The sequence below is a fragment of the uncultured Plantibacter sp. genome, assembly GCF_963518075.1.
Lineage (GTDB): Bacteria > Actinomycetota > Actinomycetes > Actinomycetales > Microbacteriaceae > Plantibacter > Plantibacter flavus_A.
The window spans coordinates 57,171-284,398 of record NZ_CAUQHZ010000003.1; the positions used below are offsets into that span (position 1 = coordinate 57,171).

Sequence of the window (227,228 nt, forward strand, 5' to 3'; positions counted from 1 at the left end):
GGTCGTCGCGATGATCGAGAAGTGCCTCGACGCCACCACGCTCGACACCACCTGTGGCGTCATGCCGGACTGGCAGCAGAAGCAGTTCACGAGTGTCGGCCCGGTGACCTGGACGCTCACCTCTCCCCCGACCGTCGAGGTCGACGAGAGCGGTTCGTACTTCTACACCTCGGACGGCCGCATCGACGGCTCGTTCGACGCCTCCTGGTACGGCAGCGCCGTGGCGGGTCAGCAGGTGTGGGACACGTACCTGAACTTCCCCGGCAAGATCACGATCGACGCCGACGACAAGGTCACGGTGACGTTCGACTCCGACGAGCAGACCGAGTAACGGTTCTCGCCTGAACGCCGAATGGGGCGGCACCTCCGGGTGCCGCCCCATTCGTGTATCCGGGACCGGGATGTCCTCGCCTAGAAGCCGCCGCCGATGGTGCTCAGGCGCTTGATCCGTTCGACGAGCGGCGGGTGGGTGCTGAACAAGCGGGCGACCGCGCCGGGCTTCAACGGGTCGGAGATCCAGAGGTGCGCCATGGACGAGTTCTGCTTCGCCATCGGTCGACCGTACGCGGCGAGCTTCCCCAGCGCGCTCGCGAGCGCTTCCGGATGACGGGTCGTGAGGGCCCCCGTCGCGTCGGCGAGGTACTCACGCTGCCGCGAGATGGACAGCTGGACGAGCGTCGCGAGCAGCGGCGCCACGAGCATCGCCACGATGCCGATGATGAGCATCACGGGGTTGCCGCCGTTGTTGTTGTTCCGGTTGCCGCCTCCCCAGATCGTCATCCGGAGGAGCATGTCGGAGAGGAACCCGATCGCGACGACGAGGCCGAAGACGACCATGGACACGCGGATGTCGTAGTTGCGGACGTGACCGAGCTCGTGGGCCATGACCCCCTCCAGCTCGGCGTCGTTGAGGATCTCGAGGAGGCCGGTCGTCGCAGCCACCATCGCGTGCTGGGGGTCGCGACCCGTCGCGAACGCATTGGGTGCCGGGTCGGCGATGAGGTACACCTCGGGCATCGGCGTCCCGGTCGTGATCGCGAGGTTCTCGACGATGCGGTACAGCCTCGGGTTGTCGGCCAGCTCGATGCGCTGCGCTCCGGTCATCGCGATGGCCTGCCGCCCCGCGAAGAAGTACTGGATCACCGCGTACACGACGGCCACGACGAGGACCACGATCGTGATCGTCAGGTTCTGGTAGAGATACCCCGCGAGCCAACCGAGGCCGCCGATGATGACCAGGAAGACGACGAAGATCAGGACCGTGTTGAGCTTGTTCCTGGCGATGGCGCGGTACATGGGACTGCGCTACCGCACGTCAGAACTGGACGCGCGGCGGTTCGGCGATCGCCGCGTTGTCGGTGACCTCGAAGAAGTCGTGCTCCGAGAACCCGAGGCCCTTGGCGAACAGGTTGTTCGGGAACACCTTGACCTTGGTGTTCAGCTCCCGGACACCGCCGTTGTAGAAGCGGCGCGAGGCCTGGATCTTGTCCTCGGTGTCGACGATCTCGGACTGGAGCTGGAGGAAGTTCTGGCTCGCCTGGAGCTGCGGGTAGGCCTCCGCGACGGCGAAGATGCTCTTCAGCGCCTGCTGCATGTGGGTCTCGGCCTCACTCACGGCCGCCGGTCCCTGGGCGGTGAGCGTTTCGGCACGAGCCTTCGTCACGTTCTCGAACACCGCCTTCTCGTGCGCCGCGTACCCCTTGACCGCCTCGATGAGGTTCGGGATCAGGTCGGCGCGCCGCTTCAGCTGGACGGTGATGTCGCTCCACGCCTCCTCGACTCGCACGTTCAGCGTCACGAGCGAGTTGTACGTCACCCAGAAGTAGATGCCGACGATGACGACCAGGGCGACGACGATGAGGACTGGGATCAGCCATTCCATGAGGATGGGCTCCTTGTGAGTCGATGGAGAGCGGGTCTGCCCATTCTACCTGCGACCCGCCGGTGCCCTTGGGGAGTTCGGAGGAAGCACGCAGCAGGCGTGCAGCGCGGACGCACCGGACTCCCGGCCGGCTGTCACTCGCCGAGGACGCGGGCGAGGTACCGGTTCCCGAACAGGCGGCCGGGGTCGAGGTGGTCGCGGAGGCGGATGAACTCGTCGAAGCGAGGATAGGCGCCACGCAGGGACGATGCGTCACGGCCGTGCAGTTTGCCCCAGTGGGGCCGACCGCCCAGCTCGATCATGATCGCCTCGACGGCGCGGAAGTACTCCCCCGGGTCCTCGCGGAAGAAGCGATGCACGGCGACGTATCCGGTCGCGCGTCCTGATGCGGTGGAGAGCCACAGCTCGTCCGCCGCTGCGACCCGGACCTCGATGGGGAAGGATATCCGCCACCCCCGCTCCTCGATGAGCGTGCGGATCCGGGCGAACGCGGTCGGGAGGTGCTCGAGCGGCACCGCGTACTCCATCTCCACGAACCGCACCGTGCGGCTCGTGGTGAACACCCGCGGCGACCGATCGGTGAACTCTCGGTCGCCGACGAGGCGGTCCGCGAGCCGGTTCACGCGCGGGACGATGGCCGGCGCGGCGACGCCCGTGTTGCAGAGGACCCGGTAGACCCCGTTGGCGAGGAGCGTGTCGTCGATCCACTTCGCGACCGGGCGGAGTGGCTGCGTGGGCGCATCACCCGGCAACCGGTAGTTCGTCTTGGTCAGGGCGGTCGCGGTGTGCGGGAACCAGTAGAACTCGAAGTGGTCGACGGCGGCGGCCCGGTCGAGCAGCACGGGCAGCAGCTCGTCGAGCGACTCCGGCCGTTCCACCGCGTGCAGCACGAACGCCGGGACGCACTGCAGCGTCACCTCGACGAGGATCCCGAGCGCCCCGAGCCCGAGCGCCAGCGCCGGGAGGAGCCCTGGTTCCTGCTCGGCGTCCGACGTCAGCAGCTCGCCGTCCGCCGTCACCATCGTCACCCCGACGACCTGCGTCGCGATGCCGCCGAACGCCATCCCGGTCCCGTGCGTGCCGGTGGAGATCGCGCCGGCGACGGACTGCCGGTCGATGTCGCCGAGGTTCGGCATGGCGAGACCGAACGGTTCGAGGAGACGCGGGACGTCGTGGAGGCGCGTGCCGGCGCGGAGGGTCACCCGGCTGCGTTCCCGATCGACCCTGATCAGTCCACTCAGGGCGTCGAGCTCGAGCAGCACACCGGGCGCCACGGCGATCCCGGTGAAGCTGTGTCCGGCTCCGACCGCCTTGATCGGGAGGCCCGCTCCCGCCGCTGCACGCACGAGGCGCTGCACCGCGCCGACCGAGTCGGGCCGCTCGACCCGCACGGGCCACGCCCGCTCGGTGCGCGCCCAGTTCGTCCACGCCGTCGCCCTGCCCATCAGACGAACCCCTGCCCTTCGCCGCGGTACGTCGGTAGGACGGCTTCCACCCCGTCGTCGCCGACCACGTGGAAGGCGTCCACCCGTTCACTGAGCTCCCCGGACTTCGTGTGCCGCAACCAGACGCGGTCGCCGAGCCTGAGCGACGCCGCCGCAGCCCCGGCGACCGGCGTCTGCACTTCGCCGGCCATCTCGCGCGGGAGCATCTCGAGGCCCTCCGGCCACGCGATGAGCGGGAGGCGGTCGAGCCCCGGCGGACCGGAGGCGACCCATCCGCCGCCGAGGATCGTCGCCAGTTCCGGCGACGGCTTCCGGACGACCGACAGACCGAACGCCGCAGCCGGTGCCGGCGTGAACGCCCGGTAGTGGTCGAAGAGGTGCCCGCCGAAGACGCCACTCCCCGCGGCGATCTCGGTCACCGAGTCGTCGGACGCGGTCAGCTCCAGGGATCCCGTCCCGCCGCCGTTGACGAACTCCAGATCCGCGACCGCTCGGACCTCCTCGACCACGGCGGCACGACGTTCCCGGAGTTCGGCCCACGAGCGTCGCTGGATCGCGCGGAGCGCAGCCGACCACGCCGGTCGCCCCGCGAGGTCGTCCCCCTGCCCGGCGATCTGCGCCTCATAGGCCATGATCCCGACCAGGCTGAAGCCGGGTCGGGCGACGACCGCCTCGGCGAGAGCCCGGACCTCGTCCGGCGTGCGCAGGGGCGAGCGGCGGACACCGACGTGGCCGAGGGCGGGTGCACGGAAGGAGGCGTCGAGCTCGATGCACACGCGGATCCGCGCGCGTCGCTCCGGTGGTGTCACCGCGTCGACGAGGTCGAGGTGGTCGAGGGAGTCGATCATGAGGGTGACCCGCGAGGCCGCACGTTCGTCGGCTGCCAGCCGTGCGATGGCACCGCGCTCCGCTGTCGGGTAACCGACCACGATGTCGTCCACCGTCTCGGACAACCAGAGCGCCTCGGACAGGGAGTAGGCCAGCACACCGGCGTACCCGGGTTGTCTGAGGAGCGCGTCGATCACCGCTCGCACGCGGATGGACTTGCTGGCGATGCGGATCGGTTTCCCCGCGGCACGTCGGAGCATGTCGTGCGTGTTGTGGCGGAGGGCTCCGAGATGCAGGACGGCGACGGGCGAGTCGACGTCCGAGACGGCCCGCTCGATACCGCCCCAGTACCGTCTCGGGTCGAGCCAGGGCATCGGCTCGGACACCCGGCCGCCGGCGGTCAGTTCGATGGTCATCAGCGCACTCCTCGTACTCGGGTGACAGCGACCGCCCCTGCGACGGCGCAGGCCGCGGAGACGAGGTAGAGGCCGGCGAATCCGCCGAGCCAGGCGACGAGGCACGCGCCGATGAGCGGGGCGACCGCCTGCGGCACCGCCTGGGCGATGTTCATGATGCCGAGGTCCTTGCCGTGCGACGCCGGGTCCGGCAGGACCTGCGTCGCCAGCGCCTGGTCGACCGACATGAAACAGCCGTAGCCGAGCCGGATCAGTGCCGCCGAGACGAACCCCATCGGCAGTGAGGGCCAGATCGCGAGCAGGAGTGCGGCGAGCGCCTGTGAGGCGGAGGCCGCGACGACGAAGACGCGTCGTCGTCCGATGCGGTCGGACAGACGGCCGAGCAGGATCGAGGACCCGACGACGAACACCGTGTAGACGATCGTGACCAGCAGCAGGTCGGTCTCGGCGTCGGCGTCCCCCAGCCCGAAGAGCAGGAAGTAGAAGAGCAGCGAGGTGCTGAAGGCGTTGCCGAGGTTCACGAGGACGCGGCTGAGCATGGTCCAGGCGAAGTCGGGGTGCCGTCGCGGTGAGATCCAGAGGCTCTCCAGGAGCGCGTGCACGGTGAGCGTCACGGGTCGATCACCCGTCGGGAGTGGATCGGGCAGCCGGAGGAACGGTACGACGAGCACGATGAGGAGGACGGCGAGTGCCAGGTACCCGACGGCCATCCGGGTGCCGAGCAGGAGCAGGAGGGCGATGCCGAGGATGACCCCGACGGCCTGCGGAGCGGAGATCCAACCCGAGACGAAGCCGCGCTGTCCGACGGGCACCTGATCGGAGATGGTCGCGGTGAGCGCCGCTCCCAGGATGCAGAAGCCGATGATGGCGAGGCACCAGCAGACGCCGATGCCGACGATGCCGGTCTGGAGGCCGAGGAGGACGAGCCCCAGGGCGAAGACGAGCGCACCACCTGCGATCCACGGGCGGCGTCTCCCGAACCGCGACCGGGTGCGGTCGGGCAGGGCGCCCGTCAGCGGATACACGATGATCGAGCAGAGTCCGGCCGCCCCGGCGACGACCCCGAAGGCGACGACGCTGTCCACCCAGTGCTCGGGAGCGAGCGTCGCGTCGATCTGCGCGGGCAGGAGGAGCTGCAGCGGGGCGAGCTGGGCCATCCACACGCCCAGCCAGGCGACCGCGAAGGCGGCGACCCAGCGCCCGGTGACCCGTCGGTCTGCCGAGTGGTCGACTGCTGCGGTGCCGAGGCCGCTCATCCCGGCCCCGGTTCGGCGAGGGTTGCGACGAGGTGCGCCACCGTCCCGACGAGTCGCCGGGCCTCGCCATCGTCGCGTCGCACCAGCCAGCCGAGTGTCAGCCCGTCGGTGAAGGCGATGACGGTCCGCGCGATCTCGTCGACCGGCTGGGTCCAGGTGCTGCCGCTGACCGTTGCGGCGAGCGCGAGCGCCTCACACGCGAGCTCCTCGTACCGCCGGTACTGCTCGAGCGCGAGGTGCTCGAGGCCCGGCATCCGCATCGCGTAGGCGCTGAGCTCCTGCATCGCCGCCTCCCGAGCCGGATCGGCGCGGAGGAGGTCGACGTAGCGTTCGAGGCCGGCACGGACGACGGCCTCGAGGGTGGGCGGATGCTCCTGACCGGCCTCAGTGTCCGTCAGCAGCTCGCCGACGTCGAGGACGACGCGTTCATGCTCGACGACGTGTGCGACCAGTTCGGCGAGGAGCTCGTCGCGGGAGGCGAAGGCGTAGTGGAAGCTGGCGAGCGACATCCCGGCCTCGGCCACGATGGCCCGGGTCGTGGCGGCCGCGACGCCCTCGGCTGCGACGACGCGGAGGGCGGCCCTGATCAGCTCGGCTCGTCGGTCGACAACGGAGATCCTCGGCATCGCAACCCTTCCCGGGGCGCCTGCGGGTCGTGCCGCTCCATCGCGGTCGACTCGACTGGGACGGATGACCCAGTCGCGCCAGTATGGCGGACCGCCGGCCCGAGCGCACCTGTCGCGACGATTTTTCCGTGCGGATCGGCCTGGAATGTGACCCGATCTGGCGCGGGAGGTTGACTTCCCGCGGTGATCTTGGGGGAATGGAGACGGTGACCGGGGAACACGCGCGCGCAGGAACAGGAGTCCGATCGAATCGCTCGATCGGACGCGCCGCGATCCTTCTCGCCGTCTTCCTCTCGGCCGGACTCTGGACGACGACCATTGCGGGTCCTGCATCCGCGACGCCCGAGCCGCTCCCCACCCCGAGTGAGAGCGCGGCGACGCCGACTCCACCGCCCCTCGACGGGCCGACCATCACGAGTCCCGATTCCGGTTCCTTCATCGGCAGCGGCAGCACCACGGTCACCGGGACGAAGGACGCCGGCACGGGTGTCCAGCTGCAGGTCGGCGACGGTCTCGAGCCGGTCTGCATCCTGCCGCAGGACGACGGCACCGACTGGTCCTGCACGATCGACCTGCCCGACGGCGGCGGACTGCTCATCACCGCCGTCGAGGTCGGCGGTCCGGAGACGCTCTCCGCTCAGATCTCCGTTTCCGCGCTCGGCCCGCCCACCATTACCGCGGGGACGCCGAGCAACGGCGGCGTCCGCGGCACCGCCTACCCCGGGGCGACGGTCACGGTCCGTGCCGACTCCGGTGCCACCTGCAGTTTCGCGGCGGACAGCTCCGGAAGTTGGTTCTGCGTGCTGGGCGAGCCGCTTCCGTCCGGCGACCTCTCCGTGACGGCGACGCAGCAGGCGTCGTTCAGCGGCAGTGAGCGCTCCGACGCGTCCGCCCCGGTCGTGCTCACCGTCGACCGCGACGCTCCGGCCCCGCCCGTGATGTCCTCGCCGACGGCAGGACAGGCGATGCCGATCTCGGCGGCGAGCTACGCCGGCACCGGCGAGGAAGGCGCGACCGTCACGGTCTTCGCCGACTCGACGTCGGTCTGCACGGCGGTCGTCACCGGTGGCGCCTGGAGCTGCTCGGGCGGTGGCGTGCCTGCGGGCGCGCACGTCGTCCTCGCGATCCAGCAGGATGCCGCCGGCAACACGAGCGGGGCGAGTAGGGCGATCACCCTGACGTTCGGCGATGCATCGGCCGCGCCCGCCACGCCGGCGCCGCCCGCCTCCCCATCGCCGTCTGACGGCTCCAAGCCTGCGCCCGCGCCAGGGGCTCCCGCTCCGGGGACGCAGCAGCCGACCCCGTCGCCCAGCGGCGAGCCGTTGCCCGGCGCCGCCCCGCCCAGCGGCGGTGGCGGCCTCTGGTCGGGGACGACGCCGTTCACGCAGACCCTCGCCTCCACGATCGACGGCCGCGGCCAGCCGGTGTGGTGGCTCGCCGCCCTCCTCGCCCTCGCGGCAGTGGCGCTCATCGCGATCCCGGCCCGACTCCTCGCGACCTCCATTGCCCCCTGGCGCGCCACGATCACCGACCGTCGTCGTGCAGCGGTGACCGGGCGCAATCGACCGAGGGACGAGTTCGAGCGGGTCCCGTCGGTCCCGCTCCCGAGTCGCACGGTGCTGGCCGTCGTCACCGCCGTGCTCGCAGCAGGCATCCTCATGTTCGCGCACCCCGTGAGCGGTCAGCCGGCGTATCTCCGACTGTGGTTCGCCTCGCTCGTCGCCGTGGTCGCGATCAACGTCGTGGGCCTCCTCGCGCAGCTCGTCGTCGCCCGCCGAGCCGGGCTGGGCTCGATGCGCGTCAGCGTCCGTGTCGGCGGACTGGTGCCGGTCGGCATCGTCACCGCGCTCTCACGCCTGCTGGCCCTCCAGCCGGCTCTCCTCTTCGCGTTGCTGACCGAACTCCGCCCGACCCGGAGACCCGAAACGCATGACGTCGGCTCGACAGCCTCGGTGGAGACCGATTCCGAGGCCATCACGCCACGCATCGCGGGCCGCCTCGCGCTGGCCCGGATCGCTGCGGCCGCCGGGCTCGGTTCGATCGCCTGGCTCGGTTCGACCTTGGCCGGCGAGCCGAACGGTGGTGTCGGCGCGATGCTGGTCGAGGCGGTGAACCTGACCGCGATCGCGGGGATCGGATCCGCGTCGATCGCGCTCCTCCCCCTCGGACCACTCGGTGGACGCGCCATCCTCGCCTGGTCGAAGCCGGCGTGGCTCGGCAGCGCGTTCGTGGGCTTCACCCTGCTGTTCGGGCTCCTGGGTCCGACGGCGACGGTTCCGGGTGCGGGTGACACGCTCGTCGGACTCCTGCTCGGTTCACTCGCGTTCGCGGCGATCGGAGCCGGGACCTGGGCCTGGAACCGTCACCTCCGGCCGCTGATCGACGCGCGCTGACCGACGGTCGAACGCTCGACGGTCGGTCAGCCCGTCAGGCCTCAGCCGACGTCGGCGGGACGATCGACCGGCAGGCCGCTCGCAGCCCACTCGGTGATGCCTCCGGTGACGTTCACGGCGTCGTAGCCCTGCTGCTCGAGGTAGCCCGTGACGCGGGCGCTGCGGCCGCCGGAGTGGCACATGACGTACACAGTCTCTTCGCGGGGTACCTCGTCGAGGTGGTCGAGGAAGGACGACATCGGCAGGTGCCGGGCACCGGGCACGCTGGCGACGGCGACCTCATCGGCTTCGCGGACGTCGATGATGACGGCCTGCTCGAGCTTGCTCAGTTCGGTGGGGGTGATCTCCTGCATCGTTTCAGCCTACCGTCGAGGACGTGCGGTCGGGCCGGGAGATGCGGTGGGCAAGCGTGAGGGCGAGGTAACCCGAATACCTCGCCCTCACTTGAGGCGTCTAGCAACCGGTCGACCAGGAAGCTTGCGGCTTCCGGGACCGGCTCACGGGTGACGCCCCCACCTCGAAGGTAGCGGACGGGAGGCACCTTGCGTGACGCAACACCGCCGTGTCGCGTTCGCGTCGTCCGTTTTGCGAACCCCATTCAGGGGTCAACACTCGGGCATCGTTGTCTCAGTGCGCGCTGTCGGGATCACGAGGGATGTGGAGCTCGCCCGGGTCGACGTCGACGTCGCCGCTGTCATCAGGACCACCGGTGCCGGGGGCGACATCGATCATGCCGGAGGCGATGTCGGGATCGCGGACGACGGGCTGCCCGTCGTCCTGCTTGGCCGCCGTCTCCGCCTCGCTGGAGGGGCTGTACGCGCGGTCCTTGCTCGTCTGCTCGTCGTCGTTCATTGCGTGGTCGTGGTCGCTCGGAGTACTCATGCTGAGCACGCTAGTCGCGCTCCCTCGCCCAGCAGGGACCCTTGCAGGATCGAGGCGAGCGTGCAGACGGGTACAGCGCGCCGTGCGGGCGTCAGCTCAGTGCAGGCGGCGGAGCGACGCCGACGCGATGACGGGTCGTGCGGCCTCAACGTACGACGCAAGCGTCTCGCGCAGTGCCGCCGCGTTGTCGTCGGTCAGGTCGATCTCGTAGTTCTCGCCGTCGATGCCGAACCGGACCGTCTCCCCCAGCCCGCGGGGGATGTCGGAACCGTCGAGGTCGTCGACGAGCGTCGTGATCGTGCGGGTAGCCATGTGTCCATCCTTCCATGGGAACGGCCGTGCGACGGAGACTCGAGGCACCATATGCTCACGTCATGACGGATGCGACGAAGTGGGACGCGACGTTGCAAAACGTCCCTCGCAGCGCGTGGCCCCGGCTCCTCGGTGAGCACTCCGGGCTACCCGGTCCGCGCGCGAACCTCAGTCTCCTGGAGGCGCTGCTCGCCCAGGCGGATGAGGCCGATGCCCGCATGCTCCTCGCTGACGGCGGTGAATACCAGGCCATGTGCGCTGCCGCCGTCCTCGGGAGCCGTGCCGAACGGTCCGGGCCCGAGGGCGTCGCCCGCGAGCTGGCCGCAGACGCCCGCTGGCGGGTCCGCGAAGGGGTGGCCATCGGTCTGCAACATCTCGGAGACAGGAACGCAGCAGCGCTCACGGACGTCGCTCGCGGATGGGCTGCAGACGCGTCGCCGCTCGTGCAACGCGCTGCCGTCGCCGGGATCTGTGAGCCGCGACTGCTCCACGACCCGGCTGTCGCAGCGGCGGCCATCGAGGTGTGCCAGATGACAACAGCGTTCCTGGCCGCGTTGCCGCCAGAACGAAACCGACAGCACGACGCCAGAACGCTCCGACAGGCACTCGGGTACTGCTGGAGCGTCGCGGTGGCTGCCCGACCCGGAACGGGCCTTCCCGCGTTCCGCGAGCTCGACGAGCGGCACCCCGATGTCGCGTGGATCATCCGGGAGAACCGACGGAAGGCGCGGCTGTCGTCGTTGCTCTGAACGCCGCTCGGTCGTCGCCATGGGCCCACGGAGTCGGCGAAGCGCTCGACGGGAGGCGAGCGCGGTCGGAGCTATCCTCCGAGCATGGGGTTTTCCTTCTGGGGTCTGGTCGTCGGACTCGCGGTCCTGGCACCGAACCTCCTGCTGCTGTGGTTCCCACCGAGCGTCGCCATCCCCGCCACGCGGGCACCTCGTCCGCTGATCTGGCTCGAACGTGCAGGTCAAGCGTCGTGCCTGGTGGTCCCGGCCATCACCGTGCCGGGAGTTGTCATGTGGGAGTGGGCGATCCCGGTGCTCGTCGCATTGGTGGGGTACTACGCGATGTGGGGTCGGTATCTGCTCGGCGGTCGCGACGGGACCATGCTGTACCAGCGCTGGTGGTGGGTGCCGATTCCGATGGCAGTCCTCCCGGTCGTGGTGTTCCTCTGTGCTGCAGCGTGGTTGAGCAACCCGTGGATCGCCGTCGCGGCGGCAGTCCTCGCCGCGGGGCACCTCCCGGTGTCCGCGATGGCCGCGCCGTCCGGTCGAACTCGGCGGTGACCTGCTCGCACACCCCACGACCCGTGGATCCCATCAGGAAACGGGCCGACACGGTGGGGCGATCTGGGTCGAGGAGGCCGAATGGTACCCCCGGTGGGGTTCGAACCCACACTGCGGCGATTTTAAGTCGCCTGCCTCTGCCAGTTGGGCTACGGGGGCGTGCACTTCATCGTATCGAGGCGTCGAACGCCGAGAGGCGCATGCCCCGGCGGACCGGATGACATGCGCCTCTCGAGGAACGGAGCTGGGCTCCGGACCGGACTACTTGTTCGCGCTGACTTCCTCAGCGGGCGTCGCGTAGGCCTGCTCGTCGTCGGCACCGGTGGGGGCGCCGGTGCCGGCAGGAGCCTCTGCAGCAGGTGCCTCGGCGGCCGGCGCTGCGGCCTCGGCCGGGGCGGCCTTCGGCTTGCGCTTCACGGGAGCCTTGCGAGCGGGCTTCTCAGCCGCGGCGGGAGCCGCCGGAGCTGCTGCGGGGGCCGCAGCATCTACCGGGGGCTTCGGGCGCGATGCGAAGGTCTCGAAGGCCTCACGCGGGTTCTGCACGGCCGACAGGGAGACGATGTCGCGTCCGAGCCAGAAGTTGTTCCACCAGCCACCGAACACGCGGAACTTGCGCTCGAAGCTCGGCATGGCCAGCCCGTGGTACCCACGGTGAGCGAACCAGGCCGGGAGGCCCTTGATCGCGAGGTTGCCGGATTGGAAGACACCGACGCCGATGCCGAGACCGGCGACCGCACCCATGTTCTTGTGGAAGTAGTTCTTCGGCTCCTCGCCACGGAGGACCGCGGTGATGTTCTTCGCGAGGAGCTTGCCCTGACGGACGGCGTGCTGAGCGTTCGGCACGCAGAAGCCGCCGACGCCACCACCGCTGAGGTCGGGGACGGCGGAGACGTCGCCGGCCGCCCAGGCACCCTCGACGATGTCGTCGTCGGTACCGACACGGAGGTCGGCGCGGGTCTTGATGCGGCCGCGCTCCTCGACGGGGAGGTCGCCACCGCGGACGACGCCCGGGTTCGCCATGACACCGGCGGTCCAGACGATGAGGTCGGACTCGAACGACTCACCGGTCGAGAGCTCGATCTTGCCGTCGACAGCCGACTGCAGCTGCGTGTCGAGGTGCACGAGCGCGCCGCGCTCGGCCAGGTTCTTGAGGACCCAGTGGCTCGTCTCGATCTTGACCTCGGGCATGATGCGACCCATGGCCTCGATGAGGTGGAAGTGCGTGTCCTCGAAGGACAGCTGCGGGTAGAACTTCAGCAGCGAGCTCGCGAACGAACGCAGCTCGGCGAAGACCTCGATACCGGCGAAGCCGCCACCGACGACCGTGAACGTCAAAAGGCGGTCGCGCTCGGGACCCGCCGGCAGGTTCGCGGCCTTGTCGAAGTTGGAGAGCACGCGGTCGCGGATCGCGACGGCCTCTTCGATGGTCTTGAGCCCGATCGCGGTGTCGGCGACACCGGGGATCGGGAAGGTGCGGGAGACGGCTCCGGCGGTGACGACGATGATGTCGTAGTCGACCTCCCAGGGCTCACCGACCTCAGGCGTGATGGTCGCCTTCTTCTCGGCGTGGTTGATGCCCGTGACCTTGGCGGTGATCACGTTGGTGTGCTTCAGGTGACGACGCGGCGAGACGACCGCGTGACGCGGCTCGATGGAACCGGCGGCGACCTCCGGCAGGAAGGGCTGGTAGGTCATGTAGGGCAGCGGGTCGACCATGGTGACTTCGGCCTCACCACGACGAAGCTGCTTCTCGAGCTTCCATGCGGTGTAGAACCCGGCGTAACCACCACCGACGATCAGAATTTTGGGCACGGCGAACGATCTCCTACGTCAAGACGATTGGTTCAGATGAGTGTCTGAGAATATCGGAACAGAGTACTACTTCTGCAGCACCCGCTTGAAATGCCTGGTAGCGCCTATGACACCGAGCGTGACCAGGCTACCAGTTCCGAGGAGGAGCGCCAGTGGCAGCGAGCCGTAGAGCAGGGTGCTCGGCGTCGGGAGGAAGAGGTTGGCGCGCACCTCGACGGCTTCGTTCTCCGGGATCGCCGGAGGTACCGGCTCCGGTGTCGGCGACGGCTGCTCGGCACTCGGATCGGGATCGGGGACCTGCGGCGCCCGTCGGTAGAGCGTGATCCAGTCGGACAGCTGCTGCTCCGGCGAGGTCGTCGCCGGACCGACGGAACCGCTGACCGCCTTCGCGGCGTCGATGAGACCTGCACCGTAGATGGGGCTCTGCGCGGAGTCGCCCACCTGCTTCGCCGTCGCCGTCACGCGCTTGATGGCGTCGGCGGCGCTGAGCTCCGGCCAGGCGGAGCGGACGAGGGCCACGAGTCCGGAGACGATCGGCGCCGCTCCGCTCGTCCCCTGCCACTGCACGTAGGACCCGGCGGGCGTCACCCCGACGAGTTGCTCACTCGGCGCAGCGACGGCGATCGTGATGCCCTGGCTCGAGGCGTCGAAGCTCGCCGACCCCGTGCGATCCACACCGGCGACGGTCAGCACGCCCGGGATCGTCGCCGGAGCACCGACCTCGACCGTCCCACTCCCCCGGTTGCCCGCTGCAGCAACCACGACCACGTCGTGCGAGAAGGCGTAGAGGAAGGCGTCGTCCCAGCTCGTCGGCCAGTCGAGACTGTTGCGCGTCAGGGACATGTTGATGACGTCCGCGCCATTGTCCACCGCCCAACGGACAGCGGTCGCGATCTGGTCGTCCCAGGGGACGACGGCCGACCCGTCGGAGCCGAACCCGACCGAGACGGAGAGCAGGCGCGCCTCAGGGGCCACGCCGATGACCCCGGCACCGCCCGTGCGACCACGACCGGCGATCATCGAGGCGACCAGCGTTCCGTGCTCGCTCCCCTCGGACCCGACCGGAGTCCGGCCGTCGGGACTCCCGAGCCCGGAGACGTCGACGCCTCCCGCGACCGCGCCGGTCATCTCCGCGGGACCGCTCGCGATGCCGGTGTCGATCACGGCGACGGTGACACCGGCGCCCTTCGTCGTCTCCCAGGCCGTCGTGAAGCCGTAGTCGCCGAGCCAGTACTGCATATCGCGCACCGTGTCCGCCGACGCCGGGAGCGCCTGCGTCCCCACGAGCAGAAACGCCAGGAGCATCGCCGACAGCGCCGACAGCGCACCTCGGAGGCCGCACGGACGACGACGGTCTCCGCGTCGCGGTCCGTCACTCCCCCACAGGCGACCCCCGTCGCGTGCGGGGCCTATCCCTGCCCCGCCTGGCCGTCCGCGCATGCGCACACCTCGGGGCTCCAGCTCGCGCGGTCGAGCGCGAGGTCGCCGATGGGGTTGACGCCCGGACCAGCCGCAAGGGCGTGGCCGACGAGCGCGTGGAGGCACTTGACCCGCACCGGCATGCCGCCGGCGGAGATCCCGTCGATCTCGGCGACCTCGGCGATGGAGGTGCGGTCGGCGAGGTAGGCCGTGTGCGCGGTGGCGTAGGCAGCGCGGACCGCTTCGTCCTCGGCCAGGAGCTCGTTGTACTCGTTCATCACCTGGGTCGCCTCGAGCGAGGAGACCGCGGCCGTGGCGGCCGGGTGGGTCAGGTAGTAGAACGTGGGGAACGGCGTGCCGTCGGCCAGGCGAGGAGCGGTGGAGACGACCGTCGGGGCGCCGCAGACACAGCGCGCCGCGATGCCGACCACGTTCCGCGCCGGGCGTCCCAGTTGCGCCGACACGATCTCGACGTCGCGCTCGGAGACTGGGCCGAAGGGAGGGGTGCTCATGGTTCCATTATCGCCGGGTTCACCACTGCGTCCGGACGTCAGCCGCCGGCGGGAGGCGTCGTCTGCGTGGGAGCAGGGGGCTCGGTCGCGACCGGGGCCGGCGAGTAGCCGGTGGCGACGAGCGAGGACAGCAGCCCGTCGAGCCAGTCGGACTGCGAGTCGACGAGCGTGTCGCTCACGGGTGTCTCCGTGGTGGGCAACGAGGCCGGGTCGACGTCGTTGATGATGATGTAGCTGACCTCGCCGGGTAGAGCGTAGAACAGGCGGTCGCGCGCCTGGGTCATGACGTAGCTCTGGTCGTTCCAGCGCTCGCGTTCGGCCTGCTGCGCGTCCACCTGCTTCTGGGTGTCGGCGACACCGGCCTCCAGCGCGGCGATCTGCTGCCGCTGCTCGAGGAAGGTCTTGAGGTTCGGCGCGAGGACGACGACCCCGAGCACGAGGATCCCGAGGAGCAGGACGCTGAACCCGGACAGTCGCAGACTCCGCAACCAGCCACCGGCGTCCGACTGGCGTGCCGGGGTGGTCCGTGTCGAGCCGGTCCGCGAGCGCGGTGCCGAGGAACCGGCCGACGCGGATCGCGGTGCCTTCGTCGTCGACCGCGGGGCTGTGGCTGCGGAGCGTGCGGGCTTCGCGGTGGCTCCCGCCGGGCGCTTGGAGGACGAGGAGGAGCGCTTGGCGGAGGAATCCGCGGAGCTCGACCGGGGCCTCGACGAGCCGGAGGACGAGGAGGACGCTGCTCCGCTGCCGGACGGCGTGCGCTTCGACTCGCCGCCGGCCGGCATCGATGGCTTCTTCACAGGCGCCTCCCGCACACGACGAAGGCTCTCAGGGGTGCCGATCGGCACCCCTGAGAGCCTTCAGGTGACGATGCTTAGGCGGTGAACCGGGGGAAGGCGCTGCGGCCGGCGTAGACGGCTGCCTGGCCCAGCTCCTCTTCGATCCTCAGCAACTGATTGTACTTCGCGACCCGCTCGCTGCGCGCAGGCGCACCGGTCTTGATCTGGCCCGCGTTCGTCGCGACCGCGAGGTCGGCGATCGTGGTGTCCTCGGTCTCGCCGGAGCGGTGCGACAGGATCGTCGTGTAGCCGGAGCGCTGAGCGAGGGAGACCGCGTCGAGCGTCTCGGTGAGCGTCCCGATCTGGTTGACCTTGACGAGCAGCGAGTTCGCCGCACCCTTGGCGATGCCGTCGGCGAGACGCTTCGGGTTCGTGACGAACAGGTCGTCGCCGACGATCTGGACCTTGGAGCCGAGCTCGGGGGTGAGGTGGGCGTAGCCCGCCCAGTCGTCCTCGGCCAGTGGGTCCTCGATGGTGATGAGCGGGTAGTTCGCGACGAGGTCGGCGTAGTACGCGGTCATCTCGGTGCTGTCGAGCGCCTTGCCCTCGAACTGGTACGCGCCCTCCTTGTAGAACTCGCTGGACGCGACGTCGAGGCCGAGCGCGATGTCGGTTCCGACCGTGAAGCCGGCCTTTTCGATGGCCTCGACGATGAAGTCGAGGGCCGCACGGTTGTGCTCGAAGTCGGGGGCGAAGCCACCCTCGTCGCCGAGGCCGGTCGCGAAGCCCTTCGACTTCAGCAGGCCCTTGAGCGTGTGGTACGTCTCGGTGCCCCAGCGGAGCGCCTCACGGAAGCTCGGAGCGCCGATCGGGAGGATCATGAACTCCTGGATGTCGACGCCGGTGTCGGCGTGCGAGCCACCGTTGATGATGTTCATCATCGGGACCGGGAGGACGTGGGCGTTGGCGCCGCCGACGTAGCGGTAGAGCGACAGGTCTGCGGAGTCCGCAGCGGCACGGGCGACCGCGAGGCTCGCACCGAGGATCGCGTTCGCGCCCAGACGGCTCTTGTTCTCGGTGCCGTCGAGCTCGATCATGGTGTGGTCGACGAGGCGCTGGTCGTCCGCCTCGATGCCCTCGAGTGCCGGGCCGATCTCGTCGAGGACGGCGTCGACCGCCTTCTCGACACCCTTGCCGAGGTAACGCGCGGCATCGCCGTCACGCAGCTCGTACGCTTCGAACGCACCGGTCGATGCGCCGGACGGGACTGCCGCACGGCTGACCGTGCCGTCTTCCAGGAGCACCTCGACCTCGACGGTCGGGTTGCCTCGGGAGTCGAGAATTTCGCGAGCGCCTACTGCCTCGATGAGTGCCACTGATGTTCTCCTTGTGGGGATTGGGACGTGGGACGGGTACGACGGCCGCCCGCGCTCAGTCTAGTGACATCGGCTGAACGGGCGCAGAGCCGCGGATCGTCGCCCGAGGCGCGCGGTCAGCGGTCGAGCCGGAAGCTCGACACGATGCCGTGGTGGTCGCTGCCCTCGGCGTCGCCGACGGCGTTGTGGGTCGCGGTCATGCCGCGGACGAAGACGTGGTCGAGTCGCATGAGCGGTGTCCCGGCCGGCCAGGTGAGTCCGAAGCCTCCCTCGCTCTGGTTGGGCTCAGACACCTCGCTCTGGAGTGCGGCGAGCGCCCGGTCGGAGGCGGAGGCGTTGAAGTCGCCCATGACGACGATCCGATCACGGGTGTTCGCCGCGACGGTTTCGGCCAACTCCGCGAGCATCACGTCCCGTTCGGCGTGCGCACCCGGACGCGCGGAGTCGGCGTGGATCACGTAGACGCTCACGGCCCCGGACGGGGTGTCGACGACGGCGTTGATCGCCCGGTACCAGTCGAGGCCGAGCTTCAGCCCGACCGAGTCGGCGATCGGATAGCGGCTCCAGAGACCCACCGTCCCCGTGAGCACGGAGTACGGGTACTGCTCGCCGAGCGTCGCGGCGAGTGGTTCGCGGTCGTGGTCCTCGATCTCCTGGAGCGCGATGAGATCCGCACCACTCGCCTGGAGGGAACCCGCGATGACCGCAGGGTCGCCCTCCGGCCCGAGGTTCTGGCTGGCGACCGTGAGGGAGGCCTCGGCCGGGACCGCCGAGCGCCCGTCGCCCATGGGGACGACGCCGGGGCCGAACAGGAAGGCCCAGACGAGCGTCGGCGCGAGGAGACCGATGACGGCACCCGGCGTGCGGGCGACGAGGAGGACGAGGAAGAGCACCGGCAGCAGGACCCACGTCCACGGCAGGGCGTTGTCCCAGACGAGCCCGAGGCCGAGGATGTCGGGGACGAGGGCGTGGGCGGCCGTCAGCAGGGCGAGCGGGACACCGACGGCCAGCGCGAGCGTCGTCGCCCGGCGCCGCACGAGGCTCATCCGGCGGCGTGTGGGGCCGGTCGACTCCGGGGCGCGCTGCGGGCGCGCTGCAGGGGCCATGACGCTCATCGGGGGAACCAGTTCTTCGATCGGGGGCAGAGCGGTCGGATCGCTCGAGGGAGGCGATCCGGCCGAATGCTCCATCCTGCACCGACGAGCTGGGCAGCGGCTCGGAAGCGCGCCGAGGATCGGGAAGCGGGCGCGGGAATCGTCAGTCGAGCGATTTGAACTCGAGCGACTCGAGCGTCGAGTCGGCCGAGACGAACGCGAAGGCGCCGAAGCCGGCTGCCGACAAGCGGTCGAGGAGGGCCTTGAGGTTCTTCACGCGGGCTTCGAGGCGCACCCGACGCCCCTGGGCGACGAGCTTGGCCTTCAACGCGACCAGCGTCATCGGCGCCACGTCACGGTCGTGCACGAGCACGACGGCATCCGCGGCCGCTTCGGCGGGGAGCTCGATGAGGTCGACGATGCGCTCGAAGCCGATCGAGAATCCGACCGCCGGCACGTCCTGGCCGAGGAAACGCCCGATCATGCCGTCGTAGCGACCACCGCCGCCGAGCGAGTACCCGAGGTCGGGGTGCGCGATCTCGAAGATGGCGCCCGTGTAGTACCCCATGCCCCGCACCAGGAAGGGGTCGAACACCAGCGGGTTCGCGAAGGGGTCGGCCTGCTGACCCTGGAGGGAGGTCGCCGCGGCGACGCCCTTCCCGAGCGCGTCGAGCTCCGCGACGACGGCGTCATCGGCACCGAGCGGCAGCGCCTTGCGGATCGCCCGCTCGCCGAAGGTGTTGAACTCCATCGTCTGCGGACGGGAGAAGAAGGCCTCGAGTGCGTCGACGGCGGTGGCGTCGACGCCACGGTCGCGCAGTTCGGCGACCACGCCCTGCTGACCGATCTTGTCGAGCTTGTCGATCGTGATGAGCACCTGTGCGTGCTCGTCGGCGGGGAAGCCCAGCGATTCGAGCATCCCGATGAGGAGTCGGCGGTCGTTGATCCGCACGCTGCAGCCGGTGATGCCGAGCTCGGCGAGGGCCCCGAGGGTCGCGATGATGAGCTCGGTCTCCGCGAGGTTCGACGACTCTCCGATGATGTCGATGTCGCACTGCACGAACTGGCGGTACCGGCCCTGCTGCGGCCGTTCGCCGCGCCAGACCGGCGCGATCTGGATCGATCGGAACACCGGCGGGAGCTCGGCCCGGTGCGTCGCGTAGAACCGGGCGAGCGGCACGGTGAGGTCGAAGCGCAGGCCGAGGTCGGTGAGTTCGGTCTGGTTGTCCGCTGCGGCCACGATGGCCTCCGGGGTGAGCTTCCGCCGGAGGATGTTGAACGCCATCTTCTCGTTGTCGCCGCCGAGCCCGGAGTGCAGCCGCTCGTACTCCTCCACCACGGGCGTCTCGATCTCGTCGAAGCCATGCGCGGTGAAGACGCGACGGATGGTGCCCAGCGCGTGCTCCCGGCGGGCCTTGTCGGCGGGGAGGAAATCGCGCATGCCGCGCGGCGGGTTCACTGGAGCTGCCATGCCTCAATTCTGGCATGGCGGGGAACGGGCACCGTGAGCAGGCGCCCGGCGACCCTTGCTCAGTCGTCGGTCGGTGACGCCACCGGACGCTCGGCGTCCCGCACCCGCGCGCTCAACCGACGGACGGCACCCCGGAGCGCCCGTTCCGCGTCGAGCCCGTTCGCCCGTGCTGCAGCGACCACGGCGAGGAGCTGCTCCCCCAGAGCGTCCTCGTCGTCGACGACATCGGCGACGGCCATCGGTCCGACTCCGAGCGGCACGGCCCTGCCGAGCACCTTGTCGGCGAGGGCGAGCGACGGCATCCCCTGCGGGATCCCCTCGAGCGCGCTGCTGCGCTTCGCCTTCTCCTCGGCCTTCGCGGCGTTCCAGACGCGCACCACGTCCTCCGGGGTCGGCGCTGCTTCGTCGCCGAACACGTGCGGATGACGGTGGACCATCTTGCGGGTGACGGCCTCGGCGACGTCGTCGAAGTCGAACGGTGCATCGGCGTCACGGGATGCGATCTCCGCATGGAAGACGACCTGCCACAGCACGTCGCCGAGTTCCTCGACGAGTTCGTCGCGCGTCCCGGCCTCGACCGCTTCGACGAGCTCGTAGCTCTCCTCGATGAGGTACGGCACGAGCAAGTCGTGGTCGATGCCCTGCGTCCACACACAGCGGTCGCGGATCTGCCGCATGGCGTCGACGAGGCGCTCAGCGGAGGTGTCGCCGACGGGCTCGCTGCTCACCGACGGGCTCCCCACGGGCGGCTGCCGTCGGTGCTGCCGGTCTTCGAGATCAGTCGCGCGATCCGGTCGCGCGCTTCGGTGAAGGGCGGGTAGACGAGCGACAGCGTGTCCGGGGACAGCGGCTTGGAGAACACCGCCTTCGCGTGACTGAACGTGTCGAAGGAATGGCGACCATGATACGCGCCCATCCCGCTGGCCCCGACGCCGCCGAACGGCAGACCCGGCACGAGGAGGTGGGCGGCCGGCACGCCGAACGCCAACGCGCCGGAGGAGGTGTCGCGCGTGAACCGCCTCCGCGTGGCGCGGTCGTCGCTGAAGACGTAGAGCGCGAGCGGTTTCTCCCCCGCCCGGATGTGCGCGATGGCCTGTTCGAGCCCGGACACGTGGAGGATCGGCAGGATCGGACCGAAGATCTCCTCCTGCATGATCGACGCCGAAGTGTCGACGCCGTTCACGACCGTCGGGGCGATGTACCGCTCCGAGGCGTCGACCTCGCCGCCGAGGGCCGGTTCGAGACCGTCGAGCAGACCGCTGACCCGGTCGAAGTGCCTGTCGGAGATGATGCGGCCGTAGTCGGCACTGTCGGCGGGGTCCGGGCCGTAGAGGGCTGCGATCGCGTCGCGCAGGTACGGGACGAGCCGATCGGCGACCGACCGCGTCGCGAGCAGGTAGTCGGGGGCGACACAGGTCTGGCCGGCGTTCATGAGCTTGCCCCAGATGATCCGGCGGGCCGCATCCGCGAGGTCGACGGTGTCGTCGACGTACACCGGCGACTTCCCGCCGAGTTCCAGGGTGATCGGGGTCAGATGCTCCGCCGCGGCCCGGGCGACGACCTTGCCCACGGTGGCGCCACCCGTGTAGAAGATGTGGTCGAACCGCTCGGCGAGGAGGGCGGTGGCGACCTCCGCATCGCCCTCGACGACCGCGACGGCACGGTCGTCGAGGTACTCCGGGAGGAGGCGCGCGAGTGCGGCGCTCGTGGCGGGGGCGAGCTCGCTGGGCTTCAGCAGGACGGCGTCACCCGCGGCGAGCGCCCCGATGACGGGACCGATGCAGAGCTGGACCGGATAGTTCCACGGGCCGATGACGAGGACGACGCCGACCGGTTCCGCCACGACCGATGCCGACGCCGGGGCGAGGGTGAGTGGTACCGCGACGCGTCGGGGCCGCACCCAACGCTTCAGGTGCTTCAGCGTGTGGTCGATCTCGCCGACGAGGAGGCCGATCTCGGTGATCTGCGCCTCGGTACCGCTCTTGCCCAGGTCGGTCGCCAGCGCCCGCTCGAGCTCGCCGCCCCGTTCGAGGAGCAGTTGCTTCAGCGCACGGAGCTGGCGGAGCCGCCAAGCGACGGGCTTCGTGGTGCCGTGGTCGAAGGTCTGTCGGAGCCGGGCCACGGCGTCGGCCACGACCACCTTCGGCTCCTGCTTCGTCCGGATGCTGGTCGCCATGGGTTCCTCCGACTCGACGGGATCGTGGGCACCAGCATACGTCCGTCCGCAGACCGACGGCCTGGCCCGTCGACCGGCTACCCGACGCCCGGAGTCGCGAGGAAGCGGTCGACGTCCGCGGCGATCTCGCGGGACGTCGTGTGGTGCAGGTAGTGGTCGGCGTCGAGCGGCACGACCTCGCCTCGGTCGACGCTCGCGGCCTGCTCCTCATGGAGCGGCAGCCACCCCTCCACCGTCGGGTTGTCCCGCTGGGCGAAGAGCAGCACCGGGAGGTCCGTCGGGAAGGTCTTCCCCTTCGCCGCACGGAAGTTCGCACCGATGCGCGACATCTCGTCCGAGGACGTCGCACTCGAGGTGTTGCGGAGCGAGATCATCCCGAGCTGCTCACGCGTGTGCTGGTCGTACGGCGGATCGGGGTACGGGTCGCCCGACAGCGCCGTGACGACCCGGGTGATGCCGAGTGCCTTGGCCGCACGCAGGGCGTCGACCGGCAGCGCGGCGTCCATGCCCGGCTGGTCGGGCACGCTGCTGTCGACACCGACGAACGCCGTCACCTCGTCGCGGAACCGCTCGACATAGTCCAGCGCGTAGATCCCCGCGATGGAGTGCCCCATCAACACGTACCGGTCGATGCCCAGCCCGGCGACCGCCTCGCGGATCTCAGAGACGATGTTCTCGGTCGTTCTCGGCACGTCGGTCTGATCGCTGAGCCCGTAGCCGAAGGGCTCGACGACGACCACCCGGTACGACGACGAGAGCTCGCCGACGAGCGGCGAGAAGTCGAGCACGGGCGAACCGGTGCCGAAGCCGGGCAGGAGGACGATCGTCTGGTCGCCGTCTCCCGTCACCGACACGTTCATGCGTTTACCGTCGACCTCGACCCGCTGCCCGTACTCCTCGATGCGCGTGGCTTCAGCAGCCGATGCGGCGGTGTTGACGATGGTGGTCGTGAGGAGCCCGGCGAGCACGAGCGCTACGAGCGCCACGACCCCGGTGAGGACGATGCGGAGGAACATCTTCATCCCTCCACGCTAGGGATGGACGACGGCTGTCGGATCGGCCGCGGGTACCGACGCTGTCGTCCCGCGGGCCCATCTCCTGCTGCCCGCTAGGACGACGTCGAGCCCTCCGGCAGCGGGTAGATCGCGTTCAGGAACTGCTGCACCCAGGCGATGAGGTCGGTGTCGGCCAGCGGTTCGTCGCCGACGCGCGGCAACGGCACGATGACGGTGTTCGTCTGGGCCAGGTACTTCGCGCCGGGATACATGCGTCGCAACCGCGTCTGAATCGAGTCGGGGAGGTCGGCAGGGGTGACCCGCAGGTTCGGTCCGACGGCGATGAGGTCGCTGAGTCCCGAGCGCTGCGCACGCTGGCGGAGCCTCGAGACGGCGATGAGCGTGCTCACCTGCGCCGGCGGCTCGCCGTAGCGGTCGGTGAGTTCGTCGATCACGAGGTCGATCTGACCGTCCTTGGCCGCCGGCCCGGACGCGGCCGACAGCTTCTGGTAGGCCTCCAGTCGCAGCCGCTCGCTGTCGACGTACTCCTCGGGGATGTGTGCGTCGACGGGCAGTTCGAGCCGGAGCTCGGTCTGCCCCTCGGCGACGTCGCCGCGGAAGGTGGACACGGCCTCCCCGATCATGCGGAGATAGAGGTCGAAGCCGACGCCCGCGATGTGGCCGGCCTGCTCACCGCCGAGCATGTTGCCGGCGCCACGGATCTCGAGGTCCTTCAGGGCGACCTGCATGCCGCTGCCGAGCTCGTTGTTGGCCGCGATGGTCGAGAGCCGGTCGTGGGCGGTCTCGGAGAGCGGCTTGTGCTCGTCGTAGAGGAAGTAGGCGTAGGCGCGCTCACGACCTCGCCCGACACGACCCCGCAGCTGGTGCAGCTGGCTCAGGCCGTACTTGTCGGCGCGGTCGATGATGATCGTGTTGGCGTTCGAGATGTCGAGGCCGGTCTCGATGATCGTCGTGCAGACGAGGACGTCGAAGCGGCGCTCCCAGAAGTCGACCACGACCTGTTCGAGCGCGGCCTCTCCGAGCTGCCCGTGGGCGATGGCGATGCGTGCCTCGGGGACGAGCTCCGCGAGGTCCGCCGCGACCCGACTGATGGACGAGACCCGGTTGTGCACGAAGAAGATCTGGCCTTCGCGCAGGAGCTCGCGCCGGATCGCCGCACCGACCTGCTTGCCGTTGTACGGACCGACGAAGGACAGGATCGGGTGGCGGTCCTCCGGTGGCGTGGCGAGCGTGGACATCTCCCGGATGCCGGTGACCGCCATCTCGAGCGTGCGCGGGATCGGGGTCGCGCTCATGGCCAGGATGTCGACGTTCGTCTTCAACTTCTTGAGGGCGTCCTTGTGCTCGACACCGAACCGCTGCTCCTCGTCGATGATCACGAGACCGAGGTCCTTGAACTGCACCTTGTCCGTGAGGAGCCGATGCGTCCCGATGATGACGTCGACCGTGCCGTCGGCGAGTCCGGCGAGCGCCTCCCGCGCCTCCTTGTCGGACTGGAACCGGCTGAGCGGTCGCAGGTGTACCGGGAACCCGGCGAACCGCTCCTGGAAGGTCTCGAAGTGCTGTTTGACGAGCAACGTGGTCGGCACGAGCATCGCGACCTGTTTGCCGTCCTGGACGGCCTTGAACGCGGCACGGACGGCGACCTCGGTCTTCCCGAACCCCACGTCGCCGGAGAGGAGGCGGTCCATCGGGATCTCGCGCTCCATGTCGGCCTTGACCTCGTCGATGGTCTGCAGCTGGTCGGGGGTCTCCGCGAACGGGAACGCCTCCTCGAGCTCGCGCTGCCACGGGGTGTCGGGGCCGAAGGCGTGCCCCTTCGACGCCATGCGCGCCGAGTAGAGCTTGACCAGTTCGACGGCGATGTCGCGGACGGCCTTGCGCGCTTTACTCTTCGCCTGCGACCAATCGCTGCCGCCCATCTTGCTGAGCTGCGGAGCCTCGCCGCCCACGTAGCGGGTGAGCAGGTCGAGCTGGTCCGTGGGGACGAGCAGCTTGTCGCCCGGGTAGCCGCGCTTGGAGGGTGCGTACTCGAGGACGAGGTACTCGCGGGTGCTCTTCACCGGGTTGCGTCCGCCGCTCGAGACCTCGCGCTGGGTCATCTCGACGAACTTGCCGATGCCGTGGGTCTGGTGCACGACGAAGTCGCCGGACCGGAGCTGCATCGGGTCGACGACGTTCTTGCGTCGGGTGGCGAGCTTCTTGACCAGGCGCGAGTCGTACCCGGCGGTGCGTCCGTAGAACTCGGTCTCGCCGAGCAGCATGAGCTTCGACGTCTCGAGCTCGAAGCCGCCCTCGACGTCGGCCTGCAACAGGTAGGCGACGCCGGGCTCCGGGTCGGCCGGCAGCTCGTCGACCATGCGGGCGGCGATCTCGTGCTCGGCGAGGACGTCCGCCGCGCGCTCGACGAGACCGACCCCGCGGGCGGCGACGACGACCGTCCACCCTTCGCGGATGCGGTCGGCGACGTGTTCGATGGCACCTTCGACGTTGCCGTGGAAGCTCGGCACGGTGTCGCCGTCGACCGTGACGGTGAGGAGCTCGTCGAGTTCGAGGTGCTCCGGGAGCGTCTCGACGTCGGGGCCGGCGCGGAAGCCGCTGAACGTCCACCACGGGTGGTCGGGTGCCGGCTGGCCGGGAGCGCTGAAGGTGACGGACTCCTTCAGGGCGCCCAGCGAGATGAAGTCGCCGGAGGCGAGGTCGATCGGCGCGTTCGCACCGACGGTCGCGGCGCTCCATGCGGCGGCGAGGAACTCGCGGTTCGTCTCGGCGAGGCTGATCGACCGCGTGACGACGCGCTCCGGCGAGACGACGGCGACGGCCGCTCCATCCGGCAGGTAGTGGGTGATCGGGACGAGGCGGTCGACGAGGGCCGGGGAGAGCGACTCCATGCCCTCCACCGCGATGCCCTCCGCGATCTTCTCGAGGATCCCGGTGAGGCTCGGGAACTCGTGCTGCATCTCCGCGGCGCGCTGCCGGACGGCCGGGCTGAGGAGCAGTTCCCGAGACGGCGGCAGGCGGATCGCGTCGACCGGCTCGGGCAGCGATCGCTGGTCGGCGACCGAGAACGCCCGGATGCCGTCGACCTCGTCGCCGAAGAACTCGACCCGGTACGGGTGGTCGGCGACCGGCGGGAAGACGTCGAGGATGCCACCGCGCAGCGCGAACTCACCACGCCGCGACACCATGTCGACCCGGGTGTACGCGAGTTCGACGAGTCGCAGCGCGATCGCGGCGAGGTCGTGTCCGCGACCCCCCTGGACGAGTTCGATCGGAGCGGTCTCGGTGAGATTGTCGGCCACGGGCTGCAGCGCGGCGCGCACCGACGCGACGAGGAGGAACGGCCGCTCCCCCGTCCAGGCACCGAGCCGCCGCAGCGCCTCCAGGCGTCGGCCGACGATCTCGGCGCTCGGGCTGAGGCGCTCGTGCGGCAGGGTCTCCCAGGCCGGGAACTCGACGATCTCGGCCTCTGGCATGAGGTCGCTGAGCGCGGAGCGGAGCCGCTCGGAGTCACGGCCGGTCGCGGTGACGACGAGGGCCGCCTGGGCGGCACCCTGCCGACCGCGCTCGTCCATGAGCGACGCGAGGAGCGGTGCACGCAGCCCGTCGATCACGGAGAAGTCCGCGCTCTTGCCCGCGTACGCGAGGGCATCGTCGATCGTTGCGGCGCGCCGAAGCGCGTGAGTCAAACCCTGAAGCGTCACCGGGACAGCCTACGCCGAGCCACCGACACCCATGACCCCATCGCCCATCGGCCACCGCTGTCAATCGGCTGCGGACGACGCGTCACGCGGCATCCTCTCGCGCCGGACGCGTCATGATTGACCCATGACGAGCACGGAGCCCCGGTCAGACCGACACCCCGAACGGACCGGCGGCTTCCCGCTCCCCCCGATCCGCCAACCGATCCGCCGGATCGGAGCGCGGACGTTCGACTTCTCGAAGCAGGTCGCGGTCATGGCGATCATCAACCGCACCCCGGACTCCTTCTTCGACCAGGGCGCGACGTTCTCACTCGACCGAGCCGTCGACGCCGCCGTGACCGCCGCAGAGCAGGGCGCCGACTGGGTCGACATCGGCGGAGCCAAGTTCGCCCCCGGTCCGGAGATCCCCACCGCCGAGGAGATCGACCGCGTGCTCCCCGTCGTCGAGGCGCTCGCCGCACGGAGCGACGTCGTCATCTCCGTCGACACCTTCCGCCCCGAGGTGGCGGCGGCCTGCATCGCGGCGGGCGCCTCCGTCATCAACGACACCACGGGGATCCACGATCCGGCGCTCGCGGACGTCGTCGCAGCGAGCGAGGCCACCCTCGTCATCACGCACAGTCTCGCCAGGCCCAGGCAGCCGCATCCCCGTCCCCAGTACGACGACGTCGCCGGTGAGGTCGCCGCCTTCCTCGCAGCCCGCGTCGACCTCGCGCTCTCGCACGGCATCCCCGAGTCACGGCTCATCGTGGACCCCGGGCACGACCTCAACAAGAACACCGTGCAGACGCTCGAGCTCACGCGACGGTTCGACGAGATCGCCGCGCTCGGGCTGCCGACGCTCGCCGCCGTCTCGAACAAGGACTTCATCGGCGAGTCCCTCGATCGGCCGAAGTCGGAACGGCTCGAGGGTTCCCTGGTGTCCGCCGCGGCGTGCGTCCTCCTCGGTGCCCGCATCGTGCGGATGCACGCCGTGCCCGAGTCGATCGCGGCCGTGCGGATGACCGAGGCGATCCTCGGCTTCCGCGCACCGGTGGCGCCCGTCCACAACGTCTGATCCGGAACCCTCGAGGAGTCACATGAGCACCCCCAGCATCACGAGCCTGGTCCCCGCGCAGGACCGACCCCTGTCGGTCGACGAGCTCGTGGCGGCCTACACCGTCGAGGACCGCTCCGTCACGACCGTCCGCGTGAACTTCGTGACGAGCCTGGACGGTGGAGCGACCGTCGACGGGGTCTCCGGCGGGCTCGGTGGCCCTGCCGACAAGACCGTGTTCGACATCCTGCGTCGACTCGCCGATGTCGTGCTCGTCGGTGCCGGGACCGTGCGCGACGAGGGCTACGGTGCCATGCGGCTCGATGTCGACGCCGCGATGTGGCGCGACGACCACGACCTCCCCCTGCACCCGGTGTTCGCGATCGTGTCGGGCTCGCTCGACCTCGACCTGCGCTCGGAGGTCTTCACCCAGGCTCCGGTCAGGCCGCTCGTCGTGACGACCGACCGCGCCGACCCCGCGAAGCGCGCAGCACTCGAGGCGGTCGCCGACGTGGTCGCGTGCGGCGAGGAACACGTCGAACCGGCGCGAGTCGTCCAGGCACTCTCCGACCGTGGTCTGCGGCAGATCCTGTGCGAGGGTGGTCCGGCACTCTTCGGCTCGTTCATCGCCGCCGACGCCGTCGACGAACTCTGTCTGACGATCAGTCCGGCGCTCGTCGGCGGAGAGAGCGTCCGGGTCGCTGCGGGTCCCGCGTCCGAAGCACCGCGACCGATGCGGTTGCAGCACCTCCTGCGCGCGGACGAGCTGTTGATCTCGCGGTACGTACGCGCCTGAGCCGTCGGCGTCCGCTTCTTCGGGTATTCACCCCTCGACCGTCTGATATCTCAGCAGACCAGCACTGCTACGCTGGCGGCCTCCCCCATCCGATGATTTCTTGGGATGCTGCATGCGCGTTTCGACCAGCCCACTCCGTCCGATCCTGACCACGACGCTCGTGCTGGCAGTCGGATGGACCCTCTCGATGATCCAAACGGCCCCGGCCGGAGCGGCGGCCTCCGGGCCACCGACTGACGCAGCAGGGACTCCACGCGGTGAGGTCTTCCACGAGGACTTCGAACGCGCCCCCGACACCGGTACGCCCATGTCGATCCGCGATTACCTGGGCCATTCGGACCTGCGGTTCGACGCCGACGACTTCTGGACGGACCGAGCGGCATGCAACGGCTTCATCCTGTCCGCCTCGGTGACGGGCGCCGAGCCCGGCGACTGCCTCGATGCCGCGAGCGCCATGGCGAACGTCCGTGCCCTCGCCGGAGTGCTGGGCGTCCTCAACGGCACCGGTCCCGAAACCAACTCCGCCGTTGCGGCCTACACCCAGACGAACGGTCCAGACGGCGCGGTCGAACTGGAGACGACCACGCCGATCCCGCTTGCTACCGGCACCGGCCGCTTCCTGACCGCCTCCGTGAACGTCGCGTCCCTGAACTGCTCCGCAGCGGTGCCGACCGCACTGCAGCTGGCGCTGCGAACCTCCGACGGCGTCGAACACCCGGTGTCCGAGCAGGCGATCGATCCGTGCACGGACGACCGTGCCGAATCGTTCAGCCACGGCGGCGTCTCGGCTCGTGCCGGCCACTTCGCGGCCGACTCCTCCATCCTCATCGACGATGATTCGATCGGCGTCGTGATGCGAAACGGACGTGGCGGCGGATCGGGCAACGACCACGCCTTCGACGATCTGAGCATCATCGACGTGACCCCGACCCTCGATGTCGAGCTGTCGCAGGACACCGCCGTCGTCGGTGAGACGGTCCGTCTCCGCTTCATCGTGCACAACACCCCGGAACTCGCCGCGAAGGCCGGCTGGTCCGTGCGGACGGCCTTGCCCGGTGGACTCGCGGTCGCAGCCGATCCGCGAGTGATCACGAGCTGCACGGCAGAGGTGACCGCTCCTGGGGCCGGGGCCGACATCGCGGTCACGGGCGACCTCACGGCGGGCGAGGAGTCGTGCACGATCGAGGTCGACGTCACACCGGTCGCTCGCGGCTCGCTGACCGTCGCCGTGGAGGGTGACGCCGTCCGCGGGCTCGACCTCGGCTCGCAGCCGGCCCTGAGCGCCGTCGACCGGGTCGTGATCGAGAGCCCGGTATCCGGCGCCGTCGTGGAGTCCTCACGACCGACCTCCGCCGGAACGGGCGAGCCGGGCGCCGACATCGCCGTGCGCGACGGCGAGGGCCACACCCTGTGCGAGACCACCGTGGACCCGGCCGGCCGCTGGAGTTGCGCAAGCACCGAGGTCGTCGAGTCCGGCGAGGCGGTCGTCCGCGTGGAGCAGACCGCCGCGGGGCTCAGCAGCACGGACGAGACCACCTATCGCGTGCTCGTCCCCGCGCTGGCCGTGGAGGGCACCGTCCACCTCGAGATCCAGGGTGCCGACGGATCGTGGGTTCCGGTCGAGGGCGAGACCGTCACGACCGAGCCTGGTGACCGCTTGCGTGTCATCGCGACGGTCACCAACACCGGCGAGAACGCGCTGGGCGACATCACCCTCGCGGAGACGCCGGACACCCGCCTCACCTGCAGCAGCGAGTTCATCGAGCCCGGTACCTCGACGGTCTGCACCAGCGCCGAACCGTTCGTCCTGACGCCGGCCGCGCTCGACGAGGGCTCGTTCTCCCACACGTTCGAGGCGGTCCTGACCGGGTATTCGCGCGCGTCGGACCTCGCCCCCACCGGGTCGGTGACGTCCGCCGACACCGGTCGCCTACCGCTCCCGGACGAACCCCGTGTCTCGACGGGGGCGCTCCACACCTCGCTCGGCGTCGTCTGGGGGCTCGCTCCACTCGAACCGCAGGCGCCGTTGGCCCGCACGGGAGCCGAGATCCCGCTCTCCGCCGCACTGCTCATCAGCGGGCTGCTCCTGGTGGGCGCGATGCTCGTCGGCGCTGGCACGAGTCAGGGCCGACGCCACCGCTCACCGCTCAGCTGAGCGGGCGTCAGGCGCCGTGGAACCGGGTCTGTGCAGCCAACAGGCCCTCGTTCACGAGGAGTTCGACCGCGTCCGCGGCGTCCGAGATCAGCATCGGGAGCTGCTCCCGTTCCGTCCCCGCGAAGTCCTTGAGGACGAAGTCGGCGGCGTCCTGGCGGCCCGGCGGCCTCCCGATTCCGACCCGGACCCGCAGGAATTCCGGGGTCTTCAGCGCTGAGGCGATGTCGCGGATGCCGTTGTGCCCACCGTGCCCGCCGCCCTGCTTGAGCTTGATCGAGTCGAACGGGATGTCGAGCTCGTCGTGGACGGCGATGACGCGGTCGGGGTCGACGGAGAAGAACTGGGCGAGCGCAGCGGTCGGGCCGCCGGAGAGGTTCATGTAGCTGTTGGGCTTGCCGAGCACGAGTTTCGGGCCGCCGGGCACGAGACGCCCCTCAGCCACGCGCGCGTTGCCCTTGTGGGTCTTGAAGGTCCCGCCGATGCGCTTCGCGAGCTCGTCGAGGACCATCTGCCCGACGTTGTGCCGGTTGCGGGCGTACTGCTCGCCCGGGTTCCCGAGCCCGACGATGAGCCACGTGTCTGCAGCCATGCTGCCTTCCTGATCGAACGCCTCGGCCCGTCCGGTGAGACCGGCCAGAAACCGAGCGAACCTGCCGCCTGCCATGCTCCGAGACTATCGGGGCGGGCGGGCGACAGGTTCGTCTGCTGGAGTGGTGACTACTCGGCGGCCTCGGCCTCAGCTGCGGTCTCCTCGGCGGCGGCCTCAGCGGCCTCCGTCTCCTCGTCCACCGGAGCGGCCGGCACGGCGATCGCGACGATGAGGACGTCGGCCTCGGTGATGAGCGACGCGCCCTTCGGGAGCTCGAGGTCGCCGGCCAGGATCTGGGCGCCCTCTTCGAGGCCCTCGACGCTGACGGTGACGCGCTCGGGGATGTGGGTCGCCTCGACCTCGAGGCTCACCGTGGTGGCGTCCTGGTTGAGGATGGTGCCGGCGGCGGACTCGCCCTCGACGTGCACGGGGATGTCGACCTGGACCTTCTCGCCCTTCTTGACGACGATGAGGTCGAGGTGCTCGATGATCTGGCGCACTGGGTCCTTCTGGACGTCCTTGACCAGCGCGAGCTGGCCCTTGCCGTCGATGTCGAGCTCGAGCACCGCGTTGGACTTGCGGAGGATGAGCAGCATCTGGTGGCCGGGCAGCGAGACGTGCACGGGCTCGGTGCCGTGGCCGTACAGCACGGCCGGGATCTTGCCGAGGGCACGGAGCTTGCGGGCTGCGCCCTTGCCGAACGATTCGCGGAGTTCCGCGGTGACCTTCAGGTCATCGGACATGATGTTCTCCTCACGGGTCTTGCACCCGGTTGGTCGTGCCGCGACGGTGCGCGGCGGAATGGATGAGTCAACTCGAACGCGTATCTGCGTGAGGAAAAGCCGGAAGCCAGACCACCGCGTCGATCACGGAAGCTGCCACGGGCCGCTTCCCTCGCCGAAGTTCAGTGGGAGAGTCTATCGCACCGCGCTGAGGCCCGCGACCGCCTCGTCCACGATCTCGTCGACGGTGGCGTCGACGTCCACGACGAACCCCGGCTCGTCGGCGTCCAGGTCCTCGAGGAGTGCGAACTGGGAGTCGAGGAGCGACGGCGGCATGAAGTGACCGCTCCTGCCCTCCATCCGGCGTCCGAGCACCTCGCGCGAGCCGTGGAGGAGCACGAACCGCACCCCTGGCGCCTCCGCGAGGATCGCCTCCCGGTAGACCCGTCGGAGGGCGGAACAGGCCATCACGAGCCCGGTGTCCGAGGCGTCTGCCAGCGCTTTGCCCACGAGGGCCAGCCAGGGCCAGCGGTCGGGGTCCTCGAGCGGCGTGCCGGCGGCCATCTTCCGCACGTTCTCGAGCGGGTGCAGGGCGTCGGCGTCGACGAAGGGCACCCCGAGCCGGTCGGCGATCAGCACTCCGGTCGTGCTCTTCCCGGACCCGGACACGCCCATGACGACGACGAGCGGTGCATTCACACGGAACCCCCTGCGGTCTCCGGCCGTCGGCCGGTCGGCCGGCTCGTCCGACCCGCACAGCACGATACCGGACACGCCCGCACGGCCCGCTCGGACCTCACCCGCACGCGGGGTCATCAAGCGGTGGAGCGACACCTCCCTTTGCTACGGTTGCAGGACGGGCCGTGCCCGGATCGACGAAGGTGTCGCCGCTGTCCTGCAGCCGCCCCGTCGACTCCTGAGCACTCGGAACGCTTCCCGCATCACCCACTCTGAAGGAGAACCACATGGTGAACACCGCCGAAGCTCGCGCCAACATCGGCGTCGTCGGTCTGGCCGTCATGGGCAGCAACCTCGCGCGCAACCTGGCGAGCCGCGAGGGCAACACGGTCGCCGTGTACAACCGCTCCCCCGAACGCACCGACCTGCTCGTGAGCGAGCACCCCGAGGCCGGCTTCGTCGCGTCGAAGACCATCGAGGAGTTCGCCGCGTCGCTCTCGAAGCCACGTACCGCGATCATCATGGTGCAGGCGGGTAAGGGCACCGACGCCGTCATCCAGCAGCTCACCGAGGTCTTCGAGCCCGGCGACATCATCGTCGACGGCGGCAACGCCCTCTTCACCGACACCATCCGCCGCGAGAAGGCCGTCCGCGAGACCGGCATCAACTTCGTCGGCGCCGGTATCTCCGGCGGCGAGGAGGGCGCCCTCAAGGGACCGTCGATCATGCCGGGCGGCTCCGCCGAAGCGTGGGAGACCCTCGGCCCCATCCTCAAGTCGATCGCCGCGATCGCCGAGGGTGAGCCCTGCGTCACCCACGTCGGTACCGACGGCGCCGGCCACTTCGTCAAGATGATCCACAACGGCATCGAGTACGCGGACATGCAGCTCATCGCCGAGGCCTACGACCTCATCCGTCGCGGCACCGGCAAGTCGCCGGCCGAGATCGCGGAGATCTTCGCCGAGTGGAACCGCGGCACGCTCGAGAGCTACCTGATCGAGATCACCGCCGAGGTCCTCAAGCAGGTCGACGCGAAGACCGGGCAGCCGCTCGTCGACGTCATCCTCGACCAGGCCGGCGCCAAGGGCACCGGCGCGTGGACTGTGCAGACGGCCCTCGACCTCGGCATCCCGGTGTCGGGCATCGCGGAGGCGGTGTTCGCCCGTTCGCTGTCGTCGAAGCCGGCGCAGCGCGCAGCGGCCCGCGAGCTCGCCGGTCCCTCCGAGGAGTGGACCGTCGCCGACCCCGACCAGTTCGTCGAGGACGTGCGCCAGGCGCTCTACGCGTCGAAGATCATCGCCTACTCGCAGGGCTTCGACGAGATCGTCGCCGGTGCCGAGCAGTACGGCTGGGACATCAAGAAGGGCGAGATCGCGAAGATCTGGCGCGGCGGCTGCATCATCCGTGCGCAGTTCCTCAACCGCATCACCGAGGCGTACGAGGAGAACCCCGAGCTGGTCGCCCTCGTGACGGCGCCCTACTTCAGCGACGCCGTCGCGGAGGCGCAGGACAGCTGGCGCCGCGTGGTCGTCGCGGCCGCGCAGGCGGGCATCCCCTCGCCGGCGTTCTCGTCGTCGCTGTCGTACTACGACGGCCTCCGCGCCGAGCGTCTGCCCGCAGCGCTCGTCCAGGGCCAGCGCGACTTCTTCGGCGCGCACACCTACAAGCGCGTCGACCTCGACGGCACGTTCCACACCCTCTGGTCGGGCGACCGCAGTGAGGTCGAGCAGGCGGGCTCGAGCCACTAGCTCGCGGCCTGCACACGCAGAACGCCCGGTCCGAATCGGACCGGGCGTTCTGCGTACCAGCGGAAGGTGACGGGCTACGCGGCGCCGTCGAACATGCTCGTCACGGAGCCGTCGTCGAAGACCTCGTGGATCGCACGGGCGATGAGCGGCGCGATCGAGAGGACGGTCAGCTTGTCGAAGCGCTTGGCCTCGTCGACCGGGAGGGTGTCGGTGACGACGACCGAGTCGATGGCGTCGCTCTGCAGGAGCTCCACCGCCGGGTCGGAGAACACCGCGTGGGTGGCCGCGACGACGACGCCGATCGCGCCGGCGTTCTTGAGGGCCTCGGCAGCCTTGACGATCGTGCGTCCGGTGTCGATCAGGTCGTCGACGAGCAGGCAGACCCGGCCCTCGACCTGGCCGACGATCTCGTGGACGCTGACCTGGTTGGGGACCAGCGGGTCGCGGCGCTTGTGGATGATGGCGAGCGGTGCGCCGAGCTTGTCGCTCCAGATGTCGGCCACGCGGACGCGGCCCATGTCGGGCGAGACGACCGTCAGCGTCGACGGGTCGAGCTTCGCGCGGAAGTGCTCGAGGAGGACCGGCATGGCGAAGAGGTGGTCGACGGGACCGTCGAAGAAGCCCTGGATCTGCGCGGCGTGGAGGTCGACCGACATGATGCGGTCGGCACCGGCGGCCTTGAAGAGGTCGGCGACGAGGCGGGCGGAGATGGGCTCGCGTCCGCGACCCTTCTTGTCCTGGCGCGCGTACGGGTAGAACGGGGCGACCACGGTGATGCGCTTGGCACTCGCGCGCTTGGCCGCGTCGACCATGATGAGCTGCTCCATGAGCCACTCGTTGATCGGAGCGGTGTGCGACTGGATGACGAAGACGTCGGTGCCGCGGATGCTCTCGTCGTACCGGGCGTAGATCTCGCCGTTGGCGAAGGTCCTGGCATCGGTGGGGAGGAGCTCGGAGTCGAGCTCCGCCGCGATCGCCTCGGCGAGCTCCGGGTGGGCTCGTCCGGAGACGAGGACCAGCTGCTTCTTGTTGTCCGCCGTGATGCCTGACACAGACCCTGCCTTCTGCCGGAGTCCTCCGGCCTCACTCACGAGTCGACGTTACCAGCCGCAGCCGCGTCGTCCGACACGGCATCCGCGGTCGGTGCCGCCGAGGCGGCGCCGGCTGCCGTCGCAGCCGCCGTGCCCGGGCGCTTCTGCTCGACCCAGCCCTCGACGTTCCGCTGCTGCGCGACCGTCAGGGCGAGCGCACCCGCCGGGACGTCCTTGCGGATGACGGTGCCGGCGCCGGAGTAGGCACCGTCCCCGACACTGACCGGGGCGACGAGCGTGTTGTGCGCGCCGGTGCGGACGTGCGATCCGATGGTCGTGCGGTGCTTGTGCACGCCGTCGTAGTTCGAGGTGATCGTGCCGGCACCGACGTTCGACTCGACGCCGATCTCGGTGTCGCCGATGTAGCTGAGGTGCGGGACCTTGCTGCCCTCGCCGATCTGCGCGTTCTTCGTCTCCACGAAGGTGCCGATCTTGCCGCGCTCGCCGAGCACCGTGCCGGGTCGCAGGTAGGCGAACGGCCCGACCTCGGCGCCGGCACCGATGACCGACAGCGTCGCGTCCGTGCGGCGGACGCGCGCGCCAGCGCCGACCTCGGTGTCGATGAGCGTGGTGTCCGGACCGATCGTCGCACCGGACTCGACGACCGTCGCGCCGAGGATCTGCGTCCCGGGAAGCAGGGTGACGTCGGCGTGCAGCCGCGCCTTGATGTCGATCCACGTCGTGGCCGGGTCCTGGACGGTCACGCCGGCGAGCTGCCAGGCGCGCACGAGGAGGGCGTTCAGTTTGGCCGCGGCGGCGCTCAGCTGGGCGCGGTCGTTGATGCCCTCGACCAGCCAGGAGTCGCTCACGGGGAGCGCAGAGACCTCGGAGCCCGCGCGTCGCAGGAGGCCGATGACGTCCGTGAGGTATTTCTCCCCCTGGGCGTTGTCGGTGGTGACCTCGGCGAGCGCGTCGCGGAGCTGGCTCACACCGAAGAGGTACACGCCGGCGTTGATCTCGTTCACGGCCCGCTCGGCGTCGGTCGCGTCCTTCTGCTCGACGATGTAGTCGAGGGCGCCGGCCTCGGTGCGGATGATGCGTCCGTAGCCGGTCGCGTCGTCGGGCATGGCCGAGAGGATCGTCGCCGCGACGTCGTGGTTGCGGTGGCGTTCGATGAGCGTGGTGAGCGTGGCCGCGTTCAGCAGCGGGACGTCGCCGTTGACCACGAGGACGTCGCCGTCGAAGTCGTCGGGCAGTGCCAGGAGCGCCTGCTCCACCGCGCGACCGGTGCCGGGCACCTCGTCCTGGTCGACGATGGTCGCACCGGGGAGCTCCGACTCGATGGCCTCGACGAGGCGGTCGCGCTCGTGGCGGACCACGGCGATGACGTGCCCGGCGTCGAGCGAGCGGGCGGTCGCCAGCACGTGCCCGACGATCGGCACGCCGCCGAGTGGGTGCAGGAGTTTCGGCAGCGCCGACTTCATGCGGGTTCCCTGGCCAGCAGCCAGGATGATGATGGCCAGACGGTCGTCGGTCACGTGTGCTCCCCCTCGGTCCGGGCACTCGCCCGGTCGGTGATCGGTCGCTCCGCCACCAGGATTCGAACCTGGACCGAACAGCTCCAAAGGCTGCCGTGCTGCCGTTACACTATGGCGGACCACTCAGCCTGACGGCGGAGCGTGGTCAATTCTGCCATGGATGGGAAGCAGCCTCGTCGGCGCTGATCGAAGGCCGACCGTACTGCATCCATGGGCGGACCACCCCGCGAGACGGCGGAGCGTGGTCAATCCTGCCATGGATGGACGACCATCGATTCAGCACCCGTCGCCCGATTCAGGCCGACCGGCTTCCGTGCCTCGATAATGGTGGGATGCCAGCTAGCACCGATGAGGTCGACCGGATCGTCGACGCCTGGAACCGCGAGCGCCCGGACCTCGACTTCTCGCCCCTCCAGATCCTCTCCCGTGTCGCCCGGCTGTCACGCCACCTCGACCGGGCCCGTCGGACGGCCTTCACCCGGTCGAACCTGGAGCCGTGGGAGTTCGACGTCCTCGCCGCACTCCGTCGCGCCGGCTCCCCCTACCGGCTGAGTCCGAAGGCCTTGCTCCTCCAGACGCTCGTCTCGAGCGGCACGATGACCAACCGCATCGACCGCCTCGTCGAGCGCGGACTCGTGGAACGCCAGGGCGACCCCAACGACGGCCGTGGCATCCTCGTGCAGATGACGAACGCGGGACTCAACACGGTCGACGCGGCCATCACGCGCCTCGTCGACGCCGAGGCGGACCTGCTCGACGGCCTGAGCTCGACCGAACAGGCCCGGCTGACCGTTCTGCTGCGGAAGCTCAGCCTCGATTTCGACTAGCTAGCGGCGGAGGATCTTCCTGGCCAGCCAGTTGCCGAAGAACTGGATGAGCTGCACGAGCAGGATGATGATGATCACCGCGGCCCACGTGACGACCGGCTCGAACTGCCGGAAGCCGTACTGGATGGCGAAGGCACCGAGCCCACCGCCGCCGATGAAGCCCGCGACCGCCGACATGTCGACGATGACCACGAACACGAAGGTGTAGCCGAGGATCAGCGGACCGAGCGCCTCCGGGAGGACGATGCTCAGCAACGTCCTGAGCCGGCTTGCACCCGCGGCACGCGAGGCCTCGATGACACCGGGCGACACCGTCAGCAGGTTCTGCTCGACGATCCGGCTGATGCCGAAGGTCGCCGCCAGGGAGATGATGAAGATGAACGCGTTCGCGCCGATGCCGGTGCCGATCACGAGTCGTGAGAGCGGCTGGGCGGCCGCGAGGAAGATGATGAACGGGATCGGCCGGAAGATGTTCACGATCACGTTGAGCACGCCGTAGAGCACCGGGTGCGAGTAGAGGTTGCCGGGCCGCGTCACGTAGAGTCCGGTGCCGACGACGAGTCCGGCAATCCCACCGAAGAGCAGGCTGAAGGAGACGAGGTAGAGGGTCTCGACGGTCGCGTCGCCGAGCTTCGGGAGCAGATCGATCAGTGCGTCCATGTCAGCGCACCTCCGTCACGGTCGCTTGGGATCCGATGGCGGTCAGCGCTCCGTCGATCGTCTGGTCGTCGCCGCGGAGGGCGAGCGTCAGGTGGCCGAATGCGCGACCCTGGATGTCGTTGATCCCGCCGTACACGAGCTCGAAGTCGACGCCCGCCTGCGCGAGCGTGAGGAAGACGCCCGCCTGCGAGGCGTCGCCGTCGCGGAAGGACAGGGTGACGATGCGCCCGACGTGTCGTTCCTTGAGCACCGACAGCTCGGCCGGTGACGGGACGCCCTTGATGACCGTCGACACGAAGCGCTTGGACGCGGCGTGCTGCGGGTCGGAGAACACCTCGAAGACGTCGCCCTGTTCGATGACCTTGCCGCGCTCCATGACGGCGACCTTCGTCGCGAGCGACTGGATCACCTCCATCTCGTGGGTGATCACGACGATGGTCACGCCGAGATCGCGGTTCACCTGCTTGAGCAGCGCGAGGACCTCCTGCGTGGTCTCGGGGTCGAGGGCGCTCGTCGCCTCGTCCGCGAGCAGGATCCGGGGCGAGGTCGCGAGCGCGCGAGCGATGCCGACGCGCTGCTTCTGCCCACCGGAGAGCTGGTCGGGGTAGTTGTCGGCCTTGTCGGCCAGCCCGACGAATTTCAGCAGCTCGTCGACGCGGGTGCGGATCTCCGCGCGGGGACGTCCGGCGACCTCGAGCGGGTACGCGATGTTCTTCCGCACCGACTTGGAGTTGAAGAGGTTGAACTGCTGGAAGATCATCCCGATGCCGAGGCGGAGGTCGCGGAGGCCGCGCTCCGAGAGCGTCGTCACCTCGGTGCCGTCGACGACGATGCTCCCCGACGTCGCGGGCTCGAGCGCGTTGATGAGGCGGACGAGCGTCGACTTCCCGGCTCCCGAGTAGCCGATGATCCCGAAGACGTCACCGGCCTCGATGTCGAGGTCGACGCCGTCGATCGCGGCGATCGGCGCGGCGCCCTTCTGCGGAGACGGGTAGCGCTTGGCGACGTCTCGGAGGCTGACGAGTGGCATGGGGGTGTCCTCGGTGTGTCGGGTGATCAGGAGGCGGTGGAACGACGAAGCGTTCCTGTGGGAGCGGATGACAGCCTCCCACAGGAACGCGCTGAACGCCGGATCAGCCCTTGGCCTTGATGTCCTTCTGGACGGTCTCGAGCGACTTCACGAGGTCCTTGACCGGGGTCTTCAGCGGAACCGCGGTACCGCCGGAGTTCTCCACGACGCCGTCGACGACGGACTTCGTGTCCTGGTAGATCTTCACGAGCTTCGCGTACGTCTCGTTGTCGGCGTCGGCGGCCTTCGCGGCGAAGATGTTGACGTACGGCAGCGCGTTCGGGTCGGACGGGTCGTCCTCCGCGATCGCGTCGGACGCCTTCAGACCGGAGTCGTTGATGAAGTCGTTGTTGATGATCGCGCCGGTGACGTCAGGCAGCGAGGTCGGCGTCAGCGAGGCCTCGAGCGAGGTGACGGTGACCTTCGACTTGTCGGCGATGATGTCGTCGGGCGTCGAGAAGATGTTGCCGCCGTCCTTCAGCTCCAGCAGGCCTGCGGACTGCAGGACGAGGAGCGCACGAGCCTGGTTGCTCTCGTCGTTCGGGATGGCGATCGTGTCGCCCTTCTTGATGTCCTTGACGCTGTCGACCTTGGTCGAGTAGAGGCCGAGAGGGTAGATCGCCGTCGAGCCGATGGGCGTGAGGTCCTCACCGGAGGCCTCGTTGTACTGCGCGAGGTAGACGATGTGCTGGAACTGGTTGAGGTCGATCTCGCCCTCGGTGAGCGCCGGGTTCGGCTGCGTGTACTCGCCGAAGTCGACGATGTCGACGAAGATGCCCTCCTTCTCGGCGGCCTCCTTGTACGTCTCCCAGTAGGGGTCGCTCGCGCCGACGACACCGATCTTGACGGGGTTCGCCTCGGTGCCCTTGTCTTCGGCGGCGGCGCCTGAGCCTGCGCCGCCGGCGCATCCGGCGAGGAGCGCGAGGGCGGGGATGATGGCCAGTCCGGCCAGAAGCTTCTTCGAGAAGGTCATTGCTGTGATTCCTCTTTCGGGTGGTGCGCGCCGGTGGACGCTGATTCGACGGTACGTCGGCCTAGCAGGGATGACGAACCGGTGCGTAACACTTCGGAACAGAGCGACGATCGACGGATCGGCGTGCGCCGAGTGGGCTACTCGACGAGCTCGGAGAGCTCCAGCCAGCGGACTTCGAGGTCGGCGATCTCGCCGTACATGGCCTGGATCTTGGCACCGAGCGCGGTGATCCCGGCGAAGTCGCTCTGGTCGTGGACCGCGACCTTCTCGTGGGCCTGCTCGATCTGGCCGTTGAGCTTGTGGAGCTTGCGGTCGATCGCCTTGATCTCCTGCTGCGCGTTCCGGAGCTCCGCACCGCTCAGCTTCGGCGTCTTCTTGGTCGGGCCACCGCCGGAAGCCGTCGGTCGGTCGTGCTCCTGCGAGCGACTGCCGGCCGTCCCGGCGTTGAGCTCCAGATACTGGTCGATGCCGCCGGGCAGGTGCCGGAAGTGGCCGTCCATGATCGCGTACTGCTGGTCGGTCACCCGCTCGAGGAAGTACCGGTCGTGCGAGACGACGAGCAGCGTGCCCGGCCACGAGTCGAGGAGGTCCTCCATGGCGGCGAGCATGTCGGTGTCGAGGTCGTTGGTCGGTTCGTCGAGCACGAGGACGTTCGGCTCGTCGAGGAGGATGAGCAGGAGCTGCAGGCGGCGGCGCTGACCACCCGAGAGGTCCTTCACGGGGGTGGAGAGCTGAGCGCTCGTGAAGCCGAGGCGTTCGAGCAGCTGCCCCGGGGTCATCTCCTTGCCACCGGCGACGTAGCTCGTGCGCTTCCGCCCGATGACGTCGCTCACGCGGTCCTGCTCGTACTCGGCGAGCTCGTCGAGCTGTTGCGTGAGTGTCGCGACCTGGACGGTCTTGCCGCGCTTGACACGACCCTCGGTCGCTTCGACCTCGCCCGTGACGAGCCCGAGCAGGGTGGACTTGCCGGCGCCGTTCACGCCGAGGATGCCGGTGCGCTCGCCCGGGGCGATGCGCCACTCGACGTCCTTGATGATTGTCCGGTCGCCGTAGGACACGGTGACGTCGAGGATGTCAACGACGTCCTTGCCCAGGCGGGCGGTCGCCATGCCGGCCAGCTCGACCGTGTTGCGCACGGGCGGCTCGTCGGCGATGAGCGCGTTGGCGGCCTCGATCCGGAACTTCGGCTTGGCCGTCCGGGCGGGAGCGCCGCGGCGCAGCCAGGCGAGCTCCTTCTTCATGAGGTTCTGGCGCTTGGCCTCGGAGACCGCGGCGGAGCGATCGCGCTCGACGCGCTGCAGGACGTAGGCCGCGTACCCGCCCTCGAAGGGTTCGACGACGCGGTCGTGCACCTCCCACGTGGCCGTGCAGATGGCGTCGAGGAACCACCGGTCGTGGGTCACGACGAGCAGGCCGCCGGAGTTCTTCGACCAGCGGCGGTTCAGGTGCTGCGCGAGCCAGGTGATGCCCTCGACGTCGAGGTGGTTCGTGGGCTCGTCGAGGAAGAGGATGTCGTGGTCGCCCACGAGCAGGGCGGCGAGCGCGACCCGGCGACGCTGCCCACCGCTGAGGTCGGCGACGAGGGCGTCCCACGCGATGTCGGAGGCGAGGCCGGAGATGACGTCGCGGACCTTCGGGTCGCCCGCCCACTCGTGCTCGTCGAAGCCGCCGACGATGGTCTGCCCGACGGTCTTGTCGTGGTCGAGGGTGTCGGACTGGTCGAGCACGCCGACCGTGACGCCGTTGCGCACCGTCACGCGGCCGGAGTCGGGCTCCTTGCGGCCGGCGAGGAGGCCGAGGAGCGTGGACTTGCCGTCGCCGTTGCGGCCGACGATACCGATGCGGTCGCCCTCGTTCACCCCGATCGTGATGCCGTCGAAGACGACCTTGGTCGGGTACTCGAGGTGGAGCGCTTCAGCGCCGAGAAGGTGTGCCATATCCGGTCAACGATACCGGGCCCGGGCGTCGAGCACCGCCCGTGCACCGTAGGCTGCACGGGTGCCTCTGTTCTCCCGTTCCCGCCGACTGCCGTTCGGCGGTCGCGACGCCCGGATCACCCTCCTCGACAAGCGGACGCTGCGCTACGAACTCAGCGTCGACGACATCCCGCAGTCGGTGGTCTCCCTCGTGGATCCCCGCTCGCTCGAGTACCCGTACATCCGGCACATCGCACGAGTGATCGACGCCGAGGCCCCGGCGGGCGAGGAGCTCTTCGTCGTCCACCTCGGAGCCGGAGCGCTGACGCTCCCCCGCTACGTCCAGGCGACGCGTCCGGGATCGCCGCAGCTCGTCGTCGAGTTCGAACCGGAGCTGTTCACCGGGATGCTGGAGGCGCTGCCGCTCCCGGACGGTCATCGGGTCGAGGTCCGCTTCGGTGACGCCAGGGCCGTCGCGGACGAGCCGATCGACGAAGCCGCCGCCACCGGCGCGGACGTCACAGCGTGGCGGGACGCGAAGGTGACCGTCGTCGACCTCTGGGATGCGGCGGTGATCCACCGTCGGGTCGCGAGCCTCGAGTTCTACCGCCGCGTGGCGGCGCGCTCGGCGGACGACGGCGTGATCGCGGTGAACCTGCTCGACGGCAGCCCGTTCGACTACTCGCGACGCCAGGCGGCGACGCTGCGAGCCGTGTTCGCCCACGTCGCCGTCGTCCTCGACTTCGATCCGGTCGACGACGAGGGGCCACTCGGCAACGTCGTCGTCTTCGCGAGCGACGCACCGCTCGCGGCCGTGACGCACCCGCAGCTCTTCGGCGCTCCCGCCCCCGAGCAGCTGCACGGTGACGCCCTGACGGCCTGGATCGACGGCGCGACGATCATGACCGACGCCGACGGCGAGGACTCCCCCGACCCGGACGACCCTCGCTGGGACTGACGACCGGACCGTCACCGGGGCCGTCCCTATGCGCGCCCAGTCCATTGCGCTACGGTGGGCGTAGCGCAATGGACCGATCCGACCGGACTCCGGCGTCGCGCGGAGGAGGTTGGTCGGTGCCCGTCTCCCGACGCGTCTCCCGCGCTCAGCAGATGAGCGACCGCATCCTCGACGCAGCCCTCGACCTCATGCGCTCGCGTGGCTCGGTAGCCGTCAACATCGAGGCGGTCGCGGAGACCACCGGCGTGGCGAAGACGACGATCTACCGGCGGTACCGCAACCGCTCGGAGCTGCTCACGGCGGCCGTCGCCCGCGCCATGGAGACTCCGGTCGAGATCCCCGAGAACCTCTCGACCTACGACACCTTCACCTGGCTGCTCCACGAAGCCCGGGCGATGATCGAGGACGTGGTGGGCCGGGGCACGATCGCGTCGATCCTGCTCCAGGACGACCCGGAGTTCTCGACGCTGCTCCGCGACCTCACGAGGAACCGGGCGCGCGCGCTGTCCAACCTGGTCGACGAACGGATCTCCACCGGCGATCTGAAGCCCGGACTCGACGGCCGGCTCGTCGCGACCCTGCTCCTCGGCGCGGTCCTCGGACAGCTCGTCCGCGGCGCCGACATGGACGACGACTGGGCGGAACAGGTCCTGTCCGTCCTCTGGCCGGCACTGGCCGCATGAGGCGAGGCAGCACCCCGCCGCACGCTGCGGTGATCTACAACCCGACGCGCATCCAGCTCGAGCGCGTGACGAGGCTCGTCGACGCCGCAGCCGCCGAGGCCGGCTGGGGCCCGACCAGCTGGATCCCGACCCGCGAGCGGTCGACCGCGGTCGACCAGGTCGCGGAGGCGCTCGGGGGCGGTGCGGCGCTCGTGATCGCCGCCGGCGGTGACGGGACGGTCCGCGAGGTGGCCGGGGCGATGCGTCACACCCGGACGCCGTTCGCCGTCGTCCCCGTCGGTACCGCGAACCTCTTCGCACGGAACGCCGGGATCCCGATCGACACGGTCGCCGCGGTGCGGGCCGCGTTCATCGGCGAGGACCGCAGCGTCGACGTCGGCCTGATCGAGTACCGGAACCCCGAGCGCGTCCGGCGCAGCACCCCGTTCCTCGTCATGTCGGGCTTCGGTGTCGACGCGGACATGGTGGCCTACGCCGACCCGGTGCTCAAGCGCCGCTTCGGCTGGATCGCCTACGTCGTCCCGATCATCCGCGGACTCTTCCGGCGCGATCGGCCCCGCGTCTCCTGGAAGGAGGACGGCGGACCGATCCGGAGCGGACGGACGCACACGATGTTCGTCGGGAACTGCGGCACCGTCTCAGCGGGCCTCGACGTCCTGCCCGACGCCCTCCTGGACGACGGTGTGCTCGACGTCCTCATGGTGCGCTCCCTCGAAGGGTGGGACGGGGTCCGTGTCACGCGCTGGCTGCACCGCGCGAACAATCCCGTCGCCCGGTTCTCCAAGGGCAGACGGACGCGGGGCCGCCGCGTGCAGCCGAGTGCCGTCGAGACGGCCGGTTCCGCCGGAGGTGCGCTCCGCTACCTGCGCGTACGACGCATCGACGTGACGGTCTCACCGCCCGCCGAGTTCCAGGCCGACGGCGACGGGATCGGCCTGGTCTCTGCGGCCCGGCTGACCGTCGACCCTGGTGCACTCATCGTCCGGCTGCCGGCGACTGCGGTGCGATCGGGTCGGCTCCGGCCCTGAGCCCGCCCTTCGACAGGCTCAGGGACCGGAGAAACGGCTCAGGGACCGGAGAAGCGACTCAGAAACCGGAGGAATCACTCAGGACCGGAGGACCACTCAGCGACCGGGCTCAGTCCGCGAGGATCTTGCCGGGGTTGAAGTTCGAGCCGGGGTCCGCGCTGTCGAAGAGGCCGCGCATGATCGCGACGCCCTCGGTCGAGATGTCCTGCTCCATCCACGGCGAGTGCTCGACGCCGACCGCGTGGTGGTGCGAGAGGGTGCCACCGTGGTCGACGAAGGACTGCTGGATCGCCGACTTGACCTGCTCGTACTCGCCGATCGGGTCGTCGCCGGTGATGAACGCGAACGTGAAGTACAGGCACGCGCCGGAGTGGTACGAGTGCGAGAGGTGGCACATGATCCATCCGTGCACCCCGAGCTTGTCGTACGCGGCGTTGGCGGCGTCGTTCGCGGCGTCGTAGACCTCCTGCAGGCGCGACCAGGGCGCTGCGGTCTCCGAGACGTCCGCCGCGGCTCCGCGGTCGAGGAGGAAGTCGCGCAGGTACGGGGTGTCGAACTTCTTCTGGTCGTAGAGGGCGCCGGGGCCCTTGCCGACGCCGATGCCGCCGTGCTTCCGGACGATCGAGCCGACGAGGCCCTTCTCGTATCGCACGTGCGACGCGCTGCCCTCGTAGCCGATGAAGGAGAGGCACAGCTGCTCGAGGTCCCAACCCCTGGCCGTGAGCACCTTCATGAGCCCCTTGGTGACCTGCGCCGAGACGCCGGTGCTGGCCTTGCGGGTCGCGAGCGAGAAGCCGCTCTCCCGGGCGTTCGACACCCGGGTGACCGAGGGGCTGGCGTCGCTCTCCGCGATCTCGTGCATCGCCGCGAGCCCTGCCTCCCAGGTGGGGAAGAAGTAGCCGAGGACCTCGCGGACGGCCGGCGTCCGGTGGACCTGCACGGTGACCTCGGTGATGATGCCGAGTCGACCCTCGCTGCCGATGATCATCTCGCGGACGCTCGGTCCGGTCGACGCGCTCGGGACAGGGCGGATCGCCACGATGCCGTTCGGGCGCACCATCCGCAGACCCTTGGTGATGTCGGCGATGTCGCCGTACTTGTCGGACTGCATGCCCGAGGAGCGGGTCGCGACCCATCCGCCGAGCGTGGAGTGCGTGAAGCTGTCGGGGAAGTGGCCCATCGTCCAGCCCTTGGCGCCGAGCTGCTCCTCGATCGAGGGGCCCTGCGCACCGGCCTGGATGGTGGCGAGACCGGAGCCCTCGTCGATCGACAGGACGCGGTCGAGCCGACCGAGGTCGAGCGAGATGATGACCCGCTCCTCCGTCGGCTGGGGGTCGAGCGAGCCGGCGATGTTGGTGCCACCGCCGAACGGGATGATCACGGCGTCTGCGGCGACGGCTGCAGCGACGACCGACGCGACCTCGGCCTCGTCAGCCGGGTACACGACGAGGTCGGGCGTGCGGGGCAGGTCGTTCGCGCGGATCCGCAGCAGGTCGCGGATGCTCTTGCCGTAGGTGTGGACGACGCGCTCCTGGTCGTCCGTGGTCACGTGACCCTGACCGACGAGCGTCGAGAGCTCGGCGATGAACTCCTCGGACGCGCGCGATGCGGGGACGGTGAGCTCGTCGAAGCTGAGGTGGGCCTGCGCCGGCTTCCGGAGGTCGAGACCGACGGCCTGCTTCACGAACGGCGCGAAGTCCGGCTTGTTGCTGTGCTCGAAGGCGACCCCTTCGACTCCCCAGCCCCACCACTTCATGTGCTCCACAGACGTCATCCGGCTTCCTTTCGTGGTGTGTCGATCGAAACGTGTGCTCCCGGCTCGACCGAGGCGCGCAGCGCGACGATCTCGGCGACGACGCGGTCCATGAGCTGGACGGGCGTCTCGTTCGGCTGCGGGTGGATCGGTTGCCCGAAGACGACGCGCACCGGCGGTCGTCCGGGGACGGGCCAGTTGCGACCCTTCGGCATGGCGGAGTGGGTGCCGAGGACGGCCACCGGGAGGCAGGGGATGCCCTGGCGGGTGGCGAGTGCCGCGGCACCGGGCTTGAACCGGCCGAGCTCGCCCGTCCGCGACCGGCCGCCCTCGGGGAAGATCAGGATCGGGACGCCGCTCTCGAGCAGCTGCCGAGACACGCCTGCACGCTTGCGGTCGCCCGAGCGGTCCACCGGGAAGGCGTTGAAGAAGAGCGCGGCGAAGATCCGACGGGCGGGGACGTCGAAGAAGTAGTCGGCCGCCACGCCGGCGGCGAGGTAGCGCGACAGCCGACGAGGCATGGCCCCGACGACGAGCGGTGCGTCGAGGTGCGACTGGTGGTTGGCGACGACGATGTACGGCCCGGTCACGCCCGACAGGCGCTCGCGACCCGTCACCGTCACGCGGGTCAGCGACCACACGAGAGGCTTCAGCAGCAGACGCTGGGCGACGAAGCGCGCGTTGGCGTGGAGGGAGGAGGTGAACCGCGGCTCTGCGGTCATCGGCGGGCTCCTGACTGGGCGGCGTTGGCGGCTCGACGGCTCGAGGACATCCGGCCGGAGATCCACCGGATGGACGCACGGGGCGCGAACTTGACGAGGGCCATGAGGGCTTTGAAGCGGAAGCTCGGGATGGAGACGACGACCCCCCTCCCGGCGTCGCGGAGGGCGTCGGCGACGAGCCGGTCCACATCGATCCACAGACCCGACGGGATCGAGCGGGTGCTGATGCCGGCGCGATCGTGGAACTCGGTGCGGACCCATCCGGGGCACAGGGCCGTCACGCGGACACCCGAGCCGGCGAGCTCGACGGCGAGCGCCTCGGTGTAGGTGGTGACGAACGCCTTCACCGCGGAGTAGCCGCCGGTGGTGATGTACCCCGCCGTGCTCGAGACGTTGATGATGGTGCCGCGTCCGCGTTCCCGCATGGCGCGGGCCGCGGCGCCCGAGAGGGTGGTGACGCTCCGGCACATGACCTCGATCGCGTTGTCGAGCTCGCTCGTGTCGGGATCGGTGAGGCGGGCGTGCACGCCGAACCCGGCGTTGTTCACGACGACCTCGATCGGCGACGCCTGGTCCTCGATCCGTGCGGCGAGTCTCGCGACGTCGGCGCGGTCCGAGAGGTCGGCACTGATCACCTCGACGGTGCGACCGGTCGCGCGCAGTCGCTCGGCCGATCGCTCGAGCCGCTCGACATCACGGGCGACGAGCACCAGGTCGAAGCCCCGTCCGGCGAGCGCCGTGGCGAACGCGGCACCGATGCCGGACGTCCCACCGGTGACGAGAGCTGTAGCCATGGGGATCAGAATACGCTACGCGTTGCGTATCGTTGCAAGCTACAGTGATGAGGTCGGATCGTCACGGAACGGAGACGCCATGGTGAACCGGGATTCGCCGCGCGGAACAGCACCCGCAGCCCTCGAGGACGCGGAGCAGGAGAGCGCCATGCTGCGGCCTGCCCACGGGTTCAGCGTCCGCGACTACGCGAAGTCCGCCGTCGGCAGTCGTCGCAAGGAGATCGACGCCGAGGCGTTCGCCGAAACGCCGCTGAGTGCTGAGACGGTCGCGCTCCTCCGGGCCCTGTCGGACATCGAGCGCGCGACCATGCAGTACCTCCGCGGAGTGCTCGTCACCCCCACCCACAAGGACGCCAGGGTCACCGCGTTCCTCATCACCTGGGCGTACGAGAAGTACTGGATCACCGACACCCTCGACACCGTGCTCAAGGCGAACGGGACCCCGCGCGACAAGACGCGTTCGACGGGTCTCCGCCGCACCGTCCACGGCGTGCGCGACCGCTTCGCGCCCATCGGCCAGGCCCTCATCGCGAACGTGCTCGGCGAGGACATCATCGCCTGGCACATGACGATCGGGACGATCGACGACCTCATCACCCACGCGGCGTACCGCACGGTGCGCGAGCGCGAGCCGCACCCCGTGCTCGACCGTCTCATCGACGAGATCCTCGAGACGAAGGCCAGGCACCTCGAATTCTTCACCGCACAAGCGAGCGACCGCCTCGCCGCGTCGCCCCGTGCGCAGGGCATCACCCGTCGCCGCATCCGGAACGCCGTGTGGCCCACCGGCTCCGATGCGAACGGCCCCCGACAGACGGCACGGTTCGCCGCGCTCGTGTTCCGCAGTACCGCCACCTGGAGCGACCCCGCCGTCCTCGGCATCGACGCGTCGATCGACGCGCTGCCCGGTCAGTCGGGCCTCCATCTCGCCGCAAGACTCGCCCGCCGCGGACGCCGCGGCAGCCTCGAGGAGAACCGATGACCGACACCCCCACGCCAGACGCCGAGCAGCCCGACACGCAGGAGCCCGAGGCTCAGCAGCCGGCCGCTGAGCAGCCCGCCACCGCCCCGGACGCCCTCGACGGCGCGCACGTGCTCGTCACCGGCGGAACCGGTTTCCTCGGTCAGGCGGTGCTCGAGCGCCTGCTCGCCGATCACCCGACCACCCGTGTCAGCCTGCTCATCCGGAAGAAGGGGTCGGTGCGCGGAAGCGACCGTCTCCAGACCCTGTTCCGCAAGCCGGTGTTCAAGGCCTGGCGCGAACGCGTCGGCGCTGAAGCCGCTGCGGCGATCGTGGCCGAACGCGTCAGCGTGATCGAGGGTGGCCTCGACGAGATGGCACTGCCGGCCGACCTCGACGTCGTCATCCACAGCGCGTCGACCGTCTCCTTCGACCCGCCGATCGACGAGGCCTTCGCCACGAACGTCGGCGGCGCGACCACCCTGTACGCGGCGCTCGCGAAGAGCGGCGCGACCCCGCACGTCGTCCACGTCTCAACCGCCTACGTCGGCGGCACGCGGAAGGGCATCCAGCCGGAACGCAGCCTCGCACACGACGTCGACTGGCGCGTCGAGGCCGAGGCAGCCCGCTCGGCGCGCGTCCGCACCGAGGAGTCGTCCCGTCGTCCGGAGGTCCTGCGCAAGCTCATGCAGACCGCCCGCCGCGAGCACGGCAAGGCCGGCCCCCAGGCCGTCTCGAACGCCGCCGAGGCCGCACGCATCGCCTGGGTCGACGCCCGACTCGTCGCCCACGGCCGCGCACGCGCCGAGAGCCTCGGCTGGACCGACGTCTACACCTTCACGAAGGCCATGGCCGAGCGGGTCGCCGAAGAGCGCTGGGCCGGCGAGGGCAACCGACTCTCCGTCGTGCGCCCCTCGATCATCGAGAGCGCGCTCGCGCACCCCTTCCCCGGCTGGATCGACGGCTACAAGGTCGCCGACCCGCTGATCATCGCCTACGGCCGCGGACAGCTGCCCGACTTCCCGGGCCTCCCCGACAGCGTGCTCGACATCATCCCCGTCGACTTCGTCGTCAACGCGATCCTCGCCGCGGCCCAGACCCCACCGGAGCCGGCTGCGGCGCGCTACTTCCACGTGAGCTCAGGAGCCAGCAACCCGCTGCCGTTCCACAAGATGTACGCGAACGTGCACAGCTACTTCACCGAGCACCCGATCCCGGCGGACGCCGGCGACATCAGCGTGCCGACCTGGAACTTCCCCGGCGGGCGCGCGATCGAGCGCTCCATCGACCGGCGGCAGAAGGCGACGACGGCTGCCGGCCGGGTCGTCTCCCACCTGCCGGCGAACGCGACCACCCGCGGGTGGCAGGACCGGATCCGCAAGGCGTCGAGCGACCTCGGCTCGCTCCGCGACTTCACCGGGCTCTACCGCTCCTACGTGCAGAGCGAGATCGTCTTCGACGACCAGCGCACCCGTGCCCTGCACGCCTCGCTGACGCCCGAGCAGCAGGCGGACCGCGGGTTCGACGTCACGACGATCGACTGGGACGACTACTTCCAGCGCATCCACTTCCCCGCCGTCACGACCCTCACCCGCGCCTTCGCCAACCGCAAGGCGGGCGCCGCGAAGCAGCAGAAGATCCTGCCCGTGCGCGACGACGTCCTCGCGGTGTTCGACCTCGAGGGCACGGTGCTCGCCTGGAACCTCATCGAGCAGTACCTCTGGCTGCGGCTCGCCGCGACCTCGCGGTCGCGCTGGCCCATCGAGATCGCTGCGCTCGGCGCCTCCATGCCGGGGTACATCGGTGCTGAACTCCGCGACCGCGGTGAGTTCATCCGTACGTTCATGCGCCGCTACGAGGGCGTCGACGTGGCGCAGCTCGAGAAGATCGTCCGGGGCGGCTTCGGCAAGGCCGTGCGGTCCCGCCTCCTCCCCCAGGCGCTCGAGCAGATCGCCGCGCACCGGGCGGCCGGTCACCGGACGATCCTCGTCACGGGAACCATCGACCTCATGACGGCTCCGCTCGAGCCGTTCTTCGACGAGGTCGTGGCCGGGGCGATGCACGCCGAGAACGGTCGCCTCACGGGCTACCTCGACAGCCCGCCGCTCGTCGACGAAGCGCGCGGCGCCTGGCTCACCCAGTACGCCGAGCAGCACGGCATGGACCTCGCGCACTCCTACGGCTACGGCGACTCCCATGCGGACGCCGCCTGGCTGCAGCTGGTCGGGAACCCGGTCGCCGTCAACCCCGACCACACCCTGTACAAGCTGGCGCAGGCCGGGCGGTGGACGGTGCGAGAATGGGCACGAACCACCGGAGGCGTCCGCTCCGAAGACGAACTGACCCGCGCACCGCGCCCCGCACAGCCGAGAGGAGAGCGGACGGCCGAGGACACGATCCCCGACCGCCCCACCGCACATGGCGTTTGACATCGACAAGTTCACCGAGACGAGTGTCTCGGTGAACTGGAGCGACCTCGACTTCGACGAGTTCAAGACGAACCCGCTCCCCGCTTCCACCCTGCGCAGCCTGCGCTACATGTGCGACATCGAGTACCACACGGTCTGCTATCTGCGCGACATGCTCATGACGCCGTCCCATGAGGACGACGAGGTCGGCGCGTTCATGACGATGTGGAACCGTGAAGAGTTCTGGCACGGGGAGGCGCTCGCCGCCGTCCTCGCCGCCCACGACATCACGGTCGACTTCGACGAGCTCAAGGCGACGCGCCTGAAGCTCGGCTGGAAGGACCGTCTCGACCCCATCAAGCAATCGATCCTCGGCAACCTCGTGGGCACCGACTTCATCGCGGTGCACATGAGCTGGGGCGCGGCGAACGAGTGGTCCGCGACCGCCGCGTACACCCGCCTCGCGCAGTTGGAGCGGCACCCGGTGCTCTCGGTGCTCCTCAAGCGGATCGCGAAGCAGGAGACGCGTCACGTGGCGTTCTACGCGAGCCAGGCCAGGGCACGCCTGGAGTCGTCGAAGAGCGCACGTCGACTCACCCGGTTCCTCCTCCGCAAGGTGTGGGGCCCCGTCGGTTCCGGCGTCATGCCCGACTCCGAGGTCACGCACGTCATGGGACACCTCTTCGGCGACGAGGACGGCCTGGCCGAGGTGCGCCGCATCGACGGGCACATCGCGAAGCTCCCCGGCATGGAGGGGCTCACGATCATCGAGAACTCGCTCCGCGTGCGCGGCGTCGCTGCCTGAACCGCACCACCTCGGACAGCAGCCCCGGTCGGATCTCCGACCGGGGCTGCTTCGTTCGTGCGGGCCGTGTCTCAGCTCTGCGAGACGATGCGGGCGCCGTGGACCGGTCCGTGGGCTCGGATGACCTTCAGCCCGGACGAGGCGAGCGTCACCTGCAGTTCGACGGCGTCGTCGGTGTCGGCCGCCAGGAAGGCGATCGTCGGCCCGGAGCCGGAGACGAGGCTGCCGAGGGCGCCCTGCGAGTCGCCGAACTCGAGCACCTCGCCCAGCACCGGGCGCAGCTGCAGCGCGGCGGCCTGCAGGTCGTTGTAGAGGACCTCGCCGAGGAGGTGGGCGTCGCCCGCCCGCAATGCCTGGAGCACCGCGGCGTCGACCGTCGGCTGACGACCGGACGGCGAGATGTCGAGGATGTGCCGCGCCCGGTGGGCGTCGAGCTCCTGGTAGACCTGCGGGGTCGACATCCCGAAGTCGGCGAGGGCGAGCACCCACTCGAACTGCCCCTTGGCCAACGCACTGCTCAGTTGGTCGCCGCGGCCGGTGCCGACCGCGGTGCCGCCGAGCAGCGCGAAGGGAACGTCCGCGCCGAGGCGCGCCGCCAGCGCCAGGAGGTCGTCGCGGCTGCGTTCGGTCCCCCAGAGGGCGTCACAGGCGAGCAGCGTGGCCGCCGCGTCGGCTGAGCCGCCGCCCATCCCGCCGGCGACCGGGACGTGCTTCTCGATCTCGAGCCGGACACCGCCGCGGTACCCCGTCCGGCGCGCGAGGGCCTTCGCGGCGCGGATGGCGAGGTTGCTCGTGTCGGTCGGCACACCCGACACGTCCACCGAGCCGGAGAACGACACGCTGAAGTCGTCGGCCGGGTACGCGTGCACGTCCTCGTACAAGGAGATCGCCTGGTACGCGGTCGCGACGTCGTGGTAGCCGTCGTCCATCACTTCGCCGACTTTGAGGAATACGTTGATCTTCCCCGGTGCTCGCACGTGGACGTGCTTGAGGATGGCCTCGGTGGTCATTGTTCCAAGTTAGTCGATCGAGCAGGCGCCTCAGACCGCGTCACTTGTCGGAGGAGTCCGCCCAGATGTTGACGTCGGCGCCCTCCGCGAGTCGGTCGATCTCCTCGAGCTCCTCGGTCGTGAACGCGGGGCCGTCGAGCGCCGCCAGGTTCTCGTCGAGCTGCTCGGGGCGGGAGGCGCCGATGAGGGCGGAGGTGATCGCGGGGTTGTTGAGGACCCAGGCGAGCGACATCTGCGCGAGGGTCTGCCCACGCTCCACGGCGATGTCGTTGAGGGACCGGAGGCGGGTCGCCATCTCCTCGCTCACCTGGCGGTCGGGCAGGGAGGGACGGTTCGTCGCGCGTTCGGCCGGGCCGTCGCCGAGGTACTTGTCGGTGAGCAGGCCCTGCGCGAGCGGCACGAAGGCGATCGCGCCGAGGCCGGTCTCGGTCAGCACCTCGGTGAGGCCGTCCTCGACCCAGCGGTTGAGGATCGAGTACGACGGCTGGTGGATCACGAGCGGCGTGCCGAGCTCGCGAGCGACGGCGTGCGCGGCGGCGGTCCGCTCGGCCGAGTACGAGGAGATGCCGACGTACAGGGCCTTGCCGGAGCGCACGATCGCGTCGAGCGCGCCCACGGTCTCCTCGATGGGCGTGACCTCGTCGACCCGGTGCGAGTAGAAGATGTCGACGTAGTCGAGACCCATCCGCTCGAGCGATTCGTCGAGGCTCGCGGTCAGGTACTTCTTCGAACCGAAGTTGCCGTACGGGCCTGGCCAGAAGTCGTAGCCGGCCTTCGAGGAGATGATGAGCTCGTTGCGGTACGGACCGAAGTCCTCGCGCATCATGCGACCGAAGTTCGTCTCGGCGGAACCGTAGGGCGGGCCGTAGTTGTTCGCGAGGTCGAAGTGGGTGATGCCGTGGTCGAACGCGTGGCGCAGCAGCGCGCGCTGCCCGTCGAACGGCCGGTTGTCGCCGAAGTTGTACCAGAGGCCGAGCGAGATCGGCGGGAGGAAGAGGCCCGAGGTGCCGACCTGGCGGTAGTCGTTCCGCGCGTAGCGGTCGTCCGCCGCAGCGTACGGGCGGTGGATGTCAGGGACGTTCAGCGGGAATCGAGCATCAGCGGTCATGCGCCAACGTTATCGTCCCGCACGCACGATCGACAGGAAGTCGTGGACCGTGAGCTCCTCGCCGCGCGCCGTCGGCTTCACCCCGGCGGCCTCCATCTGCTCCGTCGCGGCCTGGGAGCTGCCGAGGACGCTCCCGAGTGCCTGCCGGAGCATCTTGCGGCGCTGCTGGAACGCCGCGTCGATGAGCGCGAAGGTCTTGACACGCTCCTCCTCGGTGCCGATGACGTCGCTGCGTCGCTCGAATCCGACGAGCACGGAGTCGACGTTCGGGATGGGCCAGAACACCTGGCGGCTCACCTGGCCGGCGATGCGCCACGCGCCGTACCAGGCGGCCTTCGCGCTCGGGGCGCCGTAGACCTTGCTGCCGGGGACCGCGGCGAGTCGGTAGCCGACCTCGGCCTGCACCATGACGACACCGGCCGTCAGCGAGGTGAAGTGCTCCAGGAAGTGCAGGAGGACGGGAACGGAGATGTTGTACGGCAGGTTGGCGACGAGTCGGTTGGGCTGCGCGGGGAGTTCCTCGATGCGCATCGCGTCCTCGTGGACGACCGACAACCGGTCGATCATGCCCGGTGCCATCTCCCCCACGGTGAGCGGCAGCTGCTTGGCGAGCCGACCGTCGATCTCGACGGCGACGACGCTCGCGTCGGCCTCGAGCAGGCCGAGGGTCAACGAGCCGAGGCCGGGGCCGATCTCGACGACGACGTCGCCCGGAGCGACGTGCGCGACCGACACGATCTTGCGGACGGTGTTCGCGTCGATGACGAAGTTCTGACCGAGCTTCTTCGTCGGCGTCACGTCCAGCAGGGTGGCGAGATCTCGGATCTCGGCGGGGCCGAGCAGGGCGACGGAGGCGGTCATCCCTCCAGTATCCCTGATCGGGGAGCCGGTCCTCGTCGGGCGACGGGCGCGCGGCTCGGCGACGGGCTCAGTCGCTCAGTCGGCCCAGGAGCCGTAGACGCGCTCGGTGTTCGTCGCGAGCTGCGTCGCGAACGCTGCGACGTCCTCACCCAGGTGCTCGGCCATGCCGCGCACCGTGTACGGGAGGAGGTACGGCGCGTTCGGCCGACCGCGGAACGGGGCGGGCGTGAGGTAGGGCGCGTCGGTCTCGACCATGATCAACTCGCGGGGCATGATCGCGAGCGCCTCACGCAGCGGTGCGGCGTTCTTGAACGTCACCGTCCCGGCGAAGGAGGCGTACCAGCCGTGCTCGGCGCACAGCTGGGCGAGCTCCGGGCCGCCCGAGAAACAGTGGAAGACGGTGCGTTCCGGGGCGCCCACCCGCAGGAGCGTCTCGACGACCTCGTCGTGGGCGTCGCGATCGTGGATCTGCAGCGCGATACCGTGGCGCTTCGCGATGGCGATGTGCGCTTCGAACGACGCGAACTGCGCCGCTCGGCCGTCCTCCTCGGTGCGGAAGAAGTCGAGGCCGGTCTCGCCGACGGCGCGGACGCGAGGCTCCGCCGCCAGACGGTCGATCTCGGCCAGCGCCTCGTCCAGGGTGCCCGCGCGGTCGAGGTCCGGCGCGTCGTTGGGATGGATCGCGACCGCCGCGAGCACACGGGGGTCACGAGCGGCGATCGCCGCCGACCAACGGGAGGTCTCGACGTCGGTGCCGACCTGCACGATGCCTCGGACCCCGACGGAGCCCGCGCGGTCCAAGTGCTCCGACGGGGTCAGCGGGGCGTCGCCGTCGGCGTGCTCGAGGTGCGTGTGGTTGTCGTAGACCGCGACCGGCAGCGCCTCAGGTGCCTCGGGGTAGCTCAGCTGCTTCCGCTCCCCCGCTTCGCGCTGCCGCAGGTGCGGTGTGGCGGCCGGATCCGGCGCGACGCCCCCGCTCATTCGGCGACGGCCTCGATCCGCGGGAACAGGGGCTCGAGCCCTGCCACCGAGGTGCCGGCGGGCAGCTGCCCCCAGGTGCCGACATCGCCGATGCGCTGTGCCCCGAGCTCGCCGAGGGCGGCTTCGGCGCCGAGGGCGGACCACAGCTTGGTGGTCGCCTTCGGGACGAAGGGGTGGAGCAGGACCGACAGGGCGCGCAGGCCCTCGACCGCCGTGGCGAGCACGGTGCCGAGCCGCTCCCGCTTGGCCTCGTCCTTCGCGAGCGCCCACGGCTCCTGCTCGGTGATGTAGCCGTTCAGCTCGTCGACGATCCGCCAGATGGCAGCGAGCGCGTCCTGGATGGCGAGGCGCTCGATCGCGGCGTCGGCGTCGACTGCAGCCCGGGCGACCGTCTCCTGGATGGCCACGTCGGCCGGTTCGGCAGGGCCACTCGCCGGCACGACGCCGTCGAAGTACCGCGTCACCATGGCGAGCACGCGCGACGCGAGGTTGCCGAAGCCGTTCGCGAGCTCCGCCTGGTACCGCGCGGAGAGGTCCTCCCAGCTGAACGAACCGTCCTGCCCGAAGGCGATGGCGCGCATGAAGTAGTAGCGGAACGCGTCGGAGCCGAAGGTGTCGGTGATCTCACTCGGTGCGATACCGGTGAGCTTCGACTTCGACATCTTCTCGCCGCCGACGAGCAGCCAGCCGTGACCGAAGACCCGCTTCGGCACCTCGAGCCCGGCGGCCATGAGCATGGCCGGCCAGATGACCGCGTGGAACCGCAGGATGTCCTTGCCGACGATCTGCGTGGCGGGCCAGCGCTCGGCGAACGCCTCCTCGTCGGAGCCGTACCCGGCGGCGGTGATGTAGTTGAGCAGGGCGTCGAACCACACGTAGACGACGTGGCTCTCGTCCCACGGGACCTTGATGCCCCAGTCGAAGGTCGACCGGGAGATGGACAGGTCCTTGAGCCCTTGGCGCACGAACTGGACGACCTCGTTGCGCGCAGACTCCGGCTGCACGAACTCCGGTCGCTCCTCGTAGAGGGCCAGCAGGCGTTCGGCGAAGTCGCTCATGCGGAAGAAGTAGTTGCTCTCCTGGAGCAGTTCGACCGGCTTCGAGTGGATCGCGCACACGAGCTGCCCGACGTACTCGCCGGTGCCCTGCACGAGGTCGCTCTCCTGCTTGTACTCCTCACAGCCGACGCAGTAGTACCCCTCGAACTCACCGGTGTAGATGAAGCCGGCGTCGTACAGACGCTGGAGGAAGAGCTGGACGTTCTGCTCGTGCCGTTCGTCCGTCGTGCGGATGAAGTCGTCGTTCGAGATGTCGATCGTGTCGAGCAGCGGGTACCAGGACTCGCTGACGAGCTTGTCGGCCCACTCCTTCGGCGTCACGCCGTTCGCGGTCGCCGTGCGCAGGATCTTCTGGCCGTGCTCGTCGGTCCCGGTCAGGAACCAGGTGCGGTCGCCGGCCTGACGGTGCCAGCGCGCGAGGACGTCCGCGGCCACCTCCGTGTAGGCGTGCCCGATGTGCGGGGCATCGTTGACGTAGAAGATGGGCGTGGTGATGTAGAACGAGGTGCCGTCGGCCATGGGGTCAATCCTAGGACGAGCGGGCGTCGCCACCATGCCTGTTACGGTGCGGGACGAACCTGCGCGTCCGGCGACGCCTTCGGGGGCCGGGCTGCGAGGGCCGCCTGGTACAGGTCGCGCTTCGAGAGACCGGTGGCCTCGGCGACCTCGTTCGAAGCGTCCTTCAGGCGCGTGCCCGAGGCCACGAGCGCGAGCACCTGCTCGAGCGCGGTGGCCGGATCGGCTTCGACGGCCTCCGCACCGGCGATGACGATGCAGATCTCGCCCTTCACACCGCCGGACGCCCACTCGGCCAGTTCAGCGGCCGTCCCCCGCTTGACCTCCTCGAACAGCTTGGTGAGCTCACGGCACACCGCCACGCGACGATCGGCACCGAGCACGGAGGCGATGTCCTCGAGGGAGGAGGCCAGTCGGTTGGGCGACTCGAAGAACACCATCGTGCGCGGCTCGGTCGCGAGCGCTCGGAGGCTGCTGCGCCGGTCGCCTGGCTTCCGCGGGAGGAACCCCTCGAAGGTGAAGCGGTCCGTCGCGAGACCGGACACGGCGAGCGCCGTCACCACCGCCGACGGCCCGGGGATCGCGGTGACCTGGACGTCTGCGGCCGCCGCCGCGTCGACGAGGTGGAAGCCGGGGTCGGACACGGTCGGCATGCCGGCGTCGCTGAGCACGAGGACGTCGGTCTCGCGGGCCAGTTCGACGATCTCGGCCGCACGTTCGCGCTCGTTGTGGTCGTGCATGGCGATGAGCCGCGGCCGCGATTCCACACCGAGGGCGCGCAGCAGGTGGATGGCCGTCCTGGTGTCCTCGGCGACGATGACCTCAGCCGCGGCCAGCGCCTCCCGGAGTCGTGGCGACGCATCGCCGAGGTTGCCGATGGGGGTCGCTCCGAGGATGATCACCGGACCAGTCTCCCATCCGGTCGGGGTGGTTAGATGAGACGGTGTCGGTCGATCTCGTGAAAGCCCCTGAGACGGGATCCCGCCTCGACCGATGGTGGGAGCGGATGCTTCGCACCGAACGCCGCAGGAAGCTCTGGATCTGGGGCGGCCCGGCCGCCGTGACGCTCCTCGCGTTCGTGCTGCGGTTCTGGAACCTCGGTCACCCGCACTCGCTCGTTTTCGACGAGACCTTCTACGTGAAGGACTCGTGGTCGCTGTGGCTGAACGGCTACGAGAGTACCTGGCCGGACGGGGCGGACGAGGGCTTCGCGAACGGCGACGCGGGCAGCCCGAGCACGAACCCCTCCTACGTCGTACACCCACCGCTCGGTAAGTGGCTGATCGCGCTCGGCATCGCCGTGTTCGGCATCGACGACAGCACCGGGTGGCGCATCTCCACCGTGATCGCCGGAACGCTCGCGGTCCTGCTCGTCACGCTCATCGCCAAGCGGTTGTTCACTTCCTCGATCCTCGCCGTCCTGGCCGGGTTCCTGTTCGCGATCGACGGGCACGCGATCGTCATGGCCCGGGTCTCGCTGCTCGACAACTTCGTCATGTTCTTCGTGCTGGCGGGATTCGGCGCGATCCTGTTGGACCGGTCGTGGCACGCGTCACGCCTGGCGGCGAAGGTCGCGTCAGCCCGGGCGAGGGGCGCCGATCCGGCCTGGGGTCCCGTCCTCTGGTGGCGGCCGTGGCTGCTCGCCGCAGGGGTCGCGTTCGGCGCGGCCACCGCGGTCAAATGGAACGGACTGTACTTCCTCGCTGCGTTCGGCGTGTACGTGATCGTCACAGATCTCCTGCTCCGACGCCGACTGGGCCTCAGCCTGTGGGCGAGCGCGGCGGTCCTCAAACAGGGCCCCGTGTCCTTCGTGACCCTCGTCCCCGTGGCCGCCGTCGTGTACCTCGCCAGCTGGACCGGGTGGATCAGGACGTCCGGCGGGTACGACCGCCAATGGGCGGACGCGGTGGGGAACGCGTGGACCGGCACCTTCGCGTGGGTCCCCCACTGGTTCCAGAGCCTCCTCCACTACCACCAGAGCGCCTACAGCTTCCACGTCGGCCTCAGCACCCCGCACCCCTACGCCGCGAACCCGCTCGGCTGGCTGCTCATGATCCGGCCGACGAGCATGTACTACCAGTCCCCCGCCACCGGGACCGACGGCTGCGCGTGGGACGCCTGCTCCTCCGCGATCACCTCGATCGGCAACCCGCTCATTTGGTGGGGCGCCGCTGTCGCGCTCGGGTACTGCGTCTACCGGCTCGTCCGGTACCGCGAGTGGCAGGTCGGGCTCATCGTCCTCGGAGTCGCAGCGGGGTACCTGCCCTGGCTGCTCTACCTGAACCGGACGGTGTTCCAGTTCTACACGATCGTCTTCGAGCCGTACCTCATCCTGGCCCTCGTCTTCGCGATCGGGAAGATCCTCGGGTCCCGCGACGACCCGGAGGAACGACGGTTCGCCGGCGTCGGCGTCATCGGGGTGTTCGTGACCATCACGACGCTGTTGAGCATCTTCTGGTATCCGCTCTGGACCGCGATCACCGTGCCCTACTGGTTCTGGCACCTGCACGCCTGGTTGCCGTCATGGGTGTGACGGGAGGACGACGATGAAGGCGCTCCCCGGGGTGCTCGCCGCCGGTGCCGCGGCGCTCGCCGCCCTGGGCCTCCACACCCTCCTGCCGGTCGTCCCGCTCCTGACCGCGAGCGTCCTGCTCGGCATGGTGGTGGGCCAGCTGCCGCCGTTCCAGCGGCTCGCGGCGGGCGTCCTGAAGCCGGGACTCGGGATGAGCGCGAAGCGGTTCATGCGGATCGGTGTCGTCCTGCTGGGGCTGAAGCTGAGCCTCGTCGACATCGCCGGCCTGGGGTGGGTCACGCTCGCCACCACGGTGGCGATCGTCGTCGTCACCTTCTTCGTCACCCTCTGGCTCGGCCGGAGGCTCGGGCTCGCGGGCCCCGAACCGCTCCTCATCGCCACGGGCTTCTCCATCTGCGGCGCCTCCGCGATCGGCGCGATGAGCGGTGTCGTGAAGGCGAAGGACGAGGAGCAGGCGACGCCTGTCGCGCTCGTCACGCTCTGCGGGACCCTCGCGATCTTCGTCCTCCCGGCGCTCCGCGGCCCCCTCGGTCTCAGCGACGAGCAGTTCGGCCACTGGGTGGGGGCGAGTGTGCACGACGTGGGTCAGGTCGTCGCGACCGCCCAGATCGCCGGCACGAGCGCACTCGCGATCGCCGTCGTCGTCAAGCTCACCCGCGTCGTACTCCTCGCCCCCATGGTCGCCGCCGCCGCGACGATCGAACGCCGCCGACTCCTGGCGGTGTCGGCCGGCGCCGGTGCGCAGGTCGACACCGACGGAACCGCGACCGCAGCCCGACCGCCGATCGTCCCGCTCTTCGTGGCGGGCTTCATCGCCGCGGTGCTCGTCCGAACCCTGCTCCCGGTGCCCGAGCTCGTCCTCGACCTCGCCGACGGCGTGCAGACCGCACTGCTGGCGATGGCGCTCTTCGCGCTCGGTGCCGCGATCCGCGTCCGCACACTCGTCACCACCGGGTGGCGCGCGCTCGTCGTCGGGCTCGTCTCCTGGCTCCTCATCGCGGTGCTCGCGCTCGGAGCGGTGCACCTGGCCTGAGGCAGGGGTGCGTGCCTGACCAGCGCGGCTAGGCCGTGTCTGATTATTGGAGGTCTCGGGCGACGTGCTCTTCTACGGGCGTTCATCTAGGGTCGGGTCATGCGCGAAGTAGCGGGGACCGTAGCTCGAATCCTCAGCACGACCGGGTTGGCTGGCGTATCCGTGCTCCATGCGGTGTGGGCAACCGGCTCGCCGTGGCCGGCAAAGGATGAGAAAACCCTTGCTGAGGCTGTGATCGGGTCTCACGGACCGATGCCGGGCGTTGCTCCGACGCTGGTGGTCGCTGGTGGGACGGCCGGAGCGGCGCTTCTCGCGTCGGGGGCTCTGGGAGAGGGCCGTGTACAACGGCTCGGTCTTCGGGCGATAGGAACAGTCATGCTGATGCGCGCACTGTTTGGCGGTAACGCAGCCATCGCCGCAATGGGTCTTCCTCCCGCGGGCCGCACCTTCCGGCAGCTCGACAGCCACTTCTATCGTCCGCTCACTGCGCTACTGGGCGTCTCGCTGTGGCTTTCCTTGCGCGCGCCCAAACGCTAGGACGCATGTGACAGTCGTCGAGTCCAGGCGATGGCGGCGTGGATGAGGACGGCGGCGCGATACGTGATTGCATGTTCGTCGTAGCGGGTTGCGAGGCCGCGCCATTGTTTGGTGCAGCAGAAGCGGCGCTCAATCACGTTGCGGTTCCTACAGTCGGCGGCGTCCAGGCCGATGCGTCTGCCACCCCGTGATCCGCGGCGCTTGCGATGACCTTGCTGGTCGCGGGGTTCTGGGATCACTGCCTTGATCCCGCGACCGCGCAGGTGTGACCGGATCGCGCGTGACGAAGAGGCTTTGTCACCGCGGACCGCATCGGGCCGAGTGCGAGGGCGGCCGACGAGGCGCGGGACCCGGAGTTGTTCCAGCAACGGGATCGACATCGGCGAATGACCGGCCTGTCCTGGGCGTGATTGCCGTGACCAGGGGAAGCCCGTGGCCATCCGATGGTGCCACGTCCACACCGTCTGCCACGGGCACCCGACCAGCATCTCAGCCCACCACCGACCTCTTTGTCAGACACGCCCTAGTGCTCGCCGCCCACGATCTTCAGGCCGATGACGCAGCCGATGAGCCCGAGGATGAGCAGCACCTTGACGACCGACAGCTGCTCGCCGCCGAAGGTCATGGCGTAGCCGACGGTGAGCGCTGCGCCGATCCCGACCCAGACCGCGTAGGCGGTGCCCACCGGGATGTCGCGCATGGCCCAGGCGAGTCCGGCCATGCTGAGCACGAGCGCCCCCGCGAACGTCACGGTCGGCCAGAGCTTCGTGAAGCCCTCGGACTTGCCGAGCGCGGTGGCCCAGACGGCTTCCAGGACACCGGACGCGATGAGTACGATCCACGACATGACGATCACTCCAAAGTGGTCAGTCTTGTCGCGTTCCGGGTACTGCGCCCTCGTCCGGCAGCCCGATCAGGGCTGTGCACCACACGATACGCCGACGCCCTGGGCAGGCCCTGTGCAGTGCGGTCGAATGCGACGCAATGTTGCAGCACGGTGAAGCGCTCGACGGTGCTCCGGTAGCGTGAACGCATGGCAGATCGTGAGTATGGCTTCCGCACGCGTGCGATCCACGCGGGCAACATCCCCGACCAGGTGACCGGCGCACGGGCGCTGCCCATCTACCAGTCGAGCGCCTTCGTCTTCGACGACACCGCCGACGCCGCCGCCCGCTTCGCCCTGCAGAAGTACGGGAACATCTACTCGCGCCTCGCCAACCCGACGGTCGCGAGCTTCGAGGAGCGCATCGCCAGCCTCGAGGGCGGCCTCGGTGCCGTCGCGACCGCCTCCGGTCTCGCCGCGCAGTACATCACCTTCGCCTCGCTGGCCGGACAGGGCGACCACATCGTCGCCTCGGCCAACCTCTACGGCGGCTCGATCACGCAGCTCGACGTCACCCTCCGCCGGTTCGGTATCGAGACCACCTTCGTGCAGTCCTCCGACGCCGCCGACTACGCCGCCGCCATCCAGGAGAACACGAAGCTCGTCTTCGCCGAGACGGTCGCGAACCCCTCGGGTGAGATCGCCGACATCGAGGGCCTCGCGGACGTCGCGCACGCGCACAGCATTCCGCTCATCATCGACTCGACCATCGCGACGCCCTACCTCAACCGCCCAATCGAGTGGGGTGCCGACATCGTCACGCACTCGGCCACCAAGTTCCTCGGCGGCCACGGAACGACCCTCGGCGGTGTCGTCGTCGAGAGCGGGCGCTTCGACTGGAACACCGACAAGTTCCCGCTGTTCGGTCAGCCCGTCCCGAGCTACGGCGGCCTGCAGTGGTCGGGCAACTTCGGCGAGTACGCCTTCCTCACCCGGCTGCGCGCCGAGCAGCTCCGCGACATCGGTCCGGCGCTCGCACCGCACTCGGCCTTCCTCCTCGCCCAGGGAGTCGAGACGCTGCCGTTCCGGATCCAGGCCCACGTCGACAACGCGCGGATCGTCGCCGAGTGGCTCGACGCCGACCCGCGCATCGCCGCCGTCAACTGGGCCGGACTCCCGGATCACCCGCACCACGAGCGCGCGGACAAGTACCTGCCGAAGGGGCCGGGCTCGGTCTTCAGCTTCGAGGTGAAGGGTGGCCGTCAGGTCGGCCAGAAGCTCATCGAGTCCGTCGACCTCGCGAGCCACCTGGCGAACATCGGCGACGCGAAGACGCTCATCATCCACCCCGCATCGACGACACACGCGCAGCTGTCCGACCAGCAACTCGTCGACGCCGGTGTGCTGCCGGGCATCGTCCGACTGAGCGTCGGCATCGAGGACCCTGACGACATCATCTACGACCTCGACCAGGCGCTCGCAGCCGCGGTGAAGGAGTAGTGGCATGAGCACTTCGACAAGCTCAGTGACCGGTGTGGACGCGACCGTGACCGGTGAGGACACGACCGTGACCGACCAGGACGCGACCGAGACGGTCCGGCTCACCAACGGCCTCACCTGCGCGCTGCCCGCCGATTCGCCGCTCGCGAAGCTGCTGCGTTCGCAGCGCACCTGGGCGGGCCCCGACGCGAAGGCCCGCCTGAAGCTCCTCCGCGAGGCGAAGTCCGTCGCGATCGTCGGCGCCTCCCCGAACACGGCGCGTTCCTCGTACTTCGTGGGCACCTACCTGCAGCAGTCGAGCGACTTCAGGATCTACTTCGTGAACCCGAACGCCACGGAGATCCTCGGACAGCCCGCCTACCCCGACCTCGCCTCCCTGCCGGAGGTACCCGACATCGTCGACGTCTTCCGCAAGGCGAGTGACATCCCCCAGGTCATCGACGAGGTCGTCGCCGTCGGAGCTCCGACCGTCTGGGTGCAGCTCGGCATCTGGAACCAGGAGGCCGCCGAGTACGGCGAGTCGAAGGGCCTGAACGTCGTGATGGACCGCTGCATCAAGGTGGAGCACGCCCGGTTCCACGGCGGCCTCCACCTGCTCGGCTTCGACACCGGCCAGATCACCGCCCGCAAGACCCTGCGCTGACGCCTCGGTTCCCTGAACTCGTCGGCAGGTCGCACTCCGACAGGCTCAGTGACCGGGGACGGCTCAGTGACCGGGACGGTACGGGATACAGCCCTGGATACACTCGTGACGTGCCTGCGTCGAACCTCCGAGTGACCGTCCTGGGGCCGGTGCTCGTCGAGGGACGCACCGGTCGGCTCGTCGAACCCGGTGGCCGGCTCGCCAAAGCGCTGGTGACGATCCTGGTGCTCGCGGACGGGCGCGCCGTGTCGACGGCCGCCCTCATCGACGAGCTGTGGGACGACGCACCGCCCGCGGGTGCGAAAGCTGCACTGCAGACCCTGGTCTCACGGGTGCGCGCCGTGTCGGCACCCGACCTCATCGACTCCTCGGCCGCCGGCTATCGACTGTCGATCGACCAGTCCATGGTCGACCTCCACGTCGCAGCGCGGGCGGCCGACGCGGCGTCGACGGCCATCCGCGCCGCAGACCCGGAAACCGCCGACATGCTCGCCCGGGACGCGCTCCTCCTCTGGACGGGTGATCCCGGCGCTGAACTGGACGGTCCGATCGGCGAGGAGCTGGTGCAGCGCGCGGCACGGCTCCGTGACGAGCTGCGTCGGGTGCGTGCTCAGAGCCGCCTCGAGCTCGGCGACGGTGCAGCCGTCATCACCGACCTCGAGGCCCTCGTCGCCGCCGACCCGCTCGACGACGCCACCCAGCTGATGCTCTTCAACGCCTACGCGCAGAGCGGACGTCGCTCCGACGCGATGCAGCTCTTCGCCGATCACCGTCACCGGCTCCGCGACGAACTCGGTGCCGACCCGACGTCGGCACTGGTCGCGGCGCACACGGCGCTCCTGCAGGACGCCGTCGAGCCGTCTCCGCCGGTGGCCACTCCGGTGACCACCCGGGTCTCCAGCATGGTGCTCGGGCTCCGGACGGCGCCGAACGAACTCCTCGGTCGCGACACCGACCTCGACGCGATCGGCACGCTCGTGTCCGAGGTCCGCCTGACCACGATCCTCGGCCCCGGTGGCCTCGGGAAGACCCGACTCGCCCAGGAGGTCGCCCGGCGTGCCACCACGACCACACCCGGCGTCGTCGTGGTGGAACTGGCGAGCGTGCGGGACCCGGACGATCTGCCACTCGCGGTCGCGACCGCACTCGGCATCCGCGAGGCCCCGACCCCGCGTCGGCTGAGCGAAGCGATCATGGTGCAACCGGTCGAACTGCGCGAGCGCATCATCGACCGACTCTCGGAACGGCCGACGCTGCTCGTGATGGACAACTGCGAGCACCTCGTGGACGCGGCGGCACGCTGGATCGCCGATGCGCTGGCCTGGGCCGGCGACCTCCGCGTCCTCGCGACGAGTCGGAGCCCGTTGTCGATCGCCGCCGAGCACGTCTACCAGCTCGACCCGCTGGACGCCGCCGTGGACGGCACCGACCTCGAACACGCGGGCCCGGCGGTGCGGCTGTTCGTCGTGCGTGCCCGCGCAGCCCGTCCGGGTCTCCATGTGCCACTCGACGTCGCGGCGCGTCTGTGCGCGAAACTCGACGGCCTCCCGCTGGCGATCGAACTCGCGGCGGCGCGCACCAGATCCATGTCGGTCGAGGAGATCGAGCGACGACTCGGGAACCGCTTCACCCTGCTGACCGCCGGTGATCGCAGTGCTCCTGAGCGCCACCGCACCCTCCTCGCCGTCATCGACTGGAGTTGGAACCTCCTGGGCGAGCACGAACGTGTCGTCCTCCGTCGCATGTCCAGATTTCCCGACGGCTTCGATCTGGAGGCGACTGCAGCGCTCGCCCCCGAGGTCGAAGTCGTGGAGGCGCTCGACGCGCTCGTCGGCCAGTCGTTGCTCACCGTGCAGGACGACCCTGCCACCGGGACCGTCCGATTCCGGATGCTGGAGACGGTCCGCGAGTTCGGCGCGATCAAGTCCGCCGAGGCGCACGAGGACGACCTCGTACTCGACCGCACGCGGACATGGGCGGTCGCACTCGCCGAGACGCTCCTCCCCGCCATGCAAGAGCCTCGACAGGTGGCGGCGTTCGCGCGCCTCGCCGTCGAACAGGACACCCTGGTGGACGTGCTCCGCGGGGCCGTCGCCGAGGATCGCGCCGATGTCGTCGCCCCGGTCTTCGCAGCACTCGCCCTCTTCTGGACGATCCGCAGCGCGCATCAGGAGGTCCTGGTCTTCGGCGCGGCAGTCCTCGACGTGCTCCGCCACCAGGACCCGGAGTCGGTGTCGACCGACACCCCCGCCATCGCCGTCGCCATCATCACCGTGACGTTCCTCGCCACCGATGCCCGCACGTCCGCGCGGGCGATCGGCGTCCTCCGCCGACTCGAACGGGCGCGGACGACACAGGCCCCACGGATGCGCGCGATGGTCAGCCTGTTGCTGGTCGCGGGTCGCCCCGAACGCGCGGAGGCCCTCCTCCGCGAGTACTCCCGGTCGACCGACCCGCACGTCGCGAACCTCGGAAACCTCATGTCGGCCCAGGCGGCGGAGAACGACGGCGACCCGCGCGCCGCCGAAGCGGCCGCCCTGCGCGCGAACGACCTCTCGCTCACGCTCGGAGATGTCTGGGGCGCCGCCATGAGTGCGCACATGCTCGCCCAACTGCACAGCCAGAACGACGAGCCGGAGGAGGCGCTCATCTGGGCGGCCCGCGCTGCCGAGGGGCTGACCGCGATCGGTGCCGAGGCGGACCTCCGTCAACTCGAGTGGCTGATCGCGATCGGCGACATCGCCCGTGGTGACCACGCCGCCGCCGCCACCGTGCTCGACCGGTTCCTCTCGGACGACGTCTCGTTCTCCGCGTTCGCCCCGCTCCCCGAACGCCGGTCGATCGGCTGGGCCGGTCTCGCCGAGATCGCGCGGGCCCAGGGCGACGCCGCACGGGGAGCCGAGCTCTACGGGAAGGCGCTCGTCGCGTTCGCTCCGGGTGAGTCGCGACGATCGCCGTGGTTCACCCTCGTCGGCTCCGCCGCGATCGCCGCCGCCGTGCTGGACGGCGTCCCGGACGCCACCGAGGTCCAGCGTCTCGTGCGGCGGGTCCGCACCCGCACCCTCGCGCTGGGACGCCTCCTCCCGAACCGGTTCGACCGACCGGTGCTCGGTTCCACCGTCGTCGCCCTCGGCGCCTGGTACGTCCGCTCGGACGACGACGAAGTGCGATTGGTCGGCGCCGAGCTCGTCGCGCTCGCCAGTGCGCTCGCCTCCCGTCAGGACATCCCGTCGCTCGTCCGCACACCACACGAGGCAGCAGCGGCGGCGCGCCTCACGGCGACCGAGCGCGACCGCCTCGGCGAGCGGACCCTCCCCCTGCAGGCGCACGAGAGCGCCGCCAGGGCGTTCGAACTGCTCGGCAGTCCTGCCCTGGCGGCGCGCTGATCGGTCGCTGCGGTCGTCTCGTCGTCAGGCGCGGCGCATGTACGCCCGCACGGTGAGCGGTGCGAAGACCGCCACGATGACGGCGGCACCGAGGAGCGCCAGCCAGGCGTCACCGCCGAAGACACCCGTGTTCGCGAGGTCGCGGACCGCGGTCACGAGGTGCGAGACGGGGTTCACGTCCACGAAGCCCTGGAGGAAGCTCGGCATCGTCTCCGGGTTGACGAAGGCGTTCGAGAGGAACGTCAGCGGGAACAGGACGAGGAAGGAGATGCCCTGCACGCTGCTCGCGCTCCGGGCGATGACCCCGAAGAACGCGAAGATCCAGCTGATGGCCCAGGCGCAGACGATCACGAGGAGGCCGGCGAGGGCCACGAAGCCGATGCCGCCCTCCGGTCGGTACCCCATGACGAAGCCCATCGCGAAGGTGAGCGTCGTGGCGATCGTGTAGCGCACCGTGTCGGCGAGGAGGGCACCGGCCAGCGGTGCGATGCGGGCGATGGGCATCGACTTGAAGCGGTCGAACACGCCCTTGTCCATGTCCTCGCGGAGCTGGATGCCGGTCACGACCGAGGTCGTGATGACGGTCTGGACCAGGATGCCCGGGATGATGATCGGCAGATAGCTCGCGACGTCGCCGGCGATCGCGCCGCCGAAGATGTACGTGAACATCAGCGTGAAGATGATCGGCTGGACCGTCACGTCGATCAGTTGCTCGGGCGTGCGCTTGATCTTGAGCAGTCCGCGGTACGCCATGGTGAAGGAGTTGCGGACCGTCTGCGAGAGGCTGACGTGGTTCCGGAGCGACCGGTCTGCGGCCGGGGTGATGGTGATCGTGCTCATGCGTGGACCTGCTCTGCGGTGTCGAGGGAATCGGTGTCGGACACGGCGTCGGCGTCGTCCGCCTCGACGCCGTGCCCGGTGAGGGTGAGGAAGACCTCGTCGAGCGTCGGCTTCTGGACGCTCATCTCCGTGAGCCGGATCCCGGCTTCCCGGAGCGTGATGAACAGGTCGGTCACGGCGTCGGGGTCGCGCATCGGGGCCGTGATGCGGGTGGCCTCCGGCGACACGACGGTGTCCACGCCGAGGACGCTCGAGATGACCCGTCGCGCATCCTCCAGGTCGGCGGGGTCCGCGAGCCGCAGCTGCAGCGACGACTCGCCGACGGAGGCCTTCAGCTCGTCGGAGGTGCCCTCGGCGACGACGAGACCGCGGTCGATGACGGCGATCCGGTCGGCGAGCTGGTCCGCCTCGTCGAGGTACTGGGTGGTCAGGAGGACGGTCGAGCCCGTCGCGACCAGGCGGCGGATCGTGTCCCACATCTGCGCCCGGGTCCGCGGGTCGAGGCCCGTGGTCGGCTCGTCGAGGAAGATGAGGGGCGGCTGGGCGATGAGGCTCGCCGCGAGGTCGAGACGACGACGCATGCCGCCGGAGAACTTCTTCAAGGGTCGCGACGCCGCGTCGCTCAGGCCGAACTCCTCGAGGAGTTCCGCGCTCTTGCGCTTCGCCTCCGCGCGGCCGAGTCCGAGCAGTCGAGAGAAGATGACGAGGTTCTCGGTGGCCGAGAGGTTCTCGTCGACCGACGCGAACTGCGCGGTCACGCCGATGAGCTGGCGCACGACCTGCGACTCCCGCTGGATGTCGTGACCAAAGACGGTGGCGGTGCCGGCGTCAGGACGCAGGAGCGTCGCCAGCATGCTGATGGTGGTGGTCTTGCCGGCGCCGTTCGGGCCGAGGACGCCGTAGACGGTGCCGGTGCGGACCGAGAGGTCGACGCCGTCGACCGCCCGGTTGTCGCCGAAGGTCTTCACGAGGCCGTGGGCTTCGATCGCCCAGTCGGAGCTGATGCTCATGCGGATGCCTTTCGAAATCAGGTGTGGACCGCCGGTGGGCGACCCGGACAACAGTGTGGGCGGGGGCACTCACGGAGCGCTCACCTGCCGCTGACACCCGCTGACGTCCGCTGACACCGCACCCGGCGCTGAAGACGCTTAGAGTGAGAGGAGCCAGTCGCACCGAAGGGGGTCGTCCAGTGACCGCATACGTGTCCGCGTTCGACCTCTTCTCCATCGGGATCGGGCCGTCCAGCTCGCACACGGTCGGACCCATGCGGGCAGCCTTGGCCTTCGCCACCGGGCTCGCGGACGACGGCCTGCTCGACAAGGTCGACCGCGTCACGTGCTCGTTGTACGGATCGCTCGGCGCGACCGGCATCGGCCACGGCACCCCAGACGCCGTCGTCGCGGGACTCCAGGGGCTCACCCCCGAAGGGTGCGATCCCGCCGAGGTCCGACGGGCCTGGAGCGACCACCCCGACGGCGCTCCGCTCACGCTCGCCGGGACGCGGGCCATCGCGTTCTCGAAGGACGACGTCTCGTTCGTGCCCAGGACGAGGCTGCCAGGCCACCCGAACGCCATGACCCTCCACGCCTGGGACCAGCGGAGCGACCTCCCGGTGCGCTCCGAGACGTACTACTCCGTCGGCGGCGGCTTCATCCGTCGTGACGGCGACGACCCGAGCACGGTGCTGCCGTCGACACCCGTGCCGATGCCGTTCCGGACCGCTGAGGCGCTCATCGGGCTCTGCGACGAGACGGGACTCCCGATCGACGCGATCGCGAGACGCAACGAGGAAGCCCTGCGGCCAGCCGTCGAGGTCGACGCCGGCCTCGACGCCATCTGGACGGCCATGCACGAGTGCGTGACCGCCGGGCTCGCCGACACCGGCACCCTCCCGGGCGGTCTCGGCGTCAAGCGCCGGGCACGTGCCGTCCGTGAGCGCCTCGACGTGGCCGAGGCCGAGAGCGGGCGTGAGCTCCCCACGGAGTGGCTGCACGCGTTCGCCCTGGCGGTCAACGAGCAGAACGCCTCCGGCGGGCGGGTCGTGACCGCACCCACGAACGGGGCCGCGGGGATCATCCCGGCCGTCGGAAGCTACTACCTGCGGTTCGTGCCGGGCGCCTCGCTCGACGGTATCCGTCGCTACCTGCTCACCGCGACCGCCATCGGCTCGCTCTTCAAGGCGAACGCGTCCATCTCCGGGGCCGAGGGCGGCTGCCAGGCCGAGGTCGGCTCGGCCTGCGCCATGGCCGCCGGTGCCCTGTGCGCCGTCCTCGGCGGCACACCGCGTCAGGTCGAGAACGCCGCGGAGATCGCGATGGAGCACCACCTCGGCCTCACGTGCGACCCGGTGGGCGGGCTCGTCCAGGTCCCGTGCATCGAACGCAACGCGATCGCCTCCTCGACGGCCGTCAGCGCCGCACGGCTGTCGCTGCACGGCGACGGGACGCACCTGGTGTCGCTCGACACCGTGATCGAGACCATGCGCCAGACCGGCGTCGACATGTCGACGAAGTACAAGGAGACGAGCGAGGGCGGTCTCGCGGTCAACGTCATCGAGTGCTGAACCGCGGCGTCGTGTGACCGCGTGTTGCCGACCACCGTGGTCATCCGGGCCGCGGCCTCCTACGGTGGGCGCATGACCTCCAAGCACGCGCCGTTCCTGGTGGACCCGCTCGTCTCCACCCAGTGGCTCGCGGACCATCTCGGCAGCGAGAGCCTCATCGTCCTCGACGCGAGTGTCGTCGAGCTGCCTGCGCTGGACGGCGGCCCGGTGCGACTGGTGAGCGGCTACGACCTGTACCTCTTCGACGGGCACGTCCCCGGCGCCGTGTTCGTCGAACTGCTCGATACGGGCCGGGGGCTCGGAGCGTCCTCAGCGGAGGAGGTCCGACGCGGTGCGGCAGCCATCGGCGTCACGGAGCAGCACACGGTCGTCCTGTACGACCAGATGGACGGGCGCTCCGCCGAGCGCCTTCGTGCGGCGCTGACCGGCGCCGGATACGAGCGCGTCGCGCTCCTCGACGGTGGACTCGGGCGCTGGCGCTCCGAAGCACGCGAGCTGCGGTTCGGCCGTCCGGACGGCTCGTTCGGAGCCTGACCCATCCGCGTGTCGGGTCGACGGGTGCGCTGGATCAGCGGGCGTCGAGCTGCGCCACGTCCGTCACCGGGAGACGGCAGACGAAGTCCCGGCACTGGTAGGCGGTCAACCGGCCGTCGCGACTCGTCCGTTCGGCGAAGACGTCGAACCCGCTCGTCGCCCAAGCCACCGCCTGCCGCTCGGAGACCACCGCCACCACGTCGTCCCGGCGCGTCCTGACGGCGTCGCGCATCGCCCGGTCCGCCGTCTCCTCGTCCTCGTCCGGATCCACCCGATCCGATTCGACGACGATGAGTTGCGACGCCGGACCGGCGAGCGATGCCGCCAGGGCGAGACTCGCGCCGAACGCGGTCGGTACCGACAGCGCAGCCGACGCGGCGAACCGGACCGCGCCCTCGGCGGCGTCCCGGAACCGGCCGTCGGCCGTCAGCTGGAACAGCAGCAGCGACGCGCGTCCGAGCGACGAGATCCCCGAGGGATACGCGCCCTCCGACGGGTCGCCGTCGATCCGCATGCCCTGGGCCGACAGCACCGGGTCGCCACCACCAGGCAGGATGAAGCCGGCCACCGTGGCGGAGGGGGCGTCGGTCACGGTGTCGTCGGGCAGGGTCTCGTCGGTCACGGTCTCGTCTGACAAGCACCGGTCGACGAGGTCGCGGGCGACCTCCGCGTAGCGGACCTCGCCCGTCGCGAGGCCGAGGCGCAGGAGCCCCTCCGCGAGCATCCCGTAGTCCTCGAGGGTCGCCGACGCATCCGACCGCCGTTCGTCGAGCGAGGCCCGGGCGAGCGTGCCGTCCGAGCCGAGGTGGTTCTCGATCACCGCGTCCGCCGCCCACCTCGCCGATTCGAGCCACTCGGGGCGGTCGAAGACTGTCGAGGCCTCCGCCAGTGCGCCGATCGCGAGCCCGTTCCACCCGGTGAGCACCTTGCGGTCGACGGCCGGCGGGGTCAGCGTCGCCCGGCCGTCCGCATCGCGTCGGTAGTAGCCGCCCTCCGATCCGACGCCGTCGACGATGCTCTCGGAGTCCTGCGCCGACCCGAAGCCGCCGCTCGGCTGCTGCAGCGTGCCGATGAGGAACTCGGCGATCCCGGCGGCGACACCGGCCGCCCACGAGCTCGGACGCTCGGCCCAGGCCCGGGTGTAGGCGGTGAGGAGGAGCGCATTGTCCGTCAGCATGCGTTCGTAGTGCGGCTCGCTCCAGTCCCGGTTGACCGCGTACCGGAAGAACCCTCCTTCGACCGGGTCACGGAGCGCCGATGCCCCCATCGTCCTGAGGGTGCGTTGCGCGAGGTCGACACCGCGGCGAGCGGCGTCCCCCTCGCGCGGCGTGAGCAGGAAGTCGAACAGCGGGGCCATCGGGAACTTCGGAGCCGTGCCGAAGCCACCGAGCTCCCGGTCCTCGAGCGCCTCGACCGCCTCGACCGCCGCATCGAGCTCGCCGGTCTCCGGCAGCGGCGCGTCATCCGTGGACGACATCGTCTCGGCGATCGCCCGCGCGAGTCCGTCGGCGCTCGCGACGACCTGCTCCCGTCGCTCGGTCCACGCGACGCGAACCGCCTCGAGCACCTGCGGGAACGAGGGATGCCCTCGGAGCGGCACCGGTGGCGAGTAGGTCCCCGCGTGGAAGACGTGTCCGCGCGGCGTCACGAACACGTTCAGCGGCCAACCGAGGTCACGGGTGAACGCGCCGGCGGCGGCGAGATAACTGGCGTCGACGTCGGGGTGCTCCTCGCGGTCGACCTTCACCGCCACGAAGTCGCGTCGGAGGAGCTCGGCGATGTGCTCGTCCGAGAACGACTCGCGTGCCATGACGTGACACCAGTGACACGTCGAGTAGCCGATCGACACGAGCAGGGGGACGTCGCGGCGGGCCGCTTCGGCGAAGGCCTCAGGCCCCCACGGGTACCAGTCGACCGGCTGCTCGGCGTGCGATCGGAGGTACGGGCTCATCGCCTCGGCGAGCCGGTTGGTCATGCGGGGTCCGTGGCCCGGGACCTACTGGCCGAGCGGCAGTCGCTCGCCCGCCGTGATCCGCGTACGGAGCCGGTTGTTCGGCGCCGGCAGCGGGCACACGTAGTGGTCGCTGAACGCGCACGGCGGCAGGTACGCGCGGTTGAAGTCGACGAGGACGTGGCCGTCCGAGGTCGGGGCCGGCATGCTGATGAAACGGAACCGGTAGCTCTCGTCGCCACTCGTGCCGTCGGAGAACACCGTCCAGAGTCCGTTCGGGCCGCCGGTGACCGTCAGCGACACCGCTTCATCACCGAGCTCGAACTCGACCCGGCCGACCGGTGTCTCGGTCGTGACGTGGCCGTCGATCGACTCGGTCTCGACCGTGACGTCCGGGGACGGCACGAACCGCGCCGGCCGGATCCAGGCGACGTCGGGGGCGAAGGCGCTGATGCCATCGAGCGAGGTCCGCGTCGGCGCCTCAGGATCGAGCACGCGCAGGGCGTACACGCCGTCCCGCTCCATGCCTCGGAGCAGGGCGTCGCCGAAGTGCAGTTCGTCGCCGTGGACCAGCTCGACGCGGTCGGTCATGATCTGGGCGCCACTCGGCGTGGTCAGTCCGGTCCCCGTGAGCCGCTCACCGACGATGCCGGTCGCGTCCGCACGCCAGGTGCCCGGCGCGCCCTCGAGGGCGGTCGCCTCCTCGGTCAGCCAGTGGGTGAACCGGAGGGCGGCGATACCGTGGGGTGCGCGGACGGAACGCTCGCGAGCGGTGTGCCAGGCGGTCCAGGACGCGATGAACTCTGCGGGGGTCTCGGAACTCATACCCTGACGCTACCAACTCCTCAGGTGTCGGAGACCCCCTGGACATCCGGCTGCAGCCGGATGCGCTCCCCGCGAACAGCGCGATGGCGCCGCCCGGAGGACCGGACGACGCCATCGACGTGTGGCTGCTGCTCAGCTGAAAAGCTTCTTGTCCTTCAGCCAGTCGGCCGCGAGGGTCTTCGGAGCTGCCTTCTCGTCGCCCTGGTTGCGGGCGTTGAGCTCGATGAGGTCTTCTGTGGTCAGCTCCGCCGACACGGCGTTCAAGACCTCCTTGACCTTGTCGCTGGCCTTGGCCGAGTTGATCAGCGGCAGGACGTTCTGCGGGAGGATCAGGTTCTCCGGGTCCTCGAGCGTGACGAAGTCGTTCTCGGTGATCGACGGGGTCGTGGTGTAGATGTCGGCGAGCTGGACCGTTCCGTCGAGCAGGGCCGCGGTGGTCTGGGCGCCGCCGCCGTCGCTGATCGGGACGAAGGTGAGCTTGTCGGCGGGGACGCCGTACACCTCGGTCAGGCCCTTCGGGCCGTACGGACGCTCAGCCAGCTCGGGTGCGCCGCCGATGGCGAGCGGGATGGTGAGGGCCGCGAGGTCGGCGAGGCTCGTGACGTTGTTCGCCTCGCTGAACTCCTTCGTGACGTTGTAGGAGTCCTTGTCCTCCGCCTTGGACTGGTCGAGGACCTCGTAGCCCTTGGGCGTGGCCTCCTGCAAGGCGGAGTAGACCTCGTCGCTCGAGGTGGCCGTGGCGGAGTCGTCGAAGAACTGCAGCAGGTTGCCGCTGTAGTCGGGGACGAGGTCGATCGAGCCGTCTTCGAGCGCTGCGATGTAGACGTCGCGAGCGCCGATGTTCAGGGACTCGGCCGTCTTGATGTCGTTGGCCTCGAGCGCCTGGATGTAGATCTGCGCGATGATCTCCGACTCGGGGAATCCGGCGGAGCCGACCGTGATCGTGTCGGATGCCGCGGTCTCCCCGGCGGTCGGGTCGCCTGCGGAGCAGGCGCTGAGTGCGAGGGCCGCGACGGCGGTCGCGGCGATGCCGACGGCGAGGCGTCGACCCTGTCGAACTGTGAACATGGTGTTTCCTATCTGTGATTGGCGAGAACGGTGGTGCCGTTGTGGGTCTGGGAGCCGGGCGGTGCTGTCACCCGGGGTGGTGGGTCGCTTCAGTCGTTGCGGTATGCCGCGGTCTGCATGTTCGCCTCCGCTTCTGCGACGACGGGGTCTGGAGCGGTGGACCGGTCGCCACCGCTCGTGGCGTGACCCCGGGTCTCGTCGACCCGTGTGTGGGTCGCCTGGACGCCGCGCGGCACGACGGCACGCTGCAGCAGGGAGAAGACGCCCTCGAGGAGGAGGGCGAGCACGATGATGATGATCGAGCCGGCGAGCATCTGCGCGTAGTCCCGTACGGGCAGACCGTCGAGGATGTAGCGACCGAGACCGGGGCCGTTGGTGAGGAACGCGACGACGGTCGCGGTCGCGATCGTCTGCAGGACGGCCGAGCGCACGCCACCGATCATGAGCGGGAGCGCGAGCGGGATCTCCACCTTGCCGAGGATCTGCCACTCGTTCATCCCGACGGCACGCGCGGCGTCGATGGTCTGGCGGTCGATCGCCTCGACCCCTCCGTACGCACCGGCCAGGACCGGCGGGACGGCGAGCACGACGAGGGCCGTGATCGCGGGGACGAGACTCGTGCTGGAGAAGCCCCACCCGAGGGTGATGAGTGCGAGGAGCGAGAGCAGACCGAGCGTGGGCAGCGCCCGGAGCGCGCCGGTGATCGCGACCGCGACCTCTCGCCCCTTCCCGGTGTGCCCGATGAGGAGCCCGAGCGGGATCGCGATGACGCAGGCGATGAGGACGGTCAGGCCGGTCACGGCCAGGTGCTGGAGCACCCGCACGGGGATGCCGCCCGGGCCCTCCCAGTGCGCGGGGTCGAGGATCCAGGCGAAGGCGGCGAGGAAGTTGATCATGCGGCTCCTCCCCCGGCGGTCGCCAGCTCACGGGCTTCGGTGGCCGCGCGACGACGACGGATCGCACCCTTCGAGCTGATCCGCGTCCACGGCATGAGGATTCGGCCGAGGAGCACCAGCAGGACGTCGAACACGATCGCGATCACGACCGTCCCGACGATGCCGGTCAGGATCTCGATCGGGAACTGCCGGTTGTAGCCGTCGGTGAAGAGGTAACCGAGGTTCGTCACACCGATGAGGGCGCCGACGCTCAGCAGGCTGATGGTGCTCGCGGAGACCACCCGGACGCCGGCGAGCATGAGCGGGCCCGCCAGTGGGAACTCGACCCGCCAGAACCGCTGGCCGGTGGAGAACCCCACGGCCTGGGCCGACTGCCGGACCCCGGCGTCGACGGCGTCGAGCGCGTCGGCGACCGTGCGGACGAGCAGGGCCACGGCGTAGATGGTGAGCGCGATCACGACGTTCGCCGGATCGAGGATCTTCGTGCCGATGAGGGACGGCATGAGGACGAACAGCGGCAGGGACGGGATCGCGTAGAGGATGCCGCTCAGCGTGAGCAGCACGCCTCGCGACCACCGGTACCGGTGTGCGAGCCAGCCGAGGGGTAGGGAGATGAGGAAGCCCAGGATGATCGGGGGCAGGCTCAGCTGGACATGGGTGAGGGTGAGGTCCCAGATCATGTCCCAGTTCGCGATGACCCAGCTCATGTGGATGCGCCGTCCTTCCGGACGTCCAGGCCGGTGCGGTCGCCTGCGCCGGGCCCGGCTCCGAGGACGCCGGCGGGGCGGCCCGACTCGTCGACGACGACGTCGCGTCCGTCGACGCGCTCGACGTGCAGGGTCCGCTGGCCGCGATCGGCGCCGATGAACTGGGCGACGAAGTCGTCGGCTGGGTTGGCGACGATCTCGGCCGGCGTGCCGACCTGGGCGATGTGGCCGCCCTTCTGCAGGATGACGACCTGGTCGCCGAGGAGGAAGGCCTCGTCGATGTCGTGGGTGACGAACACGATCGTCTTCGCGATGTCGCGCTGCAGTCGGAGCAGCTCCCGCTGGAGCTCGGCACGCACGAGCGGGTCGACGGCACCGAACGGCTCGTCCATCAGCAGGATGTTCGGGTCGATCGCAAGGCCTCGTGCGACGCCGACGCGCTGCTGCTGGCCACCGGACAACTGACTCGGGTACCGGTCGGCGAGCGCGCGATCGAGTCCGACGGTGTCGAGGAGGGTGAGGGCGTCCGCCCGGGCCTGCTTCTTGTTGACGCCGGTGAGCATGGGCACCGTCGCCACGTTGTCGATCACGGTGCGGTGCGGGAGGAGACCGGAGTTCTGCATGACGTAGCCGATGCGGCGACGGAGACGGACGGGGTCGACGGCGGAGACGACCTCGTCGTCGATGACGATGCGTCCCTCGCTCGGATCGACCATGCGGTTGATCATCCGCAGGAGCGTGGTCTTGCCACAGCCTGAGGACCCGACGAAGACCGTGGTGGAACGCGACGGGATCGTGAGGGAGAAGTCGTCGACCGCGAGGGTGCCGTCGTCGAAGCGCTTGGAGACGTGTTCGAAGGAGATCATGCTGGACCGATGCCTCTTCTCTGCACGGCTGTTCGTGACAGGTCGTCTTCCAAGGGCCGTCGCCGCCGCGGTCGGTGGCTCGCTGAACGTCTCTCGGTCGGTGGTCCGAACCTACCGGAGGGCACCGACATCGCCCACCCCCTCGACACGTGTCGAAATACATGGCATGCGACGACGTGGGTGCGCCCGCGCACCGTCACCCGTCGGCCGCCGTCACTCAGGATCGGTCGACGCCCAACGCGGCGAGGGCCGCCGTGACGAGCTGCTGACCGTGCAGCTCCTGCTCGATCGCCGACCGGAGGCCGGCATGGGCGACGGAGAACCCGACCGCCCACTCGTCGTGCTCGCCCGGGCCGAGCGCGTCCGCCGCGACGATCGCCTCGACCGCCAGCACGTCCGCGAAGAGGGCGGTCGAACGTTCCAGCAGTCGCAGCGAGGTCCCGGCGAAGGAGGCCGGGTCGTCCGAGCCCTCGTCCGGCACGCCGGCGGTGACGACCGGGGTCGCGAGCACGCGCAGTTCGGCGACGAGGTCCGCGGCCGACTGACCGAGCCGACCCGGTACGAGCCCGTGCCCGGTCCCCCGGTGGTCGGCCCCGCCTCCGTCGATGCGTCTGAGCCGTCGCTCGGCCGCAGCGGCGGTGTGCGCGATGGCCGCGCGCAGCCCGTCGAAGGCGCGGGCGAGCCGCGCGCCGTGGAGCAACCCGCCGGCCCGCAGGACACCCGACGCCTGGTCGACGAGTGGATCCTCCGAGGCCGTTCCGAGCGTCGCTTCCACGAGCTGGACGGCCGCGGTGACCTCGTCGGCGAGGGCACCGTTGATCTGCGGGGTCGCCCGGAGCCGCAGTCCGTCCAGGTCCCGCCCGCCACGCGCACCCTCTGGGGCGACCGACGTCGCCAACAACTCGGAGATCCGCTCGCCACTCGCCCGGGTGCCGGCCGAGGGGGTGCCGGCGAGGACCGTCGCGTCGAACGCCGGTTCTCGCCCGCCGCGCCCGGACCGCGCAGCCGCCCGGGACGAGACTGCGCACGTGGTGTCCGCGAGTCGACTGAGCGCGCCGAGCCGGTGGAGGGCGAGCGCGCCGACGCCGAGGGAGTAGGCGTTGTGGTGGACGAACGCCAGCCCCTCGTGCACAGCGAGGTCGAGCGGCGCGAGCCCGACCCGTGACAGGGCGACCTGCGCGGGGAGCCGTTCGCCCGCGAGGACCGCCTCCCCCTGTCCGATCACGAGCGTCGCGACGGATGCCAGGTGGGTCTCGTCGCCGTCGCCGAGGGAGCCGATGGACGGGATCACCGGGGTCACCCCACGGTTGAGGAGTTCCGCGACGAACACGGCGGTCTCGAGGCGGATCCCGGATGCACCACGGGTCCAGCCGGCGAGCCGGGCGGCGATCACCGCCCGAGCACGGTCCACCGAGAGCGGCAGTCCGATGCCGCCACGGCGGTCATGGACGACGCGCTCCTCCACCGCCGAGACGTCGAGCGTCGCGGTGCGCGGAGCCGCTCGTCCCCCGGCGGCCCCAGGGATCCGTGGACCATGGGGCCGAGAACCCTGAGCGCCGACTCCGACCGGCGTCGTCTGCCGGTCGATGATGGCCCGGCCGGCGCCGATGCGGTCGAGCGCCGGGGTGTCGAGGACGACGATGGCGTCGTCACGGGACACGGCCACGAGGTCGTCGACCGAGATCGGGCCGGTGCCGAACACGACGGGCGCTCCCATCAGTGCGCGCCCGTCGATCGGTCGGCGGCGTTCGTCTGGTCTGCGCTGCTGGACACGGGTCGCTCCATCCGCTCGTCGAGGGGCCGTGGACCGGCCGGGATGGACGTCAGCGTACGAGCGCCTCGCGGCCGGTGCACGGTGTGTGTCGACGTATGACGGCACGCGGGAACGGCCGGTGTTCGGCGAGGTGTCCGTCGACCTCAGCGGTAGCGGCGGCCCTCGTCGCGGCGGTAGAGGGCGAGGACGACGACGGTCAGGACGAGCGTCCACGCCAGGACGCCGACCCACGACCACCACGGCAACTCGCCACCCTGGACCGCCCAGACGACGAGCTCCCGGGTCTGACGGCTCGGGAGGAACATGGACAGCCGGTCGAGCCACGGGGCGAAGAGGAACGGTGGGATGAACAGTCCGCCGGCGAAGGCCAGCGAGAACATGACCACCTGCACCACGGCGATCGCGGCCTTGCTCGGGAGGGCGTACCCGATCGCGGTGCCGAGGAGCATGAACGGCAGGGCACCCACCAGGAGCGCCACGATGCCGCCGAGCAGTCCCATCGGAGTCGTGGTGGCTGCGGTCAGGAACGCGCCGAGCACGACGACCGGTATGACGGCCGCGAACCCGAGGAGGCCGACCGAGCACAGGTGCGAGAGAACCCGGGCGACACCCGTCACCGGAAGCGTGCGGAGGTACGGATCCCACGCCTGTTCCCTCGCCTGGGCGATGGTCAAACCGAAGCCGAACAGGGAGTTGGCGAGCACGGCGAAGACGATGAGGGAGATGACCGCCTGGGTCGCGATGACGGGATCGCCGGCGACCTGCGCCTGCGGGACGACGAAGAACAGTAGCGAGAGCGCCGGGAAGACGAGCGAGCCGATCAGCGCGATCGGGACGCGCACGGTCTCGAGCAGGGAGTACCGCGCGTGCAGGGCGGTGAGCTGGACGGTGGTGGCCATCAGGCGGCGCTCCGTTCGACGTCCGCCCGGGCATCCGCCGTGAGGGTCAGGAACGCCTCCTCGAGGGTCGCTCCGCGCACGGCGAGATCGGTGAACGGGGCCTCGGACCGGACGAGCTCGCGCACGAACGCGTCGGCGTCACGGACGTCCAGTTCGACGGCGTCACCGTCACGACTCGCCTGGACGACCCCGGTGAGCCGCTCCACCGCTCCGGGGTCGGTGGTCCGGAGCCGCACCCGGTGGATACCGACGAGCCCGAGGACGTCGCGCAGCGGGGCGTCGGTGATGACCCGTCCGCCACCCAGGACCACGACACGCTCGGCGAGCGCTTCGATCTCCTCGAGGTAGTGACTGGTGAGGACGATGGTCGCCCCGAGCTCGTGTTGCCGGCGGATCGCGTCCCAGAGGGTTCGGCGGGCGTCGACGTCGAGGCCCGTCGTCGGCTCGTCGAGGAGCACGAGACGCGGTCTGCCGACGAACGCGAGCGCGACCGCGAGGCGGCGCTGCTGGCCGCCCGAGAGCGAGCCCGTCTGGCGTCGGAGGAGGTCACCGAGACCGAACTGCTCCGCCAGGGCGGCCGTCGGCACGCGGTCCGCGAAGTGGCGTCCGACGAAGTCGACGACCTCTCCCACCCGGAGCGTGGGCGGCAGTGCCGTCTCCTGCGGTGTCGACCCGAGCCTGGTGCGGTTGACCGCATGGGCGGGATCGCCGCCGAAGAGCGTCACCGTGCCGGTCGTCGGACGTCGGGTGCCCTGCAGCAGGGAGAGCACGGTGGACTTGCCGGCGCCGTTGGGCCCGAGGAGCCCGACGAGCGAGCCCGGCTCGATACTGAGGTCGACGTCGTGCAGCGCGGTCACGTCGCCGTAACGTCGTGTCACGCCCTCGAGGGTGGCCAGTGGTGTGATCGTCATGATGTCCCCGTTCCCGACGCGCCGCCGAGCATCGCTCGGAGCCCGGTCATGTAGTCCTCGAACGCGCGGCGCCCGAGCGTGGTGAGTTCCAGGTAGGTGACCGGGGTGCGTCCCCGGTGGGTCTTCGTGACGAGGACGTAGGCGCCGTCCTCGAGCTTCCGCAGATGCGTGGAGAGGTTCCCGGCGGTCATGTCGAGCATCTCCTGCAGGCGGGGGAACGACATACTGCTGTCCGCATCGATCGCCGCGAGCGTCGACATGATGCGCAGGCGGGCCTGGGCATGGATGAGGGGGTCGAGTTCGTCCATCGGTCACGCCGCCGATCGGTGGGCACGCCGACGGCGGGTCGCTTCGAGGAAGGTCGCGTACACGAGGAACCCGCCTCCGCCGGCGATGGCCATGACGAGCGCGTTGCCCGGCGAGCCGAAGAACGGCGCGGCCATGCCGACCACGATGATCCAGATGCCCATGCCGTACATGAGGCGGTCGCGCCAGACTGCTCCACCTGCGAGGTAGAGCAGACCGACCACGAGGCTGTAGATCGCCGGGTAGAAGATGGCGGCGAGTGCGGGTGCCATCCCCGCAGCGAACAGTGCGCCGCCGAACACCGCCGCTGCCGTGCACCCGATCGCCCAGGCGATGCCGTACATCGTCCCCTGCACCTGCTGTGCTCCCTGGATCCCACGCGACACGCGGGAGCCGATGATCGACGACGAGACGATGCCGCCCACCATGAGGATCCCGAAGAGCCATCCGGCGACCGCCGGCGGCGTGGTGAACCAGGGGTTCTCGTCGCTCGCGGACCAGAGGGCCAGGAACCCGACGGTCCACGCGACACCCCAGACGTACACGATCGCGATGGTGGGCCTCGTGAAGATGTCGTCGACACGGCTCGCCTGTCGCTCCTGCAGAGCGAGCATGGCGGCCGGGTCGAGCGCGTCCGAGCCGTCGGTGGGTTCCATCGGTGAAGTCATACCTACTTTGTAACGCAAACCACTCTGCGAGGCAACCCTGTTTGCGATACCGCGCGTAAACATCCCCGCTTCGCACCGAGGCGCCGCAGCCCAACCGCCCTTCGACAGGCTCAGGGACCGGAGCTGGTCAGAATGGCGCGGGATCCGATTCGGTCCGATGCCGCTTCCCGTCGGGTGTCGTCCACTCGAGGACGCCGCCCGGTGCGTGTTGGAGGTTCCAACCGGGGAGATGCTTCATCCGGTGATGATGTCGACAGAGGCAGGCGAGATTGCCGACATCTGTCGTCCCGCCGTCCTCCCACGCGACAGAATGATCGAGGTCACAGGCCCGGGCCCGTCTGCCGCAGCCTGGTGCCCGGCAGGTGCCGTCCCGGAGGCGCACCGCGCGTTGGAGGTCGGCGGGAACCCTGTACTGGTTGCGGCCGACGGAGAGGACCGCACCGGTTTCGGGTTCGACGAGGATCCGGGTGAAGCTGGGCGCGTTCACCGCGATGCGTGCCGCGGTCTCCGGGTCGATGGGGCCGTAGCCGTCGAGGGTTGGCGGGGTGTCGGAGACGCCGGCCATGCTCAGTGCCGGAACGGTGATCTGCACGGTCGGCTTGATGTGCTCCTGCACCTCGATCGGGTGCGGGAGGACCGCGCTGGACATGACGTCGTCGGGTGTGACGCCGGTGAGCGCGAGCGCCGCCAAGGCGTCCGCCTGCAGCTGGACGCAGGTGCGGGTGTCGCCAGATGCGCGTGATTCTGAAGCCGCTGCTTCGATGCGCTCGATGATGCCCTGCGCGATGGGTGCCGTGGTGAAGAGGTGCACCCACGCCATCCCGTCCGCTGCGGGCTCGAACTCGACCCGGCGGTCGACCTCGGAGCGGACCGCGCGGGCGGTGATGGATTCCGGGTGGAGGCGCTCGCGGAGCACTCGGGCGCGGTTCTTGAGTCCTGCTGCGGTCATGCGCTCCGCTTCAGGCAGGACCTGCTCGAGGAACGCCGCCCGCCCAGCAGTAGGGACGTCGCAGAGTTGGTCGGTGATCACCTGCGCATGCCGCGCCGAGATGCGGCCTGCCTCGAGCGACGCCAGGACCGCCGGCGCCTCGTTCACGAGCCGCTCGGCATCGTTCGTCGCACACTGAACCGTCCGCTCCGGGATCCGGGTCGCCATCGCGAGAGCCGCGCACGTCGACCGGCGGGACAAGGCCTGGCGCTCGGCCGGCGGGAAGATGGCCGGGACCGTGGCGTCGGCGAAGGCGTCCGCGTAGGCGGCGGAGCGGGCGAGGAGGCGCGCTTTGCGTGCGTCGAGGACGGCCTGCTGCCGGTGGAGGTCCGCCCACTCCTCCGAGAACTCCGCGAGGCGCGCGGCGCAGTCGTCGCTCGCGCGGATCGCGGTGAGGGTGGTCTCGGTCATAGGACAAGTCCACCATGGACCAGTGACATTCCAGATGCCGAGTCGAGGCGTCTGTGGACGTGTCCTCGTGTGCCCTTCGACAGGCTCAGGGACCGGGATGAACAGCCCCGGAACCGTGGGGTCCTCCGTGTGCCCTTCGACAAGCTCAGGGACCGGGGAAGGTGGCTCAGGGACCGAAGGAGGAGGCTCAGGGACCGGTAGGAGATCACCGGAGCGGGGTCCCGCGTGTGCCCTTCGGCAAGCTCAGGGACCGGGGAAGGCGGCACAGGGACCGGGGAAGGTGGCTCGAGGACCGGGGAAGGGGGGCTCAGGGTTCGCGGGATCAGGAGGCCCGGAACGGCAGCACAACCCGCCCAGCCCGATACGATGGAGGGCTGATGTCCGACCTCCGAATCTCCTACCCGCCCGAGCTGCCGGTCAGTGCCGCTCGCGCGGACATCGCGCGTGCCATCAGCGAGCACCAGGTCGTCATCGTCGCCGGGGCAACGGGTTCCGGCAAGACCACCCAGCTGCCGAAGATCTGCCTCGAGCTCGGTCGCGAGTCCATCGGGCACACGCAACCCCGACGACTGGCCGCGCGCACGATCGCCGAACGCATCTCGGAGGAGCTCGGCCAGGAGCTCGGCGGCATCGTCGGCTACCAGGTCCGCTTCACCGATCAGGCGTCGAAGGCGACGAAGATCAAGCTGATGACCGACGGCATCCTGCTGAACGAGATCCACCGCGACCGGATGCTGCGCAAGTACGACACGATCATCATCGACGAGGCGCACGAGCGCAGCCTCAACATCGACTTCCTGCTCGGCTACCTCAAGCAGCTCCTCCCCCAGCGCCCCGACCTCAAGGTCATCATCACGTCCGCGACGATCGACCCGGAGAGCTTCTCGAAGCACTTCGACGGAGCGCCCATCGTCGAGGTCTCCGGCCGCACCTACCCGGTCGAGATCCGCTACCGGCCGCTCGTGGCCGACGAGCCCACGGACGACGATGAGGACGCCCCCGAGTCCGAGACCGCCGACCGCGACTACCTCGAGGGCATCAACGCGGCCCTCGACGAGCTGGCGCGGGAGTCGATGGGCGACGTCCTCGTCTTCCTGTCCGGCGAGACGGAGATCCGCGACGCCGCCGACGCCATCCGCGGCCGCAACCTGCCCGGCACCGAGGTGCTCCCGCTCTACGGCCGGCTCTCCTCCGCCGACCAGCACCGCGTGTTCCAGCCGTCGACCGTGGCAGGCCTCCGCAGGCGCATCATCCTCGCGACGAACGTGGCCGAGACGAGCCTCACGGTGCCCGGCATCACGTACGTGATCGACGCCGGAACCGCCCGCATCTCGCGCTACAGCGTGCGCTCGAAGGTGCAGCGGCTCCCCATCGAGGCGATCTCGCAGGCGTCGGCGAACCAGCGCTCGGGTCGCTCCGGCCGCACGAGTGACGGCATCGCCATCCGGCTCTACTCGGAGGACGACTTCGCGAAGCGCCCGGAGTTCACCGAACCGGAGATCCTCCGCACGAACCTCGCCGCGGTGATCCTGCAGATGATCTCCCTCGGCCTCGGCGACATCGCCGCCTTCCCCTTCCTCCAGCCGCCGGACGCCCGCGGTATCAAGGACGGCGTCGACCTGCTGTCCGAACTCGGCGCGATCGAGACGCGCACCTTCGCCGACGGGTCACCTCGCGGCGGCGGTCCACGCCTCACGCGGGTGGGGCGCGACCTCAGCCGCCTGCCGATCGATCCGCGGTTCGCGCGCATGGTCGTGGAGTCGAAGCGGCACGGGGTGTCGCGGGAGGTGCTCGCGATCGTCGCGGCGCTCACCATCCAGGACCCACGCGAACGACCGCTCGAGCACCGGCAGAAAGCCGACGAACTGCACCGCCGGTTCGTCGACCCGACGAGCGACTTCCTCGCCCTCCTGAACCTCTGGAACTACCTCGAGGAGAAACAGGACGAGCTGTCGTCGAGCGCGTTCCGTCGGCTCTGCAAGAACGAGTTCCTCAACTACCTCCGCGTCCGCGAGTGGCACGACGTCTACCGCCAGCTGCGGCAGCTCGCGAAGCCCCTCGGGCTGACGATCAACGAGCCGGCGGTGAACCCCGACGGCATCCACAAGTCGCTCCTCGCGGGGCTCCTCTCCCACATCGGGCTGAAGGACCAGACCGTCGCTCCGGTCGTGAAGGGCCGGAACGCTCCCCCGGCGACGAAGACCGCGAAGAAGGGCGACTACATCGGCGCTCGCCAGACGCGCTTCGTCCTCTTCCCCGGGTCCGCGCTCGCCAAGAAGCAGCCGAACGCCGTGATGAGCGCGGAACTCGTGGAGACGAGTCGGCTGTTCGCCCGCACCAACGCCTCGATCGACCCGGCGTGGGCGGAACAGATCGCCGGCGACCTCTGCAAGCGCTCGTACAGCGAGCCGCACTGGGAGAAGAACCAGGGCTCCGCCGTCGCGTTCGAGAAGGTGACCCTCTTCGGCGTGCCGATCGTGCCGCGCCGCCGGGTGCAGTTCGGTCGCATCGACCAGGAGCAGGCCCGTGAACTGTTCCTGCGGCACGCGCTCGTCGACGGCGAGTGGACCCACGACATCGGTCGCGACAAGCTGTTCGACTTCCACCGCGCGAACCGACGACTGCGCAGGGAGCTGAGTGAGCTCGAGGAGCGGACGCGACGCCGCGACATCCTCTTCGACGACGAAGCCGTCTTCGACTTCTACGACGCCCGCGTCCCCGCCGAGATCTCGACGACGCGGGGCTTCGAGTCCTGGTGGCGCAAGACGCGCGTCGACCAGCCCGAGCTGCTCACGATGCGCCAGGAGGACCTCCTCCCCGAGGACGCTCCGGCGGTGGACGAGGACCGCTTCCCCGCCGAGTGGGTGCAGGCCGACCAGCGGTTGAAGCTCAGCTATCGCTTCGAGCCCGGAAGCGACGACGACGGCGTGACGGTCATCGTCCCGCTCGCCCTGCTCGACCGGCTCTCGCCCGCGGGTTTCGACTGGCAGGTCCCCGGGCTCCGTCGAGACCTCATCACCGCGATGATCAAAGCGCTCCCGAAGGCCCTGCGTCGGAACATCGTGCCTGCGGCCGACTGGGCGGCGAAGCTGCTCGCCGAGCTCCCCGCCGACGTCCCGGCGGTCGCCCCCGGCAGTCCCTCCGCCGAGGACTCGTTCGCCACCCGTCTCGCGAACGCGATCAAGCGGCTCTCCTACATGGACATCAACGCCTCGGACTTCGAGATGGGACGCGTCCCCGAGCACCTGCTCGTGACCTTCCGCGTCATCGACGAGCGCGGCCGCACGCTCGCGAGCGGCAAGGACCTCGTCGAGCTGCAGCAGCGCCTCAAGCAGCGCACCCGTGCGAGCGTCGCCAAGGTCGCGGCCGCCAGAGTGCCCAACGCCATCGAGCGCTCCGGGTTCACCAGATGGGACTTCGACGACCTCCCCCGCTTCATCGACATCCGCCAAGAGGACGGCGTGATCCGCGGCTACCCCGCGATCGTCGACGACGGCACGAGCGTGTCGATCCGGATCATGAGCACGGAGGCCGACCAGGCCCGCGCCATGCCCGCCGGCGTGCGCCGCCTCCTCCTGCTCGCGATCCCGTCCCCGACGGCGTACGTGCAGCAGCACCTCAAGGCCAATGAGAAGCTGGCGCTCGCGACGAGCCCGTACCGATCGACGCCGGCGTTGTTCGAGGACTGCCTCGCCGCCTGCATCGACGATGTCCTGTTCCGCGTGGTGCCCGACGGACAGGTGTTCTCGCGGCTGCAGTACGAGACGCTTCGCGACCGCGTCTCCGCCTCGGTCATGGACCGCATGTTCCAGACGGTCGCCATCGTCGCCCGCATCCTGCAAGCCGCGCGCGACACGGAGAAGGCCATGAAGGCGGCGACGAGCATGACGCTGCTCGCGGCCCTCACCGACATGCGGGGCCAGCTCGACGGACTGGTCTTCCCGGGCTTCGTCTCCCGGACGGGCTCAGCACGACTCGAGCATCTGCCCCGCTACCTCGCGGGCATCCGTTACCGCGCCGAGCGACTGACGGACAACCCGAACCGCGACCGGGTGTGGATGACGGAGGCGCAGACGGCGTCGGCACGGTTCGAGGCCGCCGGCGGCACGATCCCACTGCCCGCCGAGGCTCCGGAGCACCTCGTGAAGGCCCGGTGGATGCTCGAGGAGCTCCGGATCAGCCTGTTCGCCCAGCAGCTGGGCACGGCCGAGTCGGTGTCGTTGCAGCGCCTGCAGAAGGTCCTCGCGGGCTAGCGCTCCCTGGTCCCTGACGATGGACGCCGGTCCCTGAGCCTGTCGAAGGCCGGATCTCGACAAGCTCGATGACCGGGACGACGGCTCAGGCCTCGGGTCCTGTCGCCACCGGACGCTCCGGGTGGTTCGCCCACTCGCTCCACGACCCCGGGTACAGCGCCGGTTCGAAGCCGGCCAGGGTGAGTGCGACCGCGTTGTGCGCCGCGGTCACCCCACTGCCGCAGTAGGTGGCGACCGTCGCATCCTCCGGTACGCCCGCGGCGAGGAACTGCTCGCGGAGGGTCTCAGGCGAGAGGAACCGGCCGTCGGCGCCGACGTTGGCGGTCGTCGGTGTGTTGAGCGCTCCGGGGATGTGACCGGCCCGGGGATCGATCGGTTCGACGTCACCCCGGTACCGCTCGCCGGCGCGCGCGTCCAGCAGGACCCGCCCCTCGCCCGCCCACGTCGCTGCGGTGTCGATGTCGATGCTCGGCAGGACACCCGTCGTCAGCGTGACGGTCCCGGGTTCTGGGACGACCTCGCCACGCTCCACGGGTAGTCCGGCGTCCGTCCACGCCCGGAACGCGCCGTCGAGGATGCGGACGTCCGCGATGCCGGCGTTCCGCAGCACCCACCAGGCGCGCGCCGCCGACAGGCTCGTGAGGTCGTCGTAGACCACGACCACGTCACCGTCGTCGACGCCCCACGATCGCGCGGACGCCTGGAGCGCCTCGCGATCGGGCAGGGGGTGGCGGCCTCGGACGGCCGCTTCTCCGGGCGGCACGTGGTCGGCCAGCTCGTGGTCGAGGTCGACGTACACGGCGCCGGGCAGGTGTCCCTCGAGGTAGGCGGGCCGTCCGTCCGGTGCGTCGAGTCGCCAGCGCACGTCGAGGACGCGCACCGGCGTCTCGGAGGCGATCAAGGCGGCGAGGTCGTCCGGGGTGATGAGGATGGGCATGCGTCCAGCGTACGCATGGGAGGTCGACGAGACCTGCGCCCGAGCGCTCGGTCACCGTCACACCGGGTAACAGAGTTGCAGCTCCGGCCGGATGAGCGAAACGTAGCCTGTGCAGCGTCCACCGAATCGGCGTTGCAGCAGTCGTCCACAGCCGTTCGAAGGATCCTCCGTGAGCTCAGTCCACCCGGCAGCCGCCTCCGTGACCGCCTTGCCGTCCCCCGTCGACGGTGGCGAGGTCGCCCCCGGTTTCGCCTCCCTGTCCCCCGACGACTTCAAGGCGGCGTTCCGTCAGCACCCCGCCGGCGTCTCGGTCATCACCGCCGACGACGGCTCCGGGCCGGTGGGGCTGACCGCCACCTCGGTCTTCTCCGTCAGTGCGGAACCGCCGCTCCTCGTCTTCTCCGTGTCGTCGCTGTCCTCGAGCGCGCCGACCATCACCGCATCCGACACCGTCGTGGTCCACCTTCTGGGTTCCGAGCAGCTGCACATCGCGAAGCTCTGCGCGACGAGCGGAATCGACCGCTTCGCCGACACCTCCATCTGGGATCGCCTGCCGACGGGCGAGCCGTACTTCACGGGCAACGGCGTCTGGATCCGCGGACGCATCGTCAACCGCATGGAGGCGGGCACCTCGACGGTCATCGCCGTGCACGCGCTGGAGTCGAGCGTTTCGCAGCCGCAAGCGGCCGAGGAGCCGGTCCGGGCCGAGCCTGCCGCCGAGGCACCCGCTCCCGCCGTCCCGGCCTTCACCCCGAGCTTCGATGGCGCGCCGCTCGTCTACCACAACCGCACCTGGCACCGCCTCGACGCGAACTCGCAGATCGACGGCTGAGCGGCCTGCTGCTGGACATCTGTGCACTCGCAACCCGCCGTCGGTCCACCGATCTCCGGATAGCGTGGTGACATCACCATCGTCGAGAGGACCCTCATGGCTGGATCGAAAGCCCGCACCGCCGCACGTCTGCTGCTCGGAGGCGCACTCGTCTTCGCCGGCGTCAGTCACCTGACCTTCGCTCGGAAGGACTTCCAGGCGCAGGTGCCGGAATGGGTCCCGATCGACGAGGACACCACCGTGCTCGCCTCGGGCGTCGTCGAGATCGCCCTGGGTGCGGCACTCGCCTCAGGCGTGAAGCGGACGGCCGTCGGCAACCTCGCGGCAGCGTTCTTCACCGCGATCTTCCCGGGCAACCTCTCCCAGTGGCTGAACCGCCGCGACGCCTTCGGTCTCGACACCGACAGCCGCCGGTTCACCCGCCTCTTCTTCCAGCCAGTGCTCATCGCCTGGGCCCTCTGGTCCACCCGCCGCTGACCACCCACCGTCGCTGAGTCGCCCGAATCTGCGCGTTTCCGCGTCGGATTCGAACATCCTCGGGCGAGTCAGCGGCGCACGGCGGCTCTCCGGGTAGTGTCGAGGACACCAGAGCCACAGGGAGAACGATGCTGACGACCGAAGCGACCATGGACGAGCTGCTCGTCGCCGAACCCGTCGAGGCTCCGAGCGCAGGACGCAACGGTGTCGTCAGTCTGGTCGCGCTCGTCGCCATCCTCACGATCGTGGTCACCGCGATCGCGGCGCTCTTCTTCCCCGTCGTCCAGGGCGTGACCGCGTTCTTCTACTTCTTCCTCGCGGCCGGCGGCGGTATGAGCTCCGCCTTGGGTGGCTGAGCGGCTCAGTCCTGCAGGGGTCAGATCTCCACGCTTCCTGATGCGAACGGGAACGGGAACAGCACGTCGATCGGGCCTCCATCCCAACTGGTCACGTCGAGTTGAGCGAACCAGACCTGCGCGACGAGGATGCTCACGAGCGCAACGCCGCAGACGATCCAGCGGGCACGGGAGATGAACCGCAGGGCCTGGGCCTGAGATGACGCTCGGCGGAGGATGACACTCAGCACCCCGATGACGGTGCCGCCGATGACGCCGTAGACGATCGGACTCGGCAGCAGGGAAACGGTCAAGCACGTGGGCGCTGTGTCCGTCGGTCCGCCGTCGGCATCGATGAACCCACCGCTGCCGTCGAACCCGCCAGGACAGATGCCCTGCGTCGCGTGACTCAGCGCGGTGTAGACCAACGACGCCAAGACGGCCCAGATCAGTAGCGCGCGGATCGCTCGGATGATGTCTGCCCCTGGCAGCTCCGGACCGATGGTCTCGCGGTGTCGTTCGAGTGTCACGCTCACGGGTGGTCTCCCCCAAGATCGATCGTGCGTCCCTCCACGCTAACCGCTGAGGTCGCTCAACGCACGAGGGCCGGATGGAATCGTGGATTCCATCCGGCCCGCGTGTGTTCAGCGCAGCGACTGCCCGGTGACTAGAAGTCCCAGTCCTCGTCTAGCTACGCGATCCCGGCATTAGTCCAAGATGCGGAAACCAACGCTATTGCCCCGATCACGACAGTAACGGCGAACCAGCGCAAGGCTGCGTAGAATGATCGATACTTAGCCGCTGCAGTTTGGGCAAGCGTGTGACATTGCTCCCAAGCCTCGGCTACGAGCGTTTCCGCAGGATATGAGGTTGGGGGGACCGCCTTCGAAGCAACCGCAGGCCAGGAGAACCGATTATCCAACGAAGCGGCAGTCGTGCGTGGTGTTAATGCCGCAAATAGGCATCGCGCAGTTAAGACTGAGGCCACGACAAAAACAAGCAGCAGAACAGATAACGCACCCGACGGCCAGGAGCCGGCTTGAATTGTCGCAACGAACATCCTCGAATTCGCAGCCATGACAGAGATCAGAAGACTAGTAGCTGCCGCAAGAACCGTCGTCTTCGTGTCTGCGTTCTTGACCCAGTTACCGTACTCCTGAAGCGCTAGCTTGGCGTCCTCCCATGACCCCACCGGTGAAACAATATTCTTATGCCGCATCGGCACGATAACTTTCCAGAGGCCATCTTCCAGTGACAAACCACGCGGTGTAGCACGCGTACCAGTGTGCCGCCCAACCCACCACAGTCGCTGCAGTATCAGACTCGTTGTCCCAGTCCTCCGGTGAGGCGACGCAGAGGTTTCCGTTCAAGTACAAGTGCGGGGCAGCTACCCATCCCTTGCCCTGCGCCCGCCCAAGGCGCTTGGTTCCCAGCGGAACAACTCGTGGGAGAGAGTGATCGACGCGATGCAGAACCGCTACTTCGAAAGAACCGGCGCCTGTATTCACCGTGCCGTACCATACCGGCGGCATGTCATCCTCCGAGAGAAGCTCAGTGAACGCCGGGAACGCAGCCGCCATTGCGTCGCGTTCTCCCTGAAGCAGAACATCATCATGCCACCAGTGCTCGGAGCTCGCGCCTTCTTCGGCTTCGATACCGCCATGGAAGGTATGCGACTTCAGAGATGTCGTCGCCGATTCTCCAATTGTGAAACTGATCTGACCATCTGCAGCGACTTCACGATGCGCATCGATGCCGAACCGCTTCAAATTGCTCACCATGCTCATGCAGCGCTCCTAACTGGGATGTTCTCAAGAGGCAAACCATCGACGTCCTGGATTAGACCCTCCACCTCGGAGAGCATCTTTCGCCAGCTGAAATCGTAATAGTGATAGCTCCGCCGATTACCTTCGTGCTGGAAGAGCTTCGGGGAGCCATCACGGCTCGTCAGGGAGAGTCGACTCGGCAGCACGCTTGCCGCCCCTTCGCCAACCACAATTTCCCATGCATTAGCAAATTTTTCACACTTTGCCGCAAAGTTCGCAGAAAAGCCGACTACGTTCACTTCGCTGGAAGTTTCGTCCCCTGACCGAACGAAAACCAACTCACCGAAATCGACGCCCGCGCGCGCGATTACTGGCGAAATGCCAACCGCGCTTAGACGAGAGTTGAGGTCCGATTCAACAGCATGAAGGGACGCCGCAGCGGCAGCCAGCGCAACGGACACTGAAATAGCATCGTGACTAGGCCCAAAACTCGCGAACAAACCGTCGCCGCGAAGGCCGAGCACATGCCCGCCGAGCGATCGCACAACGCTTGCAAAGCCGGACAATACTGCATGGGCGAGCCTAGCGGAATCCTGGGGGGACTCCCAGAACGTGCGCGAGGTAAATCCACTCAGGTCCAGGAAGACGGATGCGACATTGGCCGACCCCATTTCACCAACCTGCAAGGATGCGAATTGCGGATGACCTGATTCCGAAACCTGAGTGGCACTCGCTGCGATCGTCGAACCATGAACAAGATTGCGTTCAGCTCCGTAGCTCTTCATGACACGCTCGCCAAAAGCCTCCTGGTACCTCAATGTGCCTCGCTTCCGAGCAGGGCCCAATCGAGCCAAGGGTGCAACGCTTCTTGATGCAGACCGGCCCCCGAAGACATCTACTAGAAGTCCCAGTCCTCGTCTTCCGTGACCACGGCCTTGCCGATCACGTAGGAGGAGCCGGAACCCGAGAAGAAGTCGTGGTTCTCGTCGGCGTTCGGGGAGAGCGCCGACAGGATCGCCGGGTTCACGTCCGTGACCGTCTTCGGGAACATGGCCTCGTAGCCGAGGTTCATGAGCGCCTTGTTGGCGTTGTAGTGCAGGAACTTCTTGACGTCCTCGGTGAGGCCGACCTCGTCGTAGAGGTCCTGCGTGTACTGCACCTCGTTGTCGTAGAGCTCGTATAGCAGCGAGAACGTGTAGTCCTTCACGTCGTCGCGCTCAGCCTGCGTGAGCTTCTCGAGTCCCTTCTGGAACTTGTAGCCGATGTAGTACCCGTGCACGGCCTCGTCGCGGATGATCAGGCGGATCATGTCGGCCGTGTTGGTGAGCTTGGCGCGGCTCGACCAGTGCATGGGCAGGTAGAAGCCCGAGTAGAAGAGGAACGACTCGAGGAGGGTCGAGGCGGCCTTCCGCTTCAGCGGGTCGTCACCGTGGTAGCGGTCGAGGACGATGGACGCCTTCTTCTGCAGGTTCGGGTTCTCGACCGACCAGCGGAACGCCTCGTCGATCTCCTTCGTGCTGCTGAGCGTGGAGAAGATCGAGGAGTAGCTCTTCGCGTGCACCGACTCCATGAACGCGATGTTCGTGTAGACGGCCTCCTCGTGCGGGGTGATCGCATCGGGGATGAGGGCGACGGCGCCGACAGTGCCCTGGATCGTGTCGAGGAGCGTGAGGCCCGTGAACACGCGCATGGTGAGCTGCTGCTCCTGCGGCGTCAGGGTGTTCCACGACTGGACGTCGTTCGACAGCGGGATCTTCTCGGGCAGCCAGAAGTTGTTGACGAGGCGGTTCCAGACCTCGACGTCCTTCTCGTCCTCGATCTTGTTCCAGTTGATCGCCTGGACGCGGTCGACCAGCTTGAGCTTCTCTGACATGAATTGGTGTCCTCTATCGGGAAGTGGGGTTGGCCCTTCGACAGGCTCAGGGACCGGTGATGCTGATGGCCCTCGACGGACCGGTGATGCTGATGGCCCTCGACGGACCGGTGGTGCTGATGCCCTTCGACAGGCTCAGTGACCGAGACCGGAATCCCGGCCACTGAGCCTGTCGAAGTGCGATGACGAAGCGCGAAGCTCCTTAGAGCATGCAGCTGACGCAGCCGTCGACTTCCGTGCCCTCGAGCGCGAGCTGGCGGAGACGGATGTAGTAGATGGTCTTGATGCCCTTCTTCCACGCGTAGATCTGCGCCTTGTTAATGTCGCGCGTGGTGGCGGTGTCCTTGAAGAACAGCGTCAGCGACAGCCCCTGGTCGACGTGCTGCGTCGCCGCGGCGTACGTGTCGATGATCTTCTCGGCACCGATCTCGTAGGCGTCCTCGTAGTACTCCAGGTTGTCGTTCGTCATGAACGGAGCCGGGTAGTACACGCGACCGAGCTTGCCTTCCTTGCGGATCTCGATCTTCGACGCGATCGGGTGGATCGACGACGTGGAGTTGTTGATGTAGGAGATCGAACCGGTCGGCGGGACGGCCTGGAGGTTCTGGTTGTAGATGCCGAACTCCTGGATGGACGCCTTGAGGGCCGTCCAGTCCGCCTGCGTCGGGATCTGCACGCCGGCCTGCTCGAAGAGCTCGCGGCCACGAGCCGTCTCGGGCTCCCAGACCTGGTCGATGTACTTGTCGAAGAACTCACCCGACGCGTACTGCGAGTCGGCGAAACCGTCGAAGGTCTCCCCGCGCTCCTTGGCGATGAGGTTCGAGGCACGCAGCGCGTGGAACACCACCGTGTAGAAGTAGATGTTCGTGAAGTCGATGCCCTCGGGGCTGCCGTAGTGCACGCGCTCGCGGGCGAGGTAGCCGTGGAGGTTCATCTGGCCGAGGCCGATGGCGTGCGACTTGTCGTTGCCGTCCTCGATCGAACGCACCGAGGAGATGTGGCTCTGGTCGGACACGGAGGTGAGGCCGCGGATGGCGGTCTCGACCGTGCGACCGAAGTCGGGCGAGTCCATCGTGAGCGCGATGTTCAGTGACCCGAGGTTGCAGGAGATGTCCTTGCCGATCTCCTTATACGAGAGGTCCTCGTTGTAGGTGGTCGGCGTGTTGACCTGGAGGATCTCCGAGCAGAGGTTCGACATGTTGATGCGGCCCTTGATGGGGTTCGCCTTGTTCACCGTGTCTTCGAACACGATGTACGGGTAGCCGGACTCGAACTGGATCTCCGCGATGGTCTGGAAGAACTCGCGGGCGTTGATCTTCGTCTTCTTGATGCGGGAGTCGTCGACCATCTCGTGGTACTTCTCGCTCACCGAGATGTCGCCGAAGGGCACACCGTAGACGCGCTCGACGTCGTACGGGGAGAACAGGTACATGTCCTCGCCCTTCTTCGCGAGCTCGAAGGTGATGTCGGGGACGACGACGCCGAGGGACAGCGTCTTGATCCGGATCTTCTCGTCGGCGTTCTCACGCTTGGTGTCGAGGAAGCGCAGGATGTCGGGGTGGTGTGCGTTGAGGTACACCGCACCGGCGCCCTGACGCGCGCCGAGCTGGTTCGCGTAGCTGAAGGAGTCCTCGAGGAGCTTCATCACGGGGATGATGCCGCTCGACTGGTTCTCGATCTGCTTGATCGGCGCACCGGACTCACGGATGTTCGACAGCGAGAGCGCCACACCACCGCCACGCTTCGAGAGCTGGAGCGCGGAGTTGATGCCGCGGGCGATCGACTCCATGTTGTCCTCGATGCGGAGGAGGAAGCAGGAGACGAGCTCGCCTCGCTGGGCCTTGCCCGAGTTGAGGAAGGTGGGCGTCGCCGGCTGGAACCGACCCGCGATGATCTCTTCGACGAGCGCGACCGCGAGCTGCTGGTCGCCGTCGGCGAGGCCGAGGGCGGTCATGACGACGCGGTCCTCGAACCGCTCGAGGTAGCGTTTGCCGTCGAAGGTCTTCAGCGTGTACGAGGTGTAGTACTTGAACGCGCCGAGGAAGGTCTGGAAGCGGAACTTCTTCGAGTAGGCCAGGTCGTTGAGTTCCTGGATGAAGTCGAACGAGTACTTGTCGAGCACTGCCTGCTCGTAATACTCCTTCTCGACGAGGTAGTCGAGCCGTTCCTTCAGCGAGTGGAAGAAGACGGTGTTCTGGTTGACGTGCTGGAGGAAGTACTCCCGCGCGGCCTCACGGTCCTTGTCGAACTGGATCTCGCCGTTCGGGCCGTAGAGGTTGAGCATCGCGTTGAGCGAGTGGTAGTCCATCTGGCTCGTCGACGGTGCGTCGATCACTGAAACTGGCGCTGCTGCCAAAATGATTCCAATCCATTGTGGACGGTGGTGACATCGTCCTGGGTTCCGAAGAGTTCGAAGCGGTACAGGTGCGGGACCTTGCATTTGCCGGCGATCACGTCGCCGGCGAGCCCGTAGGCCTCGCCGAAGTTCGTGTTGCCGGCGGCGATGACCCCGCGGATCAGGGAGCGGTTGGCCTCCACGTTGAGGAACCGGATCACCTGTTTGGGCACCGCTCCGTCGCCGTTGCCCCCGCCGTAGGTGGGGGTCACGAGGACGTAGGGTGCCGTGGCGTGCACGGCTTCGTCTTTCGCATACAGCGGGATCTGCAACGAGGGCAGGTCGAGCTTCTGCATGAAGCGATGCGTGTTGCCGGAAATGCTGGAGAAGTAGATCAGCCGTGGTTGCACGGGTGGCCTCCTCGTCGACGTCCGGACGGTCGGATGGTGCGGTGCTGCTGGAGCCGGCTCATGATGACGCCTGCGACCGTGGGCTCAAGCCAGACGTGCGGCGAGCTCTTCGATCTTGTCGGGACGGAAGCCCGACCAGTGGTCTTCCTCGGTGATGACGACCGGTGCCTGCAGGTAGCCGAGGGCCTTGACCTGCTCGAGTGCGTTCTCGTCGACCGAGAGGTCGAGGATGTTGTACTCGATGCCCTTGTTGTCGAGTGCGCGGTACGTCGCGGTGCACTGCACGCAACTGGGCTTCGTGTAGACCGTGATTGCCATAGCTCTTCGTGCCTTCCCCTCAAAATCTGGTGATTCCCGCGGCGTCCTGCGCCGGGGTTCCAATACTACATATAGATGGCGGTCTTCAGGTCGACCACAAGGGCTAGTAGTTACAGCCCTGTAGTTTTCCACCGGGTTCTCCACCGTTTCGGGCGAGTTATCCACCGGTTCTCCACTGGGTACAACACCCCTGGGCGACGCGAAAATCCCGGATTGACGGCCTTTTCTCCCCCGTCCGAGGGATATCTATCCACAGGCAAAATTCTCCTCCGCACCTCCGACATCCGTTGTCGGTTTGGGCGTGTCGCGGGCGTGTCGCGCGTGTCGGAACCGGTCCCTAGACTGGTGTCCTTGTGAGCAGCTACCGTGACCTCCTTCGTACCCCCGGCGTGGCCCGGATCATCGCGGCGCAGCTCACCGCACGCTTCCCGTTCGGGATGCTCTCGCTGGCCTTCCTGCTCCACATCGAACAGGTCACCGGGTCCTACGGGGCCGCCGGGCTCGTCCTCGCCGCGACGAGCATCGGGCAGGCGATCGCCGGCCCCCTCACGAGCCGGTGGATGGGCGTCTGGGGCATCCGCAAGGTGCTCCTCCTCACCCTCGCGGTGTGTGCCGTCTCCGTCACGACCATCGCCCTCGTCACCATGACCGTCCCCGCGTACATGGCGGTCGGATTCGTCGCCGGGCTGAGCACCCCGCCCGTCCAGCCCGCGGTCCGCACCATCTACCCGAAGCTCGTCACCTCCCAGCAGCTCACCCCGTTGTTCTCCCTCGACGCCTCGGCCCAGGAGATCATCTGGGTGCTCGGGCCCGTCGTGACCACCTTCGTGTCCACCCAGGTCGGCACGGTCTGGGGCATCGCCCTGGCGGCGGTGATCATGGTCGTCGGCTGCCTGTGGTTCATCTCCTCACCGGAGGTCGGGCGCGTGCGCATCCCGAGGAGCCGTCGCAAGCTCGGGCAGGTGCTCAAGCGCCCGCCGGTCCTCCTCGCCACCGTCGTCGGCTTCCTCCTCATCGGCGCCTGTTCGGCCGTCGAGGCGGGCGTCGTCGCGACCTTCGGGCACGACGGCCTCGAAGCCGGTATCGTCCTCGCGATCTTCTCGGTCGGCTCGCTGGCCGGCGGCCTCGCCCTCGGACACACCCCGATCGGTCCCTACGCGCTGGCGCGCCGCATCTTCATCGTCTTCGCCGGACTCGCCGTCGCGAGCCTCTTCCTCAACGCCTGGTGGCTGTCGATCACCCTCTTCGTCGCGGGCATCGGCATCGCACCGGCCCTCGCCGTGCTGTTCGCCATCGTCTCGGCGAGCGTGAAGTTCAGCGACACGGCCGAGGCCTACGGCTGGGTCGGCACCGGTCAGCTCATCGGTGCCGCGATGGGTTCGGCGGCGGCCGGCTTCCTCATCGACGGCTCCGGAGCGGTCGGCGCGTTCTGGGTCGCCGGCCTGTTCGCGCTGCTCGGTTTCGTCATCCCCTGGATCGGTCACCGCTGGCACCCCGACCTCCGCGGCCGCGATGCGAGCCCGATCCCCGACACCGAGCCGATCAACACCCACCCGTCCTGAGCCGCCCCCCTCAGTGGTCGGCGCGCAGCGGCGCGAGGGCCTCGTCGAGTGCGGCCAGTTCGCCCAGCAGCATCGGCAACATCGTCGTCTGGCGGTCGTTGGGCGTGAACACGCCGTCGGCGATCTGTCGTGAGACGTACGGGATCTCCACGTTCGCACCGGTACTGATGAGACCGAGTGCCTGCAGCACGGGCCGAAGGGCGACGACGCCACGGGTTCCGCCCGACAGCCCGCCGTAGCTGACGACCCCGACCGGCTTCCGCGCCCACTCGTGCATGAGGTAGTCGAGCGCGTTCTTGAGGGCGGGCGCGTAGCTGTAGTTGTACTCGGGCGTCACGAACACGAAGGCGTCCGTCCGGTCGACCCGCTCGCTCCAGGAGATCGTGTGCGGGTGGACGTAGGCACGCTTCCGCGGGTGCGCGGGCTCGTCCATGAACGGCAACGCCAGTTCCCGGAGATCGACCGCGTCGACGGTGAATCGCTCGTCCGTCTCCGCCACGCCGGCGACCCCGCCGGCGACGGCGCCGCCCACCCGCTCGGGACGGACGCTCCCGGTGACGATCATGAGTTGCGGCATGGGCTCCCTTTCGACGGTGACGGTGGCCCTGTCGAGGATACTGGTGCCATGGCAGACAGCACCCCGACCGTCCTCCTCAACGACGGGCACACGATCCCCCAGCTCGGCTTCGGCGTCTACAAGGTCCCGGACCTCGCCAGCACCAAGATCGTGCGGACGGCGTTGGAGGTCGGGTACCGCCACATCGACACCGCGTCGCTGTACGGCAACGAGCGAGGCACCGGCGTCGCGATCCGCGAGTCAGGTATCGCCCGCGACGAACTCTTCGTCACGACGAAGGTCTGGAACACCGATCAGGGGTACGAGGAGACGCTGCGCGCGTTCGACACGAGCCTCGACCTCCTCGGCCTCGACCACGTCGACCTGTACCTCATCCACTGGCCGGCCCCGGGGCAGGACCGGTACCGCGAAACCTGGCGCGCGCTCGAGCGGTTGCGGGCCGAAGGACGTACGCGCTCCATCGGCGTCTCCAACTTCCACCGCAGCCATCTCGAACGACTCCTGGAGTCGGCGGAGGTCACCCCGGCCGTCAACCAGGTCGAACTCCACCCGTTCCTCCCCCAGCGGGAGTTGCGCGCCGTCAACGCGGCACACGGCATCGCGACGGAGGCCTGGTCGCCGCTCGCCCGCGGCCGCTTCTTCACGCCCGCCGCCGACGGATACGACGCCACCTCCGACCTCGGGGCCATCGCACGGAAGCACGGGCGCACGGTCGCGCAGGTGGTGCTGCGCTGGCACCTGCAGCTCGGCAACATCGTCATCCCCAAGTCGGCCACACCGGCGCGGATCGCGGAGAACTTCGCGGTGTTCGACTTCACCCTCGATGCCGACGACCTGGCCGCCATCTCGGCGCTCGAGAACGGCGAGCGCACCGGCACCGACCCGGACCGGCTCGACTGACGCGAGACCGTAGGCTGAACCCATGACCGAGCCCGTCGTCGACACCGCGTCCAGCCTCGCCGCCCGCACGATCACGCCCGTGGAGCTCCCGCGTCACCGCTGGGGTCGTCACGATGCGCCGGCTCGGGCGCTCGTAGTCCACGGACTCGGCAGCAACGGTCCGAGCACCTGGCGCATCTGCGCCGCCCTGGCCGATCGCGGTTGGCTCGTCGAGGCGGTCGACCTCCGCGGCCACGGCGTCGCCCCTCGTGCGCTGGACTACCGGGTCGAGGCCTACGCCGCCGATCTGCTGGCCACCAGGCCGACCCCCGTGCCCGGCGTCGGGCACGCCGCGTGGGACCTCGTCGTCGGACACTCGCTCGGAGGCGCCGCCACCGCGGTCGCCGCCGCAGCCGATCCCCGGTGGGCGGCGGCGGTCGTGCTGCTCGACCCCGCCATCGCGCTCGACGACCACGACGCCGAGATCATCCGCGCCAGCCAGGAGGCCGCCTTCGCCGACAACACGATCGCTTCCGTCCGCGCGAAGAACCCGGAGTGGCACCCACTGGACGTGGAGATCAAGGTCCAGGCGGTGTCCGAGGCGAGCCGGTGGGCGATCGAGCAGACGAGCGAGCAGAACCACCCGTGGGACGTCCGTCCTGCGGCGGCCGCTCTGCGCAACCCGACCTTCGTGATCGCCTCCGACCCGGAGGTGTACAGCCTCTTCCGCGGCGCGCTCGCCGCCGAGGTCCTCGCGAACCGCCAGGTCAGCCTGACGATCGTCCAGGGTGCAGGTCACAACGTGCACCGGGACCGCCCGGCGGAGACCACGAAGGCCATCGGTGATTGGGCCGAGCTGCAACTCGAGCAGCGGGCGCGACGCGAGACCTGATCGCGACCTGTTTCCCACGGTCCCTGCACCGCGGCTCCCTGGGGTGACGCGCGTCGTGAGACCTGATCGTGACCCGCTTCCCAGGGTCCCTGCACCTCCGCGGTGCGACGGCTCCCTAGGGTGATGCCATGAAGCGCTCAGCAGTGATCCGCACCACCACCGTGTTGGTCTCGGCCGTCCTCGTCGGGCTCGTCCTCTCGGGCTGCTCGGCCGGGTCGAGCACCGAGGCCGGCAGCGACTCGCGAGCTGCGATGCCCGCGCCCGGCCAGGTCGCCGGCGACGCGCAGCTCGGCGTCGACGGCGCCGCCTCCCCCGACCTCACGCAACAGCAGGTGGTCACGACCGGTTCACTCACCGTCACCGCTGACGACCCGATCAGCACCGCGACGGACGCCACCCGGATCGTCACCGAGGCGGGCGGGCGCGTCGACAGCCGCGACGAGACTCCGGGCACCTCCGACCAGGCCGCGCAGGCGACCCTGACGGTCCGCATCCCCGCCGACGACTTCGACGACGTGCTCGCACAGCTGCAGGCACTCGGCACGGTGAACAGCCTCTCCGTGTCCGCGGTGGACGTCACGGCACAGGCCGCCGACCTCGACGCGCGGGTCACCGCCCTCCAGGCCTCCGTCGACCGACTGCTCGGACTCATGGCGGCTTCGACCACGACGGCCGACCTCCTCGCCGCCGAGACCAGCCTGTCCCAGCGGCAGGCGGAACTGGACGGGCTGGTCGCCCAGCGCGACGCGCTCGCCGACCAGGTCGACTTCTCCTCCGTGTTCGTGAGCTTCGTGGCCCCAGGCGTGGTCGCGCCGGGCGTGCCCACCGACTTCTGGGGCGGCGTGGTCGCCGGGTGGAACGCGCTCGTCGCCGCCTGCTCGGGGCTCGTCGTCGTGGTCGGCGTCCTGGTGCCGTGGCTGCTCCCCCTCGCGGTCGTCGCCGCGGTCGTGGTCCTCCTCGTCAGGTCGGGCCGCCGGCGCGCCGCTCGCCGCTCGCAGACACCTGCCACCTCGGCCGGGCCCGATGCGACAATGGACCGGTGACCGCTCAAGCGCAGCACCACCCGTCCGATCGATCGTTCGACCCCGCCTCGATCCTCAGTGACGGGCTCGTCGAGCGCATCCGCGAACGTGCCGCCGTGGCGGACCGTGAGAACGCCTTCTTCGACGAGGACCTCGCGGAGCTGCGAGCGTGCGGCTACCTCCGGGCGTTCGTCCCCGAGGAGTTCGGCGGCCTCGGCCTCGGCATGAGCGAGGTCACGCTGCTCCAGTCCCGGCTCGCCACCGCCGCCCCGGCGACCGCCCTCGCGATCAACATGCACCTCGTGTGGACGGGGGTCGCGCGACTGCTCCACACTCGAGGAGACGACTCGCTCCGCTTCGTCCTCGAGGGAGCGGCCGGGGACGAGCTCTACGCGTTCGGCGTGAGCGAGGCGGGCAACGACCTCGTGCTCTTCGGATCCGACACCGAAGCCCGTCCGGGCCCCGACGGTTCCTATCGGTTCCACGGCCGGAAGATCTTCACCTCGTTGTCACCCGCGTGGACGTGGCTGGGGACGACCGGGCTCGACACGACCTCGGCCGACGGTCCGAAGGTCGTCTACGGCTTCATCGAGCGCTCGCGCGGCGGGTTCGAGATCCTCGACGACTGGGACACCGTCGGGATGCGCGCCAGCCAGAGCAGGACGACCCTGCTCCAGGGCGCCGAGTCGACGGCGGAGCACATCGTCCGACGCCTCGACCCCGGGCCCAACCCGGACCCCATCGTCTTCGGGATCTTCGCCTGCTTCGAGACCCTCATCGCCGCCGTGTACACGGGCATCGGCGAACGCGCCCTCCGACTCGCGGTCGAGACCGCCCACCGGAAGACGTCGAAGAAGGCCGGTGGCGCGAGCTACGCGGCGGACCCCGACATCCGCCGTCGGATCGCGGCGGCCGCCATCGCCTACGACGGCATGCTGCCGCAGCTCGCCGGCATCGCCCGGGACCTCGACGACGGGGTCGACCACGGCGCGCTCTGGTTCCCGAAGCTCGTCGGGCTCAAGGTCCGCGCGACGGAGACCGCCCGCGAGGTCGTCGATCAGGCGATCCGGGTCGCCGGCGGCGGCAGCTACTTCGCCGCGAGCGAATTGGGCCGGCTGTACCGCGACGTCCTCGCCGGGATGTTCCATCCCTCCGACGACGAGTCCGCCCACGCCACCGTCGCGAACGCCTGGCTCGGGCCCGTGTGACGGCTCGGGCCGGCCTGACGACTCGGCTCAGCCGCGGTTGTTGCTGAGCTCGAAGATCCGCAGGAGCTCGCCGACCGCGGCGTCCTTGCTGTCCGCGCCCTCCTCGAACATCTGCGTGACGTGCGTCAGCAGGTGGTTCTCGACGAGCAGTTTGTTGAGCGATCCCAGCGACTTCTGGATGGCGAGCGACTGCGTGATGATGTCCATGCAGTAGTCCTCGTTCTCGATCATCTTCTCGAGGCCGCGCATCTGGCCCTCGAGGATCTTCGTCCGGTGCAGGGCCCGCTTCTTGATGTCTTCGATCACCGGCTCAGAGTACCACCAGGGGGTACGGTGCCCTCCTGCTCGATCGGACCGGAGGACACGGTCGACGAGCCTAGGATGGGCGGATGACGAGCTCCCCCACACTCGAACTCACCGCCGCCGATGCGGACCGTGCGCGAGCCCTGCGATCGATGAAACGCCTCGCCACCGGATTGCTCCTCGTCATGGCGGTCATCTTCGCCGTCGCGTTCGCGCTCGAGGGGCGCTACCCGTGGTTGGCGTATGTCAGAGCCGCCTCCGAGGGCGGCATGGTCGGGGCGCTCGCGGACTGGTTCGCCGTCACCGCCCTCTTCCGGCACCCGCTCGGCATCCCGATCCCCCACACGGCGATCATCCCGAAGCGCAAGGACGAGATCGGCGTCAGCCTCGGCGAGTTCGTGGAGACCAACTTCCTCTCCGAGGAGGTCGTGCGGCAGAAGCTCGCGTCCGTTTCCGTCTCCGAGAAGCTCGGCGGATGGTTGTCCGAGCCCGCGAACGCCGAGCGGGTCACCGCCGAGGGGGCCATCGCGGTGCGGGGCCTCCTGGAGACGCTGTCCGACGACGACGTCCGCGAGGTCATCGAGGCGCTGGCGTCCAAACACCTCATCGACCCGCAGTGGGCCCCGAACATCGGCCGTTGGGTCGAGCACATCGTCGGCGTGGGCGCGCACCACGACGCGGTCGACCTCCTCCTCGACCGCACAGGTGAGTGGCTGAGCACGAACCCGAAGGCGTTCGAGCGCCTGGTCTCGAGCCGTCTGCCGACCTGGGTGCCGTCCTTCGTCGACCGGCTCGTGGACGACAAGCTCTACCGGGAGGCCGTGTCCTTCGTCCAGGCCGTCCGCGCGGACCCCGACCACCAGCTCCGTCATGCCCTCGACGGGTACCTCGGCGAGCTCGCGGAGCAGCTGCAGCACGACGACGCGACCATCACCCGCTTCGAGAACGCCAAACACGAGGTCATCGACAGTCCTCGCGTCCGGGAGGTCGCCGGCAAGACCTGGACGGCCGCGAAGAGCGCGTTCCTCGAGGCGCTCGACGCCCCCGACAGCGACCTCCGCGTGCGGATCGCCGGCACCATCGCAGACTTCGGTCGGCGGCTGTCGACCGACCGGGCGTTCTCCACCCGCGTCGACACCCGCGTCGCGGACGCCCTGTCCTACGTCGTCACCCGCTACCGGCACGACATCGCGAGCATCATCACCGAGACCGTCGAGCGTTGGGACGCCCGGGAGACGACCCAGAAGATCGAGCTGCTCGTGGGACGCGACCTGCAGTTCATCCGCTTGAACGGCACGATCGTCGGCGCGCTCGCCGGCCTCGCGATCTTCACGGTCGCGCAGGCGGTCCTCCGCGCGTTCTGACGACGGGACCGGTCAGCGCTTCGGGAGCAGCTCCACGGAGATGAGGTTCACGACGTCGCTTGCGAGCAGGTCGAGCGAGCCCTGGTCCTTGCACGTGAAGGTGAAGACGACCAGCGTCCCCATCTTCGTGAGCGACCGGACGCCCCAGTAGGTGCGCTCCCCCGTCGCCTGCGTCCACGACAGGACCCGGAACTCGATGAGCCCGCCACCGCTGTTGTAGTTCAGCTGTTCGGTCGTGCCGTCCGCCTTGACGTAGTCGGCCCCGACGTACTTCGACAGATAGGCGTCGCTCGAGCGCTGGTCGTCACCGACGGCGATCTCCTCCGGAGTCAGTGCGATGTTGCCGAGCCGCACCTCACACGAGGTCGAGGCGTTCGTGTAGATGTCGATCCCGTTCGCGTCCTGACCCGCTGCCGCCCACGACGAGTCGAAGTCGTTCGTGAGGTAGGCCGTCCAGTCGGTGGGGACGTCCTGTCCTGCTGCGAAATCGAGATCCGGCGGAATGGTGACGTAGGTCTTGGTCGGCTCGGGCGTCGAGTCCGTCTCCGTGGGCGTCGGAGACGCGGTCTTCGTCGGCGTGGCCGAGCGGGTGGGGCTCGGGTCCGCGACCGGCGCGCCACCCTGCGTGAGCACGAGGGCGATGACGGTGATGATCGCCGCCAACACGAGCGGGACACCGACCGCGAGGGCGATGATGAGCCCCGTCCGCTTGCGCTTCGGGGCACCGGGAGGCGGCGGCTGCTGGCCGTACCCGGGAGGGCCCTGCGGTGGCTGCTGCTGGTACGGGTTCTGCTGCGGCTGATACGGCGGCTGCGGCTGGTACGGCTGCCCGCCGGAGGGGTTCTGCTGCCCGCCATACGGGTTCTGCTGGTGAGGGTTCTGCTGCCCGCCATAGGGGTTCTGCTGATGAGGGTTCTGCAGCCCGCCATACGGGTTCTGCTGGTACGGGTTCTGCTGCTGCCCGCCATACGGGTTCTGCTGCTGCGGTCCCTGCCCATACGGCGGCTGCTGTGGCTGCCCGCCATACGGCTGCTGCTGCGCCTGACCATACGGCTGCTGCGGCTGCTGACCCGTCGGCCACTGCGGCGGGCGGCCGTCAGGCTGCTGCGGGTCGGGAGGCGGTGCATCGGTCACGGGAGTGGCCTTTCGACGGAACGGCGGGCGGAGCGGGTGAACTGCCCGGCCGCACGCCTGCAGTTCGTGTCGTCAGCCTATCTGCGACGGACCGGCGCCGGCGGGCACATCCTGCACCAGAATGGTGACGTGTCCACCGCCCCCACCACACCCCGCACCCGCAGCGAGCGCCTCGACGCGCTCCCGTTCACCAAGGCCCACGGGCGACTGCTCGTCGGTTCCGGCGTCGGCTGGGCCCTCGACGCCATGGACGTGGGACTCGTGTCCTTCGTGCTCGCCCAGCTCGCCGTGCAGTGGCAGCTCGGGAACACGGAGCTCTCCTGGATCGCCTCAGCCGGGTTCCTCGGCATGGCCATCGGTGCGACGCTCGGCGGTCTGCTCGCCGACCGGGTCGGTCGACGCCACGTCTTCGCGATCACCCTGCTCGTGTTCGGCATCGCGACGGGCGCGTCGGCCCTCGCCTGGGGACTCGGCGTGCTCATCGTGCTGCGGTTCATCGTCGGCCTCGGACTCGGCGCCGAGCTGCCCGTCGCCTCGACCCTCATGAGCGAGTTCGCCCCGCCACGGATCCGCGGGCGGATCATCGTGTTCCTGGAGGCGTTCTGGGCGATCGGATGGATCGCCGCCGCCCTCATCGGCTACCTGGTCGTGCCGACGAGCGACGACGGGTGGCGCTGGGCGCTCGCCATCGGCGCGTTGCCCGCGGTCTACGCGGCCATCGTGCGGACGCGACTGCCGGAGTCGGTGCGCTTCCTCGAGTCGCGTGGGCGCCACCGCGAGGCAGAAGCCGTCGTCCGTGAGTTCGAGGCATCGGCCGGCGTCGCCCACCCGGAGGCCGCCGGTAAGACCACCACCGACACCCCCGTGAGCGCAGGGCTCTCCGCCCGCGAGCGCCTCCGTGGACTGTGGGTGCCCACGCACCGCCGCGACACCGGATCGCTGTGGATCGTGTGGTTCTGCGTCAACTTCTCCTACTACGGTGCGTTCATCTGGATCCCGACGATCCTCGTCGCCTCCGGCTTCTCGCTCGTGCGGTCCTTCGGTTTCACCCTCATCATCACCCTGGCCCAGATCCCGGGCTACGCCGTCTCGGCGTGGTTGATCGAGGCCTGGGGCCGGAAGCAGACCCTCGCGACCTTCCTCGCGGGCTCCGCGGTGTCGGCGGTCCTGTTCGGCACGGCGACGACCGAACCGATGATCATCGTGTTCGGTATGTGCCTGTCCTTCTGCAACCTCGGCGCCTGGGGCGCCCTGTACGCGACGACCCCGGAGCTGTATCCGACGGCGCTCCGTGCGACGGGGGCGGGGTGGGCCGCCGGCATCGGTCGCATCGCCTCGATCATCGCCCCGCTGTCGGTTCCGGTGCTCCTCCTTGGAGGGAACGCCCTGCTCTTCTCCGTGTTCGCCGCCTTCTTCGTCGTCGCCGCGGTCGCCGCGCTGTTCCTCTCGGACATGCGCGGCCGATCCCTCGACTGAGCCGCGTCCCATCGACCGACCCGCGCCGGCCCGCCGACAGGGTCGGTCGGCGTCGATGCGACAGAATGGGGCCGTGACCGAATCCACCAGCGCCGTGTCCCCGTCCGCCTCCGTCGACCGACGTCCGATCTCGGGACGGCGGGTCGATCTCGAGCACGGTGCGTACACCGCGTCGATCGCCTCGGTCGGTGCCTCGCTGCGGTTCCTGCGGCACGACGGCCGAGACCTCGTGGTCCCGTTCGACGCCGAGGAGGTCCGTCCGGCGTTCCGCGGCGCCATGCTCGCCCCGTGGCCCAACCGCGTCGTCGACGGCCGGTACACCTTCGCGGGCGTCGACCACCAGCTCGCACTCACGGAACCCGCTCGCGGACACGCCCTCCACGGGCTCGCCGCCTGGTCGGAGTGGGAACTCGTGGCGTCGAGCACGGCGTCGGCGGTGTTCCGCGTGGTCGTCGAGGCGCAGGAGGGCTATCCGTTCCGAGTCCAGGTCACCGCGACCTACACGCTCGACGACGAGGGACTCCACACCGACGTCGAGGCGCTGAACCTCGGTGACGTCGACGCGCCCTACGGCACCGGGCCGCACCCGTATCTCGTCGCCGGCGAAGGTCGCGTCGACGACTGGACGCTGGAGCTGCCCGCCGCCGAGGTGCTCACCGTCACGCCGGACCGGCTCATCCCGGTCTCGCTGGAGCCGGTCGATACGGAGGCGACGGAGCACTTCGACTTCCGCGCACCCCGGACCATCGGCGACACCTTCATCGATCACGCGTACACGGCGCTCGATCGCGACGTCGACGGCCGGGTCACGGTGCGCGTGACGACGCCCTCCGGCAGCGGCGTCGCCATGCACTGGGGTGACGGTCTGCCCTGGGTCCAGGTGCACACGGCCGATCAGCCCATCGCGGAGCTGAACCGACTGGGACTGGCGGTCGAACCGATGACCTGTCCCCCCGACGCCTTCTCGACCGGGACCGACCTCGTCGTCCTGGCTCCCAATACACCACACCGGGTGTCCTGGACCATCGCAGCACTCTGACAGTCGTCGGGGCTAGGCTGGCGACATGTCACAGACTCTTGCGAAACTCACCGGCGGCCCGCTCGACAGCGAGATCATCCCGCTCGAAGACGGTCAGGACGGCGAGCTCGTCCTGCCCTACGGCGAAGGCCAGCTCATCTACCGCCCCGTCGGCGAAGCGACGAACACCGGCGACCACGACGGCCCGACGACGACCGACTACGAGTACGTCGAGTCGACGGAGGACATCTCCCCGACGAACCGCAACGGCAACGGTGACGACGACTCGATCGGCTGAACCGAACCACCCTGTTCCACCTGAACGCCGGTAGCTGAGCCTCAGCTGCCGGCGTTCGGCGTTCACTCGCCCTGGTCGTCGACCGTCACCGTGAAGGTCTGGACCCGGAGCGGGAGCACAGGTGTCATCCGGACCTCCAGGCGGAGGCGACCCTCCGTCCCCTCGACGAACCAGACCAGGTGGTCAGGCGAATCGCAGATCGGCGTCGCACGTCCCGAAGCCACCTCGGCGATGCCACCGACGGCGGTGACAGCGGCGTCGACCGCCTCGCGTCGCTCGTCCAGCGGTCGGTCGAGGGCGACGTTCTCGGCGAACAGCGACGCGGCGACGCGGTCGTCCCAATGCGACAGCAGCCCGGTCGCGGTCATCGACGCCACGAGGGTCTCCGGCCAAGGGCGGATCGCCGGTTCCAGCAGCTCGCCGGAGGCCTGGGCTCCCGCGATCGCCAGCCGCAAGGCCTGTTCGGCGGGCTTCGCCACGGCCGCGTAGCCGGCGTTCTCGAAGGCGACGACGCCGAACCCCGATGTCGGGTGCCACCGCATGTGGGCGCTGTAGCCGGGGTAGCCGCCCGAGTGCGAGACGAGCGTCCCGAGGTCGGCGTCCTCCTCGACGAAGAGGCCGAAGCCGTAGCCGAGCGCGAGTCTCGGCGGCACGCCGTCGAGCGTGGGCCGCGACGGAGCCAGCCGGTGCAGTTGCTGCATCTCGCGGCGGCTGGCGCTCGACAGCGGTCCGGTCTCGTCCCCGGTCCACGCGCCGTCGAGCCAGCGCACCCATCCGATCAGGGTGGAGGCCGAGGCGAAGAGCCCGCCGATCGAGGAGAAGACCCCGGGCCCGGAGAACGGGACCTCGACGAATCGGCCGTCCTCATCGACGGCCCGTTCGCGGCGGACACGATGACCGGTCGCCGTGACCGCCCCGTCGCCCTCGGGTCGCTCGAACACTGCGCCGAGCCCGAGCGGCTCCAGCAGGAGCGAGGTCACCGCATCGATGTAGGAGCCACCGGTCACACGCTCGATGACCTGCCCGAGCAACGCGTAGCCGAGGTTCGAGTAGGAGAAGGCCGTCCCGGGTGTCGTGACGCATCGGACGCCGCGCACGAGCAGCCGCCGGAACTCGTCCACGGTGATCGACTCCTGGCGGTCACCCCACGGATCGTCCGTTCCGAGCCCACCCGACATCGTCAGGAGCATCCGTACGGTCGGACGGACGGCGATGCCGTCAGGGAGCACCGGCGCGAACTCCGGCACGAACCCGTCCACCGGTGCGTCCAGGTCGAGGCGGCCGGCGTCGCGGAGGATGAGGAGCACGGCGGCGGTGAAGCTCTTCGTGCAGGAGGCGATGCGGAACAGCGTGTCGGCGTCGGGCACCGGACCGCCCACGGTGACTCCGCCGAACCCCTGTTCGAACCGGACCCGCTCGCGGTCGAACACGGCGACGTACGATCCCGGGGCGACGCCGGAGGTGATCCGGTCCTGGAAGACCCGTGTGATGTCCGTCTCGGTGCTGTCCTCGACCAGGTGCATGCCGCCTCCTCCTCGACGGCCCTCGGCAGCCGTCCGCGATCTCGTCGCGCTTCGAGCGTACGACCATTCCGCGCCACCGGGCGCCATCGCACGGGGTGCCGGGCGTAGGGTGCTCCTCCGCCAGGACGAAGTCAAGGGGCACCGATCGGCGACGTCCGATGCCCGCCGCGGGAGTAGCGTCATCTCCCGGATCGACCGTCGACGGGACGGCCGTGGAAGGAGCCATTCCATGTCGAACACGTCGACCTCCGGGCAGCCGGCCCCGGTGCGGAGCCTCGTCCCCGCCAGGATGGACCGACTGCCGTGGACCCGGTTCCACTGGATGATCGTCGTCGGTCTCGGCTTCTCGTGGGTGCTCGACGGCCTCGAGATCCAGATCGTCGCCTCCGCCGGATTCCAGAAGTCGCTGGGGCTGTCGGCGGCGGAGGTCGGCCTCCTCGGGACGATCTACCTGCTCGGCCAGGTGACGGGAGCCCTCGTCTTCGGCCGCATGGCGGACCGCCTCGGCCGCAAGAAGCTTTTCATCCTGACCCTCGCGATCTACCTCGTCGCGAGTGGCATCGCCGGCCTGTCCCCCACGTTCTGGTTCCTCGCCATCTTCCGGTTCTTCGCCGGTATGGGCATCGGCGGCGAGTACGCGGCGATCAACTCGGCCATCGACGAGCTCATCCCGTCGAAGTACCGCGGGCACGTCGACATCGCCATCAACGGCACCTACTGGGGCGGCGCCGCCCTCGGATCGGCCGCGAACCTCTTCCTGCTGAACACCGACTACTTCGCGGAGGACGTCGGCTGGCGCATCGGGTTCTTCATCGGGCCAGTCCTCGGCCTCGCCATCATCTTCCTGCGACGCCACATCCCCGAGAGTCCGCGCTGGCTCATGACGCACGGTCGGGAACAGGAGGCGGAGGCAACGGTCGACGACATCGAGGCGACCGTCCGCAAACAGGGCGGGACGATCGAGCCGGTCGACGAGTCGAAGGCGCTCACGGTGCAGGCCCAGGGCCACATCCCGATCCGGACCATCTTCGGCGTCCTCTTCTCGAAGTACCCGAAGCGTACCTTCGTCGGCCTCGCGATGATGATCACGCAGTCGTTCCTGTACAACGCGATCTTCTTCACCTACGCGCTCGTGCTGCAGAACTTCTACGGCACGAGCCCCTCGTCGACGCAGTACTACTTCTTCCCCTTCGCGATCGGCAACCTGCTCGGCCCGCTCCTCCTCGGCAGGCTGTTCGACACCTGGGGTCGTCGCCAGATGATCTTCCTCACCTACGGGGTCTCGGGGGCGGTCCTGGCCGTGTCTGCGGTGCTCTTCAACGCCGGTGCGCTCGACGCGACGACGCAGACGATCTTCTGGTGCGTCTCGTTCTTCTTCGCCTCCGCCGGCGCGTCCAGCGCCTACCTGACCGTGAGCGAGATCTTCCCGCTCGAGCTCCGCAGCCAGGTGATCGGCTATTTCTTCGCGATCGGACAGATCGCGGGTTCGGTCGCGCCCCTGCTGTACGGGATCCTGATCGGCGACGGCACCGACCGCGGGCCGCTCACCGTCGGATACTTCGTCGGCGCCGGCGTGATGATCCTCGGCGGGTTGGTCGCCCTCATCTTCGGGGTCGACGCCGCGCGGAAGTCCCTCGAGGACATCACGGAACCCCTGTCGATCGTGCGCGAGGGGAAGGGTTCGGGCAGCTGAGCCCGGTCCGCGCTCAGCCCTCGTCGGAGACGTAGACCCCGAGCGTCTCGGCTAGGCGCTCCCGCTCCACCGCCCGTCGGCCGGCGCCCTTGGCGCTGGCCGTCGTGAGCGTGGCGAGGACGTGCAGGGTGAGCGCGATCCCGATCGAGGAACTCGGGTGTCCGTCCTCGGCACGGCCGAGGACGATCGTCTCGTCGGCGTACGGGGTCAACGGGGCGTCCGGGGCGTCGGTGATGAGCACGAGGCTGCCTCCCGCCTCGGCGAACGGGACGACGGAGTCGATCGTGTACTTCCGGTACCGCTGCAGCGACACGGCGATCATGACGTCGCTCGTCCGAACGTCGCTGAGGACGTCGAGGGGACGCACGATGGTGCCGTCGATGAGCGTCACGTTCGCGAGGCCGTAGCTGAGGTCTGCGGCGAGGAGTGACGCATAGGTGAAGGACTTCGACGCCCCGATGAGGAAACGTCGTCGAGCGGAGACGATGAGGGCCGCCGCGCGTTCGAGGGCACCGTCCGCCTTCGCCGAGGCGAGGGACTCCTCGAACTGTTTGCGTTCCTGTTCGAGGAGCCGGTGCTTGAGGACGGACGCGGAGCGTCGTTCGAGACGCTGTTCGGGGCGTTCGTCGGGGACGGCGGTGTCCTCATCGGTGAGGAAGAGGGTGTCGTCGTTCACGCGCGGTCTCCTTCGCATGCCGTCGCCGGGGTTCGGGCCGGCGCCGTCCGTTCACGTCGGCAGCAGCGCCGACGGCCCGCCGGCAGGTCACCCGGCGAGGTTCCCTTGATGGTAGCGATGGGAAGCGCATACAGGATCGCCGGAACGACAACGATTCGGTGCACACGCGCCCGGCCGCGCGACGGTCAGCGTTCGGGTTCGTCGTCCAGGTCGGGCAGGGTGATCGACGACGTGAAGAGGCTCGCGCGCTGTTCGGCCTCGGCACTGCCGCTGAACAGCCCGACCGGCTCGGTCACCGGACCGCCGCGCTTCGGTTCCGGACGAGGCTCCTGCTCGACCATCTGCACCCGGTTGCGCGGGATCGCCGACGGGTTCTGCGCGAGGATCCACTCGACCATCTGCTCGCGCACGAGGCACCGGAGGTCGAAGAGGGTCGGGGCGTCCACCGCGGTGACGAGGATGCGGATGCGCACGTAGCCGCCGACGGCGTCCGTGACCTGCAGCACCTGCGCCCGGCCGTCCCAGAGGTCGGTGCGGTCGAGGATGCGCTCCAGCTCGGTCCGCATGACCGCGGGGCTCACCCACCAGTCGAGGTCGAACTCGACCGATCCGAGCAGCTCGCTCGTGTTCCGCGTCCAGTTCTGGAAGGGCGTGGAGGTGAAATAGGTGGAGGGGAGCACCATGCGGCGGTCGTCCCAGATGCCGACGACGACGTAGGTGAGGGTGATCTCCTCGATCCGGCCCCACTCCCCCTCGACGATGACGACGTCGTCGACGCGGATCGCGTCACTGAAGGCGAGCTGGATCCCGGCGAAGACGTTCCCGAGGACGGATTGCGCGGCGAGGCCGGCGACGATGCTCACGACACCGGCGGAGGCCAGCACGCTCGCTCCGACGCCCTGGACGCCGGGGAACGTCAGGAGGATCGAGGCGACACCCACGATGACGACGACCGCGATCGCCAAGCGACGGACGAGCGCGAGCTGCGTCTGCATGCGGCGGGCGACCTTGTTGTTCGGGACGTCGATGCGGTACCGCGCCTGGCCGAGCCCGATGACGAAGGCGAGCAGTGCGGCGACCAGCCATGTGGCCGCGGCGATGACCGCGATCCGGAAGGTCTGGTCGATGAACCCACGGGCGGTCTCATCGGGAAGCGTCGCCGCAACCGCGGGCCACACGGCCACCAGGATCACGAGGGCCCGGAAGGGGTGACGGGCACTCCCGGCGAGCGCTCCCGGCCACTCGCTCCGTCGCGCCGCCATCCGGAAGGAGACCGACACGATCACGATGACGACGAGCGCTGCGATCAGCGCTATCCCGGCCGCTGCGGCGACACCCCACCAGCTCTGCCAAACGAACATCCATGCCTCCTCGAGTCGGTCGTGCACCATGTGTTCCTCCGCCGACCGATGCCGTACGGCGCAAGCGTCCAGCGTAGGGGCGGGTGCATGCCGGGCTCGACCGCTTGCGCGGCCTGCCACGAACCTCTCAGGCCGTGCAGCCACCCGGGAGTGCCACGCCCGAGCGCCCTTCGACAGGCTCAGGGGCCCGGAACACCCAGGCACGCCTCGCCCGGTCGCTGAGCCGGCGCGACCCGGCTGCCCTTCGACAAGCTCAGGGACCAGAGCCTTCCGGACTCACCCACACACGGTCAGCGAACCTGTCGAAGTGCACCTCTCCCGGTCACTGAGCCCGTCCTCCCCGGTCACTGAGCCTGTCGAAGTGCGGCGCAGCTCAGGGACCGGCGGGGGTCAGAACGGTGCGGGGTCTGGTTCCGTCCGGTACTGCTTGCCGTCAGGTGTCGTCCACTCGAGGACCCCACCCGGTCCGTGGTCGAGGTTCCACCCCGGCAGGTGCTTCAGGCGGTGGTGATGTCGACACAGGCACGCGAGGTTCCCCACATCTGTGGTGCCTCCGTGTTCCCAGGCGACGGAATGATCGAGATCGCAAGCCCGGGCCCGTCTCCCGCAGCCAGGTGCCCGACAAGTGCCGTCCCGCAACCGCACCGCCCGTTGGAGGTCGGCCGGAACGCGGTATTGATGCCGCCCGACGGACAGGACCGCACCCGTTTCCGGCTGGACCAGGATCCGGGTGAAGCTGGGTGCGTTCACCGCGATGCGGGCGGCGGTCTCCGGGTCGATGGGGCCGTAGCCGTCGAGCATGCCGGGTGCATCGGAGACGCCGGCCATGCTGAGCGCCGGCACCGTGATCTGCACGGTCGGCTTGATGTGCTCCTGGACCTCGATCGGGTGCGGGAGGACCGGGCTCGACATCACGTCTTCCGGGGTTACGCCGGTGAGCGCGAGCGCCGCGAGGGCGTCCGCCTGCAGCTGGGCGCAGGTGCGGTTGTCACCGACCTTACGTGACTCCGCGGCGGCCGCTTCGACGCGCTCGAGGATGCCCTGCGCAATGGGTGCCGTCGTGAACAGGCGCACCCACGCCATGCCGTCCGCTGCCGGTTCGAACTCGACCCGGCGGTCCGCCTCGGACCGGACCGCTCTCGCAGTGATCGATTCCGGGTGCAGGCGCTCACGCAGGACGCGGGCGCGCCTGCGAAGGTTCGCGTTGGTGGACTCCTCCGCAACCTGCAAGACTTCCGCGAGGAACACCGCCCGCCCCGCGGTCGGCACGTCACTGAGTTGGTCGATGATCGTCTGCGCGTGCCTGGCCGAGATCCGGCCCGCTTCAAGGGAGGCGAGCACGGCCGGTGCGTCGTTGACGAGCCGCTCGGCGTCGTTCGTCGCACGCTGCACGGTCCGCTCAGGGGTGCGGGTCGCCATCGCGAGCGCCGCACACGTCGAACGACGAGAGAGCGCCTGGCGTTCCGCGGGCGGGAAGATCGCCGGGACCGTGGCGTCGGCGAAGGCGTCCGCGTAGGCGGCGGAGCGGGCGAGGAGCCGGGCCTCACGCGCGTCGAGGGCTGCCCGCAGCCGTTGGATCTCTGCGTATTCGTCCGAGAACTCCGCGAGTTGCGCGGCGTATTCGTCGCCGACGCGGGTCGCGGTGAGGGGGGTCTCGGTCATGGGACAAGTCCACCATGGACCACTGACATTCCAGATGCCGAGTGAGGGTGACTGTGGAAGTTGTTCGTGTGCCCTTCGACAGGCTCAGGGACCGGAGAACGGGCGCCGGATTCGTGGAGTCCTCCGTGGGCCCTTCGACAGGCTCAGGGACCGGAGGGAGGGCGCCGGATTCGTGAGGTTCTCCGCGTGCCCTTCGACAGGCGCAGGGACCGGGTGAACAGCGCCGGATTCGTGTGGTCGCCCGTGTGCCCTTCGACAGGCTCAGGGACCGGAAGGGGTCACTCAGGGAGCGGGGAACGATTGCTCGAGGACCGGAGGGTTCCGGGTGGACCACCCCCGGTCACTGAGCCTGTCGAAGTGCCCGCGAGAGGCCTCCCGGGCGCGATGCCTCCGTCAGTGGTTCACCGAGAGGCCCGCCGCGGCCCGCTGCTTGAACGCTCGGCCGAGAACCGATCAGCCCGGGAGGACCTCGTGCGGGTACTCCGCCGAACGGTGCTGGAACTCGGTGATCGCAGGGTTGCGGATGACGCCGTCCTGGATCTCGACGGCCCGCTGGACGGTCAGGCTGTCGACCCAGGCGGCCGGGCCGGCCAGGACGGTGGGCAGGAACGGCAGCAACGCCTCGCTGTTCTCCCAGCTGGACGAGTTCCACAGCAGCGAGGGGCTGTGGTCGACCGCGTAGTAGTTGATCTCCCCGGGCCCGACGGTGAACATCGGGTCGTCGAATCCGGTCGTGCGCGCCCACTCGAAGGCCATGCCCTCGTCGCAGGAGACGTCCACGATGAGGCTCCCGGGTCGGAACGCGCCGAGGTCGTCCTCACGGAGGTAGAGCAGTGGTGCGTTGGGGTCCTGCAGGGTGCAGTTGACGACGATGTCACTCTCCGCCAGGAAGGGCGCGAGTGGCACGCGACCCTCGTCGGTGATGACCTCGCTCAGATACGGGCCGTCATCGTGGTCGAACTGGATCATGCGGGCGGAGTGGATGGGCGCCGCGACCGCCGCGACGCGGCGGTTGGTGAGCACGCGCACGTCGTGGATCCCGTGGGCGTTGAGCGCGGTCACCGCACCTCGGGCGGTCGCGCCGAAGCCGATGACCACGGCGGTCAGGCGACGGCCGTAGCTGCCGGTGGAGCCGCAGAGTTCCAACGCGTGGATCACCGAGCTGTAGCCGGCGAGTTCGTTGTTCTTGTGGAAGACGTGCAAGCCGAAGCTGCCGTCGGCGGCCCAGTGGTTCATCGCCTCGAAAGCGATCAGCGTGAGCCGTTTGTCGATCGCGAGCTGCGTCAGCGCGGTGTCCTGGACGCAGTGCGGCCAGCCCCAGAGTGTCTGCCCGTCGCGGAGCTCCTGGACATCCTCGAGCTGCGGTTTCGGCAACAGAACGACGTCCGCCTGCGCGATGACCTCGGCGCGCGTCGCGAACGAGCGGACGGAGGGCGCGATCTCCTCGTCGGAGACACCGAACCGGGCACCGTAGCCGTGCTCCACGACGATCCGTGACCGGAACTCCTCCGGGATGCGCTCGAAGTGCGCCGGGTGGATCGGCACGCGTCGTTCGTCTGGTTTCAGCGAGGTGCCGATCACCCCGAGGACGGCGTCGTGCTGCACGGTCGGTTCGGATGCTGCTGGCATGACTGCTCGTCCCGTTCACGGGAACCGAAGCGGCGCCGTGCCCCTGACCGTACAGGACGCGGGGCGCCGCCGACACGGGACAGGACGCTGCCGACACCCGGAAACACGACAACCCCGCACCGTGAGGCGCGGGGTTGTCGTTGCAGCTGGTGGACCCAAGGGGATTCGAACCCCTGACCCCCTCGATGCGAACGAGGTGCGCTACCGGACTGCGCCATGGGCCCAACTACTCGTCCAGGCTAGCAGAACCGGCGAGCCGTTTCGAACCGACCGCGCTAGTCCTCGTAGGGGTTCGGGCCGTCGTCGACCGGCATGCTGCCGTCCTTGGGATTGGCGGCGATGAGGGCAGCGAGGTCGAGATCCCGGAACCAGCGGAGCCGCTGGCTCCGGGCACGGCGATAGTGCTCGTCGACGACCGGCTCGTCGAGGACCCGGTCGAGCTTCGCCTGGATGGCGCGCTCCAGGTCGCCCCACGCACGCTCACGAGCGGACTCCGCGATCCCCGCGACGAACTCCTCGTCCTTGCTCACCCGACGGAGTTCGGCGGCGAGCCCCGAGTACACCTCGCGGCGACGGGACAGGGCACTCAGGTCGCCAGCGCGGTAGTCGTGCTGATGACGAGCGCTCCCCCGCCGCTGGAACGCCGTCTGGCGCGCCTCCCGTGCCAGGTCCGCGTACTCCTCCTGCTCGTCCGCCATGCGACCCAGCTCGCGCCGGACAGCCGCCTGCGTCGCCTCGGCGTCGTAGGACGCACCGTCGCGGAGTGCACGCTCGATGATCCAGTTCGTGACCTCGACCACGGTCCAGGACCGCGCGATGAGGAGGCCTTCCTCGACCGCGTGCTCGACCGGCGGCGGAGCCACCTCAGGGGGCGCGACGTAGGGCTTCATCGGCTTCCGCCGGCTCTTCCGCCACACGCCCATGGTCACCTTTCGCGTTCCAGGGCGCCGACGAGAACCGAGCGACGAACCCCCTCGACGAGTCTATCCGTCGCCGGTGACCGGTTCATGAACGACCGGACGGGCGCGGTCGGGACTCAGCCCGCGGCGCGGCGACGCTGCAACAGGGTGGATCCGCCGGCGGCGATCTCGCCCTCGTCGACGACACCCATCGAGGCGAAACGACTCGGGGCCGACTGCGGTTCGACGCGCTCGGGCTGCGGAGCGGCGACGGGCTCCGGACGTCGGACGATCGTCGGCACGACCGGCGCGAGACGCTCGGCGCGGGACGCGATGGCCTCCTGCATGGCCGCCTGACGCAGGCGGTCGTAGGCGTCGGCCTTCGCCAGCTCGGCGGCAGCCGACGAGCCCTCGGAGAGGTGGAGCGGCTTCGGGATGGACGTCGGGGTCCAGGTCTGCGCCTGCGACGCCGCCTTGACGGGCTCGTTGTACTCGAAGAGCGCCGACTCGACACGCCTGGTCGTGACCGCGACCGCCGGTACCGGTGCGACGGCACGGTGGGCGATGCGCGACATCCGGGAGAGCGCAGAGAGCGCGAGCAGCCCGACGACCGTGGACGAGATACCGAGGACGAGACCGCCACCTGCGATGAACGCGGTCACGCCGGAGCAGAACCCGATGATGGAGGCGACCAACACGGTGGTCGCGAGCAGCCTGGAGCGACGACGGCTCCGCGCGAGCTTCGCCGCCCGGGCGTTGCGCTGCACGGCACGGGCTGCGGCAGCGGCGGCGCGACGAGCGTCCTCCGCGGCACGGGCGGCGGCTTCGGCCTGCACGGCCCTGGCCTCCTCCTCGCGACGGATCCGATCGGCTTCGGCGAGTTCGACACGTGCCGCGGCCTCGGCCGTCGCCTTCGTCCTGGCCTCGAGCTGCTTGAGGAGCTTGCGCTGCGCGGCGACCTCACGCGACGTCGCCTCGAGCCGGACGGCCTCCGGGACCTCAGCGGTCTCGGCGAGCACACGGAGCGTCTGCTGCAGCCGGATCGCGTTGCGCTCGCTGGCCGAGAACTGACTGTCGCGCACCCACGACGGCACCAGGTACACCAGCCACAGCATCGCTGCGACCAGAATGATCACCCCACCGCTCAGGAATCCGCCGTCCATGTCCCTGACCGTAGCGGGTCGATGACCTGAGACCGATCAACAGGTGGGTGTGTCCCCGGATGGAGGGGGAAAACGGCTATCTGCTCAGCGAGGGGGGAACGGCGACGCGGCCGCGAGACGGTCGGCTTCGGGGATCACACACGCGTCCTTCGGGACCTGGCCGTCCAACCACCGGTTGAGGACGCCGCCCGGGACCTCTTCGCGGACGAGGCCGAAGCAGAAGTGGTCGCGCCAGTCGCCGTCGATGTGGATGAAGCGGCGGCGCAGACCCTCGTACCGGAACCCGAGCTTCTCGACGACCCGCAGGCTCGGAGCGTTCTCGGGCCGGATGCAGATCTCCAACCGGTGGAGCTGCAGGGCGGTGAAGCAGTGGTCGGTGGCCAGAGCGGTCGCGATCGGTGTGGCACCGAGACCCGCGAACCGCTGGGAGACCCAGTAGCCGATCGACGCCGAGGCCAGCGATCCGTACGTGATGCCGGAGACGTTGAGCTGGCCGGCGAACTCCCCGTCAACCTCGATGACGAACGGAAGGCCCGCGCCCGAGCGCGCGTGGTTCTGCAGCGACCGGATCGCCGCACGGCTGTCGGCCGGGACCGGGCCGTAGGGACTCGTCGCCTCCCAGCGGCGCAACCAGGCTCGGTTCTCCGCGAGCTCGCGCTCGAGCGGCCTCGCGTCACGGACCTTGATCGGCCGGATGCTCACTCGCCCACTGCTCAGAACGGGTACGACCTGCGCCACCGTGCCACCCCTCTCGCGTTCTGTGGTGAGCCTAGTGGAGCGCTCACCGATGCACCGACACCACGTCGTCGACAGCATCGCGCCCCGAGATCCGCGGTTGCGGACCCGGGGCGCGGCGTGTGTCGTCGGCTGGAGTCAGTCGAGGTCCCCGGCGAAGTCCTTGAGCCACGGACGCAGCTCGGGACCGAGGTCCTCGCGGTCGACCGCGAGCTGCACGATCGCCTTGATGTAGTCGAGGCGGTCGCCCGTGTCGTAGCGACGGCCACGGAAGATGACGCCGTAGACGCCGCCCGTGCCTTCGACGTCGGCGGCCATCTCCTGGAGCGCGTCGGTCAGCTGGATCTCGCCGCCCTTGCCCGGCTCGGTGCGCTCGAGGATCTCGAACACCTCGGGCTTCAGCACGTAGCGACCGATGATGGCGAGGTTGGACGGGGCGTCCTCCTTCGCAGGCTTCTCGACGAGGCCGGTCACCCGCACGACGTCGGAGTCGTCGGTCGCCTCGACGGCTGCCGCACCGTACATGTGGATCGAGTCAGGGTCGACCTCCATGAGGGCGATGATCGTCGCGTTCCGCTTGTCCTGCTCCTCGAGCATGCGCTCGAGGAGGACGTCGCGGGCGTCGATCAGGTCGTCGCCGAGGAGCACGGCGAAGGGCTCGTCGCCGACGTGGCGCTTGGCCCGGAGGACGGCGTGGCCGAGGCCCTTCGGGTCTCCCTGGCGCAGGAAGTGGATGTCGGCGAGCTCATTCGACTCGTTGACCTTCTCGAGGCGCTGGGTGTCGCCCTTCTTCGCGAGGTTGAGCTCGAGCTCGGTCACGCGGTCGAAGTGGTTCGCAAGTGCGTTCTTGTTGCGGCCGATGATCATGAGCACATCGGCGAGCCCGGCGCTGACGGCCTCCTCGACGACGTACTGGATGGCCGGCTTGTCGACGACGGGGAGCATCTCCTTCGGCAGGGCCTTCGTCGCCGGAAGGAACCGGGTGCCGAGACCTGCTGCGGGGATGACTGCTTTGGTAACACGAGTGGTCATGAGGAAAAACCTATCGTGTGGAGTCGGTGAAGTACCCGAATACCCCCTCGATCGAGGGTGAAATCCCCCGAACCCCTGGACGAGGCGGCGGATGTCGGGTAGGACGACGGGCAACGAGCCGGGCGCGACGACGAGCCGTTTAGAATGGGTCGCATGACGAGCCCCGCCGAACACGAGAAACGAGCGCTGCGCGCCGAGCTCCGTGAGCGGCGGGAGCTGCTCACCTCCCTCGAGAAGGAACGGTCGACCACCGGCCTCACGGACAACCTCCGAGCCCTGGTCTCCCGATTCGGCGCGAGCTCGATCGCCTGCTACCTCTCCTCCCCGAGTGAGCCCGACACCAGGCCCTTCCTGCAATGGGCGCAGGAGGCGGGCATCCGCATCCTGTTCCCCATCACCCGCACCGACGGGCTCCTCGACTGGACGATCGGCGAAGAGGGCATCGAGACGGTGGGCTTCGCCGGCACCCCCGAGGTCGTGGGTACCACCCTCGGCCCCATCGCGATCAACGACGTCGACCTCATCCTCGTCCCCGCGGCCGCCGTCGACGCCCACGGCATGCGCATGGGCTGGGGTCGCGGGTACTTCGACAAGACGCTCGGCTCGATGGAGCGCTGCCCTCCCGTCTACGCCGTGCTGTACGACACCGAGATCCTCGACGAGGTCCCGAGCGAGATCCACGACGAACCCGTCGGCGGTGCCGTGACCCCGAGCCGCATCCTCGATTTCGACCAGGTCAGACCGCGCCGCTGAGCGCGCCGACCCACCACATCCCAGGAGACCCCGTGCCCACCTACGCCTACCGCTGCACCGAGTGCGGCAACGCCTTCGACGTCCAGCAGTCCTTCACCGACGATTCCCTCACCGAGTGCCCGGCGTGCTCCGGCAAGCTGCGCAAGCTGTTCAGCGCGGTCGGTGTCACGTTCAACGGCTCCGGCTTCTACCGCACGGACTCCCGTGCCGGTGCAGGCAGGGGCTCGAGCTCCATCCCAGCCTCCTCGAAGTCCTCGGAGGGGTCGTCGAGCTCGTCCTCCTCGGACACCACGGGCGGTTCCTCCTCTTCGGGCGGCTCCTCCAGCTCCGGCTCCAGCGCCACACCGGCCTCCGCCGGGAGCGCCGCGTCCTGAGCCGGTAGCGTAGCCAGGGTCCTGTCCATCCCCGATCCTCAGGGAGACCCCATGCTCAAAGGCTTCAAGGAGTTCATCCTCCGCGGCAACGTGATCGACCTGGCAGTGGCCGTCGTGATCGGGGCCGCGTTCACCGCCATCGTCAACTCGCTCGTCGAGAACATCTTCAACCCGCTGCTCGGGGCGCTCTTCCGCGCGGAGAGCTTGAACGACGCGTTCAACGTCTCCATCCCGACGGTCGACGGCGACCCTGCCGTCATCCACTTCGGCGCGTTCATCGGCGCGACCATCCAGTTCCTGTTGGTCGCCGCCGTCGTCTACTTCGTCATCGTGCTGCCGATGAACCACTTCAAGCGCGTCACGACGAAGCCGACGATCGCTGATGAGCCGGCAGCACCGAGCGAGCTGTCGCTGCTCACCGAGATCCGCGACGTGCTGAAGACGGGCACGAGCGCTCCGCTGCCGCCCGCTCGCGACGACACGACCGACGGCCGCTAGTCCGACTCGTCGAGCAGCACCGACGTCCCGTCCCGCTCACCAGTGGGGCGGGACGTTGCGTTGCAGCTCGTCGTCGTTGCCACCGCCGCCAGCGGGTTTGGCGGCTCCGCCCCAAGCGGCGTCGGTGTCCTCCGCAGCCTTGACGGGATCGGCCGGCAGCTGCGGCGCGGGATCCGTCCCGGGAGCACCGGGGCGGATCGCCCGCCTCGATCCTCGGGGACGGACGATCCGTGGCTCCTGATCGTCCTGCATGATCAGTGTCCGACCATCAGTGGCGTGGGACCTGCACGGCGATCGGCGCGGTGTCGAGGTGCTCGGTCGTGTTGAGCCCGAGCACACCGGCCACGCGCTGCGCCACCGCCTCGGCGTCGGCGAAGAGGTCGAAGCTGTGCACGCGGACGTAGTGCCAGCCGAGGCGGCGCAGGACGTCGGGGCGGAGCCGCAGCGACTCCCGGAGGCTCGCGTCACCCAATTCCTCGTCGCACTCGACGACGACGGCTCGGCCACCCCATGAGGCGACCAGGGCGAGCTTGCCGCGGTAGCCCATGTCGACCCGCATCCCGAGTGTCTCGAGGCGCGTCGCGAGGTCGACGAGCATCGGCTCGGCCTCGTGCGTCGCCTGATCCTCGGAGGCGCGGCGCGACGTGTCCGTGAGGATGCGTGCGAGCGCGAGGATGCCGTGCTGGATCCGGTTCTGGTCGAGGTCCTCGGGGCGGACACACGAGACGATCACCATGGACCGCCGTGCGCGCGTCATGCCGACCGCGAGCAGCCGGTCGCCGCCGGGCTGACCCAGCGCGCCGAAGTCGGACAGGACCCGTCCGTGTGGAGTGAGGCCGTACCCGATCGAGAAGATGACGCGGTCGCGGCTCTCGGCCACGGACTGCTCGAGTGTCAGGACGGTGAACGGTTCAGCCCGCTCGCGCAGGAGGAAATCGGAGAGGTCGGCACGACGGGAGAACGCTGCGAGGACCGCCTGCTGGACCCGGACCGCGTGCTTGTCGCTCGCGGTCACGACCATCAGGGATTCCTTCGGGCGGTTCGAGGCGTGCTCGAGGACGAGTTCCACGACCCGTTCGACCTCGACGTCGACACTCTCCACCGCTCCGGTGACCGGGTCGGGCATGCCGAGCCCGCCGGGCACGTAGTCGAGGCTCAGGCTGCCGTGGCCCAGGAACGAACCCGCCCAGGGCAGGGAATCGATCTGACCACCGTAGAACCGCTCGTTGACGAGTTCGGCGAGGTCCTCGCCTCCCGCGCGGTAGGAGCGCGTCAGCATGAGGGTCGGCAGGACCGAGCTCAGCTGTTCGAGCGCTGACTCACGGTGCAGCTCGGCGACGTCGGCGTGCTGCTCGGGCGTCGCCTCCTGATCCGTCAGACGGATCTCGAAGGGTGACGGACTCTGCGTCACGGGGTCACCGAAGGCGACGACCTGACGCGCACGACGGATGGCGTCCACGTTCTCGGCGAGGAGCGTCGCTCCAGCGTCGACGAGGAAGACGGCGTCGAAGGACGCACTCTCTGGGATGCGAGGCACCTCGTACGGCGAGACGAGCCAGACCGGCGCGAGGACGCGGGACAGCGTCGGAGCCACCTGCTCGAGCTCGGCCGCTCGGAGCGGTCGATCGCGCTTGAGGAGCGAGCGGAGCGCCATACCTTCGGTGGCGTGGTCGACGAGACCGATCTTCCAGGTGTCGGCCAGCAGCGAGGCGAGGAGCTGCCCGGACGCGGACGCATGCGCCTCGTCCACCAGTCGGAAGTCGGACTCGAGGCGCTCGACGACGCTCGTGTTCGCGCCGAGCAGACCGCGGTCCTCGGTGAGCACGAGTTCGAGCATCGACTGCCACCAGGCGAGTTCGAGCTCGTCGGCCAGGCGCGTCCGCGGCACGTGCCGCTGGGACAGGTCGACGATGAGCTCGCCAAGACCCTGCTCGCGGAGGCCGGCGAGGATCGCAGTGCGCTCCTGGAGGTTGTGGAGGACCTCCGACTCGGCGGCGAGCTCGGAGATCGTGCGGACGAGACTCGGGATCGCGAGGCGTCCGAGGCGGTCCGGGGTGTCGGCGATGCCGAGCGGCTGGTCGACCAGCTCGAGCTTCGCTGCGACCGTCTGGTACGCCTGCTCGACGTCCGCGATACCGAGCGGCACCTCGGGCGGCGCGCCGGTCGTCACATAGCGCTGCCACAGGGTGCGCTGCTGCTGGATCCGGCGGAGGGCGGCGTTCATGTCGGGCACGTGCGCGCCGGGGCGCAGGTATTCCTTCGCCAGGGCCTTGAGTCGCCGGCGGCTCGCCGACGACATCGCGGCGGAGTCCTTCCGCGGGCTCGTCGCGACGATGAGGTCGGCAAGCGACCGATCGAAGACGTCGGGCTGGAAGCGGTCGAGCGTCTCACGGATGTCCGCGAGGAGTCGCAGGTAGATGCCCAGCTCGTCGATGGACTCGAACGGCCGCATCTGCGTCTGCCCGATGAGGCCGTACGCGCGCTCCAGCAACTGCGGCAGATCCTTGCGGTGCAGGCGCTTGGCGAGGTCGTGGGTCTCCTGCGCTTCCGCGGTCGTGTCGAACGACGCGCCGTACCAGGGCGAGTCACCCGGTCCGTAGCGGAATTCACCGAGGGCGGCCGCGCCTTCGAGCGCCTCCGCCGCGCGGGATCGGCCCGCTGCGAGTCCGACGAGCGTCTGGCGGTCGAGTCGGACCAGGGTTCCCGGAGGGTGCGGCAGCTTGGAGAGCTTCGAGAGCGCTTCGAGTGCGTCGATGACCGAGACACGCAGATCGGGGTCCTTCGCCTGCAGCGAGGTGCGGTAGTCGATGAGGACCCGACGCAGCCGGACGAGCGCGTCGTCGACCTCGCCGACCTGCGGCGGGATCGCCCGCTCGTTGCGCGTGATCGCCTGGATGAGGTCGCGACGGAGGGTCGACGGCGACGCGCACAGGCCCGGCAGACCGACCTTGGTCAGTCGGTGGCGGATGCCCTCCAGCGTGGAGCGACGGGGGCTGACGACGAGGACGCGCTTGTGCTGCGAAGCGAGCACGCCGATGGCGTTCACGATGGTCTGCGTCCCGCCGGTGCCCGGCAGCGTCGTGACGACGAGCGAGTTGCCGGCGCCGATCTGGGCGATGACGTTCTCCTGCTCGACGTCCGCGTCGAGCAGGAGGGTGTCGGTCGACGGCGGGCGGTCGTCCTGGCCTGGCGCGTCGACGGGCGTGAAGCTGCTGCGCACGAGGCCGATGGCCCCCTCGTCGCCGGCGACGGCGTCGAGGATCGGGTGGTCGAGCTTGGCGGCGTCGTCGAGCAGCGAGTGACCGACCGCGGCGAAGGAGGAGACGAGCAGACGCGGCTGGACGGTGAACCACTCGAGCCCGGCGGCGAGCGAGCGGAGGCGGTCGATGACGGGCTGCGGCTTGAACACGCCACCCGATTCGCTCAGCGCGACGAACTCGTCGGGATCGAGGACGATGCCGAACTGCTCGCGGAGGGCGCGGACGAGTTCCGGGTTCGCGGTCGTGGCGCCGCGCAGCTTGACCTCGTAGTCGCGACCGTACCGGCGGATGGCCAGCGGCCGGAGCAGGACCGGCGCGCTGAAGTCCTCACCCTGATGCGTCCACTGGGCGAGACCGACGGCGAGATGGACGGCGTCGATGCCGCGGACGGTGGAGAGCTCGATGCCCTTCGTCGTGATGCGATCGGCGGCGCGCTTCGCTCCGCGGAGCGCGATCTCGTCGCGGATGAGGTTCGACAGCAGCGTCGACTTGCCCGAGATGAACTGCGGCAGACCACCGGGATGCGTCGAGCTGAGCTCCACCCGGGTCGTCGGGGCGTCCACGAAGTGGAGCAGCGGCGAGGGGCCGCCGACCGTGCTGAGCTGCTGACGCCAGGCGTGCAGCGCCGTGTCGACCACGCCTGCCGATGCCGCCACGGGACCCTCGCGGAGTTGCGCCTCCGCTGCTTCCCGTTCGACTCCGGACGTCACGTCGCCGTCATCCCGTCTCTTCTCTAGCCGCCACACACTTGCACCATACGTGCCCGGTAGTGGAAACACCGGGAAGCGGTGCGGTTTTTCGCCGAGTCCGCCGAGGAAATGTGCGACGCGCGCGTCGTCCGAGGGTCAGGAGACGCCGAGGAGGCCGGAGAGCACCATCACCGCGGTGCCCCGCAGGACGATGTCGGCGCCCTGCTCGCTCATCCGGATCTGGACGCCGCCGTGGAACTCGGTCATCGTGCGCGCCCGCACGGTCTCGATCGCCGCGTCGAGGAGCACGCCGGCGAGCAACTCCTCCGGGCCGCTCACCACGATCTCCGAGAGATTCAGCGCACCGACGATCGCGGCGAGCGAGACACCGAGGCGCTCCCCCGCGGCGCGGAGGATCTCCTCGCGACGCCGCTCGATCTCAGCGGTGGGAAGATCGCTCGCCTCAGCCCCCGCGAGGAGCTCACGCAGGTGCGGCACGGCGAGCCAGGCCTCGAGGCACCCACGCTTCCCGCAGGCGCACAATGGTCCACCGTCGGTGCCGACGACCACGTGGCCGATCTCACCGGCTGCGAACCGGCTCCCGAAGAGCGGGTGACCGCCCACGAGCAGCCCCGCCCCGACGCCGTTCCCGACGCTCACGAGCATGAGGTCGCCGTCCGCCCCGCCGAAGCTGTACTCCGCGAGGACGGCGGCATTGGCGTCGTTCGCGACGAGGACGGGTACCTGGGCGACCTGCTCGATCGCGCCCTGAAGGTCGACGTCGGTCCAGCCGAGGTTCGGCGCGCTGCGGACCGTCCCGGTCATGTCGACGACGCCGGGCGAACCGACCCCGATGCCCAGCACCTCGACCGTCGCCTCCTCGACGAGGTCTGCGGCGAGCGCGACGGCCTTCGCGATCGCGTCCGCCCCCGTGGCACCGTCGAGCGGCACCTCGAGCATCGTCACGACCTCGCCGTCGAGGGTCAGCACAGCACCTCTGAACACCTCGGTGTCGGAGAGGTCGAGGCCGACGATCTGGAACTCGTCGCGGTTGATGTCGATGAGTGTGGCGGGCTTGCCCGGGCGGGAGGTCTCGCGGAGGCCGACCTCGACGATGAGGTTGTCCGCGATGAGCGAGGCGACGAGGTCGGAGATGCTCACCCGGGTCAGGCCGGTGGCGCGGGCGATGTCGGCCCGACTCATGGCACCGCTGGCGAAGAGGGTCTGGAGGACGAGCGCCCGGTTATGACCACGGGCGTGTTCCGGCAGGACCTTCGCGTTCGGCCGGAGCCGCCGCGCCGGGGTGTACGAGAAGGATTCGATCCGCTCCGACGCGCTCCCGCCGCCGCTTCCGAATCCACCAGCACTCATGCGATAAGTAAAGCAGGCTGCGCCTCATCGTGCGGCACCGCGATGTCACCCGATGGTCACCGACACGTCGCCCGCCGGGCACCGCTGCGACCCGTACGACGCGGAGCATCGTGGGTGTGAGGATCGCAATCGTGACCGAGTCGTTCCTGCCGCAGATGAACGGCGTCACCCACTCCCTGCTCCGCATCATGGAGCACTTCGCGGATCGAGGGGACGAGGTGCTCGTCATCGCCCCCGGCGCCGGAGCCTCGACGCCGCGGCTCCACGAGGGCTTCCGGGTGGACGGCGTCCCGTCGATCCCGCTGCCCCGCTACCGGAACGTGCGGGTCGCCGCCGGCGGGGTCGGCCGGATCACGGAGCTCCTCCGCGGCTTCCGCCCCGACGTGGTGCACCTGGCCTCGCCGTTCGTCCTCGGCTGGCGCGGTGTCCAGGCCGCCGAGCGCCTGGGCGTCCCGACCGTCGCCGTGTACCAGACCGACATCCCGGCCTACGCCGGACGGTACGGGTTCCCGGTCGCCGAAGCGCTGCTGTGGCAACACGTCGAGCGCCTCCACGGCCGGTCGACGCTCACGCTCGCGCCGTCACGGCAGTCGATCGCGCAGCTGGAGGCGCACGCCATCCCGCGGGTCCGCCTGTGGGTGCGGGGCGTCGACGCCGTCCGGTTCTCCCCGGAACGGCGCAGCGAGGCCTGGCGTCGGTCCATCGCTCCCGGCGGCGAGCGCATCGTGGGCTACGTCGGTCGACTCGCAGCCGAGAAGCAGGTCGAGGACCTCGCGGTACTCGGCGGACTCCCGGGCGTGAAGCTCGTCATCGTCGGCGAGGGGCCGCTGCGTGCCTCGCTCGAACAGCGACTTCCGAACGCGGTCTTCACCGGATTCCTGGGCGGCGAGGAGCTGGCGGTCGCGATGGCGGGGCTGGACGTGTTCGTCCACCCCGGCGAGTCCGAGACCTTCTGCCAGACCATCCAGGAGGCGATGGCCTCCGGGGTACCCGTGGTCGCGACCGGTCGGGGCGGACCGGTGGACCTCGTCGACTCCAGCCGCACCGGGTGGCTCTACGAACCCGGCAGGCTCGAACAGCTGCGCGGATTCGTCCAGGACCTCGTGGGCGACGAGGTGAAGCGGGCGGCGTTCGGTGCCGCAGCTCGGGCCGGCGTCCTGCCGCGCAGCTGGAAGAGCGTCAGCAGCGCCCTGATCGGGCACTACAGCGACGCCATCGAGTTGCACGAGGGCGCTCGGGCACGACGGATCGGTCTCGACCCGCGTGTTCAGGCGCCTCGGGTCATTCGCCCGGGTACCGGACGCCGATCTGGCGCCTGACCTCGTCGAGGGTCTCCATGATCGCGACCGTCTCGGCGAGCGGCATGATGTCACCGGAGAGCTTGCCCTCGGAGGCGAGCCGTTCGAGCTCCCACGCCTGGAAGTGCATCCCGCGGCCGTCCACCTCGGAACGGTAGGTCTCCACGACCTCGCCGTCGGTGCCGAACACCCGGAACGTCGTCGCCGTGTACCAGACGCGGTCGAACTCGATCCAGCCGTCGGTGCCCACGATGGCCGCGCGGTTCGGGCCGACGGTGTTGCTCGCCGACAGGGTGTTCGCCACCTGGCCGTCCGCGTAGCCGAAGAGGGTCGCGACCTGCATGTCCGCCCCCGTGTCGCGGAGCGCGGCCGTGGCCTGGATCGTCGTCGGGGTCCCGAAGACGGACGACGCGAAGGAGACCGGGTACACGCCGAGGTCGAGCAGCGCACCGCCGCCCAGCTCGAGGTTGTTCATGCGGTGCTCCGGGTCGTCCGAGAGCAGCTGGGTGTGATCGGCGACGAGGCTACGCGGCTGTCCGATGACGCCGTCGGCGAGCAACTCGCGGAGCCGGACCATGTGCGGGAGGAACCGGGTCCACATCGCCTCGAGGACGACCAGGCCGCGCTCCGCGGCGAGCGCCACGACCGCCTGCGCCTCGGCGGCGTTGAGGGTGAAGGGCTTCTCGATGAGGACGTGCTTCCCGGCGTCGAGCGCCAGCACCGCCTGCTCGGCGTGGAACGGGTGCGGGGTCGCGATGTAGATGACGTCGACCTCGGGGTCGGCGGCGAGCGCCTCGTACCCTACGTGGACGTTCGGGATGTCGAACTCGGCAGCGAACGCGGCTGCGGTCTCGGCGGATCGCGAGGCGACGGCCCGGACGTCGAAGCCGTGCCGTCGGAGGTCGGCGGTGAAGCTCTTCGCGACACCGGCGGGGCCGAGGATGCCCCATCGCAAGCCGGTGGACGGTCCTGCCGCGGGGGTTCCCGTTCCGGTCCGGTCGATGTCCTGCTCCGTCATGGCTCTCCTTCGATGCGCGTTCCAGCAGCCTACTGGAGGGCCTCCGGCGCTCGCGATTTCGGGGCTAGCCCTGCTCGGACTCGCCGCGCCTCGCCGTAGGCTGAGGGTTCGACCGAGCCCAGCCGACCGCGCTGCGGGCCTGGTCCATCCTGGGGGGATGCGCTGTGGGGCCGAAGGAATCGACCGGGCGTCGACGTGCACTGGCGTACGCCCGGAACCTCGCGATCGGCGTGGCCGGTCTGTTCGCCCTGAGCGGCTGCGTCTCGCAGCCGGCCCCGCCTCCGGTGACGGTGGTCGTCACCCAGCAGCCCGACCCGTCGCCCTCGGTCGCCCCGGTGCCCACCTCGACCGCGCGCGACGCCCTGCCTCCTGAGCCGGCACCGATCGTGCCGAACGCGCCGGCGGAACCGGCGGAACCCCTTCCGGAGGGCCCCGCGTTCGACCTCGGGCCGCGGGACGGCGCGCTCGGCCCGGTCGTCTCGGACGCCGAGGGCAACCCGCTCACCTACACGGTGGTCGCCGGCGACGTGTTCTTCGACATCGCGCAGCGCTTCGACCTGCCGCAGCAGCAGCTGCTCCGCATGAACCCGTCGATCCCCGGCCTCGGACTCGACATCTACATCGGCGACGTCGTCAACCTCGACTGGACGACCACGCGTTGAGCCTCGGCGCCCGCCGGTGTCAGCCGAACGGGATGGTGCCGACGAGCACGCCGACGACGAGCATCACGAGCGAGACGATCGCGGCGCGCCACAGGACCTTCTTGTGGTGGTCGCCGAGGTTCACGCTGGCGAGCGAGACGAGCAGGAGGATGGCCGGAACGAGCGGGCTCTGCAGGTGGACCGGCTGACCGGTGATCGACGCGCGCGCCATCTCGACCGGTTCGATGCCGAAGGTCGAAGCGCTCTCGGCCAGCACCGGCAGGATGCCGAAGTAGAACGCGTCGTTGCTCATGAAGAACGTCATCGGGATGCTGAGCACCCCGGTGATGACCGCGAGGAACGGACCGAGCTCCGTCGGGATGATGTCGACGATCCAGTCGGCCATCGCGGAGACCATGCCGGTCCCGTTGAGGACGCCGATCAGCACACCGGCCGCGAGCACCATCGAGACGACCCCGACGATGCTCGGGGCGTGGGCGACGATCTCCTTGGACTGCTGCGCGAGTCTCGGGAAGTTCACCAGGAGGGCGATGGCGGTGCCGACCATGAACACGTAGGGCAACGGGACGAGGTCGAGCACGAGCAACGTCATGACCGCGACCGTGAGCACGAGGTTCACCCAGACGAGGCGCGGGCGCAGCGTGTCGCGTTCGGGGTCGAGCATCGTGTCGGCCATGGCCGTGTCGTCGGGGCGGACGAGGGTCGCGAGGCGCCCACGGGCACTGGTCGAGAAGGTCGTCGACATGCCGCCGGTGAGCGGGTGGTCGGCTGGCCCGGAACCCGAACCCGGTGCGGCGACGCCGGAGGCACCGTCGCCGAGGAGGTCGACGCCCGCGAGGCGTTTGCGCTCCCCGAGCCCCAGGAACCAGGCGAAGGCGAACACGAGGACGAGGCCGGCGGCGAGCGACGGCAGCATCGGGACGAAGATCTCGGTCGGCGAGACACCCAGGGCCGAAGCGGCGCGGACGGTCGGCCCACCCCACGGGACGATGTTCAGCGTGCCGTTCGCGAGCCCGGCGACGCAGGTGAGGACGACCGGGTTCATGCCGAGCCGCAGGTAGATCGGCAGCATCGCGGCGGTCGTCACGATGAAGGTCGTCGACCCGTCGCCGTCGAGTGACACCGCGCCCGCCAGGAGCGCCGTACCGACGACGATCTTCGCCGGGTCGTTGCCCAGCGCACGGACGATGAACCGCACGAGCGGGTCGAAGAGCCCGACGTCGATCATGATCCCGAAGTACATGATCGCGAACATCAACAGGGCGGCGGTCGGAGCGAGGCTGCCGATCGCCTCGATGACCATGTCGCCGAGCCCGAGTCCGGCGCCGGCGAACAGCCCGAAGACCGTGGGGACGATGATGAGCGCCACCATCGGGGTGAGGCGCTTCGTCATGATCAGCACCATGAAGGTGAGGATCATCGCGAATCCGAGAATGACCAGCATGTCGACTCCTTCGTCTGCGTGCACCGCGGTGTGCACGACGGGACGTCACGCGGCGACACGGGCGATGGACCGAGCGCGGCGGGCGTTCCCGGAACCGTACGGGAGTGGCACGGAGCTGTCTCGCTTGTGGGCGTTCGGCTCGGATCTGCGGGTTACACGACCTTCTGCGCATTCTGCTCATCACGCGGTCGACGCCGCCCATCGCCCCGGCGACGTACGATCGGAGCCATGATCGGCGAGGAAGCGGAGCTGCCAGGTCGGCGACGGGGCGGGCGCTCCAGCTTCGCGGCGCAGGTGCTGGTGCTGCAGCTGGTCGTCGTCATCGCGGTCGTCGCCGTGTGCACGGGCGTGTTCGCCTGGATGAGCAGCGAGCGCCTCGTGCACGAAGCCCAGTCCACCGCGCTCGCGATCGCCCAGAGCGTCGCGAGCGATCCCGACGTCCGGACCGCCGTGACGCTCGAGGCACGTACCCCGGGGACGCCGACGGCGGCCGACCTCCGCACCGGTCCCCTGCAGGAGCTCGGCACGGAGGTCGGCACGCGGACCGGGGCGCTCTTCGTCGTCATCACCGACGAGCGCGGGATCCGTCTGGCGCACCCCGACCCCGACCAGCTCGGGCTCCGGGTGAGCACCAGTGCGGAGGCGGCCCTGGCCGGGACGGAGTCGGTCTCGTGGGAGACCGGCACCCTCGGCCCGTCCGCCCGCGCCAAGGTGCCCGTCTTCGCCGCCGAATCCTCCGACACCGGTGGGGCCGTGGTCTCGTCCGGCGCCGGCGAGGTCGTCGGCGAGATCAGCGTCGGGTTCGCCCCGCAGCGCGTGTTCGCCGACGTCGTGGGCGAGACCATGCTGGTCGCGGGCGCAGCGCTGCTCGCGCTGACGATCGGTTTGATCGCTTCGATGCTCATCCGGCGGCGGCTGCGGCGGCTGACCCTGGGCCTCGGACCGGAGGAACTCGCCGCGCTCGTGCAGAACCAGGCTGCGGTCCTCGGCGGGGTCGGCGAAGGCGTCCTCGGTGTCTCGCCGGACGGCGTCGTGACGGTGTGCACCGAGCAGGCGGCCAGGCTCCTCGACATCGGGTCGGTCATCGGGCGTCGGTTCGACGACCTCGATCTGCCCGAGCGACTGGTGGACCTCGTCGCGGACGACGCCGCGAGGCCGACCTCGGCCCAGCTCGTCGTCGGGTCCCGCGTCCTCTTCGTCGACGTCCGGCCCGTGTCCCGGGACGGCGTCGACCTCGGGCGAGTGGTCGTCGTCCGCGACCGCACCGACGTCGAGGCGCTCACCCGGCGGCTCGACGCGGTCGCGACGATGACGACCGCCCTCCGCGCGCAGCGGCACGAGTTCGCGAACCGGTTGCATGCGATCTCCGGCCTCCTCGAGACCGGGCAGGACGCCGAGGCCCGCGAGTATCTCGCCAACGTGCTCGACCACGGACCGCTGAAGTACCCGGTGCAGCACGCGGACCGCCTCACCGAGCCCTACCTCCAGGCCTTCCTCGGTGCGAAGGGGGTCGAAGCCGCGGAACGCGGGGTACTCGTCACCATCGGCTCCGAGACCCTCGTCACCGGCTCCCTGTGCGATCCTGAGGACGTGACCACCGTCCTCGGCAACCTGCTCGACAATGCGGTGAACGCGGCCGTCTCGGGCCGGGTCCGACCGGCCTGGGTGGAGGTCGAGGTCCTCGACCACGGCACCGAGCTGCACTGCTCCGTGATGGACTCGGGTGACGGCGTCGCGGCGACCGGCCAGGACGACGCGCCAGCCGCCGCCCCGACCATCGGCCTTGGCGACCCGGACGACATCCACGGCCACGGGTTCGGTCTGCCGCTCTCGCGCGACGTCGCGCGTCGTCGAGGAGGCGACGTCTGGTTGGCGTCCCCCGGCGTCCGCGGCGAACACGGAGCGGTCTTCTGCGCACGGCTCCCCGGGACGGTCGAGCCGGCGCAGTCCCTGGCGGGAGAGGGATCGTGACGGCCGATCTCACCGTGCTGGTCGTCGACGACGACTTCCACGTCGCCCGCCTGCACTGCCGGATCGTCGACGAGGTCGACGGCTTCCGCGCGCTCAGTCCTGTCGGGTCGGCCGCCGAGGCCGCGCGGAGCATCGCCACCGAGCCACCCGACCTCGTGCTCCTCGACGGCTATCTGCCGGATCGGAACGGGCTCGAGCTCCTCGTGGACCTCCCGATCGACACCATCGTCGTCTCCGCGGCGTCGGACGGTGCGTCCGTGCGCCGAGCGCTTCGCGCCGGGGCCCTCGGGTACCTGGTGAAGCCGTTCGCGCCGCAGGTGCTCCAGGACCGGCTCGCCGCCTACGCCCGGTTCCGGAACGTCCTCGGCGAGGCGGTGAACGCCGACCAGGAGACGATCGAGCGCGCTCTGCGCATCCTGCACTCCGGCGACGCCGGGGCGACGACCCGGTCGAGGTCCGCCACGGAGACGGCCGTCCTCGAAGCGGTGTCGGAGGCGGACGGCGAGCGCTCGGCCGCCGAGGTGGCCGAGCTGGTCGGCGTCTCACGCGCGACGGCGCAACGGTATCTCTCCGCGCTGGCCGCCCGAGGTCTCCTGACGACGCAGCTGCGGTACGGGACCACGGGGCGTCCAGAGCACCGGTACGCGCCGCCAAACATCAGCCGCTGAGGCGTCCACACGCCGTCGGCTGGGCGATCCCCCCACGACATCGCCCAGCCCGGCACGTGAACCAACTCTTCGCCGATGGAACGCGGAATGCCCCCGCACACCGTGATCCATCCGTCGTCGCACGACGATCAGCAAAGTGAGTTAATCACCCGATTCAGTTTAGGGTGACCTCACGGCGCATGCGTCAGGGCTACCCCCTAACGTGCACCCGCCCGCTCAGGCGTCCTGCGCGTCGAAGGCGGCGTCGAGGACGGCGAGCACCTCGGCCTGGCGGTCCGCGACGATGACCGCCGCGATGAGGATCCGCCACATGGTGTCGACCGCGTTGAGGAGATCGGTCCGGCCGGCCAGCAGGTTCGAGATGAGCTGGGTCCCCGTGAAGAACGCGACGAAGGACCTCGCCAATTCCGCCGGCTCGAGCGGAGACTGCAACTCACCGAGCTCGATCGAGGCCCGCACCCGCTCCTCGACGCTCGCGATCCACTGCTCGTGGAACGCGGTCGTCGGAGCCTGGATGACGCCCTGCTCGAGGGACAGCCGCAGGCCGGCGCGGGTGATGGGGTCGGTGAGCAACTGCTCGGTGATGAGGCGGGAGGCCTGAACCAGCCCACCGAACGGCGAGGGCGCGGTGGTCGGCGCGGTCAGCGCAGCGATCGAGCGCGTGCTCTGCTCGTTGATGACGGCGATCGCCAATTCCTCTTTCGAGGGGAAGTAGAAGTACAGCGAACCCTGCGTCGTCCCCGCCTCGCGGGCGATGTCCGACAGGCTCGCCTGTCCGTAGCCGACCCGGTCGAACATGCGGGCGGCACCTTCGACGACGGTCTGGCGTCGTTCATGACCTCGTTGCTGCTGTGGTCGTCGTTCGGGCATGTGCGTATCCTGCTTCTGTCATCCCCCGATTCAGGGATAAGCGTACCCACTCCGAGCTGAGAACACGGTGTCGAACGCGGCAGAAATCCGGAACAAGTCGACCGACTTGATCGCGAGAAGATCCCGGTCGGGTCGCAAAAGGGCGCGTGGAGGGTGTCATCACCAACCGGCCCCGAGCGGACTCACTCGCGTCGTGTGACCAGAGCGAACCGCTCGCGGAGCTCAGGCGCGTCGGCGAACGGCCGCCAGCACAGGCCGTCGCCCTCCCGCATCGCGGCCACCGGACGGAGGGCGACGAGTCGCTCACCGAAGCGCAGGGCGTCGAGGAACAGCGTGTCGTTCCCCGCGTCGATCGTCAGGGAGCGCGGGTACCAGCCGCGCGCCGCGAGCGCGCCGGCCAGCCAGGCCGAGTACGCCGGGTCCTTGCCGGGCTCGGGACGAAGCAGCTCCTGGTCGGCGAGATCGGACCACTCGATGACGTCCTTCGCCGACAGCGGGTGCGCCGCTCGCATGACGACCCCGAGCGGGAGTGCGGCGATCTCCTCGGCGGCGAGCTCGTCCGGCAGCTCGATCGGCAGGCGCACGATGGTGGCGTCGAGACGACCGGTGGTGACGAGGTGCAGCTGCTCGACCGGCTCGATCGTGACCGCGATCGCCGGGACGTCGATGCGGCGACCGGCCTCGGAGACGACCGCGTCCCACGTCGTCGGCGGACGGCCGACCCGGATGTGCCGCGCCGGTGACGCTGGGTCCATGTCGGCGACCACGTCGATGAAGGTACGGACCTTGAGCAGGAAGCGCTGCCCCTCGCGCGTCGGGCGGTACTCCTCCCCCAGGACGCTGAACAGCTCGACCCCGAGCGCTGCCTCGAGCCGCCGCAGCTGCTGCGCGAGACTCGGCTGTGCGACCCCGAGCAGGTTCGCCGCGGCGCCGAGCGTCCGAGCATCCGCGACGACCACGGCCGACCGCAGCTGACGAAGAGTGATGGCGTCGCGTTCGAGTTGGCGGTGGAGGTCGTGCGTCATGCTTCGAGCCTACGGCGTGCTCGCAGCCCTACCCGACATGCGAAGCCGTGCTCGCCTGGACGGCCGCACCCCGGACAGTGCCCCTGGAGGGACTCGAACCCCCAACCCTTTCCTTAGGACGGAACTGCTCTTCCATTGAGCTACAGAGGCTGACCCGTCGAGTGTAGCCGGTCGCTCAGGCGGCGGGCGCCAGGTACTGCTCCCAGTCGGGCTCCGAGCGCTCGACGCCCCGCACCATCCACTGCGAGCCGTGCGGCGTCCCCGGCGAGACCCGCAGGCTCCAGTTCATCTCCATCGGCGTGCGGTCGCCCTTCACGTTGTTGCAGCGCAGGCAGCAGGCCACGAGGTTCTCCCAACTGTCCACACCCCCGCGCGAGCGCGGCTGCACGTGGTCGATCGTCGTCGCCGCCTTCCCGCAGTAAGCGCAACGGTGTCCGTCGCGGCGCAGCACGCCGCGGCGTGTCACGGGCACCCGGCGGGCGTTCGGGATCCGGACGTATCTGGTGAGCAGGATGACCGACGGCCGATCGAACGAGCCACTCGTCGCCACCACGGGATGCGAGGAGTCGATCTCGACGACGGTCGCCTTGTGATGCATCACGAGCACGAGGGCCCGCTTGAACGAGACGATCGCGAGCGGCTCGTAGCCCGCGTTCAACACCAGTGTGCGCATGCACGTTCCCTTCCGAAGGGCCACGACGGCTGCCGCGACCGGTCGACGATCATCACCTGCAGCGTCCCTGACGCGGCGGATCGAGTCGTTTCCGGGGAACAAAAAAGGGCACTGTCATGACGACAGCACCCTCTTGACCCACGGCGGAGCCACGGCACGCTTGGCTGGAATGCCGCAGCACGTAGAGGCCGCGACCATTCGCGACCACGTGGCGACGTATAGCGTGCATCAGCTCCTGAACCTCTCCGAGTTGCAGAGCACCAGATTAACCCACACCGACCGGATTTCCGCACGTTGCAGGAGAATTCCCCTCCGCGCCACCTCGGCTTCGGACGACGGACACCGCTCGGTCGCGAACGGTCACCGCGTATGACGACGAATCGCGTCCCTCCGACGGAGGGACGCGATCCAGGTCGAGCGGGTCGGATCAGCCGACGCCCGGCGGGTAGAGGTAGAGCGCCACGGCGCTGGCCGCGATGGTGCGCGTGTTGTAGCTGTGACGTGCGGATCCCCAGTTGTACTCCTCCAGGGTGACCGTCCCGTCGGCGTTGACCGACTGCACATAAGCGACGTGGTTGTAGTTGAACCAGGCGACGGAGCCGGCGATGGCGTTGGTCCCCTTGTTGTACTGCCACGAGTCGGCCCAGCCGTAGGCGCTGCTCGGCGGCAGGCCGTTGCCCCAGGTGAAGGCCCAGTTCCCGTTCGGCGTACCCGCGTCGCGGTTGAGTCGCCAGGCGACGAAGTCCACGCACTCGCGGTAGTAGTACCGCAGCGGCGAGAGCCCGCCGCCCTCGTCGTCGGTCGCCTGGTCGAACCAGGGGTAGTCGTCACCGGCCTGACGTGCGCCCACGGTGATCGAGTAGGTGGCGTTGCTGGCAGCTGCAGCGGCGTCGAGCTGCCGCTGGCGCTCGGCGAGCTCGTCCGGCGTCGTCGCGCTGTAGAGGTCGCGGGAGATCGGTGCGTCGGCCACCTTGTCGGAAGCGACGACGCTCTGGGCACCGGAGGCCTTCAGCTGCTCCGAGGCGGACGTCCCGTACTCGGTCTGCGCACTGCTGCTCGCCGCATAGGCAGGGAGGGCGACGGTGGCGACCAGTGCCGGCACGAGGAAGGCCATGGTGGCGACGCCGCGGACGGAGCCGGGTCGGGCTCCGGACGGCTTCGGCTTGCGTACGGCGACCGTCGACGCGGACGGCTTGACCGGGGGCTTGCTGCGGGCGACGCGATCCGCACCGGTGCGGAGCGGAGCGACGGTCGCGAGCGAGGCGTCGGTGGCGGACGTCACGGTGAAGGACTGCGGGGCCGTCGGCTCCGGTGCGGCGGGCTTCGTCAGCGGCCGCTGGTCGACACGGACCTCACCGGTCGTGACGGCGGCGTCGACCTCCTCGACCACGGCATCGTCGAGGACGATCTCGGGGTGGTCGACGGGTGCGTCCGGAGCGACCTCGGTGACGAGCGCGTCGTCTGCTTCCGTCTGGGACGGGGTGGTCGCCTCCGCCTGCTTCGCGGCCTGCTCCTGGAGTCGGAGCTGCTTCCGGGTGAGGGGGACGTTCGGGGTCGTCTCGGCCTGGTCGGGGCCGCTCTCGCCAGCTGCAGTCAAGTGGATTCCTCCGGCACCCCGCATGAGCGACGACGATCGCGGTCGTGCGATCGGCATGGCGCAGCCCCATCCGACGATTGATGTCGGTTCGTGTGGCCGAGGGACGGGCTAGGGGGTGCCTCGGTCGTCTTCCTTGAGCCAGATCATGGCCTTCAGGACGAGTGACAGCCTACGGGTTACCCCTCAGAAAGTCACGTTTCGATCACGGGAAAACGGGCACATGAGGGAATCCTCATACGCGTCTCATGCTCACGCGGCAGGGGTCTCCACGAAGATGTGCGTCGCGAGCTCGTTGGGCAGCTCGAGGCCGCCCTCGACACCGTCGATGGTGACGAGCACGTAGCCGCCCGCTGCCGCGAAGGTTCCCGCGCGACCCGGCATGACGCCGGCCTGCTTGAGCTGCAGGAGCAGCTCGGGGTCGACCTGCGCCGGTTCGCCGAGACGTCGGACCGTCGCCGTGACCGGCTCGGTGCGTCCTTCGACGAGACCCACGATGTTGATGACGCCCTGCGAGAAGGCGACGGCGGGGCTGTCGCCGAACTCGTCGAGTCCGGGGATCGGGGTGCCGTACGGCGACTCGGTGGGGTGGTTGAGCATGTCGAGGAGCTTGCGCTCGACCTGCTCGCTCATGACGTGTTCCCAGCGACAGGCTTCCTCGTGGACGAACTCCCACTCCAGGCCGATGACGTCGCTCAGGAGGCGCTCCGCCAGGCGGTGCTTCCGCATGACGTGGACAGCCTTGCGACGGCCCGGTTCGGTGAGCTCGAGGTGCCGGTCCCCCGACACGACGACGAGTCCGTCGCGCTCCATCCGACCGACCGTCTGCGAGACCGTCGGTCCGGAGTGCCCGAGGCGCTCGGAGATCCGCGCACGAAGCGGGATGATGTTCTCCTCCTCGAGCTCCAGAATGGTGCGGAGATACATCTCTGTGGTGTCAATCAAATCGGTCATCGACGCCCTCCCTGCCCGATTGCACGTTCCCGGTAAGCCTAGTGCGCGGCGGCGACGTTCCCGCGCCAAGCCACTCCGCCCCGCGTGGACGCATCCGGCTGCGTGGCACGACGCCATGAGGCCCCCGCCTCTAGAATCGCCGTATGCCGGAGATCACGATTCCCACGTCCCTTCTGCCCGCCGATGGTCGATTCGGCTGCGGCCCCTCCAAGATCCGACCCGAGCAGATCGCAGCGCTCTCCGAGGCCGGCCTGTCCCTCCTCGGCACCTCCCACCGACAGGCTCCCGTCAAGCATCTCGTCGGCCGTGTCCGCGCCGGCCTGGCCGAGCTGTTCCGCGCTCCCGAGGGCTACGAGATCATCGTCGGCAACGGCGGCTCGACCGCGTTCTGGGACGCCGCCGCCTTCGGCCTCATCGAGCAGCGCAGCCAGAACCTCGTCTTCGGTGAGTTCGGCGGCAAGTTCGCCAAGGCGGCCGGCGCCCCGTGGCTCACCGCCCCGGACGTCCGCGAGGTGCCGGGTGGATCCCGCATCGATCCCGAGGTGGTCGAGGGCGTCGACGTGTACGCCTGGCCGCACAACGAGACCTCGACCGGTGTCATGGCCCCGGTGCGACGCGTCTCCGGCGACGCCGGTGCACTCACGGTGATCGACGCGACGAGTGCCGCCGGTGGTGTGGACTTCGACGCGAGCCAGGCGGACGTCTACTACTTCGCACCGCAGAAGAACTTCGCATCCGACGGCGGCCTGTGGTTCGCCCTGTGCTCCCCCGCAGCGATCGAGCGCATCGAACGGATCGCCGCCAGCGGGCGTTACATCCCGGAGTTCCTGAGCCTGAAGAACGCGGTCGACAACTCCCGACTCGAGCAGACGCTCAACACGCCTGCCTTGTCGACGCTCGTGCTCCTCGAGGAACAGATCTCGTGGATCAACGGCAACGGCGGCCTCGCCTGGGCGTCGGCACGGACGGCCGAATCCTCAGGCGCCCTCTACGAGTGGGCCGAGCGCACCTCCTACACGACGCCGTTCGTGACGGACCCCGACCACCGCTCGCAGGTCGTCGTCACGATCGACTTCGACGACGCCATCGACGCGGCGCTGGTGGCGAAGACCCTGCGGGCGAACGGCATCGTCGACACCGAGCCCTACCGCAAGCTCGGTCGCAACCAGCTGCGCGTCGCGACCTTCACGGCGATCGACCCCGCAGACGTCCGTCAGCTCATCGCGAGCATCGAACACGTCGTCGGGGCGCTCTGATCCGCCTCCCCCGCTGAACGCCGAACGGGCGGTCGAATCCTCTCGAGGTCCGGCCGCCCGTTCGTCTGTCGCGTGGTGCGCGAGTGCTACTCGTCCTCGAACCGGTCGTCGTCCTCGTCGGAGTCGTCTTCCTCGTCGGAATCGTCCTCGTCGTCCTCATCGGAGTCGTCGTCGTCCGATTCATCGTCGTCGTCGTCGGAGTCGTCCGACGCCGCATCGACGTCGTCCTCGTCGTACTCGAGCTCGATGCCGTCGCGGTCCCGGTCGCGGGGATCCCCGGACAGCGCGACGTCGTCGTCGAACTCGTCGGTGTCATCAGCGTCGTCGAGCGCGTCGTCAGCCGCGGCAGCGGCCGCGGCCTCCTGCGCGGCGCGGTAGTCCGCGAGGCGCTCCGACCACGGCACCCACTGCGGAGCCAGCAACGCGCCGTCACCGGGCATCAGCTCCGTCTCGAGCACGTTGGGCGCGGCGTCGTCGGCGGTCCGCGAGAGCGTCACCGTCCAGAACCATCCCGGGTAGCCGGCCATCGTGTTCGCGAACAGCAACGAGACGACGTGATCGTCGACCACGACGTGCCCGGCCGGCTCACCCACCGTGCTCGCGGGCGTGATCTCCTGCAGCGCTTCACGCGCGAGCTCGACGGCCGCGATCAGCGTCTCGTCCGGCACGGGTGCCGGGGTCGGCTCGCCGTCGGCGCCGTCGTCCGAGCGGTGCTCGTCCGACAGGGGTCGGGCGTCCGCGTCGGCCGTGACGTCGCGATCCTCGGCCGGTGTCTCCTGGCCCGCGTCAGGCATCCAGCTCGTCCGCGACCTTGCGCAGCACGGCAGCGATCTTCTTGCTGTGGCTGCTGTTCGGGTACTTGCCGCGGCGCAGGTCGCCACCGATGCCGTCGAGGAGCTTCACGAGGTCCTCGACGATGATCGCCATGTCGTCGGCCGGCTTGCGCTTCAGCTTGACGAGGCTGGGCGGAGCCTCGAGGACGCGCACGGACAGCGCCTGGGCGCCGCGCTTGCCGTCGGCGATGCCGAACTCGAGCCGCGTCCCCGGCTTCACGCCGGCCGTGCCCGCGGGCAGTGCGGAAGCGTGCAGGAAGACCTCCTGGCCGTCATCGGAGCTGATGAAGCCGAAGCCCTTCTCCTCGTCGTAGAACTTGACCTTGCCGGTGGGCATGGGAACCTCGCTGTGTGTCGTGCGCAGAAATGCAGCGCCGTGCGGTGATCGCGCAGGACGCGCGATCGAGAGGACCATCGGTCCTCGGCCCCCAGCCTATTCGGTGCAGCAGCCGCGTGCCTCTATCCTGGGAGCGTGACTGATGAGCAGACGCCGAGCATCTCGCGGCCCGAACGGATCCTGGCCTACATGGTCGTGACGATCGTCGCCGTGTCGATCGCCGCGTTCGTCGCGGTGATGGTCGGCACCGCCACCGGCCTCGAGCAGGGCGACTTCGCCGTCGGCGCCTGGCCGGTCGTGACGATCCTGCCGCTCGTCGGACTCCCGATCGCCTTCCTGATGCTGATCACGCTCATCATCGTGGGTGCCGTTCGACGGTCCCGCGAGTCCCGCGGTCAGTCGCCGCGCTGACGACCATGGGCGAGGCCTTCGCGATCGCGCGCCGCCTCCGGGAGCTCCCGGACGACGCGCTCCGCAGGCTGACGCCCGACCGCAGGGCCTCCTCAGCCCGCATCGCGGACTTCTTCGACTTCGCCGAAGCACTGTCGGACGAGGCGAGCGTCGCCCGCCGGATGGCGCTGCTCGACCGGGACACCCTCGCCGTCCTCGCCGCCTCGCTGGACGGGACGGAGCGCCAGTCGCTCGCGACCACGCTCGGACGCGACGAGTCGGAGGTGGATGCCGCCCTGGAGCGGCTGCAGCAGGACATCCTGGTGCTGGACGACGGTGCCGGTCCGATCAGGCCGGTGAACGCGGTGGCCGCGGTGTTCGAGGAGTGGGCGGCGAGCGGCAAGCCCGGCCGTGCCGAACTCCAGCTTCCGGTCGAGGCGCCGACATCCCCCGTGACCCGACCATCACCCGACACGGACGCCCTCGCGAGCGAGCGTGCGGCCGGCGCCGTCGGCATCGTCGGCGAGAGCCTCCACGAACTCGACCGCGAGCCCGCCCGTCTGCTCGGCCGTGGTGCCCCGTCCATGCCCGACCTCAAACGGCTCGCGGCCGCGGCGGCGAGCACGCCCGAGGAGATCGAGCTCGCCCTGTCCGCGGCGTCGTCGGCCGGGCTCACCGATGCGATCGGCTCCGCCATCCGCTTGAGCGAGGTCGGTGAGGCCTGGCTGGCGTCGGCCACGGCGGAACGCTGGCTCCGTCTCGCGACGGCCTGGCGCGACGCGATCCCTGCCACGGTCCGCGATCACATCCTGACCGCGTACCGACGCGGTTCCGTCGATCTGGTCGAGGAGCTCAGCTGGTGGTACCCGTTGGCGGAGGACGCCGTCGTGGCACCGACGCGAGCGGTCGACGCCGTCGCCGAGCTGCTCGGGATCACCGTCGACGGGGCGACCAGCGGGTTCGGACGGCTCCTCGTCGACGACCACGCGGCCGACGCGGCCTCGGCGCTCGCGTCCATGCTCCCCGCCGAGGTGTCGCAGGTCGTCCTCCAGGACGACCTGACGGTCATCGCGCTCGGTCCCCCGACGGCGGAACTCGACGTCCGACTCCGGGCCCTCGCGGAACCGGAGGGGCGCGCCCAGGCGTCGAGGTACCGCATCACGACCGCGAGCGTCACCCGGGCCCTCGCCGACGGGGACACGGCCGAGGACCTGCTCGCGTACCTCGAGTCGATCTCCCTGACCGGCGTCCCCCAACCCCTGCGGTACCTCGTGTCCGAGGCCGCATCCCGATTCGGCCTCGTGCGCGTCGGGACGATCCGCGCGTCAGCCGACGCCTCGGCCGATCCTGGACGCAGCAGCTACATCCGCTCCGACGACGCTGGCCTGATCGCGGCGATCTCGGTCGACCAGAGCCTTGTGGCGCTCGGTCTCCGGCCGAGCGACGAGCACCGGCTCACCAGCCGGATCGAGGCGGCGACGGTCTACTGGGCCCTCCACGACGCGCGCTACCCGGTGGTCGCGGAGGACGACGACGGCGCCCCGCTCCGGATCCGCCGGCAGCCGGTCATGCGCGCCGCGGTCTCCGCTCCGGCCGCCTCGACGGAACCGGACCTGGTGTCGCGGCTCCGCGCCGACGACCGCGGGGACACGAGCAGCGCGTGGTTGTCCAAGCAGCTGGAGATCGCCGTCCGCGACCACACGCCGGTCACCGTGCAGCTGCAGCACGGCGAGCGCCGATCCACGTTCACGATCGAGCCGGTGAGTCTCGCCGGTGGTCGTCTGCGCGGTCTGGACCGGTCGGCCGACGTCGAACGCACCCTGCCGCTCGCGATGATCACCGAGGTCCGGATCGCCGGCTGAGCGCCCACTCAAGGGGGCTGCGCACCGGATCCGCCGGTAGACTCGACCGTTATGTCTGATGGACCACTGATCGTCCAAAGCGACCGCACCGTGCTGCTCGAGGTCGCCCACCCGCTCGCCGAGGACGCCCGCCACGATCTCTCGGTGTTCGCCGAGCTCGAGCGTGCGCCGGAGCACATCCACACCTACCGGATCACCCGTCTCGGACTCTGGAACGCGCGCGCCGCCGGGCACGATGCCGACCAGATGATCGAGACGCTGGAGCGGTACTCGAAGTTCTCCATCCCCGCGTCCGTGACGATCGACATGCGCGAGACCGTCAACCGCTACGGACGGCTCGTGATCGAGCGCTCCGAGGAGGGTGAGCTCGTCCTCCGCTCGACGGACCTCCCGATCCTGACCGAGGTGGCCGGCGCCAAGAAGATCGCGCCCCTGCTCATCGGGCACCCGACGCCGGACACCTTCCTCGTCGAGCCGTGGGCACGCGGCGCGCTCAAACAGGAACTCGTGAAGCTGGGCTGGCCCGCCGAAGACCTCGCCGGATACACGGCCGGCACGCCGCACCGGATCGACCTGGTCGAGGACGGCTGGCACCTCCGCGACTATCAGCAGCAGGCGGTCGACAACTTCTTCTCCGGCGGTTCCGGTGTCGTGGTGCTCCCCTGCGGTGCGGGCAAGACCCTGGTCGGCGCCGGAGCGATGGCGACGGCGTCCACCAACACCCTCATCCTCGTCACGAACACGGTGTCGGCGCGGCAGTGGCGCGACGAGTTGTTGAAGCGCACCTCCCTCACCGCCGATGAGATCGGCGAGTACTCGGGGCAGGTGAAGGAGGTCAAACCGGTCACGATCGCGACCTACCAGATCCTCACGGCCAAGCGGAAGGGTGAGTACGCGCACCTCGCGCTGCTCGACGCCATGGACTGGGGCCTCGTGGTGTACGACGAGGTGCACCTGCTCCCGGCCCCCGTCTTCAAGCTCACCGCCGAGCTGCAGGCGCGGCGTCGCCTCGGCCTGACGGCGACGCTCATCCGCGAGGACGGTCGCGAGGGCGACGTCTTCTCGCTCATCGGCCCGAAGCGGTTCGACGCCCCGTGGAAGGAGATCGAGGCGCAGGGCTTCATCTCCCCTGCTGCGTGCTTCGAGGTACGCGTCGACCTGCCTCAGGCCGACCGACTCACCTATGCCGCATCGGCCGACGACGAGCGGTACCGCCTCGCCGCGACCGCCCCGGCGAAGCTCGACGTCGTCCGGCAGCTCGTCGAACGTCACCGCGGCGAGCAGATCCTCGTCATCGGACAGTACCTCGATCAGATCGAGGAGCTCGCCGAGACGCTGGGAGCCCCGCAGTTGACGGGGGCGACGCCAGTCGACGAGCGCGAACGGCTCTACCAGGCCTTCCGCGACGGCACCGAGCAGGTGCTCGTCGTCTCCAAGGTCGCGAACTTCTCGGTCGACCTGCCCGAAGCGACCGTCGCCATCCAGGTGTCGGGGTCGTTCGGTTCACGGCAGGAGGAGGCGCAGCGTCTCGGCCGCCTGCTGCGCCCGAAGTCCACGGGGCTCACCGCGAGCTTCTACACCCTCGTGTCGCGCGACACCGTCGATCAGGAGTTCGCACAGAACCGGCAGCGCTTCCTCGCCGAGCAGGGCTACAGCTACACGATCCTCGACGCCCACGCCCTCCAGAACGCGTGAATCCGGCTCTCAGAAAAGTCTCAAGAAACGTGCAGATAATGGTGTCATGACCGGACCCCGCATCCTCATCGTCGACGACGAACCGAACATCCGCGACCTCCTCACCACGAGCCTGCGATTCGCCGGCTTCGCCGTCCGTGCCGTGGGCAACGGCGCAGCCGCCATCTCGGCGGTCCTCGAGGAGGAGCCAGACCTCATCATCCTCGACGTGATGCTGCCGGACATGAACGGCTTCGGCGTCACCAAGCGCCTCCGCAGCGCCGGTTACACGGCGCCGATCCTCTTCCTCACCGCGAAGGACGACACCGAGGACAAGATCACGGGCCTGACGGTCGGCGGCGACGACTACGTCACCAAGCCGTTCAGCCTCGACGAGATCGTGGCACGTATCAAGGCCATCCTCCGCCGGACGATGCAGGCCGACGAGGACGCGGTGATCCGCACCGGCGAACTGACGATGGACCAGGACACCCACGAGGTCCTCGTCGGTGACACCCCCATCGACCTCAGCCCGACCGAGTTCAAGCTCCTCCGCTACCTCATGCTCAACCCGAACCGCGTCCTGTCGAAGGCCCAGATCCTCGACCACGTCTGGGAGTACGACTTCAACGGCGACGCCGGCATCGTCGAGAGCTACATCTCCTACCTGCGCCGGAAGCTCGACCAGTTCTCCAGCGAGCCGCTCATCCAGACCAAGCGCGGATTCGGCTACATGCTCAAGGCCGGAAAGGCGTAGCCCCCACCCGATGGCCGATTCCCTGTCCACCTGGTGGAGCAGCGTCTCACTCCGGACGAAGATCACCGGGGTGACGGTGCTCGTCCTCGCCTTCGGTCTGCTCGTCGCAGGCATGGGGACGACCCCGCTCCTCAAGGAGGTCCTCACCCAGCAGGCGAACGACAGTCTGGTCACTGCCGCCAAGGGCAAGATCGTCGGTGAGATCTCCGAGGACGGTCAGCTCCAGCTCGACGCCCCCTCGACGCTGTTCGTCGCCGTGTACGACACGAACGGCGAACTCCGGGCCTCCTCCGGCTGGGACGACAGCATCGCTCCCGAGCACCCGGCGCACCTCAGCGCGAACGACGTCGCCGCGAGCGGGACCCAGATCTACACGACCACCAACGCGAGCGGCACGATCGTGTACCACGCGGTGTCCGTCCCGGTCACCCTCGACGGGTTCCGCACGGGAGCGGCATGGGTCGCCATCTCGATGCAGGGCACCGACAACACGATCGCGACCTACCTCACGATCTTCTTCGTCCTCGGCGTGCTCATCATCGTGGTCGGAGCACTCCTCACCCGGTGGTTGGTGACCGGCACGTTCGAACCGCTCCGCCAGGTGGAACGGACGGCCGCCGCGTTCGCCGACGGCGACTTCAGCCAGCGACTCGCGGGCTCGACGCCGAACACCGAGGTGGGGCGACTCAGCCGATCGCTCAACACGATGCTCGCGCGCATCGACCGCGCGTACTCCGATCGCGGGAAGACCATCGAGCAGATGCGGAACTTCGTCGGCGATGCGAGCCACGAGCTGCGCACCCCGCTCGTCTCCGTCCGCGGCTACGCCGAGCTCTACCGGATGGGTGCCCTCCAGACGCCGCAGGACGTGGCACAAGCCATGGAGCGCATCGAGAAGGAGGCCATCCGCATGGGTGCGCTCGTCGAGGACCTCCTCCAGCTCGCCCGCCTCGATGAGACGCGACCACTGAACGTCGCCCCCGTCGACCTGCTCCCGATCGCACGCGACGCCGCTCTCGACACCACCGCCCAGGCCCCCGGGCGCACGGTGCAGGTCGTCCGCGACGAACGCATGGTGCGAGCCGCCGACGACGACGCCGCCGAGACGCCAGGCGAGTCCCCAGCCGCTGCCGAAGCACCGGTCCAGACGAGCTCGACCGGCCCGATCTTCGGAGCGACGTTCAACCGCTTCCGGCGTCGGCCGAAGCCGTCCGGCGACGCCACCACGCCCGACACGAAGCCCAATGCCGAACCGTTGACCCTGGCCGTGCCGCCGATCGTCCTCGGCGAGGAGAACAAGATCCGGCAGGTCGTCACGAACCTCATCGGAAACGCCCTGCGATTCACACCCGCCGACAGCCCGATCGAGCTCGCAGTCGGCACGGACGCCCGCGCCGGGACCGCCAGCATCGCCATCGTCGACCACGGCGAGGGCATTCCGCCGCAGATCCGCGAGAAGATCTTCCAGCGCTTCTGGCGTGCCGACAGTTCACGGACCCGCGAGACGGGCGGCAGCGGCCTCGGACTGGCGATCGTCGCGTCCATCGTCGCTGCGCATGGAGGCACGGTCGACGTCACCGAGACCCCCGGTGGCGGCGCGACGTTCCGCGTGATCCTGCCGCTCGCCCCGTCGGCGGCCACGAGCCCCATCGTCATCGCGGGCCCTCCGGCCTGACCCGCCACCGGGCCTCCTCGACCCTCCTCCACAGGCGCAGGCTTGCCCCGGACGGCATGTCCGAGGTCTCCCTCGCCGGTTCCCGCGGGTGGTGAGCACCTACCGTCTCGGTAGTGGCGATGACAGGCATCGCCCGGACGAACGGAGTTCCCGATGGCCACTTTCCAGGTCGACAGCGACGCGGTCGAGCGCGCCTCCACGGCGGCACGCGTCACGATCGAACAGATCCAGAACGAGGTCGCCCGCCTGCACTCGCAGCTGGCGGCACTCGACGGGCAATGGACCGGCGCAGCAGCCGCTGCGTTCCACGGTGTCGTCGAGCGCTGGAGGGGCACCCAGCGTCAGGTCGAGGAGAACCTCGGCGAGATCAGCCGGGCACTCGCCGTCGCGGGCACACAGTACGCCGAGATCGAGCGGGCGAACGCCAGCATGTTCAGCGGGTGAGCGGCTGACCGCCGACGCGGTTCACGGACCTGCGTCGGCGGGCTCCCGCGACCTCCGGCGACCGTGGCGCTCAACGGCCGCTCAGGACCCCGGCCGCGGCAGCCTGAGCATAAGCCGTCGCTTGTGCGCCGAGCTCGGAGACCCCGTAAACCGGATCGGCCGAGCTCTCGTTACTGACATCGATGCGCAGCCAATGACCGTCGACCGTGAGGTGGACGCTGCACGACGAGAAGATCTCCGTCCGGCACTGCAGGAAGGCGTCGCGCGATCCCAAGCCGTCGAGCGCCAGGAAGCTGATGTCCGCACCGTCCTTCATCCGCGTCTCGACCAACTGCTCGTAGGCCCACTGCCCACGGGGCAGAGCGGTGAGCAGGCCGCGGGCCGAGTCGCTGTCCGGGAGCCCGAAGATGCAGTCCGGGACACCGAAATCGTCGGCGGCCCCTCGACTGGCCGAACCGCCCTTCTTCGGCGCCCACGTGTACACCAGTTGCTGGCCGAGGAGTTCACTCATCGTCGCCTCGGGCACGAAACCCTCGCACTCGGTCGGCAGGACAGCTGGCCCGGCCGTCGTGTCGCCCCAGTCGAAACGTGGCGCACTCGCCGTCGGCTCCAATGCGGTCCTGATCGATTCGACGAACGGCATGACCGCGGTCCGCGCCGCTTCGTCGGACTCGGCGACGTTGTCGGCTGGCCCATCGATCCTGACCTCCACCCAGCTGTCGCCGATGAGGAACTGCATGCTGCACACATCGAGCACGCGTCCGTCACCGGTGAAGCAGGAGAGCGGCGTGGAGTTCTCCCAGGGGCCAGGCTCGCCCGACGTCCAACCTTCGAAGAACGGCTGCCAGCGGGCTGACGCTTGCGGGAGCACCAGCACCTCCGCCCAGCGCTCGGTCCCGAGCGGAGAGCCTCCCTGAAGCCGATCACGGGGCTCCCCGTTCCCCCAACTGCACTGCAGTCCTCCGAGTGCCACGGGCGCCGTATTGATCGGTGTGGCGATGACGTCATCCGTGAAGGGAGGCTCGAGCACGACGGAGGGAGCGAGCGCCGAGCTGACGATGTCGGCTGGCACGAGGTCCTTGCACCCGAGCCCGTACGAACTGACCGGGGTCGTGGGTCCGGGGGCGGTGCTCGGTGTCGCAGAGGACACCGGTGTGGACGTCTCCGTCGGGGTCGGTTCGGCCGGCGTACACGCGCTCAGCCCCAGAATCACTACGGCGGCGATCGCCGCTCCCCCGATACGTCTCATAGCTCGATCATAGGAACCGTCACCTCGGGAGATATGCCATTCCGATCACGTCTCTACAACGACTGTTCGATCCATGCGCGACGAGCGCACAGGTCGAGGGTCCTCCCCGATGCGGGATGACGAAACGACGCAGGGCGCCTCCCGAAGGAGACGCCCTGCGCAGGTGTTGCTGTCGGACTTAGAAGTCCATGCCACCGGTCGGGTCGCCGGCCGGAGCCGGGTTCTTCTCCGGCTTGTCGGCGACGACGGCCTCGGTGGTGAGGAACAGGCCGGCGATCGACGCTGCGTTGAGCAGCGCGGAGCGCGTGACCTTCACCGGGTCGTTGATGCCGGCAGCGAGCATGTCGACGTACTCACCGGTCGCGGCGTTGAGGCCGTGTCCGACGGGCAGGTTGCGGACCTTGTCGGCGACGACGCCGGGCTCGAGGCCTGCGTTGAGCGCGATCTGCTTGAGCGGAGCGTCGATGGCGACCTTGACGATGTTCGCACCGGTCGCCTCGTCACCGACGAGCTCGAGCTTCTCGAACGCGGTCTTGCCGGCCTGGATCAGGGCGACGCCACCACCGGCGACGATGCCCTCTTCGACGGCGGCCTTCGCGTTGCGAACGGCGTCCTCGATGCGGTGCTTGCGCTCCTTGAGCTCGACCTCGGTCGCTGCACCGGCCTTGATGACCGCCACACCGCCCGCGAGCTTGGCAAGACGCTCCTGGAGCTTCTCGCGGTCGTAGTCGCTGTCGGTGTTGTCGATCTCCTTGCGGATCTGCGAGACACGACCGGCGATGGCGTCGGCGTCGCCGGCACCCTCGACGATGGTGGTCTCATCCTTGGTGATGACGACCTTGCGCGCACGGCCGAGCAGGTCGAGGGTGACGGTCTCGAGCTTGAGGCCGACCTCCTCGGAGATGACCTGGCCACCGGTGAGGATGGCGATGTCCTGCAGCTGAGCCTTGCGGCGGTCGCCGAAACCCGGAGCCTTGACGGCGACGGACTTGAAGATGCCACGGATCTTGTTGACGACGAGCGTCGCGAGAGCTTCGCCGTCGACGTCCTCAGCGATGATGAGGAGCTGCTTGCCCGACTGGATGACCTGGTCGACGATCGGCAGGAGGTCCTTGATCGCGGAGATCTTCTGGTTGGCGATGAGGATGTAGGGGTCCTCGAACACCGCTTCCTGGCGGTCGGGGTCGGTCACGAAGTACTGCGACAGGTAGCCCTTGTCGAAGCGCATGCCCTCGGTGAGCTCGAGCTCGGTGCCGAAGGTGTTCGACTCCTCGACGGTGACGACGCCCTCCTTGCCGACCTTGTCGATCGCCTCGGCGATGATCTCGCCGATGGTGGTGTCGCCGGCGGAGATGGAAGCGGTCGCAGCGATCTCCTCCTTGGTCTCCACCTCCTTGGCGTTGGCGATGAGCTCGACCGTGACGGCCTCGACGGCCTTCTCGATGCCGCGCTTGAGGCTGATGGGGTCGGCGCCTGCGGCGACGTTGCGGAGGCCCTCGCGAACGAGCGCCTGTGCCAGCACGGTCGCCGTGGTGGTGCCGTCGCCGGCGACGTCGTCGGTCTTCTTGGCGACCTCCTTGACGAGCTCCGCGCCGATCTTCTCGTACGGGTCGTCGAGTTCGATCTCCTTGGCGATGGACACGCCGTCGTTGGTGATCGTGGGGGCGCCCCACTTCTTCTCGAGGACAACGTTGCGACCGCGCGGCCCAAGGGTGACCTTGACCGTGTCAGCAAGAATGTTCAGTCCACGCTCGAGGCCGCGACGGGCCTCCTCGTCGAAAGCAATGATCTTAGCCATGTGTGTTTTTCGTCCCTCCCGGACGTCATGAACGTTGTTAGCACTCAATGAGTACGAGTGCTAAGTCGATTCTGGCACTCAGGGGGTGGGAGTGCAAGTGAGCACCGGAGCCCTGAGCGAACTCCCGGGAACCGCCCCGGAACGACGAACGACGCCGCCCACCGGAGTGGACGGCGTCGCAGGAATCGCGTGCCTGATCAGCGGCTACGCCAGGCGCACACCTTCGGCCTGGGGCCCCTTTGCTCCCGTGCCGACCTCGAAGACGACCGCCTGGCCCTCTTCCAAGGACTTGTAGCCGCTCATGTCGATCGCCGAGTAGTGGACGAAGACATCCTGTCCGCCGCCGTCGACCGTGATGAAGCCGAAGCCCTTCTCAGCGTTGAACCACTTGACGGTTCCGTTCGCCATTTCATACTCCCATTGCTGCGTGCTCTCGGCGCCCGACTGTTGCCGGACCCGGACCTGCCATCCGGGATCGGGATCCCGGCGGCCACCCTGCGCCGAAGCGGACCCGGGGGCGAGTCGAGACGGGACGGGATGAGCGGCCAATTCCAGATACTAATCCGGGGCACCGCGCGGATTCACCCCGAAATCGGCAAACGGGGCGGAGTGATACGACAACTCAACATGGAGGAAACACTCCGGAAACACGGCGAGCCGGCGACCTGACCGATCGACCTGCTCCAGCCGCGCTCAGGCGGCCGGCTGGTAGTCCGCGCCGACCACGACGACGATGCGGAGGACCGGTGCCTCGCCTTCCTCGACGGGGATCGCGTACGTGTCCGTGATCTGGATCGGGATACCGCCGAGTGCGTTCGCGATGGCGCGAGCGACGCCCTCCTGCGACGGATCCTGGTAGTAGACGCCGCTCGCCGTGACGTCCTCGGTGCTGGCGTCGCTCGTCGGGATCTGCTGCGTGAAGCCGGCGGCCGAGATCGCCGCCGCCGCCGATGCGGCGAGGCCGGCAGTGGGTGTGCCGTTCAGGACGAGGATGCTGGCCGCGGGGTCGACGACGGGGGCCGCCTCGGTCGGGGTGGGGGTCGGCGTGGGCGTGGCGCTCGGGCTCTGCGAGCCGCCGAAGAAGTCGATGCGGTCGTTCAGTCCGAACAGGGCGAAGGTGCCGATCCCAACAAGGACGAGCGTTGCGACGACGGCGACGAGGAAGGCGATCCAGCCGCGTCCCTTGGGAGCAGGGGCACGGTGTGCGCCGACGCGCTTGAGGTCGGGGACCTCGTCGAAGCGGTCGGGCGGGAAGGATTCAGCCATGGTGTGGTCTCCGGGAGCTGCTCAGCCGTCGGTGCGGGGAGCCGAGGCTCCTCGCGCCGAGAGTCGGGCGTCGCGGGTGCGCTGCAGCCGCTTGATCAGCATGGGGTCGTGGGCGAGGGCGGACGGCGAGTCGATGAGCGCGCCGAGCAGTTGATAGTACCGGGCCGGGGACAGGGCGAAGCGGTCGCGGATGGCGGCCTCCTTGGCCCCGACGTGCTGCACCCAATGGGACTCGAACTCGAGGATCTCGAGCTCGCGCGGCTCGAGGCCGCCCGTCGGCGTCGACGCCTCGTCATCGGCAGGCGTACGCGACGCTGACTGCATGCTCGTCTCCTGCCGATCGGTGCCGATGCGGCGACCGTGGAGTCGTGCTCCGGTCCGCCGTCCTCCAAGTCTATTCAGCCGATGGCCGCCGGGCCGCATCCACCCCGGCGAGGGCCGACGTTCACCGGGAAGGATCAGGCTCGGTGCAGTGTTATGGAATACGTCGGGAGCCGCATGCACGAGGCGGCCCCGCACGTAGGATGACCGAGACGAATGGAGCAGCATGACGTACGACGTGTCGAAGACCGATGAGCAGTGGCGCGAGGAACTCACGCCCGAGCAGTATCAGGTCCTCCGCGGAGCGGCGACCGAACGGGCCTGGACCGGTGAGCTCCTCGACGAGTCACGCGCGGGCCTCTACACCTGTGCCGCCTGCAACGCGGAGCTCTTCAAGAGCGGTACCAAGTTCGATTCCGGCTGCGGATGGCCGAGCTTCTACGAGTCCGTGAACCCCGAGGCGGTGCAACTCATCGAAGACCGTTCCCTCGGGATGGTGCGCACCGAGGTCCGCTGCGCCAACTGCGGCTCGCACCTCGGTCATGTGTTCGACGACGGCTTCGGGACGCCCACCGGTGACCGCTACTGCATGAACTCGATCGCGCTCAACTTCGCCGCGGCCGACACCGCCGAGCCGACGGAGTGACCGAACCGATCGAGCGCCCGGTCCTGGCCGCCGTCGCCGGGCGCCGTTCGTGGTCGAAGGTCACCGACATCGCTCCGAGTGACGCGGAACTCCTCGAGGTCCTCGGGGCGGCCGGTCGAGTGGCAGACCACAGCGCCCTGCGTCCGTGGCGGGTCATCACCCTCCGGGGCGACGACCGGGTGAAGCTCGGTCGGGCGCTCGCGAAGGCGGAAGGCGACTCGAAGCCCTCGACGAAGCCGCTCCGCGCGCCCCTGCTGCTCGCGGTCGTCGTGAGTGTGAAGAAGTCGAAGGTGCCCGCCTGGGAGCAGGAGGCGGTCGCGGCAGGAGTGGCCCACATGGTCAGCCTCCTGCTCGACGACGCCGGTTGGGGCGTGTTCTGGCGCACCGGCGGCGCGACTCGCGCCAAAGCGGTCCGGAAGGCACATGGCCTGAAGAAGGGCGAGGAGCTCCTCGGCTGGCTGTACGTCGGAGGGAAGCCGGGTAACGCTCGCACGGGGCGTCGCAAGACGTTCGACGCGAAGGCGCACCTCAGCTCCATGCCCTGAGGACGGAGTCGCTCACGACATCCGACCGATGACGGCTCGACTCAGTCGGCGGACGACGATGCCGCGGGACGACGCCTGAACCGCGCCGATGCGATCGCCACGGCGGCGAACGCGAGGAGCGTCCCGATGACGGTCGCGACATGCACGCCGTCATCGTCGGTGGGCAGGAGCACGTCCAAAGCGAGCGCGCTCAGGGTCTGACCCGCCACCGTGCCGAGCCCGAGGATGAGCACGCCCGTGTGCTGGACGAGGAACGCGGCCACGGCGATGAACACGCATCCGATCGGGCCGCCGAGGTAGAGCCACCACTCCCCCGGGAGCGGACCGGGCGGCGCGACGATGATCGCGTGCAGCACTGCGGCGACGACCAGCACGACCGTCCCGACGATGAAGTTGATGAACGTCGCGGCGAGCGTGCTCTGCGCCCGCATCTTGACCCGACCGTTGACCGCCTGCTGCCAGCCGATCCCGATCCCGGCGAGCAGCGGCAGGATGAGGAGTCCGAGCGGGATGCTCCCCCCGAGCTCGCCCGAGACGGCGACGCCGACCGCGACGAGGGCGACGACCGCCCCGAGGACGCGCTGGACGCTCAACCCGACGACGCCTCCCGGGCCGAACCCGATCCGGTCGAGCACCAGCCCGCTCGCGGTCTGGCCGGCGACGACCGCGACCGTGAACAGGGCGACGCCGAGCGCGGCGGCGGTGAGCCCCTGCGACAGCACGAGGAAGGCGCCGGCGCAGCCGCCGAGCACCGTCCACCAGGGCATCTCCCGGCGTCGGACGGCACCGATCACCGTGGCGAGCCCGCGACGGCCGGTACGGGAGACGGCGAGTCCGACCGTGAGGATGATCAAGCCGCCCCCGAAGGAGATCGCGGCGGCGGTGAACCCGTCACCGAGACGCGCACCGAGCTCGCCGTTCAACCGGGCCTGCACCGCGATGAAGGCGCCACTGACGACGGCGATGAGGAGCGCGAGCGGTGCTGGGAAACGGGTCACGGGAGGGTTCCTTCCAATGAGGAACCGCCCACTCAGCAGGCTGAGCGGGCGGTTCTCGGCTGGAGCCGACGACGGGACTTGAACCCGTAACCTACGCTTTACAAGAGCGTTGCGCTACCAATTGCGCCACGTCGGCCGACAGGGGCTGGCCCCGGTCTCGTCCATCCTACGATGGCGGCGGATCAGCCGTTGGTCACGGGCGACTCGCTGGCACCCGGCGTCGGCGTGCCGGTGGAGTAGCTCTCGCTCGAGACGGCGAGGACGAACGCAGCGAACTGCTCGGCGTCGGTGAGTGAGCCCGTGTACTGCTTGCCGTTCACCAGGATGGTCGGCGTGCCCTCCACCTTCTTGACGTCCGTCCCGGGCAGCGGGCCGCTGCGCGCACGGTCGGTCGAGTCCTTCACCCAGGACTTGTAGGTGCCGTCGTCGATGCAGGCGTTGATCTTCTTCTCGCCGCCGGAGATGACGCCCTTGGCGATCGACTTCAGCTCGGCGTCGGTCAGGCCCTCGGTGTTCTCCTTGGGCTGGTTCTCGAACAGTGCGGTGTTGAAGGAGAAGAAGTCGTTCGGCGAGTACTCCGCGACGCAGGCCGCCGCGTTCGAGGCGCGCAGCGAGTACTGCGTTCCGAGCGAGAGGTTGCTCAGCGTTGCGAGGGGGTGCACCGTGTAGGTCGCGGCACCGGCCTCGAGCCAACCCTTGACCTGCTCGGCGTTCGTGGTCTCGAACTGACCGCAATAGGGGCAGAGGAAGTCCTGGTAGACGGCGATCTCGACACCGTCGGCGGCGGGGGTCTCGGTGGCTGCCGGCGTCTCGGCCGGGGCAGGCTCCGCGGGTGCGGCCGCATCGTCGGTCGTGCTCGGCGTGGGCGTCGACGCACTGGCCGGGGCTCCGACCAGCTGCAAGCCGGCGGAGACGGTGAAGCCGTCGTTCTTGGCCGCGGTCGGGACCGGTCCGGCGGGCTTGATCGACGTCACGATGATGACCGCCACCACCGCCACGATCGCGAGCGCACCGAGCACGATGCCACCCTGGAGCAGCACCCGGTTGCGGCGGTCGCGGCGCTTCTGCTGCTCGCGCAGCACCCGCGCCTTCTCGCGTGCCGCGTCGCGTCGTTCGTTCTTGGTCGGTCGGTTCTGCGATCCAGCGCCAGACATTGATCCTCGTTTCGGGGGGCTCGCGCTGCGGAGACGAGGCAGCGCCAAACAGAGTAATCGTAGACCTGCCGCCTGGGAGAGGCCCAAACCAGGCCGGGAGCCGGCTGTGCGTCCGCCGGGAGATCCGCTGGCCGCAGCACCTTCCATTCACAGGAGGTCGTGGCATACTGGGACGGCGAACCGGCCATCGATGACGGGTTCGCGTCCATTCACAACGGATCGTCCGGCACGTACCTGCCGGTGAAGGAGAACAACCATGGCGTCTGTGACGTTCGACAACGCAACCCGTTTCTACCCGGGTGGCACCCGCCCCGCGGTCGACAAGCTGAACCTCGAGGTCGCCGACGGCGAATTCCTCGTCCTCGTCGGCCCGTCCGGCTGCGGCAAGTCCACCTCCCTCCGCATGCTCGCCGGCCTCGAAGAGGTCAACGACGGCCACATCTTCATCGGCGACCGCGACGTCACCGACGTGCCGCCGAAGGACCGCGACATCGCGATGGTGTTCCAGAACTACGCGCTGTACCCGCACATGACCGTCGCCGAGAACATGGGCTTCGCGCTCAAGATCGCCGGTGTCGGCAAGGAAGAGCGTGCCACCCGTGTGCTCGAGGCCGCCAAGCTCCTCGACCTCGAGGACTACCTGACCCGCAAGCCGAAGGCGCTCTCCGGTGGTCAGCGTCAGCGCGTCGCGATGGGTCGAGCCATCGTCCGTCAGCCCCAGGTCTTCCTCATGGACGAGCCGCTGTCGAACCTCGACGCCAAGCTCCGCGTCCAGACCCGCACCCAGATCGCGTCGCTGCAGCGTCGTCTCGGCGTCACCACCGTCTACGTCACCCACGACCAGACCGAGGCGCTCACCATGGGCGACCGCATCGCGGTCCTCAAGGACGGCATCCTGCAGCAGGTCGGCACCCCGCGCGACCTCTACGAGAAGCCGAACAACGTCTTCGTCGCCGGCTTCATCGGCAGCCCGGCCATGAACCTGTTCGAGGGCGAGATCGCCGATGGCGGCATCAAGCTCGGCGGCTTCGTCATCCCGGTCGAGCGCGAGATCACCGACGCCGCTCCGTCGAAGAACGTCACGGTCGGCGTGCGACCCGAGGACATCACCGTGTCCAGCAACTCGGGCTCCGGCATCGAGGTGACCGTGGACCTCGTCGAGGAGCTCGGCGCCGACGGCTACCTCTACGGGCACACCGAGGTCTCCGGCAAGCGCACCGACATCGTCGCCCGCGTCGACGGCCGCAACCACGCGCACATCGGCGACACGGTCTTCCTCGCGCCGACGCCGCACCACGTGCACGCGTTCGACTCGGCATCGGGTGAGCGTCTGGGCAACAAGCCGGTCGTGTCCTCCTCGATCTAGTTTCCCGCCGACGATGGTCGAGCGGTCGGTCTCCGATCGCTCGGCCATCGTCGTTTTCGCTTGTCCAGTCTCTGCACGACGATCCCCGAGGAGCGCTCCGCACCATGTCCGGCGCATTGAACATCACCGCTGCCACCGTCGACCCGGCGCTGCTCGACCTCCCCTGGGAGCTCCCCCTCGAGAACTGGCCGAATGAGGCGATCGCCTCGCTCCCGAAGGGCATCTCGCGCCACCTCGTCCGGTTCGCGAACCTGTCCGGCTACGTCATCGCCGTCAAGGAGACGACCGCGGAGATGGCGAAGGGCGAGTACGACATGCTGCGCACCCTGCAGCGCCTCGACATCCCCTGCGTCGACCCGCTCGCGGTCATCACGAACCGGAGCGACCGCAAGGGCCGAGAGCTGCCGAGCGTGCTCGTGACGCGGCACCTGAAGTTCTCACTCCCCTACCGCGCGCTCTTCCAGGGCACCCTCCGGCCCGACACCGCGACCCGTCTCGTCGACGCGCTCGCCGTCCTCCTCGTCCGCCTGCACATCGTCGGCTTCTTCTGGGGCGACGTGTCGCTGTCGAACACGCTCTTCCGGCGCGACGCGGGCGCTTTCGCCGCCTATCTCGTCGACGCCGAGACGGGCAAGCTCTACGAGGGCGGCCTGTCGAACGGGCAGCGTGAGAACGACCTCGAGATCGCCCGCGTGAACATCGCCGGCGAGCTCCTCGACCTCGAGGCCGGCGGACGCGCCGACGCCGAGCTCGACCCGGTCACCGTGAGCAACGGCATCGTCGCCGCCTACCGTTCGCTCTGGAAGGAGCTCACGGGCTCAGAGTCCTTCGACGCGTCCGAGCGCTGGCGCATCACCGAGCGCGTCCACCGCCTGAACGAACTCGGCTTCGACATCGAGGAACTCGCGATCAAGACGACCGACGAGGGCTCGACCGTGCGGATCCAGCCGAAGGTCGTGGACGCCGGGCATCACCAGCGCCGTCTTCTGCGGCTCACCGGTCTCGACGCGGGCGAGAACCAGGCGAGGCGCCTGCTCAACGACCTCGACGCGTATTCGGCCTCGTTCGGGAAGGACGGGTTCGACGAGGAGATGGCGGCGCACGAGTGGCTCATCCGCGTGTTCGAGCCGGTGGTGAAGGCGATCCCCCGCGAACTCCGCGGCAAGCTCGAGCCCGCCGAGATCTTCCACCAACTTCTGGAGCACCGTTGGTTCCTCGCGCAGAACGAGGGTCGCGACATCCCCCTCGCGGAAGCCGTCGGTTCCTACGTGAACACCGTCCTGCGACACCGCCGCGACGAGGCGACCATGATCGTGCCGCCGACCGAGGCGATCAGCATCCCCGCCGCCATGACCGGACCGGTCGACTGGCGAGACCTCGTCTGATCGGGTCCGACACCTCGGCTGATGACAGACAGGCCCTCGGAACGGAGATCCGTTCCGAGGGCCTGTCCTCGTTCGTGCGGTGCGAGCGCCGGTGGCCTACTCGGCGTTCCGGCGACGCGCGATCTCGTACAGCGTCACGCTGGCCGCGATCCCGGCGTTGAGCGATTCGGTCGAGGCCGAGATCGGGATCGACACGACCGCGTCGCAGGTCTCGGTGACGAGGCGGGACAGGCCCTTGCCCTCGCTGCCGACGACCACGAGGATCGGCTGATCGGCGAGTTCGAGCCCCGGGAGGGAGACGTCGCCGTCGCCGTCGAGGCCGATCACGAAGACACCGCGCTCCTTGAACGCTTTGAGCGTCTGGGTGAGGTTGGCGGCCATCGCGACCGGCGTCCGAGCCGCCGCGCCTGCCGAGGTCTTCCACGCGGAGGCGGTGAGGCCCACGCTCCGGCGCTGCGGCAGGATCACGCCGTGACCGCCGAAGGCTGCGGTCGATCGGATGATCGCACCCAGGTTCCGGGGGTCGGTGATGCCGTCGAGGGCGATGAACAACGGGTTCTCGCCACGGGAGATGACCTGGTCGAGCAACTCCATGGGGTGCGCGTACTCGTAGGGCGGCACCTTGATGGCGAGGCCCTGGTGCACGCCGTCGAAGCCGGCCATGCGGTCGAGCTCCGGACGCATGACCTCGAGCACCGGGATCCCGCGTCGGGTGGCGATGCTGAGCGCCTCCTTCACCCGGTCGTCCATCTCGATGCGGGTCGCAACGTACAGCGTGGTGGCGGGGATCTTCGCGCGGAGCGCTTCGAGGACGGAGTTGCGGCCCGTGACGACCTCGGACTCGTCGCTCGACTTCTGCTTGGTCCGGCCGTTCGTGGACGGGCGTCCGTTCTGGCCGGCCGCCTGCCTTGGCTTGCCGGTGCCGCCGGAAGCCGCGTAGCGCTCCTGCGCGGCCTTCCGCTTGCCGGCCGGGTGCCAGGCGCGGTCCTCGGCCTTGGGGGTCGGTCCACGACCCTCGAGCGCCTTACGGCCGAGGCCGCCGGTGCCCTTGGTGGGACCCTTCTTCGCTTTCTTCGGCCCGGTCGGGCGGGAAGGCTTACTTGCCACTGATACTCCAATGTGCTCCGGACGGGGTGTCTTCGATGGTGATCCCAGCCGCTGTGAGTTCGTCGCGGATCCGGTCGGCCGCTGCGAAGTCCTTGGCGACCCTGGCGTCCGCGCGATCGACGAGCAGACGCTCGACGAGTGCGGACAGGGATCGGTGAGTGACGGGGTCGGCGCCCGACGACCACGAGGGGTCGGTCGGGTCGATGCCGAGCACCCGGGTCATGTCGAGGACGGCGACGGCACGCTCGCGCGCCGTCGTCAGGTCGCCGCCGTCGAGGGCGGCGTTGCCGACGCGCACGGCGTCATGCAACACGGCGAGCGCGCGGGGGATGTTCAGGTCGTCGTCCATCGCCTCGACGAAGGCGGCCGGGAGCGTCGCTCGACTGGCGGCCGTGGTCGTCTCGGTGAGGAGGTCGGCGCGGGCGGCACGATCGAGGAAGCCCTCGACACGTCCGAGTGCGGCCTCGGCCTCGGCGAGTGCGCCCGGATGGAACTCGAGTGTCGATCGGTACTGCGCTGCACCGAGGTAGTACCGGACGACGAGCGGCCGGGCTGCTGCCAGGAGGTCGGCTGCGTAGACGGAGTTGCCGAGGGACTTCGACATCTTCTGCCCGCCCGTGACGGCGACCAGCCCGTTGTGCAACCAGTACCGGGCGAAGGGGTCGCCGGCTGCGCTCGACTGGGCGAGCTCGTTCTCGTGGTGGGGGAAGCGGAGGTCGAGTCCGCCGCCGTGGATGTCGAACTCCTCGCCGAGGTACTTGGTCGACATCGCCGAGCACTCGATGTGCCAGCCGGGCCGTCCCTCGCCCCACGGAGACATCCAACTCGCCGAGCGCGGCTCCCCGGGCTTGGTGCCCTTCCAGAGCGCGAAGTCGCGGGGATCGCGTTTGCCGCGCGGGTCGGCGTCGGTCGCGGCCTCCATGTGCTCGGCGCTCTGCCGCGTGAGTTCGCCGTAGCGGCTCCATGAGGCGGTGTCGAAGTAGACGTCGCCGGAGTCGTCGGGGGCCGGGTACGCGTGCCCGGCGTCGATGAGCCGCTCGATGAGCTCCTGCATCTCCGGGATGCTCGCCGTCGCGCGTGGCTCGTAGCTCGGCGGCAGGATGCCCAGGGCGCGGTAGGCGGCCGTGAACTCGAGTTCGTACCGGTAGGCGAGCGCCCACCACTCCTCGCCGGGCTGGGCGAAGCCGCCCTCGACGCCGGCGGCGGCGTTCGCGAGGATCTTGTCGTCGATGTCGGTGACGTTGCGGACGAGTGTGACTCGGAGCCCGGAGGACGTCAGCCAGCGTCGCAGCTGGTCGTAGACGAGCGCGCTGCGCAGGTGCCCGATGTGCGGAGAGGACTGCACGGTCGGTCCGCAGACGTACAGCCCCGCCTCGGCTTCGCGGAGCGGCACGAAGTCCCGGAGGGACTGCGTTTTCGAATCGTAGAGTCGGAGGGCCACGAGACCAGACTAGCCGCCGTCGTCGGGGCATGATGGTCCCATGACCACGGGACGCGACGACCAGCAGGTTCTCCGCGCGCGACTCGCGGCACAGCTCCTCGACGGGAGCCATCACCACTCCCCCACGGCTGCGGTCTCGCAGCTGCTCGCGGTCCAGGCCCAGGACCTCGCTTCGTCGCTGTGGGCGGTCGGCGTCAGGTCGAGCGGCACGACGATGGCCGAGGTGCTCACGGCGCTCGAGGACGGTTCGATCGTCCGGTCCTGGCCGATGCGCGGCACCCTGCATCTCGTCGCCGCCGAGGACCTCGGGTGGCTGCTCGGACTCGGTGTCCCGCGGGTCCGCTCGACGATCGCGGCCAGACACCGTCAGCTCGGGCTGGACGCCGAGACCTTCTCACGCTCGCGTGCGCTCACCGAGCGACTGCTCAGCGGGCATCGGCGCGTGACGAGGGATGCGCTGCTGACGGCCCACACCGACGCCGGGATCCCGATCGACGGACAACGAGGCTCACACCTCATCATGGAACTCGCGATGTCGGGCGTGGTCTGCTGGGGACCGCCCGCGGGGAGACAACAGGCACTCGTCCTGAGCGAGGAGTGGATCCGTGCCCCGCGGGTACTCGAGGCCGACGAGGCGCTCGGGGAGTTCGTCGTCCGGTATCTCACCGGCCACGGCCCGTCGACGATCGCCGACCTCACCTGGTGGTCGAAGCTCACCGTCGCCCAGGCGAAACGCGGCGTCGAGGTGGCCGCCGGACGGCTGGTCTCAGAGTCGCGCGACGGGGTCACCCGCTGGTCGACCGCCGAGGGCATCGGACCTTCAGCTGCTCCACGACCACCGCGGGTGCTCGCACTGCCCGGATTCGACGAGCTGCTCCTCGGCTACCGCGACCGCGAGTTGACGCTCCCGGCGGCGTTCGCAGACCGCATCGTGCCCGGCGCGAACGGCATCTTCCTCCCGATGATCACCGTCGACGGGCGCGTCGTCGGCACCTGGCGCCGACGGACGAGTGCGACCGGCGTCGTCGTCACCCCGACGCCGTTCCAACCGCTGTCGCAGCGGGTGCAGGCGGGGTTCCGACGAGCTGCTGGCGAATACGGGCGGTTCCTCGGGCTCGGTGCGTCGGTCGACGAGGGCACGTCCGCCGACTGAGGACCGACCCGTCAGCGGCGCTCGACGAGGGCGGTGGCGATGGCCGTGACGCCCTCGCCGCGGCCGGTGAACCCGAGCGCATCCGTGGTCGTCGCCGCGACGCTGACCGGTCCGTGGACCAGCGCGCTCAGCACGCCCTCCGCCTCCGCCCGACGCGGCGCGAACCGCGGGCGGTTGCCGACGAGCTGCACCGCGACGTTGACGACGACGAAGCCCGCAGCGTGCAGCCGTTCGACCGCCGCCCGCAGGAAGACCTCGCCGCTCGCCCCGGCGAAGCGGGGGTCGTCGGTGCCGAACATGGAGCCGATGTCGCCGAGGCCGGCAGCGGACAGCAGGGCGTCGACGATGGCGTGGGCGACCGCATCCCCGTCGCTGTGTCCGGCCAGCGGCCGTTCCCCCGGCCAGCTGAGGCCGGCGAGGCTCAGCTCGCCGTCGTCGGCGAAGGCGTGGACGTCGATGCCGATGCCGGTCCTGATCGAGGTGGTCGGCCGTGCGCCCACCTCGTGCTCCTGGTCCCGCTCCCGGTCCGCCAGAAGTCGCTCCGCACGCTGGGCGTCCCACGGGGTCGTGATCTTGAACGCCGCCTCCGAGCCGCCGACGGTGAGCACGGGGTGTCCGGCGTCCGCGTAGAGCGCCGCATCGTCGGTGGCCGCTGCCAGGCGGTCTTCGGCGACGCGGAAGGCCGCGACGAGGGCATCACGCGGGAACGCCTGCGGTGTCTGGACGGCTCGGAGCGCGGCCCGATCCACGGTCTGCTCGACGAGGTCGCTCGCGTCGACCCGCTTGATCGTGTCGGTCACCGCGAGCCCCGGCACGATGCCCCACCCCGTCCGCTCCGCGGCGTCGATCACCCGTTCGAACTGGTCGGTCGGGGTGAGTGCCCGTGCGGCGTCGTGGACGAGCACCGTGCGGACTCCCGGCCACAGGGCGGCGAGTCCGGCGAGGACGGAGGACTGTCTCGTGTCGCCTCCGGCGACGACACGGAGGTGGTCGGCCGCCTTCCCCGCCGCGCGACGACCGATCGTCTCAGCCTCACCGACGCGATCCGCGGGGACCACGACGACGACCTGGACCGCGTCGCGCAGGCGGAAGACCGGGGCGAGCGCGTGTTCGAGCACGGTGCTGCCGGCGAGCGACACGAACGCCTTGGGGATCCCGGCACCGAGGCGCGTCCCACTGCCCGCCGCCACGACGATCACGCCGACGGCCGGGCCGTCCATGGAGGGGTCGGCAACGGCACCCGGTTCGTCGATCGCAGTCATGCCACGAGCCTACTTCTCGGGCGCCCAGCCCGAACGGACGGTCGGCTCAGGAGGCGAGGACCTCATCGAGGACGGACGACGCCTGCTCCTCGTCGGTCTGCTCCGCCAATGCCAGTTCAGAGACCAGGATCTGGCGGGCCTTCGCGAGCATCCGCTTCTCTCCTGCTGAGAGCCCTCGGTCCTGGTCGCGACGCCACAGGTCGCGGACCACCTCGGAGACCTTGATGACGTCGCCCGAGGCCAGCTTCTCGAGGTTCGCCTTGTAGCGGCGGGACCAGTTCGTCGGCTCCTCGGTGAACGGCGCACGGAGTACGTCGAACACGCGGTCGACCCCCTCGCGTCCGATGACGTCGCGCACCCCGACCAGGTCGACGTTCTCGGCCGGGACCTCGATCATGAGGTCGCCCTGGGTGACGCGGAGCTTCAGGTAGAGCTTCTCCTCGCCCTTGATGATGCGGGTCTTCACCTCGGTGATGGTCGCGGCGCCATGGTGCGGGTAGACGACGGTCTCGCCAACTTCGAAGATCATGGGTCTCGGTCCCTTCAGCGTCTCCCAGAATACCACGGGACCCCTGATCAGAGCCGGGTACCGGGTGCCCAGCGGACCGGGTGGTGAACCGATCGATCACGGGTCGGCGACCCTGCCACGCCCCTCCGCAGCCGTGGGCTAGACTCGAATCCGGATCCCGGGACACCTGTCACTCGTCTGCGCCCGGGGCCACCACATCTTGGAGGGTTCTGTGAAGGCGCGTCTCATCGCTTCCATCGTCGTCGCGGGTGCTGTCGCACTCGGCATGAGCGGTTGCAACCTCATCGCGCCGCAGGCGACCCTGAAGCAGTACGACGCCTCGGACGGCGTCGGTGTCACCGTCGGCTCGGTGGCCGTCCGCAACGCCATCGTCGTCTCCGACGACGGCGAGACCGGCAACCTCGTCTTCAGCGTCGCGAACCGCGACGACCGCGCCCACACGGTGCTCATCGAGATCGAGGGCAAGGACGAGCAGTTCCAGGTCCTCGCGGAGCCCGGCCTGACGACGTTCGACGGCTCGGGAGCCAACGACCCCCTGCGCATCGAGTCCCTCGGCGTCCAGCCCGGAGCGATCGTGGACGTCTTCTTCCAGTACGGCGACGAGACGGGCGCCACGGCGAGTGTGCCGGTCCTCACCGGTGAGCTGCTCGAGTACTCCACGCTCGTCCCGACGCCGCTGCCGACGGATGAGCCCACCGAGACGCCGACGCCGCTCGCGACGCCCACCACGGAGCCGACCGAATAACGCTCCGTCGCCCCACACGGACGAACGCCCCGCACCTCTTCAAAGCTGCGGGGCGTTCGTCCGTCCTGGACCTGCGTCAGGCCTCGAAGCGGTAGCCGAGCCCACGCACGGTCACGAGCATCACCGGTTCCGAGGGGTTCGCCTCGATCCGGGAACGGATGCGCTTGATGTGGACGTCCAGCGTCTTGGTGTCGCCGTAGTAGTCGCTCCCCCACACCCGGTCGATCAGCTGACCACGGGTGAGAACCCGTCCGGCGTTCCGGAGGAGCAGCTCGAGCAGCTCGTACTCCTTGAGCGGCATCGGGATCGGCGCCCCGTTGACCTCGACGACATGGCGCTCGGTGTCCATCCGGACCGTGCCGGCCTCGAGCAGCACCTCCTCCTGCGCCTGGTCCGCCTCGACCCGGCGTCGCAGCACCGCCCTGATCCGCGCGAGCAGCTCGCGGGTCGAGTAGGGCTTCGTGACGTAGTCGTCGGCGCCCAGCTCGAGCCCGACGACGATGTCGACCTCGGAGTCCTTCGCGGTCAGCATGATGATCGGCGTGCTCGAGACCGCGCGGATCTGACGGCAGACCTCCGTCCCGGGGATGCCGGGGAGCATGAGGTCGAGCAACACGAGGTCAGCGCCGCGAGCCGTGAAGGCCTGGACCGCCGAGGGACCGTCCTCCGCCACCTCGACCTCGTACCCCTCCCGTTCGAGCAGGTAGCTCAGTGGTTCACTCAGAGACGCTTCGTCTTCGACGAGCAGGATGCGGGTCACGGGGTACTCCTTGCCGTGCCGGTGGACAGGTCCTCCGGCGGGGTCGTTGCTCTGGGAAGGCGGATGGTGAACGTCGAGCCACGGCCCAGCTGCGACCAGACCTTCACCTCGCCGCCGTGGTTCTGGACGGTGTGCTTGACGATGCTGAGGCCCAGGCCGGTGCCGCCCGTGTGGCGGGACCGCGCCTGGTCGACGCGGAAGAACCGTTCGAAGACCCGGTCGCGGTCCTCTTCGGCGATCCCGACGCCCTGATCGGTGACGGCGATCTCGACGACGTCGTCGACCGCGCGGACGCCGACACCCACGTGTGCGCCGGTGGGCGAGTAGTGGATGGCGTTCGAGATGAGGTTGTGCACGGCGACGACGAGCATGGCCTCGTCACCGTACACCTCGAGGTTCTTACCGCCTTTGAGGGAGAGCGCCACCCCGGTCGCCTCGGCCGGCACACGGTTCTGGTCCACCGCCGCGGCGATGACCCGATCGAGGCGGACGAGTTCCGGCTGATGGAGGGCGTCGGCCGCCTGCAACCGCGAGAGGTCGATGATCTCGGCCGTCATCCGGGTGAGTCGCTGTGATTCGGTCGAGAGCCGGCTGGCGAACCGCTTCACCCGTTCCGGGTCGTCGGCCGCCGTGTCGAGCGCTTCCGAGAGGAGCCCGATGGCGCCGATCGGCGTCTTCAACTCGTGGCTGATGTTCGCGATGAAGTCCCGGCGGACCTCGTCGAGTCGACGCGCCTCCGTGTGGTCCTCGGCCAGGAGGAGGATGAAGCGAGACCCGAGCGGCGCCGCCCGCACGCGCAGGTGGCGGGTGGCCTCGCCGAAGCGCCCGAGCGCGAGTTCCAGATCGCTCGTGACGGCTTCGCCGGTGCGTCGGACCTCGAGCGCGAGGTCGATGAGCTCCTGGTTGTCGAGCACGCGGTCGCGCACCAGCCCGAGCGCGAACGCCCCCGGGGAGGCCTTCAGCACGTTGTTGGACGGGTCGACGACGATGCCCGCGCTGTCGAGGGCTTCGAGCACCTGGTCGACCCCGTCTGGGACGACCGGGTTGACGACCGTCGCGGCGCGCTCTCCGCGGCGGAAGGCGAGGGTGATGAGGGCGACGAAACCGCCTCCGACGATGAGGCCGAGTGCCAGGGCGATCAGCACCAACCACATGGTGTCCATGGGTACTACGTTACTCAGTCCGCCGAACGGCGAACTCGCGAATACCCCGCCACTTCGACGACTGTTCACGCTTGTGGCCCCAACTGTTAACCTTGGTTCGGCATCATCGGCGGAGCGGGCGTCTGCCTGCCCACCGCCAGGTCACGGAAGGACGGCACCCAGAGCCATGCGCGAGGTATTCCAGCAGTCACTGCGAGAGGTCCAGGATCGCCTGGTCGAGATCGCCGAACTCGTCACGATCTCCATCGAGAAGGCGACGCAGTCCTTCGGCAACTCGGACGTCGCGGTCGCCGAGGAGGTCATCGCCAACGACAACCGCATCGACCAGCTCGCGATCGAACTCGACGAGCTCGCCATCGACATCCTCGCCCGTCAGCAGCCGGTCGCGCGCGACCTGCGCATCGTCGTGAGCGCGCTTCGGATCAGCGCGTCGCTCGAGCGCATGGGCGACATGGCCGAGCACATCGCCCAGCTGTCGCGGTACCGCTTCCCCGACAAGGCGGTGCCGAAGGGCCTGCGGACCACCTTCGCCGAGATGGGTCGACTCGACGTCTCGATCGCCCGCAAACTGACCGAACTGCTGCGCACCCAGGACCCGCGCATCGCCGACGAGATCCGCAACGACGACGACGACGTCGACGAGCTGCACGCCAGCGTCTTCGAGAAGGTCCTCGGCGACACCTGGAAGGGTGAGCCCGTCGCGACCGTCGACGCCACCCTCGCTTCCCGGTACCACGAGCGCTTCGCCGACCACGCCGTATCCATCGCCAAGAAGGTCCAGTACCTCGCGACCGGCGACTGGATCCCCGAGGCGACCACGCCGGTGCACCACTGACCAGCTGATCCCGGACACCCCGACGAGCGGTGTCGACCCGAGACCGGGTCGGCACCGCTCGTCCGTTCGTGCGGGACTAGCTCATCCGACGACGGGTGATCGCGCCGCCTGCCAGGAGCAGGAGGCCGAGGACCGTGGCGAGGCCGGCGAGCGGCAGGAGCTGGCCCGCAGCGCTGCCGGTGTCGGCGAGCGTCGGCTCAGCTGAACGTGCGGCCGAGGCCGTGGTGTCCGAGCCGGTCGAGGACGCCGCCGTCCCGGTGGTGATCACCGTGGCGGGGACCGTCGGCACGACGGGGGTCACCGGGGTGGTGGGGTCCGTCGGGTCGGTCGGGTCCGTGGGGTCCGTAGGGTCGGTCGGGTCCACCGGAGTGGTGGGATCGATCGTCCCGGGACCTGCGGTCTCGCTGTCCCCGATCACGGAGATCGCGTTGCCGCCGATCGTGATCGGCAGCTCCAGGCCGAGGTCGATCTGGTTCCCACCGCCGAGGCTGTCGTCACCACCGGTGGTCGACGTGCCTCCACCGGACGATACCGGAGCGGAGGCCGAGGTGCCCGTCGACTCGGAGTCGCCGATCACGCTGACGGCGTTGCCCACCACGGAGATCGGGAGCCCGATGTCGCCGAGGACCTGGTTGCCACCGGCGACACTGTCGTCACCGGTCGTGGTCGACGGCGCCGCCGGAACAGCCGCACCACCCGACGTGGCAGGCTCACCCGCCTGCTCACTGCTCGAATCACCGAACAGCGAGATGGCGTTCCCACCGACCGTGACCGGAACGGTCACCACCGGAGACACCTGGTTCCCACCGGCGACACTGTCGTCACCGGACGTGGTGGCCTCGTCGGTGACCGGCGAGGCGGACTCCCCAGCCGCCGGTCCGGACGTCGAACCCGACTGCTCGGCATCGCCGATGATCGAGATCGCGTTGTCCTCGACCGTCACCGGGATGGAGACGGGCAGCTGGACCTGGTTCCCGCCCGCGACACTGTCGTCACCACTGGTGGTGGCGGCCGGGGCCGGCTCCGGCGCGGGCTCGGGTACCGGTGCGGGCTCCGGTGCTGGTGCGGGCTCCGGTGCGGGTTCCGGCTCAGGCGCCGGTGCCGCCTCCGGTGCGGACGTCGCCGACGAATCACCGACGACGCTCACCGCGGTGTCGACGATCTCGACGGGGGCCTCGAGGACCACGTCGACGAGGGTTCCGCCGAGGATGCTGTCGTCCCCGGACGTGTCGGCGTTGGCCGCCGTAGCGCCGAGGAACGTGAGTCCCGCGACGAACAGGCCACAGTAGAGGCCTTTCTTGACATACGAATTCATGATTCCTGCTCCTTGCAGAGTGACTGATGTGCTCCCGTGGTCGGGAGGCTTCGGACCGTTGAACCGCCCAGTGGGCGGGCCTCCGCCGCGAACGGCAGAGTGGTCCGGGTCAGTCAGGAGAGGTATCGGAGGGGAACGTGGGTGAAGCCGGGAGGTCTTCGTCTCGCGCGGGTCCGCGACGGTCGTCGCCGGGCGCAGGGAGGATGACGGAGCTCGATTGTTCGGCTGCTGCGGGACCGCCGACGGCACCACCGGAGCCGGAGGACCCGGAGCCACTCGGCGTGACGGCCCAGCGGCCGTCGGCGTCCGGCAGCAGCGGAAGGTCCGCAGGGGTGGCGGGGAGGCTGGACGATCCGACGGCAGCGGGCACGGCCGTGGTGAACGACGTGTCTTCGCGATCCTGGCCGCCCGACACGATCGTCGAGTCGTCCTGCTGGACGGACGGCGGTCCGAGGATGGTGGTCGGGAGGATCGCGCCGACGGCGGTCGAGTCGGTGGCCGACACGTCCTCTGCCGGGCCCTGCGGAAGCGCTGGGACGTCCGGATCGATGATCGGCGTGCTGGGGACCGGGACCGCGGCGACGACATCGGCGACGCCGGTCAGCGTCTGGTCGACCGTTTGCACGACCGGATCGACGATCGCGGCGACGGGTGCTGTGCCGACGGTCTCCTCGACGACGTCGTTCACGACCGGTACCGCTGCGACGGTCTCGTCGACGACGTCGACCACCGGTTCGAGCACGGTGGTGTCGACGACGTCGACGACCTCGACGACAGCACTGACGGGGTGTTCGAGCGAGCCGACGACCTCGGTCACCGCGCCCAAGAGCGACGGATCGGTGGCACCGTCGTCGGCATGCGCGGAGGACGGCGACCCGAAGAGGGCTATCGCCGTGAACGCCGCGGCGGCGAAGCCACCGAGCGCCAGGGCGCGCCACAGGGGGAAACGGGTGCCGTCGGTCGACTGCTCCATGCGTATCCCCCCAATCGGGTTACAGTGCAGTCACTGTACGCCCAACCCCGAGGCGGTTCAACCCCTTTTTTTCGACATGGAAAACCCCGGTCAGGAGGATGTTCGGCGACGATGTCGCCAAGCCGTGCTCCCGACCGGGGCGGTGGTTTGGTGGGGTTTCCGCTACTTCTTCCCCTGCGCCGCGACGGCGGCGGCGCCTGCTGCCGCGGCCTCGGGATCGAGGTAGCGAGCCGGGGCGACCGGACGGAAGTCCGCGTCGAGCTCGTAGACGAGCGGGATACCGGTGGGGATGTTCAGCTCGGCGATCTCGTCGTCCGAGATGTCGTCGAGGTGCTTCACGAGGGCGCGGAGCGAGTTGCCGTGCGCCGTCACGAGGACGGTCTTGCCGGCAGCCAGGTCGACCGTGATGTCGGACTCCCAGTAGGGCAGCATCCGGTCGATGACGTCCTTCAGGCACTCGGTGCGGGGCAGTTCGCCGTCGATCCCGACATACCGGGGGTCGTCGGCCTGCGACCACTCGTCGTCATCGGCGATCGGCGGCGGCGGCACGTCGAAGGAACGACGCCAGGTCTGGAACTGCTCCGGACCGTACTCGGCGAGCGTCTGCGCCTTGTCCTTGCCCTGCAGCGCTCCGTAGTGACGCTCGTTGAGGCGCCAGCTGCGCTTGACCGGGATCCACATGCGGTCGGCGGTCTCGAGGGCGAGGTTCGCCGTCTGGATCGCGCGGGAGAGGACCGAGGTGTACAGCACGTCCGGGGTGATGCCGGAGTCGGCGAGCAGCTCGCCCGCACGCTTGGCCTCGGTGACGCCGAGTTCGCTGAGTCGGACGTCGACCCAACCGGTGAACAGGTTCTTCTGATTCCAGTCGCTGTTGCCGTGGCGCAGCAGGACGAGGGTGTAAGTCTCAGGCATGTCCCCAGCATACCGACGGCGCATGACCGCGAGGTGGACGATGACCCCGCTCCGTGAGGGAGAATGGGTCCATGCCCGTCGGATCGATCACCCGCGGGACGACCGGTACGAACCGGCTTCGGCGGGTGGACCGCTGGGTCGCGGCCCACCCCTCGCTCAGACGGACGACGAACCCGCTGGTGGTGGACCTCGGCTACGGCGCGAGCGGCGTCACGGCGTTCGAACTGCACGACCGACTGCTCGCCGTACGACCCGACGTACGGGTCATCGGGTTCGAGATCGAACCGGGGCGCGTCCGCACCGCCGACGCGCAGCTGCAGCAGGTGCGTACAGGCACGACCCGGTTCACGCCGACGGCTGCGGTCTCCTTCGCACGCGGAGGGTTCGAGGTGCCGACCGGCGACGACCGCCCCGCGGTGATCCGGGCGTTCAACGTACTCCGGCAGTACGACGAAGCCGAGGTCGCGGGGGCCTGGCGTCTCATGGCGTCGCGGCTGCAGCCCGGCGGTGTGCTGGTCGAAGGGACGTGCGACGAGATCGGACGGGTGTCCAGCTGGATCGCGGTCGACGACCAGGGGCGTGCTGAGTCGTTCTCCATCAGTCTGCGGCTCGCCGACCTCGAGCTGCCGTCCATCGTGGCCGAACGACTGCCGAAGGCGCTGATCCACCACAACGTACCGGGCGAACGGGTCCATGCGCTCATGACGGACCTCGACCGCGCCTGGCGGATGCACGCACCCCTGGCGGTCTACAGCCCGGTCCAGCGCTGGTTGGCGACCGTCGGGACGCTTCGGGACAGCGGGTGGCCGGTGCTGGCCGGCCGCAGCCGCTGGCGCCTCGGCGAGCTGACACTGCCGTGGTCGGCTGTCGCCCCGAATCCCTCCCCGACGGACTGAGTGTCGGGGAACGCAGCCGTTAGAGCGAGGGCAGCGCCGCCTGCGCCTCCGGCGTCGGCAGCCCCGTCGCCGTGAGCAGATCGACGAGGTACGGCCGGAGTACGAGCACGAGCGCCTGCTCGGAGACCGAGGCGTCGGGGAGCACCGCGACCGGCTCGAGGTGCTTCGCGATCTCGAGCAGCGATTGCCTCGCGACCGGCTGCTGGGCGATGTCGCCGATCGACTGCGACAGGATGCCGAGCGCGACGGAGGTGCGCGCGAGCAGGTCGGCGAGCTCGGGACGGCTCGTGGCGTCGCGCGACACGTAGTCGATGCGCCGGGCGATCACCCGGAGGTTGCGGGTCGCGAGGTCCATGCCGTCGAGCATGGTCCGCTGCCGTTCCAGGTCGAACACCGCCTTGCGGAGGAACGGCGAGATGCGCGCGATGGCGAGTCCTGAGTCGAGGGTTCCGCGCCACGCGTCCAGGGCCGGCTGGGTGGCCCTCGCCCGTGCGAGCGCGCGGTCCGCCTCCTCGAGGTCGCCGAGACGGAGGGCGGCGACGAGCGAGGCGAGGGTCCGGACGTGTTCGTCGATGAGCCGCTGGCCGTCACGGCGAGCACTCCGGCGCGGGTCGCGCGGGATGAGCGCGGTCGCGAGCAGGGCGAAGACCCCGCCGATCAGTCCGTCGAGGGTGCGCACGAACGGGCCGCCGTCAGGCACGGGCAGGAGCATGACGAGGACGGACTGCACCGCCGCCGCGATCGCGAACGACGCCGCCGGCGACAGGAACCGGGCGACGAGCAATGTGAGCACGAGCGCGACCGCGAGTTGCCACGTCCCCTGACCGAAGCCGAGGAGCAGGATCTCGGCCAGCGCGATCCCGACGCTCATCCCGACGGCCGTCTCGAGGACCCGGATCGGGCGGGCGTCGCGAACGAACCCGAGACTCGAGATCGTCACGGTCAAGGCGAGGAGTGGCACGGCGTGCCCGAGCACGTAGTGGGAGAACGCGTACGCACCGATCGCCGTGGCGCTGACCTGCAGCACCGCCGGCACGGATCCGACGAGACGATGCCAGGCGTCGCCGAGTGCGATGCGGCGACGAACCGCGGCGGTCCATCGGTCGATCCGTACGCCCGGGTCCGAGGCGCCGTCGCTCCCCACCGGGGTCAGCGCCGGACGGCGCCGAGTCGCGGCAGCCGCGGCACGTTCGCCGTGGCCCCGGCATCCGCCGGCACGACGATCTCCTGCGACGCCGCGACGTCGATGCCGTCGGCCTCCACCGTCAGCACGGCCGCCGGATCCGCGGAGCGCTTGACGATCGCCAACGCCACCGGGCCCAACTCGTGGTGGATTGCGCTCGAGGTGATGCGTCCGACGGGTTTCCGGGTCGCGTCGTCACCATCGCCGACGAGCACCACGTTCGAACCGGCCGGTGGCAGCACCGCGTCGGAGCCGTCGAGGAGGAGCATGACGAGGCGACGCGGCGGGTGCCCGAGGTTGTGCACCTTGGCGACCGTCTCCTGACCGCGATAGCAGCCCTTGTTCAAGTGGACGGCCGAGCGCAGCCAGTCGAGCTCGTGCGGGATGCTCCGCTCGTCGACCTCGGACTGCAACCGCGGGCGCCACGCGGCGATGCGCAGGGCTTCTGCGGCCAACGAACCCGCGGCAGAGAACGCCCCCGCACGGATCTGCTGCACGAGCGACTCGAGCTGCTCGCGCGCGACGATCGTCTCGGTCCATGTCCACGCTGCACCCGGGTGCTCACCCGTCGCGTACTGATGCCCGCCGACCGCGACATCGGACCACGGATCGTGCCAGACGAGCGGCATGCCGTTCGGCTCCGCGGCCGCGACCGCGAGACCCGCCGCCGCGCCGATCACGGCGTACTGCTCGGTCACGATGGCCACCTCGACGCGCAGCATGAACCGCATCCGGTCGAGCCAGGCGTGGAGGGGCGCAGCATCGTCGGCCTCGGTGACGAGCCACGTGGTCGTCCCGTCGTCGAGCAGCTTGACCGCGTGCTCGATCCGGCCGCTCTGGTCGAGGAAGAGGGTCTCCGTGGAGATGCCGGCGGACAGCGAGCGCAGCTCCTGGCTCGTGATGGAGTTGAGCCAGCTCAGCCGATCAGGGCCGGTGACCGTCACGATGCCACGGTTCGACAGGTCGACGATCGCCTTCCCGCTGGCGATGAGGCGCTGCTCGATGTTCGGGCTGCCGTAATGGGAGGGGACGCCGTGGTCGACGGCGTCCGCCTGTTCGACGGCACCCGGCAGCGTGAGGAAGGGCGAGCCCGGAATCGCTTCCGGCGTGACCGCTCCGGTGGGATCGGTCACGTCAGTCGGCTTTGGCCAGGCGCGCCGAGGCGTGCGTCCGGAGGTCCTGCCCGAGGGCGGCGATGTCCCAGGCCCAGAGCAGGTGGTTCTCGACGAGGCCGTACAGGCGGGTCGCGGCGGCGTACTCCTTGGCTCCAGCGGTCCGGACGACGGCGTCGGTCGCGAGGTCGATTCGCGGGCCGTCGATCTGACCGAGGTAGAGCTCGCTCACACCGTTCGGGTGGACGATCGAGACCTGCAGGGGGAAGGCGCCGGTCGACGTACGCAGGGTCTCGACCGACTGCGCCGTGCCGAACGGGCGGGGGCCCTGCCCTGGGAGCATCCCCGGCCCGGGATCGCCTTCGATCAACGGGCGCTCGAGGCGCCAGTAACCCGTCTCGGTGACGAGCGGTTCGGGCACACCGGACTCGTCGACCGGGTGCGCCTCAGGCGCGACGTCCGCAGCGGTGTCGTCCGACAGGGCGTCCTCGTCCGTGGACGAGGCCCCCTCGGCGTCACGCGGGGGCTGCTCAGGCAGGAGCCAGGTGTAGGAGTTGTAGTTCAGGTACGGCAGGCCGTCGTGGCTGAAGCTCACGCGCTGACCGAACTCGCGGGTCACGGTCTCGTCGCCGACCCGGTAGTCGATGACGCCGGTGCCCTCCCAGACGCCGATGAGCCACGACAGCGGGACCAGTTCGCTCGGCAGGCCGCTCGGGATCTCGATCATCGAGGGACCCGGACTAGCGCTGACCGCGGTACAGGTTCTTCAGCACGACCACCGCGGTGAACGCGATGGCGAGGCTGGCGAGGACGAGCAAGCCGATGAAGAAGATTTCGAGAGCGAGCAGCATGGGAGAAAGTCTACCCCGAGGCCAGGGCGATGAGGCCATACACGGCACCGCCGATGGCGAGGATGAGGACGGCGCCGGTGACGCTCGTCGACATCCGATCGACGAATCCCACCTTCTGCCGCGTCAACAGCTGTGCCGAGAACGCGGCCAGCGTGCAGAGGCCGAGCGTGGCCGACAGCCCGAAGAAGGTCTCCCCCGGGCTCCAGAGCAGGCCGGACACGACGACACCGACGAGCGCGAGCGCCCAGATGGAGACGACGCTGATCCAGCGCAGCCGGGGGGAGAGAGTGGTTTCGCTCACGGACCCATTGTCACAGAGCGGACGCCATCGGACCACCAGCCGGCACCCGGTGCGACGTGGGGTACGGTCGTTCGCCTAATATGGTTCCAAACTCAGTCGGGAGGATGCGCGTGGCGCAAATTTTGGTCTTGACCTCCATGGTCGGCACCGAGGTCCTCCCATCCCTCGGGCTCCTGAGCCACCGCACCCGGCAGATCCCCGCCGACCCCGCACAACTCGTGAACGCTCCGAGTTCGGATCTCGTCCTCGTCGACGCCCGCCAGGATCTCGCGAGCGCCAAGTCGCTCTGCAAGATCCTCGGTGCGTCCGGGCTGTCGGTCCCGCTCCTCCTCATCCTGACCGAGGGCGGCCTCACGGCCGTCAGCGCCGACTGGGGCGTGAACGACGTCATCCTCGAATCCGCCGGGCCGGCCGAGGTCGACGCGCGGATCCGGCTCGCGATCGGCCGCGCCTCGCAGGAGCACTCGGCGAGCAAGATCCAGGCGTCCGGCGTCGTCATCGACGAGGCCAGCTACTCCGCCAAGGTCCACGGCAAGCCGCTCGACCTCACCTTCAAGGAGTTCGAACTGCTCCGCTTCTTCGCGACCCACCCCTCCCGGGTGTTCACGCGCGAGCAGTTGCTGAGCGAGGTGTGGGGCTACGACTACTTCGGTGGCACGCGAACCGTCGACGTCCACGTCCGCCGGTTGCGCGCCAAGCTCGGCGACCTCGAGCAGCTCATCGGCACCGTGCGCAACGTCGGCTACCGCTTCAACGTTTACGAGGACGATCATGCCCCGGCTGACACTGTCGGTTCGTAACGTCGACGACGCCCGCACCCGGGATGCGCTCGAGCGCGTCGTGCGCACGGCGTCGCTCGTCGACGGCCAGCCGCCGTTCAGCGATCAGTCGCTCATCGACGCCGCGTCCGGCGCCCGGACGCTGATCCTCGCCGTCGAACCACAGGACCCGCCGGTCGACCCCGACGACTTCGCCGTCGTGGGTGCGGCCATCCTCGGACATGGCGAGCTGGAGTTCGTCGTCGAGCCCGAGTGGCGGGGCCACGGCTACGGTCGCGCCGCACTGCGCGGCGTCCTCGCCAACTGTCCCCCGCAGGTGCGCATCTGGGCACATGGCGACCACCCCGCCTCCCGGGTGCTCGCGCAGGAGTTCGGCTTCTCGCCGATCAGGACGCTGCTGCAGCTCCGCCTGACCAAGACGCCCACGAGCCGTGCGCGACCGGCCACCGCCGGGCACGCTGATGTCACGGTCGGCACGTTCCGGCCGGGAGCCGACGAGGAGGAGTGGCTCGAGGTCAACGCGCTCGCCTTCGCCGACCACCCCGAGCAGGGACGCATGACCCTCGACGATCTCCGCGCCCGGGAGGCCGAGTCCTGGTTCGACGCCGACGACTTCCTGCTCGCACGAGGCTCCGACGGCGACCTCCTCGGGTTCATCTGGTTGAAGGTCGAGGACACGGTCGGCGAGGTGTACGCGGTCGGCGTGCACCCGGCGGCCAGTGGCCGAGGGCTCGGGCGGCTCCTGATGGAGGCCGGCCTGGCCCGCCTGCGGGATCGACGGGTGGAGGCGGTCACGCTGTACGTCGAAGCCGACAACCTCCCTGCGGTGTCGCTGTACCGATCGCTCGGATTCACCGACCACACCATCGACGTGCAGTACGCGAGAACCGACGCCTGATCCCCTCCACAGCGGTGTGGCGCTGCGGCATTTACACAGTGTTCACCGCAGTCGTCGCGACCACCCCCGCCACGGTGTCATGATGAAGGCATGCCAGCAGACCCAACCGTGCTCGATGTCGGCCTCGATGGGGACGAAGAGGACTTCGACCCCGCCTTCGAGCGGAACGATCCCGCGCTGCCCGAACACCGCTACCTCGACCGCGAACTCAGCTGGCTCGCCTTCAACCAGCGTGTGCTCGAGCTCGCCGAAGACCCCGCGCTACCCGTCCTCGAACGCGCCAACTTCCTCGCGATCTTCGCCTCGAACCTCGACGAGTTCTTCATGGTGCGGGTCGCCGGCCTGAAGCGCCGCATCCTCACGGGCCTGGCGGTCCCGACGAACGTCGGCAACGCGCCGGCCGACGTCCTGTCCGAGATCTCGCAGCAAGCGCACGTCCTGCAGGAACGGCACGCCCGCGCCTGGCACGACCTCGTCCGCCCCGACCTCGCCGAACGCGGTGTCACGGTCGTCACCTGGGATTCACTCGACGCAGCCGACCGCGAATACCTCAGCGAATACTTCAGCAACCAGGTCTTCCCGGTGCTCATGCCGCTCGCGGTGGACCCGGCCCACCCGTTCCCCTACATCTCCGGCCTCTCGTTGAACCTCGCGGTCCGAGTGCGGAACACCCGGACCGGGCGCGAGGAGTTCGCCCGGCTCAAGGTCCCGCAGATGATGCCGCGCTTCGTCCGCGTCGGTCCGGCGGAGCGCCGTTCCGCGTCGCTGGACACCGCCCCCAGCGTGCGCTACATCGCCCTCGAGGAGGTCATCGCCAACCACCTCGGCCACCTCTTCCCCGGCATGGAGATCGTCGACCACCACGTCTTCCGCGTCACGCGCAACGAGGACATGGTGATCGAGGAGGACGAGACCGAGAACCTCATCCAGGCACTCGAGAAGGAGCTGCTGCGCCGCCGGTTCGGGCCGCCCATCCGGCTCGAGATCACCGACGACATGGACGACGTCACCCTCGGACTCCTCGTCCGCGAACTCGACATCACCGAGCAGGAGGTCTACCGCCTGCCATCGCCGCTCGACCTCGGCGGCCTCTTCAGCCTCGCCGGCATCGACCGTCCGGACCTCCAGTACCCGAAGCGGGTACCGACCACGGCGCTGCAGTTCCAGCCCGACGAACCGAACGGCAAGCCCGACCTCTTCCGGTCGATCGCCCGTGAGGACGTCCTGGTCCACCACCCGTACGAGTCCTTCGCCACGAGCGTGCAGGCGTTCATCGAGCAGGCCGCCGCCGACCCGCACGTGCTCGCGATCAAGCAGACCCTGTACCGGACCTCGGGCGACAGCCCCATCGTCGAAGCACTCATCGACGCGGCGGAGGCCGGCAAGCAGGTCCTCGCGCTGGTCGAGATCAAGGCCCGGTTCGACGAGCAGAACAACATCTCCTGGGCCAGGAAGCTCGAGAAGGCCGGCGTCCACGTCGTCTACGGCCTCGTCGGACTGAAGACGCACTGCAAGCTCGCGCTCGTCGTCCGACAGGAGCGCGGGGTCCTGCGCCACTACAGCCACATCGGCACGGGCAACTACAACCCGAAGACGAGCCGCATCTACGAGGACCTCGGTCTCTTCACGGCCGACGACCAGGTCGGTAAGGACCTCACCCGCCTCTTCAACGAGCTGTCCGGCTACGCGATCGAGAAGAAGTTCAAGCGCCTCCTCGTCGCGCCGCGCCACCTGCGCAAGGGCCTCCTCAAGCACATCGAGCAGGAGCGCACGAACGCCGAGGAGGGCAAGCCGTCCGGGATCCGCATCAAGGTCAACTCGATGGTGGACGAGGCGATCATCGACGCGCTCTACCGAGCCAGCCAGGCGGGGGTCCCGGTCGACCTGTGGGTCCGCGGGATCTGCGCGCTGAAGCCCGGCCAGCCGGGGATGAGCGAGACGATCCGCGTGCGCTCCATCCTCGGGCGCTACCTCGAACACTCGCGCATCTTCTCGTTCCACAACGACGGCGACCCGCACGTGTTCATCGGCAGTGCCGACATGATGCACCGCAACCTCGACCGCCGCGTCGAGGCGCTCGTCAGGCTCACCGACCCCAAGCACCTCGAGGCGACCGCCGCGATGTTCGAGCAGGCACTCGACGAGCAGACGTCGTCGTGGTGGCTCGACGCCGACGGCGTCTGGACGCGCCACGCGGTCGACGCTGACGGACGACCGCTCACGGATCTGCAAGACTCCCTCATGCTCGAGACCGCGGCCCGCCGCCGGCCGAGGAACCGTCGCTGACGACTCCGCAGCGCGACCCACCCGAGCACCACGACACGACGAGGCAGTGACTATGACGACGACGGCAATCTACGCAGCCGGTGCCGTGTGCTGGCGCCTCATCGACGGCAAGGTCCACCTCCTCGTCATCCACCGGACGGTGTACGGCGACGTCACGATCCCCAAGGGCAAGGTCGATCCCGGGGAGACGCTCGCGCAGACGGCCGTGCGGGAGATCAAAGAGGAGACCGGCCTGAGCGTCCACCTCGGTGTGCCGCTCGGCGTCTCCACGTACCCCCTGTCGAGCGGTCGCGAGAAGATCGTCCACTACTGGTCCGCGGAGGTCACCGACCAGGCCGTCCGCGAGAGCACGTTCATCCCGAACGGCGAGGTCGCAGCCCTGGAGTGGGTCACCGTCAAACGGGCACGGAGCTACCTCAGCTACGAGCGCGACGTGGAGATCCTCGACGCCTTCGCCGCGCTGGTCGACGAAGGTGTCACCGCGACCTTCGCCCTCATCGCGATGCGCCACGGGAAGGCCACGTCGCCCTCGGAATGGTCCGGCGAGGACGCGACCAGGCCACTGGCGCCGCGCGGGGTCAAGCAGGCCGCGGGGAACGTCCCGACCCTGCTGGCCTTCGGCCCCCGCAAGATCGTGACGAGCACGGCCGTGCGCTGCGTCAGCACCGTCAGCCCGATCGCCGCGGCCGCGGGCATCGAGCCCAAACGCTCCGACCTCATCAGCCAGGACGCCTACGAGCGGGGCGAATCCGACGTCCGCCGGGTCGTCGGTCGCCGTGTCCGGGCGCTCAAGACGGCCATCCTCTGCAGCCACGGGCCGGTCCTCCCCGAGATCCTGCACGAGATCGCGCTCGCCACCGGGTCCACCCGAGGCTCCTACCTCGGGAGCGCCGCCGCACTCGAGACCGGGGCGTTCTCCATCGTGCACCTCTCCCGGACGAATCCGAGCTCCGGCATCATCGCGATCGAGACGCACGAACCCCGCGTCTGACCCATCCGATCGCCCCCCCCTGAACAGGGGCCGTTCGTGGTGCATTCGCGGCGTCGCCACGTCGGACGCCATGAATCCGTCGATATCCGTTCACCCGTTGTTTACCATCACGGGGGATGCTCGTCATGCCGCATGGTTAGCGTCACTGACGAGCCAGCACCGGCTCGCACCCACACCAATGAATGGACATCCCTGTGAAGTTCTCACGTTTCGGCCGCGTCGCGGTCGTAGCAGCAGTCGCAGCCGTCGCACTGACCTCCTGTGCGGCCAACGAAGGCGGCGCCACAGCCACGAGCGCAGCCGCCAGCGACCTCAAGGGCAGCCTGGCCGGTAGCGGCGCATCGTCGCAGGGCAGCGCCCAGGAAGCCTGGGTCGCCGCCTTCCAGACGGCCAACCCGGACGTCACCATCAACTACTCCCCCGACGGCTCCGGCGCCGGCCGCAAGGCGTTCATCGCCGGCGGTGTGCAGTTCGCCGGTTCCGACTCGGCGCTGTCCGACGAGGAGCTCACGAGCACCTTCGCCGCATGCGCAGCGGACACCAAGGCGATCGACCTCCCGGTCTACATCTCCCCCATCGCAGTCATCTTCAACATCGAGGGTGTCGACGAGCTCAACCTCGACGCCTCGACCATCGCGAAGATCTTCGCGGGTCAGATCACCAGCTGGGACGACCCGGCGATCGTCGCTCTGAACCCCGACGCGAAGCTCCCCTCCACGGCCATCACCGCCGTCCACCGTTCGGACGACTCGGGTACGACGAAGAACTTCGCCGACTACCTGGGCAAGAACGCGCCCGACGTCTGGACCGCTGAGCCGGCCGACACCTTCCCGTTCCAGTCGGGTGAGGGCGCCAAGGGCACCTCCGGTGTCGTCGACACCGTCAAGGGCGGCACCGGCACCATCGGCTACGCCGACGCGTCGAAGGCCGGCGACCTCGGTGTCGCGAAGATCAAGGTCGGCGAGGAGTTCGTCGAGTACAGCGCCGAGGGTGCTGCCGCCGTCGTCGAGGGCTCGCCGCTCGTCGAAGGCCGCGAGGCGAACGACATCGCCATCAAGCTCGACCGCGAGACCACGGACTCGACCCACTACCCGATCGTGCTCGTGAGCTACCTCATCGCCTGCCAGGAGTACGCCGACCCGAAGGTCGCCGACCTCGTCAAGGCGTACGCCGGCTACATCGCCAGCGACGCCGGCCAGGAAGAGGCTGCGAAGTCGGCCGGTGCTGCGCCGCTCTCCGCAGACCTCGCCAAGAAGGTCCAGGACGCGATCGCGACCATCAAGTAGTCCAACGGTCGAGCGTGCCGGGCCCTGCCCGGCACGCTCGACCTGCGTCACCAGCACTCGCAACACCCGCAGTAACCGCTCCCCGAGTCCGTCGAGGGGCACCACCATCGCATCGAGAGAACGGGAACCCATGGCTGTCGAGGCCCTAGCTGCGAGACCCAAAGCCAAGCAACGAGTCGGCGACCGCGTCTTCTCGACGCTCTCCCTCGTCTCCGGATCACTCATCCTCGTCATCCTGGCGGCGGTCGCGATCTTCCTCATCGTCCAGGCGTTCCCGGCCCTCACGGCCGACTCCTCGTCGTTCACCGGTGCTCCGACGAGCTTCTGGGCCTACGTCGGCCCCTTCGTCTTCGGAACCATCTGGGCGGCCATCCTCGCCCTCGCGATCGCCGTGCCGCTCTCGCTCGGGATCGCGCTCTTCATCACCCACTACGCGCCGCGACGACTCGCGGTCGCCCTCGGCTACGTCATCGACCTCCTGGCCGCCGTGCCGTCGGTCGTCTACGGCCTCTGGGGCGCGCTCGTGCTCGCGCCGTTCGTCCAGCCCTTCTTCGCCTGGCTGTCCGAGAACCTCGGATGGATCCCGCTCTTCGGTGGCACGGTGTCCGGCACCGGTCGTACGATCCTCACCGTCGCCCTCGTGCTCGCGGTCATGATCATCCCGATCATCACGGCCATCTCCCGGGAGATCTTCCTCCAGACCCCGAAGCTCCACGAGGAGGCCGCACTCGCGCTCGGCGCGACGCGCTGGGAGATGATCCAGATGGCGGTCCTGCCGTTCGGCCGTCCCGGCATCGTGTCCGCCTCGATGCTGGGCCTCGGACGAGCGCTCGGCGAGACGATGGCTGTGGCCCTCGTGCTCTCCCCCGCCGCCGTCTACTCGTTCTTCCTGCTCACCTCGAGCAACCCGAACACCATCGCGGCGAACATCGCCCTGAACTTCCCCGAGTCCTTCGGCATCGACGTGAACAAGCTCATCGCCACCGGCCTGATCCTGTTCATCATCACCTTCGTGGTGAACTTCATCGCCAGACTCATCGTCAACCGTCGTAAAGAATTCTCGGGAGCGAACTGATGACCGCCACGACCGACCGCCGTCAGGCGTCCATCGCCACGCCGTTCTCCAACTCGCTCACCGCGGGCAAGCTGCCGAAGTTCGCTCCGCTCACCATCCTCGCGGGCAGCCTCATCGTCAGCGGAGTCATCTTCCTGCTGCTGCAGCAGTCGACCGCCGACAAGAGCTACAACGTCCCCGGGGCCGTCGTGCTCGGCGCCGCGCTCTACGCGGTCACCGTCTACGTCGCGTCACTCATGGTCGAAGGTCGCCGGAAGGCCAAGGACCGCCTGCTCACCACCCTGGTGACCGCGGCCTTCGTCGTCGCCCTCCTGCCGCTCGTCTCGGTCGCCATCACGGTGATCTCGGCCGGCGCCGCCCGGTTCGACCTCAACTACTTCTCGCTGTCGATGCGGAACGTCGTCGGTGAGGGCGGTGGCGCGCTGCACGCCATCACCGGCACGCTGCTCATCACGCTGGCCACGTCGATCATCTCCATCCCGATCGGCATCCTGACCGCCATCTACCTCGTCGAGTACGGCCGTGGACGGCTGGCGCAGGGCATCACCTTCCTGGTCGACGTCATGACCGGCATCCCGTCGATCGTCGCCGGCCTGTTCGCGTTCGCCCTCCTCGCGATCTTCTTCGGCCCGGGCGTCCGGCTCGGCATCGGAGGCGCCATCGCGCTGTCGCTGCTCATGATCCCCGTCGTCGTGCGGTCGAGCGAGGAGATGCTGAAGCTCGTTCCGAACGAACTGCGCGAGGCCTCCTACGCGCTCGGTGTGCCGAAGTGGCTGACCATCCTCAAGATCGTCCTCCCGACCTCGATCGCCGGCATCATCACCGGTGTGACGCTCGCCGTCGCCCGCGTCATCGGTGAGACCGCGCCCCTCCTGATCATCGCCGGCTTCACCCAGAGCATGAACTACAACCTCTTCGACGGCCCGATGATGACCCTCCCGGTCTTCGTGTACACCCAGTACGCGAACCAGGGCACCGACGGGGCCTCCTACGTGGACCGCGCCTGGACCGGCGCGCTCGTCCTCATCCTCATCGTCATGGCGCTGAACCTCATCGCCCGACTCATCGCCAAGATCTTCGCCCCCAAGTTCGGCCGCTAGGCCGCGAGCAAAGGAACCCCGTGTCCAAGAGCATCGAAGTCAACGACCTCAACGTCTTCTACGGCAGCTTCATGGCCGTCGAGGGCGTCTCCCTCCAGATCCAGCCCCGCACGGTCACCGCGTTCATCGGCCCCTCCGGCTGTGGGAAGTCGACCTTCCTCCGCACCCTGAACCGCATGCACGAGGTCATCCCCGGCGCACGCGTCGAGGGCGAGGTCCTCATCGACGGCAACAACCTCTACGGCCCGGGCGTCGACCCGGTCCTCGTCCGTCGCCAGGTCGGCATGGTCTTCCAGCGCCCGAACCCGTTCCCGACGATGAGCATCAAGGAGAACGTCCTCGCGGGCGTCAAGCTCAACAACCGGAAGATGTCGAAGTCCGACCAGGACGCGCTCGTCGAGCGTTCGCTCCAGGGCGCCAACCTCTGGAACGAGGTGAAGGACCGCCTCGACAAGCCGGGCTCCGGCCTCTCCGGTGGTCAGCAGCAGCGTCTCTGCATCGCCCGCGCCATCGCAGTCTCCCCCGACGTCGTCCTGATGGACGAGCCCTGCTCGGCCCTCGACCCGATCTCCACGCTCGCCATCGAAGACCTCATCGAGGAGCTCAAGCAGGAGTACACGATCGTGATCGTGACGCACAACATGCAGCAGGCGAGCCGCGTCAGCGACAAGACCGCGTTCTTCAACATCGCGGGCACCGGCAAGCCGGGCAAGCTCATCGAGTACGACGACACCACGACGATGTTCTCGAAGCCGTCCGTCCAGGCGACCGAGGACTACGTCTCGGGTCGCTTCGGTTGATCTGACGCCGGCACCACGACAGCCCCGCCCGGGATTCCCGGGCGGGGCTGTCGTCGTCCGCAGCACGTCCGCGAGTCTGTCGAGGTGAAGCCTGCCGACAGGCTCTCGCGGACCGGAGGGAACGGACTACGCCGTCTCGATGACCATGATCGGATCGGTGGTGGGCTGCTTGGAGCCACCCTGCGGCTCGACCGTCACGCCGACCTTGTCGCCCGCACTCATGGCGCCGTCGAGGACACGCCAGGTGGTGCCGTTCGCTGCCGAGAAGGTGCCGGCCGAGACCGGGCCTCCCTCGCCGATGTACCAGAGTTCGTAGACCTTGTCCGACGGCAGGGACCCGAGTCCGTCGACGAGCAGGGCGGACTTGCCGAGCTCACCCGACCAGACGAGGGTCGCCGTCGCATCGTCCATCGACACCTTCGCGCGCTGGACGTCGGACGCCGCGTTGATCTCCGCGAGCGCGACCGTCTGCGTGAGGGATCCACCACCGAAGGTGTTCGCGAGTCCGACACCGCCGAAGATGAGGCCGACCGCTGCTGCGGCGCCGACCACCATGCCGACGACGCTGCGACGCCACCGTGAGGCGGCCTTGCGTTCCGCCGCACCGACCACCGGGGTGGTCGCTGCTGCAGCGGGCGGCGTGGTCGTCGGTGTCGAGACCGGCGTCTCGTCGACCTCCGGGACCGCGGTCGGAAGCGCCTGCACCTCTGCGACAGGAGCATCGACGGGGGCGTCAGCGGACAGCTGCGGCAGGTTCTGGATCGCGGCCATGAGCGAGTTCTTGAGCGCTGCCGACGGCTGCACGGGAGGTGCTGCGAGGTCGAGCATGGCGACGGTCTCCTCGAATTCCGCCGCTTCCTCGCGGACGGACTCGTGTTCGGCTCGCAGGCGGTCGAACCGCTCCTGCTCGCGCGGGGTCAGGGTGTGCAGCGCGTTTCCGGCTGCCAGGTCTGTTGCATCGTCTCGCTCGGTCATGTACGCACCCCCAACTCGTCTCGAAGTCTGATCATTCCGTCTCGCAACCTGGTCTTCACCGTGCCGATCGGCACGCCGAGCAGGTTCGAGATCTCGCTGTGACTGTAGCCGCCGTAGTAGGCGAGCGAAACAGCCTCGCGTTGCAGCTCGCTCAAGCGGACGAAGGCCCGCTTGACGCGCTCGTGCTCGATCCGGATCTCGACCGTCTCCTGCACGTTGTCGACACGCTCGTCGAAGTCGCGGATGCCGATCTTGAGGTCGCGGTCGCGTCCGGCCTGTGAGGCGCGCACGCGGTCGATCGCACGACGGTGGGCCATGGTGAGCACCCAGGTCGTCGCCGTGCCCTTGCCCGCCTCGAACTTCTGGGCGTTCTGCCAGACCTCCAGGAACACCTCCTGGGTGACCTCTTCGGACTGCGCGTGGTCGACGAGCACCCGCTTGACGAGTCCGAGGACCCGCGGGGCGATGTGGTCGTACAGCTCGCTGAACGCGACCTGGTCGCCGCCGGCCACTCGGACGAGGAGCGCGTCGAGCACGTTCGCCAATGACACCTGCGGTGCAGCGTCGGCTTCCGGTCCCGTGGTCACAAGTCTTAGCTTCTCACGGACACCGGCCGTTTGCGCGACGCCCACCCGAGGTCGGGTCTGCGTGTACAGTGCGGCGGTCATACACGGAGTTCGGTGCCGACCCGGGATCCGATTGGAGGAATCGACGCTATTCGACACCCCAGTTCCGGTGTCATCACGGAATGGGCGTCAGGAGGGCGAAGACCTCCGGAGAAAGCAAGTGCCAGGCCGCAGAAACGCCTCTCGGCGCAAGGCCGCTCGAAGCGGCGATTTTTGGAGCCCGGGGTTACTGCGGCCCGGCTGAATCAGTGTAGCAAGTGATCGGCGATGGATATTCCCAGGTACCGGGCCTTGACCGGACGGGTCGCATCAGTCCAGGGAGTCGGAGCGCCACAGCCGCGCGCAGCCGGCGAGTTCCTCGGCGATGGTGCCGAACCGCGCGGCTTTCGTGGTGAGTCTCGCGGCGTCTGCGGGGTCGACGGCGTCCCGGTCGTCCGCGAGGGAGGTGCAGCCGACCGCGTTGATCCGACAGAAGGAGGCCGCCCGCTCGAGGGCGATCGCGAAGTCACCGGTGTACAGGCCACGGAGGATCTGGTCGGCGAGGACGATGATCTCCTCAGGCCCGGTCGGTTCGGCCGCGCCGGCGATCACGGGGTCGACGGTGGTGATGAGCTCGGTGCCCCGCTGGAAGCTGAAGCTCGTCCCCACCGGGTCCTGCCGGATGAGCAGGCGCAGTAGGTAGATCCGCCAGAGGGCTCCTGGGAGACTCCGCGGGCTGGCGTGCGACCAGAGCTCCGCGATGGCGTCGATCCCGTGCTCGTCCGTGTACGTCACGAGGCGATCGACCACGGCAGGGTCCGGGTCCGCCCGCACCCGGGTGAGGAGTGCGACGGCCGTCTCGTGCGTGATCCTCGACACGGCCTCCGGGTCGAGACCACCCTGGATCGCTTCGAGCATCGACGGCGGCAGCTTCGTCGGACGATGGAATCCCTCGGTCATGCCTGCTCCTCCCTGCGACGCGCTTCGCGCACCCGACAACGGTACTCGTCCCGGCGGGCGATCCTCCCCCGTCGCCCGGACCCGCGCGTCAACGGGTGCCGTCGAAATCTCGTAGAGTAGAGCGCGTATGGGCCTGTAGCTCAGTTGGCAGAGCATCGGACTTTTAATCCGCGGGTCGTGGGTTCGAGCCCCACCGGGCCCACCACGGACGCGGCACTCGTGCGCGTCACCTCGGGATGCACGGTCGTCGCACGCCCATCGCCAGGTGGATCGCTAGATCGACGCGGCTGGTGGCGCCGGGCGCACATCGCCCCCAGCGCCGAAGGCGTCCTCCCGGACCTGCGTCGCCGCTGCCCGCCTCGCCTGGGGGACGATGGCGTCGATCGCGAGCCGCCACATGCGGTCGACCGACGCTGCGATGTCCGAGCGGCCGACCGTGGCTTGGGCGGTGAGCTGGACACCGGTGAAGAATCCGATCAGCGTGCGGGCCAGGTCCGGTGCCGACATCGAACTCTCCAGGTCGCCGGCCTGCAGCGCCAGGTCGAGCTGAGCGGCCGTCCCCGAGATCCAGTCCTCGTAGAACGCGCCGGCCGGTTGGCTCAGCGAACCCTCATCGAGCGTGAGTCTGATCCCGGCGCGGACGACCGGGTCGTTCTCGAGTTGGTCGACCATGGCGCGAGAAATGCGGATGAGCCGCTCGAGGACTCCGTCGTACTGTTCCGACACCCGTGCCATGAGCGGCATCGACCGGTCGTGCTGCTCGTGGATGACCGCGAGGGCGATCTGCTCCTTCGACTTGAAGTGGAAGTACATGGACCCCTGCGAGATCCCGGACGCCTCCGCGATCATCGACAGACTCGCGTTCCCGTAACCGATGCGGTCGAAGACGGTCGCGGCACCCTCGACGATCGCGTCCTGCGTCACCTGCCCGCGCTCCTGCGTCGGCGTTCGTCGCGTCCCCGGCATCCTGACCTCCTCGGACAGCCTGTGTTCCGACTCCGATCCATCGGCGCCGTATCCGTCGACCGTGGCCGGTCGGGGCCTCAGCCTAGAGGCTCGGAGCTCACACAGCCGACGTCTTTCTCTAACTGGTACGAACGACTTATTCGTGTCACACTGATGGAGGTGATGCCGACGCAGTCCACGCGTCAGTGGGCCGTGCGCTCGCGACAGGGGTGCGCGACGCTCATCGCCTCGACCGGTGGGTCGCGCAGGGATCGGGGGATCCAGCGCTGCGTGATCCACCCGGTCTCACGCTCGACGTGATCAGCGCGCGAGCAGCTCCGGGAGGCCGATCGCCGTCGCCTCGTCAGCGAGGCTCGCGTCGATCGACACGAACGACAAGACGGTGATCGCGACCCCGACACGTGCGGCTGCTTCCAACTTGTGGTGGCCGTCGAGGACGAAGTGCACAAGACCGGTGTGAGCGTCGAAGCTGTCGAACGGCTGCGTCCGGTCCAGCACGGAGACCGCGAGCACGGTCGCCGCTCCCCCGGCTCGAAGCCGCTCCTCGTATGAGGCCACGCGCTCGCGGTCGTTCCGACCGGGCTGCACCATCGGCACCAGGAACTCGAAGAGGGTCTCGTGCTCGCCGGTCTTCCGGGTCGGGCCGCGGTAGTAGCCGGTCGCCGGGTCCTCCGGTGCACCGAGCGTGGGGTCGATGCCGCGATGCACGACCTGTTCCCGCGAGAAGTAGTCGTGGTCGTCACCCGGAGCGACCAGGACGGGCTCGATGGAGAGCAGGAGCGGCAGGTAGGTCGCTTCGGGCAGGATCTTCGACACGAGGTCGCGCAACGAGGGATCGTCGATCGCGGGCACGCCCTCGTCCAGGTGATCGTGCAGTGCGTCTGCGGCGAGCGCCCGAGCACCTTCGTCCAGACGACGGAACAGCAGCGCGCAGGTACCGCACGGGAAGCTCAACTCGAACGCCTCGTCGCCATCGACGATGAGGTGGCGTCCGCCGGGCTCGCGGAAACCCGTGAAGCGCAGTGGGGCGTCCGGTGTCCCGAGATGGACCGGCGCCGCGTGATCGAGCAGCCCGGTTCGAGATCGAGCGGGTCCGTCGGCCATCGGGCTACTTCCGGACGGCCGGGATGATGACGCCGTCGATCACCGACACGAGGAAGTCACGCGTCACCGGCTCCCGCAGCATGAGCACGCGATAGCTCACCATCGCCTGGCTGATCAGCGCAAGGGTCTCCACATCGGCGTCCGCCCGGATCTCCCCGCGGTCGATCGCGCGCTGCAGGAGGAAGCGGTTGACCGCCATGCGCGGCTCCACGATCGCCGCATGGACGGACTCGGTGAGCTCGGGCGCATCCGAGATCATCGACATCACGCCGGCGAACACGCGCATCTTGCGCTCACCCTCGGCGATGGACGGCGCCTTGATCATCGCGACGAGGTCGCCGCGGAGTGAACCGGTGTCGGGCAGCTTCGAGAAGTCGGGATCGATCTGCTTCATGCAGGCGACCGCGTCGATCACGAGTTCGGACTTCGACGCCCATCGGCGGTAGAGCGTCGCCTTGCCGGCCTTGGCACGTGCTGCCACCATGTCGACCGTCATCCCGGCGTAGCCCGTGTCGGCGAGGACGTCGAGCGCGGCGTCGAGGATCTCGGCGTCCCGCGTGTGATCGCGCTTCCGGCCGAGCTTCGGCGCTGCGGGTGGGGTCTCGAGCTGCGTCATCGCGGCTCACCTCCCTTTCGTCTCCGAGAACAGCATAGTTCAGGAACTCGAACGTTCAGGAACTATTCGGTTCCGAAACTGTCCAGTTCCGTATAGAGTCCTCAGCATGACTTCGAACCTCGCCGCCGGAACCCCGGCAGTCTCCTCACGCCGCTGGTGGACGCTCGTCACCGTCGGCCTCGCCCAGCTCATGGTCGTGCTCGACGCCACCGTGGTGAACATCGCGATGCCCGCCGCCCAGACCGACCTCGGATTCTCCGACGGCGACCGCCAGTGGATCGTCACCGCCTACTCCCTCGCCTTCGGCAGCCTGCTGCTCCTCGGCGGACGCCTGTCCGACCTCATGGGCCGGAAGCGGGCGTTCATCATCGGGCTCGTCGGGTTCGCGATCGCCTCGGCCCTCGGTGGCGCCGCCGATTCGTTCGGCACCCTCGTCGCCGCACGGGCGCTGCAGGGCGTCTTCGCAGCCCTCCTCGCACCGACCGCGCTCGCGATGCTCACGACCACCTTCACGATCCCGAAGGAGCGCGCCCGCGCGTTCGGCGTCTTCGGTGCGATCGCCGGCGCGGGTGGCGCGGTCGGACTCCTCCTCGGCGGATTCCTCACCGAGCAGTTCGACTGGCGTTGGAACCTGTACATCAACGTCGTGATCGCCGTGGTCGCCATCGTCGGGGCCGTCCTCTTCATCACCACACCGAAGACGACCGGCCCCCGCCCCAAGCTCGATGTTCCGGGCACCGTCCTCGTCTCAGGTGCGCTGTTCAGCCTCGTCTACGGCTTCGCCAATGCCGAGACCGACGGCTGGGACTCACCGCTCAGTTGGGCCTTCCTGGCCGCCGCGGCCGTGCTCCTCGTCGTGTTCGTCCTCTGGCAGCGCCGGGCCGCGCACCCGCTCCTCCCGTTGTCGATCGTCCTCGACCGCAACCGCGGTGCCGCGTTCATCTCGGTCATGATCGCCGGGGCCGGGATGTTCGGCATCTTCCTCTTCGTCACGTACTACCTGCAGGCCTCGCTCGGCTACTCACCGCAGCAGACGGGCTTCGCCTTCCTCCCGATGATCGCGATGCTCGTGCTCGCCGCACAGCTGGGGACCAACCTCCTCGTCCCGCGGTTCGGGCCGAAGGTCATGGTGCCGTTCGGCATGACGCTCGGGGCGATCGGCATGCTCCTCCTCACCCGACTCGACCTCGACAGCTCCTATGTCGGCAACGTCATGCCGGCGCTCATGGTGCTCGGATTCGCGATGGGATCGATCATGCCCGTCTCGATGCAGACCGCGACGCTCGGTGTCGACCGGGCGTTCGCCGGGGTCGCCTCGGCGACGGTCAACACCAGCCAGCAGGTCGGCGGGTCGATCGGTGTGGCGCTGCTCAACACCCTCGCGGCGAGCGCCGCCACGGCCTACGTGACCGACAACGCGCCGCCCACCCCCGAGGTGCTCGCGCAGGCCGCGATCCAGAGCTACCAGACCGCCTACTTCTGGGGCGCCGGATTCTTCGCGGTCGGCGCGGTGACGGCGGCACTGCTGTTCCGCCGACGCAACCAGGGACTCGCCCTGCACCACGCCCCGGAGGCGTCCGCGGAACCGGTGCTCGCGCACTGATCCGACCGGGTCCCGAGCACCGGACCGTCGCACACTCGCGCGGCGGCCCGGTGCGTCATCGGAGGGTCTCGCGTTCGGCCGTCAGGCGGAGGTGCGGAGGATCGAGGTCATCTTCTTCCCCTTCGCGACCTCGTCCACGAGCTTGTCCAGCTGACGGACGCGCTGCATCAGGGGATCCTCGATCTCCTCGACGCGGATGCCACAGATGAGGCCCGTGATGAGCGACGCATGAGGGTGCATCGCCGGCGCGTCGGCGAAGAAGGTCTCGAAGTCGGTACCGTCGGCGAGCACCCGTTCGATCGCGGCGTCGTCGTAACCGGTGAGCCAGGTGATGACCTGGTCCACCTCGGCCTTCGTACGGCCCTTCCGCTCCACCTTCGCGACGTAGAGCGGGTACACGCTGGCGAAGCTCGTCGTGAAGATGCGGTGTCCGGCCATACCTGGCAGTCTCCCACCGTCGCGCGTCCGGGACCAGGTCGAACTGGGTATCCGTCGCTCGTCGTCCATCGCTCGGGGGACGCGTGCTGCCGCGACGGCTGCCTACCCTGGCAGCATGACGAATCCTGGACAGCACCCGCAGACGCCTTCGCCATCACCCTCGTCGAGGCCGGCCTCGACGCCCGCCTCGACGCCCGTCGATCCAGCAGTGCCTCAGCGGCAGCTCGCGACGTACGACCACGCCCTCCGCGCCGCACCAGCCTGGTGGCGTGGCGCACTCGCGCTCCTCCTGCTCGTCGTGGGGTTCCTGATCCTCTCGATCGCGCTCGGCGGCATCGCGCTCATCGTGGACGTGGCCACCGGGGCGTACACGCTCGACGACGTCGCGAACGGCCTCATGACGCTGACGCCGGTGACGATGCTCGCGAACAACCTGTCGCTCGCCGCGCTCATCCCGGTGTCGATGCTCATCCAGTGGGCGATCTTCGGTGTCCGTCCACGGTGGCTGTCCTCGGTGGAGGGGCGCTTCCGCTGGCACTGGCTCGGGCGCCTTGCGCTCATCATCGTCCCGGTGTGGATCGTGTACGTCGGCGCGTCCGTCCTGCTCTCCCCGCTCGAGCCCATCGTGGTCGACGGCACCATGATCGCGATGCTCCTCGTCGTGATCCTCACGACGCCGCTGCAGTCGGCCGGCGAGGAGTACGGGGCGCGCGGCCTCATCCAGCGCTCCGTCGGATCCTGGTTCAGTCGCCCGATCACCGCGTTCCTCGTCGGCACGGTCGTCTCCGGCGCGGTCTTCGCCTCGGTGCACTTCGCCGGCGACCCCTGGCTCATCGCCTACTACTTCGTGTTCGGCGCTTCGATGTCCTTCGCGGCCCGCGGGACCGGTGGCCTCGAGGCGCCGGTGCTCATCCATGCGACGAACAACGTCCTGCTCCTCGTCCCCACGGCCCTCATGTCGCAGACCGACCAGGTCTTCGAGCGAGGCGAGGGTGCCGGCGGACCGTTCATGCTCATCCCGATGGCGCTCTGCGTCGCCGCAGCCGTCGTGAGCACCTGGTGGGGGCGCAGGAACGGCGTGATCGCGACGGCTCCGCTGCCGCCGAGCCGGGTGACGAAGCAGCAGGGGACGCCGCCGACCGCCATGGCCGCTCCGGTGGCTACATCGACGCAGCTGCCGACGACCCCGCAGGATCCGTCGGCGGCTCCACCGCGATGATCTGCCCGCCGGTCAGTCGCACGAGCTCCTCGAAGGTCGTCGGGAACACCGTGTGCGCATGGCCGGCTGCGGCCCAGACCTCCGGGTAGGCGGCGAGCGCCTCGTCCACGTAGGTGCGGATCGGTTCCGGGTGACCGACGGGCGCGACGCCACCGATCACCTGTCCCGTCGCCGCCTTGACGACCTCGGCGTCAGCACGCTTCAACCGTCCACGGAGCCGCCCGCCCACCCAGGCGGTGTCGACACGATGGGCACCGCTCGTGAGGATCAGGGTCGGCTCGCCGTCGAGCGTGAACACGAGGGAGTTCGCGATCGCCCCGACCTCGATCCCCAGGGCTTCCGCTGCGAGCGCCGCGGTTCGAGCAGCATCGTCGAGCCAGGTGATCTCGCCCTTGGCCCCGCGATCACGCAGCGTCTGCTCGACGATGGACACGGCCGGATGCGCTCGATCACTCATGCGACCATGCTGCCGCACCGGGCCGTCGGCGCGCGAGTGCCGGGGCGCAGCGGCACGCGGCGCGAGGTCAGTCGCCGAGTGGGACCAACGTCACCGCGAGTCCCGCTTCCCGGAGGAGTGCGATGGTCTCGGGCGCGGCCCCGTCGTCGGTCAGGAGGGCATCGAAAGCCTCGAGGCCGGCGATCCGGCCGAGCTGCCGCACACCGAGCTTCGAGGCGTCGGCGACCACGACCACCCGCTCGGCGGCGCGAACCATCCTGGCCTTCACCTCGGCCTCGGGCAGGTTGACGTTGCTCACGCCATGGCCTGCGTCGACACCGTTGCACCCGATGAAGGCGAGATCGGCGTGGACCTGGCCGAGCAGCGAACCGGCGAGCGGATCGACGAGCGAATGCTGGAGCGGCCGAAGCGATCCACCAGTGACGATCACCGAGAACCTCGGGATCTCCGACTCGAGTTCGAGCGCGATGGTCAGGCCGTTCGTGATGACCACGACGTCGGCGAGGTCGCGGCGAGCCTTGAGCGCGCGGGCGAGGGCGAGGCCGGTGCTGCCGACGTCGACGATCACGCTCTGACCGGAGCGCACCATCGCGGCCGCCGCCTCTCCGATCCGCTGCTTCGCGTGGGCCGAGGTCGCGGTCGCGAGTTCGATCGGCGACTCGACGGCGCCGCGTCCCTGCACGGGCATCGCACCTCCGTGCACGCGGACGGCCTCGCCCTGGTCGACGAGGGTGTCGAGGTCCGTCCGGGCGGTCACCCGGGAGACGCCGAAGTCGTCGGAGATGTCGGCGACGCGCACGAAGCCGCGCTCATCGAGGAGCTCGCGGATGCGGTCGCGTCGCAGTGGGGCGGGCAACTGCATGGGCTCGTCGTCGGACATGCTTGAATCTTCGCTGACTTGCCTATACTTTTCAAGGCGAAACGTTGTACGTTTCCTTTCGACAACCCGTTCTGAGGATCCCCATGCCCCCACTCGACGACACCTTCGTCATCGACCCGGCGATCGCGAGCTCGACCCAGCGCCTCGCCGACGGTCGCGAACTCATCTACTTCGACGACGTCGACACGACGCTGCCCGCGGAGCGCCTGCCCGACGCTCGCGAACTCGCACCACGACCACCGACCGCGTCCATGCGCCAGGACCCGCTGACGGGTGAGTGGATCTCGATCGCCGCCGCCCGCCAGAACCGGGTGATGCTGCCACCCGCGAACCTCGACCCGCTCGCGCCCGCGAGCCCCTCAAACCCCTCCGAGATCCCCGACCAGTACGACGTCGCGGTCTTCGAGAACAAGTCGCCGTCCTTCGGACCGCTGCTCGAAGACGAGAACGCACCGGTCGACCTCGCCGACCTCGAGGCCATCGGAATCGGCCGGACCCGCACCTCGGTCGGCCGCTGCGAGGTCGTGAGCTTCAGCCCGTCGAGCACCGGTTCCTTCGGCTCGCTGTCCCGAACCCGGGCGCGCACGGTGATCGAAGCGTGGGCCCGCCGGACGCACGCACTGTCGCAGATCGACTCGATCCAGCAGGTGTTCCCCTTCGAGAACCGTGGCGAGCAGATCGGTGTCACCCTCCACCACCCGCACGGACAGATCTACTCCTACCCCTATGTGACCCCGCGCACGCAGCGACTCATCGCCGCGAGCGAGGCCTACGGTCCCGGACTCTTCGCCGACGTCCTCGCCGCGGAGCAGGCCGACGAGCGCGTCGTCCTCACCGGCGAGCACTGGACGGCGTTCGTCCCGTTCGCCGCGCGCTGGCCCATCGAGGTGCACCTGCTCCCCCACCGGCACGTGCCCGACTTCGCCGCGACCTCGCTCGAAGAACGGGACGAGCTCGCCGGTCTCTACCTGCGGCTGCTGCGCGGCGTCGACGCCCTGTACGACACCCCGACCCCGTACATCGCCGCCTGGCATCAGGCCCCGACCCGTGTCCACCGCGACGAGCTCCGACTCCACCTGCAGCTCACCTCCCCACGTCGTGGAGCCGACCGCCTGAAGTACCTGGCCGGCTCCGAGGCCGCCATGGGCGCCTGGATCGGCGACGTCCCGCCCGAGACCACCGCCACCGCCCTGCGCGCCGCGATCGCCGCAGCCGATGAGGAGAACCCCGTATGACCGACCTGCAGCGCACCGCCACGAGCGGATTCGAGAACGCCTTCGGCAGCGAGCCGCATGGCCTCTGGACCGCGCCCGGCCGCGTGAACATCATCGGCGAGCACACCGACTACAACGACGGCTTCGTGTTCCCGATGGCGATCGACCGCCGCACCGTCGCAGCCGTCCGTCGTCGCGACGACGACCGCATCCGGGTCTCGAGCAGCTTCTCACCCGAGATCGTCGAGGTCTCGGTGCGCGCGCTCGATCCCGACGCACTGCACGGCTGGTCCGCCTACCCGCTCGGCGTCGCATGGGCGCTCGGCCAGTTCGGGGCACCCTTGCAGGAGGTGCCCGGGGTCGACGTCTACATCGACTCCGACGTCCCGGTCGGGGCCGGCCTCTCCTCCTCCGCGGCCATCGAAGCCTCGGTCGGCGTCGCACTGAACGAGATCTGGCACCTCGACCACGACCGCCGGACGCTCGCGAAGATCTGCCAGCTCGCCGAGAACCGAGCGGTCGGCGCACCGACCGGCATCATGGACCAGTCGGCGTCGCTCCTCGGCCGGCGTGACTGCGGCGTCTTCCTCGACTGCCGCTCGCTCGAGACCGACGTCATCCCCCTCGGCTTCGAGGAGCACGACCTCGAGCTGCTCGTCATCGACACGCGCGTCGAGCACGCCCACGTCTCGGGCGGGTACGCCGCACGTCGGGCGTCCTGCGAGGCGGGCGCCGCAGCGCTCGGAGCCGACTCGCTCCGCGACATCACGGTCGGCGACCTCGACCGCGCTCGCGAGCTGCTCGACGACGAGACCTTCCGCCGCGTCCGTCACGTCGTGACGGAGAACCAGCGTGTCCTCGACACCGTCCGGACCCTGCGCGAGCACGGGCCGACGTCGATCGGCGAGCTGCTCGTGGCCTCCCACGCGTCGATGCGGGACGATTTCGAGATCTCGGTTCCGGAACTCGACCTGGCCGTCGAGACATCGATGGCGGCGGGTGCGATCGGGTCGCGCATGACCGGTGGTGGCTTCGGGGGTGCGGCGATCGCCCTGGTCCCCGTCGCCCTGGCATCGGCCGTGGCCGAGGCGGTCACGGCGGCCTTCGCCGAGGCGTCCTTCACCGCCCCGACCATCTTCCCCGTCCGTCCCGCCGCCGGAGCCACCCGAGAGTCCTGACCTTCCCCACCCCTGCCCGCGAACTGTCAATTCCGGCTAGTCCCGGCCGCTCGGACTAGCGTCGAGTGACAGTTCGCGGGCTGGGTGTGGAGAACTTCCGACGCTGAGACGCCGCAGTCGGCACCGTGGTGGGATGGTCCGCCGACGTCCCCTCCCCCTCGAACTCAGCAAGCAGCCGTTCTCCACGGCCGAAGCCGACGAACTCGGCGTGCCTCGATCGCGGCTACGAGCGCGCGACCTCGCCACGCCGCACCGAGGCGTCCGGGCACCGCTCGACCAGCCGACGGACATCCCCGGACGCTGTCACGCCTATGCCCCACTCCTCCACGATGGGCAGTTCTTCAGCCACGTGAGCGCGGCGGCCTTGCACGGCCCCCCCGTGCCCACCTGGGAACACGAGGCACCACTCGACGTCGCGTCCATCGCGCCGGCACGCGCGCCTCGAGGATCGGGCGTGCGTGGGCATCAACTCGACGGGGACCACTGGGAGGTCGTCGCCGTCGAAGGGCTGCCGGTACTGACCGCCGTCGATGCCTGGTGTCAGCTCGGAACCCGACTCCCCTTGGACGACCTGGTGATCGCCGGCGATGTGTTGCTCCGCCGCAGGCGACCACTGGCATCGGAGCAGCAGATCGTCCGCGGGCTGGCACGGATGAACGGCCGTCGCGGCGCGAAGCGGCTGCGGCTCGCGTTCTCGATGATGCGGCCTCGGACGGATTCGCCGATGGAGACCGCATTGCGCCTGCTGATCGTCCGCGCGGGCCTTCCGGAACCACTCGTCAACGAGGTCATCTCAGACGCCCTCGGACGGTTTCTGGCCTTGGGCGACCTGGTGTATCCCGAACAGCGGGTCCTCGTCGAATACGACGGCGGCACCCACTTCTCGGATGAACGGCAGATCTTCCACGACATCGATCGCCTCGACCGAGTCATGGCAGCGGGCTGGCGGGTCATCCGGGTGAATCGCTCGCACCTGACGGACCCGTCGCCCATCCTCACCGCCCTGGCTCGCGAACTGTCACTTCCGGCTAATCGCGGGGCGCCGGACTAGCGTCGAGTGACAGTTCGCGGGCTGGGTTAGGGGGTGGCCATGCGGACGACGTTGGCGAGGAGTCCGACTCTCGTCATGGGGCCGACACCACCGGGGTTCGGGCTGATCCACGAGGCGACCTCGGCCACGTCAGGGGCGACGTCGCCGACGACCCGGGACTTGCCGGTCTCGGGGTCGGTCTCGCGGCTCACCCCGACGTCGAGGACGATGACGCCGGGCTTCACGGCGTCGCGCGTGACGATCCCGGGGACGCCCGCCGCGGCGACGATCACGTCGGCGGTGCGGAGGATGTCGTCGAGTCCGACCGTTCCGGTGTGCGTCAGCGTGACCGTCGCGTTGTATTCGCGACGGGTGAGCAGCGGGCCGATCGCGCGACCGACGGTGACCCCGCGGCCCACGACGACGACGTGCTTGCCCGCCCAGCTGATCCCGTGACGTTCCACCAGCTCGATGACGCCCTTCGGCGTGCACGGCAACGGTGTGTGGATCGGGCGGTTCACGTTGAGCACGAGACGACCGAGGTTGGTCGGGTGGAGCCCGTCGGCGTCCTTCTCGGGATCGATGCGCTCGAGGATCGCGTCGGTGTCGATGTGCTTCGGCAACGGCAGCTGCACGATGTAGCCGGTGCAGCTCTCGTCGGCGTTGAGCTCGTCGAGGACGGCCTCGAGCTCCTCCTGCGAGACCGTCTCGGGCAGGTCGCGTCGGATGGACTCCATACCGACCTCGGCGCAGTCGCGGTGCTTGCCGGCGACGTACCACTGCGAACCCGGGTCGGAACCGACGAGGACGGTGCCCAGCCCGACCGAGATGCCGCGCTCCTTGAGCGCGGCCACCTCGATCGCGAGTTCGGACTTGATGGCGGCGGCCGTGGCCTTGCCGTCGAGGATCTGTGCGGTCATGCGCCGGCGCCCTACTGCTGGAGGCCGGGGTAGAGCGGGAAGCGCTCGGCGAGCGCCGTGACGCGCTCCCGGAGGGCTCCGGCCTCGGCACCGTTGCGCAGCGCGAGAGCGATGATGTCGGCGACCTCGGCGAACTCGGTGTCGCCGAAGCCACGCGTCGCGAGTGCCGGGGTACCGATCCGCAGGCCGGAGGTGACCATCGGCGGGCGCGGGTCGAACGGCACCGAGTTGCGGTTGACCGTGATGCCGACCTCGTGGAGGAGGTCTTCGGCCTGCTGGCCGTCGAGCTCGGAGGTGCGGAGGTCGGCGAGCACGAGGTGCACATCGGTGCCGCCGGTGAGGACGTCGATGCCGGCGGCCTTCGACGCCTCGGAGGTGAGCGCCTCGGCGAGGAGCTTGGCACCGCGGAGCGTCCGCTCCTGGCGGTCCTTGAACTCCGCCGTGGCGGCGAGCTTGAACGCGGTCGCCTTGGCGGCGATGACGTGCATGAGCGGTCCGCCCTGCTGGCCGGGGAACACGTTCGAGTTGAGCTTCTTGGCGAGCTCCATGTCGCGGCTCACGATGAAGCCGGAGCGCGGGCCGCCGATGGTCTTGTGCACGGTGGAGGACACGACGTCGGCGAACGGCACGGGCGACGGGTGGACGCCTGCGGCGACGAGGCCGGCGAAGTGCGCCATGTCGACCCAGAGCTTCGCACCGACCTCGTCGGCGATCGCGCGGAACGCGGCGAAGTCGAGCTGGCGCGGGTAGGCGGACCAGCCGGCGATGATGACCTGGGGCTTGTGCTCGAGTGCTTTGTCGCGGACGACGTCCATGTCGACGAGGAAGGTCTCGGGGTCGACGCCGTAGGAGACGGCGTTGTAGAGCTTGCCGGAGAAGTTGAGCTTCATGCCGTGGGTGAGGTGACCACCGTGGGCGAGCTCGAGACCGAGGATGGTGTCGCCGGGGGTGGCGATCGCTGAGAGGACCGCGGCGTTGGCCGTGGCGCCCGAGTGCGGCTGGACGTTCGCGTATGCGGCACCGAAGAGGCTCTTGGCCCGCTCGATCGCGAGGGACTCGGCGATGTCGACGAACTCGCAGCCGCCGTAGTAGCGACGACCCGGGTAGCCCTCGGCGTACTTGTTGGTGAGGACGCTGCCCTGCGACTGCAGGACGGAGACGGGCACGAAGTTCTCACTCGCGATCATCTCGAGGGTGTTGCGCTGGCGACCGAGCTCCTGCTCGAGGACCGCAGCGATCTCGGGATCGACCTCGGAGAGTGGCGCGTTGAAGGTGTCGGACAAGACTGGCTCCCTTTTGTGACAGAACGGATGTCGGTGATGTGCCGTTTCGGCCCAGGCGTGCGGCCGAATCCGCCCTTGTCTTCAAGGTGCAGGGTCGCTCCCCGATGGTGAACCATCTGAGGCGGAGCGGAACTCCGTCTATACGCCAGTTGCGACTGCTAGCAGCATAGCAACGGGACGCCCGATGCGCACCGTCCTGTGGAGGGGGCGGGCAGCGGCGGGGGCCGGTGTGTCAAGATGGCCCGACGCTTGTTCACCCTCCGAACAAACCCCGTTCCGGCGCCCACGATCCCGCGTCGCCGACGCTGAAGGAACCACGCATGAGCCTGCTGCCCCGCCCCATGTCGCAGACCACGGACGCCTCCGCTCCCCCGTTCCGGTTGTCGGCGGATTCGGTGATCCGTACCGACCCGTCGGCGGCGACCACGGCTCGGATCCTCGCCGAGGCACTGCGCGCCTCGACGGGCTTCGACCTCCCGGTCGAGACCACCGGCGCGGAGGAGGTGGCGGATTCGGCGGGTGCGGACATCGCATTGTCGGTCGACCCCCGCCTGTCCACGACGAGCGGGGCCTACCGATTGACCGCCGTGGCCTCCGGTGTCGAGATCGTCGGCGCGGACGCCGACGGGGTCCACCATGGCACGCAGACACTCAGGCAGCTCCTCCCGCCGGCCAACTGGGCATCGACGGCCGGCGCACAGGACTGGATCATCGCAGCGACCGTCATCGCCGACGCGCCGCGCTTCGCGTACCGCGGCGCGATGCTCGACGTCGCGAGGCACTTCTTCACGGTCGCGCAGGTGCAGCGGTTCATCGACCAGATCGCCGCACTCAAGCTCAACCACCTGCACCTGCACCTCACCGACGACCAGGGGTGGCGCCTCGAGATCGCCGGGTGGCCGGAGCTCACCGGGATCGGTGCGGCGACCGCGGTCGGTGGTGGTGCGGGCGGCTCGTACAGTGCCGACGACTACCGGGCGATCATCGAGTACGCCGCCGACCGCCGCGTCACGATCGTTCCCGAGATCGACGTCCCCGGACACACGAACGCGGTCCTCGCGGCGTATCCCGAACTCAACCCGGACGGCGTCGCTCGCGAGCCCTACACCGGCACGGAGGTCGGCTTCTCGAGCCTCGACATCCATGCCGAGTCCACCTACACGTTCCTCGACGACGTCTTCACCCAGCTCGCCGCGATGACCCCGGGCCCCTATCTCCACCTCGGCGGCGATGAAGCGCTCGCCACCCCCGAGGCGGACTTCCTCCATTTCGCCCGTCGGGTGTCCGAGCTGATCGCCACGACCGGGAAGACCGCGATCGCCTGGCACGAGTTCGGCGCGTCTCGGGAACTCGCCCCCGGCACCATCGGCCAGTACTGGAACTACGTCTCCCCCGAGGACGGCCACGCCGACAAGCTGCGCTCGTTCGTGGATCAGGGCGGGCAGGTCATCATGTCTCCGGCCGACGCCGCCTACCTCGACATGCAGTACCCCGGCGTCGCGACGGCCGGCCTCACCTGGGCGGACGGCCCCACGAGTGTCGAACGCTCCGCCGTCTGGGAGCCGACCGAGATCGTCGAAGGTGTCGGAGAGCAGGACATCCTCGGCGTCGAGGCCCCGCTCTGGACGGAGACCGTGGCCGACGTGCAGACGCTCGAGTTCCTCGTCTTCCCTCGGATCGCGTCCATCGCGGAGATCGGCTGGTCGGAGCGACGCACGCCGGACTGGAGCGACTTCCGGGACCGGCTGGCCGACCTCGCTCAGGGCTGGTCGGCCGCGGGCATCGCCTTCCACCGCTCCCCCGAGATCGGCTGGCTCGACTGATCCGGGCGACGGACGGGAAGGCGGCCGGGAGTGGCGCTCGCCCCCGAGCACCACTCCCGGCCTGTCGACGGGTACGCACGAAGGCGCCCCCTCCCGTCGAGATCTGCAACGTTTCGGGTCCGTTGCCCGATGCACACCGGCCGTGGCGCGCATCGTGGCCGTCCGAGGACGACCCAGCCGGGTCCCCGTCGCCGGGAATCCTGCTGTTCATCCTGAGAGAGTGCATCCCGAACAGGTCATGACGCGGTTTCCCGGAACAATCGGAACGGATCTTCCTCGGCGCCAGCGGCTGTCCGCGAGACACCCCGTGCCAAGATGAGGGATCGGCGTCATGATCCCGGTGCACCCGACTCTCTTGGGCGGGCACGGTGCCCGGTAGTGCGCAGCTCGCAGACGGAGGCATCATGAGCCTGGACACATCCCCGGCTTCATCGCTCACCGAGCGATCGGATGCCGAGCTCATCGAGCACACCCGCACGGGCTCGCAGGACGCCTACGCGGAGCTGTGGCGACGACACTCGAACGCCGGACGGACCGTCGCCCGGTCCGTCACCTCGAGCCTCGATCCCGACGACCTCGTCTCGGAGTCCTTCGCCCGCATCTATCAGGCGGTCCGTCGCGGGAAGGGACCCACCGGCGCCTTCCGCCCCTACCTGTTCACCACCATCCGGAACACGGCGGCCGCGTGGGGCCGATCGCGTCGGGAGACCTCGCTCGACACCCTGGACTCCTTCGAGGACCCGGACACGAACGAAGCCTCCTCGATCGAGGCCCTCGATCGCAGCCTGAGTGCCCGAGCGTTCCGGAGCCTGCCGACCCGGTGGCAGGAGGTGCTCTGGTACACGGAGATCGAGGCGATGACGCCTGCGGAGGTCGCGCCGCTCCTCGGGATGAAGGCCAACTCGGTGTCCGCGCTCGCCTACCGAGCACGCGAGGGGCTGCGCGAAGCGTGGATCCAGGCGCACCTGCAGGCCGTCGACGACGACTCGGAGCACGCCTTCACGATCAGCAGGCTCGGATCGTACGCGCGCGGGAACCTCTCCGCCCGGGACACGGCCAAGGTCGAGTCGCACCTGGACGCCTGTCAGCGGTGCACCATCGTGGCCGCTGAGGCGAAGGAGGTCGGCTCGCGCATGGCGCTCGTCCTCCTCCCCCTCGTCGCAGGCGCCGCCGGTGCGGCCGGCTACACCGCTTGGTTGCAGGCGAACGGCCCGTCGGCGAGCGCGGTCGCCGCGATGCCTGCCGGTGTCACCGGTGGGGTCGCATTGACGGCGCACCTGGGCACCTCGGTGGCGGCCTCCGGTGGGGTGGCGGCCTCCGGTGCAGCCGGTTCCAGTGGCGCCGCATCGGGTGCCGGTGCCGCGTCGGGTGCCGGCGCCGCGTCGGGTGCCGGCGCCGCGGGTGCTGCGGCGGCCGGTCTCTCCGGCGGGATCATCGCCGCGGTCGGTGTCGGCGTCGTCGCGGCGGTGACCGCCGCCGCGCTCGTCCTGGGTCCGGTGGTGTTCCCGCCGACCGCCGACACGCCGACCTCCGGCACGGCTGCTGGGCCCACCGATCCGCCCGCCGCCCCGTCCCCGGATGCGGCCCCGATCGCCGGCCCGACGCCGACACCCTCCTCCCCGGCACCGAATCCGACTCCGAGTCCGAGTCCGAGTCCGAGTCCGAGTCCGAACGAGGATGGGACGCCGGATCCCGTCGTGGTCTCCCCGCAGGTTCCGACGCCCACTGCCCCACCGGTCGCTCCGCCCGTCACCCCGGTCGATCCCGTCGACCCGACCGAACCCACGGCGCTCCCGGTGCCGACCATGGTCGCCGACTCCGGCGGTGGCTACCTGTGGCCCACGTTCAGCGGCACGGGAGCGGCCGGAGCCACCATCGACGTCCTCGACGGCGACCTCGTCGTCGCTTCGACGGTCGTGCCGGGGTCCGCGCAGCGGTCATCGGTCGCAGCCGCCCCGGTGACCGGGACCTGGTCGACAGGACCGGTCGTCCTCAACCGGTCTGGGACGTTCACCCTCACCGTGCGCCAGACCCTCGGTGACCAGGTCACCGAGTCCGCGGAACCTGCCGGCATGACGATCTCCGGGCCCTCGATCTCCGGATTCGAGACGATCCTGTCGTTCCGGATCCTCGAGCCGGACGCACCGATCGTCATCAGCGGCGCTCCGAACGGCGCGATCGGGTACACCCTCGACGGTGGTGACGAGCAGCGCGTCGCGCTCGATGCCGACGGTCGGGCGACGCTCACCGGCGCCGCCGTGGCCGGCGGGTTCCACGAGCTCAGCGTCTGGAGCGTCGACCCCGCGGACCCATCGCGCGTGGGACCTGCGACCTCCGTCGAGTACCTCTCGCTGACCGGACTCCTGAGTACCGAGTCCGCCGTCGATCCGGCGACGGCCCCGCTCCCGGAAGCGGTTCTGGACACCGCACCGGAGGCGATTCCCGCTCCGCTCCCTGTTCAGGCCGTCGTCGAACCGATCGCGGACCAGATCCCGGTGGAACCGGCTCCCGCGACGGAGCCGGACGTGCCGAGTACGACCGAGCCTGATCCGGCGACGGAGACGGAGACGCCGGTGGAGACCGCGCCCGACGTCACCGCGCCGCCCGATGGCGCAGACGCCTCACCGGCACCGACGACGGACGAACCGGCGGTACCGTAAACGGTCACGCTGAGCGCGTCCGCAGCGGCTCGTGCTCGATCAGACGGATTCGCGCCTGCGGGTGCGCAGCACGTCCGCGGCGAGGAGCGAGGTCGCGACCACGGCCAGGCACACGTACACCCACGGCAGCACGCCGAGACCGATCTCGGCGAGGAGCAACGCTCCGAGCGCCGAACCGCCACCGATACCCGTGTTGAACGCGGTCGTGTAGAAGGCGTTCGCGGTGTCGCGGATGCGCGGGCTCGCCGCGTGCAGGAGGCGCGTCTGCATGAGCGGCGGCAGCATGCCGAAGGCCGTCCCCCAGAGGAAGAACGCGACGAGTGCGCCCGGAAGCCACCCTGCTGAGAGGGCGAGGACGCTCACCATGGCGGCAGACACGGTCAGGGCGACGAACAGGCCGGTGGTCGCACGCCTCGCGAAGACGCTGCCGGTGAGGATGAGGCCGATCGCGCCCGCGACGCCGTAGACGAGGAGGAGGATGCTGAGCTGGCCGGCCGGGACACCGACCTCGCCGATGAGGAACGGTGCGATGTAGGTGTAGAACGCGTAATGGCCCGCCATGATGACGCCGACCGCGATGCAGACGATCGCGACCGGGATGATGCTCGGATCACGGCCCGTGGCACCCGAGGCTGCCGCGTGCGACTCCTCCCGACCGACGGGCGGCAGCTTCCACCACACGACGACGGCGCCGAGGAGCATGGCTGCGGCGAGCACGCCGAACGCGAGCCGCCAGCCGAGCGCGTGCCCGAGCGCGGTGCTGAGCGGGACGCCGAGGACGAAGGCGAGCGTGCCTCCGGCGATCGTCACGGACACGGCACGGGCGAGCTGTTCCTTCGGGACCAGGTGACCGGCGTAGGCGCCGACGACCGCCCAGAAGACACCATGGGCGAGCCCACCGAGCACCCGGGTGGCGACGAGGAGTTCGTAGTTCGGGGCGAGCGCGCCGAGACCCGTGCTCACGCCGAGGACGACGATGACGGCCACGAGCAACGCGTGTCGCGGCACACGCCTGGTGAGGTGGATGAGCGCGGTGCTGGACAGCACCACCGTGAACGCGAACACGCTGACGAGGAGCCCGATCTGCGACTCGGTGACGCCGAGCGAGGCGCTCATCTCCGGGAGGAGACCGGTCGGGATCATCTCGCCGGTGACGGAGAGGAAGGTGCCCGCCGCGAGCGCGATCAGGCCGACCCAGGGGAACGGCGGTGACGACGGCTTGGTGGGTTCGGCGGCGCGCGCCGAGGAGGGCGAAGAGGAGGTCATCGGATTGCTCCAACGATGGCGTTCACTCGTCGGCGGACGTGGCGGACGAGTTCGTCTACGCGCTGATGTGCGCGCCCAGGGTCAACCGACATCCGGCGACCGCGGACGAGTCTACCCGAGGCCGGGAATGCGGAGGGCTCGATCCGACGTTGCAGCTGACGTGAAGGTGACAGAGAGGCCGCTCATGCGCATTGCAGAACTCGCTGAACGAACGGGTGTCCCGGCCACCCGGCTCCGCTCCTACGAGGAGGAGGGACTCCTGGCGCCCGTGCGCGCGTCGCACGCGCCCGACGAGTACGAACCGTCCGCGATCGACCACGTCGTCACGGTCGACAACCTGTTCGACGCGGGGCTCACGACCCGTCTCGTGCGCGTGGTCCTCGATCTCGACGACGCACGCACCTCGCGTGCCGTGCCCGACTGCTCCCGCGCGACGGCCGAGTCGCTCCATGCGCAGATCGCCTCGATCGACGCCCGCATCGACTGCCTGAGGCAGAGTCGCGAGACGGTTCGGTCGTACCTGCGGCAGTCCTCCCACGCCGACCTCGTCGACGAGCGGTCCGTCCCTGCAGCTTGAGCGGTCGGGTCCCGGTAACCTGAGTCGGTGACGAACTCGACCGATCCCTCCGCTGTGCCATCGACCACGCACGAGCGCTCCGTCCACTGGGTGCTCTCGATCATCTGCGAGGACCGCCCGGGTATCGTGCACGCGATCAGCGGCGCGATCGTCGAGGCCGACGGCAACATCACCGAGAGCCAGCAGTTCTCGAGCGATGACACCGGGCGGTTCTTCATGCGGCTCCAGGTCGAGGCTGCGGTCTCGCGCGAGCGCTTCGAGGCGGCCATCGCGCCCGTCGTCGAACGGTACGGCCTCCAGTGGCGGCTCGACGTCGTCGGTCGCCCGCTCCGAACGCTCGTCCTGGCCTCGACGGCGGCACACTGCGTCAACGACCTGCTCTTCCGCCAGCGGGCCGGCCAGCTCCCGGTCGAGATCCCCCTCGTGCTCAGCAACCACGGTTCGCTCCGCGATCTCGCCTCCTTCTACGGCGTGCCCTTCGAGGCGCTGCCCGTGACGGACGCAGCCTCGAAGGCGGCGTTCGAGGCCAGGGTCGTCGAGGCCGTCGAGGAGCACGACATCGAGCTCGTCGTCCTCGCGAGGTACATGCAGATCCTGTCCCCCGAGCTCTGCGAGCGCCTCGCCGGTCGCGCCATCAACATCCACCACTCCTTCCTGCCCGGTTTCAAGGGCGCGAACCCGTACAAGCAGGCGCACGCGCGCGGCGTCAAGCTCATCGGTGCGACCGCGCACTTCGTGACGAGCGACCTCGACGAGGGACCGATCATCGAGCAGAACGTCGTCCGCGTGGACCACTCCCGCTCCCCCGCGGAGCTCGTCGCCATCGGTCAGGACGAGGAGAGCCGCACCCTCACCCAGGCGGTGAAGTGGTTCGCCGAGGACCGCGTCCTCCTCGACGGTGCGCGCACGATCATCTTCCGCTGACCCGGAGCGGGCTCGCGGCCACGCGCCGTAGAATCGTGTGGTGTCTGAACGAACTCCCGCCGATGTGAAGATCGGCCCCAACGAGATCCTGCGGTTCTTCCTCGAACTCTTCGCCTTCTTCTCGCTCGGCTTCTGGGGCGTCGCGGTGTGGCCGTTCCCCCTGAACGTGGTCGTCGGGATCGCCGCGCCGGTCGTGGCGATCATCCTCTGGGCGCTGTTCCTCTCGCCGCGCGCCGTGATCCGCATCGACCTCTACGGCCAGGCGGTCGTCGAGCTCCTCATCTTCGCGGCGGCGGCGCTCGCCTGGTTGCACCTCGGGCAGCCGATCATCGCGACCGTCTTCGCCGTGGTCGCCGTGGCCAGTGGTGTCATCCGCGGCCGGAAGCAGCTCGCATGACCGAGCTCCTGATCCACTCCGCCACCAAGGTCGACGTCGACGGCCACCAGGACGCCTTCTGGCTGCACGCGGTCGACGGTGTCATCCGCTCCACCGGTACCGGCGACGACTGGCGGTCCCTCCCCGTCGGCGACGACGCATCCGTCCAGGACGCACACGGCGGCCACCTCACGCCGGGGTTCATCGACCTCCACGTCCACGGCGGCGGCGGTTCATCCTTCGACGACGGACGCGACGCCATCGGACGCGCGCTCGCGGTGCACCGGGCGCACGGGACCACGAGGACGCTCATCAGTCTCGTCTCGAACCCGGTCGACGCCCTCGTCGCGAGTCTCGAGGGGATCGCCGACCTCGTCGCCGAGGATCCGCTGGTCCTCGGAGCCCACCTCGAAGGTCCGTTCCTCTCACCGGCCAAGAAGGGCGCACACGACCCCGGGGCGCTCATCGACCCGAGCCCGGCCGTCGTCGAACGCCTCATCGACGCCAGCCGAGGCACGCTCCGGCAGATCACGATCGCCCCTGAGCTGCCGAACGCCCTCGAGGCGATCCAGGTCCTCGTCGAGGCCGGCGTCATCGTCGCCGTGGGTCACACCGACGCCGACGAGGCACTGACGAAGACGGCGTTCGATCTCGGTGCCCGACTCGTCACCCACGTGTTCAACGCGATGAACGGGATCCACCACCGTGCGCCCGGACCGGTCATCGCCTCCTTCGCCGACGAGCGGGTCACGGTCGAGCTCATCCTCGACGGCGAACACGTGCACCCCGACGTCGCCAAGCTCGCCTTCGAGCAGGCCCCGGGCCGCGTCGCACTCATCACCGACGCGATGGCCGCAGCCGGTTCCTCCGACGGCCGTTACCTGCTGGGAGCGCTCGAGGTCCAGGTGACCGACGGTCTGGCGCGGCTCGTGGAAGGCGACTCGATCGCCGGCTCGACGCTGACGCTCGACCGGGCGCTCCGACTCGCCATCACCAGCGGTGTCGCAGCGGACGCGGCGGTCGGTGCGCTCACGAGCACCCCGGCCCGTGTCCTCGGCCTCGCCGACCGCTTCGGACGACTGGCCCCGGGATACGCCGCGGACGCCGTCCTCCTCGACCACCAGTGGAACGTCCAGGCGGTCTGGGCCGACGGATCAGCCCTGCCACGATGACGACGCCGACCGTCCTCGACGCCCTCCGTGACGCCCTCGGCGACGCGGTCTCGACGACGGAGGCCGTCCTCGCGGACGCACGGTCCGACAAGTCGGGTCACGTGTCCGACGCCCCACCCATCGCCGTGGTCTCCGCACGCTCCATCGAGGACGTCCAGACGGTCATGCGGATAGCCACCGCGACCGGGACGCCGGTCGTGACGCGCGGCGCCGGTACCGGACTGGCCGGCGGTGCACTCGGCGGCGCGGGCGAGGTCGTCCTGTCGACGCTCGAGATGCAGCGCGTCCTGGAGATCAACGAACCCGACCTCCTCGCGGTGGTCGAACCGGGCATCATCAACGGCGCCTTCAACGACCTCCTGCTCGCCAGGGGGCTCTGGTTCGCGCCCGACCCGGCGAGCCGCGCGATCTCGACCGTCGGTGGGAACATCGCGACCGGCGCCGGTGGCCTGCTCTGTGCCAAGTACGGCGTGACGCGCGACGCTGTGCTCGCCCTCAAGGTGGTGCTGGCCGACGGACGACTCATCAGCGTCGGGCACCGGAGCGTGAAGGGGGTCACCGGCCTCGACCTCACGAGTCTCATGGGCGGATCCGAGGGCGTCCTCGGCGTCATCGTCGAGGCGACCGTCCGCATCCGTCGCGTGACGCCGGGCACCGTCGCGACCATCGCCGGGTACTTCCCGAGCGTCGTCTCGGCCGCGGAGGCCACCGCCGCCGTCACCGCATCCGGTATCCAGCCGTCGATCATGGAGCTGCTCGACCCCGTCGCGCTCGTCGCCGTGCACCGCTACCTGCAGCTGCCGATCCCGAACAACGGAGAGGCCCACGTCGTGATCCAGACCGACGGCCCGAACGCCGAGGCGGAGGCCGCCGCGATCCTCGAGGTGCTCCACGCCGGCGGCGGGCGTGCCGAGATGTCCACCGACCACGCGACGGGTGAGCATCTCTTGGCCGTCCGCCGCGCCCTGCATCCCTCGCTCGAGCAGTTCGGCACCCCGCTCATCGAGGACGTGTCGGTCCCCCGCAGCCAGTTGGCGGCGATGTTCACGGCGATCGGCGAGATCGAACGCCGCTACGGCATCTCCATCCCGACGGTCGCGCACGCGGGCGACGGCAACCTCCACCCGAACTTCGTCTTCGAGGGTGTCGAGGTACCCGACCTCATCTGGCAAGCCGCCGACGACCTCTTCACCACCGCGCTGCGGCTCGGCGGCACCCTCACCGGCGAGCACGGCATCGGCCTGCTCAAGAAGCGCTGGCTCGGCGACGAGCTCGGCGAGGATCAGCTCGCGCTCCAGCACGGGATCAAGCGGCTCTTCGACCCGAAGAACCTCCTCAACCCGGGCAAGATGTTCTGAGGCCCTTCGACAGGCTCAGGGACCGGAGGCCGGCTCAGGGACCGGAGGCCGGCTCAGGAAGCGGAGGCTGGCTCAGTGGCCGGCGACCGGCGTCCGGAGGCGGGCCCAGGGGCCGGAAGCGGCCGGGAACGGCGACAGGCTCAGGGTCCGGACGGATCCGGTCCCTGAGCCTGTCGAAGGGCGTTACGCGAGCGAGGCCTGTCGGGCGACGACCTGCGCGAGCACCGCGGGAGCCAGCGGATGCTCGGGAGCGAGGCCGGTGACCTCCTCGACGAAGGTGCCCGGCGCGAGCTCGTGGAGCTTCGCCTGCAGGTGGACACTCTGCTCGTCGTCGGCGACGTCGAACTCGAGCGCGGCACCGATGGCCGAGACGAGTGCGTCGTGGGCCATGCCGCGCTCCGCGAGTTCTGCGGCGGGCCCGATGAACCGCTCGGTCCGGCTCAGCTTGCGCAACGGCTGCCGACCGACGCGCTCCACGGTGTCGGGCAGGTGCACGTTCGCGAAGCGACGGAGGATCGTCTCGCGATACTCGCGTTGCGCGTCGACGTCGAGCCCGTGCTTGGCGACGAGCAGCGCGGAGGTCTCCTCCAGCACCGCGCCGACGGCCGCGGCGATCGACGGCTCGGCGAGCGCTTCGGCGATGGTCCCGATACCGGCGCGCGCACCGAAGTAGGCGACGGAGGCGTGGCCGGTGTTCACGGTGAAGAGCTTCCGCTCGATGTACGGTGCGAGCTCCTCGACGAAGTGGGCACCGGGGATCGACGGCAGCGAGCCGTTGAACGCCGGGGTCTCGATGGCCCACTCGTAGAAGGTCTCGACGGTCACGTCGATGCCCTGCCCGGCGGGCTGGCCCGGGACGATGCGGTCCACGGCCGTGTTGGCGAACACGGCCCGGGTTGACAGCGACGCCCAGGCCTCGTCGCCGACCGCCTGGCGCACCTCGGTGGCGAGGAGGTCGGTGGCGTTGATCGCGTTCTCGCAGGCCATGACGGCGAGCGGAGCGGCGTCGGCCGGACGCGCGGCGATCCCACGCGCGATGACCGGGGCGACGAAGCGCAGGATGGTCGGCCCGACGGCGGTGGTCACCACCTCGGCGGCGGCGATCTCCTGGACGAGGGCCTCCTCGTCGGTGGCGCTGTTGATCGCGCGGAACCCGGTGACGACCGTGTCCTTCGCGCCGTCGCCCACCTCGTGCACCGTGTAGCTGTCGGCCGCGGCGATCGCATCGATGAGCTCGGCGTTGACGTCCGCGAAGACGACCTCGTAGCCGCCCTCGTGGAGGAGCAGGCCGACGAAGCCGCGCCCGATGTTGCCGGCGCCGAAGTGGACGGCTCGCATCACTCGTTGACCTCGCTCAGGAGCGCGTAGAGCTCCTCGGGCGTCTCGGCTGCGAGCAGCTTGGCGACCTCGTCGTCCTCGGAGAAGATGATGGCGATCTTGGAGAGGATCTCCATGTGCCCGCCGTCCTTGCCGGCGATGCCGACGACGAAGCGGACCTCGTCGCCGTCCCAGTCGATCGGGGTCTCGTAGCGGGTGAACGACAGGGCGGAATCACGGACCGCCTCCTTCGCGTCGTTCGTCCCGTGCGGGATCGCGAGGAGGTTTCCCATGTAGGTCGACACGGACTGCTCGCGGGCGAGCATGGCCTCGAAGTACTCGTCGGTCACGGCTCCGGCCGCTTCGAGGGCGTCGGCAGCGCGGCGGATGGCCTCCTCCTGCGTCACCGTCCCGGTGACGATGGTGATCCGATCCTGGGTCAGTACCTGCGACATGTCTTCCTCTGCATTCGTCGTGCGGGGCTCCGCCGGTGCGGTCCGGAGCCGGGTGTGGGTCGATGGATAAAGCCCGGGGCGCACGCCGTTCGCGTGCGCCCCGGGATCGTTCCGTTGCTAGTGTGCTCCCTCTCCGCGGAGCAACTCCACCACTTCGTCGTACTTCGGAGAGTTCATGAAGTTGTCGACCGACATGTGCACGGCACTCGGGGTCTTCTCCTTCGCGCGCTCCGTCAGCTCGCGCTGGGTGATGACGAGGTCGACGTCGTCGGCGAGGTTCGCGATCGCCTTGTTGGTGACGGTGATCTCGTCGATGCCGGCCTTCTTGATCTTGTTGCGGAGCACCGAGGCGCCCATCGCACTCGAACCCATACCGGCGTCGCAGGCGAAGACGATGTTGCGGATCGGTCCGCGCTCGAGCGTCGTGACGACGCCCTCGTCGACGACGTCCGCACCGGCTGCGGCGCTTCCGGCGGACAGGTTGCCGAGCACGCTCGACTTCTTGCCCTTGGCGGCTTCGGTCGCGGCGACCGCGGCCGAGAGGTCACCGGCGTTCTCGTTCTCGAGGTCGCGCTTCCGGCTGGCCCGCAGGATGATCGCGGAGATCGCGAACGAGACGGCTGCTGCGACGATGACCGACAGGATCACGCCGACGTAGCTGTCGGGCGCCGTCTGGATGAGGACGGCGATGATGCTGCCCGGCGAGGCCGGGGCGCGGAGACCCGTGTTGAACGCGACGTTCGTCGCCACACCGGCCATACCGCCGCCGATCGCGGCCAGGACCAGCATCGGCTTCATGAGCACGTACGGGAAGTAGATCTCGTGGATGCCTCCGAAGAACTGGATGATGACCGCGCCGGGGGCCGACGCCTTCGCGAGACCGATGCCGAAGAAGCAGAACGCGAGCAGGATGCCGAGGCCCGGGCCGGGGTTCGCCTCGAGGAGGAACAGGATCGACTTGCCGGTCTCCTCGGACTGCTGGACACCGAGCGGGGTCAGCACACCGTGGTTGATGGCGTTGTTGAGGAAGAGGATCTTGCCCGGCTCGATGAAGATGCTCGCGATCGGCAGAAGCGAGTTGGCGACGAGCCAGTCGACGATGCCCTCGAGGAAGCTGCTGAGCGCGGTGACGATCGGTGCGATACCGAAGAAGCCGCCGATGGCGAGGAGGGCCCCGAGGATACCCGCGGAGAAGTTGTTGACCAGCATCTCGAAGCCGGCCTTGATCTTGCCGTCCCAGATCCGGTCCACCTGCTTCATGAGCCACGCGGCGAGCGGGCCCATGATCATCGCACCGATGAACATCGGGATCGCACTGCCGACGATGACACCCATGGTCGCGATGGACGCGACGACGCCGCCACGCTCACCGTAGATCATGCGGCCGCCGGTGTTCGCGATGAGCAACGGGAGCAGATACGTGATCATCGGGCCGACGAGGCCGACGTACTGCGGGAAGGTCGTACCGTCGTCGGCCTGCGCGAGCGCCGTCGCGGCACCCTGCCAGCCGATGAGGTCGGCGTTGCCGAAGCCGCCGAGGATCCCGTTCGGGAACCAGCCGGTCGCGATGAAGAACGCGGTGATGAGGCCCCAGGCGATGAAGGCCGCGATGTTCGGCATGACCATGCCGGAGAGGAAGGTGCCGAATCGCTGTACGCCGACTCGTGCACCTCCCGGCTTCTTGGGAGTAGACGTCGTTGTCATGATGATGTTGCCTCTTTCATTTCGGGAGTCGTTGCAGCGGTGGCCGCTGCCCTGGCTTCGGCCGCACCGTCGGCGGCCAGTGCTGCTGCCGCGATGCGCCGGGCATCGTCGAGCGTGTACTGCTGGAGGGAGTGACGGACGTCGGCGAGCGCCGACGGTGACATGGACAGGGTGGTGGCGCCGAGTCCGACGAGGACGACGGCGAGGAGCGGGTCGGCGGCTGCTTCGCCGCAGATGCCGACCGGCTTGCCGTGGTGCTGGCCGGCTTCGCCGACGAGCTGCACGAGGCGGAGGACCGCCGGGTGCCACGGGTCCTGGAACGCGCCGACGGAACCGAGCAGGCGGTCCGCGGCGAGCGTGTACTGCGTGAGGTCGTTGGTCCCGATCGACGCGAATCCGGCGTGGGCGAGGACGCGGTCGGCGAGGAGGGCGCTCGACGGCACCTCCACCATGACGCCGGGCGTCTTGAGACCGTACTCGGCGGCGATCGCCATGAAGTACTTCGTCTCCTCGACGGTCGACACCATCGGGGCCATGACCCAGAGGTCGGCGTCCGTCGCGGCGTCGGCCTGGGCGAGCGCCGTGAGCTGCTCGCGCAGGATGTCCTCGCTCGCCCGCAGCGCACGGAGGCCACGGAGTCCGAGCGCCGGGTTGTCCTCGTGCGCGTCGTTGAGGAACGCCAACGGCTTGTCGGCTCCGGCGTCGAGGACGCGCACGACGACCTTCTGGCCGGGGAAGGCGTTCAGGAGCTTCTCGTAGTGCGCGCGCTGCTGCTCGACCGTGGGCGCGAGCGCCTGGTCGAGGAAGAGGAACTCGGTGCGGAAGAGGCCGACGCCCTCGGCGCCGAGCTCTGCGGCGGCGTCGGCGTGCTCGGCCGAGCCCAGGTTGGCGAGCAGCGGCACCGGGGTGCCGTCCGCCAGTGCACCGGGGACGACCGGAGCGTTCACGAGCGCCAGGCGGTCGGCGATGCGCTGCTCCGTGGCGGCGACGAGCTCGGGCGTCGGATCGACCGTGACCTCACCGGCTGCCGCGTCGACGACGAGCGTCGTGCCGTCGGTCAGCTCGGCCGCTCCGACGACGCCGACGATCGCGACGATCGACTTCTCGCGGGCGAGGATCGCCGTGTGCGAGGTCGGGCCGCCGTCGCTCGTGACGAGGCCGAGGACCAGGTCGAGGTCGAGGAGAGCGGTGTCGGCCGGTGCGAGGTCGCGGGCGACGAGGATGAACGGGTGGCCGGGTGAGGGGACGCCGGGGGCCGGCACGCCCATGAGGTCGGCGATGACCCGCTGTGACACGTCGTCGAGGTCGGCGGCGCGCTCCCCGAGGTAGCCGCCCATCGCGGCGAGCTGGTCGCGGAACGAGGCGAACGCCGCGTGGACGGCCCACTCGGCGGTCTTGCCGTCCGCGAGCCGCGTGGCGATCTCCTCGGCGAGGGTCGGGTCCTCCGCCATCATCGCCTGGGCCTCGAGGACGTCACGAGCTGCACCACCGGCGGCGGCGCCTCGGGCCTCGAGTTCGCGGGCGACCGCGGCGAGGGAGGTGTTCGCGCGTTCGGTCTCGGTCGCGAGGTCGAGGGTGCTGGCGACGTCGGCGGGCGCGGGGAGCGGGTCGGCCATGCGGGCCACCGGGCCGACGGCGATGCCCTGGCCGATACCGATGCCCTGGAACGCGGTCATCGGACTACTGCTCGTCATGGTCGGTCACCAGGAGCTCGGAGAGCGTGTCGAGAGTGCCCTCGGCTGCGGCGCCCTCGCCGTCGACGGACAGGGTCACGTAGTCGCCGTGCTCGACGGCGAGCGCGATCACGCCGAGGATGCTCGCCGCATTGACGGGCTTGCCGCTGCCCTTCGCGATCGTCACCGGGACCCCGGCGTCCTTCGCAGCCTGCGTGAACAGCTTCGCGGGCCTGGCATGCAGGCCGTGCGACGAGCCGATGCGGACGGTTCGAGTTGCCATGGGGTTACCTCCTGGTTGGTGATTGGATCGAGAGGACGAGTTCGAGGGCTCGCGCGCCACCCTCGACGCCGAAGACGTCGCCGGGCAGGACGGCGACCGCGGTGCCGGTGGGCTCGGCCGCTGCGCGCAGCGCGGCCTCGTGGTCGGCGAGGTGGGCGCCGACGAGCAGGACGTCGACACCGTCGAGGGCGATCGTGCCGCCGAGGACCTGCGATTCGGCACCGGCCGCGACGGAGACGTCGATCGATCGGTCGGCTGCCGCGCGACGCAGGCGTTGGGCCATGAACGTGCTCGACGCACCCGCGCCGCAAATCACCAGGATCTTCATCGAACCTTCTCCAGAACCGCCGATTGCCTACCAACCCATCATTCCGTCGCGCCCGTCGTGGCTCCACCAGAAGCTCTTCCGCCGGGGCGGAAAGGTCGTCGAACGCGCGGAAGCAGCCGGGAAGGTGGTTGACTCGGTGGAGCGGTTCGCCCGGACCGCGCGACGGCCGACCGACGGAGAGGGCATCGTGGCACGCGAGAAACACGACCGCATGCTCGGCTACCTCGCGGGACGGGACGGCTGGACGACGGCCACCGAGGTCGCGGAGGTGCTCGGCGTCACACCGCGGAGCGTGCGCAGCTACGTCACGGCGGTCAACACCCGCACGGCACCGCACGACGTCGTCGAGTCCGGGCCGAACGGGTATCGGCTGAACGCCGACGGCTACGCGGTCTACCGGCGACGAGCCGCATCGGCGTTCGAATCGGAGACGCCCCGGGATCGGCTCTACGGGCTCGTCCGGCTGCTCATCAGCGCCCCCTCGGGGATCGACGTGCATGAGACGGCACAGCGGCTCCACGTCAGCGAGTCGACCGTCGAGGGCGACCTGGGCCGGGTCCGTGCAATGCTCGCCGACACCGCCCTCACGCTCGACCGTTCCGGATCGACGGTGACGATGGCGGGCGGTGAGACCGAGCGGAGACGGCTCCTCAGCCGCATGTTCCGCGACGAGACCGACCGCGGCATCGTCGAGCTCGAGGCGCTCCAGCGCGCGTTCGCGCCGAACGAGTTCAGCCCGTTCAAGGGCGAGCTGCTCGAGGCCTTGACCGCGCGCGGGTACTACGTGAACGAGTACGGCATCGCTAACGTCCTGCTCCACATCGCGATCGCCATCGACCGGGTCACGAAGGACCGTCCGGCGGAGCCCGCCGACCACGCTCCGCGCACCCCGGAGGTCGAGGCGGTCGCGGAGGATCTGGCGCGGCTCGTCGACGCTCACTTCCACGTCGCGCTCGGCGACGGCGACCTCGTCTACCTCAGCTACCTGCTCGTGACGCGGGTGGTGACGCCGGGCAGTGGGGCTCCCGCCGAAGTCCTCGTCGACGACTACGTCAACCAGGACGACCTCGCCGCCGTCCGTCAGGCCGTCGACCGTGCCGGCCGAGAGTACCTCGTCGACCTCTCCGACGAGGACTTCATCGTCCGGCTCACCCTCCACGTCCAGAACCTCATCCGTCGTGCACAGGACCAGTCCTACTCACGCAATCCGCTGACCCGCTCGATCAAGACCTCGTACCCGATGATCTACGAGCTCGCGGTCTTCATCGCCAGCCAACTGCAGCGACACGGCTCGATCATCATCAACGACGACGAGATCGCCTACATCGCGATGCACGTCGGTGCCCAGCTCGAGCAGAAGGCCCGCAAGGAGGCTCTCCTCGGTTCCACGATCGTCTCCGCCGGCTACTACGACATGCACGAGGTGCTGCGTCGACGCGTCGAATCGCAGCTGGGCGACGTCCTCGACGTCCGATCCGTCATCACCCGCACCGATGTCGACTGGGCCGCCATCGACACCGAGCTCGTGCTCACGACGATCGAGCCACCGGCCCCTGCCGACGGCATCGTCGTCATCCAACCGTTCCTCACCGCGGCCGACGTGGAGCGCGTCCGGAGTGCGGTCAGCCGCGTGCGGAGGTCGTCCCGTTTGTCGGAGATCACCGACGAACTGCTGCAGTACTTCCACCCGGACCTCTTCCTCCGGAACGCGCACGCCGAAGACGAGGAAGGCATGATCCGCCTGCTCGGCGAGCGCATGATCGCCCAGGGGATCATCGACGAGAGCTACCTCACCGCGGCGATCGAGCGGGAGCGCATGTCGTCGACGGCGTTCACCGACACCTTGGCCGTGCCGCACTCCATGGCGATGACCGCGCACTCGACCGCCATCGCGATCGCGGTGAACGAGACGCCGATGGAGTGGGGCGGAGCGCGCGTGAGCGTCGTCGCACTCGTGGCGTTCAGCGAATCGGGTCGCGCTGCGTTCCAGACGGTCTTCGACCAGTTCGTCGAGGTGTTCTCGGAGCGCTCGAGCGTCGCCCGGATCATCCGCCGTTCCGAGGACTTCGCCGGCTTCATCGACGAGCTCGTGCACGTCATCGACGGCTGATCAGCCGTCGAGCCGCCCCGGTCACCGAGCCGCCCTGGTCACCGAGCCTGTCGAGGTGCTCAGACGTGTTCGGTGACCACCACGGCGGTCGTACCCGGCTCGAGTGCCTCGAAGACGTGCGGCACGTCCCCGGCGTGGGCGAGGTAGTCCCCCGGACCGAGTTCGACCTCCTCGCCGACGGGCCCGATGGACGCGCGACCGGTGCTGAGGATCCAGTGCTCGACGACGCCCGGCATGTGCGGCTCCGAGCGCCTCGGCTCCCCGGGTTCGACGACGATGCGGTAGATGTCGCGTCGGGCGTTCGGCGGGCAGGCGGACAACACCGTCGCGACGTAGTCCGCCCCGGACGCGGCGAGGGTCGGCCCCTCACCGGCACGGATGACCTGGACCGGCCGTCGCACCGGCTCGACCAGGCGGGCGAAGGGGACGTCGAGGGTGACGCTGAGCGCCCAGAGGGTCTCGAGACTCGGGTTCCCGAGCCCCGCCTCCAGCTGCGAGAGGGTGGACTTCGCGATCCCGGCTCGACGGGCCACCTCCGCGAGTGAGAGGCCGGTCCGCTGCCGCTCGCGGGTCAGCGCCGCCGCGACCGCGGCGTGCGGTGCTCCGTCGTCGGATGGTTCGACCTGCGTCATGCGTTCGCTCCAAGGTATTACGCGTTCGATTTGACGAACGCTTCGTGCGCGTTCAATATAGTGTACGTGCGTTCGATATGGAGTCACCTCGGTCGGCCGACCACGCGTGCCATCGCGCTGGTCTGCGTCGCCGACGGACTGGTCGGCATCTCCTACGGAGCCGTCGCCGTGCACGCGGGCATCCAGCCCTGGGTCGTCCTGGCGCTCGCCCTGCTCGTCCTCGCCGGCGCATCGGAGATCCTGTTCGTCGGGATCGTCGCGGCCGGCGGGAGTCCGCTCACCGCAGCGCTGGCAGGGCTGCTCGTGAACGCCCGTCACCTGCCGTTCGGCCTCGCGATCCATGAGGTCGTCGGCACGGGCTGGCGCCGCGTGCTCGGTACACACCTCCTCAACGACGAGTCCGTGGTCTTCGCGCTCGATCAGGACACCCTGGAGCGGAAGCGCGCCGCGTTCTGGGCGTGCGGCCTCGGCATCCTCCTCTGCTGGCCGGCGGGCGCGGCACTCGGAGCCTTCGCCGGCACCGTGATCGAGGACACGGACGCCTTCGGACTCGACGTGATGTTCCCCGCAGTGCTGCTCGCCCTCATCTTCCCCGCCCTCCGCGAGCGCCGCACACGCCGAGCCGCACTCGTCGGCGCGCTCGTCGCCGTCGCCGCGACGCCGTTCCTCCCCTCGGGGATCCCCGTCCTGTTGTCGCTCGTCGGCCTCCTGTTCGGCTTCGGCCGGAAGCAGCCGAAGCCGGAGGTCACCGCGTGAACCAGTCGATGCTCGTGCTGGTCGGGGTCCTCATCCTCGCCGTGGGCACCTACACGTTCCGCCTGGCCGGGCCACTCCTGCGCACCCGCGCCGAGGTCTCGGAACGGGTCGAGACCCTGCTCGCGGACGCCGCCATCGTCCTGCTCATGGCGGTGCTCACGACCACGGCCCTGACCCAGGACCAGCACTTCGCGGGATTCGCACGACTCTCGGGCGTCCTGGTGGCCGGCGTCCTCGCCTGGAGGAAGGCACCGTTCGTCGTCATCGTCCTCGCGGCGGCCCTCACCACGGCACTCCTCCGACTGGGGGGCGTCGCCTGAGCCGTCAGATACCTTGCCAGGCGGGCTTGTTGGCGTACGCGTAGCGGTAGTAGTCGGCGTGCTGCAGCTCGGACGCCGCCGCTTCATCGAGGACCACCGTGGCGCGCGGGTGCAGCTGCACCGCCGAACCGGGGAGGTTGGCGGAGAGCGGTCCCTCGAGCGCAGCGGCGATCGCAGCCGCCTTGCCGGCGCCGAAGGCGAGGAGGACGAGGTGCCTCGCCCGGAGGATGGTGCCGAGACCCTGGGTGATGCAGTGCATGGGGACGTCGTCGATCGAGTCGAAGAACCGTGCGTTGTCCCGGCGGGTCTGCTCCGTCAGGGTCTTCACGCGGGTGAGCGAGGCGAACGACGAGCCCGGTTCGTTGAACCCGATGTGGCCGTCGGTCCCGATGCCGAGGATCTGCAGGTCGACGCCACCGGCGGCCTGGATCGCCGCTTCGTAGTCGGCGCCCGCGTGCTGGATGGTCTCGGCCGCACCGTTCGGCACCTGGATGCGCTCGGGCACGAGGCCGAGCGGCTCGACGACCTCACGTGTGATGACGGAACGGTACGACTCGGGGTGCCCGGCCGGCAGACCGACGTACTCGTCGAGGGCGAACCCTCGCACCTGCGAGAGGTCGAGGCCGCGGGACCGGGTCGCGAGGGCCTCGTAGACGGGGAGCGGGGTCGAACCCGTCGCCAGCCCGAGGACGGCGTCCGGACGCTCCTCGATCAGGGAGACGATCGCCTCCGCGACGAGGGCGCCTGCGGCACCACTGTCCCCCACGATCACGACTTCAGCCATGCGACGGTTCTCCTCTTCCCACGAGCGCTGCGCCGATCGCCGCGACGGGGGATCCCGTCGGCACGAGGCGCACGCGCTGTTCCAACTGCAATGATGCGACGAATCGAGACCCGGCGGCGGATTCGGCCAGAGCCTCGCGGATGACGGCGAGCAGTCGCTCGCCGAGAGCGGTGAGTCCTCCTCCGAGGACGATGTCGTCGGCGTCGACGGTGAGGGTCAGGATGCGGACGGCCGCGGCCGCACCGTGACCCAGGCGTGCGCGGAGGGCGACGGCCCGCGGGTCCCCGGCGTCGGCGTGGTCGAAGAGGTCGAGCACCGGCAGGGCCACGTCGGCTCCCCAGGCGGCGGAGACCGCACCACCGGCGGCCATGGTCTCGACGCACCCCCGCTGTCCGCACCCGCAGCGGTCACCGAGCGGATCGACGGACAGATGCCCGACCTCGCCGGCGACCCCGCTCGAGCCCCGCCAGAGCCGGCCGTCCGTGACGATACCTGCGGCGACGCCCGTGCCCAGATTGAGGTAGGCCATCGTGCCGGAACCGTCGAGCAGCTGCCAGGCGCCGAGGGCGGCCGCCTTCACATCGTTCTCCACGGCGACCGGGACCCTGAGTCGCTGGGTGAGGATCGCACCGAGCTCGAGTTCCTCCACGTCGAGGTTGACGGCGTGGGTCACCCGACCGGTGCCCGGGACGGTCAGCCCGGGGATGCCGACGCCGACCGAGGTGAAGGCGTCGATCGGGCGCGCGACGGCGTCGGAGAGCCGACTGACGGCCTCGACGGCGGTCTCGACGACGGCTTCGGGCCCGCGTCCCGTGACCAGCCTGAGCCGATGCAGGAGCGCGCCGTCGTCCGTCACGACGACGGCATCGGTCTTCGTGCCGCCGATGTCGAGTCCTACCCTCACGCGCTTCGTCTCCGGAGGGCGTCGTGGCGCGTCTGCATGCTGTGGTTCCTTCGATCCGTGGAGCGACCCGCTCGCACCACCGGTTTGTTCGCCAAGCTTACAAATAAACTGGGCTCGCGTCCATGTCGGCGACGACCACGCACCAGCGTCGGACGGCGTCCGCCTGCGGGTTGCGGGCTCCACCGGGTAGCCTGGAGGCCGACCCGCAGCGCGCGGGCGGGCCCGCCACGGGCACCGAACACGGGGGAATCACACCACCATGAAGAAGAACGCAGCAGCATTCCTCGGCGCGATCGCCGTCTCTGGCCTGCTCCTCACCGGTTGTGCCGGCGGCGCCCAGAGCAAGGAGGATGCGTGCAAGCTCATCCAGTCCGAGGTGACGGAGTCGGCTTCGCAGCTGCAGTCGGGCCTGAGCTCGCTGTCCTCCGACCCCGAGGCGGCCGTCACCCAGCTCGACGACTTCTCCGGAACGTTCAAGGCTGCGGCCGACAAGGTCACGAACGATGAGGTGAAGACCGCGGCGAACGACTCGGTCAAGGCACTCAACGACTTCATCGACGTCGCGAAGACGGCTGTCGACGACCCGCAGAACGTCGACCAGACCGGGCTCACCGATTCACTCACGAAGCTCCAGGACGAATTCACCACGCTCGGCAACACCTGCAGCCTCTAGCTCGACACGACTGACGACGGGCCCCGGATCGGCTGATCCGGGGCCCGTCGCCGTCTCCGGGCCGTCGGCTACTTCACGGATCCCTCGGTGAGCCCGCCACGCCAGAAGCGCTGCAGCACGATCATCGCGATCGCCAAGGGGATGATCGACAACAGTGCGCCGCCGGTCGTCAGCTCGTAGAACTCCGGCAGGCGGTCGACCTGGCTCCGCCAGTTGTTCAGGCCCAGGGTGATCGGGTACAGCGTGCTGTCGGACAGCATGACGAGTGGCAGGAAGTAGTTGTTCCAGATCCCGACGAGCTGGAAGAGGAAGACGGTCACGAGCGCGGGCGTGAGGATCTTCAGCCCCACGGTGTGGAAGATCCGCAGCTCGCTCGCGCCGTCGATCCGTGCGGCCTCGATGAGCGAGTCGTCGATCGTCGCGTCGGCGTAGATCCGGCAGAGGAACAACCCGAACGGCGAGACGAGCGACGGAAGGAGCACCGACCAGTACGTGTTCGCGAGCCCCAGCTGACTGAAGAGCAGGAACAGCGGGAGTGCTGTGGCCGTCCCCGGCACGAGGACCCCGCCGAGGATGGTGCCGAAGACGAGGTTGCGCCCGCGGAACCGGTACTTCGCGAGCGCGTACCCGCCTGCCGCGGCGAGGTACGTCGCGATGAGGGCTCCCACGCCCGCATAGAGCACCGAGTTGCCGAACCAGCGGACGAAGATGCCGCCGTCGTAGGTGAGTACCTCGTGGAGGTTCGACCACAACGAGAACTCCGAGCCGAGGAGGAAGCCGTTGCTGCCGAACAGATCCTCGGTGCTCTTGGTCGCAGCGATCACCACCCAGTACACGGGCACCAGGAAGTAGACCGCGACGACGACGAGGATGCCCGTCACGAGCACCCGCATCCCCCTGGACCCACCGGGGCGCCCCTGCTGGTCGCTCAGCCGCTGGGCTCGCTTCGACGAGGTCGCGGTCGTGATGCTCCGGGTCTCGCTCATGATGCCCTCCTCGACGTCAGCCGCAGGAAGATGAACGACAGCGCGAACGCGACCAGGGCGATGAGCACCGCCTGCGCTGCGGCGACGTTGTAGTCGTTGTAGGCGAACGCGGTCGTGTAGGCGCTGAGGTTCGGCGTGTACTCGTTGTCGATCGCGGGCGACACGGTCTGCAGCACCTGGGGCTCGGCGAAGAGCTGGAGCGTGCCGATGATGGAGAACACGGTCGTGAGGATGAGCGCCGGCCGGATGAGCGGAAGCTGGATGCTCGCCGCGACGCGGAACGGCCCGGCGCCGTCGACCTTCGCGGCTTCGTAGACCTCGCCGGGGATGGCCTTCAACTGGGCGACGACGATCATCATGTTGTACCCGGTGTAGGTCCAGGTCACGATGTTGGCGATGGACCAGAGCACCGTGCCGGCGCCGAGGAAGTCGAGCTCGATCCCCATTGCCCCGGCGATGTCGATGATCGGGCTGAGTCCCGGGACGTAGAGGAACGACCAGAGGATCGTCGCGATCACGCCGGGGATGCCGTAGGGCAGGAAGTACACGGCCCGGAAGAACCCCGGCCACTTCGCGGAGGCGGACTCGAGGAGGAGCGCCAGCAGGGTGCACAGCGCGATCATGACCGTGACCTGCACGACGCCGAAGAGGAGCATCCGGCCGATCGAGGCGATGAAGTTGCCGTTCTCCAGGGCCTGGGCGTAGTTGGAGAACCACGCGAACTCGGTCGTGACGCCCTCCTCCCCGAAGACACCCTTCCGTGAGACACGGACGAAGCTGCTGCCGACCGCGACGATGATCGGCAGGATGAAGGTGAGGACGAAGAGCGCCAGGAACGGTCCGAGGAGCATCCACGGAGCCGCGACCGAGGTCCGGCGTCGGCGCTGCGACCCCGACCGGGACGGGTCGTCCGCCACTCCACGCGCCGGGCGTTCCGTGAGGGCGCTCACGACGCCGCCTCGATCCGGAGGCCCTTGTTGCGGAACGCGGTGATGACGTCGCGCTGCCCCTGGACCACGGCGTCCACGAGGGTGCCGCCCGAGGCCTTGGCCCGGAACCCGTCGGCGAGGATGTTGAAGGTCTGCTGGGTGAGTGGCCACCACTGCCACTCGTTGTTCTGTTCCTTGGCGGCCGGCACGAAGACCTCCTCGTTGTAGTTCTGGCCACCGAAGAACTCGCTCGGCTGTTGTCGGCGCGAGCCGATGTAGGCGTCGTTCGGCGACCACCCGATGCCGGAGTGCTCGATCATGGCGTCGATGCCGGCGTCGCTCGTGGTCATCCACACGGCGAACTCGAGCGCCTCCCTCGGGTGGGCGCTGTTCGCCAGGACGGCAGCCGTGGACCCGCCCTGGAAGGTCGAGCCGTACCCCTCGCTCCCCCACCGGGGCAACGGCGCGACCCGCCACTTGCCCTCGGCCCCCGAGACGCCCTGCAGGAGGGCGTCTCCCCAGCTGGCTCCGGCGAGCGACGCGATCGAGTCCTTCGCCGCAGCGGC

General features: G+C 69.4%; 213 protein-coding genes, 6 tRNA genes, 1 pseudogene and 2 riboswitches (2 of these 222 cut by a window edge). Of the genes and pseudogenes, 85 read left to right on the plus strand and 135 right to left on the minus strand.

The window, feature by feature from the left end; all coding sequences use genetic code 11:
- Nucleotides 1–331 carry the end of a hypothetical protein gene (locus tag RWN05_RS05490; protein WP_314138864.1) on the plus strand. Its footprint begins 1,211 nt before the window's first position, so 331 of the gene's 1,542 nt are visible here — the last part of the coding sequence; its start codon lies beyond the left edge, outside the window; its stop codon occupies nt 329–331.
- 80 nt (nt 332–411) lie between these two features.
- On the opposite strand, the gene RWN05_RS05495 is transcribed toward RWN05_RS05490, so the two are convergent.
- The 6 genes from RWN05_RS05495 to RWN05_RS05520 form a co-directional block, all read right to left on the minus strand.
- Nucleotides 412–1,296 (minus strand): M48 family metalloprotease, encoded by an 885-nt coding sequence (locus tag RWN05_RS05495; protein WP_079002033.1) that lies wholly within the window; start codon nt 1,294–1,296, stop codon nt 412–414.
- A gap of 19 nt (nt 1,297–1,315) precedes the next feature.
- Complete coding sequence (locus tag RWN05_RS05500) at nt 1,316–1,882, minus strand: LemA family protein (RefSeq protein ID WP_064296457.1); 567 nt, start codon at nt 1,880–1,882, stop codon at nt 1,316–1,318.
- 134 nt (nt 1,883–2,016) lie between these two features.
- Nucleotides 2,017–3,327: a D-arabinono-1,4-lactone oxidase gene (locus RWN05_RS05505; protein WP_079002032.1), complete on the minus strand. Its 1,311-nt coding sequence runs from the start codon at nt 3,325–3,327 to the stop codon at nt 2,017–2,019.
- Nucleotides 3,327–4,571 carry an alanine racemase gene (locus RWN05_RS05510; protein ID WP_079002031.1) on the minus strand — a complete coding sequence of 415 codons (1,245 nt, stop codon included), beginning with the start codon at nt 4,569–4,571 and terminating at the stop codon, nt 3,327–3,329. The genes RWN05_RS05505 and RWN05_RS05510 overlap by 1 nt, the downstream gene beginning before the upstream one ends.
- A complete protein-coding gene (locus RWN05_RS05515; RefSeq protein ID WP_314138867.1) occupies nt 4,571–5,827 on the minus strand; it encodes an MFS transporter in 1,257 nt (418 codons plus the stop codon). The genes RWN05_RS05510 and RWN05_RS05515 overlap by 1 nt, the downstream gene beginning before the upstream one ends.
- The gene (locus RWN05_RS05520; protein WP_314138869.1) at nt 5,824–6,453 is read right to left on the minus strand and encodes a TetR family transcriptional regulator; all 630 of its coding nucleotides are present in this window, start codon (nt 6,451–6,453) and stop codon (nt 5,824–5,826) included. The genes RWN05_RS05515 and RWN05_RS05520 overlap by 4 nt, the downstream gene beginning before the upstream one ends.
- Before the next feature lie 206 nt (nt 6,454–6,659).
- Between RWN05_RS05520 and RWN05_RS05525 the strand changes: the two genes are divergently transcribed.
- Nucleotides 6,660–8,846, plus strand: a complete 2,187-nt coding sequence (locus RWN05_RS05525) for a hypothetical protein (RefSeq protein ID WP_314138870.1) — start codon at nt 6,660–6,662, stop codon at nt 8,844–8,846.
- A gap of 41 nt (nt 8,847–8,887) precedes the next feature.
- Here RWN05_RS05525 and RWN05_RS05530 read toward each other — a convergent pair whose 3' ends face one another.
- The 3 genes from RWN05_RS05530 to RWN05_RS05540 form a co-directional block, all read right to left on the minus strand.
- Nucleotides 8,888–9,199, minus strand: a complete 312-nt coding sequence (locus RWN05_RS05530; RefSeq protein ID WP_079002023.1) for a rhodanese-like domain-containing protein — start codon at nt 9,197–9,199, stop codon at nt 8,888–8,890.
- A gap of 274 nt (nt 9,200–9,473) precedes the next feature.
- Entirely contained in the window at nt 9,474–9,728 is a 255-nt protein-coding gene (locus RWN05_RS05535; RefSeq protein ID WP_314138873.1) for a hypothetical protein, read from the minus strand.
- A 96-nt stretch (nt 9,729–9,824) separates the two neighbouring features.
- Nucleotides 9,825–10,040: an Lsr2 family protein gene (locus RWN05_RS05540; RefSeq protein WP_064296464.1), complete on the minus strand. Its 216-nt coding sequence runs from the start codon at nt 10,038–10,040 to the stop codon at nt 9,825–9,827.
- A 62-nt stretch (nt 10,041–10,102) separates the two neighbouring features.
- On the opposite strand from RWN05_RS05540, the gene RWN05_RS05545 reads away from it, so the two are divergent.
- On the plus strand, nt 10,103–10,789 hold the full coding sequence (locus RWN05_RS05545) for a HEAT repeat domain-containing protein (RefSeq protein WP_314138876.1): 687 nt from the start codon (nt 10,103–10,105) through the stop codon (nt 10,787–10,789).
- Nucleotides 10,790–10,873: 84 nt separating this feature from the next.
- Nucleotides 10,874–11,329 carry a hypothetical protein gene (locus tag RWN05_RS05550; RefSeq protein WP_314138877.1) on the plus strand — a complete coding sequence of 152 codons (456 nt, stop codon included), beginning with the start codon at nt 10,874–10,876 and terminating at the stop codon, nt 11,327–11,329.
- 82 nt (nt 11,330–11,411) lie between these two features.
- Here RWN05_RS05550 and RWN05_RS05555 read toward each other — a convergent pair.
- The 5 genes from RWN05_RS05555 to RWN05_RS05575 all read right to left on the minus strand — a co-directional run bounded on the left by RWN05_RS05555 (nt 11,412) and on the right by RWN05_RS05575 (nt 15,560).
- A tRNA-Leu gene (locus tag RWN05_RS05555) sits at nt 11,412–11,488 on the minus strand.
- A gap of 102 nt (nt 11,489–11,590) precedes the next feature.
- Nucleotides 11,591–13,141, minus strand: coding sequence for an NAD(P)/FAD-dependent oxidoreductase (locus RWN05_RS05560; protein ID WP_314138878.1), 1,551 nt, complete (start codon nt 13,139–13,141; stop codon nt 11,591–11,593).
- Nucleotides 13,142–13,207: 66 nt separating this feature from the next.
- Nucleotides 13,208–14,380 carry a S8 family serine peptidase gene (locus RWN05_RS05565; protein WP_314138879.1) on the minus strand — a complete coding sequence of 391 codons (1,173 nt, stop codon included), beginning with the start codon at nt 14,378–14,380 and terminating at the stop codon, nt 13,208–13,210.
- A gap of 170 nt (nt 14,381–14,550) precedes the next feature.
- On the minus strand, nt 14,551–15,072 hold the full coding sequence (locus RWN05_RS05570) for a DUF501 domain-containing protein (protein ID WP_064296467.1): 522 nt from the start codon (nt 15,070–15,072) through the stop codon (nt 14,551–14,553).
- Between the two features lie 38 nt (nt 15,073–15,110).
- A complete protein-coding gene (locus tag RWN05_RS05575; protein ID WP_071261252.1) occupies nt 15,111–15,560 on the minus strand; it encodes a septum formation initiator family protein in 450 nt (149 codons plus the stop codon).
- 31 nt (nt 15,561–15,591) lie between these two features.
- On the opposite strand from RWN05_RS05575, the gene RWN05_RS05580 reads away from it, so the two are divergent.
- The gene (locus tag RWN05_RS05580) at nt 15,592–15,954 is read left to right on the plus strand and encodes a hypothetical protein (protein WP_314138882.1); all 363 of its coding nucleotides are present in this window, start codon (nt 15,592–15,594) and stop codon (nt 15,952–15,954) included.
- Here RWN05_RS05580 and eno read toward each other — a convergent pair.
- The 7 genes from eno to mfd form a co-directional block, all read right to left on the minus strand.
- Nucleotides 15,944–17,224, minus strand: coding sequence for a phosphopyruvate hydratase (eno, locus tag RWN05_RS05585; protein WP_314138884.1), 1,281 nt, complete (start codon nt 17,222–17,224; stop codon nt 15,944–15,946). The two genes, RWN05_RS05580 and eno, sit on opposite strands and share 11 nt — an antisense overlap.
- Nucleotides 17,225–17,340: 116 nt before the next feature.
- Nucleotides 17,341–18,330, minus strand: a complete 990-nt coding sequence (locus RWN05_RS05590; protein ID WP_314138885.1) for an endonuclease/exonuclease/phosphatase family protein — start codon at nt 18,328–18,330, stop codon at nt 17,341–17,343.
- A gap of 151 nt (nt 18,331–18,481) precedes the next feature.
- Nucleotides 18,482–19,789: a histidine--tRNA ligase gene (hisS, locus tag RWN05_RS05595; protein WP_314138887.1), complete on the minus strand. Its 1,308-nt coding sequence runs from the start codon at nt 19,787–19,789 to the stop codon at nt 18,482–18,484.
- A gap of 59 nt (nt 19,790–19,848) precedes the next feature.
- Nucleotides 19,849–20,517 carry a MazG family protein gene (locus tag RWN05_RS05600; protein WP_314138889.1) on the minus strand — a complete coding sequence of 223 codons (669 nt, stop codon included), beginning with the start codon at nt 20,515–20,517 and terminating at the stop codon, nt 19,849–19,851.
- Complete coding sequence (locus tag RWN05_RS05605) at nt 20,514–21,965, minus strand: aldehyde dehydrogenase family protein (protein ID WP_314138890.1); 1,452 nt, start codon at nt 21,963–21,965, stop codon at nt 20,514–20,516. The genes RWN05_RS05600 and RWN05_RS05605 overlap by 4 nt, the downstream gene beginning before the upstream one ends.
- Before the next feature lie 77 nt (nt 21,966–22,042).
- Complete coding sequence (locus RWN05_RS05610) at nt 22,043–22,987, minus strand: alpha/beta hydrolase (protein ID WP_314138892.1); 945 nt, start codon at nt 22,985–22,987, stop codon at nt 22,043–22,045.
- Between the two features lie 86 nt (nt 22,988–23,073).
- Entirely contained in the window at nt 23,074–26,685 is a 3,612-nt protein-coding gene (gene mfd / locus RWN05_RS05615) for a transcription-repair coupling factor (protein ID WP_314138894.1), read from the minus strand.
- 124 nt (nt 26,686–26,809) lie between these two features.
- On the opposite strand from mfd, the gene folP reads away from it, so the two are divergent.
- The 3 genes from folP (at nt 26,810) to RWN05_RS05630 (ending at nt 30,672) form a co-directional block, all read left to right on the plus strand.
- A complete protein-coding gene (gene folP / locus RWN05_RS05620; protein WP_314138895.1) occupies nt 26,810–27,742 on the plus strand; it encodes a dihydropteroate synthase in 933 nt (310 codons plus the stop codon).
- Nucleotides 27,743–27,764: 22 nt separating this feature from the next.
- Nucleotides 27,765–28,517: a pyrimidine reductase family protein gene (locus RWN05_RS05625; RefSeq protein ID WP_079001997.1), complete on the plus strand. Its 753-nt coding sequence runs from the start codon at nt 27,765–27,767 to the stop codon at nt 28,515–28,517.
- Between the two features lie 112 nt (nt 28,518–28,629).
- Nucleotides 28,630–30,672 (plus strand): Ig-like domain-containing protein, encoded by a 2,043-nt coding sequence (locus tag RWN05_RS05630; protein WP_314138897.1) that lies wholly within the window; start codon nt 28,630–28,632, stop codon nt 30,670–30,672.
- Between the two features lie 7 nt (nt 30,673–30,679).
- On the opposite strand, the gene pth is transcribed toward RWN05_RS05630, so the two are convergent.
- From pth to RWN05_RS05645, 3 genes are all read right to left on the minus strand, one after another.
- Nucleotides 30,680–31,261, minus strand: a complete 582-nt coding sequence (pth, locus tag RWN05_RS05635; RefSeq protein WP_314138899.1) for an aminoacyl-tRNA hydrolase — start codon at nt 31,259–31,261, stop codon at nt 30,680–30,682.
- Between the two features lie 128 nt (nt 31,262–31,389).
- Nucleotides 31,390–32,004: a 50S ribosomal protein L25/general stress protein Ctc gene (locus RWN05_RS05640; protein WP_064296478.1), complete on the minus strand. Its 615-nt coding sequence runs from the start codon at nt 32,002–32,004 to the stop codon at nt 31,390–31,392.
- 174 nt (nt 32,005–32,178) lie between these two features.
- Nucleotides 32,179–32,682 carry a gluconokinase gene (locus tag RWN05_RS05645; RefSeq protein ID WP_240555704.1) on the minus strand — a complete coding sequence of 168 codons (504 nt, stop codon included), beginning with the start codon at nt 32,680–32,682 and terminating at the stop codon, nt 32,179–32,181.
- A gap of 266 nt (nt 32,683–32,948) precedes the next feature.
- Between RWN05_RS05645 and gndA the strand changes: the two genes are divergently transcribed.
- Entirely contained in the window at nt 32,949–34,409 is a 1,461-nt protein-coding gene (gene gndA, locus RWN05_RS05650) for an NADP-dependent phosphogluconate dehydrogenase (RefSeq protein ID WP_079001993.1), read from the plus strand.
- A gap of 74 nt (nt 34,410–34,483) precedes the next feature.
- Here gndA and RWN05_RS05655 read toward each other — a convergent pair whose 3' ends face one another.
- From RWN05_RS05655 to RWN05_RS05665, 3 genes are all read right to left on the minus strand, one after another.
- Nucleotides 34,484–35,461 carry a ribose-phosphate diphosphokinase gene (locus RWN05_RS05655; RefSeq protein WP_064296480.1) on the minus strand — a complete coding sequence of 326 codons (978 nt, stop codon included), beginning with the start codon at nt 35,459–35,461 and terminating at the stop codon, nt 34,484–34,486.
- A gap of 35 nt (nt 35,462–35,496) precedes the next feature.
- Nucleotides 35,497–36,978, minus strand: coding sequence for a bifunctional UDP-N-acetylglucosamine diphosphorylase/glucosamine-1-phosphate N-acetyltransferase GlmU (gene glmU / locus RWN05_RS05660; RefSeq protein WP_071261099.1), 1,482 nt, complete (start codon nt 36,976–36,978; stop codon nt 35,497–35,499).
- A gap of 47 nt (nt 36,979–37,025) precedes the next feature.
- Nucleotides 37,026–37,097, minus strand: a tRNA-Gln gene (locus RWN05_RS05665).
- A gap of 213 nt (nt 37,098–37,310) precedes the next feature.
- Between RWN05_RS05665 and RWN05_RS05670 the strand changes: the two genes are divergently transcribed.
- Nucleotides 37,311–37,805: a MarR family transcriptional regulator gene (locus RWN05_RS05670; protein ID WP_314138905.1), complete on the plus strand. Its 495-nt coding sequence runs from the start codon at nt 37,311–37,313 to the stop codon at nt 37,803–37,805.
- Here the strand turns inward: RWN05_RS05670 and RWN05_RS05675 are convergent, their stop codons facing one another.
- The 4 genes from RWN05_RS05675 to RWN05_RS05690 form a co-directional block, all read right to left on the minus strand.
- Nucleotides 37,806–38,465, minus strand: a complete 660-nt coding sequence (locus tag RWN05_RS05675) for a methionine ABC transporter permease (RefSeq protein ID WP_064296483.1) — start codon at nt 38,463–38,465, stop codon at nt 37,806–37,808. It abuts the gene before it with no gap.
- Between the two features lies 1 nt (nt 38,466).
- Entirely contained in the window at nt 38,467–39,495 is a 1,029-nt protein-coding gene (locus RWN05_RS05680; RefSeq protein WP_064296484.1) for a methionine ABC transporter ATP-binding protein, read from the minus strand.
- Between the two features lie 103 nt (nt 39,496–39,598).
- Complete coding sequence (locus tag RWN05_RS05685; RefSeq protein ID WP_064296485.1) at nt 39,599–40,507, minus strand: MetQ/NlpA family ABC transporter substrate-binding protein; 909 nt, start codon at nt 40,505–40,507, stop codon at nt 39,599–39,601.
- A 137-nt stretch (nt 40,508–40,644) separates the two neighbouring features.
- Nucleotides 40,645–42,444 carry an ABC-F family ATP-binding cassette domain-containing protein gene (locus RWN05_RS05690; protein ID WP_071261101.1) on the minus strand — a complete coding sequence of 600 codons (1,800 nt, stop codon included), beginning with the start codon at nt 42,442–42,444 and terminating at the stop codon, nt 40,645–40,647.
- A gap of 61 nt (nt 42,445–42,505) precedes the next feature.
- Between RWN05_RS05690 and RWN05_RS05695 the strand changes: the two genes are divergently transcribed.
- From RWN05_RS05695 to RWN05_RS05705, 3 genes are all read left to right on the plus strand, one after another.
- Nucleotides 42,506–43,381, plus strand: coding sequence for a spermidine synthase (locus RWN05_RS05695; RefSeq protein WP_071261103.1), 876 nt, complete (start codon nt 42,506–42,508; stop codon nt 43,379–43,381).
- Nucleotides 43,382–43,497: 116 nt separating this feature from the next.
- Nucleotides 43,498–44,064 carry a TetR/AcrR family transcriptional regulator gene (locus tag RWN05_RS05700; RefSeq protein ID WP_121289883.1) on the plus strand — a complete coding sequence of 189 codons (567 nt, stop codon included), beginning with the start codon at nt 43,498–43,500 and terminating at the stop codon, nt 44,062–44,064.
- Nucleotides 44,061–45,092 carry a diacylglycerol kinase family protein gene (locus RWN05_RS05705; RefSeq protein WP_314138911.1) on the plus strand — a complete coding sequence of 344 codons (1,032 nt, stop codon included), beginning with the start codon at nt 44,061–44,063 and terminating at the stop codon, nt 45,090–45,092. The genes RWN05_RS05700 and RWN05_RS05705 overlap by 4 nt, the downstream gene beginning before the upstream one ends.
- Before the next feature lie 109 nt (nt 45,093–45,201).
- Here the strand turns inward: RWN05_RS05705 and RWN05_RS05710 are convergent, their stop codons facing one another.
- The 3 genes from RWN05_RS05710 to RWN05_RS05720 are packed head-to-tail and all read right to left on the minus strand — an operon-like array spanning nt 45,202 to nt 48,361.
- Complete coding sequence (locus RWN05_RS05710; RefSeq protein ID WP_064296489.1) at nt 45,202–46,866, minus strand: FAD-binding oxidoreductase; 1,665 nt, start codon at nt 46,864–46,866, stop codon at nt 45,202–45,204.
- A complete protein-coding gene (locus tag RWN05_RS05715; protein ID WP_071261107.1) occupies nt 46,863–47,567 on the minus strand; it encodes a 1-acyl-sn-glycerol-3-phosphate acyltransferase in 705 nt (234 codons plus the stop codon). Before RWN05_RS05715 ends, RWN05_RS05710 begins: the two co-directional genes overlap by 4 nt.
- Complete coding sequence (locus RWN05_RS05720) at nt 47,564–48,361, minus strand: SDR family oxidoreductase (protein ID WP_071261108.1); 798 nt, start codon at nt 48,359–48,361, stop codon at nt 47,564–47,566. Before RWN05_RS05720 ends, RWN05_RS05715 begins: the two co-directional genes overlap by 4 nt.
- A gap of 79 nt (nt 48,362–48,440) precedes the next feature.
- Between RWN05_RS05720 and RWN05_RS05725 the strand changes: the two genes are divergently transcribed.
- Genes RWN05_RS05725 through RWN05_RS05735 form a run of 3 tightly spaced genes read left to right on the plus strand, consistent with a single transcriptional unit; the run spans nt 48,441 to nt 52,535 of the window.
- The gene (locus RWN05_RS05725; protein ID WP_121289874.1) at nt 48,441–49,343 is read left to right on the plus strand and encodes a hypothetical protein; all 903 of its coding nucleotides are present in this window, start codon (nt 48,441–48,443) and stop codon (nt 49,341–49,343) included.
- On the plus strand, nt 49,340–51,751 hold the full coding sequence (locus RWN05_RS05730) for an SDR family oxidoreductase (RefSeq protein ID WP_314138916.1): 2,412 nt from the start codon (nt 49,340–49,342) through the stop codon (nt 51,749–51,751). The genes RWN05_RS05725 and RWN05_RS05730 overlap by 4 nt, the downstream gene beginning before the upstream one ends.
- Nucleotides 51,741–52,535 carry a hypothetical protein gene (locus RWN05_RS05735; protein ID WP_056007527.1) on the plus strand — a complete coding sequence of 265 codons (795 nt, stop codon included), beginning with the start codon at nt 51,741–51,743 and terminating at the stop codon, nt 52,533–52,535. The genes RWN05_RS05730 and RWN05_RS05735 overlap by 11 nt, the downstream gene beginning before the upstream one ends.
- Before the next feature lie 71 nt (nt 52,536–52,606).
- Here the strand turns inward: RWN05_RS05735 and RWN05_RS05740 are convergent, their stop codons facing one another.
- From RWN05_RS05740 to rsmI, 6 genes are all read right to left on the minus strand, one after another.
- Complete coding sequence (locus RWN05_RS05740) at nt 52,607–53,545, minus strand: 4-(cytidine 5'-diphospho)-2-C-methyl-D-erythritol kinase (RefSeq protein ID WP_064296493.1); 939 nt, start codon at nt 53,543–53,545, stop codon at nt 52,607–52,609.
- A gap of 40 nt (nt 53,546–53,585) precedes the next feature.
- Nucleotides 53,586–54,653 (minus strand): L-glyceraldehyde 3-phosphate reductase, encoded by a 1,068-nt coding sequence (gene mgrA, locus RWN05_RS05745; protein WP_064296494.1) that lies wholly within the window; start codon nt 54,651–54,653, stop codon nt 53,586–53,588.
- A gap of 9 nt (nt 54,654–54,662) precedes the next feature.
- On the minus strand, nt 54,663–55,514 hold the full coding sequence (rsmA, locus tag RWN05_RS05750) for a 16S rRNA (adenine(1518)-N(6)/adenine(1519)-N(6))-dimethyltransferase RsmA (RefSeq protein WP_071261112.1): 852 nt from the start codon (nt 55,512–55,514) through the stop codon (nt 54,663–54,665).
- A gap of 75 nt (nt 55,515–55,589) precedes the next feature.
- Nucleotides 55,590–56,495, minus strand: coding sequence for a TatD family hydrolase (locus RWN05_RS05755; protein ID WP_285039339.1), 906 nt, complete (start codon nt 56,493–56,495; stop codon nt 55,590–55,592).
- Nucleotides 56,492–58,072: a methionine--tRNA ligase gene (gene metG / locus RWN05_RS05760; RefSeq protein WP_314138922.1), complete on the minus strand. Its 1,581-nt coding sequence runs from the start codon at nt 58,070–58,072 to the stop codon at nt 56,492–56,494. The genes RWN05_RS05755 and metG overlap by 4 nt, the downstream gene beginning before the upstream one ends.
- Nucleotides 58,073–58,113: 41 nt before the next feature.
- Complete coding sequence (gene rsmI / locus RWN05_RS05765; protein ID WP_124768941.1) at nt 58,114–58,971, minus strand: 16S rRNA (cytidine(1402)-2'-O)-methyltransferase; 858 nt, start codon at nt 58,969–58,971, stop codon at nt 58,114–58,116.
- Between the two features lie 104 nt (nt 58,972–59,075).
- Between rsmI and RWN05_RS05770 the strand changes: the two genes are divergently transcribed.
- The 3 genes from RWN05_RS05770 (at nt 59,076) to RWN05_RS05780 (ending at nt 62,172) form a co-directional block, all read left to right on the plus strand.
- The gene (locus RWN05_RS05770; protein ID WP_079003867.1) at nt 59,076–60,602 is read left to right on the plus strand and encodes a dolichyl-phosphate-mannose--protein mannosyltransferase; all 1,527 of its coding nucleotides are present in this window, start codon (nt 59,076–59,078) and stop codon (nt 60,600–60,602) included.
- Nucleotides 60,603–60,615: 13 nt separating this feature from the next.
- Complete coding sequence (locus RWN05_RS05775; protein ID WP_071261120.1) at nt 60,616–61,635, plus strand: YeiH family protein; 1,020 nt, start codon at nt 60,616–60,618, stop codon at nt 61,633–61,635.
- A gap of 99 nt (nt 61,636–61,734) precedes the next feature.
- A complete protein-coding gene (locus RWN05_RS05780; protein WP_314138927.1) occupies nt 61,735–62,172 on the plus strand; it encodes a DUF3995 domain-containing protein in 438 nt (145 codons plus the stop codon).
- Here the strand turns inward: RWN05_RS05780 and RWN05_RS05785 are convergent.
- Nucleotides 62,169–62,613: pseudogene (locus RWN05_RS05785) on the minus strand (transposase); the annotation flags it as partial. The gene RWN05_RS05780 and the pseudogene RWN05_RS05785 sit on opposite strands and share 4 nt — an antisense overlap.
- An 82-nt stretch (nt 62,614–62,695) precedes the next feature.
- Nucleotides 62,696–63,019 (minus strand): multidrug efflux SMR transporter, encoded by a 324-nt coding sequence (locus RWN05_RS05790; RefSeq protein ID WP_079003866.1) that lies wholly within the window; start codon nt 63,017–63,019, stop codon nt 62,696–62,698.
- Between the two features lie 14 nt (nt 63,020–63,033).
- Nucleotides 63,034–63,097: riboswitch (guanidine-III (ykkC-III) riboswitch) on the minus strand.
- Between the two features lie 108 nt (nt 63,098–63,205).
- On the opposite strand from RWN05_RS05790, the gene RWN05_RS05795 reads away from it, so the two are divergent.
- The 3 genes from RWN05_RS05795 (at nt 63,206) to RWN05_RS05805 (ending at nt 68,524) form a co-directional block, all read left to right on the plus strand.
- The gene (locus RWN05_RS05795; RefSeq protein WP_314138928.1) at nt 63,206–64,495 is read left to right on the plus strand and encodes an O-acetylhomoserine aminocarboxypropyltransferase/cysteine synthase family protein; all 1,290 of its coding nucleotides are present in this window, start codon (nt 63,206–63,208) and stop codon (nt 64,493–64,495) included.
- 4 nt (nt 64,496–64,499) lie between these two features.
- Entirely contained in the window at nt 64,500–65,138 is a 639-nt protein-coding gene (locus tag RWN05_RS05800) for a CoA-binding protein (protein ID WP_399542882.1), read from the plus strand.
- A 110-nt stretch (nt 65,139–65,248) separates the two neighbouring features.
- A complete protein-coding gene (locus RWN05_RS05805; RefSeq protein ID WP_314138929.1) occupies nt 65,249–68,524 on the plus strand; it encodes a BTAD domain-containing putative transcriptional regulator in 3,276 nt (1,091 codons plus the stop codon).
- A gap of 24 nt (nt 68,525–68,548) precedes the next feature.
- Here RWN05_RS05805 and RWN05_RS05810 read toward each other — a convergent pair whose 3' ends face one another.
- On the minus strand, nt 68,549–69,364 hold the full coding sequence (locus tag RWN05_RS05810) for an ABC transporter permease (RefSeq protein ID WP_064296503.1): 816 nt from the start codon (nt 69,362–69,364) through the stop codon (nt 68,549–68,551).
- Nucleotides 69,361–70,374: an ATP-binding cassette domain-containing protein gene (locus RWN05_RS05815; RefSeq protein WP_314138931.1), complete on the minus strand. Its 1,014-nt coding sequence runs from the start codon at nt 70,372–70,374 to the stop codon at nt 69,361–69,363. Before RWN05_RS05815 ends, RWN05_RS05810 begins: the two co-directional genes overlap by 4 nt.
- Nucleotides 70,375–70,553: 179 nt before the next feature.
- Here RWN05_RS05815 and RWN05_RS05820 point away from each other — a divergent pair, with 179 nt between their 5' ends.
- The gene (locus RWN05_RS05820; protein WP_314138932.1) at nt 70,554–71,927 is read left to right on the plus strand and encodes an L-serine ammonia-lyase; all 1,374 of its coding nucleotides are present in this window, start codon (nt 70,554–70,556) and stop codon (nt 71,925–71,927) included.
- A gap of 72 nt (nt 71,928–71,999) precedes the next feature.
- Nucleotides 72,000–72,461, plus strand: coding sequence for a rhodanese-like domain-containing protein (locus RWN05_RS05825; RefSeq protein WP_314138934.1), 462 nt, complete (start codon nt 72,000–72,002; stop codon nt 72,459–72,461).
- A gap of 34 nt (nt 72,462–72,495) precedes the next feature.
- On the opposite strand, the gene RWN05_RS05830 is transcribed toward RWN05_RS05825, so the two are convergent.
- From RWN05_RS05830 to RWN05_RS05885, 12 genes are all read right to left on the minus strand, one after another.
- Nucleotides 72,496–74,436, minus strand: coding sequence for a thioredoxin domain-containing protein (locus tag RWN05_RS05830; protein WP_314138935.1), 1,941 nt, complete (start codon nt 74,434–74,436; stop codon nt 72,496–72,498).
- Between the two features lie 21 nt (nt 74,437–74,457).
- Entirely contained in the window at nt 74,458–75,237 is a 780-nt protein-coding gene (locus RWN05_RS05835; RefSeq protein WP_314138936.1) for a DUF1684 domain-containing protein, read from the minus strand.
- 132 nt (nt 75,238–75,369) lie between these two features.
- A complete protein-coding gene (locus RWN05_RS05840) occupies nt 75,370–76,305 on the minus strand; it encodes an ABC transporter substrate-binding protein (protein ID WP_079705431.1) in 936 nt (311 codons plus the stop codon).
- Between the two features lie 89 nt (nt 76,306–76,394).
- The gene (locus tag RWN05_RS05845) at nt 76,395–77,201 is read right to left on the minus strand and encodes an ABC transporter permease (protein WP_064296510.1); all 807 of its coding nucleotides are present in this window, start codon (nt 77,199–77,201) and stop codon (nt 76,395–76,397) included.
- On the minus strand, nt 77,198–77,908 hold the full coding sequence (locus RWN05_RS05850) for an ABC transporter permease (RefSeq protein ID WP_064296511.1): 711 nt from the start codon (nt 77,906–77,908) through the stop codon (nt 77,198–77,200). The genes RWN05_RS05845 and RWN05_RS05850 overlap by 4 nt, the downstream gene beginning before the upstream one ends.
- Nucleotides 77,905–78,774, minus strand: coding sequence for an ABC transporter ATP-binding protein (locus RWN05_RS05855; protein ID WP_064296512.1), 870 nt, complete (start codon nt 78,772–78,774; stop codon nt 77,905–77,907). The genes RWN05_RS05850 and RWN05_RS05855 overlap by 4 nt, the downstream gene beginning before the upstream one ends.
- Before the next feature lie 217 nt (nt 78,775–78,991).
- The gene (locus tag RWN05_RS05860) at nt 78,992–80,491 is read right to left on the minus strand and encodes an aromatic amino acid lyase (RefSeq protein ID WP_314138941.1); all 1,500 of its coding nucleotides are present in this window, start codon (nt 80,489–80,491) and stop codon (nt 78,992–78,994) included.
- A 200-nt stretch (nt 80,492–80,691) separates the two neighbouring features.
- Complete coding sequence (locus RWN05_RS05865) at nt 80,692–81,447, minus strand: ABC transporter permease (RefSeq protein ID WP_314138945.1); 756 nt, start codon at nt 81,445–81,447, stop codon at nt 80,692–80,694.
- The gene (locus RWN05_RS05870) at nt 81,447–82,358 is read right to left on the minus strand and encodes an ABC transporter ATP-binding protein (protein WP_314138947.1); all 912 of its coding nucleotides are present in this window, start codon (nt 82,356–82,358) and stop codon (nt 81,447–81,449) included. Before RWN05_RS05870 ends, RWN05_RS05865 begins: the two co-directional genes overlap by 1 nt.
- Nucleotides 82,355–82,666 (minus strand): transcriptional regulator, encoded by a 312-nt coding sequence (locus RWN05_RS05875; protein ID WP_064296516.1) that lies wholly within the window; start codon nt 82,664–82,666, stop codon nt 82,355–82,357. Before RWN05_RS05875 ends, RWN05_RS05870 begins: the two co-directional genes overlap by 4 nt.
- Before the next feature lie 3 nt (nt 82,667–82,669).
- Nucleotides 82,670–83,332 (minus strand): hypothetical protein, encoded by a 663-nt coding sequence (locus RWN05_RS05880; RefSeq protein WP_314138948.1) that lies wholly within the window; start codon nt 83,330–83,332, stop codon nt 82,670–82,672.
- A 127-nt stretch (nt 83,333–83,459) separates the two neighbouring features.
- Nucleotides 83,460–84,731, minus strand: coding sequence for a DUF222 domain-containing protein (locus tag RWN05_RS05885; protein ID WP_314138949.1), 1,272 nt, complete (start codon nt 84,729–84,731; stop codon nt 83,460–83,462).
- Between the two features lie 377 nt (nt 84,732–85,108).
- Here RWN05_RS05885 and hrpA point away from each other — a divergent pair, with 377 nt between their 5' ends.
- A complete protein-coding gene (gene hrpA / locus RWN05_RS05890; RefSeq protein ID WP_314138950.1) occupies nt 85,109–88,984 on the plus strand; it encodes an ATP-dependent RNA helicase HrpA in 3,876 nt (1,291 codons plus the stop codon).
- 85 nt (nt 88,985–89,069) lie between these two features.
- Here the strand turns inward: hrpA and RWN05_RS05895 are convergent, their stop codons facing one another.
- Nucleotides 89,070–89,921, minus strand: a complete 852-nt coding sequence (locus tag RWN05_RS05895; RefSeq protein WP_314138951.1) for a sulfurtransferase — start codon at nt 89,919–89,921, stop codon at nt 89,070–89,072.
- A 199-nt stretch (nt 89,922–90,120) separates the two neighbouring features.
- On the opposite strand from RWN05_RS05895, the gene RWN05_RS05900 reads away from it, so the two are divergent.
- The 3 genes from RWN05_RS05900 to RWN05_RS05910 all read left to right on the plus strand — a co-directional run bounded on the left by RWN05_RS05900 (nt 90,121) and on the right by RWN05_RS05910 (nt 91,586).
- Complete coding sequence (locus RWN05_RS05900; RefSeq protein WP_064296588.1) at nt 90,121–90,753, plus strand: flavin reductase family protein; 633 nt, start codon at nt 90,121–90,123, stop codon at nt 90,751–90,753.
- A 96-nt stretch (nt 90,754–90,849) separates the two neighbouring features.
- Entirely contained in the window at nt 90,850–91,230 is a 381-nt protein-coding gene (locus RWN05_RS05905; protein WP_064296521.1) for a DoxX family membrane protein, read from the plus strand.
- Between the two features lie 128 nt (nt 91,231–91,358).
- Nucleotides 91,359–91,586, plus strand: coding sequence for a hypothetical protein (locus tag RWN05_RS05910; RefSeq protein WP_314138952.1), 228 nt, complete (start codon nt 91,359–91,361; stop codon nt 91,584–91,586).
- Between the two features lie 20 nt (nt 91,587–91,606).
- Here the strand turns inward: RWN05_RS05910 and RWN05_RS05915 are convergent, their stop codons facing one another.
- The 7 genes from RWN05_RS05915 to nrdH form a co-directional block, all read right to left on the minus strand.
- A complete protein-coding gene (locus tag RWN05_RS05915; protein ID WP_314138953.1) occupies nt 91,607–92,101 on the minus strand; it encodes a hypothetical protein in 495 nt (164 codons plus the stop codon).
- Nucleotides 92,102–92,773: 672 nt separating this feature from the next.
- Nucleotides 92,774–93,352 (minus strand): hypothetical protein, encoded by a 579-nt coding sequence (locus RWN05_RS05920; protein WP_314138954.1) that lies wholly within the window; start codon nt 93,350–93,352, stop codon nt 92,774–92,776.
- Nucleotides 93,349–94,116, minus strand: a complete 768-nt coding sequence (locus RWN05_RS05925; RefSeq protein ID WP_314138955.1) for an adenylate/guanylate cyclase domain-containing protein — start codon at nt 94,114–94,116, stop codon at nt 93,349–93,351. Before RWN05_RS05925 ends, RWN05_RS05920 begins: the two co-directional genes overlap by 4 nt.
- Before the next feature lie 113 nt (nt 94,117–94,229).
- Nucleotides 94,230–95,204 (minus strand): class 1b ribonucleoside-diphosphate reductase subunit beta, encoded by a 975-nt coding sequence (gene nrdF, locus RWN05_RS05930; protein WP_056007612.1) that lies wholly within the window; start codon nt 95,202–95,204, stop codon nt 94,230–94,232.
- A 202-nt stretch (nt 95,205–95,406) separates the two neighbouring features.
- Nucleotides 95,407–97,512: a class 1b ribonucleoside-diphosphate reductase subunit alpha gene (gene nrdE, locus RWN05_RS05935; RefSeq protein ID WP_314139019.1), complete on the minus strand. Its 2,106-nt coding sequence runs from the start codon at nt 97,510–97,512 to the stop codon at nt 95,407–95,409.
- A gap of 23 nt (nt 97,513–97,535) precedes the next feature.
- Nucleotides 97,536–97,949: a class Ib ribonucleoside-diphosphate reductase assembly flavoprotein NrdI gene (gene nrdI, locus RWN05_RS05940; protein ID WP_314138956.1), complete on the minus strand. Its 414-nt coding sequence runs from the start codon at nt 97,947–97,949 to the stop codon at nt 97,536–97,538.
- Nucleotides 97,950–98,033: 84 nt separating this feature from the next.
- Nucleotides 98,034–98,267: a glutaredoxin-like protein NrdH gene (gene nrdH / locus RWN05_RS05945; RefSeq protein WP_056007615.1), complete on the minus strand. Its 234-nt coding sequence runs from the start codon at nt 98,265–98,267 to the stop codon at nt 98,034–98,036.
- A gap of 353 nt (nt 98,268–98,620) precedes the next feature.
- Between nrdH and RWN05_RS05950 the strand changes: the two genes are divergently transcribed.
- Nucleotides 98,621–99,829 (plus strand): MFS transporter, encoded by a 1,209-nt coding sequence (locus RWN05_RS05950; RefSeq protein WP_314138957.1) that lies wholly within the window; start codon nt 98,621–98,623, stop codon nt 99,827–99,829.
- Between the two features lie 10 nt (nt 99,830–99,839).
- Here the strand turns inward: RWN05_RS05950 and RWN05_RS05955 are convergent, their stop codons facing one another.
- Nucleotides 99,840–100,406: an NAD(P)H-dependent oxidoreductase gene (locus RWN05_RS05955; protein ID WP_314138958.1), complete on the minus strand. Its 567-nt coding sequence runs from the start codon at nt 100,404–100,406 to the stop codon at nt 99,840–99,842.
- A 48-nt stretch (nt 100,407–100,454) separates the two neighbouring features.
- Here RWN05_RS05955 and RWN05_RS05960 point away from each other — a divergent pair, with 48 nt between their 5' ends.
- The 4 genes from RWN05_RS05960 to RWN05_RS05975 all read left to right on the plus strand — a co-directional run bounded on the left by RWN05_RS05960 (nt 100,455) and on the right by RWN05_RS05975 (nt 104,407).
- The gene (locus RWN05_RS05960) at nt 100,455–101,306 is read left to right on the plus strand and encodes an aldo/keto reductase (RefSeq protein ID WP_314138959.1); all 852 of its coding nucleotides are present in this window, start codon (nt 100,455–100,457) and stop codon (nt 101,304–101,306) included.
- 22 nt (nt 101,307–101,328) lie between these two features.
- Entirely contained in the window at nt 101,329–102,177 is an 849-nt protein-coding gene (locus RWN05_RS05965) for an alpha/beta fold hydrolase (RefSeq protein ID WP_064296527.1), read from the plus strand.
- 128 nt (nt 102,178–102,305) lie between these two features.
- Entirely contained in the window at nt 102,306–103,220 is a 915-nt protein-coding gene (locus tag RWN05_RS05970; RefSeq protein ID WP_314138960.1) for a DUF4349 domain-containing protein, read from the plus strand.
- Nucleotides 103,217–104,407, plus strand: coding sequence for an acyl-CoA dehydrogenase family protein (locus RWN05_RS05975; RefSeq protein WP_079001941.1), 1,191 nt, complete (start codon nt 103,217–103,219; stop codon nt 104,405–104,407). The genes RWN05_RS05970 and RWN05_RS05975 overlap by 4 nt, the downstream gene beginning before the upstream one ends.
- Before the next feature lie 27 nt (nt 104,408–104,434).
- Here RWN05_RS05975 and RWN05_RS05980 read toward each other — a convergent pair whose 3' ends face one another.
- Nucleotides 104,435–104,713, minus strand: a complete 279-nt coding sequence (locus tag RWN05_RS05980) for a metal-sensitive transcriptional regulator (protein WP_314138961.1) — start codon at nt 104,711–104,713, stop codon at nt 104,435–104,437.
- Nucleotides 104,714–104,796: 83 nt separating this feature from the next.
- Between RWN05_RS05980 and RWN05_RS05985 the strand changes: the two genes are divergently transcribed.
- Nucleotides 104,797–106,074 (plus strand): DUF445 domain-containing protein, encoded by a 1,278-nt coding sequence (locus tag RWN05_RS05985; RefSeq protein ID WP_314138963.1) that lies wholly within the window; start codon nt 104,797–104,799, stop codon nt 106,072–106,074.
- A 12-nt stretch (nt 106,075–106,086) separates the two neighbouring features.
- Here RWN05_RS05985 and RWN05_RS05990 read toward each other — a convergent pair whose 3' ends face one another.
- Nucleotides 106,087–107,208, minus strand: a complete 1,122-nt coding sequence (locus tag RWN05_RS05990) for a hypothetical protein (RefSeq protein ID WP_314138964.1) — start codon at nt 107,206–107,208, stop codon at nt 106,087–106,089.
- 129 nt (nt 107,209–107,337) lie between these two features.
- Here RWN05_RS05990 and RWN05_RS05995 point away from each other — a divergent pair, with 129 nt between their 5' ends.
- The 3 genes from RWN05_RS05995 to RWN05_RS06005 all read left to right on the plus strand — a co-directional run bounded on the left by RWN05_RS05995 (nt 107,338) and on the right by RWN05_RS06005 (nt 110,000).
- A complete protein-coding gene (locus tag RWN05_RS05995; RefSeq protein WP_240555702.1) occupies nt 107,338–108,684 on the plus strand; it encodes an MFS transporter in 1,347 nt (448 codons plus the stop codon).
- A 73-nt stretch (nt 108,685–108,757) separates the two neighbouring features.
- A complete protein-coding gene (locus RWN05_RS06000; protein ID WP_399542883.1) occupies nt 108,758–109,723 on the plus strand; it encodes an aldose 1-epimerase family protein in 966 nt (321 codons plus the stop codon).
- 25 nt (nt 109,724–109,748) lie between these two features.
- On the plus strand, nt 109,749–110,000 hold the full coding sequence (locus RWN05_RS06005; protein ID WP_079001938.1) for a response regulator: 252 nt from the start codon (nt 109,749–109,751) through the stop codon (nt 109,998–110,000).
- 62 nt (nt 110,001–110,062) lie between these two features.
- Here the strand turns inward: RWN05_RS06005 and RWN05_RS06010 are convergent, their stop codons facing one another.
- Nucleotides 110,063–111,523 carry a serine hydrolase domain-containing protein gene (locus RWN05_RS06010; protein ID WP_314138965.1) on the minus strand — a complete coding sequence of 487 codons (1,461 nt, stop codon included), beginning with the start codon at nt 111,521–111,523 and terminating at the stop codon, nt 110,063–110,065.
- A gap of 229 nt (nt 111,524–111,752) precedes the next feature.
- Between RWN05_RS06010 and RWN05_RS06015 the strand changes: the two genes are divergently transcribed.
- Nucleotides 111,753–113,216: an MFS transporter gene (locus tag RWN05_RS06015; protein WP_064296535.1), complete on the plus strand. Its 1,464-nt coding sequence runs from the start codon at nt 111,753–111,755 to the stop codon at nt 113,214–113,216.
- A gap of 13 nt (nt 113,217–113,229) precedes the next feature.
- Here the strand turns inward: RWN05_RS06015 and RWN05_RS06020 are convergent, their stop codons facing one another.
- The 9 genes from RWN05_RS06020 to galU form a co-directional block, all read right to left on the minus strand.
- Entirely contained in the window at nt 113,230–113,892 is a 663-nt protein-coding gene (locus RWN05_RS06020) for an SIS domain-containing protein (RefSeq protein WP_314138966.1), read from the minus strand.
- A gap of 185 nt (nt 113,893–114,077) precedes the next feature.
- A complete protein-coding gene (locus tag RWN05_RS06025) occupies nt 114,078–115,253 on the minus strand; it encodes a mechanosensitive ion channel family protein (RefSeq protein WP_071261262.1) in 1,176 nt (391 codons plus the stop codon).
- A 390-nt stretch (nt 115,254–115,643) separates the two neighbouring features.
- A complete protein-coding gene (locus RWN05_RS06030; RefSeq protein ID WP_314138967.1) occupies nt 115,644–116,915 on the minus strand; it encodes a DUF222 domain-containing protein in 1,272 nt (423 codons plus the stop codon).
- A 453-nt stretch (nt 116,916–117,368) separates the two neighbouring features.
- Nucleotides 117,369–118,544 (minus strand): N(5)-(carboxyethyl)ornithine synthase, encoded by a 1,176-nt coding sequence (locus RWN05_RS06035; RefSeq protein WP_079001934.1) that lies wholly within the window; start codon nt 118,542–118,544, stop codon nt 117,369–117,371.
- A 147-nt stretch (nt 118,545–118,691) separates the two neighbouring features.
- Nucleotides 118,692–118,768: transfer RNA gene (locus RWN05_RS06040), tRNA-Ala, on the minus strand.
- A gap of 51 nt (nt 118,769–118,819) precedes the next feature.
- Nucleotides 118,820–119,473, minus strand: coding sequence for a hypothetical protein (locus tag RWN05_RS06045; protein ID WP_147427088.1), 654 nt, complete (start codon nt 119,471–119,473; stop codon nt 118,820–118,822).
- A gap of 107 nt (nt 119,474–119,580) precedes the next feature.
- The gene (locus RWN05_RS06050; RefSeq protein WP_314138968.1) at nt 119,581–120,606 is read right to left on the minus strand and encodes a hypothetical protein; all 1,026 of its coding nucleotides are present in this window, start codon (nt 120,604–120,606) and stop codon (nt 119,581–119,583) included.
- Between the two features lie 84 nt (nt 120,607–120,690).
- On the minus strand, nt 120,691–121,344 hold the full coding sequence (locus tag RWN05_RS06055; protein WP_314138969.1) for a GNAT family protein: 654 nt from the start codon (nt 121,342–121,344) through the stop codon (nt 120,691–120,693).
- Between the two features lie 135 nt (nt 121,345–121,479).
- A complete protein-coding gene (galU, locus tag RWN05_RS06060; protein WP_064296542.1) occupies nt 121,480–122,373 on the minus strand; it encodes a UTP--glucose-1-phosphate uridylyltransferase GalU in 894 nt (297 codons plus the stop codon).
- Between the two features lie 153 nt (nt 122,374–122,526).
- Between galU and RWN05_RS06065 the strand changes: the two genes are divergently transcribed.
- From RWN05_RS06065 to mscL, 3 genes are read left to right on the plus strand one after another with little or no spacing between them, the layout of a single operon-like run.
- Nucleotides 122,527–123,126, plus strand: a complete 600-nt coding sequence (locus RWN05_RS06065) for a 5-formyltetrahydrofolate cyclo-ligase (protein ID WP_064296593.1) — start codon at nt 122,527–122,529, stop codon at nt 123,124–123,126.
- 32 nt (nt 123,127–123,158) lie between these two features.
- Nucleotides 123,159–123,500, plus strand: coding sequence for an FmdB family zinc ribbon protein (locus RWN05_RS06070; RefSeq protein WP_079001929.1), 342 nt, complete (start codon nt 123,159–123,161; stop codon nt 123,498–123,500).
- A 51-nt stretch (nt 123,501–123,551) separates the two neighbouring features.
- Nucleotides 123,552–123,998, plus strand: coding sequence for a large conductance mechanosensitive channel protein MscL (gene mscL, locus RWN05_RS06075; protein WP_064296544.1), 447 nt, complete (start codon nt 123,552–123,554; stop codon nt 123,996–123,998).
- Between the two features lie 36 nt (nt 123,999–124,034).
- Here mscL and RWN05_RS06080 read toward each other — a convergent pair whose 3' ends face one another.
- The 3 genes from RWN05_RS06080 to RWN05_RS06090 all read right to left on the minus strand — a co-directional run bounded on the left by RWN05_RS06080 (nt 124,035) and on the right by RWN05_RS06090 (nt 129,318).
- Nucleotides 124,035–124,250: a hypothetical protein gene (locus tag RWN05_RS06080; protein WP_064296545.1), complete on the minus strand. Its 216-nt coding sequence runs from the start codon at nt 124,248–124,250 to the stop codon at nt 124,035–124,037.
- A 16-nt stretch (nt 124,251–124,266) separates the two neighbouring features.
- Nucleotides 124,267–127,968 carry an AAA family ATPase gene (locus tag RWN05_RS06085; RefSeq protein ID WP_314138970.1) on the minus strand — a complete coding sequence of 1,234 codons (3,702 nt, stop codon included), beginning with the start codon at nt 127,966–127,968 and terminating at the stop codon, nt 124,267–124,269.
- Nucleotides 127,969–128,103: 135 nt separating this feature from the next.
- Nucleotides 128,104–129,318, minus strand: coding sequence for an ROK family transcriptional regulator (locus RWN05_RS06090; RefSeq protein WP_285038186.1), 1,215 nt, complete (start codon nt 129,316–129,318; stop codon nt 128,104–128,106).
- A gap of 116 nt (nt 129,319–129,434) precedes the next feature.
- Here RWN05_RS06090 and RWN05_RS06095 point away from each other — a divergent pair, with 116 nt between their 5' ends.
- Nucleotides 129,435–130,637, plus strand: a complete 1,203-nt coding sequence (locus tag RWN05_RS06095) for a glycosyltransferase family 1 protein (RefSeq protein ID WP_285038187.1) — start codon at nt 129,435–129,437, stop codon at nt 130,635–130,637.
- Here the strand turns inward: RWN05_RS06095 and RWN05_RS06100 are convergent.
- Entirely contained in the window at nt 130,600–131,634 is a 1,035-nt protein-coding gene (locus RWN05_RS06100; RefSeq protein WP_079001926.1) for a Gfo/Idh/MocA family protein, read from the minus strand. The two genes, RWN05_RS06095 and RWN05_RS06100, sit on opposite strands and share 38 nt — an antisense overlap.
- Before the next feature lie 164 nt (nt 131,635–131,798).
- Between RWN05_RS06100 and RWN05_RS06105 the strand changes: the two genes are divergently transcribed.
- Nucleotides 131,799–132,296 carry a LysM peptidoglycan-binding domain-containing protein gene (locus RWN05_RS06105; protein ID WP_314138971.1) on the plus strand — a complete coding sequence of 166 codons (498 nt, stop codon included), beginning with the start codon at nt 131,799–131,801 and terminating at the stop codon, nt 132,294–132,296.
- A 19-nt stretch (nt 132,297–132,315) separates the two neighbouring features.
- On the opposite strand, the gene RWN05_RS06110 is transcribed toward RWN05_RS06105, so the two are convergent.
- Nucleotides 132,316–133,740 (minus strand): CitMHS family transporter, encoded by a 1,425-nt coding sequence (locus RWN05_RS06110; RefSeq protein WP_314138972.1) that lies wholly within the window; start codon nt 133,738–133,740, stop codon nt 132,316–132,318.
- A 228-nt stretch (nt 133,741–133,968) separates the two neighbouring features.
- On the opposite strand from RWN05_RS06110, the gene RWN05_RS06115 reads away from it, so the two are divergent.
- A complete protein-coding gene (locus RWN05_RS06115; protein WP_079001924.1) occupies nt 133,969–135,711 on the plus strand; it encodes an ATP-binding protein in 1,743 nt (580 codons plus the stop codon).
- On the plus strand, nt 135,708–136,379 hold the full coding sequence (locus tag RWN05_RS06120; RefSeq protein WP_079001923.1) for a response regulator: 672 nt from the start codon (nt 135,708–135,710) through the stop codon (nt 136,377–136,379). Before RWN05_RS06115 ends, RWN05_RS06120 begins: the two co-directional genes overlap by 4 nt.
- Nucleotides 136,380–136,595: 216 nt before the next feature.
- Here RWN05_RS06120 and RWN05_RS06125 read toward each other — a convergent pair whose 3' ends face one another.
- The 6 genes from RWN05_RS06125 to RWN05_RS06150 all read right to left on the minus strand — a co-directional run bounded on the left by RWN05_RS06125 (nt 136,596) and on the right by RWN05_RS06150 (nt 141,495).
- Nucleotides 136,596–137,249: a ScbR family autoregulator-binding transcription factor gene (locus RWN05_RS06125; RefSeq protein WP_079001922.1), complete on the minus strand. Its 654-nt coding sequence runs from the start codon at nt 137,247–137,249 to the stop codon at nt 136,596–136,598.
- 182 nt (nt 137,250–137,431) lie between these two features.
- Complete coding sequence (locus RWN05_RS06130) at nt 137,432–138,274, minus strand: LysR family transcriptional regulator (protein WP_064296553.1); 843 nt, start codon at nt 138,272–138,274, stop codon at nt 137,432–137,434.
- Between the two features lie 78 nt (nt 138,275–138,352).
- Nucleotides 138,353–138,424 (minus strand) — tRNA-Arg (locus RWN05_RS06135).
- A 25-nt stretch (nt 138,425–138,449) separates the two neighbouring features.
- A complete protein-coding gene (locus RWN05_RS06140) occupies nt 138,450–138,947 on the minus strand; it encodes an HNH endonuclease (RefSeq protein WP_079001921.1) in 498 nt (165 codons plus the stop codon).
- A 427-nt stretch (nt 138,948–139,374) separates the two neighbouring features.
- Nucleotides 139,375–140,544 carry a CHAP domain-containing protein gene (locus RWN05_RS06145; protein WP_167620446.1) on the minus strand — a complete coding sequence of 390 codons (1,170 nt, stop codon included), beginning with the start codon at nt 140,542–140,544 and terminating at the stop codon, nt 139,375–139,377.
- 249 nt (nt 140,545–140,793) lie between these two features.
- A complete protein-coding gene (locus tag RWN05_RS06150) occupies nt 140,794–141,495 on the minus strand; it encodes a metal-dependent transcriptional regulator (protein WP_079001918.1) in 702 nt (233 codons plus the stop codon).
- A 143-nt stretch (nt 141,496–141,638) separates the two neighbouring features.
- On the opposite strand from RWN05_RS06150, the gene serC reads away from it, so the two are divergent.
- Nucleotides 141,639–142,751 carry a phosphoserine transaminase gene (serC, locus tag RWN05_RS06155; protein ID WP_314138974.1) on the plus strand — a complete coding sequence of 371 codons (1,113 nt, stop codon included), beginning with the start codon at nt 141,639–141,641 and terminating at the stop codon, nt 142,749–142,751.
- Nucleotides 142,752–142,837: 86 nt separating this feature from the next.
- Here serC and RWN05_RS06160 read toward each other — a convergent pair whose 3' ends face one another.
- Nucleotides 142,838–143,545: a DUF3027 domain-containing protein gene (locus RWN05_RS06160; protein ID WP_079001916.1), complete on the minus strand. Its 708-nt coding sequence runs from the start codon at nt 143,543–143,545 to the stop codon at nt 142,838–142,840.
- The gene (locus tag RWN05_RS06165) at nt 143,538–143,921 is read right to left on the minus strand and encodes a cold-shock protein (protein WP_064296559.1); all 384 of its coding nucleotides are present in this window, start codon (nt 143,919–143,921) and stop codon (nt 143,538–143,540) included. Before RWN05_RS06165 ends, RWN05_RS06160 begins: the two co-directional genes overlap by 8 nt.
- Nucleotides 143,922–144,056: 135 nt before the next feature.
- On the opposite strand from RWN05_RS06165, the gene RWN05_RS06170 reads away from it, so the two are divergent.
- The 6 genes from RWN05_RS06170 (at nt 144,057) to RWN05_RS06195 (ending at nt 150,723) form a co-directional block, all read left to right on the plus strand.
- On the plus strand, nt 144,057–144,332 hold the full coding sequence (locus tag RWN05_RS06170) for a hypothetical protein (protein ID WP_064296560.1): 276 nt from the start codon (nt 144,057–144,059) through the stop codon (nt 144,330–144,332).
- Between the two features lie 5 nt (nt 144,333–144,337).
- Complete coding sequence (locus tag RWN05_RS06175; protein WP_079001911.1) at nt 144,338–146,173, plus strand: helicase-associated domain-containing protein; 1,836 nt, start codon at nt 144,338–144,340, stop codon at nt 146,171–146,173.
- Between the two features lie 51 nt (nt 146,174–146,224).
- Complete coding sequence (locus RWN05_RS06180; protein ID WP_079001909.1) at nt 146,225–147,868, plus strand: DNA repair helicase XPB; 1,644 nt, start codon at nt 146,225–146,227, stop codon at nt 147,866–147,868.
- A 46-nt stretch (nt 147,869–147,914) separates the two neighbouring features.
- On the plus strand, nt 147,915–148,604 hold the full coding sequence (locus RWN05_RS06185) for a response regulator transcription factor (RefSeq protein WP_056007716.1): 690 nt from the start codon (nt 147,915–147,917) through the stop codon (nt 148,602–148,604).
- 10 nt (nt 148,605–148,614) lie between these two features.
- A complete protein-coding gene (locus RWN05_RS06190) occupies nt 148,615–150,279 on the plus strand; it encodes a HAMP domain-containing sensor histidine kinase (protein ID WP_079001907.1) in 1,665 nt (554 codons plus the stop codon).
- Between the two features lie 153 nt (nt 150,280–150,432).
- Nucleotides 150,433–150,723, plus strand: coding sequence for a WXG100 family type VII secretion target (locus RWN05_RS06195; protein ID WP_079001905.1), 291 nt, complete (start codon nt 150,433–150,435; stop codon nt 150,721–150,723).
- A 70-nt stretch (nt 150,724–150,793) separates the two neighbouring features.
- Here the strand turns inward: RWN05_RS06195 and RWN05_RS06200 are convergent, their stop codons facing one another.
- From RWN05_RS06200 to RWN05_RS06220, 5 genes are all read right to left on the minus strand, one after another.
- Nucleotides 150,794–151,594, minus strand: a complete 801-nt coding sequence (locus RWN05_RS06200; protein ID WP_314138975.1) for a hypothetical protein — start codon at nt 151,592–151,594, stop codon at nt 150,794–150,796.
- Nucleotides 151,595–152,150: 556 nt separating this feature from the next.
- Nucleotides 152,151–153,770 (minus strand): chaperonin GroEL, encoded by a 1,620-nt coding sequence (gene groL / locus RWN05_RS06205; RefSeq protein WP_064296567.1) that lies wholly within the window; start codon nt 153,768–153,770, stop codon nt 152,151–152,153.
- Nucleotides 153,771–153,974: 204 nt separating this feature from the next.
- Entirely contained in the window at nt 153,975–154,178 is a 204-nt protein-coding gene (locus tag RWN05_RS06210) for a cold-shock protein (RefSeq protein WP_064296568.1), read from the minus strand.
- Between the two features lie 285 nt (nt 154,179–154,463).
- Entirely contained in the window at nt 154,464–155,036 is a 573-nt protein-coding gene (locus RWN05_RS06215; RefSeq protein WP_079001901.1) for a LytR C-terminal domain-containing protein, read from the minus strand.
- Nucleotides 155,037–155,057: 21 nt separating this feature from the next.
- Nucleotides 155,058–155,360, minus strand: a complete 303-nt coding sequence (locus RWN05_RS06220; protein WP_064296396.1) for a DUF3263 domain-containing protein — start codon at nt 155,358–155,360, stop codon at nt 155,058–155,060.
- Nucleotides 155,361–155,583: 223 nt separating this feature from the next.
- Between RWN05_RS06220 and msrB the strand changes: the two genes are divergently transcribed.
- Nucleotides 155,584–156,003, plus strand: a complete 420-nt coding sequence (gene msrB, locus RWN05_RS06225; protein ID WP_064296397.1) for a peptide-methionine (R)-S-oxide reductase MsrB — start codon at nt 155,584–155,586, stop codon at nt 156,001–156,003.
- Nucleotides 156,000–156,548, plus strand: a complete 549-nt coding sequence (locus RWN05_RS06230; RefSeq protein ID WP_079001898.1) for a nitroreductase family protein — start codon at nt 156,000–156,002, stop codon at nt 156,546–156,548. Before msrB ends, RWN05_RS06230 begins: the two co-directional genes overlap by 4 nt.
- A gap of 41 nt (nt 156,549–156,589) precedes the next feature.
- Here RWN05_RS06230 and RWN05_RS06235 read toward each other — a convergent pair whose 3' ends face one another.
- The 3 genes from RWN05_RS06235 to RWN05_RS06245 all read right to left on the minus strand — a co-directional run bounded on the left by RWN05_RS06235 (nt 156,590) and on the right by RWN05_RS06245 (nt 158,700).
- Entirely contained in the window at nt 156,590–157,546 is a 957-nt protein-coding gene (locus tag RWN05_RS06235) for a DMT family transporter (RefSeq protein ID WP_153303406.1), read from the minus strand.
- Between the two features lie 60 nt (nt 157,547–157,606).
- Nucleotides 157,607–157,682, minus strand: a tRNA-Thr gene (locus RWN05_RS06240).
- A 46-nt stretch (nt 157,683–157,728) separates the two neighbouring features.
- Nucleotides 157,729–158,700 carry a thioredoxin domain-containing protein gene (locus RWN05_RS06245; protein ID WP_079001817.1) on the minus strand — a complete coding sequence of 324 codons (972 nt, stop codon included), beginning with the start codon at nt 158,698–158,700 and terminating at the stop codon, nt 157,729–157,731.
- Between the two features lie 256 nt (nt 158,701–158,956).
- On the opposite strand from RWN05_RS06245, the gene RWN05_RS06250 reads away from it, so the two are divergent.
- Nucleotides 158,957–160,066, plus strand: a complete 1,110-nt coding sequence (locus RWN05_RS06250; protein WP_071261188.1) for an ABC transporter ATP-binding protein — start codon at nt 158,957–158,959, stop codon at nt 160,064–160,066.
- A 104-nt stretch (nt 160,067–160,170) separates the two neighbouring features.
- Nucleotides 160,171–161,451, plus strand: a complete 1,281-nt coding sequence (locus tag RWN05_RS06255) for a DUF4032 domain-containing protein (protein WP_064296363.1) — start codon at nt 160,171–160,173, stop codon at nt 161,449–161,451.
- Between the two features lie 96 nt (nt 161,452–161,547).
- On the opposite strand, the gene rlmB is transcribed toward RWN05_RS06255, so the two are convergent.
- Both rlmB and cysS read right to left on the minus strand, forming a co-directional pair.
- A complete protein-coding gene (gene rlmB / locus RWN05_RS06260; protein ID WP_137242092.1) occupies nt 161,548–162,558 on the minus strand; it encodes a 23S rRNA (guanosine(2251)-2'-O)-methyltransferase RlmB in 1,011 nt (336 codons plus the stop codon).
- Complete coding sequence (gene cysS / locus RWN05_RS06265) at nt 162,548–163,999, minus strand: cysteine--tRNA ligase (RefSeq protein WP_314138977.1); 1,452 nt, start codon at nt 163,997–163,999, stop codon at nt 162,548–162,550. The genes rlmB and cysS overlap by 11 nt, the downstream gene beginning before the upstream one ends.
- Nucleotides 164,000–164,039: 40 nt before the next feature.
- On the opposite strand from cysS, the gene RWN05_RS06270 reads away from it, so the two are divergent.
- Entirely contained in the window at nt 164,040–165,152 is a 1,113-nt protein-coding gene (locus RWN05_RS06270; protein WP_314138978.1) for a winged helix DNA-binding domain-containing protein, read from the plus strand.
- An 11-nt stretch (nt 165,153–165,163) separates the two neighbouring features.
- On the opposite strand, the gene ispD is transcribed toward RWN05_RS06270, so the two are convergent.
- Nucleotides 165,164–166,414 (minus strand): 2-C-methyl-D-erythritol 4-phosphate cytidylyltransferase, encoded by a 1,251-nt coding sequence (gene ispD, locus RWN05_RS06275; RefSeq protein ID WP_314138979.1) that lies wholly within the window; start codon nt 166,412–166,414, stop codon nt 165,164–165,166.
- 46 nt (nt 166,415–166,460) lie between these two features.
- On the minus strand, nt 166,461–166,943 hold the full coding sequence (locus RWN05_RS06280; protein ID WP_064296368.1) for a CarD family transcriptional regulator: 483 nt from the start codon (nt 166,941–166,943) through the stop codon (nt 166,461–166,463).
- 211 nt (nt 166,944–167,154) lie between these two features.
- Here RWN05_RS06280 and RWN05_RS06285 point away from each other — a divergent pair, with 211 nt between their 5' ends.
- Nucleotides 167,155–167,688, plus strand: coding sequence for a hypothetical protein (locus RWN05_RS06285; protein WP_064296369.1), 534 nt, complete (start codon nt 167,155–167,157; stop codon nt 167,686–167,688).
- Between the two features lie 76 nt (nt 167,689–167,764).
- On the opposite strand, the gene RWN05_RS06290 is transcribed toward RWN05_RS06285, so the two are convergent.
- On the minus strand, nt 167,765–168,448 hold the full coding sequence (locus RWN05_RS06290; RefSeq protein WP_064296370.1) for a response regulator transcription factor: 684 nt from the start codon (nt 168,446–168,448) through the stop codon (nt 167,765–167,767).
- Complete coding sequence (locus RWN05_RS06295; protein WP_079001808.1) at nt 168,445–169,611, minus strand: cell wall metabolism sensor histidine kinase WalK; 1,167 nt, start codon at nt 169,609–169,611, stop codon at nt 168,445–168,447. Before RWN05_RS06295 ends, RWN05_RS06290 begins: the two co-directional genes overlap by 4 nt.
- A 166-nt stretch (nt 169,612–169,777) precedes the next feature.
- Between RWN05_RS06295 and phoU the strand changes: the two genes are divergently transcribed.
- Entirely contained in the window at nt 169,778–170,446 is a 669-nt protein-coding gene (gene phoU, locus RWN05_RS06300; protein WP_064296372.1) for a phosphate signaling complex protein PhoU, read from the plus strand.
- 76 nt (nt 170,447–170,522) lie between these two features.
- Here the strand turns inward: phoU and RWN05_RS06305 are convergent, their stop codons facing one another.
- The 3 genes from RWN05_RS06305 to RWN05_RS06315 form a co-directional block, all read right to left on the minus strand.
- Nucleotides 170,523–171,761, minus strand: a complete 1,239-nt coding sequence (locus tag RWN05_RS06305; protein ID WP_314138981.1) for a chaplin family protein — start codon at nt 171,759–171,761, stop codon at nt 170,523–170,525.
- Between the two features lie 109 nt (nt 171,762–171,870).
- The gene (locus RWN05_RS06310; protein WP_079001804.1) at nt 171,871–172,734 is read right to left on the minus strand and encodes a hypothetical protein; all 864 of its coding nucleotides are present in this window, start codon (nt 172,732–172,734) and stop codon (nt 171,871–171,873) included.
- A 162-nt stretch (nt 172,735–172,896) separates the two neighbouring features.
- On the minus strand, nt 172,897–173,646 hold the full coding sequence (locus RWN05_RS06315) for a phosphoglyceromutase (protein ID WP_064296735.1): 750 nt from the start codon (nt 173,644–173,646) through the stop codon (nt 172,897–172,899).
- Nucleotides 173,647–173,717: 71 nt separating this feature from the next.
- Between RWN05_RS06315 and RWN05_RS06320 the strand changes: the two genes are divergently transcribed.
- The gene (locus tag RWN05_RS06320) at nt 173,718–174,542 is read left to right on the plus strand and encodes a class I SAM-dependent methyltransferase (protein WP_314138982.1); all 825 of its coding nucleotides are present in this window, start codon (nt 173,718–173,720) and stop codon (nt 174,540–174,542) included.
- A 19-nt stretch (nt 174,543–174,561) separates the two neighbouring features.
- Here RWN05_RS06320 and RWN05_RS06325 read toward each other — a convergent pair whose 3' ends face one another.
- The 4 genes from RWN05_RS06325 to RWN05_RS06340 form a co-directional block, all read right to left on the minus strand.
- Nucleotides 174,562–175,686, minus strand: a complete 1,125-nt coding sequence (locus RWN05_RS06325; protein WP_314138983.1) for an FUSC family protein — start codon at nt 175,684–175,686, stop codon at nt 174,562–174,564.
- Nucleotides 175,687–175,691: 5 nt separating this feature from the next.
- Complete coding sequence (locus RWN05_RS06330; protein ID WP_314138984.1) at nt 175,692–176,858, minus strand: glycine cleavage T C-terminal barrel domain-containing protein; 1,167 nt, start codon at nt 176,856–176,858, stop codon at nt 175,692–175,694.
- Nucleotide 176,859: 1 nt separating this feature from the next.
- Nucleotides 176,860–177,564: an FABP family protein gene (locus tag RWN05_RS06335; RefSeq protein WP_071259388.1), complete on the minus strand. Its 705-nt coding sequence runs from the start codon at nt 177,562–177,564 to the stop codon at nt 176,860–176,862.
- A 134-nt stretch (nt 177,565–177,698) separates the two neighbouring features.
- The gene (locus tag RWN05_RS06340) at nt 177,699–177,989 is read right to left on the minus strand and encodes a hypothetical protein (RefSeq protein WP_064296602.1); all 291 of its coding nucleotides are present in this window, start codon (nt 177,987–177,989) and stop codon (nt 177,699–177,701) included.
- 110 nt (nt 177,990–178,099) lie between these two features.
- On the opposite strand from RWN05_RS06340, the gene RWN05_RS06345 reads away from it, so the two are divergent.
- The 8 genes from RWN05_RS06345 (at nt 178,100) to pstB (ending at nt 187,204) form a co-directional block, all read left to right on the plus strand.
- Entirely contained in the window at nt 178,100–178,789 is a 690-nt protein-coding gene (locus RWN05_RS06345) for a response regulator transcription factor (RefSeq protein WP_205847579.1), read from the plus strand.
- Nucleotides 178,761–179,666: a mycothiol synthase gene (gene mshD, locus RWN05_RS06350; RefSeq protein WP_079001796.1), complete on the plus strand. Its 906-nt coding sequence runs from the start codon at nt 178,761–178,763 to the stop codon at nt 179,664–179,666. Before RWN05_RS06345 ends, mshD begins: the two co-directional genes overlap by 29 nt.
- A gap of 90 nt (nt 179,667–179,756) precedes the next feature.
- On the plus strand, nt 179,757–181,952 hold the full coding sequence (locus RWN05_RS06355; protein WP_064296605.1) for an RNA degradosome polyphosphate kinase: 2,196 nt from the start codon (nt 179,757–179,759) through the stop codon (nt 181,950–181,952).
- 52 nt (nt 181,953–182,004) lie between these two features.
- Entirely contained in the window at nt 182,005–182,943 is a 939-nt protein-coding gene (locus RWN05_RS06360) for an NUDIX domain-containing protein (protein ID WP_064296606.1), read from the plus strand.
- Between the two features lie 194 nt (nt 182,944–183,137).
- Complete coding sequence (pstS, locus tag RWN05_RS06365; RefSeq protein WP_399542884.1) at nt 183,138–184,229, plus strand: phosphate ABC transporter substrate-binding protein PstS; 1,092 nt, start codon at nt 183,138–183,140, stop codon at nt 184,227–184,229.
- Nucleotides 184,230–184,359: 130 nt separating this feature from the next.
- Nucleotides 184,360–185,304, plus strand: coding sequence for a phosphate ABC transporter permease subunit PstC (gene pstC / locus RWN05_RS06370; RefSeq protein WP_064296608.1), 945 nt, complete (start codon nt 184,360–184,362; stop codon nt 185,302–185,304).
- A complete protein-coding gene (pstA, locus tag RWN05_RS06375) occupies nt 185,304–186,404 on the plus strand; it encodes a phosphate ABC transporter permease PstA (RefSeq protein WP_314138986.1) in 1,101 nt (366 codons plus the stop codon). Before pstC ends, pstA begins: the two co-directional genes overlap by 1 nt.
- Nucleotides 186,405–186,424: 20 nt before the next feature.
- Nucleotides 186,425–187,204, plus strand: a complete 780-nt coding sequence (gene pstB / locus RWN05_RS06380) for a phosphate ABC transporter ATP-binding protein PstB (protein ID WP_056007815.1) — start codon at nt 186,425–186,427, stop codon at nt 187,202–187,204.
- Nucleotides 187,205–187,330: 126 nt separating this feature from the next.
- Here pstB and RWN05_RS06385 read toward each other — a convergent pair whose 3' ends face one another.
- From RWN05_RS06385 to RWN05_RS06395, 3 genes are all read right to left on the minus strand, one after another.
- Nucleotides 187,331–188,179: an anti-sigma factor domain-containing protein gene (locus RWN05_RS06385; protein WP_079001790.1), complete on the minus strand. Its 849-nt coding sequence runs from the start codon at nt 188,177–188,179 to the stop codon at nt 187,331–187,333.
- Nucleotides 188,176–188,766 carry an ECF RNA polymerase sigma factor SigK gene (gene sigK, locus RWN05_RS06390; protein ID WP_231884414.1) on the minus strand — a complete coding sequence of 197 codons (591 nt, stop codon included), beginning with the start codon at nt 188,764–188,766 and terminating at the stop codon, nt 188,176–188,178. Before sigK ends, RWN05_RS06385 begins: the two co-directional genes overlap by 4 nt.
- Before the next feature lie 348 nt (nt 188,767–189,114).
- Nucleotides 189,115–189,744, minus strand: coding sequence for a DNA-directed RNA polymerase subunit beta (locus RWN05_RS06395; RefSeq protein ID WP_079001787.1), 630 nt, complete (start codon nt 189,742–189,744; stop codon nt 189,115–189,117).
- Between the two features lie 129 nt (nt 189,745–189,873).
- Here RWN05_RS06395 and RWN05_RS06400 point away from each other — a divergent pair.
- Nucleotides 189,874–189,949, plus strand: a tRNA-Lys gene (locus RWN05_RS06400).
- A gap of 68 nt (nt 189,950–190,017) precedes the next feature.
- Here the strand turns inward: RWN05_RS06400 and RWN05_RS06405 are convergent.
- The 3 genes from RWN05_RS06405 to RWN05_RS06415 form a co-directional block, all read right to left on the minus strand.
- On the minus strand, nt 190,018–190,710 hold the full coding sequence (locus RWN05_RS06405) for a ScbR family autoregulator-binding transcription factor (RefSeq protein ID WP_314138988.1): 693 nt from the start codon (nt 190,708–190,710) through the stop codon (nt 190,018–190,020).
- A gap of 300 nt (nt 190,711–191,010) precedes the next feature.
- Nucleotides 191,011–191,814 carry a hypothetical protein gene (locus RWN05_RS06410; protein ID WP_079001783.1) on the minus strand — a complete coding sequence of 268 codons (804 nt, stop codon included), beginning with the start codon at nt 191,812–191,814 and terminating at the stop codon, nt 191,011–191,013.
- A gap of 4 nt (nt 191,815–191,818) precedes the next feature.
- Entirely contained in the window at nt 191,819–192,430 is a 612-nt protein-coding gene (locus RWN05_RS06415) for a TetR/AcrR family transcriptional regulator (RefSeq protein ID WP_079001781.1), read from the minus strand.
- A 106-nt stretch (nt 192,431–192,536) separates the two neighbouring features.
- On the opposite strand from RWN05_RS06415, the gene RWN05_RS06420 reads away from it, so the two are divergent.
- Complete coding sequence (locus tag RWN05_RS06420; RefSeq protein WP_314138989.1) at nt 192,537–194,033, plus strand: MFS transporter; 1,497 nt, start codon at nt 192,537–192,539, stop codon at nt 194,031–194,033.
- An 81-nt stretch (nt 194,034–194,114) separates the two neighbouring features.
- On the opposite strand, the gene RWN05_RS06425 is transcribed toward RWN05_RS06420, so the two are convergent.
- Nucleotides 194,115–194,471, minus strand: coding sequence for a DUF2200 domain-containing protein (locus tag RWN05_RS06425; RefSeq protein WP_314138990.1), 357 nt, complete (start codon nt 194,469–194,471; stop codon nt 194,115–194,117).
- Between the two features lie 115 nt (nt 194,472–194,586).
- Here RWN05_RS06425 and RWN05_RS06430 point away from each other — a divergent pair, with 115 nt between their 5' ends.
- Nucleotides 194,587–195,690 (plus strand): CPBP family intramembrane glutamic endopeptidase, encoded by a 1,104-nt coding sequence (locus tag RWN05_RS06430; RefSeq protein WP_314138991.1) that lies wholly within the window; start codon nt 194,587–194,589, stop codon nt 195,688–195,690.
- Here the strand turns inward: RWN05_RS06430 and RWN05_RS06435 are convergent.
- Nucleotides 195,632–196,147 (minus strand): YbaK/EbsC family protein, encoded by a 516-nt coding sequence (locus RWN05_RS06435; RefSeq protein ID WP_314138992.1) that lies wholly within the window; start codon nt 196,145–196,147, stop codon nt 195,632–195,634. The two genes, RWN05_RS06430 and RWN05_RS06435, sit on opposite strands and share 59 nt — an antisense overlap.
- Before the next feature lie 67 nt (nt 196,148–196,214).
- Nucleotides 196,215–197,027, minus strand: a complete 813-nt coding sequence (locus RWN05_RS06440) for a DeoR/GlpR family DNA-binding transcription regulator (protein ID WP_079001771.1) — start codon at nt 197,025–197,027, stop codon at nt 196,215–196,217.
- Nucleotides 197,028–197,110: 83 nt separating this feature from the next.
- Here RWN05_RS06440 and galT point away from each other — a divergent pair, with 83 nt between their 5' ends.
- From galT to RWN05_RS06455, 3 genes are all read left to right on the plus strand, one after another.
- Nucleotides 197,111–198,262, plus strand: coding sequence for a galactose-1-phosphate uridylyltransferase (galT, locus tag RWN05_RS06445; protein WP_314138993.1), 1,152 nt, complete (start codon nt 197,111–197,113; stop codon nt 198,260–198,262).
- Nucleotides 198,259–199,419 carry a galactokinase gene (gene galK, locus RWN05_RS06450; RefSeq protein ID WP_314138994.1) on the plus strand — a complete coding sequence of 387 codons (1,161 nt, stop codon included), beginning with the start codon at nt 198,259–198,261 and terminating at the stop codon, nt 199,417–199,419. The genes galT and galK overlap by 4 nt, the downstream gene beginning before the upstream one ends.
- A gap of 133 nt (nt 199,420–199,552) precedes the next feature.
- Nucleotides 199,553–200,470: a hypothetical protein gene (locus RWN05_RS06455; protein WP_314138995.1), complete on the plus strand. Its 918-nt coding sequence runs from the start codon at nt 199,553–199,555 to the stop codon at nt 200,468–200,470.
- A gap of 26 nt (nt 200,471–200,496) precedes the next feature.
- On the opposite strand, the gene RWN05_RS06460 is transcribed toward RWN05_RS06455, so the two are convergent.
- Nucleotides 200,497–201,369, minus strand: coding sequence for a bifunctional methylenetetrahydrofolate dehydrogenase/methenyltetrahydrofolate cyclohydrolase (locus RWN05_RS06460; RefSeq protein WP_071259424.1), 873 nt, complete (start codon nt 201,367–201,369; stop codon nt 200,497–200,499).
- Nucleotides 201,370–201,380: 11 nt separating this feature from the next.
- Entirely contained in the window at nt 201,381–202,652 is a 1,272-nt protein-coding gene (glyA, locus tag RWN05_RS06465) for a serine hydroxymethyltransferase (protein ID WP_064296623.1), read from the minus strand.
- A 42-nt stretch (nt 202,653–202,694) separates the two neighbouring features.
- A riboswitch (ZMP/ZTP riboswitch) is annotated at nt 202,695–202,813 on the minus strand.
- 159 nt (nt 202,814–202,972) lie between these two features.
- Here glyA and RWN05_RS06470 point away from each other — a divergent pair.
- A complete protein-coding gene (locus tag RWN05_RS06470; RefSeq protein WP_314138996.1) occupies nt 202,973–204,475 on the plus strand; it encodes a beta-N-acetylhexosaminidase in 1,503 nt (500 codons plus the stop codon).
- 404 nt (nt 204,476–204,879) lie between these two features.
- Nucleotides 204,880–207,135: a sigma-70 family RNA polymerase sigma factor gene (locus RWN05_RS06475; RefSeq protein ID WP_314138997.1), complete on the plus strand. Its 2,256-nt coding sequence runs from the start codon at nt 204,880–204,882 to the stop codon at nt 207,133–207,135.
- A gap of 39 nt (nt 207,136–207,174) precedes the next feature.
- Here RWN05_RS06475 and RWN05_RS06480 read toward each other — a convergent pair whose 3' ends face one another.
- Entirely contained in the window at nt 207,175–208,401 is a 1,227-nt protein-coding gene (locus RWN05_RS06480) for an MFS transporter (protein WP_175116241.1), read from the minus strand.
- A gap of 184 nt (nt 208,402–208,585) precedes the next feature.
- On the opposite strand from RWN05_RS06480, the gene RWN05_RS06485 reads away from it, so the two are divergent.
- The 5 genes from RWN05_RS06485 to RWN05_RS06505 are packed head-to-tail and all read left to right on the plus strand — an operon-like array spanning nt 208,586 to nt 212,808.
- A complete protein-coding gene (locus RWN05_RS06485; RefSeq protein WP_064296627.1) occupies nt 208,586–208,978 on the plus strand; it encodes a MerR family transcriptional regulator in 393 nt (130 codons plus the stop codon).
- Between the two features lie 27 nt (nt 208,979–209,005).
- Entirely contained in the window at nt 209,006–209,902 is an 897-nt protein-coding gene (purU, locus tag RWN05_RS06490; RefSeq protein WP_369808468.1) for a formyltetrahydrofolate deformylase, read from the plus strand.
- Nucleotides 209,903–209,942: 40 nt separating this feature from the next.
- On the plus strand, nt 209,943–210,299 hold the full coding sequence (locus RWN05_RS06495; protein ID WP_231884415.1) for a YrdB family protein: 357 nt from the start codon (nt 209,943–209,945) through the stop codon (nt 210,297–210,299).
- Nucleotides 210,296–211,450, plus strand: a complete 1,155-nt coding sequence (gene nagA, locus RWN05_RS06500; RefSeq protein WP_314138998.1) for an N-acetylglucosamine-6-phosphate deacetylase — start codon at nt 210,296–210,298, stop codon at nt 211,448–211,450. Before RWN05_RS06495 ends, nagA begins: the two co-directional genes overlap by 4 nt.
- Nucleotides 211,447–212,808: an FAD-linked oxidase C-terminal domain-containing protein gene (locus RWN05_RS06505; RefSeq protein ID WP_314138999.1), complete on the plus strand. Its 1,362-nt coding sequence runs from the start codon at nt 211,447–211,449 to the stop codon at nt 212,806–212,808. The genes nagA and RWN05_RS06505 overlap by 4 nt, the downstream gene beginning before the upstream one ends.
- Before the next feature lie 183 nt (nt 212,809–212,991).
- On the opposite strand, the gene RWN05_RS06510 is transcribed toward RWN05_RS06505, so the two are convergent.
- The 6 genes from RWN05_RS06510 to RWN05_RS06535 form a co-directional block, all read right to left on the minus strand.
- Nucleotides 212,992–214,146 (minus strand): mannitol-1-phosphate 5-dehydrogenase, encoded by a 1,155-nt coding sequence (locus RWN05_RS06510; RefSeq protein WP_121289706.1) that lies wholly within the window; start codon nt 214,144–214,146, stop codon nt 212,992–212,994.
- Entirely contained in the window at nt 214,146–214,580 is a 435-nt protein-coding gene (locus RWN05_RS06515; RefSeq protein WP_064296632.1) for a PTS sugar transporter subunit IIA, read from the minus strand. The genes RWN05_RS06510 and RWN05_RS06515 overlap by 1 nt, the downstream gene beginning before the upstream one ends.
- 117 nt (nt 214,581–214,697) lie before the next feature.
- On the minus strand, nt 214,698–216,284 hold the full coding sequence (locus tag RWN05_RS06520; RefSeq protein WP_064296633.1) for a PTS mannitol transporter subunit IICB: 1,587 nt from the start codon (nt 216,282–216,284) through the stop codon (nt 214,698–214,700).
- Nucleotides 216,281–217,960, minus strand: coding sequence for a phosphoenolpyruvate--protein phosphotransferase (gene ptsP / locus RWN05_RS06525; protein ID WP_314139000.1), 1,680 nt, complete (start codon nt 217,958–217,960; stop codon nt 216,281–216,283). The genes RWN05_RS06520 and ptsP overlap by 4 nt, the downstream gene beginning before the upstream one ends.
- Before the next feature lie 4 nt (nt 217,961–217,964).
- A complete protein-coding gene (locus RWN05_RS06530; protein WP_064296634.1) occupies nt 217,965–218,240 on the minus strand; it encodes an HPr family phosphocarrier protein in 276 nt (91 codons plus the stop codon).
- 4 nt (nt 218,241–218,244) lie between these two features.
- Nucleotides 218,245–218,568, minus strand: a complete 324-nt coding sequence (locus tag RWN05_RS06535; protein WP_071259442.1) for a PTS sugar transporter subunit IIB — start codon at nt 218,566–218,568, stop codon at nt 218,245–218,247.
- 124 nt (nt 218,569–218,692) lie between these two features.
- Here RWN05_RS06535 and RWN05_RS06540 point away from each other — a divergent pair, with 124 nt between their 5' ends.
- Nucleotides 218,693–220,678 carry a PRD domain-containing protein gene (locus tag RWN05_RS06540; RefSeq protein ID WP_314139001.1) on the plus strand — a complete coding sequence of 662 codons (1,986 nt, stop codon included), beginning with the start codon at nt 218,693–218,695 and terminating at the stop codon, nt 220,676–220,678.
- Between the two features lie 59 nt (nt 220,679–220,737).
- Here the strand turns inward: RWN05_RS06540 and RWN05_RS06545 are convergent, their stop codons facing one another.
- Nucleotides 220,738–221,310: a helix-turn-helix domain-containing protein gene (locus RWN05_RS06545; protein WP_071259444.1), complete on the minus strand. Its 573-nt coding sequence runs from the start codon at nt 221,308–221,310 to the stop codon at nt 220,738–220,740.
- Between the two features lie 66 nt (nt 221,311–221,376).
- Between RWN05_RS06545 and RWN05_RS06550 the strand changes: the two genes are divergently transcribed.
- Nucleotides 221,377–222,066, plus strand: coding sequence for an AzlC family ABC transporter permease (locus RWN05_RS06550; RefSeq protein ID WP_314139003.1), 690 nt, complete (start codon nt 221,377–221,379; stop codon nt 222,064–222,066).
- Entirely contained in the window at nt 222,063–222,386 is a 324-nt protein-coding gene (locus RWN05_RS06555) for an AzlD domain-containing protein (RefSeq protein WP_217485091.1), read from the plus strand. The genes RWN05_RS06550 and RWN05_RS06555 overlap by 4 nt, the downstream gene beginning before the upstream one ends.
- Before the next feature lie 4 nt (nt 222,387–222,390).
- Here RWN05_RS06555 and RWN05_RS06560 read toward each other — a convergent pair whose 3' ends face one another.
- Together RWN05_RS06560 and RWN05_RS06565 are read right to left on the minus strand one after the other, a co-directional pair.
- On the minus strand, nt 222,391–223,170 hold the full coding sequence (locus RWN05_RS06560; protein ID WP_064296637.1) for a glucosamine-6-phosphate deaminase: 780 nt from the start codon (nt 223,168–223,170) through the stop codon (nt 222,391–222,393).
- Nucleotides 223,163–224,074: an ROK family protein gene (locus RWN05_RS06565; RefSeq protein ID WP_121289700.1), complete on the minus strand. Its 912-nt coding sequence runs from the start codon at nt 224,072–224,074 to the stop codon at nt 223,163–223,165. Before RWN05_RS06565 ends, RWN05_RS06560 begins: the two co-directional genes overlap by 8 nt.
- A gap of 259 nt (nt 224,075–224,333) precedes the next feature.
- On the opposite strand from RWN05_RS06565, the gene RWN05_RS06570 reads away from it, so the two are divergent.
- Nucleotides 224,334–224,747, plus strand: a complete 414-nt coding sequence (locus tag RWN05_RS06570; RefSeq protein WP_064296639.1) for a hypothetical protein — start codon at nt 224,334–224,336, stop codon at nt 224,745–224,747.
- A gap of 68 nt (nt 224,748–224,815) precedes the next feature.
- Here RWN05_RS06570 and RWN05_RS06575 read toward each other — a convergent pair whose 3' ends face one another.
- The 3 genes from RWN05_RS06575 to RWN05_RS06585 form a co-directional block, all read right to left on the minus strand.
- Nucleotides 224,816–225,733, minus strand: coding sequence for a carbohydrate ABC transporter permease (locus RWN05_RS06575; protein WP_082916227.1), 918 nt, complete (start codon nt 225,731–225,733; stop codon nt 224,816–224,818).
- Nucleotides 225,730–226,584, minus strand: coding sequence for a carbohydrate ABC transporter permease (locus tag RWN05_RS06580; protein ID WP_121290331.1), 855 nt, complete (start codon nt 226,582–226,584; stop codon nt 225,730–225,732). Before RWN05_RS06580 ends, RWN05_RS06575 begins: the two co-directional genes overlap by 4 nt.
- A gap of 95 nt (nt 226,585–226,679) precedes the next feature.
- Nucleotides 226,680–227,228: the 3' portion of an ABC transporter substrate-binding protein gene (locus RWN05_RS06585; protein ID WP_121289698.1), read on the minus strand. Its footprint extends 789 nt past the window's final position; 549 of the gene's 1,338 nt are visible here — the last part of the coding sequence; its start codon lies beyond the right edge, outside the window; the stop codon is at nt 226,680–226,682.

Excerpts from the sequence above, each read along its gene's own strand:
- RWN05_RS06005 (WP_079001938.1), top strand. The coding sequence starts at position 109,749 with ATGTCACAGACTCTTGCGAAACTCACCGGCGGCCCGCTCGACAGCGAG.
- RWN05_RS05885 (WP_314138949.1), bottom strand. The coding sequence starts at position 84,731 with ATGACCGAGACCACCCTCACCGCGATCCGCGCGAGCGACGACTGCGCC.
- RWN05_RS05705 (WP_314138911.1), top strand. The coding sequence starts at position 44,061 with ATGAGGCGAGGCAGCACCCCGCCGCACGCTGCGGTGATCTACAACCCG.
- mshD (WP_079001796.1), top strand. The coding sequence starts at position 178,761 with ATGCCCCGGCTGACACTGTCGGTTCGTAACGTCGACGACGCCCGCACC.
- RWN05_RS05630 (WP_314138897.1), top strand. The coding sequence starts at position 28,630 with ATGCGCGTTTCGACCAGCCCACTCCGTCCGATCCTGACCACGACGCTC.
- RWN05_RS05495 (WP_079002033.1), bottom strand. The coding sequence starts at position 1,296 with ATGTACCGCGCCATCGCCAGGAACAAGCTCAACACGGTCCTGATCTTC.
- RWN05_RS05550 (WP_314138877.1), top strand. The coding sequence starts at position 10,874 with ATGGGGTTTTCCTTCTGGGGTCTGGTCGTCGGACTCGCGGTCCTGGCA.
- nagA (WP_314138998.1), top strand. The coding sequence starts at position 210,296 with ATGACCGAGCTCCTGATCCACTCCGCCACCAAGGTCGACGTCGACGGC.
- RWN05_RS05870 (WP_314138947.1), bottom strand. The coding sequence starts at position 82,358 with ATGACGATCACACCACTGGCCACCCTCGAGGGCGTGACACGACGTTAC.
- RWN05_RS05710 (WP_064296489.1), bottom strand. The coding sequence starts at position 46,866 with ATGACGTCTGTGGAGCACATGAAGTGGTGGGGCTGGGGAGTCGAAGGG.
- RWN05_RS05970 (WP_314138960.1), top strand. The coding sequence starts at position 102,306 with ATGAAGCGCTCAGCAGTGATCCGCACCACCACCGTGTTGGTCTCGGCC.
- RWN05_RS06515 (WP_064296632.1), bottom strand. The coding sequence starts at position 214,580 with ATGTCGCAGGTACTGACCCAGGATCGGATCACCATCGTCACCGGGACG.
- gndA (WP_079001993.1), top strand. The coding sequence starts at position 32,949 with ATGGTGAACACCGCCGAAGCTCGCGCCAACATCGGCGTCGTCGGTCTG.
- galU (WP_064296542.1), bottom strand. The coding sequence starts at position 122,373 with ATGACCACTCGTGTTACCAAAGCAGTCATCCCCGCAGCAGGTCTCGGC.
- nrdH (WP_056007615.1), bottom strand. The coding sequence starts at position 98,267 with ATGGCAATCACGGTCTACACGAAGCCCAGTTGCGTGCAGTGCACCGCG.
- RWN05_RS05515 (WP_314138867.1), bottom strand. The coding sequence starts at position 5,827 with ATGAGCGGCCTCGGCACCGCAGCAGTCGACCACTCGGCAGACCGACGG.
- RWN05_RS06470 (WP_314138996.1), top strand. The coding sequence starts at position 202,973 with ATGAGCCTGCTGCCCCGCCCCATGTCGCAGACCACGGACGCCTCCGCT.
- RWN05_RS05625 (WP_079001997.1), top strand. The coding sequence starts at position 27,765 with ATGAGCACCCCCAGCATCACGAGCCTGGTCCCCGCGCAGGACCGACCC.
- RWN05_RS05540 (WP_064296464.1), bottom strand. The coding sequence starts at position 10,040 with ATGGCTACCCGCACGATCACGACGCTCGTCGACGACCTCGACGGTTCC.
- hisS (WP_314138887.1), bottom strand. The coding sequence starts at position 19,789 with ATGGCAGCTCCAGTGAACCCGCCGCGCGGCATGCGCGATTTCCTCCCC.
- RWN05_RS06160 (WP_079001916.1), bottom strand. The coding sequence starts at position 143,545 with ATGCCTGACGCGGGCCAGGAGACACCGGCCGAGGATCGCGACGTCACG.
- mgrA (WP_064296494.1), bottom strand. The coding sequence starts at position 54,653 with ATGACCGCTGATGCTCGATTCCCGCTGAACGTCCCTGACATCCACCGC.
- RWN05_RS06420 (WP_314138989.1), top strand. The coding sequence starts at position 192,537 with ATGACTTCGAACCTCGCCGCCGGAACCCCGGCAGTCTCCTCACGCCGC.
- RWN05_RS05510 (WP_079002031.1), bottom strand. The coding sequence starts at position 4,571 with ATGACCATCGAACTGACCGCCGGCGGCCGGGTGTCCGAGCCGATGCCC.
- RWN05_RS05610 (WP_314138892.1), bottom strand. The coding sequence starts at position 22,987 with ATGAAGATGTTCCTCCGCATCGTCCTCACCGGGGTCGTGGCGCTCGTA.
- RWN05_RS05740 (WP_064296493.1), bottom strand. The coding sequence starts at position 53,545 with ATGACCACCGAGGCCATCCTCAAGCACGTCCACGTGCGAGCACCGGGG.
- RWN05_RS06220 (WP_064296396.1), bottom strand. The coding sequence starts at position 155,360 with ATGCAGTCAGCGTCGCGTACGCCTGCCGATGACGAGGCGTCGACGCCG.
- groL (WP_064296567.1), bottom strand. The coding sequence starts at position 153,770 with ATGGCTAAGATCATTGCTTTCGACGAGGAGGCCCGTCGCGGCCTCGAG.
- RWN05_RS05565 (WP_314138879.1), bottom strand. The coding sequence starts at position 14,380 with ATGCAGTACTGGCTCGGCGACTACGGCTTCACGACGGCCTGGGAGACG.
- RWN05_RS05815 (WP_314138931.1), bottom strand. The coding sequence starts at position 70,374 with ATGAGCATCAGCTCCGACTGGGCGATCGAAGCCCACGGCCTCGTGAAG.
- RWN05_RS05960 (WP_314138959.1), top strand. The coding sequence starts at position 100,455 with ATGGCAGACAGCACCCCGACCGTCCTCCTCAACGACGGGCACACGATC.
- RWN05_RS06125 (WP_079001922.1), bottom strand. The coding sequence starts at position 137,249 with ATGCCCGAACGACGACCACAGCAGCAACGAGGTCATGAACGACGCCAG.
- RWN05_RS05770 (WP_079003867.1), top strand. The coding sequence starts at position 59,076 with ATGCTTCGCACCGAACGCCGCAGGAAGCTCTGGATCTGGGGCGGCCCG.
- RWN05_RS06570 (WP_064296639.1), top strand. The coding sequence starts at position 224,334 with ATGAAGAAGAACGCAGCAGCATTCCTCGGCGCGATCGCCGTCTCTGGC.
- folP (WP_314138895.1), top strand. The coding sequence starts at position 26,810 with ATGACGAGCACGGAGCCCCGGTCAGACCGACACCCCGAACGGACCGGC.
- RWN05_RS05755 (WP_285039339.1), bottom strand. The coding sequence starts at position 56,495 with ATGAGCGGGGGCGTCGCGCCGGATCCGGCCGCCACACCGCACCTGCGG.
- RWN05_RS05670 (WP_314138905.1), top strand. The coding sequence starts at position 37,311 with ATGCCAGCTAGCACCGATGAGGTCGACCGGATCGTCGACGCCTGGAAC.
- ispD (WP_314138979.1), bottom strand. The coding sequence starts at position 166,414 with ATGACTGCGATCGACGAACCGGGTGCCGTTGCCGACCCCTCCATGGAC.
- RWN05_RS06430 (WP_314138991.1), top strand. The coding sequence starts at position 194,587 with ATGACGAATCCTGGACAGCACCCGCAGACGCCTTCGCCATCACCCTCG.
- RWN05_RS06080 (WP_064296545.1), bottom strand. The coding sequence starts at position 124,250 with ATGCAGGACGATCAGGAGCCACGGATCGTCCGTCCCCGAGGATCGAGG.
- RWN05_RS05590 (WP_314138885.1), bottom strand. The coding sequence starts at position 18,330 with ATGGCCCCTGCAGCGCGCCCGCAGCGCGCCCCGGAGTCGACCGGCCCC.
- RWN05_RS05775 (WP_071261120.1), top strand. The coding sequence starts at position 60,616 with ATGAAGGCGCTCCCCGGGGTGCTCGCCGCCGGTGCCGCGGCGCTCGCC.
- RWN05_RS06575 (WP_082916227.1), bottom strand. The coding sequence starts at position 225,733 with ATGAGCGAGACCCGGAGCATCACGACCGCGACCTCGTCGAAGCGAGCC.
- RWN05_RS05675 (WP_064296483.1), bottom strand. The coding sequence starts at position 38,465 with ATGGACGCACTGATCGATCTGCTCCCGAAGCTCGGCGACGCGACCGTC.
- RWN05_RS06485 (WP_064296627.1), top strand. The coding sequence starts at position 208,586 with ATGCGCATTGCAGAACTCGCTGAACGAACGGGTGTCCCGGCCACCCGG.
- RWN05_RS06360 (WP_064296606.1), top strand. The coding sequence starts at position 182,005 with ATGACGACGACGGCAATCTACGCAGCCGGTGCCGTGTGCTGGCGCCTC.
- RWN05_RS05535 (WP_314138873.1), bottom strand. The coding sequence starts at position 9,728 with ATGAGTACTCCGAGCGACCACGACCACGCAATGAACGACGACGAGCAG.
- RWN05_RS06460 (WP_071259424.1), bottom strand. The coding sequence starts at position 201,369 with ATGACCGCACAGATCCTCGACGGCAAGGCCACGGCCGCCGCCATCAAG.
- RWN05_RS06280 (WP_064296368.1), bottom strand. The coding sequence starts at position 166,943 with ATGATCTTCGAAGTTGGCGAGACCGTCGTCTACCCGCACCATGGCGCC.
- mscL (WP_064296544.1), top strand. The coding sequence starts at position 123,552 with ATGCTCAAAGGCTTCAAGGAGTTCATCCTCCGCGGCAACGTGATCGAC.
- RWN05_RS05965 (WP_064296527.1), top strand. The coding sequence starts at position 101,329 with ATGACCGAGCCCGTCGTCGACACCGCGTCCAGCCTCGCCGCCCGCACG.
- RWN05_RS05800 (WP_399542882.1), top strand. The coding sequence starts at position 64,500 with ATGAGCACTTCGACAAGCTCAGTGACCGGTGTGGACGCGACCGTGACC.
- RWN05_RS06435 (WP_314138992.1), bottom strand. The coding sequence starts at position 196,147 with ATGAGTGATCGAGCGCATCCGGCCGTGTCCATCGTCGAGCAGACGCTG.
- RWN05_RS06150 (WP_079001918.1), bottom strand. The coding sequence starts at position 141,495 with ATGACCGATTTGATTGACACCACAGAGATGTATCTCCGCACCATTCTG.
- RWN05_RS05605 (WP_314138890.1), bottom strand. The coding sequence starts at position 21,965 with ATGGCGACCAGCATCCGGACGAAGCAGGAGCCGAAGGTGGTCGTGGCC.
- RWN05_RS06140 (WP_079001921.1), bottom strand. The coding sequence starts at position 138,947 with ATGCGCACACTGGTGTTGAACGCGGGCTACGAGCCGCTCGCGATCGTC.
- RWN05_RS06190 (WP_079001907.1), top strand. The coding sequence starts at position 148,615 with ATGGCCGATTCCCTGTCCACCTGGTGGAGCAGCGTCTCACTCCGGACG.
- RWN05_RS05640 (WP_064296478.1), bottom strand. The coding sequence starts at position 32,004 with ATGTCCGATGACCTGAAGGTCACCGCGGAACTCCGCGAATCGTTCGGC.
- RWN05_RS05875 (WP_064296516.1), bottom strand. The coding sequence starts at position 82,666 with ATGGACGAACTCGACCCCCTCATCCATGCCCAGGCCCGCCTGCGCATC.
- RWN05_RS06015 (WP_064296535.1), top strand. The coding sequence starts at position 111,753 with ATGTCGAACACGTCGACCTCCGGGCAGCCGGCCCCGGTGCGGAGCCTC.
- RWN05_RS06030 (WP_314138967.1), bottom strand. The coding sequence starts at position 116,915 with ATGACCGAGACCCCCCTCACCGCGACCCGCGTCGGCGACGAATACGCC.
- RWN05_RS05825 (WP_314138934.1), top strand. The coding sequence starts at position 72,000 with ATGACCTCCAAGCACGCGCCGTTCCTGGTGGACCCGCTCGTCTCCACC.
- RWN05_RS06215 (WP_079001901.1), bottom strand. The coding sequence starts at position 155,036 with ATGGCTGAATCCTTCCCGCCCGACCGCTTCGACGAGGTCCCCGACCTC.
- RWN05_RS06545 (WP_071259444.1), bottom strand. The coding sequence starts at position 221,310 with ATGACGCAGGTCGAACCATCCGACGACGGAGCACCGCACGCCGCGGTC.
- RWN05_RS06250 (WP_071261188.1), top strand. The coding sequence starts at position 158,957 with ATGGCGTCTGTGACGTTCGACAACGCAACCCGTTTCTACCCGGGTGGC.
- RWN05_RS06530 (WP_064296634.1), bottom strand. The coding sequence starts at position 218,240 with ATGGCAACTCGAACCGTCCGCATCGGCTCGTCGCACGGCCTGCATGCC.
- RWN05_RS05895 (WP_314138951.1), bottom strand. The coding sequence starts at position 89,921 with ATGCCCATCCTCATCACCCCGGACGACCTCGCCGCCTTGATCGCCTCC.
- RWN05_RS05860 (WP_314138941.1), bottom strand. The coding sequence starts at position 80,491 with ATGGGAGCGCCCGTCGTGTTCGGCACCGGCCCGATCTCGGTCGACGAC.
- RWN05_RS06175 (WP_079001911.1), top strand. The coding sequence starts at position 144,338 with ATGGGCGAGGCCTTCGCGATCGCGCGCCGCCTCCGGGAGCTCCCGGAC.
- RWN05_RS05715 (WP_071261107.1), bottom strand. The coding sequence starts at position 47,567 with ATGACCGCAGAGCCGCGGTTCACCTCCTCCCTCCACGCCAACGCGCGC.
- RWN05_RS05920 (WP_314138954.1), bottom strand. The coding sequence starts at position 93,352 with ATGAGCATGGTGAGCAATTTGAAGCGGTTCGGCATCGATGCGCATCGT.
- RWN05_RS05500 (WP_064296457.1), bottom strand. The coding sequence starts at position 1,882 with ATGGAATGGCTGATCCCAGTCCTCATCGTCGTCGCCCTGGTCGTCATC.
- RWN05_RS05835 (WP_314138936.1), bottom strand. The coding sequence starts at position 75,237 with ATGAGTTCCGAGACCCCCGCAGAGTTCATCGCGTCCTGGACCGCCTGG.
- RWN05_RS05680 (WP_064296484.1), bottom strand. The coding sequence starts at position 39,495 with ATGCCACTCGTCAGCCTCCGAGACGTCGCCAAGCGCTACCCGTCTCCG.
- serC (WP_314138974.1), top strand. The coding sequence starts at position 141,639 with ATGCCGGAGATCACGATTCCCACGTCCCTTCTGCCCGCCGATGGTCGA.
- RWN05_RS06195 (WP_079001905.1), top strand. The coding sequence starts at position 150,433 with ATGGCCACTTTCCAGGTCGACAGCGACGCGGTCGAGCGCGCCTCCACG.
- RWN05_RS06100 (WP_079001926.1), bottom strand. The coding sequence starts at position 131,634 with ATGACGGAGCAGGACATCGACCGGACCGGAACGGGAACCCCCGCGGCA.
- metG (WP_314138922.1), bottom strand. The coding sequence starts at position 58,072 with ATGGCCGACGGCACCTCGTTCTACATCACCACGCCCATCTTCTACGTC.
- RWN05_RS06320 (WP_314138982.1), top strand. The coding sequence starts at position 173,718 with ATGCCCGTCGGATCGATCACCCGCGGGACGACCGGTACGAACCGGCTT.
- RWN05_RS06520 (WP_064296633.1), bottom strand. The coding sequence starts at position 216,284 with ATGACAACGACGTCTACTCCCAAGAAGCCGGGAGGTGCACGAGTCGGC.
- RWN05_RS06050 (WP_314138968.1), bottom strand. The coding sequence starts at position 120,606 with ATGGACGGCGGATTCCTGAGCGGTGGGGTGATCATTCTGGTCGCAGCG.
- RWN05_RS06270 (WP_314138978.1), top strand. The coding sequence starts at position 164,040 with ATGACCACGGGACGCGACGACCAGCAGGTTCTCCGCGCGCGACTCGCG.
- ptsP (WP_314139000.1), bottom strand. The coding sequence starts at position 217,960 with ATGACCGCGTTCCAGGGCATCGGTATCGGCCAGGGCATCGCCGTCGGC.
- RWN05_RS06425 (WP_314138990.1), bottom strand. The coding sequence starts at position 194,471 with ATGGCCGGACACCGCATCTTCACGACGAGCTTCGCCAGCGTGTACCCG.
- RWN05_RS06510 (WP_121289706.1), bottom strand. The coding sequence starts at position 214,146 with ATGCGAGCCGTCCACTTCGGCGCCGGCAACATCGGGCGCGGCTTCGTC.
- RWN05_RS06335 (WP_071259388.1), bottom strand. The coding sequence starts at position 177,564 with ATGATCGAGATCCCGAGCGGCCTGCCGAGCGAACTGGTCCCGCTGTCG.
- msrB (WP_064296397.1), top strand. The coding sequence starts at position 155,584 with ATGACGTACGACGTGTCGAAGACCGATGAGCAGTGGCGCGAGGAACTC.
- RWN05_RS06395 (WP_079001787.1), bottom strand. The coding sequence starts at position 189,744 with ATGACCGAGGGATTCCATCGTCCGACGAAGCTGCCGCCGTCGATGCTC.
- rsmA (WP_071261112.1), bottom strand. The coding sequence starts at position 55,514 with ATGACCGCCTCCGTCGCCCTGCTCGGCCCCGCCGAGATCCGAGATCTC.
- RWN05_RS06505 (WP_314138999.1), top strand. The coding sequence starts at position 211,447 with ATGACGACGCCGACCGTCCTCGACGCCCTCCGTGACGCCCTCGGCGAC.
- RWN05_RS06090 (WP_285038186.1), bottom strand. The coding sequence starts at position 129,318 with ATGAGTGCTGGTGGATTCGGAAGCGGCGGCGGGAGCGCGTCGGAGCGG.
- RWN05_RS06415 (WP_079001781.1), bottom strand. The coding sequence starts at position 192,430 with ATGACGCAGCTCGAGACCCCACCCGCAGCGCCGAAGCTCGGCCGGAAG.
- RWN05_RS06210 (WP_064296568.1), bottom strand. The coding sequence starts at position 154,178 with ATGGCGAACGGAACCGTCAAGTGGTTCAACGCTGAGAAGGGCTTCGGC.
- pstA (WP_314138986.1), top strand. The coding sequence starts at position 185,304 with ATGACCGCCACGACCGACCGCCGTCAGGCGTCCATCGCCACGCCGTTC.
- RWN05_RS06405 (WP_314138988.1), bottom strand. The coding sequence starts at position 190,710 with ATGCCGGGGACGCGACGAACGCCGACGCAGGAGCGCGGGCAGGTGACG.
- RWN05_RS05925 (WP_314138955.1), bottom strand. The coding sequence starts at position 94,116 with ATGAAGAGCTACGGAGCTGAACGCAATCTTGTTCATGGTTCGACGATC.
- RWN05_RS06410 (WP_079001783.1), bottom strand. The coding sequence starts at position 191,814 with ATGGCCGACGGACCCGCTCGATCTCGAACCGGGCTGCTCGATCACGCG.
- RWN05_RS06480 (WP_175116241.1), bottom strand. The coding sequence starts at position 208,401 with ATGACCTCCTCTTCGCCCTCCTCGGCGCGCGCCGCCGAACCCACCAAG.
- RWN05_RS05865 (WP_314138945.1), bottom strand. The coding sequence starts at position 81,447 with ATGGCCACCACCGTCCAGCTCACCGCCCTGCACGCGCGGTACTCCCTG.
- RWN05_RS05530 (WP_079002023.1), bottom strand. The coding sequence starts at position 9,199 with ATGCAGGAGATCACCCCCACCGAACTGAGCAAGCTCGAGCAGGCCGTC.
- RWN05_RS05850 (WP_064296511.1), bottom strand. The coding sequence starts at position 77,908 with ATGAGCTGGGTCATCGCGAACTGGGACATGATCTGGGACCTCACCCTC.
- RWN05_RS06315 (WP_064296735.1), bottom strand. The coding sequence starts at position 173,646 with ATGCCTGAGACTTACACCCTCGTCCTGCTGCGCCACGGCAACAGCGAC.
- RWN05_RS06115 (WP_079001924.1), top strand. The coding sequence starts at position 133,969 with ATGATCGGCGAGGAAGCGGAGCTGCCAGGTCGGCGACGGGGCGGGCGC.
- RWN05_RS06065 (WP_064296593.1), top strand. The coding sequence starts at position 122,527 with ATGACGAGCCCCGCCGAACACGAGAAACGAGCGCTGCGCGCCGAGCTC.
- RWN05_RS05720 (WP_071261108.1), bottom strand. The coding sequence starts at position 48,361 with ATGGCTACAGCTCTCGTCACCGGTGGGACGTCCGGCATCGGTGCCGCG.
- RWN05_RS05570 (WP_064296467.1), bottom strand. The coding sequence starts at position 15,072 with ATGAGCACCCCTCCCTTCGGCCCAGTCTCCGAGCGCGACGTCGAGATC.
- RWN05_RS05840 (WP_079705431.1), bottom strand. The coding sequence starts at position 76,305 with ATGTTCACAGTTCGACAGGGTCGACGCCTCGCCGTCGGCATCGCCGCG.
- hrpA (WP_314138950.1), top strand. The coding sequence starts at position 85,109 with ATGTCCGACCTCCGAATCTCCTACCCGCCCGAGCTGCCGGTCAGTGCC.
- RWN05_RS05955 (WP_314138958.1), bottom strand. The coding sequence starts at position 100,406 with ATGCCGCAACTCATGATCGTCACCGGGAGCGTCCGTCCCGAGCGGGTG.
- RWN05_RS06455 (WP_314138995.1), top strand. The coding sequence starts at position 199,553 with ATGGTCCGCCGACGTCCCCTCCCCCTCGAACTCAGCAAGCAGCCGTTC.
- RWN05_RS06535 (WP_071259442.1), bottom strand. The coding sequence starts at position 218,568 with ATGAAGATCCTGGTGATTTGCGGCGCGGGTGCGTCGAGCACGTTCATG.
- RWN05_RS06295 (WP_079001808.1), bottom strand. The coding sequence starts at position 169,611 with ATGGACACCATGTGGTTGGTGCTGATCGCCCTGGCACTCGGCCTCATC.
- RWN05_RS06010 (WP_314138965.1), bottom strand. The coding sequence starts at position 111,523 with ATGCACCTGGTCGAGGACAGCACCGAGACGGACATCACACGGGTCTTC.
- RWN05_RS05690 (WP_071261101.1), bottom strand. The coding sequence starts at position 42,444 with ATGGCACACCTTCTCGGCGCTGAAGCGCTCCACCTCGAGTACCCGACC.
- RWN05_RS05910 (WP_314138952.1), top strand. The coding sequence starts at position 91,359 with ATGCTGACGACCGAAGCGACCATGGACGAGCTGCTCGTCGCCGAACCC.
- RWN05_RS05735 (WP_056007527.1), top strand. The coding sequence starts at position 51,741 with ATGGCGTTTGACATCGACAAGTTCACCGAGACGAGTGTCTCGGTGAAC.
- RWN05_RS05780 (WP_314138927.1), top strand. The coding sequence starts at position 61,735 with ATGCGCGAAGTAGCGGGGACCGTAGCTCGAATCCTCAGCACGACCGGG.
- RWN05_RS05795 (WP_314138928.1), top strand. The coding sequence starts at position 63,206 with ATGGCAGATCGTGAGTATGGCTTCCGCACGCGTGCGATCCACGCGGGC.
- RWN05_RS05845 (WP_064296510.1), bottom strand. The coding sequence starts at position 77,201 with ATGATCAACTTCCTCGCCGCCTTCGCCTGGATCCTCGACCCCGCGCAC.
- RWN05_RS06035 (WP_079001934.1), bottom strand. The coding sequence starts at position 118,544 with ATGCCAGCAGCATCCGAACCGACCGTGCAGCACGACGCCGTCCTCGGG.
- nrdE (WP_314139019.1), bottom strand. The coding sequence starts at position 97,512 with ATGGACTACCACTCGCTCAACGCGATGCTCAACCTCTACGGCCCGAAC.
- nrdF (WP_056007612.1), bottom strand. The coding sequence starts at position 95,204 with ATGTCAGAGAAGCTCAAGCTGGTCGACCGCGTCCAGGCGATCAACTGG.
- RWN05_RS06355 (WP_064296605.1), top strand. The coding sequence starts at position 179,757 with ATGCCAGCAGACCCAACCGTGCTCGATGTCGGCCTCGATGGGGACGAA.
- RWN05_RS05790 (WP_079003866.1), bottom strand. The coding sequence starts at position 63,019 with ATGTCGTGGATCGTACTCATCGCGTCCGGTGTCCTGGAAGCCGTCTGG.
- RWN05_RS06180 (WP_079001909.1), top strand. The coding sequence starts at position 146,225 with ATGTCTGATGGACCACTGATCGTCCAAAGCGACCGCACCGTGCTGCTC.
- RWN05_RS06130 (WP_064296553.1), bottom strand. The coding sequence starts at position 138,274 with ATGACGCACGACCTCCACCGCCAACTCGAACGCGACGCCATCACTCTT.
- RWN05_RS05520 (WP_314138869.1), bottom strand. The coding sequence starts at position 6,453 with ATGCCGAGGATCTCCGTTGTCGACCGACGAGCCGAGCTGATCAGGGCC.
- RWN05_RS06310 (WP_079001804.1), bottom strand. The coding sequence starts at position 172,734 with ATGGAGCAGTCGACCGACGGCACCCGTTTCCCCCTGTGGCGCGCCCTG.
- RWN05_RS06255 (WP_064296363.1), top strand. The coding sequence starts at position 160,171 with ATGTCCGGCGCATTGAACATCACCGCTGCCACCGTCGACCCGGCGCTG.
- RWN05_RS05830 (WP_314138935.1), bottom strand. The coding sequence starts at position 74,436 with ATGACCAACCGGCTCGCCGAGGCGATGAGCCCGTACCTCCGATCGCAC.
- RWN05_RS05730 (WP_314138916.1), top strand. The coding sequence starts at position 49,340 with ATGACCGACACCCCCACGCCAGACGCCGAGCAGCCCGACACGCAGGAG.
- RWN05_RS05545 (WP_314138876.1), top strand. The coding sequence starts at position 10,103 with ATGACGGATGCGACGAAGTGGGACGCGACGTTGCAAAACGTCCCTCGC.
- RWN05_RS06245 (WP_079001817.1), bottom strand. The coding sequence starts at position 158,700 with ATGTCTGGCGCTGGATCGCAGAACCGACCGACCAAGAACGAACGACGC.
- RWN05_RS05880 (WP_314138948.1), bottom strand. The coding sequence starts at position 83,332 with ATGACTTCACCGATGGAACCCACCGACGGCTCGGACGCGCTCGACCCG.
- galK (WP_314138994.1), top strand. The coding sequence starts at position 198,259 with ATGACCGACCTGCAGCGCACCGCCACGAGCGGATTCGAGAACGCCTTC.
- RWN05_RS06440 (WP_079001771.1), bottom strand. The coding sequence starts at position 197,027 with ATGTCCGACGACGAGCCCATGCAGTTGCCCGCCCCACTGCGACGCGAC.
- RWN05_RS05855 (WP_064296512.1), bottom strand. The coding sequence starts at position 78,774 with ATGATCTCCTTCGAACACGTCTCCAAGCGCTTCGACGACGGCACCCTC.
- RWN05_RS06475 (WP_314138997.1), top strand. The coding sequence starts at position 204,880 with ATGAGCCTGGACACATCCCCGGCTTCATCGCTCACCGAGCGATCGGAT.
- RWN05_RS05810 (WP_064296503.1), bottom strand. The coding sequence starts at position 69,364 with ATGAGCACGATCACCATCACCCCGGCCGCAGACCGGTCGCTCCGGAAC.
- RWN05_RS06385 (WP_079001790.1), bottom strand. The coding sequence starts at position 188,179 with ATGACCGAGCGAGACGATGCAACAGACCTGGCAGCCGGAAACGCGCTG.
- RWN05_RS05905 (WP_064296521.1), top strand. The coding sequence starts at position 90,850 with ATGGCTGGATCGAAAGCCCGCACCGCCGCACGTCTGCTGCTCGGAGGC.
- pth (WP_314138899.1), bottom strand. The coding sequence starts at position 31,261 with ATGGCTGCAGACACGTGGCTCATCGTCGGGCTCGGGAACCCGGGCGAG.
- RWN05_RS05725 (WP_121289874.1), top strand. The coding sequence starts at position 48,441 with ATGGTGAACCGGGATTCGCCGCGCGGAACAGCACCCGCAGCCCTCGAG.
- RWN05_RS06110 (WP_314138972.1), bottom strand. The coding sequence starts at position 133,740 with ATGCTGGTCATTCTCGGATTCGCGATGATCCTCACCTTCATGGTGCTG.
- RWN05_RS06185 (WP_056007716.1), top strand. The coding sequence starts at position 147,915 with ATGACCGGACCCCGCATCCTCATCGTCGACGACGAACCGAACATCCGC.
- RWN05_RS05985 (WP_314138963.1), top strand. The coding sequence starts at position 104,797 with ATGACGAGCTCCCCCACACTCGAACTCACCGCCGCCGATGCGGACCGT.
- RWN05_RS06165 (WP_064296559.1), bottom strand. The coding sequence starts at position 143,921 with ATGCCCACCGGCAAGGTCAAGTTCTACGACGAGGAGAAGGGCTTCGGC.
- RWN05_RS05505 (WP_079002032.1), bottom strand. The coding sequence starts at position 3,327 with ATGGGCAGGGCGACGGCGTGGACGAACTGGGCGCGCACCGAGCGGGCG.
- RWN05_RS06580 (WP_121290331.1), bottom strand. The coding sequence starts at position 226,584 with ATGCTCCTCGGACCGTTCCTGGCGCTCTTCGTCCTCACCTTCATCCTG.
- RWN05_RS06560 (WP_064296637.1), bottom strand. The coding sequence starts at position 223,170 with ATGGCTGAAGTCGTGATCGTGGGGGACAGTGGTGCCGCAGGCGCCCTC.
- pstC (WP_064296608.1), top strand. The coding sequence starts at position 184,360 with ATGGCTGTCGAGGCCCTAGCTGCGAGACCCAAAGCCAAGCAACGAGTC.
- galT (WP_314138993.1), top strand. The coding sequence starts at position 197,111 with ATGCCCCCACTCGACGACACCTTCGTCATCGACCCGGCGATCGCGAGC.
- RWN05_RS06025 (WP_071261262.1), bottom strand. The coding sequence starts at position 115,253 with ATGTTCGTTTGGCAGAGCTGGTGGGGTGTCGCCGCAGCGGCCGGGATA.
- RWN05_RS05685 (WP_064296485.1), bottom strand. The coding sequence starts at position 40,507 with ATGACCTTCTCGAAGAAGCTTCTGGCCGGACTGGCCATCATCCCCGCC.
- phoU (WP_064296372.1), top strand. The coding sequence starts at position 169,778 with ATGCGCGAGGTATTCCAGCAGTCACTGCGAGAGGTCCAGGATCGCCTG.
- RWN05_RS06305 (WP_314138981.1), bottom strand. The coding sequence starts at position 171,761 with ATGAATTCGTATGTCAAGAAAGGCCTCTACTGTGGCCTGTTCGTCGCG.